Source organism: Nocardia sp. NPDC057227 (assembly GCF_042669725.1).
GTDB classification, from domain to species: Bacteria; Actinomycetota; Actinomycetes; order Mycobacteriales; family Mycobacteriaceae; genus Nocardia; species Nocardia asteroides_A.
In genome coordinates this window covers 1-230,686 of record NZ_JBHUXA010000006.1, presented here as the reverse complement: position 1 = coordinate 230,686, position 230,686 = coordinate 1, and the positions used below count along the sequence as shown (strand labels likewise).

General features: G+C 73.0%; 133 protein-coding genes, 1 tRNA gene and 3 pseudogenes (1 of these 137 cut by a window edge). 41 read left to right on the top strand and 96 right to left on the bottom strand.

What is annotated here, in order from left to right; translation table 11 throughout:
- From ACFUJ1_RS11770 to ACFUJ1_RS11710, 13 genes are all read right to left on the bottom strand, one after another.
- Positions 1-878 carry the 5' portion of a PPE domain-containing protein gene (locus tag ACFUJ1_RS11770; RefSeq protein WP_378644926.1) on the bottom strand. 115 nt of this gene lie to the left of the window's left edge, so the window shows 878 of its 993 coding nt (coding positions 1-878); it begins with the start codon at positions 876-878; its stop codon lies beyond the left edge, outside the window.
- 32 nt (positions 879-910) lie between these two features.
- Positions 911-1,258 (bottom strand): PE family protein, encoded by a 348-nt coding sequence (locus ACFUJ1_RS11765; RefSeq protein WP_378644924.1) that lies wholly within the window; start codon positions 1,256-1,258, stop codon positions 911-913.
- Between the two features lie 57 nt (positions 1,259-1,315).
- On the bottom strand, positions 1,316-2,665 hold the full coding sequence (locus tag ACFUJ1_RS11760) for a hypothetical protein (RefSeq protein WP_378644923.1): 1,350 nt from the start codon (positions 2,663-2,665) through the stop codon (positions 1,316-1,318).
- On the bottom strand, positions 2,662-2,976 hold the full coding sequence (locus tag ACFUJ1_RS11755) for a type VII secretion target (RefSeq protein ID WP_378644921.1): 315 nt from the start codon (positions 2,974-2,976) through the stop codon (positions 2,662-2,664). Before ACFUJ1_RS11755 ends, ACFUJ1_RS11760 begins: the two co-directional genes overlap by 4 nt.
- 111 nt (positions 2,977-3,087) lie before the next feature.
- Positions 3,088-3,387: a YbaB/EbfC family nucleoid-associated protein gene (locus tag ACFUJ1_RS11750; RefSeq protein WP_378644919.1), complete on the bottom strand. Its 300-nt coding sequence runs from the start codon at positions 3,385-3,387 to the stop codon at positions 3,088-3,090.
- A 29-nt stretch (positions 3,388-3,416) separates the two neighbouring features.
- Entirely contained in the window at positions 3,417-3,770 is a 354-nt protein-coding gene (locus ACFUJ1_RS11745; protein ID WP_378644918.1) for a hypothetical protein, read from the bottom strand.
- A 17-nt stretch (positions 3,771-3,787) separates the two neighbouring features.
- A complete protein-coding gene (locus tag ACFUJ1_RS11740) occupies positions 3,788-4,564 on the bottom strand; it encodes a hypothetical protein (protein ID WP_378644916.1) in 777 nt (258 codons plus the stop codon).
- Entirely contained in the window at positions 4,561-6,477 is a 1,917-nt protein-coding gene (locus tag ACFUJ1_RS11735; protein ID WP_378644915.1) for a hypothetical protein, read from the bottom strand. Before ACFUJ1_RS11735 ends, ACFUJ1_RS11740 begins: the two co-directional genes overlap by 4 nt.
- 144 nt (positions 6,478-6,621) lie before the next feature.
- Positions 6,622-8,211 carry a hypothetical protein gene (locus ACFUJ1_RS11730; RefSeq protein WP_378644913.1) on the bottom strand — a complete coding sequence of 530 codons (1,590 nt, stop codon included), beginning with the start codon at positions 8,209-8,211 and terminating at the stop codon, positions 6,622-6,624.
- Positions 8,208-8,513 carry a hypothetical protein gene (locus tag ACFUJ1_RS11725; protein ID WP_378644912.1) on the bottom strand — a complete coding sequence of 102 codons (306 nt, stop codon included), beginning with the start codon at positions 8,511-8,513 and terminating at the stop codon, positions 8,208-8,210. Before ACFUJ1_RS11725 ends, ACFUJ1_RS11730 begins: the two co-directional genes overlap by 4 nt.
- Before the next feature lie 25 nt (positions 8,514-8,538).
- The gene (locus tag ACFUJ1_RS11720) at positions 8,539-28,509 is read right to left on the bottom strand and encodes a hypothetical protein (RefSeq protein ID WP_378644910.1); all 19,971 of its coding nucleotides are present in this window, start codon (positions 28,507-28,509) and stop codon (positions 8,539-8,541) included.
- 18 nt (positions 28,510-28,527) lie between these two features.
- On the bottom strand, positions 28,528-29,025 hold the full coding sequence (locus ACFUJ1_RS11715; protein ID WP_378644909.1) for a YbaB/EbfC family nucleoid-associated protein: 498 nt from the start codon (positions 29,023-29,025) through the stop codon (positions 28,528-28,530).
- A 14-nt stretch (positions 29,026-29,039) separates the two neighbouring features.
- The gene (locus ACFUJ1_RS11710; protein WP_378644907.1) at positions 29,040-29,363 is read right to left on the bottom strand and encodes a hypothetical protein; all 324 of its coding nucleotides are present in this window, start codon (positions 29,361-29,363) and stop codon (positions 29,040-29,042) included.
- Positions 29,364-29,706: 343 nt separating this feature from the next.
- Between ACFUJ1_RS11710 and ACFUJ1_RS11705 the strand changes: the two genes are divergently transcribed.
- Together ACFUJ1_RS11705 and dtd are read left to right on the top strand one after the other, a co-directional pair.
- Positions 29,707-31,203 (top strand): hypothetical protein, encoded by a 1,497-nt coding sequence (locus tag ACFUJ1_RS11705; protein WP_378644906.1) that lies wholly within the window; start codon positions 29,707-29,709, stop codon positions 31,201-31,203.
- Between the two features lie 12 nt (positions 31,204-31,215).
- Positions 31,216-31,647 (top strand): D-aminoacyl-tRNA deacylase, encoded by a 432-nt coding sequence (gene dtd / locus ACFUJ1_RS11700; protein ID WP_378644904.1) that lies wholly within the window; start codon positions 31,216-31,218, stop codon positions 31,645-31,647.
- Positions 31,648-31,678: 31 nt separating this feature from the next.
- On the opposite strand, the gene map is transcribed toward dtd, so the two are convergent.
- The 9 genes from map to rpsH form a co-directional block, all read right to left on the bottom strand.
- Complete coding sequence (gene map, locus ACFUJ1_RS11695; protein WP_378644903.1) at positions 31,679-32,479, bottom strand: type I methionyl aminopeptidase; 801 nt, start codon at positions 32,477-32,479, stop codon at positions 31,679-31,681.
- Complete coding sequence (locus ACFUJ1_RS11690) at positions 32,479-33,030, bottom strand: adenylate kinase (RefSeq protein ID WP_378644901.1); 552 nt, start codon at positions 33,028-33,030, stop codon at positions 32,479-32,481. Before ACFUJ1_RS11690 ends, map begins: the two co-directional genes overlap by 1 nt.
- Positions 33,027-34,355: a preprotein translocase subunit SecY gene (secY, locus tag ACFUJ1_RS11685; RefSeq protein ID WP_378644899.1), complete on the bottom strand. Its 1,329-nt coding sequence runs from the start codon at positions 34,353-34,355 to the stop codon at positions 33,027-33,029. The genes ACFUJ1_RS11690 and secY overlap by 4 nt, the downstream gene beginning before the upstream one ends.
- A 164-nt stretch (positions 34,356-34,519) precedes the next feature.
- A complete protein-coding gene (gene rplO / locus ACFUJ1_RS11680; protein WP_233016056.1) occupies positions 34,520-34,963 on the bottom strand; it encodes a 50S ribosomal protein L15 in 444 nt (147 codons plus the stop codon).
- Positions 34,960-35,154, bottom strand: coding sequence for a 50S ribosomal protein L30 (rpmD, locus tag ACFUJ1_RS11675; protein ID WP_233016055.1), 195 nt, complete (start codon positions 35,152-35,154; stop codon positions 34,960-34,962). The genes rplO and rpmD overlap by 4 nt, the downstream gene beginning before the upstream one ends.
- Positions 35,154-35,822: a 30S ribosomal protein S5 gene (gene rpsE / locus ACFUJ1_RS11670; protein WP_378644897.1), complete on the bottom strand. Its 669-nt coding sequence runs from the start codon at positions 35,820-35,822 to the stop codon at positions 35,154-35,156. The genes rpmD and rpsE overlap by 1 nt, the downstream gene beginning before the upstream one ends.
- A 31-nt stretch (positions 35,823-35,853) precedes the next feature.
- The gene (gene rplR / locus ACFUJ1_RS11665) at positions 35,854-36,273 is read right to left on the bottom strand and encodes a 50S ribosomal protein L18 (RefSeq protein ID WP_378644896.1); all 420 of its coding nucleotides are present in this window, start codon (positions 36,271-36,273) and stop codon (positions 35,854-35,856) included.
- Positions 36,274-36,275: 2 nt separating this feature from the next.
- Positions 36,276-36,815: a 50S ribosomal protein L6 gene (gene rplF, locus ACFUJ1_RS11660; RefSeq protein ID WP_233016052.1), complete on the bottom strand. Its 540-nt coding sequence runs from the start codon at positions 36,813-36,815 to the stop codon at positions 36,276-36,278.
- A gap of 13 nt (positions 36,816-36,828) precedes the next feature.
- On the bottom strand, positions 36,829-37,227 hold the full coding sequence (gene rpsH / locus ACFUJ1_RS11655; protein WP_233016051.1) for a 30S ribosomal protein S8: 399 nt from the start codon (positions 37,225-37,227) through the stop codon (positions 36,829-36,831).
- A 337-nt stretch (positions 37,228-37,564) separates the two neighbouring features.
- Here rpsH and ACFUJ1_RS11650 point away from each other — a divergent pair, with 337 nt between their 5' ends.
- The gene (locus ACFUJ1_RS11650; protein ID WP_378644894.1) at positions 37,565-38,053 is read left to right on the top strand and encodes a YbaB/EbfC family nucleoid-associated protein; all 489 of its coding nucleotides are present in this window, start codon (positions 37,565-37,567) and stop codon (positions 38,051-38,053) included.
- Positions 38,050-38,367 carry a WXG100 family type VII secretion target gene (locus tag ACFUJ1_RS11645; protein ID WP_378644892.1) on the top strand — a complete coding sequence of 106 codons (318 nt, stop codon included), beginning with the start codon at positions 38,050-38,052 and terminating at the stop codon, positions 38,365-38,367. The genes ACFUJ1_RS11650 and ACFUJ1_RS11645 overlap by 4 nt, the downstream gene beginning before the upstream one ends.
- Positions 38,368-39,689: 1,322 nt before the next feature.
- On the opposite strand, the gene ACFUJ1_RS11640 is transcribed toward ACFUJ1_RS11645, so the two are convergent.
- Positions 39,690-40,217, bottom strand: coding sequence for a hypothetical protein (locus ACFUJ1_RS11640; RefSeq protein WP_378645002.1), 528 nt, complete (start codon positions 40,215-40,217; stop codon positions 39,690-39,692).
- 203 nt (positions 40,218-40,420) lie between these two features.
- On the opposite strand from ACFUJ1_RS11640, the gene ACFUJ1_RS11635 reads away from it, so the two are divergent.
- The 3 genes from ACFUJ1_RS11635 to ACFUJ1_RS11625 are packed head-to-tail and all read left to right on the top strand — an operon-like array spanning position 40,421 to position 43,409.
- A complete protein-coding gene (locus ACFUJ1_RS11635) occupies positions 40,421-40,948 on the top strand; it encodes a hypothetical protein (RefSeq protein WP_378645000.1) in 528 nt (175 codons plus the stop codon).
- Positions 40,918-42,297 (top strand): hypothetical protein, encoded by a 1,380-nt coding sequence (locus tag ACFUJ1_RS11630; protein ID WP_378644999.1) that lies wholly within the window; start codon positions 40,918-40,920, stop codon positions 42,295-42,297. Before ACFUJ1_RS11635 ends, ACFUJ1_RS11630 begins: the two co-directional genes overlap by 31 nt.
- Positions 42,298-42,311: 14 nt before the next feature.
- On the top strand, positions 42,312-43,409 hold the full coding sequence (locus ACFUJ1_RS11625; RefSeq protein WP_378644891.1) for a hypothetical protein: 1,098 nt from the start codon (positions 42,312-42,314) through the stop codon (positions 43,407-43,409).
- Between the two features lie 53 nt (positions 43,410-43,462).
- On the opposite strand, the gene ACFUJ1_RS11620 is transcribed toward ACFUJ1_RS11625, so the two are convergent.
- From ACFUJ1_RS11620 to rplN, 5 genes are all read right to left on the bottom strand, one after another.
- Entirely contained in the window at positions 43,463-44,635 is a 1,173-nt protein-coding gene (locus tag ACFUJ1_RS11620; protein WP_378644889.1) for an aminotransferase class I/II-fold pyridoxal phosphate-dependent enzyme, read from the bottom strand.
- Positions 44,636-44,809: 174 nt separating this feature from the next.
- Positions 44,810-44,995, bottom strand: a complete 186-nt coding sequence (locus tag ACFUJ1_RS11615; RefSeq protein WP_233016042.1) for a type Z 30S ribosomal protein S14 — start codon at positions 44,993-44,995, stop codon at positions 44,810-44,812.
- A gap of 4 nt (positions 44,996-44,999) precedes the next feature.
- The gene (rplE, locus tag ACFUJ1_RS11610) at positions 45,000-45,563 is read right to left on the bottom strand and encodes a 50S ribosomal protein L5 (RefSeq protein ID WP_378644888.1); all 564 of its coding nucleotides are present in this window, start codon (positions 45,561-45,563) and stop codon (positions 45,000-45,002) included.
- 2 nt (positions 45,564-45,565) lie between these two features.
- Complete coding sequence (gene rplX / locus ACFUJ1_RS11605; protein ID WP_378644886.1) at positions 45,566-45,883, bottom strand: 50S ribosomal protein L24; 318 nt, start codon at positions 45,881-45,883, stop codon at positions 45,566-45,568.
- A 2-nt stretch (positions 45,884-45,885) separates the two neighbouring features.
- On the bottom strand, positions 45,886-46,254 hold the full coding sequence (rplN, locus tag ACFUJ1_RS11600; protein WP_378644885.1) for a 50S ribosomal protein L14: 369 nt from the start codon (positions 46,252-46,254) through the stop codon (positions 45,886-45,888).
- A 298-nt stretch (positions 46,255-46,552) separates the two neighbouring features.
- Here rplN and ACFUJ1_RS11595 point away from each other — a divergent pair, with 298 nt between their 5' ends.
- Positions 46,553-48,583: a M13 family metallopeptidase gene (locus tag ACFUJ1_RS11595; protein WP_378644883.1), complete on the top strand. Its 2,031-nt coding sequence runs from the start codon at positions 46,553-46,555 to the stop codon at positions 48,581-48,583.
- Here the strand turns inward: ACFUJ1_RS11595 and ACFUJ1_RS11590 are convergent.
- Complete coding sequence (locus tag ACFUJ1_RS11590) at positions 48,570-49,322, bottom strand: class I SAM-dependent methyltransferase (protein ID WP_378644881.1); 753 nt, start codon at positions 49,320-49,322, stop codon at positions 48,570-48,572. The genes ACFUJ1_RS11595 and ACFUJ1_RS11590 overlap by 14 nt on opposite strands.
- 81 nt (positions 49,323-49,403) lie before the next feature.
- Between ACFUJ1_RS11590 and ACFUJ1_RS11585 the strand changes: the two genes are divergently transcribed.
- Complete coding sequence (locus tag ACFUJ1_RS11585) at positions 49,404-50,318, top strand: ABC transporter substrate-binding protein (RefSeq protein WP_378644880.1); 915 nt, start codon at positions 49,404-49,406, stop codon at positions 50,316-50,318.
- A gap of 10 nt (positions 50,319-50,328) precedes the next feature.
- Here the strand turns inward: ACFUJ1_RS11585 and ACFUJ1_RS11580 are convergent, their stop codons facing one another.
- The 14 genes from ACFUJ1_RS11580 to ACFUJ1_RS11515 form a co-directional block, all read right to left on the bottom strand.
- Positions 50,329-51,093 carry an ABC transporter permease gene (locus tag ACFUJ1_RS11580; protein ID WP_378644878.1) on the bottom strand — a complete coding sequence of 255 codons (765 nt, stop codon included), beginning with the start codon at positions 51,091-51,093 and terminating at the stop codon, positions 50,329-50,331.
- A complete protein-coding gene (locus tag ACFUJ1_RS11575; RefSeq protein ID WP_378644877.1) occupies positions 51,090-51,860 on the bottom strand; it encodes an ABC transporter permease in 771 nt (256 codons plus the stop codon). Before ACFUJ1_RS11575 ends, ACFUJ1_RS11580 begins: the two co-directional genes overlap by 4 nt.
- Positions 51,857-52,816, bottom strand: coding sequence for an ATP-binding cassette domain-containing protein (locus ACFUJ1_RS11570; RefSeq protein ID WP_378644875.1), 960 nt, complete (start codon positions 52,814-52,816; stop codon positions 51,857-51,859). The genes ACFUJ1_RS11575 and ACFUJ1_RS11570 overlap by 4 nt, the downstream gene beginning before the upstream one ends.
- 50 nt (positions 52,817-52,866) lie before the next feature.
- On the bottom strand, positions 52,867-56,181 hold the full coding sequence (locus ACFUJ1_RS11565) for an SDR family NAD(P)-dependent oxidoreductase (RefSeq protein ID WP_378644873.1): 3,315 nt from the start codon (positions 56,179-56,181) through the stop codon (positions 52,867-52,869).
- Positions 56,174-57,490: a polyketide synthase gene (locus ACFUJ1_RS11560; RefSeq protein WP_378644872.1), complete on the bottom strand. Its 1,317-nt coding sequence runs from the start codon at positions 57,488-57,490 to the stop codon at positions 56,174-56,176. Before ACFUJ1_RS11560 ends, ACFUJ1_RS11565 begins: the two co-directional genes overlap by 8 nt.
- Complete coding sequence (locus tag ACFUJ1_RS11555; protein ID WP_378644870.1) at positions 57,487-58,242, bottom strand: thioesterase II family protein; 756 nt, start codon at positions 58,240-58,242, stop codon at positions 57,487-57,489. Before ACFUJ1_RS11555 ends, ACFUJ1_RS11560 begins: the two co-directional genes overlap by 4 nt.
- 19 nt (positions 58,243-58,261) lie before the next feature.
- Entirely contained in the window at positions 58,262-64,453 is a 6,192-nt protein-coding gene (locus tag ACFUJ1_RS11550; RefSeq protein ID WP_378644869.1) for an amino acid adenylation domain-containing protein, read from the bottom strand.
- 5 nt (positions 64,454-64,458) lie between these two features.
- Positions 64,459-67,920: an amino acid adenylation domain-containing protein gene (locus ACFUJ1_RS11545; RefSeq protein ID WP_378644867.1), complete on the bottom strand. Its 3,462-nt coding sequence runs from the start codon at positions 67,918-67,920 to the stop codon at positions 64,459-64,461.
- Positions 67,921-68,147: 227 nt separating this feature from the next.
- Positions 68,148-72,485 carry an AMP-binding protein gene (locus tag ACFUJ1_RS11540; protein WP_378644865.1) on the bottom strand — a complete coding sequence of 1,446 codons (4,338 nt, stop codon included), beginning with the start codon at positions 72,483-72,485 and terminating at the stop codon, positions 68,148-68,150.
- A complete protein-coding gene (locus ACFUJ1_RS11535; RefSeq protein WP_378644864.1) occupies positions 72,482-74,104 on the bottom strand; it encodes a condensation domain-containing protein in 1,623 nt (540 codons plus the stop codon). The genes ACFUJ1_RS11540 and ACFUJ1_RS11535 overlap by 4 nt, the downstream gene beginning before the upstream one ends.
- Before the next feature lie 139 nt (positions 74,105-74,243).
- Positions 74,244-75,224: an ABC transporter substrate-binding protein gene (locus tag ACFUJ1_RS11530; RefSeq protein ID WP_378644862.1), complete on the bottom strand. Its 981-nt coding sequence runs from the start codon at positions 75,222-75,224 to the stop codon at positions 74,244-74,246.
- A 45-nt stretch (positions 75,225-75,269) separates the two neighbouring features.
- Positions 75,270-80,771 carry an amino acid adenylation domain-containing protein gene (locus ACFUJ1_RS11525; RefSeq protein WP_378644861.1) on the bottom strand — a complete coding sequence of 1,834 codons (5,502 nt, stop codon included), beginning with the start codon at positions 80,769-80,771 and terminating at the stop codon, positions 75,270-75,272.
- A gap of 13 nt (positions 80,772-80,784) precedes the next feature.
- On the bottom strand, positions 80,785-81,726 hold the full coding sequence (locus tag ACFUJ1_RS11520; protein WP_378644859.1) for a methionyl-tRNA formyltransferase: 942 nt from the start codon (positions 81,724-81,726) through the stop codon (positions 80,785-80,787).
- 42 nt (positions 81,727-81,768) lie between these two features.
- The gene (locus ACFUJ1_RS11515) at positions 81,769-83,052 is read right to left on the bottom strand and encodes a SidA/IucD/PvdA family monooxygenase (RefSeq protein ID WP_378644857.1); all 1,284 of its coding nucleotides are present in this window, start codon (positions 83,050-83,052) and stop codon (positions 81,769-81,771) included.
- A 137-nt stretch (positions 83,053-83,189) separates the two neighbouring features.
- Between ACFUJ1_RS11515 and ACFUJ1_RS11510 the strand changes: the two genes are divergently transcribed.
- Positions 83,190-83,645, top strand: a complete 456-nt coding sequence (locus ACFUJ1_RS11510) for a hypothetical protein (RefSeq protein WP_378644856.1) — start codon at positions 83,190-83,192, stop codon at positions 83,643-83,645.
- Between the two features lie 39 nt (positions 83,646-83,684).
- Here the strand turns inward: ACFUJ1_RS11510 and ACFUJ1_RS11505 are convergent, their stop codons facing one another.
- Positions 83,685-83,810 (bottom strand): hypothetical protein, encoded by a 126-nt coding sequence (locus tag ACFUJ1_RS11505; RefSeq protein ID WP_378644854.1) that lies wholly within the window; start codon positions 83,808-83,810, stop codon positions 83,685-83,687.
- 196 nt (positions 83,811-84,006) lie between these two features.
- Between ACFUJ1_RS11505 and ACFUJ1_RS11500 the strand changes: the two genes are divergently transcribed.
- Positions 84,007-85,353 carry an alpha/beta hydrolase family protein gene (locus ACFUJ1_RS11500; RefSeq protein WP_378644853.1) on the top strand — a complete coding sequence of 449 codons (1,347 nt, stop codon included), beginning with the start codon at positions 84,007-84,009 and terminating at the stop codon, positions 85,351-85,353.
- A 6-nt stretch (positions 85,354-85,359) separates the two neighbouring features.
- Here ACFUJ1_RS11500 and ACFUJ1_RS11495 read toward each other — a convergent pair whose 3' ends face one another.
- Together ACFUJ1_RS11495 and ACFUJ1_RS11490 are read right to left on the bottom strand one after the other, a co-directional pair.
- Positions 85,360-87,096, bottom strand: a complete 1,737-nt coding sequence (locus ACFUJ1_RS11495) for an ABC transporter ATP-binding protein (RefSeq protein ID WP_378644851.1) — start codon at positions 87,094-87,096, stop codon at positions 85,360-85,362.
- Entirely contained in the window at positions 87,093-88,937 is a 1,845-nt protein-coding gene (locus ACFUJ1_RS11490; RefSeq protein ID WP_378644850.1) for an ABC transporter ATP-binding protein, read from the bottom strand. The genes ACFUJ1_RS11495 and ACFUJ1_RS11490 overlap by 4 nt, the downstream gene beginning before the upstream one ends.
- A gap of 148 nt (positions 88,938-89,085) precedes the next feature.
- Between ACFUJ1_RS11490 and ACFUJ1_RS11485 the strand changes: the two genes are divergently transcribed.
- From ACFUJ1_RS11485 to ACFUJ1_RS11470, 4 genes are all read left to right on the top strand, one after another.
- The gene (locus ACFUJ1_RS11485; protein ID WP_378644848.1) at positions 89,086-89,514 is read left to right on the top strand and encodes a TIGR03667 family PPOX class F420-dependent oxidoreductase; all 429 of its coding nucleotides are present in this window, start codon (positions 89,086-89,088) and stop codon (positions 89,512-89,514) included.
- A gap of 18 nt (positions 89,515-89,532) precedes the next feature.
- Entirely contained in the window at positions 89,533-90,465 is a 933-nt protein-coding gene (locus tag ACFUJ1_RS11480; protein WP_378644847.1) for an RluA family pseudouridine synthase, read from the top strand.
- A gap of 152 nt (positions 90,466-90,617) precedes the next feature.
- Positions 90,618-91,358, top strand: coding sequence for a CPBP family intramembrane glutamic endopeptidase (locus tag ACFUJ1_RS11475; RefSeq protein ID WP_378644994.1), 741 nt, complete (start codon positions 90,618-90,620; stop codon positions 91,356-91,358).
- Between the two features lie 197 nt (positions 91,359-91,555).
- The gene (locus tag ACFUJ1_RS11470) at positions 91,556-93,505 is read left to right on the top strand and encodes a hypothetical protein (protein ID WP_378644845.1); all 1,950 of its coding nucleotides are present in this window, start codon (positions 91,556-91,558) and stop codon (positions 93,503-93,505) included.
- 66 nt (positions 93,506-93,571) lie between these two features.
- Here ACFUJ1_RS11470 and rpsQ read toward each other — a convergent pair whose 3' ends face one another.
- From rpsQ to rpsJ, 11 genes are read right to left on the bottom strand one after another with little or no spacing between them, the layout of a single operon-like run.
- The gene (gene rpsQ, locus ACFUJ1_RS11465; RefSeq protein WP_378644844.1) at positions 93,572-93,847 is read right to left on the bottom strand and encodes a 30S ribosomal protein S17; all 276 of its coding nucleotides are present in this window, start codon (positions 93,845-93,847) and stop codon (positions 93,572-93,574) included.
- On the bottom strand, positions 93,844-94,083 hold the full coding sequence (gene rpmC / locus ACFUJ1_RS11460) for a 50S ribosomal protein L29 (protein ID WP_014349060.1): 240 nt from the start codon (positions 94,081-94,083) through the stop codon (positions 93,844-93,846). The genes rpsQ and rpmC overlap by 4 nt, the downstream gene beginning before the upstream one ends.
- Entirely contained in the window at positions 94,083-94,499 is a 417-nt protein-coding gene (gene rplP / locus ACFUJ1_RS11455) for a 50S ribosomal protein L16 (RefSeq protein WP_233016002.1), read from the bottom strand. The genes rpmC and rplP overlap by 1 nt, the downstream gene beginning before the upstream one ends.
- Before the next feature lie 3 nt (positions 94,500-94,502).
- The gene (rpsC, locus tag ACFUJ1_RS11450) at positions 94,503-95,303 is read right to left on the bottom strand and encodes a 30S ribosomal protein S3 (protein ID WP_067646941.1); all 801 of its coding nucleotides are present in this window, start codon (positions 95,301-95,303) and stop codon (positions 94,503-94,505) included.
- A complete protein-coding gene (rplV, locus tag ACFUJ1_RS11445) occupies positions 95,304-95,708 on the bottom strand; it encodes a 50S ribosomal protein L22 (RefSeq protein ID WP_378614267.1) in 405 nt (134 codons plus the stop codon).
- The gene (gene rpsS, locus ACFUJ1_RS11440) at positions 95,705-95,986 is read right to left on the bottom strand and encodes a 30S ribosomal protein S19 (protein WP_067646950.1); all 282 of its coding nucleotides are present in this window, start codon (positions 95,984-95,986) and stop codon (positions 95,705-95,707) included. The genes rplV and rpsS overlap by 4 nt, the downstream gene beginning before the upstream one ends.
- A gap of 14 nt (positions 95,987-96,000) precedes the next feature.
- Positions 96,001-96,837: a 50S ribosomal protein L2 gene (gene rplB / locus ACFUJ1_RS11435; protein ID WP_233015999.1), complete on the bottom strand. Its 837-nt coding sequence runs from the start codon at positions 96,835-96,837 to the stop codon at positions 96,001-96,003.
- Between the two features lie 33 nt (positions 96,838-96,870).
- Positions 96,871-97,176, bottom strand: coding sequence for a 50S ribosomal protein L23 (gene rplW, locus ACFUJ1_RS11430; protein WP_233015998.1), 306 nt, complete (start codon positions 97,174-97,176; stop codon positions 96,871-96,873).
- Positions 97,173-97,856: a 50S ribosomal protein L4 gene (gene rplD / locus ACFUJ1_RS11425; RefSeq protein ID WP_378644843.1), complete on the bottom strand. Its 684-nt coding sequence runs from the start codon at positions 97,854-97,856 to the stop codon at positions 97,173-97,175. The genes rplW and rplD overlap by 4 nt, the downstream gene beginning before the upstream one ends.
- Positions 97,853-98,518, bottom strand: coding sequence for a 50S ribosomal protein L3 (gene rplC, locus ACFUJ1_RS11420; protein ID WP_233015996.1), 666 nt, complete (start codon positions 98,516-98,518; stop codon positions 97,853-97,855). The genes rplD and rplC overlap by 4 nt, the downstream gene beginning before the upstream one ends.
- Before the next feature lie 14 nt (positions 98,519-98,532).
- The gene (rpsJ, locus tag ACFUJ1_RS11415) at positions 98,533-98,838 is read right to left on the bottom strand and encodes a 30S ribosomal protein S10 (RefSeq protein WP_003938093.1); all 306 of its coding nucleotides are present in this window, start codon (positions 98,836-98,838) and stop codon (positions 98,533-98,535) included.
- A 429-nt stretch (positions 98,839-99,267) separates the two neighbouring features.
- Here rpsJ and ACFUJ1_RS11410 point away from each other — a divergent pair, with 429 nt between their 5' ends.
- Both ACFUJ1_RS11410 and ACFUJ1_RS11405 read left to right on the top strand, forming a co-directional pair.
- Complete coding sequence (locus tag ACFUJ1_RS11410; RefSeq protein WP_378644842.1) at positions 99,268-99,747, top strand: hotdog fold domain-containing protein; 480 nt, start codon at positions 99,268-99,270, stop codon at positions 99,745-99,747.
- A gap of 91 nt (positions 99,748-99,838) precedes the next feature.
- Positions 99,839-101,035, top strand: coding sequence for a lycopene cyclase family protein (locus tag ACFUJ1_RS11405; protein ID WP_378644841.1), 1,197 nt, complete (start codon positions 99,839-99,841; stop codon positions 101,033-101,035).
- On the opposite strand, the gene ACFUJ1_RS11400 is transcribed toward ACFUJ1_RS11405, so the two are convergent.
- Genes ACFUJ1_RS11400 through ACFUJ1_RS11385 form a run of 4 tightly spaced genes read right to left on the bottom strand, consistent with a single transcriptional unit; the run spans position 101,019 to position 104,440 of the window.
- Entirely contained in the window at positions 101,019-101,783 is a 765-nt protein-coding gene (locus ACFUJ1_RS11400) for a transporter substrate-binding domain-containing protein (protein ID WP_378644840.1), read from the bottom strand. The genes ACFUJ1_RS11405 and ACFUJ1_RS11400 overlap by 17 nt on opposite strands.
- A 4-nt stretch (positions 101,784-101,787) precedes the next feature.
- The gene (locus ACFUJ1_RS11395) at positions 101,788-102,642 is read right to left on the bottom strand and encodes an ABC transporter permease (RefSeq protein WP_378644839.1); all 855 of its coding nucleotides are present in this window, start codon (positions 102,640-102,642) and stop codon (positions 101,788-101,790) included.
- A complete protein-coding gene (locus tag ACFUJ1_RS11390; protein WP_378644838.1) occupies positions 102,639-103,436 on the bottom strand; it encodes an ABC transporter permease in 798 nt (265 codons plus the stop codon). The genes ACFUJ1_RS11395 and ACFUJ1_RS11390 overlap by 4 nt, the downstream gene beginning before the upstream one ends.
- Positions 103,433-104,440, bottom strand: a complete 1,008-nt coding sequence (locus tag ACFUJ1_RS11385; RefSeq protein WP_378644837.1) for an ATP-binding cassette domain-containing protein — start codon at positions 104,438-104,440, stop codon at positions 103,433-103,435. The genes ACFUJ1_RS11390 and ACFUJ1_RS11385 overlap by 4 nt, the downstream gene beginning before the upstream one ends.
- Positions 104,441-104,757: 317 nt before the next feature.
- Between ACFUJ1_RS11385 and ACFUJ1_RS11380 the strand changes: the two genes are divergently transcribed.
- On the top strand, positions 104,758-106,284 hold the full coding sequence (locus ACFUJ1_RS11380; RefSeq protein WP_378644836.1) for an aldehyde dehydrogenase family protein: 1,527 nt from the start codon (positions 104,758-104,760) through the stop codon (positions 106,282-106,284).
- Between the two features lie 3 nt (positions 106,285-106,287).
- Here the strand turns inward: ACFUJ1_RS11380 and ACFUJ1_RS11375 are convergent, their stop codons facing one another.
- Complete coding sequence (locus ACFUJ1_RS11375; RefSeq protein WP_378644835.1) at positions 106,288-107,529, bottom strand: TetR/AcrR family transcriptional regulator; 1,242 nt, start codon at positions 107,527-107,529, stop codon at positions 106,288-106,290.
- Positions 107,530-107,661: 132 nt separating this feature from the next.
- Here ACFUJ1_RS11375 and ACFUJ1_RS11370 point away from each other — a divergent pair, with 132 nt between their 5' ends.
- Positions 107,662-108,471 carry an enoyl-CoA hydratase-related protein gene (locus ACFUJ1_RS11370; RefSeq protein WP_378644834.1) on the top strand — a complete coding sequence of 270 codons (810 nt, stop codon included), beginning with the start codon at positions 107,662-107,664 and terminating at the stop codon, positions 108,469-108,471.
- 63 nt (positions 108,472-108,534) lie between these two features.
- Here the strand turns inward: ACFUJ1_RS11370 and ACFUJ1_RS11365 are convergent, their stop codons facing one another.
- The 7 genes and pseudogenes from ACFUJ1_RS11365 to ACFUJ1_RS11335 all read right to left on the bottom strand — a co-directional run bounded on the left by ACFUJ1_RS11365 (position 108,535) and on the right by ACFUJ1_RS11335 (position 179,566).
- Entirely contained in the window at positions 108,535-109,557 is a 1,023-nt protein-coding gene (locus ACFUJ1_RS11365; protein ID WP_378644833.1) for an alpha/beta hydrolase, read from the bottom strand.
- Between the two features lie 221 nt (positions 109,558-109,778).
- Complete coding sequence (locus ACFUJ1_RS11360) at positions 109,779-132,182, bottom strand: non-ribosomal peptide synthase/polyketide synthase (RefSeq protein WP_378644832.1); 22,404 nt, start codon at positions 132,180-132,182, stop codon at positions 109,779-109,781.
- 144 nt (positions 132,183-132,326) lie between these two features.
- Positions 132,327-147,518 (bottom strand): annotated as a pseudogene (locus tag ACFUJ1_RS11355) (amino acid adenylation domain-containing protein); the annotation flags it as partial.
- A 374-nt stretch (positions 147,519-147,892) separates the two neighbouring features.
- On the bottom strand, positions 147,893-160,000 hold the full coding sequence (locus ACFUJ1_RS11350; RefSeq protein ID WP_378644830.1) for an amino acid adenylation domain-containing protein: 12,108 nt from the start codon (positions 159,998-160,000) through the stop codon (positions 147,893-147,895).
- A 365-nt stretch (positions 160,001-160,365) separates the two neighbouring features.
- Positions 160,366-170,712, bottom strand: a pseudogene (locus ACFUJ1_RS11345) (amino acid adenylation domain-containing protein); the annotation flags it as partial.
- A 38-nt stretch (positions 170,713-170,750) separates the two neighbouring features.
- Complete coding sequence (locus ACFUJ1_RS11340; RefSeq protein ID WP_378644829.1) at positions 170,751-178,166, bottom strand: amino acid adenylation domain-containing protein; 7,416 nt, start codon at positions 178,164-178,166, stop codon at positions 170,751-170,753.
- A gap of 566 nt (positions 178,167-178,732) precedes the next feature.
- Positions 178,733-179,566, bottom strand: coding sequence for a M23 family metallopeptidase (locus tag ACFUJ1_RS11335; RefSeq protein ID WP_378644827.1), 834 nt, complete (start codon positions 179,564-179,566; stop codon positions 178,733-178,735).
- Positions 179,567-179,783: 217 nt separating this feature from the next.
- Here ACFUJ1_RS11335 and ACFUJ1_RS11330 point away from each other — a divergent pair, with 217 nt between their 5' ends.
- Together ACFUJ1_RS11330 and ACFUJ1_RS11325 are read left to right on the top strand one after the other, a co-directional pair.
- On the top strand, positions 179,784-180,830 hold the full coding sequence (locus tag ACFUJ1_RS11330) for a nitronate monooxygenase (protein ID WP_378644825.1): 1,047 nt from the start codon (positions 179,784-179,786) through the stop codon (positions 180,828-180,830).
- Between the two features lie 117 nt (positions 180,831-180,947).
- Complete coding sequence (locus ACFUJ1_RS11325) at positions 180,948-181,517, top strand: HD domain-containing protein (protein ID WP_378644824.1); 570 nt, start codon at positions 180,948-180,950, stop codon at positions 181,515-181,517.
- A 5-nt stretch (positions 181,518-181,522) separates the two neighbouring features.
- On the opposite strand, the gene ACFUJ1_RS11320 is transcribed toward ACFUJ1_RS11325, so the two are convergent.
- Positions 181,523-183,160, bottom strand: a complete 1,638-nt coding sequence (locus tag ACFUJ1_RS11320; RefSeq protein WP_378644823.1) for a long-chain fatty acid--CoA ligase — start codon at positions 183,158-183,160, stop codon at positions 181,523-181,525.
- Positions 183,161-183,667: 507 nt separating this feature from the next.
- Between ACFUJ1_RS11320 and ACFUJ1_RS11315 the strand changes: the two genes are divergently transcribed.
- The 3 genes from ACFUJ1_RS11315 (at position 183,668) to ACFUJ1_RS11305 (ending at position 186,673) form a co-directional block, all read left to right on the top strand.
- Positions 183,668-185,131 (top strand): flavin-containing monooxygenase, encoded by a 1,464-nt coding sequence (locus ACFUJ1_RS11315; RefSeq protein ID WP_378644822.1) that lies wholly within the window; start codon positions 183,668-183,670, stop codon positions 185,129-185,131.
- A gap of 71 nt (positions 185,132-185,202) precedes the next feature.
- Positions 185,203-186,522, top strand: coding sequence for a hypothetical protein (locus ACFUJ1_RS11310; protein ID WP_378644821.1), 1,320 nt, complete (start codon positions 185,203-185,205; stop codon positions 186,520-186,522).
- Positions 186,523-186,600: 78 nt separating this feature from the next.
- Positions 186,601-186,673: transfer RNA gene (locus ACFUJ1_RS11305), tRNA-Arg, on the top strand.
- 439 nt (positions 186,674-187,112) lie between these two features.
- Here the strand turns inward: ACFUJ1_RS11305 and ACFUJ1_RS11300 are convergent.
- The 7 genes from ACFUJ1_RS11300 to ACFUJ1_RS11270 all read right to left on the bottom strand — a co-directional run bounded on the left by ACFUJ1_RS11300 (position 187,113) and on the right by ACFUJ1_RS11270 (position 194,215).
- Positions 187,113-188,576: a PLP-dependent aminotransferase family protein gene (locus ACFUJ1_RS11300; protein WP_378644820.1), complete on the bottom strand. Its 1,464-nt coding sequence runs from the start codon at positions 188,574-188,576 to the stop codon at positions 187,113-187,115.
- Between the two features lie 140 nt (positions 188,577-188,716).
- A complete protein-coding gene (locus tag ACFUJ1_RS11295) occupies positions 188,717-190,057 on the bottom strand; it encodes a salicylate synthase (protein ID WP_378644819.1) in 1,341 nt (446 codons plus the stop codon).
- A 1-nt stretch (position 190,058) separates the two neighbouring features.
- On the bottom strand, positions 190,059-190,343 hold the full coding sequence (locus ACFUJ1_RS11290; protein WP_378644817.1) for an acyl carrier protein: 285 nt from the start codon (positions 190,341-190,343) through the stop codon (positions 190,059-190,061).
- On the bottom strand, positions 190,340-191,311 hold the full coding sequence (locus tag ACFUJ1_RS11285) for a beta-ketoacyl synthase N-terminal-like domain-containing protein (RefSeq protein ID WP_378644816.1): 972 nt from the start codon (positions 191,309-191,311) through the stop codon (positions 190,340-190,342). The genes ACFUJ1_RS11290 and ACFUJ1_RS11285 overlap by 4 nt, the downstream gene beginning before the upstream one ends.
- Positions 191,308-192,441 (bottom strand): beta-ketoacyl synthase N-terminal-like domain-containing protein, encoded by a 1,134-nt coding sequence (locus tag ACFUJ1_RS11280; protein ID WP_378644814.1) that lies wholly within the window; start codon positions 192,439-192,441, stop codon positions 191,308-191,310. Before ACFUJ1_RS11280 ends, ACFUJ1_RS11285 begins: the two co-directional genes overlap by 4 nt.
- Complete coding sequence (locus ACFUJ1_RS11275) at positions 192,441-193,952, bottom strand: AMP-binding protein (protein WP_378644813.1); 1,512 nt, start codon at positions 193,950-193,952, stop codon at positions 192,441-192,443. The genes ACFUJ1_RS11280 and ACFUJ1_RS11275 overlap by 1 nt, the downstream gene beginning before the upstream one ends.
- The gene (locus ACFUJ1_RS11270) at positions 193,949-194,215 is read right to left on the bottom strand and encodes an acyl carrier protein (RefSeq protein WP_378644812.1); all 267 of its coding nucleotides are present in this window, start codon (positions 194,213-194,215) and stop codon (positions 193,949-193,951) included. Before ACFUJ1_RS11270 ends, ACFUJ1_RS11275 begins: the two co-directional genes overlap by 4 nt.
- 398 nt (positions 194,216-194,613) lie before the next feature.
- On the opposite strand from ACFUJ1_RS11270, the pseudogene ACFUJ1_RS11265 reads away from it, so the two are divergent.
- Positions 194,614-194,771: pseudogene (locus ACFUJ1_RS11265) on the top strand (IS1634 family transposase); the annotation flags it as partial.
- 147 nt (positions 194,772-194,918) lie between these two features.
- Here ACFUJ1_RS11265 and ACFUJ1_RS11260 read toward each other — a convergent pair.
- Entirely contained in the window at positions 194,919-195,290 is a 372-nt protein-coding gene (locus tag ACFUJ1_RS11260; protein ID WP_378644997.1) for a hypothetical protein, read from the bottom strand.
- Between ACFUJ1_RS11260 and ACFUJ1_RS11255 the strand changes: the two genes are divergently transcribed.
- Entirely contained in the window at positions 195,228-195,395 is a 168-nt protein-coding gene (locus tag ACFUJ1_RS11255; protein WP_378644811.1) for a hypothetical protein, read from the top strand. The two genes, ACFUJ1_RS11260 and ACFUJ1_RS11255, sit on opposite strands and share 63 nt — an antisense overlap.
- Positions 195,396-195,482: 87 nt before the next feature.
- On the opposite strand, the gene ACFUJ1_RS11250 is transcribed toward ACFUJ1_RS11255, so the two are convergent.
- From ACFUJ1_RS11250 to ACFUJ1_RS11240, 3 genes are all read right to left on the bottom strand, one after another.
- Positions 195,483-195,668, bottom strand: coding sequence for a hypothetical protein (locus ACFUJ1_RS11250; RefSeq protein WP_378644810.1), 186 nt, complete (start codon positions 195,666-195,668; stop codon positions 195,483-195,485).
- 151 nt (positions 195,669-195,819) lie between these two features.
- A complete protein-coding gene (locus ACFUJ1_RS11245; protein ID WP_378644808.1) occupies positions 195,820-196,299 on the bottom strand; it encodes a DUF5994 family protein in 480 nt (159 codons plus the stop codon).
- Entirely contained in the window at positions 196,296-196,859 is a 564-nt protein-coding gene (locus ACFUJ1_RS11240; RefSeq protein WP_378644807.1) for a DUF5994 family protein, read from the bottom strand. Before ACFUJ1_RS11240 ends, ACFUJ1_RS11245 begins: the two co-directional genes overlap by 4 nt.
- A gap of 218 nt (positions 196,860-197,077) precedes the next feature.
- Here ACFUJ1_RS11240 and ACFUJ1_RS11235 point away from each other — a divergent pair, with 218 nt between their 5' ends.
- From ACFUJ1_RS11235 to ACFUJ1_RS11210, 6 genes are all read left to right on the top strand, one after another.
- Positions 197,078-197,449 (top strand): DUF5994 family protein, encoded by a 372-nt coding sequence (locus tag ACFUJ1_RS11235; RefSeq protein WP_378644805.1) that lies wholly within the window; start codon positions 197,078-197,080, stop codon positions 197,447-197,449.
- Positions 197,450-197,564: 115 nt separating this feature from the next.
- The gene (locus tag ACFUJ1_RS11230) at positions 197,565-197,882 is read left to right on the top strand and encodes a hypothetical protein (protein WP_378644804.1); all 318 of its coding nucleotides are present in this window, start codon (positions 197,565-197,567) and stop codon (positions 197,880-197,882) included.
- A 738-nt stretch (positions 197,883-198,620) separates the two neighbouring features.
- Positions 198,621-199,601: an adenylate/guanylate cyclase domain-containing protein gene (locus ACFUJ1_RS11225; RefSeq protein WP_378644802.1), complete on the top strand. Its 981-nt coding sequence runs from the start codon at positions 198,621-198,623 to the stop codon at positions 199,599-199,601.
- Between the two features lie 16 nt (positions 199,602-199,617).
- Positions 199,618-200,370: an RluA family pseudouridine synthase gene (locus ACFUJ1_RS11220; RefSeq protein ID WP_378644801.1), complete on the top strand. Its 753-nt coding sequence runs from the start codon at positions 199,618-199,620 to the stop codon at positions 200,368-200,370.
- Between the two features lie 164 nt (positions 200,371-200,534).
- A complete protein-coding gene (locus tag ACFUJ1_RS11215) occupies positions 200,535-201,320 on the top strand; it encodes a metallophosphoesterase (RefSeq protein WP_378644799.1) in 786 nt (261 codons plus the stop codon).
- Between the two features lie 85 nt (positions 201,321-201,405).
- Positions 201,406-202,137: a phosphodiesterase gene (locus ACFUJ1_RS11210; protein WP_378644798.1), complete on the top strand. Its 732-nt coding sequence runs from the start codon at positions 201,406-201,408 to the stop codon at positions 202,135-202,137.
- 3 nt (positions 202,138-202,140) lie between these two features.
- On the opposite strand, the gene ACFUJ1_RS11205 is transcribed toward ACFUJ1_RS11210, so the two are convergent.
- Positions 202,141-203,205, bottom strand: coding sequence for an AraC family transcriptional regulator (locus ACFUJ1_RS11205; protein WP_378644796.1), 1,065 nt, complete (start codon positions 203,203-203,205; stop codon positions 202,141-202,143).
- Positions 203,206-203,262: 57 nt separating this feature from the next.
- Positions 203,263-204,186, bottom strand: coding sequence for a cation diffusion facilitator family transporter (locus tag ACFUJ1_RS11200; protein ID WP_378644795.1), 924 nt, complete (start codon positions 204,184-204,186; stop codon positions 203,263-203,265).
- 71 nt (positions 204,187-204,257) lie between these two features.
- On the opposite strand from ACFUJ1_RS11200, the gene ACFUJ1_RS11195 reads away from it, so the two are divergent.
- Positions 204,258-206,333 (top strand): ABC transporter ATP-binding protein, encoded by a 2,076-nt coding sequence (locus ACFUJ1_RS11195; RefSeq protein ID WP_378644992.1) that lies wholly within the window; start codon positions 204,258-204,260, stop codon positions 206,331-206,333.
- Positions 206,330-207,067: an energy-coupling factor transporter transmembrane component T family protein gene (locus tag ACFUJ1_RS11190; RefSeq protein WP_378644793.1), complete on the top strand. Its 738-nt coding sequence runs from the start codon at positions 206,330-206,332 to the stop codon at positions 207,065-207,067. Before ACFUJ1_RS11195 ends, ACFUJ1_RS11190 begins: the two co-directional genes overlap by 4 nt.
- 133 nt (positions 207,068-207,200) lie before the next feature.
- On the opposite strand, the gene ACFUJ1_RS11185 is transcribed toward ACFUJ1_RS11190, so the two are convergent.
- Entirely contained in the window at positions 207,201-207,944 is a 744-nt protein-coding gene (locus tag ACFUJ1_RS11185) for an ESX secretion-associated protein EspG (protein ID WP_378644792.1), read from the bottom strand.
- Complete coding sequence (locus ACFUJ1_RS11180; RefSeq protein WP_378644790.1) at positions 207,944-209,341, bottom strand: PPE domain-containing protein; 1,398 nt, start codon at positions 209,339-209,341, stop codon at positions 207,944-207,946. Before ACFUJ1_RS11180 ends, ACFUJ1_RS11185 begins: the two co-directional genes overlap by 1 nt.
- A gap of 360 nt (positions 209,342-209,701) precedes the next feature.
- Here ACFUJ1_RS11180 and ACFUJ1_RS11175 point away from each other — a divergent pair, with 360 nt between their 5' ends.
- Complete coding sequence (locus ACFUJ1_RS11175) at positions 209,702-210,331, top strand: ammonium transporter (RefSeq protein ID WP_378644788.1); 630 nt, start codon at positions 209,702-209,704, stop codon at positions 210,329-210,331.
- 55 nt (positions 210,332-210,386) lie between these two features.
- Here ACFUJ1_RS11175 and ACFUJ1_RS11170 read toward each other — a convergent pair whose 3' ends face one another.
- Genes ACFUJ1_RS11170 through ACFUJ1_RS11150 form a run of 5 tightly spaced genes read right to left on the bottom strand, consistent with a single transcriptional unit; the run spans position 210,387 to position 214,935 of the window.
- Positions 210,387-210,566, bottom strand: coding sequence for an antitoxin (locus ACFUJ1_RS11170; RefSeq protein ID WP_233015910.1), 180 nt, complete (start codon positions 210,564-210,566; stop codon positions 210,387-210,389).
- Between the two features lie 57 nt (positions 210,567-210,623).
- Positions 210,624-212,828 (bottom strand): ATP-dependent DNA ligase, encoded by a 2,205-nt coding sequence (locus ACFUJ1_RS11165; protein WP_378644786.1) that lies wholly within the window; start codon positions 212,826-212,828, stop codon positions 210,624-210,626.
- Positions 212,829-212,840: 12 nt separating this feature from the next.
- Positions 212,841-213,053 (bottom strand): antitoxin, encoded by a 213-nt coding sequence (locus ACFUJ1_RS11160; RefSeq protein WP_378614201.1) that lies wholly within the window; start codon positions 213,051-213,053, stop codon positions 212,841-212,843.
- Entirely contained in the window at positions 213,050-214,207 is a 1,158-nt protein-coding gene (locus ACFUJ1_RS11155; RefSeq protein ID WP_378644785.1) for an MBL fold metallo-hydrolase, read from the bottom strand. Before ACFUJ1_RS11155 ends, ACFUJ1_RS11160 begins: the two co-directional genes overlap by 4 nt.
- Positions 214,207-214,935: an enoyl-CoA hydratase gene (locus ACFUJ1_RS11150; RefSeq protein ID WP_378644783.1), complete on the bottom strand. Its 729-nt coding sequence runs from the start codon at positions 214,933-214,935 to the stop codon at positions 214,207-214,209. Before ACFUJ1_RS11150 ends, ACFUJ1_RS11155 begins: the two co-directional genes overlap by 1 nt.
- Before the next feature lie 117 nt (positions 214,936-215,052).
- Here ACFUJ1_RS11150 and ACFUJ1_RS11145 point away from each other — a divergent pair, with 117 nt between their 5' ends.
- Entirely contained in the window at positions 215,053-216,165 is a 1,113-nt protein-coding gene (locus ACFUJ1_RS11145; RefSeq protein ID WP_378644781.1) for an NAD(P)-binding domain-containing protein, read from the top strand.
- A gap of 107 nt (positions 216,166-216,272) precedes the next feature.
- Here ACFUJ1_RS11145 and ACFUJ1_RS11140 read toward each other — a convergent pair whose 3' ends face one another.
- The 6 genes from ACFUJ1_RS11140 to ACFUJ1_RS11115 form a co-directional block, all read right to left on the bottom strand.
- Positions 216,273-217,127: an aldo/keto reductase gene (locus ACFUJ1_RS11140; RefSeq protein ID WP_378644779.1), complete on the bottom strand. Its 855-nt coding sequence runs from the start codon at positions 217,125-217,127 to the stop codon at positions 216,273-216,275.
- 61 nt (positions 217,128-217,188) lie between these two features.
- On the bottom strand, positions 217,189-218,790 hold the full coding sequence (locus ACFUJ1_RS11135) for a carboxyl transferase domain-containing protein (RefSeq protein ID WP_378644777.1): 1,602 nt from the start codon (positions 218,788-218,790) through the stop codon (positions 217,189-217,191).
- A gap of 10 nt (positions 218,791-218,800) precedes the next feature.
- Positions 218,801-219,403, bottom strand: coding sequence for an ATP/GTP-binding protein (locus tag ACFUJ1_RS11130; protein WP_269821778.1), 603 nt, complete (start codon positions 219,401-219,403; stop codon positions 218,801-218,803).
- The gene (locus ACFUJ1_RS11125) at positions 219,384-219,758 is read right to left on the bottom strand and encodes a DUF742 domain-containing protein (protein ID WP_067647090.1); all 375 of its coding nucleotides are present in this window, start codon (positions 219,756-219,758) and stop codon (positions 219,384-219,386) included. Before ACFUJ1_RS11125 ends, ACFUJ1_RS11130 begins: the two co-directional genes overlap by 20 nt.
- A 7-nt stretch (positions 219,759-219,765) precedes the next feature.
- A complete protein-coding gene (locus tag ACFUJ1_RS11120; RefSeq protein WP_011207200.1) occupies positions 219,766-220,179 on the bottom strand; it encodes a roadblock/LC7 domain-containing protein in 414 nt (137 codons plus the stop codon).
- Entirely contained in the window at positions 220,176-224,489 is a 4,314-nt protein-coding gene (locus ACFUJ1_RS11115; protein WP_378644775.1) for an ATP-binding protein, read from the bottom strand. Before ACFUJ1_RS11115 ends, ACFUJ1_RS11120 begins: the two co-directional genes overlap by 4 nt.
- A gap of 329 nt (positions 224,490-224,818) precedes the next feature.
- On the opposite strand from ACFUJ1_RS11115, the gene ACFUJ1_RS11110 reads away from it, so the two are divergent.
- From ACFUJ1_RS11110 to ACFUJ1_RS11090, 5 genes are all read left to right on the top strand, one after another.
- Positions 224,819-226,780, top strand: coding sequence for an AMP-binding protein (locus tag ACFUJ1_RS11110; RefSeq protein WP_378644991.1), 1,962 nt, complete (start codon positions 224,819-224,821; stop codon positions 226,778-226,780).
- Positions 226,781-226,916: 136 nt separating this feature from the next.
- Entirely contained in the window at positions 226,917-227,306 is a 390-nt protein-coding gene (locus ACFUJ1_RS11105) for a hemophore-related protein (RefSeq protein ID WP_378644773.1), read from the top strand.
- 62 nt (positions 227,307-227,368) lie between these two features.
- On the top strand, positions 227,369-228,064 hold the full coding sequence (locus ACFUJ1_RS11100) for a response regulator transcription factor (protein ID WP_378644771.1): 696 nt from the start codon (positions 227,369-227,371) through the stop codon (positions 228,062-228,064).
- Positions 228,061-229,398, top strand: a complete 1,338-nt coding sequence (locus tag ACFUJ1_RS11095; RefSeq protein WP_378644770.1) for a sensor histidine kinase — start codon at positions 228,061-228,063, stop codon at positions 229,396-229,398. Before ACFUJ1_RS11100 ends, ACFUJ1_RS11095 begins: the two co-directional genes overlap by 4 nt.
- A gap of 54 nt (positions 229,399-229,452) precedes the next feature.
- The gene (locus tag ACFUJ1_RS11090; RefSeq protein WP_378644768.1) at positions 229,453-230,607 is read left to right on the top strand and encodes a hypothetical protein; all 1,155 of its coding nucleotides are present in this window, start codon (positions 229,453-229,455) and stop codon (positions 230,605-230,607) included.
- Positions 230,608-230,686 lie beyond the last annotated feature (79 nt).

The following is a 230,686-nucleotide window of genomic DNA, read 5'->3' as shown; positions in this document are numbered from 1 at the left end:
GTCTCGCCGGGCAGCGCGGCGCGCGGGAAGCGGCCTGCCTCCTGGGCGGCGCCACCGCCCTGCGCGAGCGGGGTCATCGGCATCGACTGGCCGCCGGGGGCGGCTGGCACCGGCGTCGCGCGCGGCGCCGTCTCGACGGCGGCCGTTGCCGCCTGCGCGACCATCGGGGCGCGGTAGCCGCCGAGTTCGCGCGCCGGAAGGGCCGGGATTCCGATGGGGATCGCGGGCATCCCGAACGAGGCAGGGGACAGCTTCGCGGTGGCACCCGGCGCCGTTGCCGCCGAACTCGCCGCCTGCTCGGCCTGCAGCGGCTGCTCCGGGGCGATCCGCGGCGGGTGCTGCTGCTCCCAGGCCAGCGCGAGCGGCTCGGTCGCGGCCTCGTAGCTGCGCATCACCCGGGAGGCGACCGCCTTGGCCTGGTCCGCCTCGGTGTCGGTCTGCGCGGCCACCGCCTTGATCGGGCCGCCGAGCGCGGCGCCGATGCTCTCCACCGCGCGCTGCGCCTGCTGGATGGCCTCGATATCGACCAGGTTAGGCATCGCGATCATGGCGATCTCGTAGGCGGCGACCTGCGCCTGCATCCGGGCGGCGTTGGCCGCCGCGGCGCCGGCGACGTCGAGCAGCCACTGGCGCAGCGCGGTGATCGCCTCGATCACCTCACCGCTGCGCCCGGACTGCCAGGCGCCGCGCAGCTCCCCGAGCGCGTGCTCGTACTCCAGCACCGCAGCGCCGAAGGCGCCCGCCAGCCGGGTCCAGGCGTGCGCCGCCTCGGCCATCGGGACCGACCCCGGCCCGGTCGACAGCTCCTCGGCCAGCCGCTGCGGCGGCCGCGCCTCCCAGACGACGCCGGTGAAACCCGGCTGCGGTGGTTCGATCATGGCTACGCGGCGCCTTTCGGGAGCGGGGTGATTCAGGTGGTGGCGGGGCCGGAGCCGGTCTCCAGGCTGGCCACCGTCTCGGTCTCCAGCCGGCCGAACTCGGCGGACTGCTGCCTGAGCACCGCCGCCAGCTTCCGCACCTCGTGCACCCCGGCCTGCGCGCTGCCCAGGTAGGAGGCGGCGACGTCGTTGCTGGTGACGGCGGCCCGGCCGGACACCTCGTCCACGCCTGCGGGCGGGATCCGCAGCGCCTCCTCGACCGCGTGCAGCTCCGCCGCGAGCCGGTCCGCCAGCCCGTCGAGGCCGGTGGAGGCGCGCGCCGCGGCCTCCGGGTCGAACCGGACGCCGTCGAATCCCTGCACCGTGCTCTCGCCGCTCATGTCTGCCTCCTGGTCGTGCCCTGTCGAAGTGATCGCCGCCGGACTGTGGTCCCGCGGTCAGAGTCTGAGATCGCGGTCCGGTGGCGGTTCCACGTTGGGCGCGGTTGCGCCGACGACCGGGAGCGTGACCCCGTCGATCGGGCCGACCACCTCGTCGCCGTTGCTCCCGGTGACCAGCACCCCGCGCACCCCGTCGGTGCTCGACTCGCCCTCCCTGGCCAGCCCGGCGCCGCCGAGCGCGCCCGCCGCACCGCCCGCGGGCATGAAACCGCCGCTGCCGCCGTGCCCGCCGCTCGCCGCGGCCGGGGCGACGGCGGCGGGAGCCGCGGCGGCGCCCGCACCGGTGAGGCCGCCGACGGGTCCGCCCGCGGCCCTCGTCCCCTGCCACGGGCTCAGCGGCGCGGGCGCGGCGGCGAAGCCACCGCCCCCGCCGAAGCCGCCACCGCCACCGGCGCCGCCACCGCCCGCGGCGATCGGCTTCGCCGGATCATGGCGCGCCGCCTCGTCTTCCGCCCGCACCGGTGCCAGCAGCGCGGTGTTCGCCGGCTTGGCCGCGGTCTGCGCCACCGCGGTCGCGACCTGGGTCGCGGTGCTCAGCAGCGGAGTCAGCATGCCGAGCAGCTGCGAGAGCTGCTGCGCCCCGTCGACGCCCGCGGGCGCGCTGGTGACGGCCACTTTCTGCCCGGCCGCGGTCATGCTCGCGCTGTGGCCGAGCATCTCGCCCTTGGTCTTGACAGTGATCGCGACGCCCTCGGCCGCCGACTCCACCGCCGAGGCGACCAGGAAGGCCATCCCCGGTCCGCTGGTCGCGTAGAGCGGCGCGGCGGCGAGCGTCGCGGAGAATTTGGCGATCACCGCGGCGAGCTCGGCGGCACCGATGAAGACGCTGGTCGCGCCGTTCCCGATGATCGCCTTCTCCTGCGTGCTCTGCGCGGCCAGCTCGGCGCCGTCGGTCTGCGCCTGCCCGGCCTTCGCCGCGGCCTGCTCGGCCGCCATGCTCTGCCAGACCTGCATGACCGCCTGCAGCGCGGTGCTGCCGAGCTGGGTCACCGACTGCAGGATGGTGCCGACCTGCTGCAGCATCTGGGTCGGGTCGGCGGGCGGCGCCTGCGCGGCCGCCGGGTCGGCCGGCACCGGCTGCGGCGGCGGCTCGGGCAGCTTCCCGTTGCCGAAGGCCGCGGCCAGATCGGTGAGCGGCCGCATCAGCGCGCTCAGGTCGAGCACCGGAAGCGGCGGCAACCCGGGCAGCGGCGGCAGCGCGGTGAGATCGGGGAGCGCGGGAAATCCCATGTCGCGCAGGATGTCGCCGACCGGGCGGTCGAGCATGGGCGCCAGCGCGCTACCCCGCAGCAGGTCGAGGACCGTGGGATCGACCGGCGGCCCCTGCCCCTGCTCCGGCGGGCTCATTGCTGCTGGACGGCTCCGATGGCCGCCCCCGACGCGCTGTCCGTCGCCTCGTACGTGGCTGCCGCCTCGTAGGAGGTCAACGCCGTTCCCGCGTGCACGCCCGCCAGTTCGAGCAGCGACGCGATGTGGTTGGCCTGCGCCACCGCGTAGGCCGCGAGGAACTCCTGGCCGATGAGGCCGAAGACCGGCACGACGGCGGCCACGGTCGCCACCTGGTCGACCGCGCCCGCGGTGGCGATACCGGCGGCCATCGACGCCGAGGCGTCGCCGTACCGGCGGACGGCATCGGGCACAACTGCAACGTGGTTCATGACAATCGTCCAATCCCGAAACATGCCAGCATGTTTCGTTCTACGTTACCGACCGGTGATCCCGCGCGTCGGGCATCGTTCGGTTAACTTTCGATGACTACTCGGCATCGGTCACCGGTTTTGCTCGGCATTGAAAGTGGTGATGAGCTCGCCCCTTTCGGCAAAGGCGCGGGTCGCGGCGGCACGGGCGGTGGCGACGAGGGCCTGCTCGAACCCATCGGGAGTGAGCTTCGCCACAGCGCCGGTGAGCCGCAGATCCAGCAGGGCGCCGTTGCCGTTCACCTCGACGGTGATCGCGCCGTCCGGCGAGGTCTCGGTGGCACGCACGGCGTCCATCGAGTCGCCCAGATCGCGGAGCCGGTAGATCTGGTTCTGCACCCGGGCGAGCAATTCGTCCATGGTGTCGACCATGTGCCCCTCCTTCGTCGGTGTCGGTCGGTTCAGACGGAGCGGAGCCAGCTCTGCGGCTCGGTCTCGTACTCCTGCTCGGCGACGATCTCGGCGGCCGCCACCTCGCGCTCGGTCGGCAAGCCGGTGCGCGCCAACATCTCCGGGGTGAAGCCGGACGCGCGCAGGTACTCGCGGCGCGCGAGCCCGGCCCGCGCGGCCGACTGCCCGCAGAGCCGCAGGATCTCGGCGGCCAGCTGGGCTGGGTCGCGCCGGAGTTGGTCGGGGTCGACGGTGATCCCGATCGGCAGCCCGGACTCGGTGGTGCGCACCACGATGGCCCCGGTCACCGTGGCGGCGGTGAACTCCGCGGGGAAATCGGCTTCCGCGGATCGCTCGTCGGTCATCTCGTTCGCTCCGTTCGTCATGCCCGGTCGTCCCGGATCGCGCGGACGATCTCCGCGATCCCGGCGTCGACCAGGCCGGTCATCCTGGCGCGGTCGGCGGGCACCACGGTCATCGGATCGCCGGGCACCAGCACGTATCTGCCGTCGTCGGCGAGGTCGCGCCAGTACAGGTGGACCGTGTTGATCCCGCGCGGGCCGAAGCGGGAGCTGCCCTGCTGCACCGTGATCGAGCCGACCAGATCCAGGCTCGCCCGCTCGAATTCGTCGGCCCTGCCGGTCACCGGGTCCGCCGCCGTGTCCCGGACCAGCGACTGCCGGTAGTCGTGGCCGCCGCCGGCCGGAGCCGGGTACTCGAAGCCGGGCTTGCGGCCCGCCTCCCGCTCGGGCAGGGCCGCGGTCACCACCGCACCCAGCGCCAGCACGTTCTGCTCGGTGATGGTGTAGCCGGACGCCGCCGACGCGGTCGGCCCCGGCCGCTGGGTGATGAGGAAGCCGCGGTCCCCGGTGCGGGTGGCGAGCAACCGGATCCTCGACTCCGCGTCCGCCGTGTCCGTTCCGCTCATCCCGCGCACGACCAGCCGGATATCGGGCCTGGTGACGGCATCGAGCACACCGTCGACCTCGTTCCCGAACCGCGCGCGGACGTCGGCGACGGCCGCGGTCCGGCGTCGCCTGCCCTCGGCCCAGGTGGCGCCCGGCTCCGGCAGGTGGAAGAAGGGCTCCGGCAGCGACTCCCGGCGCGCCGCCCACAGCCCGGTGAACTCCACCGGGGAGAGTTCCCAGGCGCGCGTCATTGCTCGACGACCGGCCGCACGACCACCGGCGCCTCCCCGAACGCCTCCTCCAGGTGCTCGTCGGAGTCCAGGTAGTCGGCGCGCTTGTGGTCCTTCTGCTGCCCGCCGCCCTGGGCGCCCGCACCGCCCATCGGGCCACCCATCGGCATGCCGCTCATCGGCATCCCGGCACCGGTCGCCAGCCCCGCCCTCGTCGCGGTTCCGAACTCGGCGGCCGGGACCGCGCGCGGGAACAGCTTCGACGCCTTGTCGAGGTTCTGCAGCGCGGAGCGCTCCCCGATGCCGCCGCCACCGGCGCCGCCGCCGCCCGCACCGCCGCCACCCTTGCCCTGTCCCCGCTTGACCTGCTCCTGCAGCTCGGCAAGGGCCGGGATCGCGGGGATGCCGCCGGGGAAGCCGCCGAGCTGGCTCAGCTGCCCCAACTGGCCGAGCTGCTGGCCGAGCTGACCGAGCTGCCCGAGTTGCTGACCGGCCTGCTGACCGAACTGCGCCAGCTGCTGCAGCGACTCCAGGCCGCCCTGCTGCCCCTGCTGCCCGGCCAGCGCCCGCTGCTGCGCAGGCGTGAGCCCGTTCTGCCCCTGGCCGTCGCCCTGGCCCTGGCCTTGGCCCTGTCCATCGCCCTGGCCCTGGCCCTGCTCCAGCTGCGCGATCTCCTCGGCGGACGGGAGCAGCCGATCCTGCATCCCGGCCAGCTGCTGCAAGCCCGCATTCGGCCCGCCGCCGCCACCGGGCACCCCGCCACCGCCACCGCCCGGCCCGCCGCGCGCGCTGTTCCCGCCGGGACCGCCCGGCACCTGCGGCGGCTGGCCGGTGGTCGGCGCGACGGCCGGGGGCAGGATCGCGATCACCTGGGCGGTCTGCTCGACGCCGGGGCCGTAGTCCTTGTTCATCACCCGGACGTAGCCGGTGTGCGCCAGCTCCTTGCGGCGCTGGTCGAACTGCGCCGCCGTCTCCCCCGGGTTGCCCGCGGTCGGCAGCGAATCGTTCACCTGGAGCAGCTCGATACCGGTGGTGTACAGCCACTCCGACACGTACTCCAGCGCGGAGCCGACCGCGTTCATGCTGGTGAGCAGCGTGTCCACGCCCGTACCGTATGCCTGGATCGCCGCCCGCGCCCGCTCGGCCGCGCCGTTCGAATCGGTGCTGGTCCAGCTGGATTGGGTGCCGGCCATCTGGGTCGTCAGGATATTGAAGCTGCTGCGCAACTCACCCGAGAGCCAGCGCCAGTCGGCCGCGGCCTGCGCGGCGGCGAACGGCGGCGCCGGATTGCCCTGCGTGATCGAGGCGATGATGGTCTGGTACTGCTCGTAGGTGATCGGCTCGAACTGCTCCGGGTGCAGCCCGGCCTGCGGGTCGAACTGCACGCCGCGCGGGCTCTGCAGATCCGCAGGGAGCCCCCAGTGCCCCTGCTCGCCGTGCGACCCGACCTCGTTCCACGTCGGCACCGGGGTCGGCGCCGCGCCGCCGGGGTTGTAGTGGTCGTTGGCGGTGCTGAGATCCGCCGGGGGCGGCCGCTGCGAGAGCGTGTCGAGCAGGCTCGGATCGCGGTGGTCGGTGATCCACTGCCGGAGCCGCTCGAAATCGGCGCTGCCCCGGTGCTCGGAGTTCACGTAGGTGCGGGCGGCGGCCATGAACGTCTCGTTCAGGTCGTCCAGGATGTCCACGTGGTCATCGAGGATCCGGCCGAGATCCTGGCCCTTGGCGGAGAACCGGCGGGCGAGCATCTCGCCGGAGGCGAGCACCGCGGCGAACGGCGGCAGGTTGTCGACCTTGTTCACCTGTCCGCGTACGGTTTTCACCCGGACCCGGGCGCCGTTGGCGGCGTTGACCAGCCCCTCCAGGACACCGGGCTCCAGCTTGAGGACGCCTGCCCCGGCCTGGCTGTGAAAACTGTCCCATGGAGTCGTCGCCATCGCTCACTCCCCTACCGATGACCAGCGTTCGTACCGCGCATCGCGAGAAAGTCTCATAGCTGGTTCTTTCCGCTTTCACCAATTCTATGTTCCCACAGGTGAACAGCGCGTGTACAAACCCGATTCCTCGGGGCCCGGTGAGTGTCAGATCACCTCCGCGCGCGCCCGCCGCGCGTGGAAGCGATCACGGAATGCGGCCTGGTAGAGCGCGGGCGGAAGGGCGGAGGATGCCTGTTCGACGACCCCGTCGTCGGCGACGTAGAACACAGCGCGGCCGATGCCCGCGTTGTCCGGATCAGCCGGGGAGTAGACCATCCAGCCGACGCTCACCCGATCCGCGCGCAGCCGGTCGAGCGGGTATCCGGCGGTGTCCGCGCCACTTTCGGCGACCAGCCGCCGGACGGCGGCCAGCGCGTCGCCCGCCGGAAGCGGGTCCGCGTCCTCGGTGACGATCCCCGCCATGCTCAGCTGCAGCAGCCCCGCGTCGATGTCGAGCCCGGGGCCGGCGCCGAGCACCCGCTGCACCGTACTGCGATGCACAACGCCGGTTTCCGCGGCGACGACGAGATCGAGTGCCGCCGCGCCCGGGTCGGCGCCGCTCGCCTCCGCGATGAGCGCGGCGACGATGCCTGCGGTGCTCTCCGTCGACCAGATCGCCGGAACGGCGGCGCCGAGCTCCGCCACCCCGGGCGACTCCGCGCGGTACCAGCGGCCGCGCTCCCACCAGTAGCAGAACGACAGCAGCCCGGTGCCTGCGCGGGTATTGAGGACCGGGTTCGCCAGCCACTCGGGGGCGCCCGCGTAGTAGGCGGGCATGTCGGCGCCGTCGTTGTAGACGGCGTCCAGCTCCGGCGCGTCCCAGATGCCGCCGGAGAGCACCGCCCGATCGCCGGGCAGCGTGTACAGCGACGACCCGCTGCGCGCCGAGCCCTCGAACCAGTGCAGCGCGGGCAGCACCCGCGGCCCCAGCTGGGAGCCGATGGCGACGAAGACCGCGGCGAGCACCGACCAGCGGGCGACAACGAGCGGCAGGTCGGGCAGCGCGTCCTCGGCGACGACGGCATCGCGCCTGGCCCGGTGGTCCGCCCTGGCGACCGCGGGCGGCCGGGCCTGGCGATCGTCGTGCCCGAGGTAGGCGGCGAGCCAGATCGGCAGCCTGGTGCGCGGGAACACCTCGAGATCGGCCCGGTAGACCGCGGCCGGGAACAGGTGATCGTCCGGGAACGGCTCCTCGCCGAAGTCGTGATCGACCTCCAGCCGCCCCTCGCTGTCCAGGGCGAGCAGGTAGCGCCACCACGGCCCGTCGCCCAGCTCCGCCGAGAGCTGCCGGTGCGCGCGGACCAGCGAGAGCACCTGCTCCGAGGGGAAGACCTGCGCGGTGCGCTGCTGCTCGTCGGAGAAGATGACCAGCGCGACCTCCGCGGCCACCGTCATGGCGAAGACCGCGTCGACCCGGCGCCAGCCCTCCGGGCCGAGCGCCGCGATCTCGCGGGCGATGGCGCGGCTCAGTTCGGTGCTCCGCTCGACCGGGTCGGGCGGTGCCTGGGCGGGAGCGGGCACGGCGGAGGTCTGCTCGCCGCCGAGGGTGAAGCCGAGGTCGGGTTCCCCCTCGGCGGGGGTCGCGTCGTCGTTCGTGGCCTGCGCCTCCTTGCCCGGCTGATCGCGGGCGGTGCGCAGGTCGTCCGGCGTGGTCACGGTGGCGGGGTTCTCCTCGGCGGCGTGCGGATTCGTCACGGGGCGCTCCGGCGCCGGTTGATGGCCTCGATCTTGCGGGCCCGTTCGGCGCGGCGGGCGGCGGCGTTCGAGCCGTCCAACTGGCCCTCGAAGGCCGCGCGCGCCGCCGCGACCAGCTCGTCGGGGACCTCGGGGTAGGCGCGGGTGATATCCCACAGCGCTTCCTCGGTGGTCAGGTCGAGGCCGCTGTCCGAGTGCGGCGCCCCACCGTCGCGCACCCTGTCGAGCAGCTCCTCGAAGTTGCGCCTGGTCTCGGCGTCGGCCGGGTAGTCCTCGCGCACCACGCCCTCCTTCCTCGTCATTGTTTCCCGGTTCTCGTGCGGGCGTCTACCGGAACACCCCGTGCCGCCGCTCCGGGTCGGCGAGCACGTCACGGATCAGCAGGCCCAGGTCCAGCTCCGGCGGGATGGAGCGGTAGCGCAGTTCTATCGGCGGGGCGTCCGGGGGTTGCACGGTCAGCGCGGTGGTGCGGCCGCCGAGATCGTGCCAGTCGATCGCCACCGGGCCCTCCAGGTCGATTGTCCGGTGGTCGAGCCAGAGGGCCAGGCCGGTTTCGCCGCGGTAGAAGACGACGAGGGTTTCGGCCAGCTCGGCGTAGACGCCGGACCGGGAGGTCGTCGCGGTGCCGTTCGCGCGGAGGGCGCCGGTTTGCGGGTCGAATTCGGTGGGGACGCCGAAGCCTGCGTAGGGGCGGACCATCAGTGGTCCGGTTCGGGTTCGGTCGCGGTGCGGGGGTGGGCGGCGGCGGTCGCCGTTCCCGGCTGTCGGAGGGGAGGGTGGCGGCATCATCGGCGGGGGGATGCCGGGGATGCCCTGGTTGCCGGAGTCCGGGTGGGGTTGCGGTGGGGCCGGGGCGGGTTGGGTGCCCCACCCGTTCGGTGCCGGGGTGTCCGGGTAGCGGGGCCAGTCCGGGCCGTCGCCGGGGTTCTGGGCGAGCGGTGGGTGCTCCCCGTTTCCGCCGGGCGGGAAGTGGCCGGAGCCGTTCGGCGGGAACTGGCCGGAGCCGCCCGGCGGGAACTGGCCCGGAGCGCCCGGAGGCAGCTGGCCTGAACCATTCGGCGGGAACTGACCCGACCCGTTCGGGGGGAACTGGCCCGGACCTCCGGGCGGGAACTGACCGAGACCACCCGGCGGGAACTGACCCTGACCACCCGGCGGGAACTGACCGGGACCACCCGGCGGCAGCTGGCCCGGACCGCTCGGCGGGAACTGACCGGGGCCGCCGGGCGGGCACGGGGCATCGTCGATGGGCGGAAACGGGTTCGGATCGCCGTCTCCCGGCGGGTATGGATCGGGAGCGGGCGGATTCGGGCCCGCAACCGGCGGAGTCGGTATGCCGACCGGGGGGTCGGCGATGGGGGCACCGGTCGGCGGAGCGCCCGCACCCGGCGGGCGGTCCCCGGCACCCGGCGGGCGGCCCGCATTCGGTGCGCCCGGCGGGCACGCCTCGGCACCGGGCGGAACCCGAGGGACGGGAGCGGGCGGCACCGGCCGGTGCTCGTCCCCCGGCGGCGGCACCTGCGGCTCCCCCGTCGGCGGCGGCACCGGCCACGTCTGCCGCTCGATGTCGATCTGCTCCGGGAACTCGAACTCGTACGACTTCGGCGGATGCGGAATATGCGAACGCACAGCCGATCCGGTCCCCTCCGGAACCCCGTCCCGATCGGGATCGTCAGGCCGATTCCGGCGGCCCGCCCCACCATCGGCCCCCGCGTCACCATCCCCGGGGTCGGGACTACCCGGCCGCACCCGGCTGCCCGCTCCACCGCCTGTCCTGGCATCGTCCCCAGCATCGGGGTCGCCCGGACGGACCCGACTACCGGCACCGCCGTCCCCGGCATCGGGATCACCGGGCCGCACCGGGCCATCCGCTCCGGCATCCGAGCCGCCGGGCCGGACAGGGGTACCGGCGCTGCCGTCGGGATCGTCGCCATCGGGGCGCTGCGTGCTCGGCTCGGCACGGTGCCCGGTATCGGTACCGGTGCGGCGAGCGAGATCGGCGAAGAACTCGTCGTTCTCGCGCTGTAGCGCGTCGAGCCGCTCGTTCGTCTCGGCGGCGATGGCGTCGAGCGCGTCCCCGACGTTCCGCCGGAGACGGTCGAACTCCGGCCCGAGCGGCTCCTGGGCCGCGGGTGACGGGGTGACGCGCCCGGCCGGCTCGCCGAAGAAGGCGTCGTTCTCCGCTTGCAACGCGTCCAGTGCCGCGCGGGTATCGCGCGCAATGGCATCGAACCGGGCATCGACATCACGGGCAAGGTCATCGAAGCCACGCGCCGCCGAGTCGGCGTTCATCCGCGCCACCCACTCGTCCCCATCGGCACGCATCCGCGCCGACCACTCGGCGAGCTCCTCGTCGGCACCGCGCTTCCACTCCGAGCGAGGATCCACGGGCGCCTCCGGCTCCGCGACCCGCGCCGCCAAGTCACGGAAGAACGCCTCGTTCTCCGCCTGCAGCGCATCCAGCGCGACGTGCGTATCCCGCGCGATCGCATCGAGTCGGGCAGCGACGTCGCGGGCGATGTCATCGAAACCACGCGCGGTCGACGCACCGTTCATCCGCGCAACCCACTCGTCCAGATCGGCCCGCATCCGCGTCGACCAGTCCGCGAGTTCGGCATCGGCCCGCCGCTTCCACTCGGAGCGCGCGTCCTCGACCGGCCCGGGGCGCGAATCACCCGGCGGGGCCGGATCACCTGAGGCCGCGGTATCCGGCGTCCCGATTCCGCCCTGCGCCGCCCGGGAGAACTGTTCGAGCAGGTCGGCCAGGGTATCGATCCGAGCCGCACGATCCCGGACTTCACCGCGCATCCGCTCCAGAGCGGCAGTGAGCTGCTGCGGGTCGAGCCCCTCGTGCCGATCGATCTTCCCGTCCCGATACGCCTCGTACACCTTGCGAAACTGCGCGTCGCCCTCGTCCGGCACATCCACCCCGACGAGCTTCGCCCAGTCGTCCCCCGGCTGCGGGCGCCCCGAATCGGGATCCCCCGGGTGCGGCCGGGCAGCGGCTTCCCCGACCCGCTGCGCGAAATCGGCCGCACCGGACTCGCGCAGCGCCCCGGCGATGATGTCGCGGAGCCCGCTCATGGCCGACGGATCGTGCACCGGCAGGGTGCCATCCGCCGAGCGCGGGTCGGGGGTGCCGTCCCCGCGCAGCACGCCGAGATAGGGATCGATCCCGAGCAGAGTATCGAGGTAGCCGGTGAAAGCCTCACGCAGCAGCGCGCGGGAACCGCGGTCCAGCCCGCGGACCACCCGGTGCAACTTCCGCGGATCCAGCCCGGACTCGTCACTGCCGAGCACCAACCGGCCCCGCTCGTCGGCCAGGTACTTCGGCGGGTGCAGCGCGGCGGGCGCGACACCGAGGTGCTCGGCGAGCCGATCCCTGGCGGCGTCGACACCGGCCGGGTCGATCCCCCGCAACTGCGCGGCGTAGGCAGCGATGTCCTCGAATTGCTGGGCCCGCAGCGCCCGGCGCGACGGGTGCTCGATGAGCGCGTCCACGAGCAGCCCCGGCGTGATCGCGGCCTCGGCCAGCCCGAGCCGATCGGCGAGCTTGCCGCGCACCGTGCCGAGGTCGTGGAAGGTCTGGATGTCGTACGAGGACCGTGCGAAGTCCCCGAGCGCCTCCAGCTGCGCGGCGCGCACCGCGTTGTCCAGCCGCAGGTCGGCCAGCCGCTCCCGCCGGCTCTCCGGAGTCAGATCGTGCGGGCCGATGCCGAGTTCCCGTGCCGCGTCGACGAGGTCGCGCAGCAGCGCCTGCGGCGTCCGGGGCGGAGCGGGAGCACCGGCGTCGAGCGGCTGTACCGGCCGCCATTCGCCGCCCGGGTCCCGCACGAGGGTGACGTCGAGCGTGCGCCCGTCCACCTCGGCCCGATGCCGCCGGAACTCCGGGGTCGGCTCCGGGTCGAGGTGCACCCGCCCGGTCCAGTCGGTGCGCGCGGTGCGGAAGTCGGGCGCGACCCGGCCGTCGCGCAGCGCGGCGGCGAGCGCGGGATCGCGGTCTAGCAGCGCCGCCAGCACCCGGGCCCGGTCGTGTGGGCCGTCCACCAGCAGCACCCGATCCGGGCCGCCCGCCACGGGCAGCAGCCCGGCCTGCGGCCCGAGCTCGGCGCCGACCGGGGTCGGGTCGGCACCGCCCGGGTACAGCAGCGCCGCCGCGGCGGCGGCGAATTCGGCGAGCCGCGCGGCGCGGGCCGCCGCCGCGGCGCGCAGCTCGTCCAGCACGGCGGCGGCACGGTCCGGCTCCGCCGCACGCAACGCGGTGATGTCGGCATCGTTGAGGTAGGCCCAGGTGGAGAGCTCGTCCAGCAGCTGATCGCGGCGCAGCGCGTGCTTGAAGAACTCCTCGAGCCCCTGGTCGCGGCCCAGCTCGTCGCTGTCGCCCCAGACCGCGATCGGGTCGGCGCCGTTGCCGACGGTCTGGTAGTCGAGCAGCCCGGGGTGGGTGCCGAAGGCGGCGACCAGTTCGCGCAGGAAGCGGGTGAGCGGGTTGCTGTCGGCGAAGCTGACGGCGTCGCGGAAGGGGACGGGGCGGCCCGCCGGGTCCGGCCGATCGGCGTAGCGGGGGTGGCGCTGCCGGTCGCCGGGATCCGGGTCGATGGGCAGGTCGGTGGCGCGGTAGGGGCGGGTGACCTCCTCCCGGTAGCGGCGGAGCGCATCGGCGAGGCCCTCGGCCGCGGCGGCCGCACGGACGGTCCGGTACTCCTCCTCGTCCAGCACCCGGCGCACGGTGCCCGGTTCCTCGTCGGGCAGGTCGAAGCCGAGCCGCTCGGCGGTCTCGCGCAGCGTGTCGCCGTCCGGGCGCGGGGCGGGCAGCTCGGCGGGGGGCGGCGGCGGGTCCCGATCCAGCGCCGCGGCGTCGGCCGCGTCGAGCAGGCCGTGCCGGACCAGGTCGTCCAGTACCCGGGCGCGCTGCTCGGGAGTGGCGCCGGGCAGCAGCGCGCGCAGGTCGGCCGCGGCCTGGCCGGGGGTGGTGCGACGGGCATTCAACTGGTCGGTGATGATCTCGCGGGCCAGGTCCGGGTCGGCGTCCGCCAGCCACGGCCGGTACTCCTCGCCCCCACCGTCCAGCAGCGGGACGTGCTCGCTCGCGGCATCCGGCTGCCGCGCCGAGAACCGGCCGAGCACCGGCAGCTGCTCGCGATTCAGCCAGACCAGCGCGCCCTCCTTGAAGACGCGGACCAGCGGCATGGACGAGTCGCCGCCGTCCGGCGCGAGGCCGAGCACCGGCTGGTTCGGGTCCGGCGCCGGGGTCACCGGGGCCTGCGGTGCCGGATCGATCAGCTCGGGGATGCTCGCGACGCCGTCCACCGCGGCCGCGGTGCCCTTGCTGTCGAAGCCGGAGCCGGACACCGGCTTGCTCTTGTCGCCCTGGTAGCCGCCCGCCAGCCGATCCCGGAGCTGGTCGAGCTCCCGGCGGAGCGCGCCGCGCTCGTCCGGGGCCGCCGATGGCAGCCGCTCGGCCTCGGCCTCCGGCGGCAGCGCCCGCCAGCCGTCGTCGCCATCGGGTACCACGCGGAGCGGGACATCGGTGCCGTCGACCCGCGCCACGATCTCCCTGACGTCCTCCGGAAGCGGCGGGATCTCCCCCTCGACCACCGGCTCGTCCGGCATGGCGTCGGAATCGACGCCGGGACGACGCTCCCCCCGCTGCGGCTCGACGCTGCCCGGGTCGAAGGTGTCGTAGCGGCTGTCGATGGCCTCCCTGACCAGCAGCGCGTGCAGCACCCGGGCCGGTTCCGAGGCCCGCTCCCCGTTCAGCTCCACATCCAGGAACGCCTCGGCCAGCGCCTCGGGCGAATTGAGATCGCCGAGCCGGAAGCTGTAGCCGCTCAGATCACCGAGCCACACCTCGTAGGCCAGCGGGTCGACCTCGGGGTGCGTCTCCGCGTAGTACTCGAGCAGCAGGTCCTCGGCCTGGCCGCGGGCCCGCATGCCGCCCGCCGAGTCCAGCGCGTGGCCGAACTCGTGCAGCGCCACAGCGTAGGCGGGGCGCTGCGCCACATTCCGCGGCGCGGTGCCGAACCGCTCGGCGCGCTGCTTCATGGCCTCGAACCGCGCCGGGTCGCGCAGCATGGACTCGTTCAGCGTGATCGACTCGGTGTAGTAGCGGTAGATGTCGTCCGGGTGCACCTGCCACTGCGCCTCGCCGAACACCACCCGCCCGTCCGGCCGGGTGATCGGCGCGATATGCAGAGCCCTGATGTCGACCATCGGGTAGCGGGCGAGCATGGTGTCGATAGCGCGGGCGTAGTCGCGCACCAGCTCCGGATCCAGCGGCGGCAGGCTCGGGTCGGTGTCGGCGAAGCCGGTGACCTCGTCGAAACCGTGTCGCGCGCGCAGCGTCTCGCCGATCTCCGCCAACCCCATCCGCGACCATTCGTCGTCCGGCGGGCGGAGGTCGCCCTCGAGCAGGCCGGGGTCGTCGAGGCCGGTCGGGTCGGGGGGCGGGTCGGCGGGCAGTTCGGAGAGGTAGAGCAGGGCTTCGTTGATGATCCGGGCGGGCTCGGAGGCGTTCGCGCCGTGCAACCGGACGTCCTGGAACGCCTCGGCGATGGCCTCGCCCGGGTTGAGCTCGCCGTGCTCGTCGAAGCTGTAGCCGGTGAGCTGCCGGACCCACCGCTCGTAGCCGCCGACCGTTGCGCCCGGGGTGTTCATATAGCGCTGGATCAGCAGGTCCTCCAGGACCGGGCGCAGCGCGCGGCCGGAGGCGTAGTCCACGGCGTGGCCGTACTCGTGCACGGCGGTGGCGTAGACCGGGCGTTCCAGCACCGACGGGTGGTAGTTGCCGCGGTCGACGCCCTCGGCCAGCTGGGCGCGGAAGCGGGCCGCGTCGCTCGCGAGATCGCCGTTGAGCGTGATGGATTCGGTGCGGACGACGCCGGTGGCGCGGTCGGTGCGGGGCTGTGCGACGGCGATCGGGCGGCGGCCGCGCACGTCGGCGGGGACGTCGCCGATGCCGACGCTGTCCGGCCGCGCGTGCGGGTGATCGGCGAAGGTGTCGGCGATGCCGCGGGCGAATTCGCGCGCCACGGCCGGGTCGAGGTCGGGGCGGTCGAAGCCGAAGACCCGGTCCGGGTCGAGGCCGAGGATTTCGGCGAGACGTTCGCCGACCTCGCGTGGTTCGAGTCCGGACCAGTCGTCGTCCGGGAGGCTGGGGGTTTCGTCGGCGTCGCGCGGCGGCTCGGGGGCGTCCCTGGACGGATCCGAGCCCGGCATGAGCTCCGGGCGCTCGGGCGCGGGCAGGTGCCTGACCGCCCTCGCCTCCGGAATCGTGCCCTGGATGAGCACCTGGGAGAACTCGTCCGGCATGTCGTAGATCGGCTTGAACTTCCAGGTCGCGCCCTCCGGCGGCGCGCCGGTCCGCCACTCCAGCACGAGGCCGTCGGGACCCGCGAAGTGCTTGGCGGCGTCGATCCGCCTGGCCCACGAGGTGGTGTCGCTGTCCTCGCCGTGGAACTGCCGGATGTGGTCGTCGGCGGAGAGGTCGGCGGTGCCGCGCGGCACCGCGCGGCCGCGCAGCCCCTCACGGTAGGCCGGGTTCTCCGAGCCGTCCGCCAGCAGCCGCGGAATGCCGCGGTACAGCGGCGTTCCGCCCTCGGGCAGGTCGCCCTCGTGCAGGATGTCGCCGTCCCCCGGCTGCTCCGCTGCGTCGTCGCGGCCGGGGAGCAGGCCGGGCTGGTCCGGTATCCCGGCCGCGGCGTCCCGGCCGAACGGCGGCCGATCGGCCGTCCGGCGCAGGTCCCGCTCGGTGACCGTGCGGGCCCGGTCGGCCGCGCGCTCGCGGTCGGGTGCGGGTGTGCTGTCCGGTTCGGGGCGCACCGGGGCGGGGCGGGGATCACCCCACTGCCTGCCGGTGCCGCCGTCGGCCGCGGCGCGCGTGACGTCGAAGGCGAGCTCGGCGTTTTCCATGCCGGTGCGCTTCAGGTACCGGCTCAGCGCGTCGATTCCGGCGCGGCGAGCCGTCTGCTCGGCGGTGCTGCCGGTCGGGTCGGCGCGCACGGCGCCCCGGTGGGCGCGATCGTAGGCGGCGCGGTAGGTGCTCTCGGCGGGGCCGAGCGGGATGAAGCGGCCGGACTCCCGCAGCAGCCGCAGGACTTCGATCTCACCGGCCATATCCGTGGCACGGCGCTCGCGCGCGGCCGGTGTCTGCGCGGGGGTGGTTCGCCTGGGATCACGGGTGCCGTCGGCGATCCCGTGTGCCCGATCCCAGGCCGCGCCGTGCACCTCGGATGGCGTCCGGCCGTTCCGCAGCGGGCCCGCGGTGTCGAGGGCGGCCCGCACCGCGCGCACACCCGCGCGGTGCGCGGCCGCGTCGACGAGGTCGGCGGGGATCGGCCCCGCATCGCGGAGGAGTCGGCGGGCGGTCTCCGCACCCCGGTCACCCGCGGCGAGGTAGGTGCGGGTGAGCGCGTCGGTGCCGGGCCGATCCCAGGCGCGGGCGTGTGCGATGGCGAGCGCCTCGGCCTCGGCCTGCCGGTCGAGCATGGTGTCGACGTACTCGTCGCGGGTCAGGGTGAGCCGCTCCGGGGCGCCGGCGCCGCGCTGCTCGAGGGCGGCGGCGGTGCGGACCAGCTCGGCGAGGTGGTCGCGCAGGCTGCCGTCGGTGGGGAGCCGGACGGTATTCGTGCCGGGGTCGTACCCGGCCGCGGGGCCGCGCACGGTTCGCCCGCCATCGGCGCCGCGGGTCAGGGCGGTCTCCGGGTCGTCCCCGAACCGGAGCCGCACGTCGTTGTCGGCCAGGACCAGGGCGGCCCACTCGCCACCCCGGCTCTGCCGCAGTGCGTCGCGGATCTCGTTCAGCGCGCCGTCCACCGCAGGACCGGGATCCGCGCTCGGAATTGGGCCGCGCTCGGCACTCGGAGCTGGGCCGCGCTCGGCGTTCGGAGCTGGGCTGGAATCAGCGCTCGGCGTGGGGCTGCGCTCGGCGTTCGGGGCTGGGCTGGAATCGGCGCTCGGGGTGAGGCTGTGCTCGGCGCTCGGCGCTGGACTCGGCTCGGTCGGGCGGATGGGCGCGGCATCCGGCGCCTCCGCGAGCAGCGGGGCGGCGAGGAGCGCTTCGACTCCGGCCGCGTCGGCCTGCTCGCGCAGCAGGGCCGGATCGGAATCCGGGTTCGTGCGCAGGAGTTCGGCCGCGGCGGCGTCGCGGGCGTCGAGGAACGTGCGGTCGAGCATCTCCGACACGGCGCGCTCGACCGGATCGCGGGTCGTCCCGGTGTCGACGCCGAGATCGCCCAGCTCCCTGAGCAGTTGAGCGCGCCGCCCGACGGCCTCGGCCAGCGCCCGGCGACCGCCGTCCCGGCTCTCGACCCGGGCAGCCGTCTCCACCAGCGCGGCCGCCTGCTCGACCTGCCCGGCCGCCGGGTCGTCGACGCGCAGCGGGATTCCGGCCGCATCGAGGACTCCCAGCGCCGAGCGGCCGGTCTCGGTGGCGGCGAGCACCTCCCGGAGCGCGCTCGAATCCGGGTCCGGCGGGGGCGACCGCCGGATGTCGGGATCGGCCTCCGGCCAGGCCGCTACGAGGCGATCACGCCCTTCTCCGGCCAGCTCCCCGCGCTGCGGGCCCGGCGCAGGATCTGCCCCGCCGTGGTCCGGGAGAGCGCGTCCGCCGGAGTGCCGGTCCGGACGCTGCTGTCCGTCTTGTCGATGATCAGGGTGCTGTTCAGCTGGTCCCGCTCCGGGCCGAAGCGGTACTCCACCTCGGTCGTCTCCTCCCGGATCCGGGCGAAGTAGATCAGCAGTGCCATCGGTGCGTCCCGTCTCGTAACTCTCGCCGGTGCGCGGCGGTATGTTCGCCTGCCAATTGTGCCTGTCGTTCGCCCGCTGATGCGCCTGCTGATAGGTCAGCTCCGGCTCGGCGCGCATGATCCGCGACTCGGTGAGCTCGTGCCGCAGCAGCACCAGGTCCTCGGGCAGCGGGTTGCCGTTCCGGAGGCGGATCCAGGCCTCGGCGATATCCGGGTCGGCATCGAATCTCCGGCGCTCGACCCGGCGGTCGTAATCCTCGATCGGATGCGCCGTGCGGAACAGGTGGTCCTTGATCTGGGCGATCTCGTCCCTGGTGAGCGGGGCGCCCGCCGGATCGTCCAGCCCGGCGAGGGTCTCGGCGATGAGGTCGATATCCGAGTCGTCGCCGCGGAAGGTCTCGTAGGCGTCGTCGGCCCAGTTCAGGGCGTCGAAGTCGTCGTCGGGGCGGATCGCGCCGCCGGAGTTGCGCGGTTCGTCCGGGTTCGGGTCCGGATCGCCGGGTTCGTCGGGGCCGAAGAGTTCCTGACGCAGTGCCTCCAGGTGGTCGAGCAGCCTGCGGTGCTCGCGGGCGGCGGCTTCGCTGTTCCGGCGGAAGGCCTCGTCCAAGCGCTCCAACTCGCGGTCGAGCGCGTCGTCGGCCGGGGTCCGGTCGGTCTCCCCGGCCAGCTCGCGGCGCAGGTTCTCCAGGTATCGCATGAGCTCGTCGTGCCTGCGCTCGGCGTCCTCGGCAGTGCGGCGCATGGTCTCGTCCAGGCGGTCGAGTTCGCGCTGGACAGCGGTGTCCGGGTCGGATGCGGGGTCGGTGGTGCCCGCGAGCAGTTCGTCGAAGCGCTCGTTCAGTTCGCGGTGGGCGCGGTCCAGTCGGTCGAGCAGTTCGCGGTGCGCCGCGTCCGCCGCCTCCTGGTTACGCCGGAAGGCCTCGTCCAGGGCGGCGAGTTCGAGCCGCAGTGCCGCCGTCGCCGGGTCCGGATCGTCACCCTCCGTGCGCGTTTCGTCCGCGCGAGTGTCGTCGGGGCGGGTGGGGCCGTCGGTGCTGCCCGGCGGCAGGGCGGGATCGCCGCCTCCCGGGAGTGCTTCCCGGCCGGGGGGCGGGGCCTGCTGGGTCCACGGCGCGTAGGGAATCCCTTCGCGCCACTCGGTGAGCGGCGGCCGCTCGGCATCCCAGTGCAACCCGTCCAAGCCGGCGACATGCGCGTTCGCCTCGTGCCAGGTGACGTTCGGATCGTCCCGGTCGCGGAACGACCGCAGGTAGTCGGCCTCGGCCAGCGCGTCCCGGAGCAGCAGGATGTCGGCCGGGAGCGGATCACCGTCGACGAGCCGCCGCCACGCCTCCGCCACGTCGGCGACGGCATCCAGGCGACGCCGCTCCAACCGCAGGGTGTCCGGGTCGAGCACCAGGTGCTCGTCGCGCATCAGGTGGTCCTTGATCCGCCGCAGCTCCGCCTCGGTGAACTCCGGGGTGTCCCGGCGCAGCAACTCGGCGAGCTCCGCCGCCATCCGGCCGGGATCGGCGCCGTCGAGCAGTTGCTCACGGATGTCGTCGACGACATCGCGCACCCGCTCCGGGTCCGCGTCGGCGAAGCGGTCCGCCACCTCCCGCGCGACCCGGTCCATCTCGTCGTGCAGCCGCCGGAGCTGGGCGTCGAAATCGGCGCGCGGATCGATCCCGCGGTCGCCCCGGATCAACCGATCCGCGACGGTGTCGATGATCCGCTGCGCCTCGTCCAGAGCCTGCGCGCGCTCCGCGGCGCGCCGCTCGTCCAGCGTGGCGGCGATGCGGTCGATATCGCCGTCGTCGGCGCGGAACCGCTCGTACTGCTCGTCGGCCCAGCGCTGGACCTGGTCCCACGCCTCCTCGCGGGCGCGCTGCCGCTGCTTCCACTGGTCGCTGAGGTCGCCGCCGTCGTCGGCGGCCTGCTCGGGCCCCCAGTTCCGCACCATCGGCTGCACATCCGGCGGGCTCGCCCGGAACCACGGGTGCCCCTTGAAGCCCGGGTGGATCCGGTAGGGCTGGTCGGGGTCGTTGTACCAGGTGAAACCGGAGAGCTTGGCGGTCTCCAGGATGATCCGCACGATGTGGTAGGCCGCGTCGGCGTAGGGCAGCTCGTAGGTGGGGATGCCGGGATCCACCGAGGGGTTGCTCTGCCCCGGAATGTGCGGCAGCAGATCCTTGTTGAAGCCCTCCTGCGGCTGCCCGGTCGCCGGATCCACCGGCGGATCGACGAAGACGTCCTGCACCGACGCCTGGATCGGGTTCATGCCCCAGCCGCTGACCCCCTCGGGCAGATCGCGCTCCCTGAACGACTTGGGGACGGTGGCCGGGTCGCCGCCGCGGTAGCGCTCCGGGGCGGTCGGGTCGACGCTGTGCCAGACGCCGTCGGCATCGCGCCACATGGTGACGTCGAGGCCGGGCAGGCCCCGCCCGGCCGGTCTGCGGAAGCGGCGGAGCTCCGGCGGCGCCGCCTGCTCCACCCGCCGGTTGCCCTCGCGGTCCGCGGTGACGCGGCGGTACTCGACCGTCGTCCCCTGGCGGGTGATCGCCCTGGCCGCGGTCGGATCGCGGCGCAGCGCATCGTGCAGCGCCGCATCGAAATCCGCCAGCGGGCGGCCCGTCTCGTCGCGCGGGCCGTAGACCACCAGCCGGGGGCGCTCACCGTCGATGAACCCCACCGACGGGGTCAGCATCCGGCCACCCTCGGCCTCGATATCCCGCCGATACGCGCCGGCGACCTCGGCCATCCGATCCTGCAGCCGCCCGATCCGGGTGTGCGCATCGTTCACATCCCGAGCGGCGTCGCCGAGCGCCTCGATCTCCCGCCCGGCATCGGGATCCCGGCGCCGCAGGTCATCGAGGGTCTCGTCCAGCCGATCCGGGCCGAGAGCCTCCTCGTCCGGCACGCCGAGCCGCCGCGCCAGATCGTCGCGCATCCCGCGGCGCGGCTTGATCCGCAGCAGCTCCTCGGCGCGCTCCCGCGCCAGCCGATCCAGCTCCGCGACCGCCTCCGCCGCGGGCGGGCGATCCAACGAACCCGAGCGCTCCAGCTCCGCGATCCGCCGGTCGACGTCCGCCAGCCGCTCGCGCAGCCCGATCACCCGCTCGGCCGCCTCGACCAGCTTGCGCAGCGCCTCCCGGCGGCTCGCGACCTCCTCCGCGGAGTTCCGGGTGCGGACGTCGCGCACCGTGTCCTCGCCCATCGGCCCGATCTCCGAGCGGCGGAAGCCTGCCTCCTCGTACAGCCGCAGGATGGTCCTGGAGAGCTCCTCCCTGGTGCCGAGCGCGCGCTCCGGATCGTCGATATCGAGCAGGCGGCCGATGCGGTCGTCCCGCTTGGCGCGCCAGAACTCCAGTTCGCGCGCGAGGTCGGTGCGATCGGCGAGCAGGTCGTCGTACTCCGCCGTGCGGTCGGCGGGGTCGCGCGGCTCGCCGGGGGTGGTGTCCGGCTCGCCGAGCGGATCCGCCGGGTCGGCGGCGTTCGCGGGGCGGGTGCGGTCCGGGTCGGCGCTCGACGGGGTGGCGTCCGGCTCGTCGCCGGGCGGCCGGGCGCCGTCGCTGAGCGGGGTGCTGTCCGGCGGGGTTTCCGGGCCGGTGGGGTCGGTGGCGGGCGGGGTGTCCCCGTCGTCCGGGCGGCCGCCCGCCATGTCCCGGAGCCAGTCGGCGCGCTCGGCGTGCATCCTGGCGTTCCACTCGGCCTGCTCGGCTTGCCGCCGCAGCAGCCATTCGTCGTCGCCGACGCCTAACTCGGTGCGGTCGCGGGCGATGGAGTCCGCTAGGTCGCGCAGCCACTGCGCGCGGTCCGCCTCCATCCTGGCCTCGAACTCGGCCTGCTCGGCGCGCATCCGCGCCACCCACTGGGCGTCGGTCTCCCCCTCCCGGCGCGGGCCGCCGTCGTCGCCGGGCGCGGGCGGCGCGCTGTCCGGCGGGTCCGGCGGCGGGGTGCCGCCGCCGGTGTCGGCCACCGGTTCCGGCGCGTCCGGGGTCTCCTCCGCGATCGGATCCGCGCGGTTCTCGGCGGGATCGGGCTGCGGGCGAGCTGGACGCGTCGCAGCGCCGTCCGCACTCGTGGGGCGGGGGTAGCCGGGCGCCGTTGCGTCGGGCCACTGCGGAACGGGTTCGGTCGCGCGGCGCGGAGAATTCGGGCGCGTTTCGTCGGCGGGCGGGTGCTCGGCCCGCGTCGTATCCGGTGCGTGGTCGTCCGGACGGGTCACATCCGGAGAACGGGTCTCGTCGTCCGGACGGGTGGCGTCGGGATCGCGCGGCGCTCCGGGGGGAAGGGCAGGATCGTCGCCGCCCGGCGGCAACCCGGGCGCATCCGGCTCCTGCCCCCGCGGCGGCGTCGCCTGCGACCACGGCGCGAACGGGACACCTTCGCGCCACTCGGTGAGCGGCGGCCGCTCGGCATCCCAGTGCAGCCCGTCGAGCCCGGCGACGTGCGCGTTCGCCTCGTGCCAGGTGAGGTTGTCCGACGTGCGCAGGAAGTCGGATTCGGCGAGCGCGTCGCGCAGCAGCAGCCGATCCGCAGGCAGCGGATTACCGTCGATGAGCCGCTGCCACGCCTCGGCGACGTCGGCGACCGCGTCCAGCCCGCGGCGAACCAGCTGCCCCGTGTCCGCGTCGAGCACCAGGTGCTCGTCGCGCATCAGGTGGTTCTTGATGCGCAGGATCTCCTCGCGGGTGAGCGGCGGCTCGCGGCGCAACCGCCCGGCGACGTCCTCCGCCAGCCGGGCCGGATCGGCACCGTTCAGCAACTGCTCCCGCAGCTCGAGGACCAGGTCGCGCACGCGTTCCGGATTCGAATCCGCGAACCGGGGCTCCAGGTCGCGGGCGACCTGATCGATCTCGTCGTCCAGCCGCTGTCGCTGGGCGTCCATATCGCCGAGCGGATCGAGCCCCCGGTCCCCGCGCACCAGCCGCTCGTCGATCGCGTCGACGATCGCGCGCGCCTCGGCCGGGATCTCGACCTCCTCCCGGTGCCTGGCCCGCTCGAGCTCGTGCTCCGCGATCCGATCCACATCGGAGTCATCGGCCCGGAACCGCGCGTACTGCTCGTCGGCCCACTTCTGGACCTCGGCCCACGCCTCCTCGCGCGCCCGCTGCCGTTGCTTCCAGCCGTCGCTGACGTCACCGTCGTCCGCCGCCTGCTCCGGACCCCAGGTGCGCACCATCGGCTGCACCTCCGGCGGGCTCGCCCGGAACCACGGGTGCCCGAGGAACCCGGGGTGGATCCGGAACGGATCGTTCGGGTCCGCGTACCAGGTGAAGCCGGAGAGTTTGGCGACCTCGAGCATGACCCGCATGAGGTGGCCGACGGCGTCGGCGTAGGGCAGCTCGTAGGTGGGGGTGCGCGGATCCACCGACGGGCCCTGCCCCGGGATGTGCGGCAGCAGCCCCTCGTTGACGCCCTCCCGCGGCAGCCCGGTGTTCGGGTCGATCGGGGCGTCGGCGAACATGTCGTGCACCGCCGCCTGGACCTGGTTCACCGCCCAGCCGCTGACCCCCTCCGGGAGATCGCGGTCCCGGTACGCCTTCGGCGTCCGCGGCCCGTCGCCGCCGCGATCGCGATCGGGGGCGGTGGGGTCGACGGCACGCAGCGTGCCGTCGACGTCCCGCCAGAGCGTGACGTCGAGACCGGGCCTGCCCTGGTTCGGGGGGCTGCGGAACCGCCGGATCTCCGGGCCGGGCACCTGCTCGATCCGCCAGTTGCCCGCGCGATCGGCGGTGACGCGGCGGTACTCGACCGTCGTCTCCGGACGCATCATCGCCCGCGCGGCGGTGGGGTCGCGGCGCAGGGCGTCGTCGAGCGCCGCGTCGAAATCGGCCAGCGGGCGGCCGGTCTCGTCGCGCGGGCCGTACACCACCAGCCGCGGCCGCTCCCCGTCGATGAAACCCACCGACGGCGTCAACATCCGGCCGCCCTCGGCCTCGATGTCCCGCCGATACGCACCGGCGACCTCGGCCATCGTGTCCTGCAGCCGCCCCACCTCGTTGTTCGAGGCGTTCACATCCCGGGCGGCATCGCCGAGCGCTTCGACCTCGCGCGCGCTGTCCGGATCCCGCGCCCGCAGGTCGTCGAGGGTCTCATCCAGCCGATCCGGGCTCAGGGCGCCCTCGTCCACCGCGCCCGTCTCGTCCACCACGCCGAGACGCCGTGCCAGATCGTCCCGCATTCCCCGACGCGGCTTGATCCGCAGCAACTCCTCGGCACGCTCACGCGCCAACCGATCCAGCTCCGCCGCGGTCTCCGCCGCGGGCGGGCGATCCAGCGAACCCGCCCGCTCCAGCTCCGCGATCCGATTGTCGAGCCGGGACAGCTCGGCGCTGAGCTCGATCACCCGCTCGGCCGCCTCGATCAGCTTGCGCAGCGCCTCCCGGCGGCGCGCGACCTCCTCCGGCGAGTTCTGCGATCGGCTCTGCCGAGGCAGTTCCTCACCGGTCGGGCCGATTTCGTCGCGGCGGAAACCGGCTTCGTCGTAGAGCCGGAGGACGGTTCCGGCCAGCTCCTCCCTGGTGCCGAGTGCGTGATCCGGGTTCTCCACGTCGAGCAGGCGGCCGATGCGGTCGTCCCGCTTGGCGCGCCAGAACTCCACCTCGCGCGCGAGGTCGTTGCGCCGGGCGAGCAGTTCGTCGTACTCCGTCCGCGCGGCGTCGCGGTCCGTCGGGGTCGACTCGTCGGCCGCCGGGCGGGTGTCCGGGCCCGGGTCGGGACCGGTGTCGTCGTCGGATATCGGTACCGAGTCCGGCTCCCGGCCGGGAACTCCGGCCGGGTCCGATTCCCGGCCGGGAACTCCGGCCGGGTCCGGCCGCCCACCCGCCATCTCCCAGAGCCAGTCGGCCAGCTCGGCACGCATGCGCGCGTTCCATTCGGCCTGCTCGGCGCGCATGCGCAGCGTCCACTCGGAGTCGCCGATCCCGGGCGGCAGGTCGTAGCGGGCGGCGGTCTCCGCCAGGTCGCGCAGCCACTGCGCGCGGGCGGCCTCCAGCCGCGCCTCCATGTCGGCCTGCTCGGCGCGGAACCGCGCCCAGCGTTGCAGACCGCCATCCCCGTCCCGCCCGAAACCGTCGTCGTCGCCGTCCGCGGGGGTGGGCGGCGCGTCCGGCGGCTCGACCGGCGGGGTGCCGCCGCCGGCGTCCGCGGACGGCGGCGGCGCGTCCCCGCTGTCCTCCGGGGGCGGCGGATCGCCACCCGCGGCGGGCTCGGGCACGTCGGACGGATTGGCGGGCGGCGGATCGCTCGCCACCGAATGCTGCTGCGCTGGCGTGTCTTCCATCCGGACCGGGATGCCGTCGGAGTCGAAGAGCACGGCCCGGATCCGCACCGGCCCCGCGCCGCGGCGCGGGATCATCGGCGGGAAGTCGTGCACCGTCCCGGTCGCCGGGTCGTGGACGACGACCTCGCCGTCGCGCAGGGTCAGCACATGGGCCGCAGCGCCGATCCGGCTTCCGTCGGCGCCCGCGTAGTCGTCCACCACCAGCGCGGAGGCGCCGTCGGGGCGCGGGATCGGCGCCCCGGCCGCATCGCGCAGGATCGTCCCGTCCTGGCCGGTCTCGTAGCGCAGTGCGTCCCGGATGGCGTCGTGGTCGGGGAAGCGGCGCAGCGGCGCGCCCGCGGCGTCCTCGATATCCGCGCGGGAGCGTCCGGCGAGCCCGGTGTCGGTATCGGGGAGCCGGATCACCTCGCTGCCGGTGATGTCCCGGATCAGCTCCAGCCCGCGCACGGCCGGGTCGCGGGTGTCGTCGGGGTCGCGTGGAGCGTCGTCGCGCCGCCCGTCCTCGGCACGATCGACTCCCGGTGCGGAATCGGAACGCTGTTGCCGGGAGCCGTTCTCGGCGGCCGCGACCGCCGCGGGGCCGGCGAGCAGTGCCGCTTCCGGCCCCACCGGTTCGGAGTCCGGCAACCTGTCCGGCCGCGACCGATCCGGACGCGCAGGGTCGGCGCCGTTCCCGATTTCCCCGGTGTCCTCTGGCGGCCTGCGGGTGGCATCCGGGTACTCGCGCAGCGGCCCGCCGCTCGGATCGGACGGGTCACGCGGTGCGGGGCGGGTACCGGGCCGCTCGCCGGGCGCCGAGTTCGGCTGGTCGCGGCCGGGTGCCGCTCCGTCCCGGCCGGATTGCTGGTCGCGGCCGGATGCCGCACTGTCCCGGCCGGTTTGGGGGTCGCGGCCGGGCGCCGCGCTGTCCCGGCCGGATTGCTGGTCGCGGCCGGGTGCCGCGCTGTCCCGGCCGGTTTGGGGGTCGCGGCCGGGCGCAGCGCTGTCCCGGGCGGGTGCCACGCCTTCTCTGCCGGACTCCGGGCCGCGCGGGCCCGCGACCGGTTCCTGGGCGACCGGGCGGGTGACGCGGGGCCGCGCGTCCTCCGGCGCGCCGGTCGAGCGCGTCGAATCCGAGCCGTCGATCACCGCGCCGGTGCGCGGCGGCGGAGTGCTGCCGGTCGCCGTACCCTGCACGCCCGCCCGGCCGTCGGCCGCGCGCGGTGCGTCGGTCACCCCGGCGCGGCCTGGCTGCTGCGGGCGGGAATCGCCGGTGCGGCTCTCCGGCGTCCCGGCGCGCGGCTCACTGCCGGAGGGACGGGGGCTCTCCGGTCGAGCGCTGTCCGCGGGGGTGGCGGGCCGGACGTCGGTGGGTGCGCCCCCGGGGCGGACCGGGCTCTGCCGGGTTTCGCCCGCGGGTGGGTTCGAGCCCTGCTGCGGGGGCGTCGAGGAGGTATTGCCGCCCGAGGAGGCGGGCTGCCCGGTGGTACCGGTCGCGGGAACCGCGCCGCCGGTGCTCGTGGCGGCGGACCCCGGCGAGTTCTGACCGGAGTCGGTGGCCCCGGTGCGGGTGCTGTCGCCTGCCGCGCCGGTCGTCGTCTCCTGCGTCGCTACGCTGCCGGTGTCCCCGTCGATGCGCTGCGAGCCGGTGTCCGCCGTGCGGGACGGGTCGCTCCCGGCGACGACGCCCTCCGGCTCGCCGCCCCGGCTCCGGCCGGAGTTGTCCGAGCCGGAGTCGTCGGCGAGCCCGGCCCGGGTCTCGGACTCGGCATTGCCGTCGCGGCCCGCAGGGGAGACGTCGCCCTCGGTGTCGCCCGCGCGCGTGGTGTCGGCGGACTCCCGGTCGTTCGCTCCCTCGGTGGAATCGTCGCCCCGGCCATCGGCTTCGGCGTCACCGGCCCGCTGGTCACCGGTTCCGCTCTCCCCGGTGTTGCCGCCGTCGTTCCCGCCGGTATTGCCCTGGTCGCCCCCTTGGCCGTCGTTGCCCTGGTCGCTACCCTGACCGTCATTGCCCTCGGTCCCACCCTGGCCGTCATCGCCCTCGGTGCCGCCCTGATCGCCGTTCCCCCGGGTGCCCCCTCGGCCGTCGTTGCCCTGGCCGTCTTCTCCCCCGGAGCCACCCCGGCCATTGTTCCCGGAGTTGCCCTGGTCGCCGCCACCTTGGTTGCCGCCACCCTGGTTACCACCCTGATTGCCGCCGCCCCGGTCACCACCCTGGTCACCGCCACCCTGGTCACCGCCCTGATTGTCCCCACCGCCCTCGTTTCCACCACCGTTCGGACCACCCCCCGAACCCCCACCCGGCGCGAACAACGCATCGAGCCGAGACCCGAAACTCGGACGGTTGAACAGGTCCGGCCGAACATGGTTCCACCCCTGATTGGCCGCCCGCTTGTTCAACCCGGACGCCAGCCCATTGGACGCCCCGGCGGTGAACACCCGCCAGTCCAGCGGTGTGGCGGACGCGTTCTGCCACGCCTGATCCCACCCGTCCTGCGCCCAGTCGATACCGAACTGGGTCACCACGCTGGCCCCGAAGCCCGCGGTGGCACCGGCCAGCCCGGCTCCGGTGCCCGCGAGCCCCGCGCTCAGGAAGTTGTCGCCGAACCGCCGCCCGATGCGATCCCCGAGCGGGCCGGCCGCCGCGCCGCCCGCCGCCGAGCTGACCGCGGTGACCGCCACCTGCTCCCAGTTGACGTTGTCCCGATGCCCCTGGTCGACCTGGTACTGCTGGACCCCCAGCTCCTGGACCGTCCCGAGCACGGTGTCGATGGCGACGTGCCGCAGCATGAACTGCGCGAACTTGGAGGCGGCCAGCTTCCCGACGTGCCGGATGATCGCCTGCACCACCCGCTGGCCGAGAATCCGGACGGCGATCCGGGTGAGGCCGATGGCGACGGCCTGCACCGCGGGCGCGGTCGGCGGCCAGAGCCAGGCGGCCGCGAGCTCGCCGGCCAGCAGCGCCAGCGACGACCAGTACATGAGCTTCGCGTACTCGATCTCGGTGCCGACGCCGTACGCCGAATCGCCGACCTGGCCGAACAACTCGGAGAGCTTGGCGACCGACTGGTCACCCTCGATCATGCTGTCGAAGCCGCGCCGCATGTCATCGACACCATCGCCGTGCGGATACGCCTTCAGCGCGGCGGCCTTGGCGGCCTCGATATCGGCGATGGCGGCGGTCAGCTCGCGGGCGGCGGTGCGCCAGTCCTCGGCGAGCGCCCACATCTCGTCTTCGTTGCCCTCCGGCCACTCCATCCCGACCACGGGCTCGAGCCACCGCAGGTAGCCCGGCAACTCGATCATGTGTGCGCTACCCCGCGCTCACCAGCTCTGGTCGGTGACCGAGCCGGCACGCTCGACCCGATCGGTCTCGGCGAAGACCGGGCCGTCCACCCGGGCTCCCGCCTCCCGGCGTTCCGACGCGCGCGGCGCGGCGGTGGAGGGGGTGACCGGCTCCGGAACCTGCATGTTCGGCATGTCCTCGATGAGGTCGGCGAGCTTGGGGAGCCGGGCCTGCCGCTCCCGCACCGGCTGCATCAGCTCCCCGGTGCGCGCGGCGACCTCCGCGCACGCCCGCTGGGACGCCTCGGTGACCGCCTTGGCGATCTCGGCATATTCCAGCTCGGCGATGTCGGCCGAGAACTTCGTCTCGATCACGGCATTGTCGGCGTTCACCGTCACCGTGACCCGTTTGCCCCGTGCGGTGCCGGTGCCGGTGAGTTCGGCGCGCGCCTGCTGCACCCGCGCGATCGTGCGCATCTGCTGCTGCACCTCGTCGACGATGCTCGCCAGATCGGCCTTCGCCTGTTCGTTCGTCATCCCCTGGCCCGCCGTCAGCTGAAGCCGGTGACGTTGCCCTGCTCCATCCGCTCCAGCAGCCGCGCGCTCTCGCGCTGGCCCGCCGAGAAGGAGTCGAGCGAACCCGCCACATTCCGCGAACCGGTGACCAGGTTGCTGGAGGAGAGCAGGTAGCCGCCGGTACCGTCCTGACCGTTGGCGAAGCTCTGGCCGATGGTGTCGGCGCCCCAGGGCGCGCCGCGCCCGTCGGCGGCCGACACCAGCCGGGAGATGATGCCGTTGACACGATCGCGCGCGCGGCCGGTGGCGTCCGCCGCGGCGTAGAAGAGGTCGGCGTCGTACTCGAGTTTCTCCGCCATTGCCGTTCCCTCCCGCATCGACAGCGACGACCGCAGCGGCCGCGTTTCCGGAACCTAACAGCCGAATGCGAACCGCCGCTTACGCCTTCGTTAACGTCGATTCTCACCCGGCCCGCCGGTCGCGGCAACCCGGATGCGGCGACCGGGTGAAACGCGCCCGCCCCCGTCGGCCCGCCACCCGATTCGACCTGCGCCACCGCCCCGCGCCGGAATGCGACGGCGAGCCGGGCGATGTGGCAGACTCTGCACAGTCGTCCGCTCCCCGGTGCCGGGGGTGATGGCGTGGTCGGCGCCATCGAGCGCGAGGGAGGTCTGCTGTGCTATCGCGGGTTTCGGCGGAATCATGGATCTGAACGCACTCGAGTACCAGGCGTCCGTCGACCGCCGCGCCGCGGTGGACCGGAGCTCGGAGACCGAACTGCGCCTGGCCACCTCGCTCTGCGAACTCGCCAGGGGACTGATCGCCACCCGCACCGACGGCAGCCCGCGCGACCGCACCGCCGAGGCGCTGGAGCCCGCGCAGCAGGCCGTCGAGATCCGGCTGCACTGGTTCAGCGCCGGGCTGGTCTCCGCCCGGCTGGCCGGCGAGATCCAGGACGCGCTGCGCATTTTCGACCAGGCCGCCCGCGCGGTGGGGCACCGGGAGCTCGCCACCACCACCATCCGGCGAGCCTGCGACGTGTACCGCCGGGTCGCGCACGCCTACCCGCACGGCGCCGCCATGTGCGCGGACGCGCTCGCCAAGTGCGGCGTCTGGCTGCTCCGGCTGGATCCGGCCACCGCGGTGGCGGCCAACGAGGACGCCACCCGGATCCGGGCCGGGCTCTTCGCCGCCGACCCCGCGCAGGCCACCAAGTACCTCGCCGCGCTGAACACCCTGCTCCGCACACTCACCATCGGCAGGCAGCGCAAGCAGGCGCTCTCCACCTACCGGGAGCGCTACTCCTCCTGGACCACCCCGGAGATGACCAAGCAGCTGCGCGAGATCAAGATCGCCGACCTGGATCTCACCGCCAAGACGCTCGCCGCGCTGACCAAGCTCGACTGCCGCACCCTGCAGGGCGCGGGCCGCCTCACCCAGCAGCAGATCCTGTACCAGAGCGCGGGCGACCTGGCGACGATCGAGGAGATCAACTGGAAGCTGGCGCTGGTCGGGCTGAAACCGCTGGCGGCCGGGGCGATGCCGGACCAGCCATCGCGGCCGATGGAGATCGCCACCAGCTTCGGCGCGCTGAGCGTGCGCTGCTCGGCGCCGGACGCGGTCAAGCAGGTGCGGGCCGCGGTGCTCGCCGCCTACGAGGCCGACGGCGCCCGCCTGGTGCAGAGCTCCAACTACCTGGGCGTACACGAGAAGCACTGGTCCGTCCCGGCGCCGGAGCTCAACGCCGAGACGGTGCTCGGCGACGACGTGGTGCTGATCGAGCGCGGCTCGGGCAGCTGGGTGGCGGTGAAGAGCCTGGCCTGGGAGGTCGCGCCGGCCGGGAGCCACCCGCTGGCGCTGCGGCTGGCCGAACGCTGGCCGGTGCTCAGCGTGACCGCGACCGAGCAGATGTCCTACGAGCTGTGCTGGTACCAGGACGGCGTGCCGACCCAGTACGCCGCGCTCGGCAGGCCCGCGGGCGCCGTCACGCTCGACACCCCGCTGGCCCCGCTCGACTTCGCGGTGCTCGCCGACTACGGCGCCGACTACGCCTCGGAGACCCAGGTGCGCGCCGCGTTCGGCAATATCGGCATGTTCGCCAAACTGACCGAGCTGCCGAGCAGCGGTATCCGGCAGGCCGCCGAGGCGCGGGCGCTCGCCGAGTACGGCGAGGATGTGCTGTTCTTCCGCTCCGCGTGACACCATCACCGCATGCGAGTGCTGGTGCAGCGAGTGCGCGGTGCCGCCGTCACGGTGGACGGCGCGACGGTCGGCCGGATCGACGCAGCCGACCAGGGGCTGGTCGCGCTGGTCGGGATCACGCACGGTGATTTCGCCGCCGACGCCGCGGCCATGGCCGCGAAGCTGTGGCGGCTGCGCATCCTGACCGGGGAGCGCTCCGCCGCCGACACCGGCGCCCCCATCCTGGTGGTCAGCCAGTTCACGCTGTACGCCGACACCGCGAAGGGCAGGCGCCCCTCCTGGGCCGCCGCCGCGCCGGGGCCGGTGGCCGAGCCGCTGGTCGAGGCGTTCGCCGCGGCGCTGCGCGGGCTCGGCGGCACCGTCGAGACCGGGCGCTTCGGCGCGCACATGCGGGTGGAGCTCGTCAACGACGGCCCGGTCACGCTGCTGCTGGAGAGCTGAGTCAGCCCGCTTCCCCGTGCGCGCGCCTCGGCTATTCGGGGCGCGGGGTGAGGATGCGCGGCCCGTCCTCGGTGACCGCGACGGTGTGCTCCCAGTGCGCGGCGCGGGTGCCGTCGGCGGTCACCACGGTCCAGTCGTCGCCGAGCACCGTCGTCTCGGTGGTGCCGAGGGTGAGCATGGGCTCGATGGCGAGCACCGAGCCGATCACCAGGCGCGGGCCGCGGCCCGGCTCGCCCTCGTTCGGCAGGAACGGGTCGAGGTGCATCTCGCGGCCGATGCCGTGGCCGCCGTAGCCGTCGACGATCCCGTACTCGCGGCCGTGCGCGACCTCGGCGGCGCGGGTGCCGAGCTCGATGGCGTGCGAGATGTCGGTGAGCCGGTGCTCCGGCAGCATGGCGGCGATCCCGGCCTCCATGGAGAGCCTGGTCGCCGTGCTGAGCAGCTCGTCCGCTTCGCTCACGGCGCCGATGCCGAAGGTCCAGGCGGAGTCGCCGTGCCAGCCGTCCAGGATGGCGCCGCAGTCGATGGAGACCAGGTCGCCGTCGGCGAGGATCTCCTCCGCGGTCGGGATACCGTGCACCACCCGGTCGTTCACCGACGAGCAGATGGAGCCGGGGAAGCCGTGGTAACCCTTGAACGAGGGCACCGCCCCGGCCTCCCGGATCACCTGCTCGGCGACGGCGTCCAGCTCCAGGGTGGAGACGCCGGGCTTGGCGACCTCGCGCACCGCGACCAGCGCCCGCCCGACGATGGCGCCCGCGGCGGCCATGGCGTCCAGCTCACCCGCCGTCCGGAACGGGACGACCTTCTTGCTCTTGCGGCCGAAGACCATCAGTGGTTGACGCCGAGAGCGCGCAGCGCGCGGGCGTTCACGTCGTCCACCTCGCCGATGCCGTCCACCGTCACCACGAGGCCGTCGTAGTGCTGCAGCAGCGGCTCGGTCTCGGCGCGGTAGACCCGGAGCCGATTGCGGATGACGTCCTCGTTGTCGTCGCTGCGGCCGCGGGCCAGCATGCGCTGCACCACGGTGTCCTCGGAGACGACGAAGCAGAGCACCGCGTCCAGCTTGGTGTCCAGCTCGCGCAGGATCTTCTCCAGCGCGTCGGCCTGGTCGACGGTGCGCGGGTAGCCGTCGAGCACGAAGCCGTTCGCGGCGTCCGGCTCGGCGACGCGCGCCTCGACCATGCGGTTGGTCACATCGCTCGGCACCAGATCGCCGGCGTCCATGTACTTCTGCGCCTCGCGGCCGAGCGGGGTCTGCTGACCGATGTTGGCGCGGAACAGATCCCCGGTGGAGATGTGCGGAACGCCCAGCTTCTCGGACAGCAGGACGGCCTGAGTGCCCTTGCCGGCACCCGGCGGACCGAGCAGTACAACTCTCACTTCAGGAACCCTTCGTAATTGCGATTCATCAGCTGGCTCTCGATCTGCTTCACCGTGTCGAGACCGACGCTCACCATGATCAGCACCGCGGTACCGCCGAACGGAAGGTTCTGCATGGCACTACCGCCGGAGTTGCCGATCTGCAGGAAGAGGTTGGGCAGCACGGCGACCAGGCCGAGATAGATCGAGCCGGGGAGGGTGATCCGGCTCAGGACGAACTGGAGGTAGTCGGCGGTCGGCTTGCCCGGGCGGTAGCCAGGGATGAAGCCGCCGAACTTCTTCATCTCGTCGGCTCGCTCCTCCGGGTTGAAGGTGATGGCCACGTAGAAGTAGGTGAAGAAGACGATCAGCGCGAAGTAGATCCCGATGTACACCGGGCTGCTGGGGTTGACCAGGTACTTCTGGATGAACTCCTGCCACCAGCTCGGGTCGGTCGCGTTGGTCGAGCCCGTGAGCTGAGCGATGAGGTTCGGGAGGTAGAGCAGCGACGAGGCGAAGATCACCGGGATGACGCCCGCCTGGTTGACCTTGAGCGGCAGGTAGGTCGACGATCCGCCGTACATCTTGCGGCCGACGACCCGCTTGGCGTACTGCACCGGAATCCGGCGCTGCCCCTGCTCGACGAAGATCACCGCGACGATGATGGCCAGCGCGGCCACACAGACCAGGGCGAAGACGATTCCGCCGCGGCTGTCCAGGATGCCCTTGCCCTCGGACGGGATGCGGGCGGCGATGCCCGCGAAGATCAGCAGCGACATGCCGTTGCCGACGCCGCGCTCGGTGATCTGCTCACCGAACCACATCACCAGCGCGGCACCCGCCGTCATGACGACGACGATGGTGATCATGCCGAAGATGCCGGTGTCGGCCAGGATGTCCTGCTGGCAGCCCTGCAGCAGCTGACCGCGCGCCGCCAGCGCCACCAGGCCGGTGGCCTGCAGAATCGCCAGGGCGATCGACAGGTACCTGGTGTACTGGGTGAGCTTGGTCTGCCCGGACTGCCCCTCCTTGCGCAATTCCTCGAAACGGGGAATCACGACCTGGAGCAGCTGGATGATGATGCTCGCCGTGATGTACGGCATGATGCCGATCGCGAACACCGACAGCTGCAGCAGCGCGCCGCCGGAGAACAAGTTGATCAGCTGGTAGATACCCGCGTTGTCACCGCCGGAGACCAGGTCGATACATTCCTGCACCGCCCGGTAGTCGACGCCCGGAGACGGCAGCGCCGCACCGATCCGGTACAGCGCGACCAGCCCCAGCGTGAAGAGAATCTTCCGCCGCAAGTCCGGAGTCCGGAAGGCCGATACGAAGGCGGAAAGCACAGATCCTCCTGGCGAACGACACGGTTGTGCCATGGATGTTCCAGCGGTGTCCTACTTCGGAGACGCCGAGCCCCATGACGGCTTTGGCAGACAACTACTGAACTCTAACAGTGGCACCGGACGAGCCAATCACTCGTCCGGTGCCACCGGGTGCAGAGCGGTCGTCAGCCGAGCTCGGTGACCGACCCTCCGGCCGCGGTGATCTTCTCCTTGGCGGCGCCGGTCACCTTGTCGGCGGTCACCTGGACCGCGACCGAGATCTCGCCGTCGCCGAGGACCTTGACCAGCTGCTTCTTGCGGACAGCGCCCGCAGCCACCAGCTCGGCCTTGCCGATCTCGCCGCCTTCGGGGAAGAGCTCGGCGATGCGGCCAACGTTCACCACCTGGTACTCGGTGCGGAACGGGTTGGTGAAGCCCTTGAGCTTCGGCAGCCGCATGTGGATCGGCATCTGGCCGCCCTCGAACGCCGCGGGGACGTTCTTGCGCGCCTTGGTGCCCTTGGTGCCGCGGCCCGCGGTCTTGCCCTTCGAGCCCTCACCGCGACCGACGCGGGTCTTGGCGGTCTTCTCACCCGGCGCGGGGCGCAGGTGATGCAGTTTGATGGTCATCGCGAGCCCTCCTCGACTTCCTCGACCGTGACGAGGTGGCGCACGACGTTGATCAGACCGCGGTTCTCCGGGCTGTCCGGTCGGACGACCTGCTTGCGGATGCCGCGCAGGCCGAGGGTGCGCAGGCTGTCACGCTGGTTCTGCTTGGCCCCGATCGACGACTTGATCTGGGTCACCTTGAGATCTGCCATTACCTGGCACCTCCCGTCGCTGCTTGGGCGCGCGCACGCAGCATGCCCGCCGGTGCGACGTCCTCCAGCGGCAGGCCACGACGGGCCGCGACCTCTTCGGGACGCTGCAGCTGCTTGAGGGCCTCGACCGTCGCGTGCACGACGTTGATCGCGTTGTCGCTGCCGAGCGACTTCGCCAGGATGTCGTGGATGCCCGCGCACTCCAGCACGGCGCGCGCGGCGCCACCGGCGATCACACCGGTACCGGGTGAGGCCGGACGCAGCATGACCACACCGGCCGCCGCCTCGCCCTGCACCGGGTGCACGATGGTCGAGCCGATCATCGGGACGCGGAAGAAGCTCTTGCGAGCCTCCTCGACGCCCTTCTGGATGGCCGCGGGAACTTCCTTGGCCTTGCCGTAGCCGACGCCGACCAGTCCGTTGCCGTCGCCAACGATCACCAGGGCGGTGAAGCTGAAGCGACGACCACCCTTCACGACCTTGGAGACGCGGTTGATCGCGACGACCCGCTCGAGCTGATTCTTCTCGGCGGCATTGTCCCGCCGGTCGCCGCGGCGGTCGTTGCCGCCGCCCCTGCGGTTGTCGCGCCCACCCTCGGGGCCGCCACTACCACTGTTGTTCTGTCCGGTGGGTCCGCTTCCGCCGTGACCCCGCTGACGTCCCGGCATCAGACGTTCCTTCCGTTTGCGATCATCGTCATCAGAATTTCAACCCGCCTTCACGAGCGGCATCCGCGAGCGCGGCGATCCGGCCGTGGTAGTCGTGGCCACCACGGTCGAAGACCACGGCGTCCACGCCCGCTGCCTTCGCGCGCTCGGCGATCAGCTGACCGACCTTCACGCCCTTGGCGGTCTTGTCGCCCTCCAGGCCGCGCACGTCCGCCTCGATGGTCGAGGCCGACGCGATGGTCTTGCCGCTCGAGTCGTCCACCAGCTGCACGTGCAGGTGCCGCGCGGAGCGGTGCACGATCAGGCGCGGGCGCTCCGTGGTGCCCGCGAGCTTCTTGCGCAGCCGGAAGTGGCGGCGGGTCTTCGAGAGACGACGCCGGGTGGACGCGTCCTTGCCCAGCGGAATCCGCTTGGCCTGCTTCTTCTCCTGGCTTGCACTGGTCTTAGCCATGATCACTTACCCGTCTTTCCGACCTTGCGGCGCACGACCTCGCCGGCGTAGCGGATGCCCTTGCCCTTGTACGGGTCGGGCTTGCGCAGACCGTGGATGACCGCCGAGATCTGGCCGACCTTCTGCTTGTCGATTCCGGACACCGAGAACTTCGTCGGCGTCTCCACCGCGAAGGTGATGCCCTCCGGGGCCTCGACCGGAACCGGGTGGCTGTAGCCGAGGGCGAACTCGAGGTTCGAGCCCTTCGCCGCCACGCGGTAACCGACGCCGAAGATCTCCAGCTTCTTCTCGTACCCCTGGGTCACGCCGACGACCATGTTCGAGATCAGCGTGCGGGTGAGGCCGTGCAGCGAGCGGTTGCGCCGCTCGTCGTCCGGGCGGCCGATTTCGAGCTGGCCGTCCTCGCCACGAGTGACGGTGATGGGCTCGGCGACGGTGTGCGACAGGGTGCCCTTGGGCCCCTTCACCGAGACGACCTGGCCGTCGACGGTGATATCGACCCCGGCGGGGATTGCGATGGGCTTCTTGCCGATACGCGACATGTCTCTGCCTCCCTTACCAGACGTAGGCGAGGACTTCGCCGCCCACGCGCTGCTGTGCCGCTTGCCGGTCCGTCAGCAGGCCGGAGGACGTGGAGATGATCGCCACGCCGAGGCCGCCGAGCACCTTGGGCAGGTTGGTGGATTTCGCGTACACGCGCAGACCGGGCTTGGACACCCGGCGCACCCCGGCGAGGCTGCGCTCGCGGGAGGGCCCGTACTTGAGGTCGACGATCAGGGTCTTGCCCACCGTCGCGTCCTCGGTGCGGAAGTCGGAGATGTAGCCCTCGCGCTTGAGGATCTCGGCGATGTTCGCCTTGAGCTTCGAGTGCGGAGCCTTCACCTGATCGTGGTACGCCGAGTTGGCGTTGCGCAGACGGGTCAGAAAGTCTGCGATCGGATCGGTCATGGTCATGGTTAGACCTCGACACCTTTCTCGCCGCGGTTCCCATGCAACGCCCGCTCACGCGGACCGTGGGCCTACGACAATTCGGCTGGTCCGGTCAGCACTTGCCGACCGGGTGAGTTCTCGCCGCCGGGTGCGCATATACAGAGGACATGGCTGTGCCCAGGCAACCGCTCTAGTGTAAGGGCGCGTTTTCCCTGGACAAAATCGGGTCGCCCGAGGCCGCGCGGTGGTGCGGATCTACGCGGGCATCGCCGGCGGCCGGCAGGCAGCCGGTAGCGGGAACCGCGAACGTCCCGCGCGCGTCCAAGTCTTGCGAACGGGTCGATACGGGAAAGGAGCCCCGATGGCCGAGGAATTGCCCGGTGCGGCCCGGGCGGGCAACGACGCGCTGCGCGCGCAGGTCGAGTCGATGCTCGAGTCCTACGAGCGGCAGCGGTCGGCGCTGGTCGCCACGCAGCAGCGCGCGGCCGAGCCGGTCACCGTGTGGTCGCCGGACAATCTGGTGCGCGTCACCGCGACCGTCACCGGGGTGCTCGAGGTGCACCTCGAGCCCGAGGCTTTCAAGCGATCCACCCCCGCGACCCTCGGCCCGGCGATCACGGCCGCGCTGCGGGAGGCGGCGGGCCGCGCCGCTGCCAAGCAGGCCGAGGCCCTGGCACCGTTCACCGACCTGCCCCTCCCCGACCTCCCCGACCTCATCCCCGGCGCTCCCGCAACAAAAGATGTTCTTGCACAACTCGATTCGTCGACCGCCGAAGATGTCACGGCGCCCGCCCCAGACTCGATCGATGACGAGGACGACTACTTCCGCAACCAGGGCTACCTCCGATGAGCACCGTCCGCATAGACCCCGAAGCCCTCCGGGCCACCCAGCCGTCCTTCGACGCCTGCGCCGCCACGATCACCACTGCCGCGAACCAGCTCACCGCGGCACTGGCCGCCGAGGGCGAATGCTGGGGCAACGACCGAACCGGCCAGGCCTTCGCCCAGAACTACACCTCCGGCGTCGAGCAGGGAAAGACCTCCGTCGCCAATCTCGCCACCACCATGACCCGGCTCGGCGCCAACCTCGTCTCCATCGCCGACCAGGTGACCGCCCAGGAAGACGCCGTCGCCGCCGGCCTCGACCGGTCCACGGGCCGCTGACCCGTGGGCATCGAGATCCCCGATTCCCTGGAGTGGGTCGCGAAGTACATCCTCGGCGCAGGCGACTGGCCCGACGGTGACGAAACCGCCATGCGCCGCCTCGCCGACGCCTGGAACTCGATGGCGGACACTCTCGACACCGTCGACGACCAGGCCGCAGCCGCGCTGAACGCCGCCCTGGCCGCCATCTCCGAGGGCGAGACCAACGCCGCGCTCGCCGCCTACCGCGACACACTCCTCGCCGGCGACGACGCCGCCTTCACCGCCATCGCGAAGTACTGCCGCTACCAGGCCGAACTCCTCGACGACGGCGCCGACGACATCGAGCACACCAAGCTCGTCATCATCGGCACCATGATCGTGGCCGCAGTCGAGATCGGCGTCGCGCTCGCCACCGCCTGGACCGGCGTCGGAGCCGCCGCCGGCGTCGCCGCCAGGGTCGCCGCCCAGGTCGCCGTCCGCATCGCGATCGAACAGCTCATCGCCCGCATGCTCACCCGCGGCGCACTGCAGGCCGCCGCCCGCGCCGCCCTCCACGGCGCCGCCTTCGAAGCACTCGAGGAAGGTGGCGTCGACGCCATCGCCCGCACCACCCAGGTCGGCAGGGGCGACCGCTCGATGGACGAATTCGGCTGGTCCGACCTCGGCCTCTCCACTTTGGCCGGCGCCGTCGGCGGCGCGGTCGGTGGCGGCCTCGGCGCCAACCTCGACGGCCTCTCCGACGCCGCCACCAGCAAACTCGGCCGAGTCGCCACCGACACCGCCACCGGAACCGGAACCGAACTCGCCGCCGATCTCGCCGCCCAGACGGCCGCCGCCGCCATCACCGGCCAGGATCTCCAGATCGGGCTCGACACCTTCACCAGTGCCGGGGCGGGCGGGATCCAGTCGGCCGTCGAGTCGAGCGGACATCCCGAAGCACCGGGCACCCCCGACCTCAGCGATTCCACCTCGCCCGCCGACACCGACTCGCCCGACGCCTCGACCTCACCGGCGGAGACAGATTCGGGCTCGCCGGCGTCCGACGAAGCACCCGATACCGGTATCTCGTCCGACGCGGAAACCCCTCCCGCAGACATCAGCACCTCACCCGCAAGTACCGAGACCGCACCCGACACCGCGGGTTCGACTGCGAGTACCGACGCCGCGCTCGGGATCGACACCCCCACCGCAGCCGCCGATACCCACACCTCGCCGCAGCACGACGCCGCACCAACACCAGCAGATGCCGGCATCACCACCTCACCTGTGGACACCGGCACCACCCCGGCGCCCGTCACCGACACGAGTCCGCACCCCATCGAGACAAGCACCTCCACAGCTCAGGACGCTGCACCGAGCGCTCGCGCACCGGACAGCAGTCCGCCGAGCACCACGGCTGCGGTATCGCCGACGCCGGACACCGACACCGGCCCCGAGGCGACTCGGTCACCTGCCCCGGACGCCACCGTTCTTAATGTCGACACCCCATCGGACGCGACCCCGGCCCCCGCCCCGATCTCACCGGCCGATCCGACCACCGCGTCACCGCTCACCCCGGACAACGCGGCCGACCCACCGCCGACCCCAGCACCCGTCACCACCGAATCTCCGGAACCACCCAGCACCTCGACCAGCCCGCCACCGACCCCACCGCCATCCCCCACACCGACGGAGATCGCGGCCGCCCAACCTGTCTCCATCCCGGCAGGCGACGCCCCTGCCGCGCCGACCACGTCCAGCGCTCCGTCGTCATCCCCAGCGTCGGTGGACACAACAGCAGCCACCACATCGTCCCCGGTCACGACCTCCCCGAGCCCGCCGACGACGAGCACACCGGCATCCACGAATCCCTCCACCGGCTTCGGCACAGCGCCTCCGGTCGCACCATCACCCACCCCTGCGCACCAGCGCGCAACCGCACCGACCGATACCGCGCTCACCCCCGCCGCACCGGGCAATCGACCAACCCCGAGCCGGTCCACCCAGCGCGAAACCGCCGCGGATACAACGCCTGCCGCAGCGCCGGGCGTCCAGTCAGGGCCGGAGCAGCCCTCGAACGGAGGAACGTCCGATGCCGGAGCCGGTACCGACACGGGAACAGGCCACGCAACTGATGCGCCAGGTCTACGGCCCCGACCGGAGATTCTCGATTCTGGAGAGCCGGCAGGGCTGGGTCTGTCAGGAGATCCTGCCTGGGGACGAGGTGCGCCGATCGGGGGTGGGCCTGGGCAGCGTGGTGATCAACAAGCACACGGGAGTGATCACCTCGCACAGCAGCCTGCCGGTCAGAATGACAGGGGAGATGTTCGACACGGCGATCGAAGCGGGCAACCCGGCACCGGGCTTCCAGGTCTATCCGAAACAGCACCGCATTCACCTGACCCAGGTGTCCGAGACCGAGAACACGATCGAGTACCAGGTACGTCAGACGGACCTCGACAACCCGCTGAACCCGGAGCTGACCCGACGGGTGCAGATCACCAAGGAACCGATCCGGCATCAACCCACCGACCGCCTGGCGGCGGAAGCGACCTCATGGGCCTACGACCAGGCCCGGCGGACGGGGACGTGGCCGCAGGAAGGGACCTTCGAGCGGTAGGCGCGCCGGTTACGCAGCACGATCTGCGGAACGCGGGGCAAGCACGCCGCGCCAGGGAACAGCTGCGCTCCAGCGGCCCGACATCCGATACCACCACAACCCTGGCCAATCCGCTGACCGGCCGGGCCTTGCCCGCCCACCGAAGCACCGGCTTCGGCCAGCCCGTCCTCGTCGTCGGCATGAACGTCCACGTGACAGGCGACAACCCCGTCGATGTGCGGCAGGTGCAGGAACGCGCCCAGCTCACGACGGACCTCGCCTTCAACCGCGGCCATCGTCTTCCCGACGGGGACTGGCTGATGGTCGACCTCGTGCCAGTCACCGACCCGGCGGCCGCCGACCTGCACCTGAACAGCGATTCTCCGAGAACCGATCCCGCCGCCATCGAAACGTCGCTCCGCGCACAGCTCGGTCTCGGCCCCGCCGAGGGCAGGGGGCTCTCGACGACCGATCTGGCTCGACTGGGCCGACAACTCGGGAGCACCCCGATGGAGTCACCAGGCACGGCGGACCGCTCGGCGCGGACCACGCCCGCCTTCGACCCCCGACGCGCACCCGAGACGGACCGTCCCGCCCCAGCACCCGCTCCGCCGATGAGCGCCGTTCCACCTGCGCCCCCGGCGGACCGAACGCCAGAATCCGACTGGGGCAGACCGAACCCGCGCCGACGTTCCGAGCCTAGCCGGTGGCGGCGGCTGTTCGGCTTCGGCGAACGCCGGCCCAGGCCCAGGCCCCGGCCCGTCATCGTGCTCCAGCAGGACCTGCCGCGGCCACCGACCGCGCCGAGACCCGAATCGGGACGGGCCGTCATCGAACCGGAGCGTCCATCCGAGGATGCGGTCGATGGCACGCCGTTCCGCGCGTCACCGCCCTTCGAGAGGCGACGGATGAACTCCGCGTTCCACGGTGAGAACGAGCCGGGCAATCCGATCTGGACATCCCCACCGAGCGCGGTGCGCTATCTCGATGCCGAGGAGCGGTCGAGATTGCGTCTCACAGTCCGGAACGGGCTGCTCGTCGATGCCGACGGCAATCCATTCGACACTCGCGTGGGTAGCACCCACTGGGGCGGTCAGGGACGCGCGATCTTCGTCATGGACGTGGACGGTAATCTCTATGCATCGAATACGCACGGACGCGGCCTGTTCCACCATTCCAGCTTTCTGGCCGGTGGTGCCGTCGCGGCCGCCGGCGAACTCCGGGTCATCGACGGGCGATTACACCTGCTGACCGATTCGAGCGGGCACTACCGCCCGGAACGCGGTCACACACTGCAGGCGATCAGCAGGCTCCGCGCGCTCGGCATCGACATGGGGGCCGTTGCGGTCGAATTCGAGGCACCCCGTTGACGGAGGAGGCAGCTGTGAGCGAGTACTGGTCCGGGGTCGTCGACGCGATCTTCTACTACACCCAGTTCGAGCGGGAACTGGACGAGCGGGTCGTGGAGCGAATCTCCCGCGCCCTGCTGAACGAGCCGATCGGGACACTGACGCCGGAACAGGAGTACGCGACACTCGCCGAGGGGCTCCGCTCGAACGCGCCGCTGCCGACATTGGTGACCATGCCCCAGCGCGACAGCGAGCTGCGCGATTTTCTGGCGCGGGTCGTTACCCGCTTGGACGAGCTTCGCCCCTGGCCGGAGTTGCCGTTCGCGGTCCTGCCGGATGACCACCTCGACCGATTCCAGGGCGCGCGGCCGATGGCCCGGATCCACCTGCCCGATCGCATTGTGCAGGAGCGCCTTGGCCGCGTCTTCCACGCCAGCCCGGACGGCGCCTTCCTGCTGCTTCGCCTGCGCTCAGGAGCCGTGATCGGCCTGTTCTGCGACGTCTGGGACGACAGCGACGACGTGATGCTGGCGAGCGCGAGTTCGGAGCTGGATCCGGAGCAGATCGCGCGGGAACTCGCGGAGTCGTCGCGGATCCCGCGGGGCGAGATCACCCTGCTCACCGCTGATGACGTCGCCGCCACCATCGCGGGCTCGCTGTACGAGACGACGCCGATTCAGCAGCGGTTCCGGGGCGAGGATCAGCCGGGCAATGCCATCTGGGGCGGAAAGCACGTGCGCTACCTGGGCGCCGAGGAGCGCCGCGAGTTCGAACTCTCCGCGCACGACGGGCGGCTGTACAACGGCCTCGGCCTCCCCTACGACACCGCGACCGCGCAGACGCTGTGGACTCCGCAGGGTGGCCGCGCGATCTTCGTGATGGACGAGTACGGCATCGTCTACTCGGCGCCGTACCACCTGCTCGGCGAGTTCCACCATTCGAGCTTCCTGGCCGGTGCGCCTGCGGCGGGGGCGGGGGAGATCGCGGTGCGCGCGGGCGAAGTACTGCTGATCTCCGATCAGAGCAGCCACTACCGGCCGGTCAGGCGATTCACCGCGCAGGTCGTCGACAGCCTGCGGAACCAGGGGCTCGACACCACCTCGATCCGGATCGAGTACCACTCACCGTCCTGATCCCGAGTGCGGAGCGGACGCCAGGGGCGCGTTTTCCGGGCGGCGTTCGTCCGCTACAGCCCCCGCTGCTCGGTGATCTCCAGACACAGCGCATCGATCATCGCTTCCCGCACGTGCGGGAGGGTGATCACGTGCGCCCGGTCGCCCTCGGTGGCGAGGTGGTAGCGGCGGCAGATGGCCTCGGCGGGACGGTCGAAGACGACCGTGACCGAGCCGGGGTGGCGCATCGGATTCGTGCCTGCGGCGGCGAGGGCGCGTTCGGCGTAGGCGGCGGTGGCGAGCGACGTGCGCGCACCGGCCTCGAGGCCCGTGATGCCCTTACCCGAGAGCGCGTACCAGAGGAGTACTCCGGCCAGCCCGGAGCGGGAGCAGCCGAGGGTGGCGTCGGTGGCGCCGACGTAGTCGCCCTCGATCGCGGTGTACACCAGATCGGCGCGGCAGAGGGCGAGGGCGCAGACCACGGGGGTGCCGAGCGCCTTGTGCATGCTGATCGCGATGCTGCCGACCTCGGGGCGGGCGAAACCCCAGGTGGGGCCGTATTCGGTGAAGGGGATGATCAGGCCGCCGAGTGCCGCGTCGAGGTGGACGTAGACCTCGCCGGCGGCGCCGGCGGCGGCGACGATCGCGTCCACGTCGTCGATCGCGCCGGTCATGGTGGTGGAGAGGGTGGCGACCACGATGGCGCCGCGGCCGGCGTCCCGACGGCAGGCGGCCGCGAGCGCGGCGGGGTCCATGCGGCCGGTGGCGTCGGCGTCGACCACGACCAGCTCGCGGCGCATGAGCCGGGCGGCCTTGCGGATCGAGTAGTGCGCGGCGCCGCTGCAGTAGATCTTCGCGTCGGGCAGCGCGACGCAGCCGCGGTCGAGGCCGAACAGGTTGGCCTCGCTGCCCGACGCGGCGATGTAGCCGTAGGTCTCGTCGGGCGCCCCGTTGGCGAGCCGGGCAATGGCGTCGACGACGGCGCACTCCATCGGCTTGGAGCTGATTCCGGCCTTGTCCGGGCTGCGCGGGTCGCCGAGGTTGTTGACGAAGATGTCGAGGATTCCGGCGAGCTCGCTGAAGTGGAAATCCATATTGGTGGGAAAGCCGAGAAAGCGCGGCTTCTCGGCCAGCATGCCCGCGATGAAGGACTCGGTCAGCTGCCCGAGCTCACCGGAGGGGCGGGGCAGCGCGCCGATCGCGTACTCGTCGAGAAACGGTGCGGCAGTGCGGGAAAGAGTGTTCACAGCTCTCCGGTGCGTGCGTCGGGCGGACCGCGGCAACGCTAGTGACAGCCACTGTCACAACGGTGAATGGGTCGTGAACAAAGCACCGTTATGCCCGGTTTCACACCGAGTCAGGCAGAAAGCAGAACAGGGACCCGAGCCGTGGCTCGGGTCCCTGTTCGGGGGGAGATCAGCTCACCAGGAGCTCTTGTGCACGCCCGGCAGCTCACCGCGGTGCGCCATCTCGCGCAGGCAGATGCGGCAGAGCCCGAACTTGCGGTAGACCGCGTGCGGACGGCCGCACCGCTGGCAGCGGGTGTATCCGCGCACCGCGAACTTCGGCTTCGAGTTGGCCTTGTTGACCAGCGCTTTCTTCGCCATGTGCTCAGTTCTCCTTGAACGGGAAGCCGAGGTGCTTGAGCAGGGCACGGCCTTCTTCGTTGTTGGTCGCCGTGGTCACGACGGTGATGTCCATGCCGCGCGGGCGGTCGATGCGGTCCACGTCGATCTCGTGGAACATGGACTGCTCGCTGAGGCCGAAGGTGTAGTTGCCGTTGCCGTCGAACTGCTTCGGCGAGAGGCCGCGGAAGTCGCGGATACGGGGCAGCGCGATGGAGACCAGGCGGTCCAGGAACTCCCACATGCGGTCGCCGCGCAGCGTCACCTTGGCGCCGATGGGCATGCCCTCGCGCAGCTTGAACTGCGCGATCGACTTGGTGGCCTTGCGGATGATCGGCTTCTGGCCGGTGATCAGGGCCAGGTCGTCGACGGCGCCGTTGATCAGCTTGGCGTCGCGGGCGGCGTCGCCGACACCCATGTTGACGACGACCTTCACCACGCCGGGGATCTGCATCACATTGGCGTAGTCGAACTCGGAGTTCAGCGCGTCCTTGATCTCCTCGCGGTAGCGGAGCTTCAGGCGCGGCTGGGTCTTCTCGGTGGTGGTCATGATCAGATGTCCTTCCCGTTGCGACGGGAGATGCGGACGCGCTTGCCGGTCTCGTCATCGGTGCGGTAGCCGATGCGGCTCGGCTTGCCGTCGGAATCCACGACCATCACGTTCGAGACGTGGATGGAGGCCTCCTGCGTGACGATGCCGCCGGAGGAGGCGCCGCGCTCGTTGGCGGAGTTCGCGACATGCTTCTTGATCCGGTTCACGCCTTCGACGAGGACCCGGTTCTGCGTCGGGAAGGCCTGGATGACCTTGCCCTTCGCGCCCTTGTCCTTACCGGAGATCACGAGCACGGTGTCGCCCTTGTGCACCTTCATGGTCAGAGCACCTCCGGGGCCAGCGAGACGATCTTCATGAACTTCTTCTCGCGCAGCTCGCGGCCGACGGGGCCGAAGATGCGGGTGCCGCGCGGATCGTTGTCCGGCTTGATGAGGACGGCGGCGTTCTCGTCGAATTTGATGTAGGAACCGTCCGGACGGCGGCGCTCCTTGGTGGTGCGCACGACGACGGCCTTGACCACCTCACCCCGCTTGACGTTGCCGCCGGGGATGGCGTCCTTGACGGTGGCGACGATGATGTCGCCGATACCGGCATAGCGGCGCGACGAGCCACCGAGCACGCGGATGCAGAGAATTTCCTTCGCACCCGTGTTGTCGGCGACGCGCAGCCGCGACTCCTGCTGAATCACTTCAGCAACCTTTCGTTGACCTGGACATGAAGCACGCCGGATTTCCGACCCGACGGGCGTGGTCGGCTGCCCTCCGACGCGCGCCTGCCAGTGGTTCTCCGAGGTTCCGGAGCCGCCGCTGGGGGTTCACTGCCGAATTGCGGGGGCACGGCCTCCGCAGGCAACCGCACTAGTGTATGGGAAGCACCTGGCCCGGTCGAAATCGGGGGTGGCGGGGTAGCCTCGCGCGGGTGAGGTGCGCCGGTCGGGCGCCGACGACGGGATGCGGCGGGCGGTCGCATCGGATAGGGGAATCCTGGTGACTGCATCCGGCCGGTTGGACCGGCGCGCGTTCCTGGTCGCGCTCGGTGTCGTGCCCGCGGCCGTCTACCTGGCGTCCTGCTCCGCGGAGGAGGCGCCGGTGCGCCTGACCGGGGTGGACATGGGCGGCGCCGACGACGCCATCCGGCCGCAGGACGACCTCTACCGGCACGTCAACGGGCGCTGGCTGCGCGAGTTCCAGCTGCCGCCGGACAAGGCGCAGGTCGGCGCGATCACCGAGGCGACCGAGCGCACCGAGTTGCAGCTGCGCGAGCTCATCGAGAGCATCGCCGACCCGGCGCCGGGCTCGGAGGCGCAGCAGATCCGCGACCTCTACGACGCCAGGCTCGACCTGGCCGGGATCGAGGCGCTCGGGTTGACCCCGCTGGCCGGATTGTTCGAGCAGATCGACCGGGCGCCGGGCAAGCCGGAGCTGGCGAAGGTGATGGCCGCGCTGCCGATCGGCGGGCTGATCGGCATGGGCATCGGCATCGACCGGAAGAACTCGACCCAGTACATCCCCAGCATCGGGCAGTCCGGGCTCGGCCTCGACGAGCAGTACTACCGCAAGCCGGAGTTCGCCGAGGACCTGGCCGGCTACCAGACCTACCTGCAGAAGGTCGCGGCGGGCGCCGGGCTGCCCGACCCGGCCGGGGTGGCGCAGCGGCTGCTCGACCTGGAGAAGCGGATCGCCGCCGCGCACTGGGACAACGTCCGGCTGCGCGACACCGACGCCACCTACAACCTGATGTCCTGGACCGAGCTGACGGCGCTCGCGCCGCAGTTCGACTGGGAGCCGTGGCTGGCCGGGAACACCGCCCGGCCGAAGTCGCTCTTCGACAAGATCGTGGTGGGGCAGCCCTCCTTCGTGACCGCGGCCGGTGCGCTGTGGGCGGAGGTGGATATCGCGGTCTGGCGCGACTACCTGAAGCTGAGCGTGATCCAGGCCTACGCCCGGTTCCTGCCCGCCGCCATCGCGGATGCCCGCTTCGACTTCTTCGGCAAGCAGCTCAGCGGGCTGGAGCAGAAGCCGGAGATGTGGAAGTCGGCGGTCGGGGTGGTCGACTCCAACCTCGGCGAGCAGCTCGGCAAGCTGTATGTGGAGAAGCATTTCCCGGCCGGGGCCAAGGAGCGCGCCCTCGTCATGGTCGACGACCTGATGGCGGCCTATCGGGAGAACTTCACCAATTCGTCCTGGATGTCCGAGCCGACCAGGCGCGAGGCGCTGGCCAAGCTGGAGAAGATCGACACCAAGATCGGCTACCCGGACAAGTGGGTGGACTACTCGACGCTGGAGATCACCCGGGGCAAGCTCGTGGAGTCGCTGCTCGCGGTGAACGCGTTCGAGGTGAAGCGGGCCTTCGCCCGGCTCGGCACGCCGGTGGACAAGAGCGAGTGGGCGATGTCGCCGCAGACGGTGAACGCCTACTACTCGGCGACCACCAACCAGATCGTCTTCCCCGCCGCCTACCTGCAGCCGCCGTTCTTCGACAAGGACGCGCTGGACGCGGTGAACTACGGCGCGGTCGGCTCGACCATCGGCCACGAGATCGGGCACGGCTTCGACGACCAGGGCTCCAAGTACGACGGCGACGGCAACCGCCGCGACTGGTGGACCCCGGCGGACCTGGACGCCTTCGAGGCCAAGACCGACCAGCTCGTCGCCCAGTACGACGTGCTGGTGCCGGAGGGGCTGGAGCCGAGCCAGCACGTGGACGGCCGGCTCACCGTCGGCGAGAACCTGGCCGACGTGCGCGGGCTGCAGATCGCCTTCGCCGCCTACCGCCGCGCCGCCGAGCGCGCCGGGCAGCAGCCGGACTACCGCACGATGTTCTTCTCCTGGGCCCGCAACTGGCGGGAGAAGATGACCGAGGCGGTGGCGGTGCGGATGCTGCAGGACACGCACGCGCCCGGCGAGTTCCGCTGCAACCAGGTGGTGCGCAATGTCGCGGAGTTCTACCAGACCTTCGAGGTGAAGGACGGGGACAAGCTGTTCCTGCCGGAGGATCAGCGGGTCAGCCTGCTCTGAGCTCGGCGATCAGCAGGCGGTAGCCGAGGTCGAGTTCGGTGCGGTCGAGCAGGTCGGCGTGGCGGCGGTGCCAGCTGCCGTCGGCGAGGTCGGCGGCGAGCCGGTCGAGGCCGGTGCGGAGTTCGGGCTCCGGGGTGAGGCTGAACATGGAGGCGCCCGCCCGGACCAGCGGGTCGAGGTACGCCTCCGGGCGGCGCCAGAAGGCGCAGCCGAAGCCGTCGGCGCAGTCCCACGGCACCGGCACCGGGTGCACGGCCGCGCCGAGCCGCTCGGCGACCTCGGCGACCGGCACCGCGAGCGCGGCGTCGGTCGCCGCGGCGGCGGGCAGGTAGTCGCGGAGCAGCCAGAAATCGGCGGTGACGGTGTGGTCCCAGGTGAGCACGACGACCCGCCTCCGGGCCACCCGGCGCAGCTCGGCCAGCCCGGCGGGGATATCGGTCCAGTGGTGCACGGTGAGCACCGCGAGCGCGGCGTCCACCGAATCGTCGCGCAGCGGAAGGGCTTCCGCGACGCCGCGCACCGCGGGCGGCGCGCCGGGCGGGCGCTGGCCGATCATGACCGCGCTCGGCTCGACCGCGAGCACGGTGCCGGGCGGTTCGTAGGAGCCGGTGCCGGCGCCGACGTTCAGCACGCTGCGCGCGGGGCCGAGCGCGGCGCGCAGCCGGGCCGCGATCCGCGGATCGGGGCGGCGGGTGGCGGTGTAGGTGCGGCCGGTGCGGTCGTAGCGAGCATCTGCCATCGATGGAGTGAAGCAGACCGCGGCGCTCGTCGCCTACGGTCCCGATCACCGGGCACCCTGCCCGGAACGGAGGGAGAAGCGGTGCGCATCGCGGTGCTCGTGGCAGCGGCCCTGCTGCTGGTCGGTTGCCAGCTGCCGGAGCGAAGTGTCGATGGGGCGGTGCGGGTGCCGCACGCGCAGGGCGAGACCGTGCTCGAGCGGACGCCGGTCCGGGTGGTGGCGCTCGGGGCGCAGTGGTCGGACGCGGCGCTCGCCCTCGGCGTGCCGCCGGTGGGGCAGCTGACCGACGTGGCGGGGACGGTGGCGCCCTGGCGGTCGAGCGCGGGGTCATCGACCGGCATCGACCCGGCGAAACCACTGGGTCAGCAGGTCAAGGAGCTGCGACCGGATCTGATCCTGCTGGAGGGCGCGCTCGGTTCGCCGAGTACGTACCTGGAGATGACCTCGATCGCGCCGACCGTCCCCGCGCTGGACGCCGCGCCGGTCGGGCGCTGGCGGGACCAGGTGCGCACGCTGGGCGCGGCACTGCGCGAGCCGGACGAGGCGGACGAGGTGATCGCGGCGGTCGACCGCAGGCTGGACCGGTTCGCGGCGGGCGGGGTGCGCGGGCGCACGGTAGCGGTGGCGTGGCTGGCCGGGCCGGGGCAGCTCATCGTGTCCGTCGACCCGGCCGCGCCCGCGCTGGAGCTCTTCACCCGGCTCGGCATGCGGCTCCCGGACGCACTCGCGGCGCTCCCCGCCGACCAGGGCCGGGTGCTGCTCCCGGTGGACCGGCTCGCCGAGCTGAGCGCCGACGTCCTGGTCATCGGCCACTCCCCCGGCACGGGCTCGGACGCCGCCGCGCTCCCCGGCTACGGCGAGCTCGGCGCCGCGAAGAACGGCACCGCGGTGCTGCTCGACCCGGTAGAGCTGGCCGGGCTGGAGTACCCGACCGCCCTTTCCGTCCCCTACCTGCTGAACCGCATCGAGCCTGCCCTCCAGCGGGCTGCGGGCTGAGGTCGGCCGTTCACTGCCGGGCGGCCGCTCGGTACCCGCGCACCGCGAGGAACCCGAAGACCGCGGTGAGCCCCACCGACCACGCGACGGTCTGCGCCAGCGGCGTCGCGACCGGGCCACCGAGCAGCAGCCCGCGCATCGCCTCCACCGCGCAGCTGATCGGCTGACCCCGGACGATCGGCTGCAACCACTCCGGGTAGTTCTGCACCGGCACGAACCCGGAGTTGAAGAACATGGCGAGCAGCAGCACGGCGGCGAAGATCTGCACCACCTTGTCGCCGATCGCGCTGACCCCGACCACGATGACCATCGGGGTGAAGCCCGCGATCACCAGCACCGGGACCAGCAGCGCGCCGAGTGCACCCAGCACGCCCTCGTGGAAGCGCAGCCCGAGCAGCACGCCGACCACCAGGACGACGACGGTGGCGGCGAGCGCCCGCGCGCACTCGGCGAGCAACCGGCCGATCAGCCCCGCCGAGCGATGGATCGGCAGCACCCAGAAGCGGCGCAGTAGCCCGCTCTGCCGCTCGCCGTAGAGCGAGAGCCCGGTGCCGGTGGCGCCGTACATGGCGCCCGCCACCGCGATCATCGGCACGAAGCCGTAGATCGGCTCCGCCCCGCCGGGCGGGGTGAGCGACTTGCCGAGCACCAGTTCGAACATGAGCAGCAGCAGGATCGGCAGCAGCAGCGTGGTGGTGAGCACCTCCTGCTGCCTGCTCCAGCGGCGCAGCAGCCTGCCGGTCTCGACCAGGCTCTGATCGATCAGGGTGGTCACCGCCTTCGCCTCCGCTCGACTCGAACGGCCGCGGTGGCGGCCAGCAGCACCAGCCCGGCCACCCAGGCCGTCGCCACCGCGGTGGTCGCGGTGGCCCTGCCCTCGGCCAGCTCGCGGAGCGCCCCCGCCACCTGGGAGACCGGCTGGTTCCGCACGAAGGGCTGGATCCAGCCGGGGAACCCATCGGCCGGGACGAAACCGGTCGACATCATGAGCAGCAGCAGCTGCGGCGCGAAGAGCACCGTCGCGCCCAGCTCCGGATTGGCGGTGGCGGTGCCGAGCGCGTCGGCGGCCAGGATGACCGCGGTGCCGAAGGCCAGCGTGAGCAGCACGAAGGCGAGCGTGTGGCCGGACCCGTCGAAGCGGAACCCGAACAGCGTGCCGACCACGAGCGCACCGGCCAGGGCGGCGAGCGCGCGCACCAGGTTGGCCGAGATCCGCGCGGCGGGCGGCACCCAGGCGCGCACCGGCATGGCCCGCAGCCGGGTTCCCATGCCGCCCTGCACCTCCCGCGCGGCGCGGTCGCCGGCGAACATGGCGGTGAAGAACATGGCCTGCACCACGATGAGCGGCGCCAGGTACTGCGCGTAGTCGATGCCGCCCGCCTCCATGGAGCGGCGCAGCGGCACGTAGATGCAGACGAAGAAGGTGAGCGGGGAGGCGAAGGCGAGGATCAGGTCGCCCTCGCGCAGCGCGGCCCTGATGCCGCGCTCGCTGAGCGCGGTCCACTGCAGGCTCGCGGGCACCCGCTCGACGGCGGCCGTCACGCGGGCACCTCGGCGGGTTTCTTGGTCAGCTCGATGAAGACCTCGTCGAGCGAGGGGCGGCGCAGCGCGATATCGATCAGCGGGATGCCTGCCGCCTCCAGCCTGCGCAGCGCCTCGGAGAGGGTGGCGGCGCCGTCCGGGGCGGGGATCGAGACCCGGTCGGCGGTCGCGGCGACGGTGGGGGTGCCGAGCCCGGCGAGCACCTCGGTGGCGGCGGCAAGCTGGGTGATGTCCTCCGGGACGACCTCGCAGAAGCTGGCGCCGGAGCGCGCCTTGAGCTGGTCGGCGCTGCCCTCGGCGATCACGGTGCCCCGGTCGACGACGATGATGTTGTCGCTGAGGACGTCCGCCTCCTCCAGGTACTGGGTGGTGAGCAGGATGGTGACGCCCTGCTCCTTGAGTTCGCGCACCAGCGTCCACAGGCTCTGCCTGGACACCGGGTCGAGCCCGGTGGTCGGCTCGTCCAGGAAGACCACCTTCGGCGGGCGGACCAGGCCGCAGGCGATATCGATCCGCCTGCGCATGCCGCCGGAGTACTGCCCGACCCGCCGATCGGCCGAATCTTCCAGGTCGAAGCGGGCGAGCAGTTCGTCGGCCTTCGCCCGAGCGGCCTTGCGGCGCAGCCCCATCAGCCTTCCGAAGAGCACCAGGTTCTCCCGGCCGGTGAGCATCTCGTCCAGCGCGGCGTACTGGCCGGTGAGCATGATCGAGTTGCGCACCGCGTCGGGTTCGCGCACCACGTCGAACCCGGCGACGGTCGCCCGGCCGGAATCCGGCACGACCAGGGTGGAGAGCACCGAGACGGTGGTGGTCTTGCCCGCGCCGTTCGGCCCGAGCACGCCGAGCACGCTGCCCGCGGGGACGCTGAAGCTGATCCCGCGTAGCGCGTGTACCTCGCCGAAGCGCTTCTGCACCGAGTCGACCACGATGGCCGGGTCGGCGCTACTTCCTGTCACGTCGTGCTCCCCTTCCGGAAATGGTCCCGGCCGCTCCGGCCGGGGGGTGCTCAGCCGAGCAGGGCGACCACCTCGTCGAGCGAGGCGCCGCCGAGGATGGCGGTCACCGGGAGGTCGCGGCTCAGGTCGGTCTCGATGCGTTTGCGCAGGTCGAGTGCCTGCAGTGAGTCGAGGCCGAGCGCGACCAGCGGGGTGGTGCCGTCGATGTCGTCGTTCGGTTCCATGCCCATGACGGTGCGCAGGGCGATGCGCACGGTCTCCGCCGTTTCGGCGGGAGAATCGGCGCCCGCGCCGGGGATTTTCCCGGCTCCGGCCGGGCCGTTGCTTCCAGCCGGTGCGATTCCCGGCACGCCGGGCACGGTTCCCGGCGCACCCGGCGCGGTTCCCGGCATGTCGGTCGGCGACCCCGGCACGCCGGATGCGGGCGTGGGGGTTCCGACCGCGCTTCCGGCCGGGGCCGGGTTGTCGATCTCCAGATCGGCGAAGAGCGGCGCCATGCCGAAGAGGCCGAAGAGGTCGGTGATCCTGGCCCAGTCGGCGGCGGCGACCAGGGCATTGCCGGGGTCGGCGGTGATGCCCGCGGTGACGGCGGCGGCCGGGTCCATGGGCAGCAGGCCGGTGCCGGTAATGGCGGCGAGCGCGTCGGCCCGGTCGGCGCCGACCGCGCGCCACAGCCCCCACTGCACCGAGGTGACCGCGATGCCGTCGGCGCGGTACCCGGCGGCGGCGGCGTCGAGCAGCCGGTTCACGGCGGCGTAGACGAAGTGGCCGCGGCCGCCGATGGTGGCGGAGAGCGAGGAGCACAGCACGATGCGCGCGTCGGCGGTGCGCGGCAGGTGCCGGACCAGGTGCGCTAGCGCGGTGCTCTTCGGCAGGGCGGCGGCGCGCACCGCCGCCGGGGTCGGGGCGGTGCCTGCGGCGGCGTAGTCGACGGCGGCGTGCACGACGAGGTCGACCGGCCTGCCGTCGAAGCCTGCGCCGAGTTCGCGCACCGCGGCCTCGTCGGTGACATCGCAGGGGCGCACGACGATCTCGGTGCCGCCGAGTTCGCGCAGCTCCTCGATCCTTGCCCTGGCCCGCGGTGAGCCGCCGGAGCGGCTCACCAGGGTGACCCTTTCGGCACCCGCCCGGGCGAAACGCTCGGCGAAGTCGAGGCCGAGTTCGCCGGTGCCGCCGACGATCACGATCTCGGTGCGGCCGGTGAGGTCGAGCGGTTCCCGGTCGTCCGCGGTGCCGAGCCGCTTGGCGTACACCTTGCCCGCGCGGACCGCGAGTTCTGGCTCACCGGCCGCGTGCACCGCGCCGACCAGGGCCCTGGCCTGCTCCTCCGGGGTGCCCGCGGCAGGCAGGTCGAGGTGGCGCAGTGCGGTGCCGATGTGCTCGGCGGCGAGGCAGCGGTAGGCGGCCTGCGCGGCGGCGTGGAACGGGTCCGGGGTCTCGCCGTCCAGAACGGCTTCGCCACCGGCGGTGACCAGCCAGACGTCGGTGACCCCGCCGAGGTCGGTGAGCTGCGCCGGGAGCGCCGCGAATTCGGCGAGCGCGTCGACGGCGGCGTTACTCACGCCCGCCATCCTCGCGGCAGCGGTGCTCGCAGGCGCCTCGCTCTCGGAGGCGGTATTCGCGAGCGCCGACCCCGCAGGGGCGATACTCGCAGGCGCCACTCGCGCGTCGGCGGTGCTCGCGGGCGCCGAGTCGGGCGCCGCGCCGGGTGCCGAGGCCGGGCCGCCGGACCCGGTCGGCGGGACCAGGACGACCAGGGTGTCGTGACCCGCGGTGCGGTCGACCACGGTCGCCCCGTGCCGGGGAGCGGCGGTGCCGATCGCGGTGACCAGGTCACCGCAGTGCCCGCTGTAATCGAGCACCGCGATCGTGCGCGGCGGCACCAGCTTCCGCTTGCCCAGCGGCTTCCACCGCTCGACCAGCCGGTGCACCGGCGCGGAAACCGGCTCCGGCTCGACCGGCTTCGCGCTGTAGTCGTGCACGGCCCACAGGTGCTTGCCGCCGGTGACGGTGTGCGGGAAGTCGAGCAGCGGCAGCCGCTTCGGGCCGTCGACGCGCAGCGCGTCCCACCGGTACCCGGTGTCGGAGACGGCGACCTGCGCCACCGAGCGGGTGAACTCGCGCAGGTCATCGGCGGTGCGCCGGGAGGTGCCGAGCACCTGGAAGTCGCGCTGCACCGCGGCGGTGCCGAGGTTCTCCATCATGGCAAGCGCCAGCGTCGGGTGCTCGGAGATCTCGACGAAGGTATCGATGCCGCGCTCGACGGCGAGGCCGACGGCCTGGTCGAAGCGCACGGTGTTGCGCAGGTTCCAGTACCAGTAGTCGCCGACCGGCAGGTCGGCGGTGAGCGCGGCGCCGAGGGTGGCGCCGATGCACTCGATCGGCCCCTCGGTGAAGGACGGCCGGTCGAACTCGGCGACCAGCGCGGGATCGCAGAAGGTGGAGCGGAACTCGCTGACCAGCGAGGTGTGCGCGGGGTAGGCGACCCGGATCTCCTTGGCGAAGGTGCCCTTCGCGGTGAGCTCCGCGACGATGTCCGCGAGCACCGGCTGGTCGCCGCCGATGACGAGCACGTGCGCCGAGTTGATCACCGAGAGCTCGGCGAAGCCGGAGGTGCGGGCGAGCAGCGCCTCGCAGGCGTCCCGGTCGACGCCGAGCACCGCCATCGAGAAGTACCGCCGCTCCTCGTGGAAGCGCGTGCCGAGCCCGTCGACCAGGGTGCCGCGCAGCGTCACCACCCGGACGGCGTCGGCCAGCGTGAAGCTGTCCGAGACGACGCCCGCGGCGATCTCGCCCTGGCTGTGCCCGACCGTCGCGGCCGGCTCCACCCCGGCGGCCCGCCACATGGCGGCCAGCCCGAGCATCTGCATCATGAGCGCGGGCTGTACGACGCGCAGCCGCTCCTCGCCGTCCTGCGCCTCGTCCAGCAGGTAGGTCAGCGGGGAGACGTCGAAGAGCCGGTCGAAGACCTCCTCGGCCTCGTCCACCGCGGCCTTGAAGACCGGCGAGAGCTCGTAGTACATCCGCCCCATGCCCGCGCGCTGGCTGCCCTGGCCGGGGAAGGTGTACCCGACCCGGCGCGCGACGGCGGGCTTGCCACCGGCCACCACCGACGGATGCGGGCGTCCCGCCGCGACCGCTTCCAGTGCGGCGAGCAGCTCGTCGCGGCCGGTGACCATGGCCAGCGCCCGGTGGCGGCGCGGCGTCCTGGTGCGGAAGAGCATCTCCGCGACGGCGTCCGGGGTGGCGCCGGGGTGCGCGAGCAGGTAGTCGCGGAGTGCGGCGGCCTCGGCGCGCAGCGTCTCCGCGCCGTCGGAGGAGAGCAGCACCGGGGTGCTGCCGTCGGGGAGCCGGTAGTCAGCCACGGGGGTCCTCCTCGAGCGCGGGCATGGCCACGATGGCGTGCGCGTTGGTGCCCGCGACCCCGAACGAGGAGACGGCGGCGTAGCGGACGCCGTCGATCGGGGTCCAGGGGCTGAGCTTGGCGGCGAGCCGCAGGCCGGTGGCGTCCCAGTCCACGTCCGGCGTCGGGTTGTCGGCGTAGCGGGTCGGCGCTATGGCGCCGTGCACACCGCTGAGCAGCACCTTGATCAGCCCGAGCATGCCCGCCGCGGCCTGCGCGTGCCCGGCGTTGGACTTCACCGAGCCGAGCAGCGGGCCGTCCTCGGCCGAGCCGGCGGTGCCGTAGACGGCGGTGAGCGCCTCGAGTTCCAGCGGGTCGCCGACGGCGGTGCCGGTGCCGTGGCCCTCGATCATGCCGACGTACTCCGCCGGAATCCCGGCCGCCGCCACCGTCTTCCGGATCAGCCGCTCCTGCGCGGCGCTGCTCGGCACCGCGATCGGGGCGCCCGCGCCGTTGTGGTTCACCCGGGTGGCGAGCACCCGGCCGTAGACCCGGTGCCCCTCCGCGCGGGCACGGGATTCCCGCTCCAGCACGAGCACGCCTGCCCCTTCGCCCCAGAGCGTGCCGTTGGCCTCGGCCGAGTACGGCATGCAGCGGCCGTCGGGGGTGAGCGCGTTGGCCTTGGAGAACTCGTAGAACCCGGCGGGCGAGCCGAGCACGCAGACCGCACCGGCCAGCGCCAGCTCGCACTCCCCCGCGCGGATCGCGTTCGCGGCCAGGTGCACCGCGGTGAGCGACGACGCGCAGGCGGTGTCGGTGTGGATGGACGGCCCGGTCAGCCCGAGCGCGTGCGAGATCCGGCCCGGGATGGCCCCGTAGGCGGCGCCGGTGGCCCGGTAGCCGGTGTACTCGTTGACCTCGGCGGCGTGCGGCCCGTAGTCGGTGTGCGAGGCGCCCATGTAGACGCCGACCTCGGCGCCCGCCAGGCCCGCCGGGTCGATCCCGGCGTTCTCCAGCGCCCGCCACGCCACCCGCAGCCCGACCCGCTGCTGCGGGTCCATGGCGACCGCCTCGCGCGGGGTGATCCCGAAGAAGGCGGCGTCGAAATCACCGGCATCGTCGAGGAATCCGCCCGCGTCGGCGACGTTCCCCCAGCCCGCGCGCTCACCGAGCCGAAGCAGCTCGCCGAGTTTCCAGCCGCGGTCGCGCGGGAACGGCCCGGTGAGGTCGCGGGCTTCGGCGAGCGCGGCCCAGTAGTCGCCGAGGGTCCGCACCCCGCCCGGCGCCTCGACCGCCATGCCGGCCACCACGACCGGATCGTGCTCGGTCATCTGGGGTCACCCGGTTCGGCGGTGAGCGCCTCGGCGATGTCGGCGACGTGGTCGTGCAGGTAGAAGTGGCCGCCGTCGAAGAGCGAGACCTCGATCTCCCGGTCGCTGTGCTGCTGCCAGGAGTAGAGGTGCCCGATGGTCACGAACTCGTCGTCGCTGCCGCCCATGGCGTGGATGTGGCTGCCGACGGTGACGTCCTTGTCGCAGGTGTACGCGTCGAAGGCGGCGTAGTCGGCCTTCAGCGCGGGCAGCGACATCCGCATCAGCTCCCGGTTGCCGAGCACCTCGGCGCCGGTGCCGTCCAGCCCGCTCAGGTGGTCGAGCAGCTCCTCGTCCTCGGTGGGGTGCGCGGGCATGTCCGCGACCTGCCACGGCGCCACCGCCCCGGAGACCCCGAGCAGCCGCACCGGCAGCCCGGCCCGCTCGGCGAGCCGGGTGAACTCGAAGGCCACCATGGTGCCCATGCTGTGCCCGAACACGGTGAGCGGGGCCCCGGTGTTCAGCGGCGAGGCGAGGTACTCGGCGAAGGCGCCGGCGGCGAGCTCCTCGATCGACGTCGCCACCGGCTCGTGCCCGCGGTCCTGCCTGCCCGGGTACTGCAGCAGCCCGACGTCGAAGTTCGCGTTCAACGCCTTGGAGAACGGGCGGTAGGTGGCGGCTCCGCCGCCCGCGTGCGGGCAGATCACCAGCGGCGTGGCGTCCGCGCTGCGCGGCTTGTGGAACTTCCGGATCCAGCCCGGTGCGACGGCCATCAGTTTTCTCCTACTCGGGTCACTGCCACATCCGCCGCATCACCAGCACCGCGCGGTCCTCGTCGTCGAGGACTTCGGTGTCGCCGACCTTCCGGTCCGGCGTGGTGGCGATGGCGCGCAGCGTGTTGCGGTACGCGGTTTCGATGATCTCGGCGTCGCCGGCGTCGAAGGAGTCCTCCGCGTAGAAGACGACGACCTGCAGCGGCTCGCCGGGGAACAGCAGGTCGGCCGGGAAGACCATGACGAGCAGCGCGTTGTCGGTCGCGCCGCGGCCCTCGAAGGAGACCAGCTCCAGCTGCCGCTCGGCGAGCAGCCGGACCAGCTCCGCGCGCCCGGAGGGGTAGGACTGGAACACGAACATGCTGTCGAACAGCCTGCGTGCACCCGCGGTTCGGTTCGCGCTGGTCAGCCGGTACTGCTGGTACTCCATGAGCTCCATGCGGCTGCGCTGCATGCCGGTGAGCAGCTCGCGCCAGCTGCGGTCGCCGTCCAGCCGGACCGCGACCGGGACGGTGTTCACGAAGCAGCCGACGGCGTTGTCCACCTCGTCCAGGTCGGCCGGGCGGCCGGAGACCACCTCGCCGAAGACGGTGCCCGGCTCGCCGGTGACCTCGCGCAGCACGCTCGACCAGGCCAGCTGGCACAGCACGCTGACCGTGGTGCCCGCCTCGGCGGCCAGCGCCGCCAGCCCGTCCGCGACCTCCGGCTCGACCGGGAAGCGGTGCATGACCGGCGCGCTCCCGCCAGGCACCCGGGCCGGGGCGACCAGGCACGGCCGCACCGGCTCCAGGTAGCGCTCCCACACCGCCTCGGTGGCGGCCTCGCGCTCCCTGGTCAGGCCGAGGAACTCGGCGAAGGTGGCCGGGTTGCCGAGCGGCTCGGCAACGCCGGGGCGGGCGTACTCGTCGAAGATCTCGCGCGGCAGCAGCTGCCCGGACCAGCCGTCGGTGAGGATGTGGTGCGAGGTGAGCACCAGGGTGTGCTCGTCGCCGGGCAGGTGCACCACGGTGGCGCGCATGAGCGGGCCGCGGGCGAGGTCGAAGACGCCGGCTTGGTCGGCGTCGAGGAATGTCTCCATCAGCTCCGGCCTGGCGGTGAGGTCGAGCTCGCCGACCGGGAACTCCATCCGCTCGGCGACGACGGCGTACGGCTCGCCCGCCGCGGCGACCGCGAAGGAGACGCGGAGGTTCGGGTAGCGGTTGAGCACCCGGTTCAGCGCCGCGCCGAGCCGGGGGACGTCCAGCGGGCCGCGCACCCCGATGGTGGTCTGCACGGTGTAGGCGTCCCGGCCCGCGGTACTGATGGCGGTGAGGTACAGCCCGGCCTGCAGCGGGGCCAGCGGGTAGACGTCGGCGACGGCGCCGTACCCGGCCTGCCAGCGGTCCAGGTCGGCCTGGGTGACCTCGGAGGCGAGCACGTCGCTCGGGGTGAGCCTGCGCCGCGGGTCCTCGCGGACCGTCTTGGCCAGTTCGCGCAGCGCGCCCGCCCAGAGGTCGGCGAGCTCGCCCGCCTCCGGCTCGGTCAGTGCGCCGGAGGCGTAGCGGAAGGAGCCGCGCAGGGCGGGGCCCGCGTCGTCGACGAGCGCGACGGTGTTCACGTCGAGCAGCGCGGGGGCAGGCATGGACGGGTCGGCGTGGCCGCCGAGGTAGCCGAACTCGGGGGCGGCGTCCCAGTCCCGCGCGGTGGTCGGCACCTCGAAGCGGCCCATGTAGTTGAAGCCGATCTGCGGTTCGGGGCCGGTCAGCTCTGCCCTGGTCCCCGGGTTGAGCCTGCGCAGCAGGCCCCAGCCGATGCCGCTCTCCGGCACCGCGAGGAGCTGCTCCTTGACCGCGCGCACCGCGTCGACCATGTCGCCGCCCGCCCGCAGCGCGACCGGGTAGGTGGTGGTGAACCAGCCGACGGTGTTCGCCAGATCGGCGCCCGGGAAGAGGGATTCGGCTCGGCCGTGGCGCTCCATGGTGAGCCGCATGGTGTCGGTGCCGCGGTCCCTTGCCCGGCGGAAGCGGTCGGTGGCGACGGTCAGCGCGGCGATCTGGATATCGAGGAAGTCGCAGCCGAAAGCCGTCGCGGCGGTGGTCATGAGGAAGGTGGTGTCGTCGGTGTCCAGCTCGGCGGTGACCTCGCGGACCGTCTCGACCCGGTCGACCGCCGGGTCGTACGGGCGGGAACCGAGCGGTGGCTCCGGCTCGATCGCGGTGCGCCAGAACGGGAGTTGCGCGGTGACGGTGGCACTGCCCGCGTGGCGCAGGAGGGCGGTGTTCCAGGTCCGCACCGAGGTGGTTTCCGCGTCGACCGGGTCGCCCCGCCAGGCGGTGCGCAGGTCGTCGTGCAGGATGCGCCAGGAGACGCCGTCCACCACCAGGTGGTGCAGGACCAGGAGCAGGCGGCCGGGGCCGCCGTCGTCCGGGTGCACCCAGGCGGCGGCGGACATCCGGCCTTCGGCCGGGTCGAGATCGGCGCTGAGCGTGCGGAGTTGCGCGTGCAGGGTTTCGCCCGCGGTGGCGTCCCACTCGGCGACCGGGATCGGTACGTCCAGGACCGGCGGGAATTCGGTGCCTGCGGGCGGGACCAGATACCCGAGCAGGTCGGTATCCGCGGGCGAAGCGAGCGCTGCGGCCGGGTCGCCGGCGACCGGCGTCGACGCCGCGGGCACCGCCGGTCCCGCCACACCGGACGCGGCCGTCGAGGCCGACCCGCCCGCACCACCAACAGCCGAGGCGGAAGCGAGGCGGGCGCGGAGGAGCGGATGCGCACGGAGGACGCGGTGCCAGGCGGTGGTGAGGCGGTCGAGGTCGGCATCGGCCGGGGTGACCACGGCGGTCCCCTGGCTGTACCCCGCGTACGCCGCCGACTGCTCGGTGAGCAGCGCGGCGATCGGCTGCAGCGGAATCCACCCGGTCCCGTCCCCCACCTCGACCAGCGCGTTCCCGCCGGTCTCGGCGACCACCCCGGTGGCGGCCGCGATGGCGGCGATGCTGCGCGCCTCGAAGAGCGCGCCGGTGGTGATGGCGAGCCCCCGCTTCTTCAGCGCCGACGCCATCCTGATGGCGCTGATGGAATCACCGCCGAGCGCGAGGAAGTCGTCGTCGGCGGCGAGCGGAACCGTCTCGGCGATCCCGAGCACCTGCCGCATGACCGCGGCGACCGCCTCCTCGGCGGCGCCGCGCAGCTCGCGCCCGCGTCCGCTGCCCGCACCCAGGTCTGGCACCGGCAGCGCGCGCTTGTCGAGCTTGCCGTTGGCGGTGAGCGGCAGCGCCTCCAGCCGCACCAGCGCCGCCGGAATCATGTACTCCGGCAACCGGACAGCCAGCTCGGCGCGCAGCGCACCGGCGTGCGACCCGGCCTCCCCGTCGGCGTACACCGACCCCGGCTCCGCCACGTAGTAGGCGACCAGCGCGACATCGGCGTCCCTGCGGTGGGCCACCGCGGCGGCCGAGCCGATGCCAGGCACCTGCCGCAGCACCGACCCCACCTCGCCGAGCTCGATCCGGTGCCCGCGGATCTTCACCTGGTCGTCGGCGCGGCCCAGGTACTCCAGGCTGCCGCTGGGATGCCAGCGCACCACGTCGCCGGTCCGGTACATCCGCGCACCGGGCTCGTCGGCGAACGGGCAGGCGACGAAGGTCCCCGCGCTCAGCCCCGGCCGGTGGTGGTATCCCTGCGCCAGCTGCGGCCCGGCCAGGTACAGCTCGCCGCTGACCCCGATCGGCGCGGGCCGCAGCCGGTCGTCGAGCACGTGCACGTCGGAGTTCCACTCCGGCTGCCCGATGAGCGCCGAGCGGAACCACTCCGGCCGGGCCAGCGCACCGGCGAAATCCTCGTGCATGATGTCCATCGACGCCTCGGTCGGCCCGTACAGCCCGAGCACCCGGCCGCCGAACACCCGGCTCGCCTCGGCCACCAGCGTCGGCGGCACCGCCTCGCCGCCCAGGTACACGAAGCGCATGGAGGCCAGCCGCGCCGGGTCCGGCCCGGCGTCCAGGAAGGCCCTGACCACGCTCGGCACCAGCGAGATCTGCGTGATCCGGTGCCGGTCGATGATGCCTGCCAGCGCCTCCACGTCGGCCTGCCACCAGTCCGGCGGCGGCAGCACCGTCGCCGACCCCGTGCACAGCGCGTTGACCAGCTCGAACACCGACACGTCGAAGCCGATCGGCGCCTTCTGCAGGATCCGCTCCTCGGCGAAGCCGAGGAAGTCGCGCATCCACTGCACGTGGTTCACCACGCCGCGGTGCGGCGTCACCACGCCCTTGGGGCGGCCGGTGGTGCCGGAGGTGTAGAGCAGGTACGAGGCGTCCAGCGGGTGGATCGGCCGGTCCAGCTCGGCCGGGGTCAGCGGCGCGGTGTCGAGCTCGGCGAGCCGGGCGGCGACGGCCGGGTCGGCGACGTCGAGCACCGGCACCGAACCCGCATCGACGGCCTGCGGCGCGGAGCGCACCAGCAGCGCCGGTTCGGCGTCGGCCAGCATGTAGGCGATCCGGTCGGCCGGGTAGCCGGGATCGACCGGCACGTACACCGCGCCGGTGCGCAGGATCGCGGCGAAGATCACCGGTAGCCGCTCGCTGCGCTCGGCGAACACCCCGACCCGATCGCCCGCGCCCGCCCCGCGCTCGCGCAGCAGCCGCGCGAACGCGTTCACCCGCGCGTCGAACTCGGCGTAGCTCAGCTCGATCTCGCCGAACACCACCGCCGTTCGCTCCGGATACGCCAGCGCGGACGCCCGGATCATGGCGTCGACCGTCTCCGCGACGATCGGCACCCGCTCCGAGCGCGACCACGCCGCCAGCGCCGCCCGATCACTCGGGGCCAGCGTGAGCAGGGCGTCGAGCGGGGTGCGGGCGGCCGCGTGCGCCAGTGTGTGGTCGATGTAGGAGTGCAGCCTGCCGATGGTCGCCGCGTCGAAGAGGTCGGTGCGGTAGGTGATCTGCACATCCACCCGGTCCGGGTGCATGAACGCCTCCACCGCGATGGGCAGCAGCGAGGCGCCGTGGTCGGCCAGCTCCCAGCTGGTCCGGACGCCGGGCAGCCGCGGGCCGTCGATGCGCTGGTGCAGGAAGAGCACCATGGTGTCGAAGAGTTTCGAGCCGACATTGCCGGTGGCCCGGTTCACCGCGCGGACGATCTCCTCCTGCGGGAACTGCTTGTGCCGGAACGCCTCCGTGGTCACCGCGCGCACGTACGCGACGAATTCGCCGAAGTCGCGGCCGCTGTCGATGCCGCGGATGCGCAGCGGCAGCATATTGCTGAGGTTGCCGATGAGCGCGTCCATCCCGGATTCCTCGCGGTTGGCCACGGTGGTGCCGATCACCACGTCCGGCTGCCCGGTGACCTGCCGCAGCGCGACCGCGTAGGCGGCGAGGAACACCTGGAACGGGGTCGCCTTGAGCTCGGAGCTCAGCGCGCGCAGCGCCGCGTCCGCCGCGGTGCCGAGCGAGCGGTCCAGCCGCGCACCGGTTTCGGTGACGGCGACCGGCCGCCGGTCGTGCGGCAGCGCCAGCTCGGGTACCTCGCCGTCGAACCGGCTCGCCCAGAATTCGGCCGCCGCCTCGTGCGTGCCGTCGCGGAACCGCTCCTGCTCCCACTCCGCGAAGTCGGCGACCTGCAGCCGCAGCGGCTCGACGGTGATGCCGCCTGCCCGCGCCTGCGCGTAGAATCGCTCGACGTCGGCGGAGAGCGCGGGCAGCGTCATCCCGTCCCAGGCGATGTGCTGGATCACCAGCACGACCACCAGGGTCAGCGGGTCGAGCCGGACGAAGCGCAGCCGCAGCGAGGACTCGGCGCCGAGGTCGAAGGTGTCGTGCGCCTCGGCGGTGACCGCGGCGGCCAGCCTGCGCTCCGCCTCGTCCCGCTCGAGGCCGGTGTGGTCCTCTAGCAGCACCCGCGGCGGCAGTTCGGCGTGAATGCGCTGGTAGGGCTCGCCCTGCTCGTCGTTGTGGTAGGTGGTGCGGAGCACCTCGTGCCGCTCCGGCAGCGCCAGGAAGGCGGCGCGCAGCGCGGCGTCGTCCACCTCGCCGGCGAAGGTGAGCGCGAGGCACAGGTTGTAGGCGGTGCTCTCCGGGGCGATCTGCTGGTGCGCCCAGACATAGCGCTGCCCGAAGGAGAGCGCGGCGCGCTCGGGATCGCGGCGCGCGACCGGCCCGGAGCGGGTGTCGAGCCCGGCCTCCGCCAGCCGCGCCCGCATGGCCTCTTGCAGGTCGTCGAGGGATTTCATCGGATTCACACCACGCTCGCGGAGTCGGGAAGGCTGATCTCGGCGAGCTCGAGCAGGATGGTGGCGACCTGCGCCAGCCGCCCCGGCTGGGCCTCGGTGCCGAGCAGCCCGCGCGCGATGCGGCGCACCGTGCGGCCCTCCAGCACCCCGCTGACGCCGAAGTCGTCCACCGCGAGCAGCCCGCGCACCTTGGCGGTGAGCGTGGTGGCGAGGATGGAGTTGCCGCCGACGTCGAAGAAGTCGGTCTCCACCCCGATCCGGTCCAGCCCGAGCACCTGCGCGGTGATGTAGGCCAGCGCGGCCTCCACCTCGTCGGCGGGGTGCACGTAGGCGGTGGCGGCCGCCAGGTCGCCCGCGACCAGCAGGCGGCGGATGGCGGCGCGGTCCAGCTTGCCGTTCGGCGTCAGCGGGATCTCGGCCAGCACCTCGACGTGCTCGGGGATCATGTAGCCGGGCAACTGGTCGCGCAGCCGCCCCGGATCGATGGCGGCGCCGGAGCCGTCCGCGGTCACCGCGGCGACCAGCCTGCCGGAGTCGGTGACCAGCGCGACCGCCTCGCCCGCGCCGGGCAGCCCGGCCAGCGCCGACTCCACCTCGCCGAGCTCGACCCGGTAGCCGCGGATCTTCACCTGGTGGTCGGCGCGGCCGAGGAAGTCGACGGTGCCGTCCGGTAGGTACCTGGCCAGGTCGCCGGTGCGGTACCAGCGCAGCCCCTCGTGCTCGATGAATCGGTCGGCGGTGCGCTCGGCGTCGCCCCGGTAACCGTCGGCCACGCTCGCGCCGCCGATCCACAGCTCGCCGGGCACCAGGTCCGGGCAGTCCTCGCCGCGCTGGTTCACCACGCGCAGCGCGACATTCGCGAGCGGCGTGCCGTACGGGACGCTGTCCCGGTGCGCCGGGAAGTCGTCGGTGACCTCGCAGACGGTGGAGTGGATGGCGGTCTCGGTGGTGCCGCCGAGGCCGACGAAGCGCAGCCCGGGCACCGCTTCGCGGAAACGGCGGGCCAGCCGGGTGCGCACCCGGTCGCCGCCGGTGAGGACCAGGCGGATCGAGCGCAGCTGCTCGGGGGCGGCGATGTCGGCGAGCATCTGCAGCAGTCCGGGTGCCGCGTTCACCACGGAGACCGCTGCCTCCGCGATCAGCGCGGCCCATGCCTGGGCGTCGCGCTCGGTGGCCTCGTCGAGGCAGGCAAGGGCGCCGCCGACGCTCAGCGGGGCGAAGATGTCGTAGACCGAGAGGTCGAAGTTGAGCGCGGAGAGGCCGATGTGGCGGTCGCCCGCGCCGATGCCGAAGCGGCGGGCGATGGCGTCGACGGTGTTCGCCGCGGCGCGGTGACTCACCTCGACGCCCTTCGGTTCGCCGGTCGAGCCGGAGGTGAACAGCACGTAGGCGGTGCTGTCGGGGGTCGCCGGGAGCGGCGCGTCGAGTGCGGGGCCGGCCAGCGCGGTGGTCAGGTCGACGGGGGTCACCCGTGTGGTGAGTTCAGCAGCGCCATCCGTGATCGCCACGTCGACACCCGCGCGGGCGAGGATGCGGTCGCGCCGGGCGGCGGGCTGGTCGGTGCCGATGGGCAGGTAGGTCGCGCCGGCGGCGAGCACGCCGAGCACGGCGGGAATTTGCCGGTGCCCCTTGGGCACGAGCACCGCGACGGTGTCGCCCGACCGCACCCCGGCGGCCGCCAGCGCCCGGGCGACGGCGAGCGCCTGCCCGGCCAGTTCGCCGTAGCTGGTGGCGAGGCCACCCGCGCGGAGCAGCGCGGTCCGCTGCGGATGCCGCTCCGCCAGCTCGAAGAAGGCGTGGTGCAGCGTGCGCGCCCCGAACTCCTCGGCGGTGTCGTTGACCGCCAGCCGCACCGCCGCCTGCTCCGCGGGCAGCGGAATCGCCAGCGGCTGCGACCAATCCGCGCCGGGCGCGGCCAGCGCGGCCAGAATCCGCAGGAACTCGGCGAACATGGTCTCGGCGATGCCGTCGGGCAGCGCGTCGCGGCGCAGGTCCCAGTTCACCAGCAGCCCGCCGTCCAGCTCCGCCACCTGGGCGTCCAGATCCACCTGCGGGCCCTGCGAGATGATCCACACCGGCTTGCCGAAGACCCGGGTGACCCGCTCGGAGAACAGCTCCCCGAGGTCGAGCCCGGAGGTGAAGACCACCGACGGCGTCACCGGCGCGCCGCGCAGCCTGCCCAGGTCGCGCAGCACGTCCAGCCCCTCGTACTCGGCGTGCGCCGCGCAGGTGTGCAGTTCGCGCTGCAACCTGCGGGCCCTGGCGAGCACGGGCTCAACCCGGGAGGCGTCGATCTCGACCAGTACCGAGTTGGTGAAATCGCCGACCACCGCGTCGATCTCGTCGTGCAGCTGCTCGCGGGCGAAGAGCGGAACGTTCAGCAGGAAGCGCTGCCGCGCCGACCAGCGCGCGATCACCTCGCCGAAGACGGTGGCGAGGGTGACCGCCGCGGTGACGCCGTTCCCGTGCGCGTTGGCGTGCAGATTCGCCCTCGCCTCCGCGTCGAACCAGTGGTGCAGCCGGACGCTGCGGGCGGCGTCGCGCCGCTCGTTCTCCGGCAGCACCGGGAGCGCGGGGATGTCGGGCAGCTCGGCGAGCCGCTCGGCCCACCAGGCGCGATCCGCCTCGGTGTCGCCGGTGGTGCGCTCCTTCGCGGCCAGGTACTCGCGGAAGGTGATGCCGAGCGGCGGGAGGGCGTCGGCGTCGGCCTCGTACAGGTTGGCCAAGTCGTCGAGGACCCGGCGGTAGCTCTGCGCGTCGCCCGCCAGCATGTCGACGTCCAGGTGCAGGCGGTGGCCGCCGTCCGGCAGCACGGTGAGCGCGATGTCGATGACCTTGCCCGCGGCCACGTCCATGCGCTGGTGGCTCTTATCCTGGCGCACCCGCTCCAGTTCGGCCTCGATCCGGTCGGCGGGCTCGGTGCTCAGGTCGAGCGCGGCGAAGACCGGGACCAGCGGCTCGGGCAGGACGCGCTGGGTGCCCGCGTCCAGGAACTGGGCGCGCAGCATCTCGTGCCTGCGCACCAGGCGCGCGACGGCCCGGCGCAGCCGCTCCGGATCGGCCCCGGTGCCGTCGAACTCGACGAACAGGTGTGCCGCGACGCCGCCGAGCGCCTGATCCCCGCGCCTGCCCATCCAGTACGCGTGCTGCATGGTGGCGAGGGGAAATTCGGCCGACGGCTCGGCCGAGCCCGCGCTCGAGTCGTCCGGGGAACTCGCATCCCCGGCACCTGCGGGGTTCGTGGGGGCGGCTGCGGCGAGCAGAGACGCCCAGGCGGAGATCGTGGGCTCGAGGGCGAGCGCCGAGCTTCGGATGTCGTACCCCCGCTTGCGCCACCCGGCGGCCAGCCGCATGAGCTTCATGGAGTGCATCCCGAGGCTCACCAGATCGTCGTCGAAGCCGACCGCCCCGGGCGCGACCCCGAGATCCGCCGCCACGATGTCGCGCAGTTCCGCCTTGCCGAGCATCCGACTCCTTAACCCGAAACAGCCACCCCACTTCGAACTTCGCGGCCCGACTTGACCGCTATGTCCGATTTGGTGTAGGCTAGCCTTGCCTAACTTTGCCCATGCTAACTCATCGGCAAGGTTGCTGGGTGGGCGCTGTGCCACGGCGCGCCGACGGTGGGCTCCGTCGCGCGCGACCGGCGGTCCGGGCAGCGAGGTCGCGTATCCCCCGCTGCCCGGTTCCGGCCTCACTCCGCGAGCGCGGAGACCACCTCGCGCCAGCGAGCCGGGTACTCGGCGGCGGCCGCGGAACTCAGCACGGCGCCGTTGATGTCGAACTGCCCCACCAGCACCGGCGCACCTTCCCGCTGAATCACCACCGTCGTGATGTCGACGGTGAAGCGCAGCGGCAGCTCGGGATGCTGCGCGATGCCGAACTCGGCGGTGAACTCCGCCATCGGAACCGGCGCCCACGGCCCGCTACCTCCGGTGAGCTGGTCGAAGCGACCGAGGTGGTTCAACCGCAGCTGCCCCCGCACCACCGTCGAGCGCTCGGCGAGCGCGGGCCGCCCCGCCGCCGGGCTCCACTCCGCGACCACCGCGCCGGGCACGGTCACCGTCTCCTCGACGGTGAACCAGCCGACCCGCCTGCTGTCGTCGTCGGCGGGCCGCCCGTGCGACTCCCTGGTGATCGCCACCCGCCCCGCCGCGTCGGCGAGCCCGTCGAAGGCGCGGGCGCAGGCCACGATCAGCACCTCCTCCAGCGGAACGTCGCTCGCCGCACATCGCGCGAGCAACGCGGCGGTGCGCGCCGGGTCGAGCTCGACCACGTGCTGGTGCGCGTCGGCGGCCCGGTCGAGCGCCGGGTCGGTGAGCCGCCCGGCGAGCGGCGTGCCCAGCACCGGAAGCGGCTCCGCCGCAGCGGGAACCACCGCTCCCGGCTGCGCGTACTCGACCAGCGGCGCGCGCCCGTCGGCCAGCCCGCGCAGGTCGTCGGCGAGGATCAGCCAGGACACCACGTCCACCGCGAGGTGGTGGACGGAGAGCAGCAGCCGCGGTTCCGCGCCGGTGAGCACGGTGGCCGCGACCATCCGTCCGGCGGCCGGGTCGAGCCGGTCGACGGTGGCGGCGAGCAGCTCGCGCGGCGTCGCCGAGCCCGGCGCGGCCACGGCGACCTCGACCAGGAACTCCTCCGGCGCCAGCACGATCAGCGCAGGGACGCCGTCGACCGCGCCGAGCCGCGAGCGCAGCGCCGGGTGCGCCGTCGCCAGCGCGCGCAGCACCTCCTCGGCCCCGGCCGGGTCGACCCCGGGCGGCAGCGTCAGCACCTGGCTCTGGGTCAGGTGCCCGTACCCGCCCTGCCCGATGATCTCCAGGGCCAGCGCGGTCAGCGGCAGCACCGCGCCCGCCGCGAGCACCTCGCCACCCGCGTCCGGCTCCCCGGCCCCGTCCAGCAATGCGGCCAGCTCGCGCAGGTCGGCGGCGCCGAGCACATCCCGCGCCGCGACCCGGTAGCCGGCCCCGCGCAGCCGCGAGACCAGGTCGATCACGCCGATGCTGTCGATCCCGAGATCGACCAGACTGTCCAGGATTCCGGCGCCGCCCGCGTGCATCTCCGCGAGCACGCCGAGCAGCGCGCGCTCGGTCTCGGTGCCGGGCTCGGCCGCGGCGCCGGTCGCCACCGGGGCGGTGAGCAGCGCGGTCGCGGCGTGCGTGTCGAGCTTGTCGTTGCGGTTCAGCGGGATCTCGGCCACGTGCACGATCCGGGTCGGCACCAGGAACTGCGGGAGCCTGCGGGCGGCGGCCGCGCGGATGGCGGTGGCCGGGCGGTCCGAGACCACCAGCGCGCCGAGCCGGGTGCGGCCACCCGCGGTGAAGGCGAGCGCGGCGGCGTGCCGCACGCCGGGGATCTCACGGAGCACGGCGGTGGCCTCGTCCGGCTCGACCCGGTAGCCGTTGATCTTCACCTGGCTGTCGATCCGGCCCTCGTAGACCACGGTGCCCGCCTGGGTGCGGCGCACCAGATCGCCGGTGCGGTAGCGCCTTCCGGCCGGGCCTGCCACGAAGGCGGCCGCGGTCTGCCCGGGGCGGCGCAGGTAGCCATGGGCCAGCTGCGCGCCGGAGAGGTACAGCTCGCCCTGGCCGCCGGGGGGCACCGGGCGCAGGCGGTGGTCGAGCACCTCGGCGGTCATGCCGCCGAAGGTGTGGCCGATGGTCGGGGTCTCGTGCTCGTGCACGTCGGCCATGAGCGCCTCGACCGTGGTCTCGGTCGGGCCGTAGAAGTTGATCACCCTGGTGTCCGCGAGGCCGCGCAGGCGGTTCCAGGTGTCCTGGCTGATGGCCTCGCCGCCGAGGGCGAGCACGCGCAGGGGGCAGTGCTCGCGGCCGTCGCGGTCGGTGAAGAGCCCGGCGGCGACGAGCCGGTTCAGCATGGAGGGCGAGGTGTCGAAGATATCGATGCCGTTGGTCGCGATGGCCGCGACGATCCGCTCGGCGTCGGTGCGCTCGCCGTCGCCGAGCAGCACGACGGTGTGGCCGGAGAGCAGGGCGATGCTCGGCTGCCAGGCGGCGTCGAAGCCGGTGGACCAGCCGTGGCCGACGCGCAGCGGCCTGCCCGCCGCCGCGCTCTCCGGGGCGAAGATGCGGCGCTCGTGGTTGTCCCAGTGGTTGAGCAGGGCGCGGTGCGGCACCGCGACGCCCTTGGGGCGGCCGGTGGTGCCGGAGGTGAAGACGACGTAGAACGGGTTCTCCGCCGGGACCGGCGGGAACCCGTCGCCCGCGGTGGCGAGAGTTCCGCCTGCGGCGGGGGACAGTTCGCGCAGGGCACCGGCGTTGTCGGGGACGAGGTGGGTTAGACCGGTTTCGGCCAGGACATCGGCGAGGGCGGCATCGGCGAGAACCAGACGCACGCCTGCGGTTTCGGCGATGTAGGCGAGCCGGTCGGGCGGGGTGGCGGGGTCGACGTGCACGCAGGTCGCGCCGGTGAGGCCGATCGCGAAGGGCGCGTGCAGGACTCGGCGGTCGCGCGGCAGCGCCACCGCGACGGCGCTCCCCGGCCCGACCCCGCGCGCGGCGAGTCCGGCGGCCAGCGCCAGGACGGCGGCGCCGAACTCGGCGTACGAGTGCTGCCCCACCTCGTCCACGACGGCGCTCCGGTCGCCGAACCGCTCGACGGCCGCGAGCAGCGTGTGCGGCACATCCCCCGGCACGGCGACGGCATCCGGCCCGGCCACCGCACCAGGCCCGGCCACCGCACCAGGCCCGGCCAGCGCATCCGGCGCGGCCAGCGCGGCGGGCTCCCCGTCGAGCAGCACCGCTACATCGGCCGCCCGGGCGGCGCCGGTGATCCGCTCCAGCACCGCGAGCACCCGCTCCGCCAGCGCATCCGGCTCGAACCGCCGCACCAGATCCGGCCGGATCTCCACCCGGTTGATCAGCGACCCCTGCTCCAGCACCGGAACCACCGCGATCGGGTAGTGGCTCGGCGAGTCGATCCGCTGCGGCACCAGCGTGGCTCCGTCGCCGAGCGGCATCCGCGCGGTGATGTCGCCCATCGGCGTGTTCTCGAAGACCAGCAGCGTGTCGAAGAGCTGCCCCACCCCGGCCCGCTTGGTGATCTCCGCGATGCCGAGGTACTCGTGCGCCCGCAGCCGCGCGACCTCCTTCTGCAGCTCCCCGCCGATCTCGGCAGGCGCCCGCCCGTCCAGCCGGACCCGCACCGGGATCGTGGTCACCAGCGCCCCGACCAGCCGGTCGGCGTTCGGCAGCGAGCCGTCCCGCCCGGAGGTGGTCTGCCCGAACACCACGTCGTCGCGCCCGGTGAGTGCGGAGAGCACCCGCGCCCAGGCCAGCTGCAGCACGGTGTTCAGGGTGAGCCCGTGCGCGCGCGCCCAGCCGGTGACGGCGGCGGTGCGCTCGGGCGAGAGCCTGGCCTCGCCGAGCACCGGGATGTCGGCGGGCGCGGGCCCGGCGATCATGGGCATCGGGGCGAGCCCGGCCAGCGCCGCGGTCCACGCCCCGGCCGACGCCTCGGTGTCCCTGCTCGCCAGCCAGGCCGCGTGCTCGCGCAGCGGCGGGGCGGGGGGCAGCCCGGCGCCCTCGCCCCGGTGCAGCGCGAGCAGGTCGGCGAAGATCAACGGAACGGACCAGCCGTCCACCACGATGTGGTGCGCGGTGCAGACCAGCTCGTACTCCTGCGCCCCGACCCGCGCGGCGACCACCCGGAACAGCGGCCCCGCGTCGAGATCGATCCGCGTGCGCCCCTCGTCCAGGTAGAGCTGCCGCGCGGCCGCCGCCGGATCGGGTTCGCCGCGCAGATCCAGCTCGCGCCAGCCGATCCGGCCCGCGGAGGTGGTCACCAGCACCGGGTGCGGCAGCCCGTCGGTGACGACCGCGCCGCCCAGGTGCGGATACCGCTCCAGCACCTGGTCGAAGGCCTTGCGCAGGCTGCCGAGGTCGGCGAGGCCGTCCACCCGCACCGCGAAGGTCACCAGGTAGGGGTCGACGTCGCCGGAGGTCGCGCTCACCGAGTACAGCCCGCGCTGCAGCGGCGAGAGCGCGACGACGTCGAGGATGGAGGTGCTCACGCGCCGAACTTCTTGCCGAGCGCGGCCAGCACCGCCGGGTCGAGCCCGGAGGCGCTGAGCGGCGCGGCGGCCTGCGGCTCCGGCGCGGCCACCTGCTCGGGCGCGGCCTCCAGCTGCTCGGCGAGCTCGTGCACCGCCGGGAAGCCGAACACGGTCTGCACGTCCAGCGCGAAGCCCTGCTCGGCCAGCACGGTGACCAGCCGCAGTGCGGCGATGGAGTCGCCGCCCAGGGAGAAGAAGGTGTCCTCGCGGCCCACCTCGTCGTCCTCGTCCAGCTCGAGCACGGTGCGGATGGCGGCAGCCAGGGTGTGCTCCGCCTCGGTCCGCAGCGGGCCGCCGAGACCGGGGCCGAGCTCGCCCGCGGTGGCGACGGGCTGCTGGAACAGCGGGACGGCACCGCCATCGTCGCGGCCGTCGGCCCAGGCCAGGGCGCGGCGCTCCAGCTCGGCGATGAACTCGGGCAGCGCGGCGGGGGCGGCGGGCGAATCGACGGTCACCAGCGCGCCGTCGTCGTCCAGCCGCACGTCGACCAGCAGCTCCACCCCGTGCGGGCGGGCGAGCCGCCGGTCGAGCTCGCGCGCGGTGTACCCGGACCCGCTGTGCGCGATGGCATGTCCGGACCGCACCACCAGCGCGGCCTGGAAGAGCGCGCCGCCGGAGACCGCCGCCGCACCGCGCAGCCGGTGGGTCAGGAACTCGATCCGGGTCGAGCCGTGCGCCCGCGCCGCCGCCAGCACCTCGGCCGCGCCGAGCACGGCCTGCCGCGGCGCCTCGGCACCGGTGAGGCCGCGCAGCACCAGGTAGTTGCCGAAGGGGCCGATGGTCGAGGCGGTGGCCTCGTCCCTGGCCGGGTCGAAGAGCCCGACGGCCGGATCGTCGCCGAGCCCCGCGGTGCCGAGCGCCTTCGCCAGCAGCGCCGCGAAGGCGGCCGCCGGGTCCTGCCCCGCGGTGAGATCGGCCAGCGCCTCCGGCGCGATCCGGAAGCTGTGCCGTGCGGCCGCGCCGGGCTCGACCGGCACCGCGCGCTCCGGCAGGTCGGCCAGCCCGGCCAGCCAGTACCCGGCGTCGGCGTCGGCCGCCGGATCCACCGCCATCCCCTTGACCAGCGCAGGAACCGCCGCGCGGAAGCTGGACCCGGTCACCTCGCCGGTGTCGAGCGCGGCGAAGAGCGCCTCGGCGAGCAGCTCCAGCGAGACGTCGTCGGCGGCCACCGGATGCACCGTGAACGCCAGCACCGCGCGCTCCCCGGTGCGGTCGAGCGTGACCCGGACGGGAATCTCGCGCACCAGGTCGAAGACGTGCCCGGCATCCGGCGCACCGAGCGCGAGCACCGAGCCGGGCAGGTCGTCGGCGCGCTGGTAGGGCACCCGGCGATCGTCCGGGAAGACGCTGCGCAGGATCTCGTGCCCGGTCAGCACCGCGGTGACCGCGCGGCGCACGGCATCGTCATCGAGTTCGCCGGTGAGCTCCAGCGCGAGGAAGAGATTCGCGGCCGGGGTGCGGCGCAGCCGCTCCGGGAGCAGCACGGCCTGCTGGGCGGGCGCGAGCGGAACCGGGCGCGCCGCCCGGCCCGCGGAGCCGTTCCGGCCGGTGGAGTCCTGCACGAGCGAGTCTGGCATCGCGATCCTTCCGCGCCGCGGCGGCGAATCGACGACCGCCCGGCTTCAGTCCGAACAACCGATCGCCTGCCCGACGGACCGCGCGACCAAAGTTAGCCTATCCTAACCAGACCGCTCGTCCGGTACCAACCGCAACCCGCTACTTGTTCAGCGCCTCGAAGGTCGGCGCCAGCTTGTCCAGCACGTACGGGGTGTTCAGCGGGGTGGGGGTGTTCAGCGCGCTGATCGTCATCACGTCGATGAAGGCGATGCCGCCGGACTTCACCGCGGGCAGCTCGGCGTAGCCGGGCAGCTGCTTGAACTTCTCCTCGAAGGCGGGCAGCGCGCCACAGATCAGCATGTCGGAGGTCAGGTCGCCGAGCCGCTCCGGCGAGAGCGCGAGCCTGCCGCCCGCGGGCGCCTCGTCCGCGATCTTCCGCGGGATGCTCATGCCGAGCCGCTCGAAGAGCGCCGCCGAGCCGTCCTTGGGATCGGCCAGCACCATGAGCTGGGCCGGGCCGGTGAGCATGCAGGTGAGGAAGGTCTTGCCGGACAGCTTCGGGTACTTCTGCGCGAACCCGTCGACCTTGGCGTCGACGCCGTCGATGATGCCCTGCGCGTCGCCCTCCCGGTCCAGGATCTTGCCGAGCGCGGTCACCTGGTCGGTCCAGTTGTCCACCTGGGCGTTCGCGGTGACCGCGCCGATCGTCGGGGCGAGCTTGGAGAGCTTGTCGTACAGCGCCCTGTCGACCAGGTAGCTCGGCACCAGGATCAAATCCGGCTCCAGCCCGGCGATCTGCTCGGCGATGTCGCCGCCCGCGTTGAGCACGGTGGCCTGGCTCAGCGAGTCCGGCTCCCACGGCACCTTGGTCTTGGCGCCGATGGAGATGTTGTCCGCGTAGCCGACCGGGGTGATGCCGAAGGCCTGGGTGGCGTCGAGCCACTGGTTGCCGAGCGTGACGATGCGCTCCGGGGTGCCGTCGACCACGGTCTCGCCGTAGTTGTGCGTGATCGTCACCGCGCCGTCGCCGCCGCCGGAATCACCGGAGCCGCCGCAGGCGACCACGCCGAGCGCGACCCCGAGCGCGAGCAGCGCGAAGCCGAGCCTGGCGGCGGGGCCGCGTCTCGTTGTCGACGGCATGGGTCAGCTCCTCGAATCGAACGGTCGGTTTTTTCAAAGGTTAGGCTAAGCGAATTTCAGCCAGCCGTCGACGGTCCAGTGCGCGGTGTCGCCGGTGCGGTAGCGGCGCTCCCCCGGCTGCAGCGGGTCGTCCTCGAACCGCGCGTCCGCGGCGTCGGCCACGCCGAGCGCGGCGCCGCCGACGTACACCGCACCCGGCACTCCCGGCGCGCACGGCTGCCCGGCCGGATCCAGCACGTACACCCGCGCGCCCGGGATCGGGCGGACCCGCCCGCTGCCGTCCACCGGCCCGCGCGCCACCGCGCCGACGGTCACGGCCGGCGCGTAGCCGACCGTCCCCGCCGCCCTGGCCGGGAACTCGGCCGGGGTGTCGAAAGCAATGCGCGCGCACTCGGATTCGCTCGGACCGCCCTCGCCCCAGAGGTCCCAGCGCCTGACCTCGGCCCAGCGGTTCGGGCCGTCCCGGAGCGCGCCGTCCCGGCCGAGCACGGTGCCGGCCGCGGCGACCACGTGCGTCACCCGCTCGGCGTCGAGGAAGGCGGCGGCCCGGCTCGGCTCGGCGACCACGACGGTGGCGCCGTCCACCAGCCCGGCGAGCACCTCGACCAGCACCGCGACCGTCGGCGCAGGCGCGACCACCAGCCGCACGTCCACCGAGCCGCGCGCCCGGTCGGTGCTGCCGGGCGCGCAGTCGGTGACCACCGCGCGGCGATCGGCCACCGCCGCGGCCACCGCGGCGGGCGCGATCACGACCCGTCCGGTGCCGGTGCAGCCGGCCGCCAGCGTGATCGGGGTGTCGGACTGCGCTGCGGCGTCGAAGGCGACCAGCAGCCGCACGATGTCCGCGGCCGCGATCCCGGTGGCGGGGGCCGCGTCCTTCACCTCGTCGACGCGCTGGAAAAGGGTTTGGTAGTCCAGGGTCTCGCCACCGCAGCGCAGCGCCGGGCGCTGGCCGGGGAACATCCGGCCGCGCCACAGCAGCCCGGGTGCCGCAGGCCCGAACGGCGGCTCGACCCCGGCCGACCACTCGCGCAGCACCCGTTCGCGCTCCTCGCCGGTGCCGACGCCGAGCCGGCTCAGCGGCCGGTCGGGGGTGTCGGCGAAGGCGGTGAGCAGCCGGCGCGCCCGGCCGGCGAAGAGCTCGGCCGACGCGGGCCGGAAAAGGTTCGCGCGCACCGTGATCGCCGCGTCGAAGCCGCCGTCCTGGGCACAGTGGAAGGCGAAGCCGATGTCGCGCAGGGCGGGATCGCCGGGCAGCGGAAGCACCGCGGCGGCGATCTCCTCGCCGAACCGCGCCTCGGCGGACCAGTCCTGCTCGCGGAAATCGAGGGTGGCGCCGAAGGTCTCGGCCGCGCCGGGCACGCACTCCACCGGGACGTCCTGGTTGCCGTAGGCGGCGAGCGCGGTGGCCCTGGAGCGCTCGAGGACCGCGCGCGGCGTCGGATCGCCGGTGAGATCGGTGCGCAGGACCAGGGTGTTCGCCACCGGGCCGACCAGGTCGGCCAGCGCCGGGTCGGTGCGCCCGGCGATGGCGGCGCCGAGCGCGATATCGGTGCCGGCGCCGTGCTGGTGCAGCAGCACCGCGACCGCCGCCTGGTACAGCATGAACTCCGAGGCGCCGACGCCCTCCGCGAGCGCGCGCAGTCGCCCGCGCAACACCGGGTCGATGGTGAACCGGGCGGTGTGGGAGCCGTTTTCGCCCTGTTCGCGGCGCGGATCGGCGGCGGGCGATTCAGTTCCGGACGATGCGCGGCGCGGCAGATCGGTGGCGAGACCGGTCGGGGCGGGGAGGCCGGCGAGCGCGGCGCGCCAGTACTCGGCCTGCGCGTGCAGCGGGCCCGCGGCGGCGCGCTGCCAGAGCGCGTAGTCGGTGAAGCTCAGCTCGGGCAGCGGGCGGTGCGCGGTGTCGCCGCGCAGCCGGGCGCGGTAGGCGGGGGCGAGGTCGCGCAGCACCGTGCGGAACGACCAGTGGTCCGCCACCAGGTGGTGCGCGGTCAGCACCAGCACGTGCGTCTCGGCGTCCGTGGTCAGCAGCACCGGCCGGATGCCGGGCCCCGCCACCGGGTCGGGGACCGCCGCGGCGGCCTCGGCCAGCGCGGCGTTCAGCTCGGCGGCCGAGCCGGCCGTGCGCACCGGAATCTCGATCTCCTCCACCGGAACCCGCTGCGGCACCGGCGTCCCCTCCGGCCCAGGCGCGAACCGGGTGCGCAGGATCTCGTGCCTGGCGAGGGTGTCTCGAAGCGCGCCGATCAGCGCCGCGCGGTCCAGCCGACCCTCGAACCGCACCGCGAAGGGAACCCCGCAGCGCGAATCCGTCGGCGACCACCAGCGCGCCTCCTGGGCCACCGAGAGCGGAGCCAGTTCCGGCCTGCGCACCTGCCTGGTCGGCGCGGGCAGCGACGAGGCGGTCAGCGGCGCCGCCTCGATGGCGGCGGCCAGCCCGGCCACCGTCGGCGTGTCGAACGGCGCCCGCACATCGACCGCGACCCCGAACTCCGCCCGGATCAGCGCCACCAGCCGCCCGGCGAGCAGCGAGTGCCCGCCCAGCTCGAAGAAGGAGTCGTCGGCCCCGACCCGCTCGGCGCCGAAGATCTCGGCGAAGAGCGCCGCAAGCCGGATCTCGGTGCCGGTGGCCGGTTCCCGGGAGACCGGCGAGCTCACCGGGGCGGGTGCGGGCAGCGCGGCCCGATCCAGCTTGCCGTGCTCGGTCAGCGGAATCCGCTCCAGCACGGTGAAGCTGCTCGGCAGCATGTACTCCGGCAGGCTCACGGCCGCGCGGGCCCGCACCTGCTCCGGCTCCAGCACCAGCCCGCTGCCCGCTGGCACCAGGTAGGCGGCGAGCGTGGTGCCGCGCGCCGGATCGCTGACCGCGACGACGGCGCAGTGCCCCACCGCCGGGTGCGCCGCGATCGCGGCCTGCACCTCGCCCAGCTCGATCCGGTGCCCGCGCACCTTCACCTGGTCGTCGGCGCGGCCGACGAACTCGATCTCGCCCGCCAGGTTGCGCCGGGCCAGATCGCCGGTGCGGTAGAGCCTGCCGCCCGCCAGGAACGGGTCGGCGACGAAGCGCTCCGCGGCCAGCCCGGCCCGGTTCAGGTAGCCGCGCGCCAGCTGCGCCCCGCCCAGGTAGATCTCGCCGATCACCCCGGCGGGCACCGGCCGCAGCCCGGCGTCGAGCAGGTGCACGTGCACATTCCGGTTCGGCACCCCGATCGGCACGATCCCGGCGCCCTGCGGCCCGGCCACCACCTGGTGCGTCGCGCAGACCACCGCCTCGGTGGGGCCGTAGTGGTTGCGCAGCTCGGCGTCGAAGACCGCGGCGAACCGGTCGGCGACCTCGCCGAGCAGCGCCTCGCCGCCCACCGGCACCCGGCGCAGCGCCCGCCAGTCGCTCACCTCGGGCAGCAGCAGCAGGGTGCTCAGCGTCGACGGCACCATGTGCAGCACGGTGACCCGGCAGCGCGCGATGATCTCGGCCGTGTAGGAGAGGTCGCGCAGCGCGTCCGGCTCCGGCACCACCAGGCAGGCGCCGACGGTGAAGGTCACGAAGATGTCGAGCAGCGAGGCGTCGAAGCCGATCGAGGAGGACTGCAGCAGCCGGTCGTCGGCGGTCATCCCCCACTCCGCGCAGAAGCCGTCGAGGTGCTCCGCGATCGCCGCGTGCGCGACCGGAACGCCCTTCGGCCTGCCGGTGGAGCCCGATGTGTAGATGACGTAGGCCAGGTTCGCCGGGCGCAGCGGGCGGGCCCGCTCGGTGTCGGCGAGCGGCTCCGATGGCAGCGCGGCGGCGGCGCGCTCGGCGGCGGCCAGCGATTCGGGGTCGAGGATCAGCCGCGGCGCGGCGTCGGCCAGCACGTAGTCGATCCGGGCCTGCGGGTACGAGGGGTCGATCGGCAGGTAGGCGGCGCCTGCCTTGAGCACCGCGAGGACCGCGACCACGTACTCCACCGAGGTCGCCAGGCGCAGCGCGACCAGGTCCTCGGCGCCGATCTCGCGCGCGATCAGCTCGCGGGCCAGCCGGTTCGCCCTGCGGTCCAGCTCGGCGTAGCCGATGGTGCGGTCGCCGGTGCGGCTCGGCGCCAGCAGCGCGGGTGCGCCCGGCGCTTGGCGCACGCGGTGCTCGAAGAGCGCGACCAGGGTGCTCGGCGGGGTCGGGACCAGCTCGCCGTGCGACTGCGCACGCAGCCGCTCGCGCTCGTCGGCGCCGAGCAGGTCCAGCTCGCCCACCGTCCGCTCCGGCGCGGCGACCGCGTCCGCGAGGAGGCGGACGTAGTGCGTGAGCAGCTGCGCGATCAGCCCGTCGTCGAACCGGCCGTCCCGGTACTCGGCCTGCACCCGCGCGTCCGCGCCGTCCCGGACGACGTCGATGCGCAGCGGCACCGCGGCGGTGCGGCTGCCCAGTTCCAGCGGGGTCGCGTTCGCCGCGCCGAGTGCGAAACCGGGTTCGGCCGTGCGCACTCCGAAAGCGATGCGCGCCAGCCGATCCAGGCCGTCCTGCGCGCCCGCGCGGCGCGGGTTCAGCACCCGGACCACGTGCTCGATACCGACGTGGGCGTGCGCGAAGGCCGCGCCCGCTGCTTCGGTGAAACTCGCGGCCAGCTCGGTGAAGGGCTCGGCGGAGTGCACTCGCGTGCGGAGCAGGATCGTGTTGCCGAAGAACCCGATACGGTCGGCGGAGGCGGCGCCACGGTTGTTCACCGGGACCGCGAGGAGCAGGTCGGTGGCGGCGGTGTAGCGGTGCAGGAGGGCGGCGAAGGCCGCGCCCAGCGCGCCGAAGGCGGGGTCAGGATGGCCGGATTCGGCGCCGGGCACCCGATCGAGCAACCCGGCGGGGAGCCTGCGGGTCACCCGGCGGATCCGGCGGGCCGGGCCGGTGACCGGCCTGGTCGGCAGCTCGACGGGGTCCGGCAGCGGGGTCAGCGCCGAGCGCCAGAAGTCGAGGTCCGCGGCGCTCGGATCGTCCGCGACCGCAGCGGTCCGGCCCGGCTCGGCTCTCGGTCCCGCGGGAGTCCCCGTCTCATCGCCCCCGGAACGGTAGGCCGCCTCCAGCGCGACGCCGAAGACGCCCGCCGACTCCTCGTCCCAGGCGATGCCGTGCGCCACCAGCACCAGCACGAACTCCGCCGCCCCGGTGCGGATCAGCGTGACCCGCAGCGGCGCCTCGACGGCCAGGTCGAACGGCCGCGCCAGCTCGCGCCGCGCCAGCACCTCGACCCGCCGCGCCCGGCTCGCCTCCGGCAGCTCGGCGATGTCGTGCAGCTGCCAGCTCGGCGCGGTGTCGGCCCGCAGCTCCTCGAACGGCTCCCCCTCGGCATCGAAACCGTAGGTGGTGCGCAGGATTTCGTGCTCGGCCGCGACCTGGGCGAGCGCGGCGCGCAGCCGGTCGGGGTCGAGCGCGCCGTCCACCCGGTAGGCGACCGCGACGTTCAGCGCGGTCTCCTCCGGATCCCTGGTCTGCAGGAAGAGCGCCCGGCGCCTGCCGTCGGCCAGCGGCCTGCGCGGATCGCCCGCGACGGCGGGGACGACGAGATCGGCGAGGATCGACACGGCGGAGCTCCGCTCAGGCAGGTGAATCGGTGAGATAGCCGCCGCGGCGGAAGAATTCGGCACCGGAGTGCTCGACGCCGTCGGCGGTGCGGACGGCGGTGATCACCAGTCCGTGGTTCGTGCCGCGAACGGGGTTCGGGCCGCAGACCACGGCGCCGCCGTCCTCCTGGACGATGACCCGGCCCGCGGTGCCGCCGTAGCGCGCCGCGGAGACCTTGGCCGCCAGCACCTCGACCCGCTCGCCCCGGTAGTAGGCGAAGGCGCGCGGGTACGGCGCGGAGAGCGCGCGCACGAACCGCTCCAGATCGGCGGCCGCCCAGCTCCAGTCGATCAGGCTGTCCCGCTCCGAGCGCTTGTGGAAGTAGGTGCGCTCCTCCCTGCGCTGCGGCGTCCACTCGGCGGTGCCGTTCGCCAGCGCGTCCAGCGCCTCGTGCACCGCGCCCGGGATCAGCTCCATGCCAGCCTCGACCAGCTCGGTCCCGGTGGCGCCGGGCGGGATCGGCAGCCGGTGCTGCACCAGGATGTCGCCGGTGTCGAGCTGCTCGTCCATCCGGTGCACGGTCAGTCCGAACTCGGACTCGCCGCTGATCAGCGCCCACAGCACCGGGGAGAAGCCGGTGAACTTCGGCAGCAGCGAATCGTGCAGGTTGAGCGTGCCGTGCGGCGGCATCGCGTACAGCTCGGCGGGCATCCAGGTGTACCAGCTGTTCACCACGATGACGTCCGGCTCGGCCCGCTTCACCAGGTCGATGGTGGCCGCGTCGGCCTGCTCGGTGAGGTGCACCGGGATGCCGTGCTCGCGGGCCAGCTCCTCGACCGAGTCGGAGAAGATGCCCTTGTAGGCGTGCTCGCTCGCCGGATGGGTGACCGCGAGGACCACCTCGTGCTCCGAATCGATCAGGGCCTGGAGAGTGCGGCGGCCCCAGGTCTGGAAACCGAACGACACGATACGCATGAACCGAACCTCGCCATCGACAATAAGTAAGGCAAGCCTAGCCTATTCGCTAAGCCGCGCGGCAGCCCGGGCGGAACTGGAGCTCCGGGCCGAGGCGGAGGCCAGCACCCGGTCCGAGAGTTCGCCGAGGCAGCTGAGGTTCGGGAAGCCGGGGCCCTGCGACAGCCCCGCCAGGTTCGGCAGGTACAGCTTCGCACCGAGACCGCTCACCGAGAGGTCGTGCGCGATTGCCGCTTCCAGCCGAGGTTGCGTGACCGGACCGCCGACAGCGAGCTCGAGCAGGTCGGCCGCGTCGGCGTCGAACAGCTCGGTGAACCACAGCGGCTGCCCGCCGGTGGCATCGACCACCAGGTCGAAGGCGTGCGTCTGGTCCGGGCGGCGGTCGTTGCGCAGGGTGAGCGCGACGCCGTCGCCGTGGTCGGCCACCCGGACCACCCGGCCCTGCAGGTGGTGCACCCGGTTGTCGCCGAGCAGCGTCTCCTGCACCCGCACCGAGAAGACGCCACGGTCGGTGCGGCGCACCACGTCCCTGCGCTCGGCGACGCTCAGCGCGCGCCACTTGGCCGGATCGGAGTAGAGCGAGTTCTCGAAGTAGCTCTCGCCGCGGGTGTAGATGGTGGCCGCGGGCGAGATCACCGAGATCGTCAGCACGTCGTGCCTGACCAGCTCGTCCATCGCCGAACCCGCCGTCTCGCCGCCGCCGATCACCGCGGCCCGCGAGGAGGGCGGCAGCGCCCGCTTCCCCGTCAGCTCCCAGAACTCGGCGATGCTCAGCATCTTCGGGTGCTCGGCCAGCGCGCGGCCGCTGCGGCCGGGGCCGGTGATCATCAGCCCGTCGGCGTCCAGCTGGGCGAGCGAGCCGTCGCCGTCGCGCACCGTGACCAGCCAGCCGTCCGCCGCCGCCGCCACCTCGGTGACCGTGCCGAGCACCACCTCGACCTCCGAGCGGCGCGCCACCCACTGCAGGTACTTGGCCCAGACGTAGTGGTGCGGGCTCGGCCTGCCGCGGTCGACCCACTCGGCGTAGTCGCCGCGGTCGATCAGGAAGGCGGTCCAGCTGAAGCCGTTCATCGCCTCGTTGATGGCGCGGTTGTGGCCGCGGGCGAAGGTGGAGTGGTACGGGAAGCCGATGTCCTTCTCCGGGCTGGTGCCGAGCCGGTGCCTGCCGTCGGTCCAGCCGCCGCCCGGGAGCCAGTTGCCGCCGACCGCGTGCGCCTCCACCACGGTCACGTGCGGGGCGGGCAGACCGAGCTGCCGGAGCACGTGTGCCTTGGCCGCGACGGCCATCGCCTTCGGCCCCGCCCCGATCACCAGAAGTCTGTCCACCGGGTGCTCCCAACTCTCGCGGTACCGGTCGCCCTTCATGTTTGCATAGGCTTACCTTATATTGCTGAGTGGTGCCAAGCCCCCGCGTCGAAGCCGACGTGTACGGCACACCCCGCACGAAACGATGGGATACGCACATGATCAACCTCAGGACCCGCACCGCGATCGTCCTAGCCGCCGGCGCTCTGCTCGGCGCGGGCAGCGTCGCGATCGCCGCCCCCGCCACCGCCGCGCCCGCCGTGGTGCACACCGCGGCGCCGTCCGTCGGCGAGCTGCAGGCCAAGCTGCAGCTGGTGCTGAACCCCGGCGCAGGCCGCGGCGCCAGGGCCGCCGAGCTGGAGGGCGGCGAATCCGACCTCGCCACCATCGACAAGATCACCGGCGTGATCTCCTCGGTGCCGAGCTTCGCCTGGTACGTCACCGGCCCGGTCAACGTCGCGGGCGACACCCTCACCGCCAACCTGCAGACCACCGTCTCCGGGTACGCCCCGTTCCCGCTGATCGAGGTCTCCTGGCGGCAGGTCGGCGGCAGCTGGAAGCTCACCAGCGAGTCGGTCTGCACCGTCGGCTACTACGCCTCGGTCTCCTGCTGAGTTCCTGATCCGGACCCGGTGTCCCCCGTGGGCACCGGGTCACGGTCGTCCCGACGGCCACAGGATCACCGAGATCAGCACCACCAGCGGCAATCCGACGGCGATCGTCCAGCCCAGCTCGATCATCCCGGTACCGCCATCGTTCCCCCTGTAGGTCGCACGCACCCGGCACCGGGGACGTCCCACCCGGTGCCGCGTGCGCGTAGGCGACGCTAGAGCGGGGTCGGGTGCCCGCACATCATCTCTGCCCGGCTTTTCCCCCTATTTCCCAACTGCGCACCCGGGTTGTCCTCCCTGCGGCGTACACCGTGGCCCTCCGAAGGCCGATGCGGATCGCCGGGTAGTCGGGGAGGCTGAACGCATGTCGGTGCTGGACGCGGTCCTGGTGGTGGCCGCTCTACTCCTCGCGGTCGGCGGCGCCGTCGCACCACGCACCGCGCGCTTGGCGGCGCCGGTGCTGCTCCCCCTGCTCTTCGCAGGCGCCGGATTCCAGCTGCTCTTCGAGGGTTTCGTCGTGCAGCGGGTGCCCGCGTACCTGCTGCTCGGGGTCGCTACCTGGCTACTCGTCCGCACCCCGCGGCGCACGCTGCCCGCCGCGCTGCTCCTCGGCGTGCTGGTCCCGGTCGCCACCGCGGTCTGGGCGCTGCCGCCGGTGCCGCGGTTGCCCCCGCCGGACGGCGCCTACCCGGTCGGCAGCACCGTGCTGCGCTGGGTGGACGAGTCCCGTCCCGAGCCCGCCACCGCCGACCCCGGTGACCACCGCAATGTCGTGGTCCAGGCGTGGTATCCGGCCGAATTCGGTTCGATGCCACGGCAGTACCTGTATCTGGACGGACACGGTGACCTGCCAGCCACCATCTCCGGAATACCGTCGGTGCTGCTCTCCAGATACCACCTGATCGACACGCACGCCGGCGCCGACGTCCCGCTCGCCGACGATCGGCCGCGCTGGCCGGTCATCCTCTTCTCCCCCGGCTACGGCGCGCCGCGCGCGGTCTACACCGGACTGCTCACCGAGCTGGCCTCGCGCGGTTTCGTGGTGCTCGCGGTGGACCACCCGTACCAGGTCGCGGTCACCGAACTCGCCGACGGCACGGTCGCGCACGGGGTACCGAACTCGGGCACCGACGCCGAGATGGCCGCCCAGCTCGCCGTCCGCACGGCGGATCTGTCCTTCGCGCTGGACCGGATCGGTACCGCCGACAGTGTCCTCACCGGCCGCATCGACACCACCCGCGTGGCCGCTGCGGGCCACTCCTTCGGCGGCGCCGCGGCGGCCTCCGCCCTCGCCCACGACCCGCGGGTGATTGCCGCCGCCAATATCGACGGCACGCTCTACGGCGATCTTCCCGACCAGCGGTTGCCAGGCCCATACCTGCTGATCGACAGCGACCCGGCGCTTACCGGGCACTCGGCCGCCTACGTCGATGGCAACCGCAAGCTGCTCGGCGGTGTACAGGGCGGCGGGCACCACTACACGATCGGCCGCACCGACCACCTCGGCTTCACCGATGCTCCGCTGTTCCTGGCGCCACCGGTGCGCACGCTCGCCGCACGGTGGTTCGGCGGCGAGCGGAGCGCGGTCGAAACACGCCGGGCGACAGCCGATCTACTCGCCGCCGTGCTCGGCCCGCCACTCGGCGAGCGTCCGGCGGACGTCGCCGCGGTGGCGAGTCGCTATCCGGACATCACCGGCGGCCCGGTGTAACCCCGGTCAGACCCCAGCCCGCTCCAACCGCCAGCCGCTCGCCCGGCTCCGTTCGTTCCAGAACGCCGCATACCGCCCGCCGAGCTCCAAAAGCTCACTGTGCGTGCCCCGTTCGACGATCGCTCCGCCCTCGACGAACAGGATCTGATCCGCGTGCGCGATCGTCGACAGCCGATGCGCGACCACGATCACCGTCTTCCCCTGGGTCAGCTCGTGCACCCCGCGCACCACGACCGCCTCGCTGTGCGGATCGAGCGCACTCGTCGCCTCGTCCAGCAGCACGATCGGCGCCTCCTTGAGCAGCGCCCGTGCGATCGAAACTCGCTGCCGCTCACCGCCGGAGAGCGAAGCGCCGCCCTCGCCGACCCTGGTATCCCACCCGTCCGGCAGCCGCGCGGCGATCTCGTCCACGCGAGCCGCCTCGCCGACCCGGCGCACCTCCTCGTCGGTGGCCTCCGGGCGGCCGATACGAATGTTCTCGGTGACCGAGCGGTCGAACAGATAAACGTTCTGGAAGACCAGCGCGAGCTGGTCGAAAAGCACCTGCGATGGCTGCTCCCGCACATCGTGCCCGCCGACGAACACTCGCCCGGAGTTCACGTCGTGGTAGCGGGCGGCGAGCCGCAGCAGCGTTGTCTTGCCGGAGCCACTCGGCCCGACAATGGCGGTGGTGCTGCCCGCGGGCACGGTGAACGACACCCCGCTGACCACCGGCTCGCCCTCGCGGTACCCGAAGGTGACATCCTCGAAGCGCACCTCGGGTGCGCCGGGAGTGACAGCTTCGGTGGCCTCCGGCAGCACCGGCTCGGCGAGCAACTCGGTGACCCGGTCGAGGGAGTTGCGGGCGATACGCAGACCGTTGCCGATCTGCGCGGCCTGGGTCAGCGGCTCGACGAACCGCGCGCTCACCGCGATCAGTGCGATGGCGACGGCGGCCGAGACGGAACCGCCGGTGGCCTGCGTGATCACCACGTACACCAGGACGAGGAACACCGCCTGGACGAAGAGCTCGAACACGATGAGGCCGGGGACCGAGGTGAATACGGTCCGCGTGGTCTCCGACTTCTGCCGATGCAGCGCGCCGTCCAGCGCCTTGTTTCCGCTGCCGACCGCGCCGAAGGCCCGGAGCACCGGCTGCGCCTGCGCGAACTCGACCACCCGCGCGTCGGCCTCGGACGCGGCCGCGTGCACCCGCTTCTCGGAGGTGGAGTAGGCCCGGTTGGCCAGCACGTTCACCGCGTACAGCACCGGCGCGGCCACCAGCATGGTGAGCGAGATCCGCCAGTCCACGAACAGCGTGCCGACGGCGACGGTGACCGGCACGATCACCGCGGTCAGCACCTTGGCAACCAGGTAGGCGAGCGCCCGCTGCACCTCGAGCACGTTCTCCGTGGCGAGCCGGCCGATCGGACCCGCGCCGTGCGTCTCGAACCAGCCGAGCGGCATCGCGTTCAGATGATCGCCGATGCGCAACTGCAGGTCGCGCTGCATGCCGAGCGCGATGCGGAGCGCGATGGTGGTCTGCAGGTAGCTGAAGACGGCCATCACCGCGACCGCGACCACCATGGCGATCGTCCAGGTCCAGGCGCGATCCAGCCGGTCCTCGAACAGGGCCTCCAGCACCGGAACCAAGAGCAGGTAGCCGATGCCCTGCGCGACCGCCTGCGCGACGATCACCGCGAGCAGGATCGGCAGCCTGCCCCGGAACTGCTCGGGTACCAGCGCGAGCACCTTGGCGATCATCGGACCTCCTCGCTTTCCACCAGCGCGACCGCGCCGAGCGCGGCTTCGTTGATCTCCCAGAGTCTCTGATAGGTGCCGCCCGCCGTGCGCAGCGTCTCGTGGTCGCCCTGCTCGACCAGGGATCCGTTCTCCAGCACCAGGATCCGGTCCACGCCGGTGAGGGTGTGCAACCGGTGCGCGATCACCAGCACGGTGCGGCCCGCGACCAGCACGGCGAGCGCGTCCTGCACCGCCGCCTCGGATTCCGGGTCGGCGAAGGCGGTGGCCTCGTCCAGGACCAGCACCGGGGTATCGGCGAGCAGCGCCCGCGCGATGGAGAGGCGCTGCGCCTCGCCGCCGGAGAGCGTCGCGTCGACGCCGATCTCGGAGTCGTAGCCGCGCGGCAGCGCGAGGATCCGGTCGTGGATCCGGGCGGCGCGGGCGGCCGCCTCCAGCGCGGCGTCGTCGGCGTCCGCCCTAGCCAGCGTCAGGTTGTCGCGGATGCTGCCGCGGATCAGCCGGACGTCCTGCAGCACGAAACCGACGGTGCGGTACAGCTCCTCGGTGCCGTAGTCGCGGATGTCCTTGCCGCCGATGGTGATCCGCCCGCCGGTGACGTCATAGAACCGGGGCAGCAACTTGGCCAGCGTGGATTTGCCGGACCCGCTCGGCCCGACCAGCGCGGTGATGGTGCCGGGCACCAGCTCCAGCTCGACCTCGCGCAGGACCGGATGGCCCTCCCGGTACCCGAAGGTGACGTCCTCGAAGCGCACCAGGCCGCGATCGGTTACATCGGGAACCGCGTCCCCGGACCCGGCCGCCAGCTCCGGCGTCTGCTGCAGCTCGTGCAACCGCACCGCCGCCGCGCCACCCTCGCGCAGCGCCTGCCCGCCGTACCCGAGCCCCATGAGCGAGCTGCCGAGACCGAGCCCGACCAGCAGGAACGGCAGTACATCCAGCGGAGCCAGCCACTCCAGCCCGACCCCGGCCAGTCCGGCGACCACGATCACCACCATGACGAAGACGGGGGCGATCACCACGTCGGTCACCGACTGCGGCCGGATCTGCGGCGTCTTGAGCCGGTCCAGCGCGGCCACCTGCTGCTCGATCGCGTCCCGGTAGGCGCTGTGCGCGCGGCCCGCCTGCCCGAAGGTGCGCACCACCTGGATGCCGTCGACGAATTCGATCGCCGCCTCCTGCACTGTCCGCGAGGTGCGGGTGTAGACGGCGAGCCGATCCCGGCCTGCCTGGTCCATCATGCGGCTGAGCCCGATGAAGTAGATGACCAGCGGAATCAGCAGCACCAGGGTGAGCCGCCAGTCGACCGTGAACAGGTAGCCGAGCGCCACCAGCGGGGCGACGACCGCGCCGACGAACTCCAGCCGGGCATGCGCGATCAGGTAGTGCAGCGCCTCCACATCGTCCTGCAGGTACTTCTTCACCTCGCCGGAGCTGCGGTCGGAGAACCAGCCGAGCGGCACCCGGCTCAGCTTGGCGGCGAGCGCGCGGCGCACGGTCAGCTGGAAGTTCGCGTCCACCAGGTGCGACCAGGTGAGCGCGGCGGCCTGCAGCAGGCCGCGGGCGACGAGCACCGCGATGGCGATCCAGACCAGCCGCCAGACCCGGTCGGTGTCGGTCTGCGCCGCGAGCAGCTCCCGGCTGGCCTCGACGATGAGGATGAACGGCACCACCGTGCCGAGCGAGGCTACCGCGACCACCAGGCTCGCGAGGGTCAGCGTGCGCTGCACCGGGGCGAGGATCTCGCGCCGCGCCAGCGCCTCCTGCTGCTTGCGTTCCTTCAGCACCGCCTTCGGCGGCCGGTTCCCCGGCTCTGCCGTCGGCGGCGCGGTCTGCACCGTCATGCGCCTCGCCTCTCGCCCGTGGTCGTTACGCAGCGGGAGTCCCCCCGCCTCGAAGATAGGTTAGGCTAAGTTTTGCCATCGCGGTTGATTGGTTCGAAGTTGTCCGAATAGTCGGAATCCTCGGTGGCGCAGCGCTGTTGTGACGGAGATGACCTCTTCCGTCGTCGATACCGACACCGAGTTCGGCGCCCGCGTCGCCGAGCGCCTCGCCTCCGACCAGATCGCCTGGCTCACCACCGTCGGCCCGAGCGGCACCCCGCAGCCGAACCCCGTGTGGTTCCTCTGGTCCGACGGCACCCTGCTGATCTTCAGCAGGCCGGACCAGGCCAAGATTCGCAATATCCGACGCAACCCACGGATCTCGGTGCATTTCAACAGCACCGAGACCGGCGGCGACGTCGTGGTTTTCACCGGCACCGCGCATATCGAGGAGGTGCCGCCCGGCGACGCCGAGACCGGCGCCCTGCTCGCCAAGTACGAGGAAGGGCTCGGGAGCCTGAACCTCACCGGCGCGGAGTTCACCGCGACCTACTCCGCCGCGATCCGCATCGTCCCGGACCGGTTGCGCGGGTTCTGACCGGCTAGGGTCGGGCCGGTGCGACGCCGTCAGCGGCCGCCGCTGCCCAAGCGGCACGGGCTCGACCCGGCTCGGTTGCGGCTGCCCGAGGAGGGTGCGTGGGGTTCGCTGCGCGATCACCTCGTGGAGCGGCTGCCCCGGGTGCCCGCCGCGCGGATCGACGAGATGCTGGCGGCCGGTGCGGTCGTCGATCTGGACGGTCCCCTGTCGCCGGATGCGCCGTACGTGCCCGGCGGGGCCGTGTGGTTCCACCGAGATCTGCCGGTCGAGACGCCGGTGCCGTTCGACATCACCGTGGTGCACCGGGACGACGACATCCTGGTGGTGGACAAGCCGCATTTCCTCGCGACCATTCCGCGTGGGCGGCACATCCTGGAGACCGCGCTGGTCCGGCTGCGCCGCGACCTCGACCTGCCCGAGCTGATTCCCGCGCACCGGCTGGATCGGGCCACCGCCGGGCTCGTGCTCTTCGTGGTGAACCCGGTCCGGCGCGGGGCCTACCAGACCCTTTTCCATCGTCGCGAGGTTTTCAAGGAGTACGAGGCCGTCGCGCGGTATGACCCGGAGCTGGCGCTGCCGCGCACGGTGACCAGTCGGATCGTCAAGGAGAAGCACGTCCTGCCCGCGTTCGAGGTGCCCGGTGAGCCGAATTCGCTGACCGAGGTGGAGTTGCTCGAGCATCGTGATGGGCTCGGCCGCTATCGGCTGCGGCCGCACACCGGGCGGACCCATCAGTTGCGGCTGCATATGAACAGCCTCGGGGTGCCGATTCTCGGTGACGACTTCTATCCGGAAGTCACCGACAAGCCGATCGACGACTTCACCCGGCCGCTGCAACTGCTCGCCGCGCGGCTCGGGTTCACCGATCCGCTCAGCGGGGTGGAGCGGGAATTTCGGACTACCCGTCGGTTGCGGGCATGGGACGACCCGGTCGGCTGGGCGGCGAATTAGAACCGGTTCAGCGGGGTAAGCGCTGATCGATGGCTCTTTTCCCGCACTCAGGCAGCGTCCGTACACTGGGCCCGGTGCGTGAACCGGCCTCCCTCCAAGTCCTCACCTCGACCGCCGGTCCAGCGGGCTCGGTCCGCGTCGCAGATACCTCGGTGACGGCGGGCGCCGCCCCCGGGCAGGAGCCGCGGCGCAGGCTGCACGCCTACCTGGATGTGGCCGTCGTTGTAGTCGTACTGGCCTGCACCAACCTCGTCGCCCACTTCACCACCGCCTGGGCCAATGTGATCAGCGTGCCGGTGGCGGCCGTCGTGTTGCTGGCGCTCATGCGCCGACGCGGGCTCGGGTGGCACGAACTCGGGCTCTCGCCCCGGCACTGGCGGCGCGGGACGCTCTACGCGGTCGGCGCCGTCGCCCTCGTGCTCACCGTGGTCGCCATCGGCGCCGCGCTACCCATCACCCGCCCGTTCTTCATGGCCGATCGCTACGCCACTATCTCCGGCGCGCTCATCGCGTCCATGATCGTCATTCCGCTGCAGACGGTGATCCCCGAGGAACTGGCGTTCCGCGGGGTGCTGCACGGCACCCTCGATCGGGTCTACGGGGCGCGCGGGGTCTTCTTCACCGGGTCGCTGTTGTTCGGCCTGTGGCACATCGCATCGTCATTCGGGCTGACGAGCGGCAATGCCGGACTCGGCGCCGTGCTCGGCGGTGGCTGGGTCGGGCAGGTGCTCGGGATCGCCCTCGCGGTGCTGGTGACCGGCGCCGCCGGCGTCGTCTTCACCTGGCTGCGCCGCCGAAGCGGAAGCCTGCTCGCCCCGATCGCACTGCACTGGTCGGTGAACGGCGCGGGTGCGCTCGCCGCAGCCCTGGTCTGGCATACCACCTTCGCCTGACGGGGTTCGACAGCTCTACGCGTGCCCTGACAACCGAGCGTGCCGAGCCGCGCATCGAAAGCGACCGCGGGCCGGCCTCCGTTTGCTCGGCATTGACCCTCGAGGGGCCAGAGACTACTCTCGGCGCGATCACACATACGTTCGAACCATCGGATCGGCGGCCGCTACCTCCGGGCTCCGGTCCGGAAAGGCTCGCGATGCGCGACGAGAACCCGAGCGGACATGCAGAGATCGCCGCCTTGGCCCACCAGGTGGCGACAGCGCGCGGAAAGCTGCCGCTGCAGCACGACAATGCCCTGCTCGAGGTGCTGTCCGACGGCGAAGTCGCGGCCGAGCGCGAGCTGGCCGAGTGGATCCGGTCGCAGCGGCGCGGGCAGCGGCGACGCGCCATGCAGGACGAACTCGACGCCGAGAAGCGGGACCGCAGAGCCGACTCCGCGCTCCGCCGGGCGGAGGATTCGGATGCGCGCTGGCACCGCAAGGCGCTGGCCGCGCGGAGGCGGGTCGCCTCGCAGGACGCCAGGATCGCGCAGCTGTACCGCCGGGCCGAGTGGTCGTCGAGGGCCCTGATCGCCGTTGTCGTGCTCGGCATGGTGTGGGCGGGTGTGAACGTCCAGCGGAACCTGGTGCCGAGCGGGGACATGTCCGACCCGCTGTACTGGCTCAGCTACGGCATCGAAGCCATGATCTCCATACCGATCATCGTCATCATGATCGCCGCGACCACCGCCACTCGGTGGGGCCGTGAGCTACCGCGCGGCCGGGTGATCCTGGTCGAACTCGCACTGCTCGGCACCACCATCGGACTCAACGCGGGCCCGCACCTGGCCGCAGGCGAACTCGGCCGGGCAGCGGAGTTCGCCATCGCCCCGATCATGGTCGGCGTCGTGATCTGGCTGCACTCCTGGGTCGCCGCCCGCTACGCACAGCTCATCGACGACGCCTCGGTCGACCTGCCCATCGATTCCATGGTCGAGGCACCCGTCGCCCGCACCCAGGCTTTCGCCGAGCGGTACCCGGCTCCGCAGAGCGAGGTCGATCTCGCCGAGCTGGTGGCTCGGGCGCACGCCGAGTTCGAGCAGGTGAGGATCGAGTCGGCTCGCCCCGAGAGTGATCCCGTTGTTTCGGCGGCGGCCCCGGATCGGGCTGTCGCCCAGCCCCTGGCCACACCGAGTGAGGCAGCCGCTGTCTCTCCCGCCGCTCTGGCAGCGCAGAGGGTGGCGGCCCCCGCGTCACGGGCCCGTTCCGCGGAGACCAGCGCCGTCGTAGCACCGCAGGCTGTCGTCCCGCCCGCCGTTCCGCAGGCGGACGCCGCCGCGAACCCCACTGCGGCGCTCATCGAGGTCTCGACGGCAGCCGAGCCCGAAAAGGCGCAACCGCAGAGTTCCGCCGAGGCCGACCAGCCGACCCCACAACCCTCGCGGAAGGGGCATCCCGAGGCCGAGGCAGCCCCTCAGCCATCCGCCCTGCCGGACACCGGCCTCGCGGACCGAAACGGGTCACCTCACCCGACTGCCACCGATACCGAGCACGAACTGCCCCGCAATGACGCCCAGCGCGACGAGAAGCCCGCCGACTCCCTCCCCGAGCAGCCGACCAAGCCCGCACCGGTCGCCGCCGAAGCAGAGCCGTCACCCGCCCGCGACAAGATCGAGCCCGCCACAGCGGAGCGGCCGGATCACCTTCGGGAGCAGCCGAGCACCACACCGACTTCCCGGACCGACCCCGACCAGCGCCCACCGGCAACCCCCCGCATCCACCTCCGCGCCGTCACCGCCCCCGAGCCACCGAAGCAGGAATCCCTGCCGTTCACCGAGGCGGAGACCGAGCCAGAACCCGCCCCGGCCCCGACGGAGCCGAAAGAGCTGACCTCCGCCCTCACCACCAACGAACCGGAACCGACCCTCCCCGACCACGACCTCGTCATCGAATCCGACGAAGCAGGCGCCTGGGCGGCGGCGAAGACCATCGTCGCCCGCGGCTGGTCCCAGGTCCCGGTCGAGCAGCTCGCCGAAATCCTGGAGATGGCCGACCGCTCCCGCAGCGCCGCCAGCATCGGCGCCGAAATGGGCCTCCCCCGCTCCGTCGTCGACCAGGCCATGCAGGCGGCACACAAACTCAGCCGCACCTACGCCATGACCAGCTGAGAAACCACAAACGAAAGGGCCGCTTCCCGAAGGAAGCGGCCCTTTCTCTGACCGTGCGAGAACGACCTACTTGGCCCGCTCCAGCACCTCGACCAGACGCCAGCGCTTGGTGGCGGACAGCGGACGGGTCTCCATCAGCTGCACGCGGTCGCCGACGTTCGCCAACTCGGTCTCGTCATGCGCCTTCACCTTCGAGGTGGTGCGAATGATCTTGCCGTACAGCTTGTGCCGGTGCCGGTCTTCCAGCTCGACGACGATCGTCTTGTTCATCTTGTCCGAGACGACGTAGCCGGTCCGGATCTTGCGCGAGTTGCGCTCTTCGGTGGTCACTTCTTCGCTCATGCCGCATCTCCCTTGCCAGCGGGTCCGGTGGCCAGACCGAGCTCGCGCTCACGCATGACCGTGTAGATGCGCGCGATCTCGTGACGGACGACGCGCAGGCGACGGTTGTTGTCGAGCTGACCCGTCGCCATCTGGAAGCGCAGGTTGAACAGCTCTTCCTTCGACTCACGCAGGCGGGCGACGAGCTCGTCCTCGGTGAGCTCGCGGAGCTCTGCGGCCGGTGTTCCGGTAGCCATCAGAACTGCTCCTCCCTGGTCACGATCCTGCACTTCATGGGGAGCTTGTGCATCGCGCGGCGCAGGGCCTCGCGAGCGATCTCCTCGTTGGGGAAACTCATCTCGAACATCACGCGGCCGGGCTTGATGTTCGCGATCCACCACTCGGGCGAGCCCTTGCCGGAACCCATGCGGGTCTCGGCGGGCTTCTTGGTGAGCGGGCGATCCGGGTAGATGTTGATCCAGATCTTGCCGCCACGCTTGATGTGGCGGGTCATCGCGATACGCGCCGACTCGATCTGCCGGTTGGTGACGTAGGCCGGCTCGAGTGCCTGGATGCCGAAGTCACCGAAGGTGACGGCGGTGCCGCCCTTCGCCATTCCGCTGCGGCCCGGGTGGTGCTGCTTGCGGAATTTGACCTTGCGAGGCATCAGCATGCGTCAGCCCTCCTGAGTTTCCGCCGGAGCGTCGGCGACCGCCGTAGCGGTCGCGGCACGTCCGGCCTCGGTGCTGGTCGCGGTGGTGCCTGCGGACCCGGACCGGCGCGGGCGGCTGGGCCGCTCACGACGCGGACGCTCCGGTGCGGCAGCGGCGGCGGACAGCTCGCGCTTGCCACCGACGATGTCGCCCTTGTAGATCCACACCTTCACACCGATGCGACCGAAGGTGGTCTTGGCCTCGTAGAGGCCGTAATCGATGTCGGCACGCAGCGTGTGCAGCGGCACCCGCCCCTCGCGGTAGAACTCCGAGCGCGACATCTCGGCGCCACCGAGGCGGCCCGAGCACTGCACGCGGATGCCCTTGACGTTCGGCGAACGCATGGCCGACTGGATGGCCTTGCGCATCGCGCGCCGGAACGCCACGCGGTTGGAGAGCTGCTCGGCCACACCCTGGGCGACGAGCTGGGCATCCGATTCGGGGTTCTTGACCTCGAGGATGTTCAGCTGCACCTGCTTCTTGGTGAGCTTCTCCAGCGCGGCGCGGATGCGGTCGGCCTCGGCGCCGCGGCGGCCGATGACGATGCCAGGACGCGCGGTGTGGATGTCCACCCGGACGCGATCACGGGTGCGCTCGATCTCGACCTTCGAGATGCCCGCACGCTCCATGCCGGTCGCCAGCAGCTTGCGGATCGCGACGTCTTCCTTGACGTAATCCGAGTACTGCTTGTCGGCGTACCAGCGGGACTTCCAGTCGGTAGTGATACCGAGACGGAAGCCATGGGGATTGATTTTCTGTCCCATTTACTTGGCCCCTCCCTTCCGGCGGCCACGAGGGGCGGAAGCAAGGCTCTGCACGCTCTCGACCTCGATGGTGATGTGGCTCGTGCGCTTGCGGATCCGGAACGCGCGGCCCTGGGCCCGCGGCTGGAAACGCTTCAGCGTGGCACCCTCGTCGACGTAGGCCGTGGAGATGACCAGCGTCGCGGGGTTGAGGCCGAGATTGTTCTCGGCGTTCGCCGCGGCACTCGCCACGACCTTGGCCACCGGCTCGCTCGCGGCCTGCGGCGCGAACTTCAGGATCGCCAGTGCGTCCTCGACCCGCTTGCCGCGGACCAGGTCCACGACTCGACGAGCCTTCATCGGGGTGACGCGGACGTGCTTCGCGGTCGCCCGTGCGGTCTGATTCTGGGTCTCGGTGCTCGTCATCGCCGCTTGCTCTTCCGGTCGTCCTTGACGTGGCTCCTGAACGTCCTGGTCGGCGCGAACTCACCCAGTTTGTGCCCGACCATGTTCTCGGACACGAACACCGGCACATGCTTGCGGCCGTCGTGGACGGCGAAGGTGTGGCCGATGAAATCGGGGGTGATGGTGGAGCGACGCGACCAGGTCTTGATGACCTGCTTCGTGCCCTTGTCGTTCTGCACGTCCACCTTGTTCTGGAGGTGGTCGTCGACGAACGGGCCCTTTTTGAGGCTGCGTGGCATTTCTTACCTCCTCCTTAGCGCTTCTTGCCGGTGCGACGGCGACGGACGATGAGCTTGTCGCTCGGGCGGTTCGGCTTGCGGGTGCGGCCTTCCGGCTGACCCCACGGCGAGACCGGGTGGCGGCCACCGGAGGTCTTGCCCTCACCACCGCCGTGCGGGTGGTCGACCGGGTTCATGACGACACCACGCACCGTGGGCCTGCGGCCCTTCCAGCGCATGCGGCCCGCCTTGCCCCAGTTGATGTTCGACTGCTCGGCGTTGCCGACCTCGCCGATGGTGGCGCGGCAGCGCACATCGACGCGGCGGATCTCGCCGGAGGGCATACGCAGGACGGCGTAGGCGCCTTCCTTGCCCAGCAGCTGGATGCTCATGCCGGCCGCGCGGGCCAGCTTGGCACCGCCGCCCGGCCGGAGCTCGACCGCGTGGATCGTGGTACCGGTCGGGATGCTGCGCAGCGGCAGGTTGTTGCCCGGCTTGATGTCGGCGGTCGGGCCGGACTCGATCGGGCTGCCCTGCGCGATGCCCTTGGGGGCGATGATGTAGCGCTTCTCGCCGTCCAGGAAGTGCAGGAGGGCGATGTTGGCGGTCCGGTTCGGGTCGTACTCGATGTGCGCGACCTTGGCCGGGATGCCGTCCTTGTCGAGGCGACGGAAATCGATCACGCGGTAGGCGCGCTTGTGGCCGCCGCCGCGGTGCCGGGTGGTGATCCGGCCGTGTGCGTTGCGGCCACCGCTCTTGGACAGCGGGCGCAGCAGCGACTTCTCCGGGGTCGAGCGGGTGATCTCGGCGAAATCCGAGACCGAGGAGCCGCGGCGACCCGGCGTGGTCGGCTTGTATTTGCGAATAGCCATGAGTTCTTCTCTACTTTCTGGATTCCCGCCCGCTTACGCGACCGGGCCTCCGAAGATCTCGATGGGCTTGCTGTCGGCCGAGAGGGTCACGAGCGCACGCTTGGTGTTCTTGCGCTTGCCGTAACCGAAGCGAGTCCGCTTGCGCTTGCCCTGACGGTTGGCGGTGTTGACGCTGGTCACCGTGACGCCGAAGACCTTCTCGACAGCGATCTTGATCTGCGTCTTGTTGGAGTCCGGGTGCACGATGAAGGTGTAGGTGCCCTCTTCGATCAGACCGTAGGACTTCTCCGAGATGACCGGCGCCAGCAGGATGTCGCGGGGGTCGGCGATGGTGGTCACTTGCTCTCCTCCTGGGCCGACTCGGCCGGACCGTGCACGAAGGCGTTGAGTGCCTCGACCGAGAACACCACTTCGTCGCTGTTCAGCACGTCGTAGGTGTTGAGCTGGTCGGGGGCGATCGGCAGCACGTGCTGCAGGTTCGCCACGCTCTTCCATGCGGCGACATCCTCGCGACCGACGACGACCAGGAACTTCTTCCGCTCCGAGAGCTCGGCGAGGAAGGTCTTCGCGGCCTTGGTGGACGGGGCCTGCCCGGCCACCAGTTCGGTGATCACGTGGATGCGCTCGTTGCGCGCCCGATCGGAGAGGGCGCTGCGCAGGGCGGCGGCCTTCATCTTCTTCGGGGTGCGCTGGCTGTAGTCGCGCGGCTGCGGGCCGTGCACGACGCCACCGCCGGCGAACTGCGGCGCGCGGGTCGAGCCCTGACGGGCGCGGCCGGTGCCCTTCTGCCGGTACGGCTTCTTGCCACCGCCGCGGACCTCGCCGCGGGTCTTGGTGGCGTGCGTACCCTGGCGGGCCGCCGCGAGCTGGGCGTTCACCACCTGGTGCATCAGCGCGATGTTGGCGGGGACGTCGAAGATCTCGGCGGGGAGATCGACGGTCCCATTGGTCTTGCCACCGAGCTCCTTCACGTCCAGCGTGAGGTTCGCGGCGGGCTTCTTCTCAGTGTCCACGCTCATGCGTGCGCACCACCCTTCACGGCACTCTTGACGATCACGACGCTGCCCTTGCGCCCCGGGATCGCGCCCTTGATCAGCAGCAGGCCGTTCTCCGCGTCCACCTTGTGCACCGAGAGGTTCTGGGTGGTCACGCGGTCGTTGCCCATCCGGCCCGACATCCGCATGCCCTTGAAGACGCGGCCCGGGGTGGCGCAGCCACCGATCGAGCCGGGGCGCCGGTGCACCGCCTGGGCGCCGTGCGAGGCGCCCTGGCCGCTGAAACCGTGCCGCTTCATGGTGCCGGCGAAGCCCTTGCCCTTGCTGGTGCCGGTGACGTCGACGTAGCTGCCCTCGCCGAAGGCCTCGGCGCTGATCTCCTGGCCCACCTCGAAGGTGGAGGCATCGGCGACGCGGATCTCGGCGACATGGCGGCGCGGGGTCACGCCCGCCTTCGCGAACTGGCCGGAGGTCGGCTTGTTCACCTTCCGCGGGTCGATGGCGCCGAAGGCGACCTGGACGGCGCTGTAGCCGTCGCGCTCGACCGTGCGGATCTGGGTCACGACGTTCGGGCCTGCCTTGACGACGGTCACCGGGACGACGCGGTTCTTCTCGTCGAACACCTGCGTCATGCCGAGCTTGGTGCCCAGGATGCCTGCGGCAGGCCGATTCTTGTTGTCAGTCATGTCTGCGGTCCCCGTCACTGGATATTGACGTCGACGCTGGCCGGCAGATCGATGCGCATGAGCGCGTCGACCGTCTTCGGCGTCGGGTCGAGGATGTCGATCAGACGCTTGTGCGTACGCATCTCGAAGTGCTCGCGCGAGTCCTTGTACTTGTGCGGCGAACGAATGACGCAGTACACGTTCTTCTCGGTCGGCAACGGCACCGGGCCGACCACGCGGGCCCCGGTGCGGGTCACCGTCTCGACGATCTTGCGCGCGGACGCGTCGATCGCCTCGTGGTCATAGGCCTTCAGCCTGATGCGGATCTTTTGTCCCGCCACGCTAAGTGTCCTTTTCTCCGCTTTCCTTCGTGGTTACGGAAGCCGGGCTTCCGCACCACCTCGATTTGCACAGCCCGAACACACGAAAGACGCCTCAGAGAGAGACCACGACCGGAGACGTTCCCGGTCACTCGCCGCTGTTCATCTGTCATGGTTCTCCGGTCCACGCGGTCGGGCGTGTCGCCATTCCGCTCATTCTTCGGCCCCGGATCGAAAACTCATCACGGCCTCGGAACGACGTCCCGGACGCACCCACACCGGTTTCCCGATGAGATGCACGAGGTCCTGCTCGCCTCACCCGGGGCGCCACGAGGGCACGAGCCGGTGCAAGGCAACCCGAACAGTATGCACGAGGGACGGGAGCGACTTCAAATCGCCCCTGATCCGCATTCGGCACGGCAGAACTTACTAGCAAGTAAGATACCCCGCATGACGAACCTGACCACCACCTACCGCGGGTGGAAGAAGCTCCCGGACAACCGGGTCGGGCACGCGCTGTTCTCGCTGGGGATGGTGGCGCGGGTGCCGTACTTCGGCACCGTGCTGCCCACGGTGGTGCGGCTGGAGCCGGGGGTGTGCGAGGTGACCTCGCCCAAGTGGTTCGGGATCAGGAACCACATCGGCACCTTCCACGCCATCGCGGCGTGCAACCTCGCCGAGGTGGCGATGGGGATGCTGAGCGAGGCCACGGTGCCGACCACGCACCGCTGGATCCCCAAGGCGATGACGGTCGAGTACCTGGCCAAGGCGGAGACCGGGCTGCGCGCCGTCGCCGAGCTGACCTCCATGCCGGACTTCGCGGCGATCACCGAGGAGGGGGCCGAGGTCGTGGTGCCGGTCTCGATCTACGACGCGAACGGAGTCGAGGTGGTGCACGCCGACATCACCACCTGGGTGACGCCGCGCTGAGCGTGCGCTCCCCTGGCCGGAACGCCACTGTTCGGACACCATGACCGAGCCCATATTGTCCGTGCCGCCGGGCGCCGGTTGAATGCCAGGTATGAGCAGCGAGGTCGACATCTGCGTGGTCGGGCTCGGGCCGACCGGCCGGGCGCTCGCGCACCGTGCGGTCGCGGCGGGATTCCGGGTGACGGCGATCGACCCGCGGCCGGAGCGGCTGTGGCCGCCGACCTACTCCTGCTGGGTCGACGAGCTGCCGGAGTGGCTGCCGCACAGTGTGATCGCGCAGCGGATCGAGGCGCCGACGGTCTGGGCCGCCGCCGAGCACCGGATCGAGCGGCCGTACTGCGTGCTCTCCAAGCCGGGGTTGCGGGACGCGCTGCCGCTGGACGGGGCGACGGTGCTGGCGGGCCGGGCCACCTCCGTATCCGCGCACGAGGTGACGCTGGGCGACGGCACGGTGGTGCGGGCGGGCACGGTCTTCGACAGCCGCGGACTGCCCGCTCTCGGCAGGCGCCGGGCGGCCAGTGCGCACGGGATCTTCGTCGACGCCGAGACCGCGGCGCCCATGGTCGCCGACGGCGAGGGGCTGCTGCTGGACTGGCGGCCGGAGAACGGGGCAGGGCCGGACGAGCCGCCGTCCTTCCTCTACGCCGTCCCGCTCGGCGACGGCACGGTGATCTTCGAGGAGACCAGCCTCGGGCTGCGCGGCGGGATGCCGCAGCACGAGCTGCGCCGCCGCACGCTGAATCGCCTGGCCGCGCACGGGATCCGGCTCACCGGGGACGAGCCGAGCGAGGCCGCGCACTACCCGCTGGATCAGTCGCCGCCGAAGCGCGGTGCGGCGCAGGCGGTTCCGTTCGGGTCGCGGGGCGGGATGATGCACCCGTGCACCGGGTACAGCGTGGCCGATTCGCTCATGCTCGTCGACACCGCGGTCGAGGCGGCGCGGCGCGGGGCCGACCCGGTCGCCGCGCTCTGGCCCCGGCGGGCCCGGCTCGTCTACTGGATGCGCGAGCGCGGGCTGTGGGGGCTCGGGCGGCTCACCACCGACCAGTCGATCGCCATGTTCGAGTCGTTCTTCACCCAGGACGAGCGCGGGCAGCGGGCCCTGCTCTCCGCCCACGACGACTACACCGCCCTCGGCGCCGTCCTCTTCGACACCGTCGCGCACACCTGGCCGTTCCGCTGGCGCTACGACCTGGTCGGCTGGACCAACCGGAATCGCTGGCTGGACTACGAATTCAGCCCTCCCGATCGAGTCCCGGAGCAGAAGCCGATCAATCCGCCGGGGTGACGTCGACGCCGAAGTACCGCTCGGAGATGGCCCGGAGGGTGCCGTCGGCGCGGAGCTCGGCGAGTGCGCGGCGGACCTCGGGAGCGAGGGGATCGTGTCTGCGGGTGACGAAGGTGTAGCTGGGGGTGTAGTCGGGGTAGGGGGTGGCGATCAGGGTGTCGTCGCGGGTGCGGGTGCGGTAGTCGGCGACGGCGAGGCTGTCGGCGGGGACGACGTCGGCGCCGCCCTCCCGGAGCAGCCGGACGGCATCATCGAGGGTGCGGGCCTCGACGACGGTCGCGCCGAGATCTTCCGGGCGCAGCCCGGGCCAGTCGCTCGGGTTCCAGCGCACCGCGGTGTGGCCGCGCAGCCGCGCCGGGTCGGCGACCGGCTCGGCGCCGGGCAGGGTGAGGAACACCCGGCCCCCGGTGGCGTAGACCCCCGCCGCGCCCAGCTGCTCGTCGATCTCCAGCGAGAGCTCGATGTGGCTCGCCAGCAGGTCGAAGACGCCGCTCGCCAACCCGTCGACGAGCCCGTGCCGCAGCCACGCCTGGGTGAACTCGACCCGCTTGCCCAGCCGGGCGCCGACCGCATCGGCCACCTCGATGTCGTAGCCGGTGAACGCGCCGCCGGGGCCGCGGACGGAGAACGGCGGGTAGGTACCCTCGGTCCCGACCCGCAGTACGGACGGGTCGGGATCGTCGTGACACCCGGTGAGCCCGGCGGCCAGCGCCGTGCCGAGGACGGCGAGCGCGGACCGCCTGCGCACCGCGTCAGCGGCCGGTTTCGGCGGCCCGCTGGTAACCGCGGACCGCCGGGTAGGCGAAGACCGCGATCAGGGCGACGGTCCAGAGGACCGTCTTGAGCAGCGGCTCGGCTACCGGGCCACCGTAGGAGAGGCCGCGCATGGCTTCGATGGCGCAGCTCATGGGCTGGTTCTCGACCGTGCCCTGCAGCCAGGTCGGGTAGGCGAAGACCGGGACGAAGCCGGAGTTGAAGAACATCAGCAGCGTGTTCACGATGCCGATGATGTTCACCAGCATGACGCCCTCGGAGACGGTGGCCAGCGCCGTCACCAGCACCGCGAAGCCCATGCCGAAGAGCACCGGGATGCCGATCAGCCCGAGCGCGGCGAGCGGGCCCTGGTCGAAGCGGAAGCCGAGGGTGAGCCCGACCAGGATGACGAAGAGCGTGGTCACCAGGACGCGCAGCGCCTCGGCGAGGAGCCTGCCGGTGAGGCCGGCGGCGCGGTGCACCGGCATGGTCCAGAAGCGGCCGAGCAGCCCGGTGGCCTTCTCCGCCTTGAAGCCGAGCGCGCTCACGACCGAGCCGGTCATGGCCGCGATCAGGGTGAGCATGGCGACCTGGCCGTAGATGCTTGGCATGCCGGTGGCGCGGGTGATCGAGTCGCCGAGCACCACCTTGAACATGAGCAGGGTGAGCGCGGGGTAGACCAGGGTCTGGATGGTGGTGCCCGGGTCGCGGGCCCAGACCAGCAGCAGCCGCTTGCACTGCAGCAGGCTGTGCGCGGCCCAGCTGCGCACCGAATTCTCCGCGGCGGGGCTGGTCTCCGGCAGCGGGCTGCCGTGCCAGGTGATCTCCCGCTCGATCGTCTCGACCGTACTCATGACCGCCTCACACTCGCCCAGATCGCCAGCGGGATGAACACCAGGAAACCGCCGATCAGCCAGAGCAGCGGCACCCAGAGGACGTGCCAGGTCACGCCGTCCGCCGCCATGTCGCGCAACGCGAAGGAGAACTGCGAGATCGGCTGGTTGCGCACGAAGGGCCGGATCCACGCCGGGAAGCTCGCCTCCGGCACGAAGCCGCAGGAGAGCATGCCGAAGATGATGGTGGGCAGGGTGAGCGCCTGGCTCAGCGACTCGGGGCTCTTGGTGACGCTGCCGAGCGCGTCCGCGCCGATGGCGAGCATGGTGCCGACCCCGAGCGAGAAGACGCAGAACAGCACCGACTGCCCCCAGCCCGAGCTGAACCGGAACCCGATCAGGTGCCCGAAGACCAGCGCCGCCGCCAGCGAGCAGCTGGAGCGCACGATGCCCGCGCAGATCCGCGAGGTGAGCGGGACCAGCGCGCCGATCGGCATGCTCTGCAGCCTGGTGCTCAGCCCGGTGAGCGCCTCGAAGGCGGCCAGCTGGGCGTTGGACATCATGGTGAAGGCCATGGTCTGCAGCACGATGATCGGCATCACGAACTGCGCGTAGTCGATGCCCTGGAACTTCATCACGTAGCGCAGTGGCAGGTAGAAGCCGAGCGTGAAGACCAGCGGGGTGAGCATGGCGACGATCAGCTCGCCCTTGGTCGCCATCACCCAGATCACCCGGCCGGTGAGCGCGCGCCACTGCGCGAACGAGTTCGGCTTGGCCTCGGGCAGCCCCGCGAAGAGTTCGGCGGTGGCCGTCACTGCTGCCCGCCGGAGTGGCCGGTGATGCTCAGGAAGACGTCGTCCAGCGAGGGGCGGCGCAGCGCGATGTCGGCCAGCTGGATCCCGGCGGCGTCCAGCCTGCGGACCGCCTCGGCGAGCGTGCTCGCGCCGCCGGGGGCCGGGATGGAGAGCCGGTCGTGGCCGGGCAGGTCGGCGCGGACCGCCTCCGGGACCAGGTCGCCGAGCGCGGCGACGGCGAAGTCGATGCGCTTGGGGTCGAGCGGGACGATCTCGCACCAGCTGCCGCCGGTGCGCTCCTTGAGCTGGTCGGCGGTGCCCTCGGCGATCACGGTGCCGTGGTCGATCACGATGATGTTGTCGCTGAGGACGTCGGCCTCCTCCAGGTACTGCGTGGTCAGCAGCACGGTGATGCCCTGCTCCTTGAGCGCGGTGACCAGCTCCCAGACGCCCTGGCGGCTGCGCGGGTCGAGGCCGGTGGTCGGCTCGTCCAGGAACACCACCTCGGGGCGGACGACGAGGCCGCAGGCGATGTCGACCCGCCTGCGCATGCCGCCGGAGTAGTGCCGCACCGCGCGGCGGCCTGCGGCCACCAGGTCGAACTCCTCGAGCAGGCTGTCCGCGCGCTTGCGGGCGGCGGATTTGGTCAGCCCCATGAGCCTGCCGAAGAGCTCCAGGTTCTCCCGGCCGGAGAGGTTCTCGTCCAGCGCGGCGTACTGGCCGGTCATCATGATCGAGCGGCGCACGCCCGCCGGGTCGCGCAGCACGTCGTGCCCGGCGACGATCGCGGTGCCCGAGTCCGGGCGCAGCAGGGTGGCCAGGATCTTGACGGTCGTGGTCTTGCCGGCGCCGTTCGGGCCGAGGATGCCGAGCACCTTGCCGCGCTCGGCCTGGAAGCCGATGCCCTGGAGGGCGTGGACATCGCCGAAGGACTTCCGGACGTCGGTCACCGAGACCGCGGCCTCCCGGACCTCCCTGGAAGTCGTTTCGCGCACGGGCGCCTCCACTGCATTCGGACTCGGCATCAACTCTCCACTATCGGCGGGTGCGGCGGGGTGGCGCCGGCACGTACGAGAACGTCCCGGGCTGATGATCCTCCGCGTCGGGCGCGATGTTACCGGCCGCATTTCCGGATGGTGCGCAGTCGTCCGGTACCCAATCGTGCACGATTCAAGTGTGGTATTCATCACAGGGGAGAACTGCGACGCCGGTCACGTCGGCGCCGCTGCCCGTTCTCGACCGGACGTCCTTGTCCGCCACCGCATCACCCGCATACCCTGCTGTTCGGGGGCCGGAATCGCCGGTAGAGCAGGGTGGGCACACCGATTTCGAAAGGGTGACCATGGTTGAGTCCGCGCAGCCGATAATGGCGGCGCTCCCGGGAGGACCGGACCGACCGAACACCGTGACCATCCGCGATCCGCGCACCGACGAGACCGTCGGTGCCTACGAGATCATGGGCGCACGGGATGTCGAACACGCGGTGCGCGCCGCGAAACGCGCCGAGAAATGGTGGGCGGGAATGACTTTCGCCGCCCGAAAACGGATCCTGCTGGCCTGGAAGCGGCTGATCGCGCGGCGCGCGGGCGAGCTCGTCGAGCTGCTCAGCGCCGAGACCGGCAAACCGGAGGCCGATGCCGCGATCGAGGTCATGCTCGCGGTGCAGAACCTGGACTGGGCGGCGCGCAACGCCGCGCGGGCGCTCGGCCGACGGAACCTGCGCTCCACCTGGCTGAGCCGCAACCAGCACGCCTCGGTCGGCTACCTGCCGCTCGGCGTGGTCGGGGTGCTCGGGGCCTGGAACAACCCGGTCTTCACCCCGATGGGGTCGATCGCCTACGCGATGGCGGCTGGCAACGCGGTGGTGTTCAAGCCGCACGAGCTGACCACCGGCGTCGGCGTCTGGCTGGCGCGGAGCTGGGCCGAGATCGAGCCGGACCAGCCGGTGCTGCAGGCGGTCACCGGCGACGACCGCACCGGCATCGCGCTCTGCCGCGCCGCGGTGGACAAGATCGCCTACGCCGGCTCCGAGCAGGGCGCCCGCGCGGTGATCGCGGAGTGCACCCGCTCGTTCACCCCGGTGGTGGTCGAGCGCAGCGGCAAGGGCTCGATGGTGGTGCACGTGGACGCCCGGCTACGGGACGCGGCGCAGGCGGCGGTCTTCGGGGCCATGTCCAACGCCGGGCAGAACGTCACCGGGATCCAGCGCGCCTACGTGCCCGCCTCGATCTACGAGCCGTTCCTCGACCTGGTGGCCGAGCAGGCCGCCGCGCTGCGGCCCGGCGCCGACCGGCGCGCCTCCTACGGCCCGATGATCCTGGAGCCGCAGATCGAGGTGGTACGCAAGCAGGTGCGGGACGCGCTGGCCCGCGGCGGCCGCGCGGTGGTCGGCGGGCTGGACTCGATCCGGGAGCCGTACATCGAGCCGATCGTGCTCACCGAGGTTCCGGAGGACAGCATCGCGGTCACCGGCGAGGGCATCGGCCCGGTGCTGATCGTGAACCGGGTGGCCGATATCGACGAGGCGGCGGAGCGGATCAACGCCGCCAGCAACGGCATCGCGGTCTCGGTCTTCACCAGGGACGTCGCCGAGGTGGCCGCGTTCGCGGAGAAGCTGCGGGTCGGGGTGGTGACGATCAACTCGTCCTCGGCCTACGCCGGGATCCCGGCGCTGCCGTTCGGCGGGGTCGGCGAGTACGGGCAGGGGCACAGCCACGGCGTGCAGGGGCTGCAGGAGTTCAGCCGGACGCTCGCCATCGCGCGCAAGCGCTACCGGGCGCAGGTGAACCTCTCGACCTTCCACCGGCACCGGCGGCACCTGCGCGCGGCCAAGGTCATGTTCGGGCTGCGGCACGGCCGCGTCGGCTGAGGTTCACGGCTCGGCGGGCGGCTTCGGCTGCTCGCCGAGCAGCACCGCGAGCATGAGCGCGTGCACCCGGGCCAGCTGCTCGGGGCGGCTGTCGAAGCGGATCAGCCTGCCGACGTCGATCACCTGGCCGAGCGCGGTGTGCACCCGGAACCTGGCCTCGATCGGGTCGCCGTCGAGCAGGTTCGCCCACTCCAGCACGTTCTGCCGCTGGATGGCGCGCAGCTTGTGCTGCTCGGCCTGCGGCAGGTTGCTGAACTCGGCGTAGTAGACCGGCATGATCTCCGGCATGGTGAAGGTGAGCCTGGCGTAGCGCCCGGCGATCCGGCGCACCGCGTCCGGGCGGTCGGTGGCCTCGGCCAGCGCCTCGGTGAGCGCGATGGCGACCCGGTCGCCGGTGCGGTAGAAGGCGGCGGCGAGCAGGTCGGCCTTGCTGCTGAAGTAGCGGTAGACGCTGGAGGCGTTGATCCCGACGGCGGCGCCGATCTCCTCGATGCTGGCCTCGTGGTAGCCCTGCCTGCCGAAGATCCGGATCGCCTCGGTGAGCAGTTGTTCGCGTTTCGAGGTGACCGGGAGGCCGCGCACGGACGGCCCCGGATCGGGCTGACCAGGGGCGGGCGGCAGCTCCGCGCGCAGCACCGCCCAGGCCATGCCGGTGAGCAGCGGAAGCAGCCTGGTCCCCGACAGCGCGGTGCGGTGCGCCGAGATGCTGGCGACCACGCTGAGCACAGAGGCGGCCAGCATGGCGACGTCGGCCTCGGTCGCCGTGGGGCGCAGCGCGCCGATCGGCTCGGCGAGGGTCGCGTTCAGGTCGTCGTAGACGCGCCGGATCCGCACCCGGTCGTCGCGCTCCAGGTAGCGCCGCTCCCAGCGGTACAGCCCGGCCTCGCGGCGGATCTCGATGGTGTGCTCGGCGATGCCGCGGATCAGCTTGTCCAGCCGTTCCGGCGGGTCGGCGGTGGGATCGTCGGCGGCGCGGGCCACCTCCAGCAGGGCGCGCGCGCCCTCCTCGGCGGCCGCGACCAGCAGCGCGTACTTGTTCGTGAAGTGCCGGTACAGGGCGGGGCCGGAGATGCCGACCTCGGCCGCGATCTCGTCGACGCCGACCGGGTAGTAGCCGCGCTCGCTGAAGGCGCGGGCGGCGGCGCGGATGATCTGGACCTTGCGGTCCTTCGGGCGGCGGCGCACCGGCTGGCCGGAATCGGGCCGCGCGGTGGCGAGACCGGCCTCGCTGCGATCCGCGACCATACACCTCTCCGTTCCCTCCGGCGCGCCGTCTGTTGACAGCGCCGGACCAGTCAACCTAAGTTAACCACAATTCGCAAAGTTAACCATCATTCATCGCCCGGCGCCCGCTGAACTTCCTACCAGGAGACCGACATGAGCAACCCCGATTCCGTCGAGACGGCGGCTCCGGCCGGATTCTCGGCCGTGCGCGACGGCACGATCCTGCGCGTCACCATCACGAAACCCAAGCGCAAGAACGCGATCGACTTCGACACCATGGTCGCGCTCGGGGACATCTTCGTCGCCGCCGCCGACGACCGCTCGGTGCGCGCGATCGTGCTGACCGGAGAGGGTAGCGACTTCTGCACCGGGGCCGATCTGTCGGCCTCCGGCGCCGAGGCGCAGCGCGGGATCACGCCGGACCGGGTGATGGATGCCGCGAACCGGCTGGTGCGGGCGATCGTCGCGGTGCCGGTACCGGTGATCGTGCGGATCAGGGGCGCGGCGGCCGGGGTCGGGGTCGGCATCGCGCTCGCCGCCGACCTGGTCTACGCGAGTGCGGATTCCTACCTGCTGCTCGCCTTCATCAATATCGGGCTGATGCCGGACGGCGGCGCGGCGGCGCTCGTCGCGGCCGCCGCGGGGCGTCCGTTCGCCGCCAAGCTGGCGCTGCTCGGCGAGCGGCTGCCCGCGCGCGAGGCGCACGCGGCCGGGCTCTTCACCGAGGTGCTCGATGATGCCGAGCTGGACGCGGCGGTGGAGGCCGCGGCGGCGAAGGTCGCCGCCGGGCCGCGGCGGGCGCTGGAGCTCACCAAGCAGGCGCTGAACGCCGCCACCCTGACCGCGCTGGAGGCGACGCTGGCCGCGGAGAAGTCCGGGCAGATCGAGCTGCTGCAGTCGGCGGACTTCGTCGAGGGGGCGACGGCCATGCTGACCAAGCGGAAGCCGGTCTTCGCGGACTAGGCCCGCTGCCGTAACAGCACGAGCCCCGGCCGCCGCAGCGGCCGGGGCGCTCACCGGATGCCGCTACAGCCCGAGGCCGCGGGCCAGGGTCGGCCAGGACGCGGGCAGCTCGTCGCGCCAGTAGCCCCAGGAGTGGGTGCCGTCCGGGCGGAAGTTGACCGTGGCCGGGATGTTCAGATCCTTCAGCTTGGTCGCCAGGTTGTGCGTGCAGTAGTTGGTGCCCGCCTCGATGACGCCGCCGACGACGAGCTGGTTGGCCAGCCCCGACGAGCCGGGGAGCGCGTACGGGCCGTCCAGGGTGTCGTGCCTGCCGGGCAGGCCGCTGCCGGTGGAGAGGTAGAGCTCGGTGCCGCGCAGCCGCTCGGCGTTCACGTACGGGTCGTTGGCGGCCCACTCCGGGCTGCCCTCAGGGCCCCACATGTTCAGCGTGTCGCCGCCGCCCCAGACCTCGACGGTGAGCCGGACGAACTCCGAGCCGACCGGGTCACTGGTCATGGCGCAGCCGCTGTAGGCGGCCGCCGCCTTGTACAGCCCCGGCTTGGCGATCGGCAGCGCGAGCACCGTGGTGCCCGAGGTGGAGAGCCCGGCGATGGCGTTCGTGCCGTTGGTGCCGAGCGCGCCGTCGACCAGCGGGGGCAGCTCCTCGGTGAAGAAGGTCTTCCACTTGTTGCGGCCGAGCACCGGGTCGTCGGCGATCCAGTCGGTGTAGTAGCTCCACTTGCCGCCGATGGGCTGGATGACGTTCACGTTCTTGTCCGAGAGGAACTGCAGCGCGTCGGTCTTGGCCTGCCAGGAGGCGTCGTCCTCGCCGCCGCCCGCGCCGTTGAGCAGGTAGAGCGTCGGGCGCGGCTCGGAGGTGTCGGCGGGCCGCTGCACATCGATCAGGATGTTCTCGTCCATGGCGGCGGAGTACACGTGCAGCCGCAGGTTGCGGTCGTCCTTGTACTCGGCCTTGACGATCTTCGAGCCGTCCGGCGCGACCGGGTTACCGAGCAGGGCCTTCTGATCGATGATCGGGTCGGCCGTCGCCGTGGATGCGCCGAGACCGGACAGCAGGCTGCCGAGCACCGCCGTCGTCGCGATCATCACTGCCGCGCGGGTACCGCGGCGCCGGCTGGGACGACGTATCAATTTCACACCTTCGCTTCGTCTCGGGTTCATCGACTGGCACGTCCTGACGCGGACACGCGCCCCGAACCCTACGGTCTGTGTAGTCGCCGCGGCCCGGCGTGACGTTACTGTGACTTCGCCCCATCATGCCCGAAGGCGGCGCCGGGCCGGGAACGGGTTCCCGGCCCGGCGAGCCGTCAGCGCGCGGCAGGCTGCTGCGAGCCGTGCTCGGCCAGCCCGCCGAGCGCGCGTACCCAGTGCTCGGCGAAGACCCGGATCTCGTCCTGGTTGAACGCCGCCTCGACGTAGTCGAAGCGGACGAGCAGGCCGTCCGGGCCGACGTCGATCAGCAGGTCGAGCAGCACATCGGCGACCGGGGGCTCGATCAGCACCCGGGCCGGGCGCACGTCGCGGTAGCGCAGCGCGTACCGGCCCTGCGCGGCGGCGGCCAGCTCCCTGCGGGCGGTGACGTGCCGCAGCACCGAGTAGCCCGCGCCGCCGGATGGCACCGCGGCGCGCGCGGCGGCGACGCGCTCCAGCAGGTCGCCCGCGGCCGGGCCGCCGACCAGCGCCTCGGCCACGTCGACCGTGGCCGGGGGCAGCGGGAGCGGGTAGCCGACGTCGAAGGCGCCCGCGACCCCGTCGGTGCGGCCCGCGCTCCTTCCGTCCGCCCGCAGCCGGACGACCGGGCCGATGGCCCTGGTGACCGCCTGGTCGGCGGCGGTGCGCACGGCGAGCGCGGTGGCGGCTAGCAATACGTCGAGCACTTCGGCGCCGTGTGCGGCCGCGGCGGCGGCCACCGCGGCGGTGCCGTCGGCGGTGATGGTGAGCGAGATGCGGCGGCGGCCGCCCGCCGGGATCGGCGGCTCGGCCGGGCGGCCGGCGAGGGTGCCGCGCCACCAGTCCAGCTCGGCGCGCTCGGGGCCGGCCAGGCGGCGGCGCAGGGCGGTGAGCAGCTCGGTGACGCCGTCGTCGGCGCCGGGCGGGTTGGCGTGCCTGCTGCCGGACCAGGCGGCGGAGAGGTCGTCGGCCAGGATGCGCCAGGTGGTGTCGTCGACCACGAGCGCCGAGGCGACCAGGAGCAGGGTGGCGGAGCCGTCCGGGCGGGCGGCGAAGACGAAGCGGATATTGCGGCCCGCCGCCGGGTCGAGTTCGGCGGAGACCTCGGCGACCAGGCGGTCGAGGGGTGGGAGGTCACCGGAGAGCGGGAGGTGGACGAAGGGCTCGTCGGTGCGCTCGGCCGGGGGTGGGAGTTCGAAGACCGGGCCGGGGGCGCCGGGTTCCTGGCGCCAGCGGGACCAGAGCAGGGGGTGGCGCTCCAGGACCGCGTCGATCGCGGTGCGGACCGCTGCCGGGTCCGTTCCGGCGGGGACGTCGACGGCTGCCGCGCGGACCTGCGGGGTGAGGCCGAGGTGCACCGCCGTCGGGGTGGTGATGGGGAGGCGGGACGGGAGGACCGCTGTGGTCAGGGCCGAGGTGGAGATGGTCGGGACCTGGGTTCTCGGCTCGGCCGGGTGGGGGGCCGGGTCGGTGACGGCGGGGCCGAAGGGGTTCGGGGACTCCTGGCGGGCGCGGTGGCGGGGGGCTTTGTCCTCGTCGTGGGGCGGGAGGGCGGGGGTAGCGGTTGCCGACGGGGAGCCGGGGGTGGTGGGCTCGGGTGCGGGGACGCCGTTGGACGCGGTGGCCCACGGGGGGCTCGGTTCGGGGGCCGGACCAGCCGGGACGCCGTTGGACGGGGTGGCCCAGGGGTACTCCGTGCCGGTTCCCACTGGTGAGGGGGGCTCGCTCGGCACAGGGGTGCCGTTGGAGGGCGTGGCCCAGGGGTACTCGGCGGGGGTTGCCGACGGGGTGGGTTCCGCGCTCGGCACTGGGATGCCGTTCGACGGGGTGGCCCATGCGGGCTCGGCGGGCTGTACCGGCACCTCGGATGACTCGTCGGCGGGGGTGGGCGCCGATACGGCAGTGCCGTTCGAGGTTGTGGTCCATGCGGACTCCGCGGCCGACTTCGGCTCGTCGGCGGGGGCAGTGGGCCCGGAGGCAGGGGCAGTGGGCCCGGAGGCGCTGGCAGCGGACCCGGAGGTGGGGGCAGCGGGCTCGGGGGCAGCGAGCTCGGAGGCGGGGGCAGCCAGCTCAGGGGTGGGGGCGGCGTGTTCGGGGGCGGGGGCGGGGGGTTCGGGGAGGGGGCGGATCTCGGTGGGGGCGTCGGCGGTGAGGATGGCGTCGAGGAGGGGGGTGACGGTGTCGAGGGCGGTGGGGTCGGTCATCTCCTCGTGGCGGACGGGGACCTCGTGGTCGAGGACGCGGGCGGCGTGCGGACGCCAGGAGGCGATGACGTCGTGGTCGCGGCGGGCGTCGGCGGCGGCGCGGAAGTAGTGCACGGTGCCGTCGAAGACACCGGGGCGGTGCCGCGGGAGCAGCAGGACCGAGCGGACCGCGGTGGTGTAGGCGGCGCGCAGGCGGATGCGGTCCACCTCGACCATCTCGCTGGGGATGCTGCGGTGCAGTGCCGCCAGGTGCTCCTCGGAGAGTTCGGCGAGGCGGTCGGGGTCGACGTCGTGCATGCCGATCTCGGCGAGCATGCGGACCGTGGTCTCGCGCCAGGTGGTGAGGTCGAAGGCGAAGTCGGCGTCGAGCAGGGCGAGCAGCCCGACCTGCTGACCGGCGGCGCGCAGCCGCACCGCGACCTCGTGCGCCAGCACGCCGCCGAGCGACCAGCCGAGCAAATGGTACGGGCCGTCCGGGCGCACCGCCCTGATCTCGGCGACGTACCGCTCGGCCAGCTCGGCCAGCGATTCCGGGCCGTCCCAGGCGTCCGGGCCGGTGAGCGGCTCGGACAGGACCGGGGACTGGATGCCGTACACCGGGAATCCCGGGGTGAGGCGGGCGGCGAGCGGCTGGTAGCACCAGGCCAGCCCGGCCATGGGGTGGATGCAGAACAGCGGCGGTTGCTTCGCGTCGCCGGTGCGCAGCGGGAGGACGACGGCGAGGGCCGGGTCCGCCGGTGCGGCGGGTTCGGCGGCGTGTTTGCCCGCGGTGACGGGCTGGTAGACGGCGGTCGGCATGTCGTCGGCGGGTGCTGGGGACCGGGAGTCGTCGCCGAGGTCCGTGCCCGGCTCGGCGATTTCGGCCGCGGGGAGCCCGGCGGCAGGCTCGGGATCGGCGCTCGGAGCACTGGACGGGTGCTGAGCGTCCCCGGCCGCGTGCGCACCGGGCTGCAGGGGGCCCGTCCCGGCCGCGTGCACACCGAACTCCGGAGCTTCGTCCCCGGCCGCGTACTCGTGCGACTCGGGCACCACTCCCCCGGCCGCGTGCGCGACGGGCACGGCGGGCACGCCGCGCACCGCGTCGATCCGCGCGGCGAGATCGGCGACCGTCGCTCGGTCGAACAGCCACGGGACGCGAACGGGCACTTCGGTCTCCGCGACCAGACGCGCGACGACGCGCACGGCGTCGAGGCTGGTCCCGCCGAGGGCGAAGAAATCGTCGTCGGCGCCGACGGCGGGGGCGCCGGGGAGCGCGGCGGCGAAGGCGTCGGCGACCAGCTGCTCGGTGCGCGTCTGCGGCTCGCGGCCGGTGCGGGGGGCGAAGTCGGGGGCGGGGAGGGCGCGGCGGTCGAGCTTGCCGGTGCCGGTGAGCGGCAGCTCGGCCAGCGGGACGACGGCGGCGGGCACCAGGTACCCGGGCAGCCGGGTGCGGGCGAAGGCGAGCAGCTCGGCCGGGTCGACGACCTGACCTGCGACCGACACCGGGTAGGCGACGAGCCGCCCGTCGGCGACGGTCACCGCGGCGACGGCGACGGCGGGGTGCGCGCGCAGCACCGCCTCCACCTCGCCCGGCTCGACCCGCTGCCCGCGCAGCTTCACCTGGAAATCGTTGCGGCCCAGGTACTCCAGCCCGCGCCGGCCGAGCCGGACGACGTCGCCGGTGCGGTAGAGCCGCTCGCCGGGGCGGAACGGGTCCGCGACGAACCGCTCGGCGGTCCGGCCCGGCTCGCCCGCGTACCCGCGGGCCAGCTGGACCCCGGCCAGGTACAGCTCGCCGGGGGCGCCGATCGGCACCCGGCGCAGCAGCCCGTCCAGCACGTGGATATCGGTGCCCGCGACCGGGGTTCCGATCGGCACCGGGCCGGTCCCGCCGTCGGTGTCGGCGCGGTACGCCGTCACCACGGTCGCCTCGGCGGGGCCGTACCAGTTGTGCAGCTCGCCGGTGAGCAGCGCGGCGAAGCGGTGCACGGTGGTCCGGCCGAGCGGTTCGCCCGCGGCGAAGACCCGGCGCGGCAGCGCGGCGGGCTCGCCCGGCGTCTCGGCGAGCAGCCCGAGGTAGGCGTCGAGCAGCGAGGGGACGAAGTGCACGGTCGTGACGCCCGCGCGCTCGATGAGGGCGCGCAGCAGCGCGGGCTCGCGGTGCGCGCCGGGTTCGGCGATCACCAGCCTGGCCCCGGTCTGCAGCGGCCAGAACAGTTCCCAGGCGTGGATGTCGAAGGTGACCGGGGTCTTGTGCAGGACGACGTCGGTGCTGTCGTGCGGGTGCGCGGCCTGGGCCCAGCGCAGCTGGTTCACCAGCTGCCGGTGCGTGACGAGCACGCCCTTGGGCCTGCCGGTGGAGCCGGAGGTGTGCACGATGGAGGCCAGCGTGTCGGGGCGGTTGGCGTAGGCCCGCGCGATTCCGGGGCGCACCTCGGCGAAGTCGACGACGGTGGTCCCGGCTCCGGTGCGGAAATCGGCGGTGGCGAGGACGAACTCGGGGCGGACCTGCGCGAGCACCGCGTCGATCCGCTCGGCGGGGTCGGCCGGGTCGAGCGGGACGTAGGCGGCGCCGGTCTCCAGCACCGCGTAGATCGCGGTCACCAGGTCGAGCGAGCGCGGCAGCGCCACCGCGACGAGGCGCTCCGGCCCGGCGCCGAGGTCGGCGAGCGCACCGGCGAAACCGGCGACGCGGGCGCCGAATTCGGCGTAGGAGACGGTCTCGGCGCCGAAGGTCACCGCGGGCGCGTCCGGGGTGCGCGCCACCTGGTCGCGGAAGAGCGAGACCAGGGTGGCGTCGCCGGGCGGCGGGGCGAGCGCGCCGTCGTTGAGCGCGTCGAGCACGGCGCGCTCCGGGCCGGGCAGCAGGTCGAGTGCGGCGAGCCTGCGGTCGGGGCCGAGCGAGATCCGGTCGAGCACGACGCGCAGCCGCTGGGTGAGCACGGCGGCGACCGCGTCCTCCACGGTGTCGCGGCGGAAGAGCACCCGGATGCCGAGCTGCGCGCCCACCTCGACCAGCAGGGTGATCGGGTAGTGCGTGTAGGTGACGGAGTCCATGGCGCCGAGGCCGGGCGCGCCGGTGGCGTGTTCGGCGGCGGCGCGCAGCGCCTCGGTGTCCACCGGGTAGCTCTCCACCGCGACGAGGGTGTCGAAGAGCGGGTCGGCGGAGCCGTTGCGGTGCGCGGGGGCGCGCTGGATGTCGGCGAGGCCGAGGTGGTGGTGGTCGAGCAGCGCGGCCTGCTCGGACTGCAGCCGGGTGAGCAGGTCGCGCACGGTGCCCGGCCCGCCGGTGCGCACCCGCACCGGGACGGTGGTGGCGAAGAGCCCGACCATCTCCTCGGCGCCTGCCAGCTCGGCCGGGCGGCCGGAGACGACCGCGCCGAAGACCACGTCGTCGCTGCCGACGGCGCCGCCGACGACCAGCGCCCACGCGGCCTGCACGACGGTGGCGACGGTGACGCCGGTGCCGGTGGCGAGCGCGCCGAGCACGGCGGTCCTGGTGACGTCGACCTCCACGACGGCGGTGCCGACCTCGTCGCGCTGCTCGGGCCGGACCGGCCCGGCGAAGGCGGCGAGCGCGGGGGCGAGCAGGGTCGGCTCGACGCCGTCCAGCGCGGCGGCCCATGCGGCGGTCGCGGCACCGCGATCGCGCTCGGCGAGCCACTGGACGTGGTCGCGGTAGGGCCGCGGCGCGGGCAGTTCGGGGCCGCCCGCGTAGAGCACGAGCAGGTCCCGGACGAGCAGCGGCATCGACCAGCCGTCGAGCAGCAGGTGGTGCAGGGTGAGCGTGAGGTGGGCGCGGCCGGATTCGGTGCGGTACAGCGTCATCCGGAGCAGCGGGGCGGTGCCGGGGTCCATCGGCTCGGCGCGCTCGGCGGCGCGCAGCGCGGGCAGGTCGGCGTCGGGGACCGGCTCGAAGTGCTGCCAGGGCAGCGCGACCCGCTCGTAGACCAGCTGCACCGGGGTGCCGTCCGCGGTGTGCGCGAAGACGGTGCGCAGCACGGCGTGCCGGTCGAGCAGCGCCGTCCCGGCGGCGTAGAGCCGGTCGAGGTCGACGTCGGCGGGGAGTTCCAGGGCGAACTGCATGACGTAGTAGTCGGGGCCCGGCTCTGCGCTGTGCACCAGCAGCCCGGCCTGCAGCGGGGTCACCGGGAGCACGTCGACCAGCCCGTCGCCCGCCCGGCGCCAGCCGTCCAGCTCCGGCTGCGACACCGCGACGAGCGCGACGTCGGACGGGGTGAGCCCGCCCGCGGCCGGGTGGTCCAGGTGCCCGGCCAGCGACTCCAGCGCGGCCAGCCAGTCCTCGGCGAGGTCGCGGACGTCGGCCTCGTCCAGGATGCCCGCGACGTAGCGGAAGGTCGCGGTGAGCCGGATGCCGTCCAGGTCGTCGGCGATGGCGTCGATCTCGATCACGCCGGAGGCGGGCAGCTCGGGCGCGGGGTCCAGCTCGATCCGGCCGAACTCGCCGGTCGGCAGCCAGTCCATGGTGAGCGCGCCCGCGATGCCGCCCGCCCGGCCGAGGTAGTTGAACGAGATCTGGCCGGGGTGCGTGGGTTCGGCGAGCTCGCCGGCTGGGTCGAGCCTGCGCAGCATGCCGAAACCGATGCCGCGGTCGGGCACCGCGCGCAGGTTCTCCTTGACGGCGCGCACCGCCTCGGCGGCGCCCGCCCCGCCCTCGTAGTCGGGGCCGAGCGCGACGGCGCCGAGGTCGAGCGCGACCGGGTGCACGGTGGTGAACCAGCCGACGGTGCGGGCCAGGTCGGCGCCTGGCACCGCCTGCTCCTCGCGGCCGTGGCCCTCCAGCCGGACCACGGTGGTCGCGGCTTCGACGCCGCGCCGGGCGCGCCAGGCCCGCACCGCCATGGCCAGCGCGGTGAGCAGGGCGGTGTCCGGGGCGGTGTGGTAGAGCGCGGGCAGCCGGGTGAGCACGGCGGCGGCGATCGGGCCGGGCACCGGCACCTCGAAGCGGCCGGTGCCCGCGTGGGTGTCGCGGCGCGGGTCGAGCGCGCGCACGCCGAGCAGCGGGTCGGGGGTGGCCAGGATCGAGCGCCAGAGCGGGAGCTCGTCGGCGCGGCCGGGCGCGGCGGCGGCGAGGCCGTGCGCCCAGCGGCGCAGCGAGGTGCCGACCGGGGGCAGCTCCACCTCGATGCCCGCCGAGAGCTGCGCCCACGCGGTGACCAGGTCGGGCAGCAGCACCCGCCAGGAGACGCCGTCGATCACGTAGTGGTGCACGGCGAGGACAAGGGCGTCGCGGTCGTCGGGGCGGTGCAGCCAGACCCCGGCGAACATCCGGCCCGCGGCCGGGGCCAGCTCGGCAAGCGCGGTGTCGGCGGCGACGGTCGCGAAGCGGTTCAGCTCGGCCTCGCCCGCCGCCGCCGGCAGGTCGAGCCGAGTGATGGCGGCGGCGACCAGCTCGGTGGAGTCGGTCGCCCTCGTCTCGAACTCCCAGCCCGCCGGCGCGGGGCGCAGCCGGGCGCGCAGCGCGTCGTGCCGCTCGACCACGGCGGCGAGGGTGGCGACCAGGTCGCCCCGGTCGATCCCGGGCGGCAGCGCGAGCACCATGAACTGGCCGAAGCGGTCGACGATGCCGCCGCGGTCGAGGAAGTCGGCGAGCACCGGGAGCAGCGGCATGGAGCCGATGCCGCCGCCGGAGAGTTCGGCGGGCGCGGTGCCCTGGTGCGCCGCGGTGCGCGCGATCCGGGCCAGCCCGGCCACGGTGCGCTGCTCGAAGACTTCGCGCGCGGTGATCACCAGCCCGGCCGCGCGGGCCGCGCCGACCACCTGGATGGCCGAGATGCTGTCGCCGCCGAGCGCGAAGAACGAGTCGTCGACGCCGATGTGCTCCAGCCCGAGCACCCGGCCGAAGATCTCGGCCAGCCGGGCCTGGGTGGCGTCCACCGGCGGCCGCGCGGTGCCGCCGGTCGGCACCGGGGCGGGCAGCGCGGCCCGGTCCAGCTTGCCGCCGGGGGTGAGCGGGATGGCATCGAGCACGACCAGCGCGGCGGGCACCAGGTGCGCGGGCAGCCGGTGCGTGACGAAGGCGTGCAGCTGCTCGACGCCGATCTCGTGGCCGTCGGCGGGCAGCACGTAGCCGACCAGCCCGACCGCGCCGCCGGGCAGCTGCCGCGGCTGCACCACCGCGAAGCCGACCGTTTCGTGCGCGGTGAGCACGGCCTCCAGCTCGCCCGGCTCGATCCGCAGGCCGCGGATCTTCACCTGCAGGTCGTTGCGGCCGAGGAACTCCAGGTCGCCCGCGGCGGTACGGCGCACCAGGTCACCGGTGCGGTACATGCGCTGGCCGGACAGCCACGGGCAGGCGACGAAGCGGGCGGCGGTGAGCCCGGGGCGATTCCGGTAGCTCTCGGCCAGCGCGGCGCCCGCGATGTGCAGCTCGCCGACGGCGCCGGTCGGCACCGGGTGCAGCCGCCCGTCGAGCACCCACTCGGTGATCCCGGCGACGGTCTCGCCGAGCGTCACCGGGGCGCCCGGCTGCAGCCGGGCGCTGTTGGTCATGACGGTGGCCTCGGTGGGGCCGTAGCCGTTGTGCAGCTCGCGCACCCGCCCGTCCGGCAGCGTGATCGCCCAGCGCGCGGCGAGCTCCGGCGGGCTCGCCTCGCCCGCGGCGAGCAGCGAGACCAGGTCGGGCAGCGCGGCGGGGTCGAGCGTGGCGAGCACCGACGGGGTGAGCACGGCGTGCGAGACGGCCTCGGCGCGCAGCAGTTCGGCCAGCTCGTCGCCGCTCGACGCACTGCGCGGGGCGATGACCAGCGTGGCGGCCGCGCCCGCGGCGAGCAGCAGCTCGAAGATCGAGGCGTCGAAGGAGGGCGAGGCGACGTGCAGCACCCGCGACTCGCCGGAGGCGCGCAGCGCGACCCGCTGCGCGACCACCAGCCCGGCCAGCCCGAGGTGGTTCACCGCGACGCCCTTCGGCGCGCCGGTGGAGCCGGAGGTGTAGACCACGTAGGCGATGTCGGAGGGGCTGAGCGGGGCCAGCCGGTCCCGGTCGGTGACCGGGGTGGCGCCGAACTCGTTGATCCAGTTGTCCGAGCCGCGGCCGTCGAGGGCAAGCCAGGGCAGGTCGGCGGGGAGCCGGTCGCGCACCGCGGCCAGGGTGAGGCCGAGGACCGCGCCGGAGTCGGTGACCATGAAGGCCACCCGCTCCGGCGGGTAGTCCGGGTCGACCGGGACGAAGGCGGCGCCGGTCTGCGCCACCGCCCAGATGGCGAGCACCGACTCCGGGGTGCGCGGCATGCCGACGGCGACCACGTCGCCGGGGCCGATCCCGCTGTCGATCAGCGCGCGGGCCAGCCGGGCCGAGCGGGTCTGCAGCTCGTCGTAGGTCCAGCTCCGCTCCCCCGCGCGCAGCGCGACGGTGGCCGGCGCCTGCGCGGCCGCGCCGGTGAGCAGGTCGGAGAGGGTGAGCAGGTCGGGGGCGGGCCTGCCACCGAGCCGGGACGACCCGCCCAGCTCGGCCTCGGTGACCAGCGGCAGGTCGCCGACCGGGGTGCGCGGGGCCGCGGCGACCGCGGCGAGCAGCCGGACGAAGCGCCCGGCGAAGGCCCGCACGGTGGACTCGGCGTAGCGGTCCAGCGCGTAGCCGACCGAGCCGACCAGCGCGGCGTCCCGCTCCGGCCCGGCCGCGCCGATGGCGACCGAGAGGTCGAAGCGCTCCACCCGCAGCTGCGGGTCGAGCACGGTCAGCTCCAGCCCGGGCAGCGCGAAGCCGGTGGCGGGCAGGTTCTGGTAGGCCAGCGCGACTTGGAAGAGCGGGCTGCGGTTCAGTGCCCGCTCCGGCTCCAACGCCGCGACGACCTCCTCGAACGGGACGTCGGCGTGCGCGAAGGCGGCCAGGTCGGTCTCCCGCTGCCTGGCGAGCAGCTCGGCGAAGGGCTCGGCCGGGTCGATCCGGCTGCGCAGCACGAGGGTGTTGACGAACATGCCGACCACGTCGTCCAGCTCGGCGACGCCGCGGCCAGCGACCGCGGTGCCGACGGCGATGTCGTCGCCGCCGCCGAGCCGGGCGAGCAGCACCGCGAGCACGGTGTGCACGGTCATGAAGAGCGAGGCGCCGGTGCCCCTGGCCAGCTCGTCCAGGGCGCGGTGCACCGACGGGTCGACGGTGAAGGCGACCGCGCCGCCGCGCAGCGACGGCTGCGCCGGGCGCGGCCGGTCACCGGGCAGGCTTGACTCCACGGGCAGCCCCTCCAGGGCGTCCCGCCAATAGCGCAGCTGGGCCGCGCCGAGCGAGTCGGGGTCGTCGGGATCGCCGACGGTGGCGCGCTGCCAGAGCGCGTAGTCGGCGTACTGCACCGGCAGCGGCGCCCACTCGGGGGCGGCGCCGTCGACCCTGGCCCGGTAGGCGGCGACCAGGTCGCCGGTGAGCGGGCGGATGGACCAGCCGTCGGCGGCGATGTGGTGCAGCACGACGACGAGCACGTGCTCGGGGCCGCCGGGCTCCGGGTCGGTGACGGCGAGCAGCGCGACCCGCACCGGCACCTCGGCGGCCACGTCGAACGGGGTCGCGGCCAGCTCGGCCACCCGCTCGGTGACGTCGGCCGCTGCCACCGGTTCGATCGCGAGCTCGATGCCGTTGCCCGGCGGCAGGATCCGCTGCTCGGGGCCGGAGCCCGCGTCCGGGTAGCTGGTGCGCAGGGTCTCGTGCCGGTCGATGACATCGCCGACCGCGGCGTGCAGTGCGGCGGTGTCGAGCGCGCCGCGCAGCCGGACCGCGACCGGGATGTTGTAGGCGGTGGCGGCGGTGTCGAACTGGTTCAGGAACCACATCCGGCGCTGCGCGGGCGAGAGCGGCACCGCGGCCGGGCGGACCGCGGCCACCAGCGCGGGGGCGTCGTCGACGGGCGCGCCGGTGAGCCGGGCGGCCAGCGCCGAGACGACCGGGAGCTCGAAGACCAGCGCCACCGGGACGCGGCGCTCCAGCGCCGCGCCGATCCTGGCCGCGACCCGCATGGCGCCCAGCGAGTTGCCGCCGAGCGCGAAGAAGTCGTCGTCCCGGCCGACACCGGTGGTCTCCAGCACCTCCGCGTAGGCGGCGGCCACCAGCTCCTCCACCGGGCCGCTGGGCGCGGTGAAGGCGCGCGCGGTGAACTCCGGCGCGGGCAGCGCCCGCCGGTCCAGCTTGCCGGAGCTGTTCAGCGGCAACGCCGCCAGCTCCACCAGCGCGGCAGGCACCAGGTACCCGGGCAGCCGGGCGAGCAGCCGGGTGCGCAGCGCGTCCCGGTCGAGCCGGGCGCCGTCGGCGGGCACCAGGTAGCCGACCAGGTGCTCCCCCTCGGCCACCGGCACCGGCACCACGACGGCCTGTGCCACCTCCGGCGCGGCCAGCAGCGCGGCCTCGATCTCGCCGAGCTCGACCCGCTGCCCGCGGAACTTCACCTGGAAGTCGGCGCGGCCGCGGAACTCCAGCTCGCCCGCGGCGGTGCGGCGCACCAGGTCACCGCTGCGGTACATGCGGGAACCGGCCGGGCCGAACGGGTCGGCGACGAAGCGGTCGGCGGTGAGGTCGGGGCGGCCGACGTAGCCGCGGGCCAGCTGGCCGCCTGCCAGGTACAGCTCGCCGACCACGCCGTCCGGCACCGGGTGCAGCCGCTCGTCCAGCAGGTAGACCCGGCTGCCGCCCTGCGGCTCGCCGATGGCGACCGGCACGCCGGGGCGCGCGGTCCAGCCGGTGATCGAGACGGCGGCCTCGGTGGGGCCGTACAGGTTGTGCAGCCGGGCCGGGGTGGCGGCGGCGAAGGCGGCGACGGTCTCCGGCGGCAGCGCCTCGCCGATCACGAAGAGCTCGCGCAGGCTCGCCAGGTCGGCGCTGGCCCGGCCGGCCGCCGCGGCCAGCGCGGTGAGCACGGACGGTACGAAGTCGGTGGCGGTGATGCCGCGCGCGGCGATGGTGTCGAGCAGGTAGCGCGGGTCGCGGTGGCCGTCCGGGGTGGCGAGCACCAGCCTGGCGCCCGCGCGCAGCGGCAGCAGCCAGCCCCAGAGCGAGACGTCGAAGGTGGTCGCGGTCTTCTGCAGGTAGCGGTCGCCCGGCTCCAGCGGGTAGCGCGCCAGCATCCAGCTGATCTGCTGGTGAATGGCGCGCTGCGGCACCGCGACGCCCTTGGGCTGCCCGGTCGAGCCGGAGGTGAAGAGCACGTAGGCGGGGTGCTCGGGGTGCAGCGGGGCGCGCCGCTCGTAGGCGGCGAGCGGCTCGGCGGCGAAACCGGCCGCGTCCAGGCCGTCCAGCTCGAGCACCGGCAGCCCGGCGGGCGCGGGTACCCGGTCGGCGGCGGTGGTGAGCAGGCAGACCGGTGCCGCGATGCCGAGCACGGTGCCGATCCGCTCGGCCGGGTGCTCCGGGTCGAGCGGCAGGAAGGCGGCGCCCGCGGTGAGCACCGCGTAGATGGCGATCACCAGCTCCGGGGAGCGCCGGATGGACAGCGCGACAACGGTTTCCGGTCCCGCGCCGCGGGCGATGAGGAGCCGGGCGAGCCGGTTCACCGCGGCGTCGAACTCGGCGTAGGTCAGGATGCGGCCCTCGTACTCCACCGCGACCTGCGCCGGGAGCGTGCGCACCACCCGGCGGTACCCGTCGAGCAGCTCCTCGCCCGGCACCTGGAACGCCGGGCCGGACCACACCGCGGCCGCCCGCTCGGCGTCGGTCAGCAGCGCGGCGTCGCCGACGGCGGTGGCGGGCCGGGTGACCAGCGCGTCCAGCAGGCGAAGCAGCCGGTCGGCGAAGCCTGCGACGGTCGCGGGCTCGAAGAGGTCGGTGGCGTAGGCGAACTCGGCCGCCGCGGCGCCCTCGCGGGGCGGGGTGACGGTGAGCTGGAGGTCGAAGCGGGCGCGGACGCCGTCGACGTCGAGCCCGGTGACGGTGAGGCCGGGCAGTTCCAGGGCGACGGGGTCGAGGTTCTGGAAGAACAGGGCGACGGTGAACAGGGGGTGGTGGGCGGCACTGCGTTCGGGGTCGATGACCTCGACCAGGCGTTCGAAGGGGAGTTCGGCGTTGGCGAAGGCGGCGAGGTCGGTGTCGCGGACGCGGGTGAGCAGGTCGGTGAAGGGTTCGGCGGGGTCGATGGGGGTGCGCAGGACCAGGGTGTTGACGAACATGCCGACGAGGTCGTCGAGGGCGGCTTCGCCGCGGCCTGCGACGGGGGTGCCGACGGTGATGTCGCGGGTGCCCGAGAGCCGGGCCAGCAGGACGGCGAAGGCGGCGTGGGTGACCATGAAGGCCGAGGCGTTGTGGCGGCGGGCGAGTTCCTCCACCGCGCGGTAGGTCTGAGCCGGGATGGTGAAGGAGTGGCGGGCGCCGCGGCCGGTGGCGACGGTGGGGCGGGGGTGGTCGGCGGGCAGGTCGAGGCGGGCGGGGAGCCCGCGCAGGGTGTGTTGCCAGTAGCCGAGCTGGGCGGTGGCCAGGGAGTCGGGGTCGGTCTCGGCGCCGAGGAGTTCGCGTTGCCAGAGGGTGTAGTCGGCGTATTGGACGGGGAGCGGGGTCCAGGTGGGTTCGTGGCCGGTGGTGCGGGCGAGGTAGGCGGTGCTGAGGTCGCGGACCAGGGGGGCGATGGAGGCGCCGTCGGCGGCGATGTGGTGCAGGACCAGCGCGAAGACGAACTCCTCCGGGCCCAGCTCGTAGAGCGCGGCGCGGACCGGCGGCTGTTCGGTGACGTCGATGCCGACGTTCGCGAAGTCGGCGAGCTTGGCGGGAAGCGTTGCCGGGTCGGCCGGGCGCGGGTCCAGGTCGGGCAGCACCCCGGCGACCGGGAGCACCACCTGGTGCGCGGCGCCGTCCACCGCCGGGTAGACCGTGCGCAGCGCCTCGTGCCTGGCCAGCACGTCGGCGACGGCGGCGCGGATGGCGGCGACGTCGACCGCGCCGGTGAGCCGGAGCGCCACCGGGATGGTGTCGGTGGGCGAGCTGGTGTCGAACTGGTTCAGAAACCACATGCGCTGCTGCGCCGGGGAGAGCGGCAGCCGCTCCGGGCGCGGCACCGGGGTGAGCGCGGGGCGCGCGCCGGAGCCCTGGATCTCGGCGAGCCGGGCGGCCAGCGCCGCCACGGTCGGCGCCTCGAAGACGAGCCGGGCCGGCACCGTCGCGTCCAGCCGGGCGCCGAGCCGGGCGGCCAGCCTGGTCGCGCTCAGCGAATTGCCGCCGAGCGCGAAGAAGTCGTCGTCCGCGCCCGCCCGCTCGGCGCCGAGCAGCTCGACGAAGACCCCGGCGACCAGCGCCTCCAGCCGGGTGGCAGGCGCGCGGTAGGCGGCGCCGCGCAGCACCGGCGCGGGCAGTGCGGCGCGGTCCAGCTTGCCGGTCGGTGCCAGCGGCACCTCGTCGAGCAGCGTGATGGCGGCGGGCACCATGTAGGCGGGCAGGCTCCGCTCGGCGAGCGCGAAGAGCTCCCTCGGTGCGGGCGAGCGGCCCTTGATCGGCCGCACGTAGGCGGCAAGGATCGTGCCGCCGTCGGGCCGGTCGATGCCGAGCGTCGCCACGAAGTCGACGTCGGCGTGGCCGGCCAGCACGGCGTCGATCTCGCCGAGCTCGATCCGCCTGCCCCTGATCTTGACCTGGGTGTCGGTGCGGCCGACGAACTCCAGATCGCCGGACCTGGTCCAGCGCACCAGGTCCCCGGTGCGGTAGAGCCGGGAGCCGTCCGCGGCGAACGGGTCGGCGACGAAGCGGTCGGCGGTGAGCCCCGGCCGCGCGAGGTAGCCGCGGGCCAGCTGCGCACCGGTCAGGTACAGCTCGCCGACCACCCGGTCCGGCACCGGGCGCAGCCGCCGGTCGAGCACGTACACCCCGTTGCCGGGGATCGCGGTGCCGACGGTCGGCACCAGCCTGCCGCTGAGCTGCTCGGTGACGGTGGTCGCGACGGTGGCCTCGGTGGGGCCGTAGGCGTTGTAGAACTCGCGGAAACCGCTCTCCCCGATCGGCAGCACCCAGCGCCGCACCAGGTCGGCCTTGAGCACCTCGCCGCCGGTCAGGACCACGCGCAGGTCGTCGAGGCCGTCCGGCTCCATGGAGGCGAGCGCGGTCGGGGTGAAGACGGCGTGCGTCACCCGCTCCCGGCGCAGCAGCGCGGCCAGGTCGGCGCCGCCGTACACGGTCGGCGGCACGACGACGGCGGTGGCCGAGCCGGCCAGCGTGATCAGCAGCTCCAGGAAGGAGGCGTCGAAGGAGGGCGAGGCGAAGTGCAGCACCCGGGAATCCGGGGTGACGCCGAACTTCTCGCGCTGGTGCGCGCCGAGCCGGGCGAAGCCGGCGTGCGTCACCACGACGCCCTTGGGCACCCCGGTGGAGCCGGAGGTGTAGATGACGTAGGCCGGGTGCCTCGGCTCCAGCGGCCTGCGCCGGTCGGTCTGCTCGACCGCGCCCGCCGGGTAGCCGGAGTAGGCGGTGTTCTCGCTGTCCAGCAGCAGCCACTCGGCGGCGCCGGGCAGCCGGTCGCGCACCCCGGCGACGGTGAGCCCGAGCAGCACCCCGGAGTCGCCGATCATGTGCGCCACCCGGTCGGCCGGGTGGTCCGGGTCGACCGGCAGGTAGGCGGCGCCGCTCTTGGCGATGGCCCAGACCGCGAGCAGCGACTCCGGCGAGCGCGGCATGGCCACCGCGACGATGTCCTCCGGGCCGACGCCGCGCGCGATCAGCGCGCGCGCCACCCGGTTCGAGCGCTCGTCCAGCTCGGCGTAGGTGATCTCGACGGCGACGCCGTCGGCGCCGGCGTAGCGCACGGCGGCGCCGACCGGCGCGCTCCAGACCGCGGCGGTCATCAGTTCGGGCAGCGTGGCCGCGGCGACCGGGGCGGCGGCGAGCTGGGTGCGGGCGTGCGCGCGCTCCCGCTCGGCGGGGTCGAGCAGGTCGATGGCGCCGACCGCGATCTCCGGGTCGTCGGCGACGGCGATGAGCACCCGGGCGAAGCGGCGCGCGAAGGACTGCGCGGCGACCTCGTCGAAGACGTCGGCGGCGACGGTGAAGAGCGCGACCAGCTCGCCCGCGTGGCCGTCGACCCGCGGCCGCGGCTCCACCACGACCTGCAGGTCGAACTTGGCGGTGACGGCACCCGGGTCGAGCGCGCTCACCCGCAGCCCGGGCAGCTCCAGGGACGGCGGCTCCACGTTCTGGAAGGCGAGCATGACCTGGAAGAGCGGGTGGTGCGGGCCAACGTGCCCGGCGACGACGTGCTCAACCACCTGCTCGAACGGCACCTCGGCGTGCGCGAAGGCGTTCAGGTCGGTCTCCCGCACCCGGTCGAGCAGCTCGGTGAAGCTCTCCTCCGGCGCGAGCACGGTGCGCAGCGTGAGCGAGTTGACGAACATGCCGACCAGGTCGTCCAGCGCGCGGTCGCCGCGCCCGGCGTACGGGGTGCCGATGGCGAGGTCGCCGCTGTCCGCGAAGCGGGCGAGCAGCACCGCGAGCGCGGCGTGCACGGCCATGAAGACGGTGGCGTTGCGGCCGCGGGTGAGCCGGATCAGCGCCTCGTGCACCTCGGCCGGGATCACCACCCGCGCACTCAGCCCGCGCATGGTCGGGGTGGCCGGGCGCGGGCGGTCCCAGGGCAGCTCGAGCACGGCGGGCAGCCCGGCGAGCTGCTCCTTCCAGTACGCCAGCTGGCTCGCCGCCAGCGAGCCGGGGTCGTCGGCCGAGCCGAGCACCTCCTGCTGCCGGATGGCGTAGTCGGCGTAGCGCACCGCGAGCGGCGCGAAGGCGGGCGGAACGCCGGTGGAGCGGGCGGCGTAGGCGGTCACCAGGTCGCGGGCGAGCACCGCCACCGAGGCGCCGTCGACACAGATGTGGTGCAGGACGAGGACGAGCAGGTGCTCGGTCGGGCCGGTCTGGACCAGCACCGCGCGCACCGGCACGTGCTCGGTGACGTCGAACGGGTTGCCCATGAGGTCGGCGACGAGCCGGCCCGGGTCGGCCGCGCGACGGACCGGAAGCCCCTCCGGCATGGTCTCCTCGACCGTCCGCACCTCCTGGTACGGCACGCCGTCCGGGCCGAGCGGGTAGCGGGTGCGCAGCGGCTCGTGCCGCTCGAGCACGTCGGCGACGGCGGTGCGCAGCGCGGGGGCGTCGAGCTCGCCGGTGAGCCGGATGGCCAGCGGGATGTTGTAGACCAGCGACTCCGGATCCAGCCGGTTCAGCAGCCACATGCGGTACTGGGCCGGGGCCGGCGGCACCCGCTCCGGCCTGCGCACCGGCACCAGCGGCGGCCGCTCGGCGTGCCCGTCCGCGGCGGCGCGGCTGGTCACCACCCGGTCGGCCAGCTCGGCGACGGTCGGCGCGTCGAAGAGATCGCGGACCGAGACCGCGGCGGCCAGCGCCTCGTTCACCCGCGCCACCGCGCGGGTGGCGAGCAGCGAGTTGCCGCCGAGGGCGAAGAAGTCGTCGTCCCTGCCCACCTCGGTGGCGCCGAGCAGCCCGGCGAAGACGTCGGCGACGCCCTGCTCGATCGGCCCGGCCGGGGCCTGCGCCTGCGCCGCGCCGATCACCTCGGGGCTGGGCAGCGCGGTGCGGTCCAGCTTGCCGTTGCGGGTGAGCGGGAGCGCGGACAGCACGGTGATCACGTCCGGCACCATGTGCGCGGGCAGCAGCGCGGCCAGCTCGGCGCGCAGCGCGGCCGGGTCCGGCCCGGAGTCGGTGAAGGCGTCCCAGACCTGGCCGGGCACCACGTATCCGACCAGCCGCTCGCCGCTGTGCTCGTCGGCGCGGACCAGCACCGCCGCCTCGGCGACGCCGTCGAGGCCGAGCAGCGCGGCCTCGACCTCGCCCGGCTCGATCCGGAAGCCGCGCACCTGTACCTGCTGGTCGGCGCGGCCCAGGTACTCCAGCGCCATGCCTGCGCCGAACCCGGCCCAGCGGCCGAGGTCGCCGCTGCGGTACATGCGCGCGCCCGGCGGGCCGAACGGGTCGGCGACGAAGCGCGCCGCGGTCGGCCCCGGCTGCCCGGCGTAGCCGCGGGCCAGCTGGCCGCCGCTGACGTGCATCTCGCCGATCACGCCGACCGGCGCCGGGTGCAGCCGGTCGTCGAGGACGTACGCCCTGACCCCCGGCAGCGCGCGGCCGATCACGCCGACCGCCTCCGCCGCCATCCGCTCGTCCAGCACCTGGAAGGTGACGTGCACCGTGGTCTCGGTGATGCCGTACATGTTCACCAGCCACGGGGCGTCCCGCGGGTACCGCTCGTACCAGGCGCGCAGCCCGCGCAGGTCGAGCGCCTCGCCGCCGAAGACCACGTAGCGCAGCGCCAGCGGGTCGGCGCCGCCCGCCACCGCGACCCGGTCCGCCTCGGCCAGCTGCCGGAAGGCCGACGGGGTCTGGTTCAGCACGGTCACCCGCTCGCGGACCAGCAGCGCGCGGAACGCCTCCGGCGAGCGCGCGGTCAGCTGGTCGACCAGCACGACGGTGCCGCCGGTGGCGAAGGCGCACCACAGCTCCCACACCGAGAAGTCGAAGGCGAAGGAGTGGAACAGGGTCCAGGCGTCGTCGGCGTCGAAGTCGAAGATGAGCTGGGTGTTGGCGAAGAGCTCGAGCACGTTCCGGTGCGTCACCCGGACGCCCTTCGGCGTCCCGGTGGAGCCCGACGTGTAGATGATGTAGGCGAGGTTGTCCGGGCGCAGCTCGCCGCGGCGCGCGGCGGCCAGCCTGCGCTGCGGTGCGAGCACCTGGGTGACGAATTCGTCCGGCTCGTCGCCGGTGCCGAGCCCGGCCAGCGTGACAACGGGAATGTCGGTGGGCGGGAGCAGCTCCCGCTCGGCGCCGGTGGTCAGCACGGCGACCGGGGCGGCGTCGGCGAGCAGGAAGCTCAGCCGCTGCGCTGGGTAGCCGGTGTCCAGCGGCAGGTAGGCGGCGCCGGACATGAGCACCGCGAGCAGCGCGATGGGCAGCTCCTCGGTGCGCCCGGCGGCGACCGCGACCACGGTCTCCGGGGCGGCGCCGAGCTCGATCAGCGCCCGCGCGGCCTTCTCGGCGCGGGCCCAGAGCGTGCCGTAGTCCAGCTCGGTGCCGAGCTCGCCCGGCCCGCGCACGGCCACCGAGTACGGCCTGGCCTGGGCGCGGGCCGCGACCAGGTCGACGAGGGTGAGCTCGGGCACCGGGGCGCCCGCGGTGTTCCACGCGTTCAGCACCAGCTCCTGCTCGCCCGGCGCGAGCAGGTCGAGGTCGCCGACCGGAACGGTCGCGTCGGCCGCGACCGCGGCGAGCACCCGGACGAAACGGTCCGCGAAGTCCCGCACGGTGGGCGGGTCGAAGAGGTCGGTGGCGAAGTCGATCGCAGCCGCCAGCCCGGAGCCGGGGTGCTCGACCAGGGTGAGCTGCAGGTCGAAGCGGGCCTGGCCGGTGCTGTGCAGCTCGATCGGGCGCACCGAGAGCCCGGGCAGCTCCAGCTCGGCGCGCGCGGTGTTGTGGAAGGTCAGCATGACCTGGAAGAGCGGGTGCCGCGCGGGCGAGCGCACCGGGTCGAGCAGCTCGACCAGCCGCTCGAACGGGACGTCGGCGTGGCCGAAGGCCGCGATGTCGCCGCCGCGCACCGCGCTCAGCAGCTCGGTGAAGGGGCGCGCGGTGTGCACCTCGGCGCGCAGCACGAGGGTGTTGACGAACATGCCGATGACGTCGTCCAGCGCCGCGTCGCCACGGCCGGCGACGGGGGTGCCGATCACCACGTCGTCGGTGCCGGAGAGCCTGCTCAGCACCACCGCGAGCGCGGCGTGCACCACCATGAAGAGCGTGGCGTCGTGCTCGGCGGCGAGCCTGCGCAGCCCGGCGTGCGTGCCCGCGTCCACCCGGAAGGGGAGGGTGTCGCCGCGGTGCGAGGCCGCGGCGGGGCGCGGCCGGTCGGCGGGGAGCTCCGGCTGCGGCGGCAGGTCTGCGAGCCGGGCCCGCCAGTAGCCGAGCTGCTCCGCCATGGTCGAGGTGGGGTCGTCCTCGGAGCCGAGTGCGTGCCGCTGCCAGAGCGCGTAGTCGGCGTACTGCACGGTGGGCGGTTCCCAGTCCGGCTCGGCGCCGCGGGTCCGGCTCAGGTACGCCGTCATCAGGTCGCGGGTGAGCGGGGCGAGCGAGAAGCCGTCCGCGGCGATGTGGTGCACCACGCAGACCAGCACCGCGTCGTCCGGGCCGAGGTCGAGCAGAATGGCCCGGATCGGCGGGGCCGCGGTGACGTCGAAGCCGCGCGCGGCGGCCGCCATGACCAGCTCCGCCACCTCGTCCTCGGTGGCGCTGCCGCGCTCCAGCCGGGGCAGCACGGGGTCGCCGACCGGCCGGATGTCCTGGTAGCCGACGCCGTCCAGCTCCGGGTAGACGGTGCGCAGCACCTCGTGCCTGCCGACCAGGTCGGTGACGGCCAGCTCCAGCGCCGCCACGTCCAGCGCGCCGGTGAGCCGCACCGCCGTCGGGATGTTGTTCACCGCCGACTCGGGGTCGTAGCGGTTCAGGAACCACATGCGCTGCTGCGCGTAGGAGAGCGGGATGCGCTCGGGGCGCGGCTGCGCGGTGAGCGGCGGCCTGCCGCCGGTGCCCGCGTACGCCGCCACCCGCTCGGCCAGCGCGGCGACGGTGGTCGCCTCGAAGAGCAGTTGCACGGGGACCTTGGCCGCCAGCGCGGTGCCGATCCGAGCCGCGGCCTGGGCGGCGAGCAGGGAGTTGCCGCCCAGCTCGAAGAAGTCGTCGTCAGCCCCGACTTCGAAGAGGTCATCATCGGCATCGGCCCGAGCCCTCCGACCCAGCACCGCGGCGAACGCCTCGGCGACCGCCCGCTCGGCGGCGGTGTCCGGCGCCCGGAACTCGCGCGCGGCGAAGACCGGCTCCGGCAGCGCGGCCCGGTCCAGCTTGCCGACCGGGTTCAGCGGGATGTGGTCGAGTACGACGACGGCCGCCGGGATCATGTACGCGGGCAGCGCGCGCCCGGCGAAGAGCACCAGCTTCTCGGTGTCCAGCACCGCGCCCGGCCGGGGCAGCACGTAGGAGACCAGCGCGGTGACCCCGGACGGCAGCACCTTGCCGAGCGTGGCGGCGTAGTCGACGTCCTCGTGCGCGGTGAGCGCGGCGTCGATCTCGCCCAGCTCCACCCGGAAGCCGCGCACCTTGACCTGGAAGTCGGTCCGGCCGAGGAACTCCAGCGGGCCGTGCTCGGAATCGGTACGCCTGGCCAGGTCGCCGGTCCGGTACATGCGGGTGCCCGGCTCGTCGAGCTCGCTGCCGAACGGGCAGGCCACGAAGCGGCTCGCGGTGAGCGCGCTGCGGTTCAGGTAGCCGCGGGCCAGCGCGGGCCCGGCCAGGTACAGCTCGCCGACCACCCCGGCGGGCACCGGCCGCAGCCTGGCGTCGAGCAGGAAGGCGTGTACGCCCGGGTACGCGGTGCCGATGGTGATCGGCTCGCCCGCGCGCAGCGCCGGGGTGCCGGTGGCGGCGATGCTGGCCTCGGTGGGGCCGTAGGCGTTGAAGAAGTTCCGGGGTGGAACCGCCCAGCGCCGGACCAGCTCCGGGCCGAAGCGGTCGCCGATCACCATGACCGAGCGCAGCGAGTCGATCCCGCCCGGATCCACCGACTCCAGCGCGCCCGGCGTGATCAGCATGTGCGTCACCCGCTCGCGGCGGATGAGATCGGCCAGCTCGAAGCCGCCGAAGACCCCGGGCGGCGCGATCACCAGGGTGGAGCCGGTGGCGAAGGCGAGCAGCAGCTCCAGCACCGAGACGTCGAAGTTGGGCGAGCAGATGTGCAGCACGCGGGAGCCCGGCCGGACGTCGTAGTGGTCGCGCTCGTGCGCGACCAGCGCGCCGAGCCCGGCGTGCGTGACGACGACGCCCTTGGGCCGGCCGGTCGAGCCGGAGGTGTAGAGCACGTACGCGGGGTGCTCGGCGTGCAGCGGCCGCACCCGGTCCTCGTAGGAGACGGGGTGGCCGGGGCGCTCGGCGACGCGCTCGGCGAGGGTGGGGTCGTCCAGCTCGATCCAGTAGGCGGCGGTGCCGAGCACCGGCCGGTGCCTGCTCAGGGTGAGGCCGAACTCGGCGCCGGAATCGGCGACCATGTGCTCGATCCGCTCGCGCGGGTAGGTGGGGTCGATCGGCACGTAGGCCGCGCCCGCCTTCGCGATCGCCCACACCGCGAGCACCGACTCCGCCGAGCGGGTGATGGCGATGGCGACCACCGCGCCGGGGCCGACGTCCCGGACGATCAGCTCGCGGGCCAGCCTGGACGAGGCCTCGTCCAGCTCCCGGTAGCTCAGCTCCACCTGGTCGCCTGGCTCGCCGGTCGGGTTGTACCGGATGGCGATCGACTCCGCCGCAGCCTCGACCGCCCCGGTCAGCAGCTGAGCGAACAGCGGGCTACGGGTCTTGCGCCGACGGTTGTCCCGGTTCGAGCGTCGGTGGGAGTCCATCGTGTGCATCCCCTAAGGCAGAGCAGATTCTCGAGTGTAGGCAGCGGTCGCCCCTGCCGCACACTCGCTTTATCGTCGGCAAATCAGCCTTGTTGCACCCGAGATGCCGGGGCGCCGGTCTCGGGGGCAGGGCCGCGCCGCACTCTATCGGGAAGTACCGGCCGTCCGCTCGGCACCGTCCCCACCGAGCAGCCCGGTCAGCAGCGGACCCAGCTGGACCAGCGCCTCCGGCTCCATCATGCGCAGGTGGGTGGAGTCGATCGAGTGCTCGGCCACCGGGCCGTCGGTGTAGCGCCGCCAGCCTGCCGCGCCCGCGTGCGGCTCGGCGCCCGCGTCCAGCCGGGTGACGCCGACGAAGTCGATCCGGCCGTCGAAGACGGCGGGCCGGTACCGGGTGACGTGCTCCACCGCGCGCACCGCACCCCGGTAGATCCGGCGGATGCGGTCGGCGGTGAGCACGGCCAGGTCGGCGGGGACCGATTCCAGCAACACCGCGAGCGCCTCGTCGCCCAGCTCGCCGAGGCTGCCCGCGTCCGGCAGCGCATCCGGAGCGATTCCGACCTCGGCGAAGGCGGTACGCACTTCGTGGCGGAAATCGTCCAGGTCGATTCCGGGCACGCCGTCCAGCACGGCCAACAGCTCCACCTCGGCGCCCTGCTCCCGCAGCCGGACCGCGATCGCGTGCGCGAGGACGCCGCCGAGCGACCAGCCGAGCAGCCGGTACGGCCCCTCCGGCCGCACCGCGCGGATCTCGGCCACGTACCTGGTGACGATGTCGGCCACCGAGAGCGGCCGCCAGTCGTCCTCGGAGAGCGCGGGCGACTGGATGCCGATGATCGGCTGCGCAGCGGGCAGGAAGCGGGCCAGCCCGGCGTAGGCCCAGGCCAGCCCGGACATGGGGTGCACGCAGAAGAGCGGCGGTTCGGTGCCGGTGGCCCGGATCGGCAGCAGTACGCCCATCGCGGCGTTCGCGTCGCCACCGTCGGCGAGCGCCTCGGCGGCCCGGGCCGCCACCCCGGCAACCGTGGCGTCGCTGAAGAACACCGCCACCCGCAGCTCGGCGCCGCCGAGTTCGCGGATGCGGTTCACCACCTGGGTGGCGAGCAGCGAGTTGCCGCCCAGCTCGAAGAAGTCGTCGTCGGCGCCGACCCGGTCCAGCCCGAGCACCTCGGCGAATGCGCCTGCCACCAGCTCCTCGCTGAGCGTGGCCGGGGCGCGGAACGCCCTGGCCGCGAAGACCGGCTCGGGCAGTGCGGCGCGGTCCAGCTTGCCGACCGGGGTCAGCGGGATGCGGTCCAGCACGGTGATCGCGGACGGCACCATGTAGCCCGGAAGCCGGGCGGCGACGTGTTTGGTCAGCTCCGCGGTGTCGATATCGCGGCCGACCACGTACGCCGCCAGCCGGCCGTCGCGCCCGACGGTCACCGCGAAGTCCACCGACCCGTGCGCGGCCAGCGCGGCGTCGATCTCGCCCAGCTCGATCCGGAAACCGCGCACCTTCACCTGGAAGTCGGAGCGGCCCACGTACTCGACCTCGCCGGAGCGGGTCCAGCGCACCACGTCGCCGGTGCGGTACATCCGTCCGCCGGGCACGTGCGGGTCGGCGACGAACCGCTCCGCGGTGAGCCCCGGCCTGGCGTGGTAGCCGCGCGCCAGGCCGGCGCCGGACAGGTACAGCTCGCCCGCGACGCCGACCGGCACCGGCCGCAGCCCGGCGTCCAGGATCAGCGAGCGCATGCCGCGGACCGGGGCGCCGACGGTCACCGGCGCGCCGGGCACCATCGGGCCGCTGATATTGGACATGACGGTGGTCTCGGTCGGGCCGTAGCCGTTGTGGAAGGCCCGGCCCGGCGCCGCCCACCTGCCGACCAGCTCCGGCGGGCAGGCCTCGCCGCCGGCGACGAGCACCCGCAGCGACTCCAGCCCGGCCGGTTCGAAGGTCGCCAGCGCCGCCGGGGTGACGAAGGCGTGCGTGATCCGCTCGCGCTCGATCAGCTCGGCCAGCTCCGCGCCGCCGTACAGGTCGGCGGGCGCCACCACCAGCGCGCCGCCGCACGCCACCGCGAGCATCAGCTCCAGGATCGAGGCGTCGAAGCTGGGCGAGGCGAAGTGCAGGGCGCGGGTGTTCGCGTCGAGGCCGAAGTGCTCGGTCTCCACCTGGGCGAAGTTGGCGACGCCCCAGTGCGCCACCACAACGCCCTTCGGAACGCCGGTCGAGCCCGACGTGTAGATGACGTACACCGGGTTGTCCGGGTGCAGCGGCCGGAGCCGGTCCGCGTCGGTGATCGGCGCGGCGTCGTACCCGGCGGCGTCGAGGTCGTCCAGCACCAGCCAGCGCGCCGAATCCGGCAGGGCGGCGGTGACACCGCGCACGGTGAGCCCGAGCCGCGCGCCCGAGTCGGTGACCATGTGCGCGATCCGCTCGGCCGGGTAGGTCGGGTCGACCGGGACGAAGGCGGCGCCGGTCTTGGCCACCGCCCAGACCGCGAGCACCGAGTCCGCCGACCGCGGGACGGCGAGCGCCACCCGGTCCTCCGGGCCCGCTCCGGCGGCGATGAGCAACCGGGCCAGGCGGTTCGAGCGCGCGTCGAGCTCGGCGTAGCTGATGCTCTCGCCCCGGTACACGACCGCGGGCGCGGCGGGGTCGACCGCCGCGGCGGCGGCGAGCAGCTCGGGCAGCGGCCGCGGCAGCACGGCGGCCTCGCCCCAGCGGGCGATCAGCTCCGCCCGCTCCCTCGGCGCGAGCACGTCGACCGCGCCGACCGGCGCCGCCGGGTCGGCGGCGACCGCGGCGAGCAGCCGGACGAAGCGCTCGGCGAAGCCTGCGGCGGTCTCCGGGTCGAACAGATCGGTGGCGTACTCCAGCAGCCCCGCGATGCCGCCGGGCTCGCCGCGCTCGTCGCGCAGCTCGCTGAGCGTCCACTGCAGGTCGAACTTGGCGACGGCGGTATCGGATTCGACCCCGGCGATGCGCAGCCCGGGCAGCTCGAACTCGGTGGCGGGCAGGTTGGCGAGCGAGAGCACCACCTGGAAGAGCGGGTGCCGCGCCTGCGAGCGCACCGGGTCGAGCAGCTCGACCAGCCGCTCGAACGGGATGTCGGCGTGCGCGAAGGCGGCCAGGTCGACGTCCCTGACCCGGGCGAGCAGCTCGGTGAAGGGCTCGGCGGGCTCGATGCCGGTGCGCAGCACCAGCGAGTTCACGAACATGCCGACCAGGTCGTCCAGCTCGGGCTCGCCGCGGCCGGCGATCGGGGTGCCCACGGCGATGTCGTCGCCGCCGGAGAGCCGGGCGAGCAGCACCGCGAGCGCGGCGTGTACCAGCATGAAGAGCGTGACGTTGTGCTCGGCGGCCAGTGCGCGCAGCGCCAGGTGCAGCTCGGGGTCGACGGTGAACGGCTCCCGCGCGCCCGCGAAGCTGGCGGTGCCGGGGCGATGCCGGTCGGCGGGCAGCGCGAGCTCGTCCGGGAGCCCGGCCAGCTCGGCGCGCCAGAACCCGGCCTGCGCGGCGAGCACGCTCTCCGGGTCGTCCTCGGCGCCGAGCACGCGGCGCTGCCAGAGCGTGTAGTCGGCGTACTGCACCGGCGGCGGCGCCCATGCCGGGGTCGCCCCGGCCGCCCTCGCCGTGTAGGCGACCATGAGATCCCTGGTCAGCGGCCCGACCGACCAGCCGTCGGCGGCGATGTGGTGCGCGACGAAGACCAGGACGTGCTCGTCGGTGCCGACGATCCGGAACAGCTCGACCCGCACCGGCACCTCGGCGGTGACGTCGAAGCCCTCGGTGACCACCGACTGCACGCAGGGCAGCAGATCGTCCACGGTGACCAGCTCCGCGGAGAGGCCGTCGAAGGCCGCGCGCACCGAGACCACGCGCTGCACCGGCCCGGCGTCGGTGCGCGGGTACACCGTGCGCAGCACCTCGTGCCTGCCGACCAGGTCGGCGACGGCCTGCTCCAGCGCGGGCACGTCGAGCGCGCCGGTGAGCCGGACCGCGATCGGGATGTTGTAGACCGCCGAGCCGGGGTCGTACTGGTTCAGGAACCACATGCGCTGCTGGGCCAGCGAGAGCGGCAGCCGCTCCGGCCGCTCCGCCGCGACCAGCGGCGGCCGCGCGCCGGAGCCCGCGTGCTGCTCGGCCCGCGCGGCCAGCGCGGCCACGCTGCCCGCCTCGAAGATGGCGCGCACCGGGACGGTCGCGTCCAGCGCGGCGCCGATCCTCGCCACCACCTGGGTGGCGAGCAGCGAGTTGCCGCCGAGCGCGAAGAAGTCGTCGTCCGCGCCGACCCGCTGCACGCCGAGCACCTCGGCGAAGACCCCGGCGACGATCTCCTCGATCGGGGTGGCGGGCGGGCGGAAGCCGCGGGAGCGGAACTCCGGCACCGGGAGCGCCTTGCGGTCGAGCTTGCCCGAGGTGTTCAGCGGGAACTCGGGCAGCACGGTGACCACCGCGGGCACCATGTACCCGGGCAGCGCCGCGGTGACGCCCGCGCGCACCGCGTCGGGGTCGAGTTCGGTTCCGGGCGCCGGCATCACGTACCCGGCCAGGAATTCGCCGGTCGCGCCCGCCGCCACCAGCACCGCGGCCTGCGCGACGCCGTCGACGCCGAGCAGCGCGGTCTCGATCTCGCCGAGTTCGATGCGCTGGCCGCGGAACTTGACCTGGAAGTCGACCCGGCCGCCGTAGACGAGCACGCCGTCGGCCCGCCAGGACACCACGTCACCGGTGCGGTAGAGGCGGGATCCGGGCGGGCCGAACGGGTCGGCCACGAAGCGATCCGAGGTGAGGTCGGGGCGCCGGACATAGCCGCGCGCCAGTTGTACCCCACCCAGGTACAGCTCGCCGGAGACTCCAGCCGGAACCGGCCGCAACCGCGAATCCAGCACGTAGACGGTGCAGTTCCACTCCGGGACGCCGATCGGGACGATGGCGGTGTCGGCGGCGGTGACCTCGTGGTACGTCACCGAGACCGCGGCCTCGGTGGGGCCGTAGACGTTGTGCACGGCGGCGTCGGAGACCTTGGCCAGCGCCGCCACCGTCTCCGGGGGCAGCGCCTCGCCGATCACGAAGACGTCGCGCAGCGTGGCCAGGTCGGCGCGGGCCGCGTACTGCGCGAAGACGTTCAGCATGGAGGGGACGAAGTCGGTGCGGGTCACCCGGTGCGCGCGCACCAGCTCGGCGATCTGCCTGGGATCGCGCTGGGCGCCGTCGGCGGCGAGCACCAGCCGGGCGCCGCTCGCGGGCGGCAGGAAGTAGCCCCAGATCGAGACATCGAAGGTGGAGGCGGTCTTCTGCAGGTAGACGTCGTCCGGGCCGAAGCCGTAGTGCGCGGCCATCCAGGCGATCTGGTTGGCCACCGCCCGGTGCGTGATGGTGACGCCCTTGGGGCGCCCGGTGGAGCCGGAGGTGAAGAGGGTGTAGGCCGGGTTGTCCGGCGACGGCACCGGAAGCGGGCCGTCGAAGCCGGGCTCGCCGTCCAGCTCCTGCACCACCAGCGGCGCCTCCAGCTGGACAGGGAAGCCGGTCTCGGCGGAGATGAGCACCACCGCGGGGCGCGCGATGTCCAGGATGTGGCCGATCCGCTCGGCCGGGTGCGTCGGGTCGATCGGCACGAAGGCGCCGCCCGCCCGCAGCACCGCGTACATCCCGACCACAAGCTCGACCCCGCGCGGCAGCGCGAGCGCCACCGGCACCTCCGGCCCCACCCCGCGCGCCGCGAGCACCCGTGCCAGCCGCTCCACCCGCGCGGAGAGCTCCGCGAAGGTCAGCCGCTCGGCCCCGGCGACCAGCGCGACGGCCTCCGGCTCGGCGCGCACCCGCTCCTCGAAGCCCTGGTGCAGCAGCTCCCAGCGCACCGGGTGCGCGGTCGAGTTCCACTCGCGCAGCACCCGTTCGGCCTCGGCGGTGCCGGTGAGCGGGATGTCGCCGACGGTGCTCGCCCGGTCACCGACGACGGCGCGCAGCACCCGCTGCAGCCGGGCGACGAACTCGACGGCGGTGGCGCGGTCGAAGAGGTCGGTGGCGTAGGTGAGGCCGCCGACGATGCCGGTGGGGACGCCGTCGGGGCCGTAGTTGTCGCCGACGATCAGGTGCAGGTCGAATTGCGAGAGCGCGGTGTCGATCTCGACCCCGGAGAGGCTCAGCCCGGGGAGCTCCAGCTCGGCGGCGGCGAAGTTCTGGAACGAGAGCCCGACCTGGAACAGCGGGTGCCTGCCCTGCGAGCGGGCCGGGTTCAGCACCTCGACCAGCCGCTCGAAGGGCACGTCGGCGTGCGCGAAGGCCTGGATGTCGGTGCCGCGCTGGCGGGCGAGCAGCTCGGTGAAGCGCTCGTGCGGGGCGATTCGCGAGCGCAGCACAAGGGTGTTGACGAACATGCCGATGAGGTCGTCCAGGCCGGGCTCGGCGCGGCCCGCGATCGGGGTGCCGATCACCACGTCGTCGGTGGCGGCCAGCCGGGCCAGCAGCACCGCGAGCGCGGTGTGCACCACCATGAACAGGGTGGCGCCCTGCGCGCGGGCCAGGTCGGTGAGCGCGGCGTGCGTCTCGGCGTCGATCTCGACCGGGACGACACCGCCCGCGTAGGAGCGCACCGCGGGGCGCGGGCGGTCGGTGGGCAGCTCCAGCTGGTCGGGCAACCCGGCGAGGGTGCGCGTCCAGTAGGCGAGCTGTTCGGCGGCGAGCGACTCCGGGTCGTCCTCGGCGCCGAGCAGGTCGCGCTGCCAGATGCTGTAGTCGGCGTACTGCACCGGCAGCGGCGCCCAGCCGGGGGCATCACCCTGGGTGCGGGCCGCGTAGGCGATCATCAGGTCGCGGGTGAGCGGGGCGACCGAGGCGCCGTCACCGGACACGTGGTGGATCGCCATGGCCAGCACGAAGTCGTCCGGGGCGAGCTCGAAGAGCACCACCCGCAGGGGGACCTCGGCGGTCACGTCGAAGGCCGCGGTGACGAGTTCGGCCAGGGCACCGGGGATCTCGTCGGGGGTGAGCGGGCGGACGCGCAGCTTCGGCGTCGCCTGCTCCGGCGCCAGGATCACCTGGGCCGGGCCGTCCGCGGTCTCCGGGTAGACGGTGCGCAGGATCTCGTGCCGCTCCACCACGTCGGCGATGGCGGCGCGCAGGGCGGCGGTGTCCAGCGCGCCGCGCAGCCGGACCGCGACCGGGATGGTGTAGGCGGCCGAGCCGCGGTCGAAGCGGTTCAAGAACCACATGCGCTGCTGGGCGGGCGAGAGCGGGATGTGCGCCGGGCGGGGCGCGGCGGTGAGCGGGGGCCGGGCGCCGCCGCCCGCGGCCTGCTCGGCGCGGGCCGCCAGCCCGCCGACGGTGGCGATCTCGAAGAGCACCCGGACGGGGATGTGCGCGTCCAGCGCCGCCCCGATCCGCGCCACCACCTGCGTGGCGAGCAGCGAGTTGCCGCCGAGGCCGAAGAAGTCGTCGTCCAGGCCGATCCGGCGCTCGGTGCCGAGCACCTCGGCGAAGACCCCGGCCACGATCTGCTCGACCGGGGTCACCGGGGCCCGGAAGGCGGCCTTCTCGAAGACCGGCTCCGGCAGGGACTTCCGGTCCAGCTTGCCGCTGGCGTTCAGCGGCATGGCCTCCAGCGGGACCAGCGCGGCGGGCACCATGTAGCCGGGCAGCCGGGTGCCGAGGTGCGCGCGCAGCGCGGCCTGGTCGGCCGTCGCGGGGACCACGTAGCCGACGAGGCGGTCGCCGGTGTGCGGGTCGGTGTGCAGGACGACGACCGCCTGGGTGACGTCCGGGTGCGCGGTGAGCGCGGCCTCGATCTCCTGGAGTTCGATGCGCAGGCCGCGCAGCTTCACCTGGAAGTCGGTGCGGCCCAGGTAGGTCAGGGCGGCGTCGGGGCCGCGGCGGACCAGGTCGCCGGTGCGGTACATGCGGGTGCCCGCCGGGCCGAACGGGTCGGCCACGAAGCGGTCGGCGGTGAGGTCGGGGCGGCCCGCGTAGCCGCGCACCACCTGCGCGCCCGCAAGGTACAGCTCCCCCGCGACCCCGGCGGGCACCGGGTGCAGCCTGGCGTCGAGGACGTACGCGGCGGCGTTCCAGACCGGCGTGCCGATCGGCACCGCGCCGGGCACCGCGGCCGGGACCGGGGTGTGCGTGGCGTGCACGGTGAACTCGGTGGGGCCGTACAGGTTGTACAGCGCGGCCGGGGTGATCCGGCGGACGGCGTCAACGACGGCGCCGGTCAGCGCCTCACCGGCGAGCAGCAGCGCCCGCAGCGAGGTGATGGCCGCCGGGTCGGCGCTCGCGGCGAAGACGCTCAGCATGGACGGCACGAACGAGGTCATGGTGACGCGCTGCTCGGCGATCACCTCCGCGAGGTAGCGGGGGTCGCGGTGGCCGTCCGGGCTCGCGACGACCATCCGGCCGCCGACGCTCAGCGGGCCGAACAGCTCCCACACCGACACGTCGAAGGTGGCCGGGGTCTTGAACAGCACCACATCGTCCGCGCCGATCCCGTACTCCGCGGTGATCCAGCGAACCTGGTTCACCACCGCGGCATGCGGCACCGCGACACCCTTGGGGCGGCCGGTCGAGCCGGAGGTGAAGATGACGTAGGCCGGGTTGTGCGGGCGCAGCGGCGCGTTCCGGTCGGCGTCGGTGAGGGGGGTGTCCAGGTAGCCGGTGAGGTCGACGGCGCCGAGGTCGAGCGCGGGGTGCGCGCCCGCGTCGAAGCCGTCGGCGGTGAGCGTCAGGACCGGGGCGGCGGTGTCCAGGATGTGGCCGATGCGGTCGGCGGGCTGGTCCGGGTCGAGCGGGACGTAGCCGCCGCCCGTCGCCAGCACCGCGTAGGCGGAGACCACCAGGTCGACCGAGCGCCGCTGGCCGAGCGCGACCAGGGTCTCCGGGCCGACGCCTGCCTCGACGAGGCGGCGCGCGAGGCGGTGCACCCGGGCGCCGAACTCGGCATAGGTAAGGATGCTGCCGTCGGGGTCGATCAGCGCGGTGGCGTCCGGGGTGCGGCGGGCCTGCTCGGTGAAGAGGTCGGGGAGCAGCAGCGTCGGGCCCAGGTCCCGCGGTTCGACGGTGTGCGGCAGGTTCGCCGTCTCGGTGGCGGAGAGCAGCGGGATGTCGCCGACGGGCGCGGCGGGGTCGGCGGCGATGCCGGTGAGCAGCCGGACGTAGCGCTCGGCGAAACCGGCGACGGTCTCCGGGTCGAACAGGTCTCTCGCGTAGGAGAACTCGGCGGCGATGCCGTGCTCGCCCGCCTCCCGCAGCGCGAGCATGAGGTCGAACTTGGCGGTGTCGATGGGGAAGTCGACGGCGTCGGCCCGCAGCTCCGGAAGCTCCAGGCTCGTGGCCGGCAGGTTCTGCAGCGAGATCATCACCTGGAAGAGCGGGTGCCGCGCGGTGGAGCGCTCGGGGTCGAGGAGCTCGACCAGCCGCTCGAAGGGGATGTCGGCGTGCGCGAAGGCGGCCAGGTCGTGGTCGCGGGTCTGCGCGAGCAGGGTGTCGAAGCCGGCGCCGGGGGTGATCTCGGTGCGCAGCACGAGGGTGTTCACGAACATGCCGATGACGTCGTCGAGCTCGGCTTCGCCGCGCCCGGCGACCGGGGTGCCGACGACGATGTCGAGGCTGTTCGAGAGCCGGGCGAGCAGGGCCGCGAGGGCGGCGTGCAGCACCATGAACAGGGTCGTGCCGTGCGCGCGGGCCAGTTCGGTGAGCGCGGCGTGCAGGGCCGGGTCGATCAGGAACCCGTGGCTGCCGCCCGCGAAGGACTGGGTGGCCGGGCGCGGGCGGTCGGCGGGGAGCGCGAGTTCGGCGGGGAGCCCGGCGAGGCGGTCGCGCCAGTACGCCGCCTGGGCGGAGAGCAGGCTGTCCGGGTCGTCCTCGGCGCCGAGCACGGCGCGCTGCCAGAGGCTGAAGTCGGCGTACTGCACCGGCAGCGGGGGCCAGGCGGGCGGCTGCCCGGCGGCGCGGGCCGCGTAGGCGAGCATGATGTCGCGGGTCAGCGGGCCCATGGACCAGCCGTCGGCGCTGATGTGGTGCGCGACGAAGGCGAGCACATAGTCCCCCGAGCCCTGTTCCAGCAGGGCGGCGCGGAAGGGCGGGTCGACGGTCACGTCGAAGCCGGTGCCGAGCACCTCGGCGAGCTGCTCGTCCAGCCGGTCGGCGGGGATCGGGGTCAGCGCGGGGGCGACCCGGTCCACCGGGAGCACCACCTGGTGCGGGATGCCGTCGGTGTCGGCCGGGTAGACCGTGCGCAGCGTCTCGTGCCTGGCCACGACGTCGGCGACGGCGCGGGCGAGGGCGGCGGTGTCGAGGGTTCCGGTGAGCCGGACCGCGACCGGCAGGTTGTTGACCGCCGACTCCGGGTCCAGGCGGTTCAGGAACCACATGCGCTGCTGGGCCAGCGAGAGCGGCACCCGCGGCGGGCGCACCCCCGCCACCAGCGGAAGCCGTTCGCCCGCAGCGCCGCTCGGGAGCGCGGCGGCGAGGCCGGCGACCGTGGTCCGCTCGAACACCGTGCGCACCGGCACCCTGGCACCGGTCAGCGCGCCGAGCCGGGCCGCGACCCTGGTCGCGACGAGCGAGTTGCCGCCCAGCTCGAAGAAGTCGTCGTCCGCGCCGACCCGCTCGACCCCGAGCACCTCGGCGAACACGCCCGCGACCGCGCGCTCGGCCTCGGTCGCCGGCTCGCGGTAGGCGCGCGCCGCGGCCGCAGGGACCGGGAGGGCGCGGCGGTCCAGCTTGCCGCTGGGGTTGAGCGGGAAGGAGTCCAGCACGACCAGGGCCGAGGGGACCATGTAGGACGGCACACCGGCGCGCACGTGCGCCAGCAGGTCGGCTTCGGTGACCGACGGCGTGCTCCCGGAGATCTCCACACCCGGTGCGGGAACCACGTAGCCGACCAGCCGGTCACCGGTGGCGCCGCGGACCAGCTGCACCGCGGCCCGCTGCACGGCCGGGTGCGCGAGCAGCACGCTCTCGATCTCGCCCAGCTCGATGCGCTGGCCGCGCAGCTTCACCTGGAAATCGCTGCGGCCCAGGTACTCCAGCGCCGATCGGGCACCGGCGTGCACCCAGCGCACCACGTCACCGGTCCGGTAGAGCCGGGTTCCGTCCGGGCCCGCGACGAACCGCTCCGCGGTCAACCCGGGCGCCGCGGCATACCCGCGCGACAGCTGCACACCGGACACATACAGCTCACCGGCCGCACCGACCGGAACCGGAACCAGCTGCCGATCCAGCACGGCGACACCGGTGTTGGCCACCGGCGCCCCGATGGGCACACCGGTCCCCCCGCGCGCCGCGGCGGCGGGGAAGGAGCTCACCACGGTCGCCTCGGCGGGCCCGTACCAGTTCTCCAGCCGGACGCCGGGCAGCAGCGCCGCGGCGCGCACGGCCGTCTCCCGGGAGAGCGCCTCACCGGCGGCGAAGACGAAGCGCAGCGACGGCAGCGACACCTCGGGCACGGCATCGAGGAACGCCTCCAGCATCGACGGCACGAAGTGCACCGCCGTCACCGAGTGCTCGGCCAGCACCCGCGCGATATACGCCGGATCCCGATGCCCCTCCGGCTCCGCGACCACGATCGCGGCACCGGTCTGCAGGGGCCAGAACAGCTCCCAGGTGGAGATGTCGAAGGTGCTCGGCGTCTTGAACAGCACCACGTCGCCGACGCCGTGCGGGTACTCCCGCTGCGCCCACCGGAACTGGTTCGCCATCTGCCGATGGGTGATGACCACACCCTTCGGCCGCCCGGTCGACCCGGAGGTGTAGATCACGTACGCGACATTCCCCGGCCGCGGCTCTACACCCGAGAAAGGTTGTCCGACGACATCATCGACCACCACAACGGGCACATCGGCCGCCGTGGCGAACCCGTCCCGCCCGGTGGTCAGCGCCAGCGCGGGCCCGGCGCTGCCGAGCACGTACTCGCTGCGCTCGACCGGGTGATCCGGATCGATCGGCACGTACCCGGCCCCGGTGCGCAGCACGGCGTAGACCGCGACCACCAGCTCCACCGAGCGCCGCATGGCCACCGCCACCAGCGATTCCGGGCCGACCCCGCGCCCGGCCAGGTACCCGGCCAGCTCGCGGGAGCGGGCGTCGAGTTCCCGGTAGGTCAGCGTCTCGCCGTCGGCGAGCACCGCGGCGGCGTCCGGTGTCCGCGCGACCTGGGCGTCGAAGAGCGAGACCAGCGTGGCCCCGTCCGCGAACTCCGGCGCGGCGGTGTCGTTCACCCGGGCCAGCACCGCGCGCTCGGCGTCGGTGAGCACGTCGATGTCGGCGACCCTGGCACCGGGCTCGGCCACGAACCGCGCCAGCAGCGCGGCGAACCGGTCGGCCAGCACCCGGACCTGCTCGTCGTCGAAGACCTCGCGCAGGTACTTGATCTGCAGCTGCCACTCCCGGTCCGGCACCACCATGACGGTGAGCGGGTAGTGCGAGCCGTTCACCCCGGTCGCGCCGGTGATGACCATGCCGTCCAGGGCGTCGGCGGCGTCGGTGAGCGCGGCGGCGTCCACCGGGAAGGACTCGAAGACCAGCAGCGAGTCGAAGAGGTCGGGCACGCCGACGGCCGCCTGGATCTCGCTCAGCCCCACGTAGTGGTGGTCCAGCAGCCCGGCCTGTTCGGCCTGCAGGGCGCGCAGCACCTCGGTGAGCGTGCTGTCCGCGCCGAGCCGCACCCGCACCGGGATGGCGTTCAGGAACAGCCCGACCATGGACTCGACGCCGGGCAGCTGCGGCGGCCGCCCGGAGACGGTGGCGCCGAAGACCACGTCGTCGCGGTCGACCGAGCGGGCGACGAGCAGCCCCCAGGCCGCCTGCACCACGGTGTTCACGGTGACCCCGACCTCGCTCGCCAGCAGGGCCAGCCCGGCGGTCTGCTCGGCGCTCAGCGCGAAGCCGAGCTCGCCGATGCCGTCGGCCAGCTCGCGACCGCGCCTGGCGGGCGCGAGCGGCGTCGGCTCGGCGAAGCCGGCCAGCGCCGCGCGCCAGGCGTCGACGGACTCGCCCTGGTCGCGGTGCGCCAGCCAGGCCAGGTACTCCCGGTACGAGCGCACCGGGGGCAGCGCGGCGGCGGAGCCGAGCGCGTAGACGGTGAGCAGGTCCTGCATGAGCAGCGGCATGGACCAGCCGTCGATCAGGATGTGGTGCGCGGTCACCAGCAGCCGCCAGGCGTCGGGGGCGGTGCGGATGAGCGCGAAGCGCAGCAGCGGGGGGCGGCGCATGTCGAAGCGCTCGGCCAGGTCGGCGGCGAGCAGGCGGTCGGTCTCCATCGCCGCGGTGTCGGGGTCGAGGTGCGCGAGTTCCACCGTGCGCCAGGGCAGCTCGACCCGGTCGAGCACCACCTGCACCGGGTTGCCTTCGCCGTCCTCGGCGAAGGCGACCCGCAGGTTGTCGTGCCGGTCGAGCACCGCGGCGGCCGCGGCGCGCAACCGCTGGGCGTCCACCCGGCCGCCCAGATCGATCACGAACTGCGTCATGTACGCGTCGATCGAGGTCTCGGCGAGCAGCGCGTGGAAGAGCATCCCGGACTGCAGCGGGGTCAGCGGCCACACCTCGGCCAGCCCGGGGTAGCGCAGCGCCAGCCGCTCCCGCTCGGCCTCCGGCACCGGCGCGAGTTCGAGCTCGGCCGCGGCGGCCTCCGGCTCGGCGGTGTGCGCCCGCCCGGCCAGCGCCTCCAGCGTGCGGCTCTCGAAGACCTCGCGCGGGGTGAAGACGACGCCGCGGGCGCGTGCCCTGGAGACCACCTGGATGGCGGTGATGCTGTCGCCGCCGAGCGCGAAGAAGTCGTCGTCCAGCCCGACCCGCTCGGTGCCGAGCACCTCGGCGAGCACATCGGCGATGGCGAGCTGCACCGGCGTCTCCGGCGCCCGGTAGGTCTTGTGGTCGAGCACCGGCTCCGGCAGCGCGCGGCGGTCCAGCTTGCCGACCGGGGTGAGCGGGATGGCGTCGAGCACCATGACCGCGGTCGGCACCATGTGCGCGGGCAGCCGCGCCTCGGCCAGCTCGGTCAGCGCCGCGGTGTCCACCGGCGCGCCCCCGGCCGCGTGCACGTAGGAGACGAGAATGGTGGCGCCGCTGTCGAGTTCGTGGCCGACGGTGACCGCGAAGTCGATCCCGTCGTGCGCGGCGAGCACCGCGTCGATCTCGCCGAGCTCGATCCGGAAGCCGCGGATCTTCACCTGGAAGTCGTTGCGCCCCAGGTACTCGATCTCACCGGAGGGCAGCCTGCGCACCAGGTCGCCGGTGCGGTAGAGCCGGGAGCCGCTCTCCTCGAACGGGTTCGCGACGAAGCGCGCAGCGGTGAGCGCGGGCCGCGCGTGGTAGCCGCGGGCCAGCTGCGCGCCGGTGATGTAGAGCTCGCCGACGACGCCGTCCGGCACCGGGCCGAGCCGCTCGTCCAGCACGAACTCGGTGATGTTGCGGATCGGCCTGCCGATCGTCACCGGCTCGCCGGGGACGAGCGGATCGCTGATGTTGGTCATGATGGTGGTCTCGGTGGGGCCGTAGCCGTTGTAGAACTCGCGGCCGTCGAAGGCCCAGCGCCGCACCAGATCCGGCGGGCACGCTTCGCCGCCCGCGACCACCACGCGCAGCTCGTCCAGGCCGGTGGGGTCGAGCGAGGCGAGCACCGCCGGGGTGATGAAGGCGTGCGTGGCGCGCTCCCGGCGGAGCAGCCTGGCCAGCTCGTCGCCGCCGAAGATCGCCGGGTCGACCACGACGAGCGCGGCCGCGCCGCCGAGCGCGAGCAGCAGCTCCAGCACCGAGGCGTCGAACGAGGGCGAGGCGAAGTGCAGTGCGCGGGAATCGCTGTCGACCCGGTACCGGTCGCGCTGCTCGTCGCAGAAGCTCTTCAGCCCGGCCTGGGTGACGACGACGCCCTTGGGCAGCCCGGTCGAGCCCGAGGTGTAGATGACGTAGGCGGCGTCGTCCGGGCGCAGCGCCCGGCGCCGGTCGGCGGTGGTGACCCGCTCCGGCGACCACGCCTCCAGATCCAGGTCGGCGTCGATCGCGAGCCACTCCACCGTCTCCGGCAGCTCGGCGCTGACCGCGCCGACCGCGAGCCCGAGCAGCGCGCCGGAGTCGCGCACCATGTAGGCGACCCGCTCCCGCGGGTACCTGGGATCGACCGGGACGAACCCGGCGCCGGTCTTGGCGACCGCCCAGACCGCGAGCACCGACTCCAGCGAACGCGGGATGCCGACCGCGACCAGATCGCCAGGCCCGACCCCGCGCGCCAGCAACAGCCGGGCGAGCCGGTTGGAGCGCTCGTCGAGCTCGGCGTAGCCGAGGCTGCCGTAGGTTTCGTCCGCCCCGGCGAACACCACCGCGGTGCCGTCCGGGTTCGCCTCCACCGCCGATGTCATCAGCTGGGGCAGCGAAACCAGGCGCGACCTGCGGGTGCGCGCAGCCCTCGGCCGGGCGGGACTGGTCATTCCCAGCTCACCCCGACAGCCACGTCTCCCCGTCGCCCACCAGCCAGCACGTCACACCCACCGATCGTCCGCTCCCCTGTCACTACCGACTGGCCCCCAGAACAAGCATCGAGTACGGGCGCATGGTCCGTTACCACCGGTGCGGGCACAGTCGGGCGGCGTCCGCGCGGCGCGGGTTCCCGGGGGGAACCGCGCTCCGGGCACTCGGCCCAGTTGGCGGACGCTACGCACTCCAGGGTGCAGGGCATCCGCACAGCATGGCAACAATGCCGCGCGAGATGCAGTTCACAGCGCCGGGCGTGGCGCTATTTATCGAGGATCTCGGTCAAGCGGGGTGCGATCCGGGCGAGCGCCTCCGGGGTGGTCATGAGCAGGTGCGAGGTGTCGACGGGGTGGTCGATGACCGGGGTGTCGGTGTAGGGGGCCCATTCGGCGGGGTCGACCAGCACCCCGCCGGGGTCCGGCCGGGTGGCGCGGAAGAACTCGATCGGGCCGCGGAAGACGCCGAAGCCGGACCGGCCGACCAGCTCGACCACGCTCATGGCGCCGCGGTAGATGCGCCGCAGCCGGGCGGCGTCCAGCACCGCGAGCTCGGCGGGGATCGCGGCGGCCAGCGCCTCGAGTGCCGCCTCGCTCAGGTCGCCGAGGTCCTCCTCCGGGGGCAGCGCCGCCGGCGCGATCCCCACCTCGGCGAAGGCGGAGCGCACCGCGCGCCGGAAATCGGCGAAGTCGACGGCCGGGGTGCCGTCCAGGACCGCGAGCAGCTCGACCTCGGCGCCGTCGCGCTGCAGCCGCACCGCGACGGCGTGCGCCAGCACCCCGCCGATCGACCAGCCGAGCAGCCGGTACGGCCCCGTCGGCCGCACCTTCCTGATCTCCGCGACATACCGCTCGACGAAGTCGTCGAGCGAGGTCGGATGCCAGTCGTCCTCGGTGAGCGCGGGCGTCTGCAGCCCGAAGATCGGCTGGTCGGCCGGGAGGAACCGGGCCAGCCCGGCGAAGCTCCAGGCCAGGCCGGTGTAGGGGTGGAGGCAGAAGAGCGGCGGCCGGTCGCCCGTGCGCCGGATCGGCAGCAGCACCCCCATGGCGGCGTCGTCGCCCGAGTGCGCGGCGACGATCCGGGCCGCGACGCCGGCCACGGTGGGGTCGTCGAAGAAGACGGCGACCCGGAGCTCGGTGCCGGTGCGCTCGCGCAGCCGGGTGACGACCCGGGTGGCGATCAGCGAGTTGCCGCCGAGCTCGAAGAAGTCGTCGTCGGCGCCGACCCGTTCGGTGCCGAGTACCTCGGCGAAGACCGCGGCCACCGTCTCCTCGGCCGGGGTCGACGGCGCGCGGAACTCGCGGGCGGCGTAGCTCGGGGCGGGCAGGGCGCGCCGGTCGAGCTTGCCGTTCACGGTCAGCGGGATGGCGTCGACCGGGACGAAGGCCGAGGGGACCATATAGCCGGGCAGCACCTCGGCGACGCCGGTGCGCAGGGCACCCGGGTCGAGCGCGGGCGCGCCGGGGGCCGGGACGACGTAGGCGACGATCCTGGCGTCGCCGGGCCGGTCGGTGCGCACGACCACCGCGGCCTGCGCGATTCCGGGCCGGGTCAGCAGCGCCGCCTCGATCTCGCCGAGCTCGATGCGGAAGCCGCGCACCTTCACCTGGTCGTCGGCGCGGCCCAGGTACTCGAGTTCGCCGTCGCGGGTCCAGCGGGCGCGGTCGCCGGAGCGGTAGCGGCGGGTGCCGTCCGGCCCGGCGACGAAGCGGGCGGCGGTGAGGGCGGGCCTGCCCAGGTAGCCGCGGGCCAGCTGGCCGCCGCCGACGTACATCTCCCCCGCGACCCCGATCGGCACCGGCCGCAGCCGGTCGTCGAGCAGCTCCAGGTCGAGGCCGGGGATGGCCAGGCCGACGACGCTGCCCGCACCCGCGTCGATGGTCGCGGCGTCGAGCGGGCGGTAGGTGACGTGCACCGTGGTCTCGGTGATGCCGTACATGTTCACCAGCCGCGGCGCGCGGTCGCCGTGCCTGGCGACCCAGCCGGCGAGGCGGCGCGGCTCCAGCGCCTCGCCGCCGAAGATCACGTACCGCAACCGCTGCGGCGCGGCGGAGCCCCGCTCGGCCTCGGCGAGCTGGTAGAAGGCGGACGGCGTCTGGTTGAGCACGGTCACCCGCTTCGCCCGCAGCAGCTCCAGCAGCTGCTCCGGCGAGCGCGCGGTGGCCTGGTCGACCACCACCAGCTCGCCGCCGAAGGCGAGCGCGCCCCACAGCTCCCAGACCGAGAAGTCGAAGGCGAAGGAGTGGAACAGGGTCCACACGTCGTCCGGGCCGAAGCCGAAGTCCGCTGCGGTGTTGGCGAGCAGCCGGACCACGTTCCCGTGCGGGACCGCGACGCCCTTGGGGCGGCCGGTGGAGCCCGAGGTGTAGATGACGTACGCGATGGTGTCCGGGGTGGGCGCGGCACCGGTGATCGGCGCGGCATCGCCCTCGTCCAGGTTCGCGGCCTCGACCACGGGCAGGCCGGGCGGCAGCTCGACCTCGATGCCCGAGGCGAGCACGACGCTCGCGGGGCGCGCGTCGGCGAGGACGTAGGCGATGCGCTCGGCCGGGTAGGCCGGGTCGATCGGCACGTACCCCGCGCCGGACTTCAGCACCGCGAGCAGCGCGACGACCAGCTCCGGCGAGCGCGGGAGCAGCACCGCGACCAGCGTCTCCGGGCCCGCGCCCGCGGCGGCGAGCCGCCGGGCCAGCACGGTGGAGCGCCGGTCCAGGTCGGCGTAGGAGAGCGTCTCGGCGCCGTAGGTCACCGCGGGCGCCTGCCCGCGCTCCGCCACCGCGGCGGCGAAGAGATCGAGCAGGGTGCCGCCGGGGTCGGCCGCGATTCCGGTGCCTGCCGGGTCGCGGGTGACCAGCGCCCGCTCGCGGTCGTCGAGCAGGTCGATGTCGCCGGTCGGTGCGCCCGCGTCGGCGACGACGGCGCGCAGCACCCGCAGGTACCGCTCGGCGAAGGTCTCGATGGTGGCGGCGTCGAAGAGGTCGGTGGCGTAGTTGACGCCGAGCGCGATGCCGCCGTTCTCCGGCAGCTCGGTGAGGTTCCAGTGCAGGTCGAACTTGGCGACGTGCGCGTCCGCCTCGACCCCGGCGATGGTCAGCCCGGGCAGCGCGAACTCCGCGGCCGGCAGGTCGGCCAGCGAGAGCGCGACCTGGAAGAGCGGGTGCCGCGCCTGCGAGCGCGGCGGGTCGAGCACCTCCACCAGCCGCTCGAAGGGGACGTCGGCGTGCGCGAACGCCGCCAGATCGGTGTCCCTGACCCGGCGCAGCACGGCCTCGAAGGAATCCTGCCCGGCCACCGGGGTGCGCAGCACGAGGGTGTTGACGAACATGCCGACCAGGTCGTCCAGCTCGGCCTCGCCGCGGCCGGCCACCGGGGTTCCGATGGCGATGTCGGTGCTCCCCGAGAGCCGCGCGAGCAGCACCGCGAGCGCGGCCTGGGCGACCATGAAGAGCGTCGCGGTGTGGTCGGCGGCGAGCCCGCGCAGGGCGCGGTGCAGCTCGGCGTCGATGGCGACGGTGTGACCGGCGCCCGCGTGGGTGGCGAGTTCCGGGCGCGGCCGGTTCAGCGGCAGCTCCAGCTCGACCGGCAGCCCGGCCAGCGCGCTCCGCCAGTACGCGGTCTGCACCGCAGCCACGCTCGCCGGGTCCGACTCGTCGCCGAGCAGCCGCCGCTGCCACACGCTGAAATCGGCGTACTGCACCGGCAGCGGCGCCGGCTCCGGCGCCGTTCCCGCCGCCCGCGCCGCGTACGCCACCATGACGTCGCGGGTCAGCGGCCCCACCGACCAGCCGTCGGCGGCGATGTGGTGCGCGACGAAGACCAGCACGAACTCGTCCGCGCCCGCGATCCGGAACAGCGCGACCCGCAGCGGCACCTCCGTCGTCACGTCGAACCCGGCGGTGACCACGGCGGCCACCCGCGCGGGGAGTTCGCCGGGCGACACCTCCGCGACCGGCAGCCCGGCCCCGATCGCCCGCTCGACGTCGAGCACCCGCTGCACCGGGCCGTCCGCGGTCTCCGGGTAGACGGTGCGCAGCACCTCGTGCCGCCGGACGAGATCGGCGATCGCCGCCGCCAGCGCGGCGATATCGAGCTCGCCGGTGAGCCGGACCGCGATCGGCACGTTGTAGACCGCCGAATCGGGGTCGAAGCGGTTCAGGAACCACATGCGCTGCTGGGCGAGCGAGAGCGGAATCCGCTCCGGGCGCTCGGCCGCGACCAGGGCGGGGCGGGCACCGGTGCCCGACTCCCGCTCCAGCACCGCGGCGAGTTCCGCGACCGTCGAGGTCTCGAAGAGGGTGCGGACCAGCACCCTGGTGTTCAGGGCGGCGCCGAGCCGGGCGGCCACCCGGGTGGCGAGCAGGGAATTGCCGCCGAGGGTGAAGAAGTCGTCGTCCAGGCCGACCCGCTCGACGGCCAGCACCAGGCCGAAGACGTCGGCGACGGTCTGCTGGACCGGCGTGCGCGGGGCGCGGAAGGCGACCTCGGAGGTGAAGACCGGCGCGGGCAGCGCCGCGCGGTCGAGCTTGCCGACGGTGGTCAGCGGCAGCCGGTCCAGCACCGTGACGGCGGCCGGGACCATGTAGGCGGGCAGCGTCTCGCGCAGGTGCGCGGCCAGCTCGGCGGTGTCGACCGTGCGGCCGCGGGCGGCGACGACGTAGGCGGCGAGGTTCGCGACCCCGGTCTCGCCGCGGTGGCCGATGGTGACCGCGAAGTCGACGCTCGGGTGCGCGGCCAGCGCGGCGTCGATCTCGCCGAGTTCGATCCGGAAGCCGCGGATCTTGACCTGGAAGTCGGCGCGCCCGACGTACTCGACCTCGCCGCCGCGGGTCCAGCGGACCACGTCGCCGGTGCGGTACATGCGTTCGCCGCCGCGGTAGGGGTTGGCGACGAAGCGGTCGGCGGTCAGCCCCGGCCTGGCGTGGTAGCCGCGGGCCAGCTGCACCCCGGCGATGTAGAGCTCGCCGGAGACGCCGACCGGCACCGGCTGCAGCCGCGCGTTCAGGACCAGCGACTGGGTGCCGCGCTGCGGGCCGCCGATGGTCACCGTCTCGCCGGGGACCAGCGGGGCGCTGGTGTTGCTGCACACCGTGGTCTCGGTGGGGCCGTAGCCGTTGTGGTAGGCGCGCACGGTGCCGTCGAAGAGCGGGGCGGCCCACCTGGCGATCAGCTCCGGCGGGCTGGCCTCGCCGCCGGCGATCACCACGCGCAGCGTGTTCAGCCCGGACGGGTCGAAGGTGGCCAGCGCGGCGGGCGGGATGACGGCGTGGGTGACCCGCTGCTCGCGGATCAGCTCGGCGAGCTCCGCGCCGCCGTACACGCTCTGCGGGACCACGACCAGGGTCCCGCCGCGCAGGATCGCGAGGAAGAGCTCCAGCAGCGAGGCGTCGAACGAGGGCGAGGCGAAGTGCAGCGCCCGGGTCCGGGCGCTCAGCTCGAAGCGCCGGTCCTGGTCGGCGGCGAAGTTGGCGAGCGACCGGTGGCTCACCACGACGCCCTTGGGCCGGCCGGTGGAGCCGGAGGTGTAGATGATGTGCACGGGGTGGTCCGGGTGCAGCGGCACGCGGCGCTCGGCGTCGGTGACCGGGGAGGCGTCGAAGCCGCGGGTATCGAGGTCATCCAGCACCAGCCACCACGCGGTGCCCGGCAGCTGCGCGCGGACGCCGCCCGCGGTGAGCCCGATCCGGGCGCCTGCGTCGTCGATCATGAAGGCGATGCGGTCGACGGGGTTCCTGGAGTCGATCGGGAGGAAGGCGGCGCCGGTCCTGGCGACGGCCGCGAGCGCGACCACCGACTCGATCGAGCGCGGGATCGCCAGCGCGACCACGTCTTCCGCTCCGACACCGGCGGCGATCAGCAGCCGGGCCAGCCGGTTCGCGCGCTCGTTCAGCTCCCGGTAGGTGAGCGTCCGCCCGTCGTCGACCACCGCGGGCGCGGCGGGCGCACCGGCGGTGAACAGCTCGGGCAGCAGCCGCGGCGCCTGCGGCGGCGGGCAGGCCCGCGAGATCAGGTCGGCGCGCTCGGCGGGGTCGAGCAGATCGACCGAGCCGACCGGTTTTTCGGCGTCGGCCACCACCGCGGCCAGTACGCGCACGAGGCGCTCGGTGAACGCGCGCACGGTGTCGGCGTCGAAGAGGTCGGTCGCGTAGGTCACCGAACCCGCCATGCCAGCGGGCGCGCTCGCTCCCGCACGACGCTCCTGGAGCGTCCACTGCAGGTCGAACTTGGCAGGCTGTGCGGGTGGTTCGATGCCCGCGACCAGGAGGCCGGGCAGCTCGAACTCGGTCATCGGTGCGTTGACCAGGGTCAGCGCGGTCTGGAAGAGCGGGTGCCTGGCCTGCGCGCGCGGCGGCGACAGCACCTCGACCAGCCGCTCGAAGGGCACGTCGGCGTGCGCGAACGCCGCCAGGTCGGTCTCCCGCACCCGACGCAGCAGCGCGCCGAACCCGTCCGCGGGCGCGACTTCGGTGCGCAGCACGAGGGTGTTGACGAACATGCCGATCAGGTCGTCCAGCTCGGCCTCGCCGCGCCCGGCCACCGGGGTTCCGATGGCGATGTCGGCACTGCCGGAGAGCTGGGCGAGCAGCACGGCGAGCCCGGCCTGGACCACCATGAAGAGCGTGGCGTTGTGCTCGGTGGCGAGCAGGCGCAGCCCGCGGTGCAGCTCCTCGGGGATCTCGAAATCCAGGCTCGCCCCGGCGGAGTGCGAGACGTTCGGCCGCGGCCGGTCGGTCGGCAGCGCCAGCTCGTCGGGCAGGCCGTCCAGCGTCTTCCGCCAGTACCCGGTCTGGATGGCGAGCAGACTCGACGGGTCGTCCTCGGCGCCGAGCAGCTCCCGCTGCCAGACGCTGAAATCCGCGTACTGCACCGGCAGCGGCGCCCACTCCGGTGCGGCGCCCGCCGAGCGCGCGGCGTAGGCCACCATGAGGTCGCGGGTGAGCGGCCCGACCGACCAGCCGTCCGCTGCGATGTGGTGCGCGACGAAGACCAGCACGTACCCGGCGGTCCCCGCCACCTCGAAGAGCGCGATCCGCAGCGGCACCTCGGTGGTCACGTCGAAACCGGTGGTGGCGATCCGGGTCACCCGCTCGGCGACCTCGCCGGGGCGCACCGCCACCGGGTAGAGCCCGCCGACCGCCGCGTCCGCAGGGAGCACGCGCTGCACCGGGCCGTCGGCGGCCTCCGGGTAGACGGTTCGCAGCACCTCGTGCCTGGCGACCAGGTCACGCACGGCCGCGGCGAGGGCGGCGGTGTCCAGTTCGCCGCTGAGCCGGACCGCGATCGGGATGTTGTAGACCGCGGAGGCCGGGTCGAAGCGGTTCAGGAACCACATGCGCTGCTGGGCCAGCGAGAGCGGCACCGGGTCGGGCCGCCGCACGGCGGTCAGCGCCGGACGGCCGCCGCTGCCCGCGTGCTGTTCGGCGCGGGCGGCGAGCGCGGCGACGCTGCCCGCCTCGAAGAGCGCGCGCACCGGCAGCGTGGTGTCGAGCGCGGCGCCGAGCCGGGCCGCCACCTGGGTGGCGAGCAGCGAATTGCCGCCCAGCTCGAAGAAGTCGTCGTCCAGGCCGACCCGTTGCACCCGGAGCACCTCGGCGAAGACCCCGGCCACGGTCTGCTCGACCGCGGTGACCGGCGCGCGGAACTCGCGCGCCCGGAACGTCGGCACCGGCAGCGCCTTCCGGTCCAGCTTGCCGGACGGGTTGAGCGGCAGCCGGGGCAGCACGGTGACCACCGCGGGCAGCATGTACCCGGGCACCGCGCCGCGCACCGCGCTCCGGACGGCGTCGCCGTCGAGGTCGCGGCCGGGCGCGGGGGTCACGTACCCGGCCAGGAACTGGCCGACGTCGCCGTCGGCCACCAGCACGACCGCCTGCGCGACGCCGGGCACCGCCAGCAAGGCGGTCTCGATCTCGCCGAGCTCGATGCGCTGGCCGCGGAACTTGACCTGGAAGTCGGCGCGGCCCGCGTAGACCAGCTCGCCGTCCGCGCGCCTCGTCACCAGGTCGCCGGTGCGGTAGAGCCGCGCGCCCGCGCCGAACGGGTCGGCGACGAAGCGCTCCGCGGTCAGCTCGGGGCGGCCCGCGTAGCCGCGGGCCAGCTGCGCGCCGCCGAGGTAGAGCTCACCGCGCACACCGGGCGGGACCGGCCGCAGCCTGGCGTCGAGCACGTGCGCGGTGCTGTTCCACTCCGGCACGCCGATCGGCACCACCGCGCTGTCGAGCTCGGTGACCGGGTGCGCGGTGATCGAGACGGCGGCCTCGGTCGGGCCGTACAGGTTGTGCAGCCTGGCCCGGCTCACCCGCCGGAACGCCGCCACCGTCTCCGGGTGCAGCGCCTCGCCGATGACGAGGACGTCGCGCAGCCCGGCCAGCTCCGCCGGCCGGGCGTGCTGGGCGAAGACCGCGAGCAGCGACGGCACGAAGTCGGTGACGGTGACGCCGTGCCGCCGGATCAGCTCCGCGATGTACCCGGCGTCGCGCTGCCCGCCCTCCTCGGCGAGCACCATCCGCGCCCCCGCCGCGAGCGGCACGAAGAAACCCCAGATGGAGAGATCGAAGGTGGGCGCGGTCTTCTGCAGGTAGCCGTCGGCGGGGCCGATGCCGTACTCGGCGACCAGCCAGGCGATCTGGTTGGCCGCGGCGCCGTGCGGCACGGTGACGCCCTTGGGCCGCCCGGTGGAGCCGGAGGTGAACAGCGTGTAGGCCGGGTGCCGCCGGTCCGGAACGGTGTCCTGCGGCAGCGGGTCGGCGGCGTGGGTGGCCGCATCGGCGAGGGTGCAGCGGGCGGTCCGCGGGTCGACCTCGACCGGAAGCCGCATGCCCGGCTCGGTGATCAGCACCGCGGGGCGGGTGGTGTCGAGGATGTGCCGCACGCGGTCGGCGGGGTGTGCGGGGTCGAGCGGGACGAAGGCGCCCCCGGCCCGCAGCACCCCGAGCATCGCGGTGACCAGCTCCGGGCCGCGCGGGAGCGCGAGCACAACGGAGACCTCGGGGCCGACGCCCGCCGCGCGCAGCAGCCGCGCCACCCGGTTCGCGGCGGCCGACAGCTCGCCGTAGCCCAGCTCGCCGAACTCGCCCGCCAGCGCCACCGCGGCGGGATCGGCGGCGGCGCGCTCGTCGAAGCCCTGGTGCAGCCGGGTCCAGCGCACCGGGTGCGCGGTCTCGTTCCAGGCGAGGACGTTTCGCCGCTCGGCGGCGTCGAGCAGCGGGATGTCGCCGACCGGGATGCCGGGGTCGGCGAGCACGGCGTCGAGCAGCCGGAGGAAGCGGTGTACCAGCTGCTCGGCGCTCGCGCGGTCGAAGAGCGCGGTGGCGTAGGTCAGGACGCCGGAGATGCCCGCGGGCGAGCCGTCGGCCGCGTACTCGTCGCCGACCACGAGGTGCAGGTCGAACTGGGACAGCGCGATCTCCAGGTCGAGCCCGGAGACCGTGAGCCCGGGCAGCTCGAAATCGGTGGTGCCGAAGTTCTGGAAGGAGAGCCCGACCTGGAACAGCGGGTGCCTGCTCTGCGAGCGGGCCGGGTCGAGCACCTCGACCAGCCGCTCGAACGGGACGTCGGCATTGGCGAACGCCTGGATATCGCTCTCCCGCTGCCTGGCCAGTACCGCGTCGAACCGGTCGCCCGGCGCCAACCGGGTGCGCAGGACGAGGGTGTTCACGAACATGCCGATCAGGTCGTCGAGGATCGCATCGCCGCGGCCTGCGATCGGCGTGCCGACCGCAACGTCGTCGGTGCCGGCGAGCCGGGCGAGCAGCACCGCGAGCGCGGTGTGCAGCGCCATGAACAGCGTCGCGCCCCGGGCGCGGGCCAGTTCGGTGAGCGCCGCGTGCGTCTCGGCCGAGATCCGCACCGGCACCGAGCTGCCCGCGAAGGACTGCACCGGCGGCCGCGGCCGGTCGGTCGGCAGCTCCAGCTGGTCGGGCAGGTCGGCGAGCGCCGTCCGCCAGTGCGCGAGCTGCGCGGCCGCGACCGAGCCCGGGTCGTCCTCGACGCCGAGCAGCGCGCGCTGCCAGATGCTGTAGTCGGCGTACTGCACCGGCAGCGGCGCCCAGCGCGGCGCCTCCCCCGCGGTGCGGGCCAGGTAGGCGACCATGAGGTCCCCGGTGAGCGGGGCGATCGAGGAGCCGTCGCCGCTGACGTGGTGGATCGCCATGGCGAGCACCCACTCGTCCGCGCCGAGCTCGAACAGGGCGACCCGCAGCGGCACCTCGGTGGTGACGTCGAAGGGGGTCGCGATCAGCTCGGCCAGCGCGGCGGGCAGCTCCGCGGCGTCGAGCCCGCGGACGGCGGGCTCCGCGACCGCGCTCGCAGGCATGACCACCTGCATCGGCCCGGTGTCGGTCTCCGGGTACACCGTGCGCAGCACCTCGTGCCGCTGCACCACGTCCGCGATGGCCAGGATCAGCGCCGCGGCGTCGACCGCGCCGCGCAGCCGCACCGCGACCGGGATCGTGTACGCCGCCGACCCGCGGTCGAACCGGTTCAGGAACCACATGCGCTGCTGCGCGGGCGAGAGCGGAATCCGCGCCGGCCGCGGCCCGGCGGTCAGGGCGGGCCTGCCGCCGCGGCCGGCGAGCCGCTCCGCCGCGGCCGCCAGCCGGGCCACCGTGGTGTTCTCGAAGAGCGCCCGGGCCGGGACGCCGGTCTCCAGCGCCGCGCCGATCCGCGCCGCGACCTGGGTGGCGAGCAGCGAGTTCCCGCCCAGCTCGAAGAAGTCGTCGTCCAGCCCGATCCCGTCGGCACCGAGCACCCCCGCGATCACCTCGGCGACCAGCTTCTGCACCCGCGTCTCCGGGGCGCGGTAGGCGCGGTGCTCGAAGACCGGCGCGGGCAGCGCGGCCCGGTCCAGCTTGCCGACCGGGGTCAGCGGGATGGCGTCCAGCACGACGATCGCGGTCGGCACCATGTGCGAGGGCAGTCTGGACTCCGCCCACCCGGTCAGCTCCGGCACCTCGATCGCGGCGCCCGCCGCGGCGTGCACGTAGGCGACGAGCACCGTCGCGCCGGTCGCCTGCTCGACGCCGGTGGTCACCGCGAAGTCCACCGACTCGTGCGCGGCGAGCACCGCGTCGATCTCGCCGAGCTCGATCCGGAACCCGCGGATCTTCACCTGGAAGTCGTTGCGCCCCAGGTACTCGACATCCCCCGAGCTGAGCCTGCGCACCAGGTCGCCGGTGCGGTACAGCCGGGAGCCGCTCTCCCCGAACGGGTTCGCCACGAACCGGGCCGCGGTGAGGCCGCGCCGCTCGTGGTAGCCGCGGGCCAGCTGCGCGCCGGTGATGTACAGCTCGCCCGCGACCCCCTCCGGCACCGGGCCGAGCCGCTCGTCGAGCACGTACTCCAGCACGCGCCGGATCGGCGCCCCGATGGTGACCGTCTCGCCGGGGACGAGCGGGCCGCTGATATTGGTCATGATCGTGGTCTCGGTGGGGCCGTAGCCGTTGTAGAACTCGCGGAACCGGCCGTTGCCGCGCGGCCGCACCCAGCGCCGCACCAGCTCCGGCGGGCACGCCTCGCCGCCGGCGACCACCACGCGCAGCTCGTCCAGCCCGGCCGGGTCGAGCGAGGCGAGCACGGCGGGGGTGATGAAGGCGTGCGTCACCCGCTCCCGGTGCAGCAGCCCGGCCAGCTCGTCGCCGCCGACGATCGCCGGGTCGGCCACCACCATGGTGGCCGCGCCGCCGAGCGCGAGCAGCAGCTCCAGCACCGAGGCGTCGAAGGAGGGCGAGGCGAAGTGCAGTGTCCTGGACTCGGTGCCGACCCGGTACCGCTCGTGCTGCTCGTCGCAGAAGCCCTTCAGCCCGGCCTGGGTGACGACGACGCCCTTCGGCCTTCCGGTGGAGCCCGAGGTGTAGATGACGTAGGCCGCGTCGGCCGCGCGCAGGGAGCGCGGCCGGTCGACGGTGGAGACCGGCTCCAGCGAGAAGCGCTGCGCCGCCGCGGTATCGATGGCGAGCCACTCGACGTCGCCGGGTAGCTCGGCGCGCTCGGCGGTGACGGTGAGCCCGAGCACCGCGCCGGAGTCGCGCACCATGTAGGCCACCCGGTCGCTCGGGTAGCGCGGGTCGACGGGGACGAAGCCCGCCCCGGTCTTCGCCACCGCCCAGACCGCGAGCACCGACTCCGGTGAGCGCGGGATGCCGATGGCCACCAGGTCGCCCGGGCCGATGCCGCGGTCGAGCAGTAACCGGGCCAACCGGTTCGAGCGCTCGTCGAGTTCGGCGTAGCCGAGGCTGCCGTAGCCGCGGTCCGCCCCGGCGAAGACCACGGCGGTGCCGTTCGGGTTCGCCTCGACGGCGGCGGCCATGAGCTGTGGCAGCGCGACCAGCCTGGCGCGGCGGATGCGGGTGGGCTTGGTTCTGGTCGAGCTGGTCATGCGCGGGCCCCCTCGATGATCGAGCTTACTTCTGGCATACCAACCAGCAACACGATTACCCACCCATCATCGAAGAACACCACACGCCTATGAGGACCCCGCACGAGCACACTGTGATGAACGTTCCCTATCACCGCGATTCGCGTGCGATGGGCTCCTACCCGCCGTTCACCACTTCATGTGGGGATAAATCGCCTGATCGAGTTCGACGATCGAGGCCGACCACCCTCCAGGGTGCCGGGCGCTCTCCGATTCAGCAAGCGCGCCCCGGAGATCTACGTCATACGACCAGCCGACTTGCTATCACTGCGGCACTTGGCCAGGATGTTGGGCAGCAACCGAATAGCGAGCAGCCAGTTACCCGATCAGCGACGATCGAGCAGCCGGTCCAGCTGCGGCCCGATCTCGGCGAGCGCACGGGGCTCGGCCATCTGGTCGTGCGTGGCGTCCACCGGCCGGTCGACGACCTCGCCGTCCACGTACGGCCGCCACGCCGCCGCCGCGCCGGGGCGCGGCTGCACGGCGGCGCTGAAGTACTGCAGCGCACCGCGAAACACCTCGGGGCGGTACCGGTTGATGAGTTCGGCAGAGCGTACCGCGTTGCGGTAGATCCGCCGCACCCGCTCCGGAGTGAGCACCGCGGCCTCCGCGGGCACCGCGGCGTGCAGCAGGGCGAGCGCCGCGTCCGGTAGCTCGGTGAGGTCGTGGTCGGGGTCGTCCGGCAGCGCGCCGAGCACCGCGTCGTCGATGCCGAGTTCGCCGAGCGCGGCGCGCAGCGCCGAGCGGAAGTCGGAGATGTCGATCTCGTGGTGGCTGTCCAGCATGGCGAGCAGCGCGACCTCCTCGCCCTCGGCCTGCAGCGTGGTCGCGATGGCGTGCGCGACGATGCCGCCGAGCGACCAGCCGAGCAGGTGGTACGGCCCGTGCGGCTGCACCGCGCGGATCTCGGCGAGGTAGCGCTCGGCGATCTCCGGCAGCGAGCCGGCCAGGTAGCCGTCCTCGGTGAGCGCGGGCGACTGGATACCGAGGATCGGCCGGTCCTGGTCGATGTGCGCGGCGAGCCCGGCGTAGCTCCAGGCCAGGCCGTACATGGGGTGCAGGCAGAAGAGCGGCTCCGCGCGACCGCTGCCGCGCAGCGGGAGCAGCACGCCGAGCGCGGCGTCCGAATCGTGCTCGGGCTCGTCCTGCCCGGCGGAGACCGCGCGCACCCGGGTGGTGACCGCGGCGACCGTCGCGTCGGCGAAGAGCCACTGCACCCGGACGTCGACGCCGGTGACCGCGCGCAGCCGCGCGACCAGCCTGGTGGCGAGCAGCGAGTTCCCGCCGAGCTCGAAGAAGTCGTCGTCCATGCCGGCCCGCGGCAGCTCGAGCACCTCGGCGAAGAGCCCGGCGACGGTCTGCTCCAGCGGCGAGAGCGCGGCCCGGTAGGGCCTGCTGCTCAGCTCGGGCGCGGGCAGCGCCCTGCGGTCCAGCTTGCCGCTGGCATTCAGCGGCATGGCGTCGAGCAGGACCAGCGCCGACGGCACCATGTAGGAGGGCAGCGCGGACCGCGCGTGCGCGAGCACCGCGCGCTGCGCCTCGCCCGCGCCCGGCTCCGGCACCAGGTAGCCGACCAGCCGGTCGCCGTTGTCGCCGCGCACCAGCGTGACCACGGCCTGCCGCACGGCGGGGTGGCCGAGCAGCACGCTCTCGATCTCGCCGAGCTCGATCCGCTGGCCGCGCAGCTTGACCTGGAAGTCGCTGCGCCCCAGGTACTCCAGCACCGGCGCGCCGTCGCCGCCGGGACGCCAGCGCACCACGTCGCCGGTGCGGTAGAGCCGCTGCCCGCCGCCGTGCGCGACGAAGCGCTCGGCGGTCAGCCCCGGCGCGTTGGCGTAGCCGCGCGCCAGCTGCACGCCCGCGATGTACAGCTCGCCCGCGGCGCCGAACGGCACCGGCGCCAGCTGCCGATCCAGGACCAGCGCCTCGGTGTTCGCCACCGGAGCGCCGATCGGGATGCCGCCGCGCCGCGCCCGGCCGCTCACCGCGTACGCGGTGACCACCGTGGCCTCGGCCGGGCCGTACCAGTTCACCAGGTACGCCTCCGGCAGCAGCTCGGCAAAGCGGGCCGCGAGCTCGGCGCCGAGCGCCTCACCCGCGGCGAAGACCCAGCGCAGCGCGGGCAGCTCGACCCGGGGTAGCTCGGCGAGCTCGTCCAGGAACGCCGCGAGCATGGACGGGACGAAGTGCACCGCCGTGACCCGGCGCTCGGTGAGCTCGCGCAGCAGGTAGGCGGGGTCGCGGTGGCCGTCCGGCTCCGCGATCAGCACCGTTGCCCCGGTCTGCAGCGGCCAGAACAGCTCCCAGGTGGAGATGTCGAAGGTGATCGGGGTCTTGTGCAGCACCAGGTCGCCCGCGCCGTGCGGGTAGGTCCACTGCGCCCAGCGGAACTGGTTCACCATCTGCCGGTGCGTGATCACCACGCCCTTGGGCCGCCCGGTGGAGCCCGAGGTGTAGATGACGTAGGCGGCGCCGTCCGGCAGTGCCGGGGAGGCCGGCGGCTCGGCCTGCAGCGAATCGGGGTCGGGCAGCCAGAGCGAATCCAGCTCGACCACCTCGACGTCGCTGTCGGTGGTGAAGGCGTCCCGCGCGGTGGTGAGCACGCAGAGCGGGGCGGCGCTGGTCAGCACGTATTCGCTGCGCTCGGCGGGGTGGTCCGGGTCGATCGGGACGTAGGCGGCGCCGGTGCGGAGCACCGCGTAGATCGAGGCGACCAGCTCCAGCGAGCGGCGCATGGCGATGCCGACCAGGCTGCCCGGCCCGACGCCGCGCTCGGTGAGCACCTGGGCCAGCGCGCGGGCGAGCAGGTCGAGCTCGCTGTAGCTGAGCCTGGTGTCCTCGTACATCACCGCCGGGGTGTCCGGGGTGCGGGCCACCTGCGCGTCGAAGAGCGTGAGCAGGGTGGCCTCGTCCCGGAATTCCGGCACCTCGGTGTCGTTCGCCGCGGCGAGCGCCGCGCGCTCGGCGTCGGTCAGCAGCTCCACCTCGGCGACGCGCGCGTTGCGGTCGCGTGCGAAGCGGTCGACGACCGCGGCGAAGCGCTCGGCGAGCAGCGCGGCGGCGGCGTCGTTCACGACGTCCCTGCGGTGCTTCAGCGTCACCTGCAGCTGCCTGCCGGGCACCACCATGACGGTGATCGGGTAGTGCGTGTTGTTGACGACGTCGACCCCGGCCAGGTGCATGCCGTCGATCCCGCCCGGCTGTTCCAGCCCGGCGCGCTCCAGCGCGGCCTTGTCGATCGGGAAGGACTCGAAGACGACGAGGGTGTCGAAGAGCGGGTCGACCCCGGCCAGCTCCTGGATCTCGGCCAGCCCGACGTGGTGGTGGTCGAGCAGCGCGGCCTGCTCCAGCTGCAGCGTGCGCAGCAGCGCGGCCAGCGTGGCGCCGGGCTCCAGCCGGACCCGGACCGGAACGGTGTTCACGAACAGCCCGACCAGCGTCTCCACCCCGGGCAGCTGCGGCGGGCGGCCGGAGACGGTGGCGCCGAAGACCACGTCGTCCCGGTCGGTGCTGCGCCCGATGAGCAGCCCCCACGCCGCCTGCACGACGGTGTTCACCGTGACGCCGAGTTCGGCGGCGAGCCGGCTCAGCGCCTCGGAGCGGGTGACCGAGAGGGTGAACCCGGCCTCGCCGATCCCCGCCTCGCCGAACCCGGCCTCGCCCGGCCCTGACTCCGGGAGCGCGGGCACCAGCGCGGTGGGTTCGTCGATCCCGCTCAGCGCGGCCCGCCAGGCGGTGCGCGCGGCGCCGCGGTCCTGCGCGGCGAGCCAGAGCAGGTAGTCGCGGTACGAGCCGATCGGCTCGCCCAGCGGCCGCCGCACCCGCCCGACCAGTGCGTACACCGTGAGCAGGTCGCGGAGCAGCAGCGGCATCGACCAGCCGTCCACCAGGATGTGGTGCGCGGTGACCAGCAGCTGATGCCGCTCGGCGGCGGTCCGGATCAGGGTGAAGCGCAGCATCGGCGCCTCGTGCATGTCGAACGGGGTGGCCAGGTCGTTGGCGACCACCCGCGCCCGCGCGGCGTCCGCCGGGAGCTCGGCCAGGTGCCCGAGGTCGACGAAGCGCCAGGGCAGCCGGACCGCGTCCAGCACCACCTGCACCGGCTCGCCCGCGCCGTCCTCGGCGAAGGCGACCCGCAGGTTCGGGTAGCGGACCAGCACCAGCTCGGCGGCGGCGCGCAGCCTGGTGGCGTCCACCGGCCCGGTCAGGTGCAGCCCGAACTGCATGGTGTACGCGTCCACCGAGCCTGCGGCGAGCAGCGCGTGGAAGAGCATGCCCGACTGCAGCGGCGTCACCGGCCAGACGTCGGCCAGCTCCGGGTAGCCCCTGGTGAGCTGATCGACGTCGCGCTGGTCCAGCGAGACCAGCGGGAAGTCGGACGGGGTGTGGCCGCCCGCCTCCGGCTGCCTGCCGTGCTCGGCGAGCCCGCCGAGCGCGCGCACCCAGCGCTCGGCGAAGGTCTGCACGTCGGGGAGATCGAGCACGGCGGCGGCGTAGTCGAACCGGGCGACCAGGCCGTCCTGGGTGGCGTCGACGGTGAGGTCGAGGACCAGGTCGTCGACCGGGGAGTCGACCCGCACCCGGGCCGGGCGCAGGTCGCGGTAGCGCAGCCCGAGCAGGCCGCGGTCCAGCCGGGCGATCTCACCGGCGGTGGCGGGGTTGGCGTACCGGAGCAGCCCGAACCCGACGCCGCCCGCTGGCACCGCCCGGCACATCTCCTTGACCCGGCCGAGCGCGACGCCCGCGGCCGGGCCGCCGTCGAGCACCTCGGCGAAGTCGATCCCGGTCAGCCGCAGCGCGAGCGGGTAGGTGGTGGTGAAGGCGGCGACGAAATCCGCGGCGGCGGTGCCGGAGCCGCTGAAGTCGGCGGGGTCGCCGGTCCTGGCGTCGGCGGTGAGCCGGACGACGCTGCCGATCTGCTCCGGCGCGGTCGGGTCGGCGAGGGCCAGCGCCAGCGCCGTGAGCAGCACTTCCTCCACGGTGGCGTGGTAGGCGTCGGCGACCCTGGCGACCGCGCCCGCGGCCTCCCTGGTGATCCGGGCCGACAGCCTGCCGCGGATGCGCAGGTCGCCGGGGTACAGGCGGCCACCGCGCGGGACGGCGGCGCGCCACCACTCCAGCTCGGCCAGGGTCGCGGGGGCGGCGGCGCGGGCGGCGAGCGCACGGACCAGCCCGCCGGCCCCGGTGCCGGTGACGGCGGGCGCGGCGTGCCCGCCGGACCACACCGCGCTCAGCTCGTCCACCACGATCCGCCAGGCGGCGTCGTCGATCACCAGGCCGTTGGCGACCACGAGCAGCGTGCCGCCCTGGTCCGGCTGGGCCGGGGTGATCAGCACGAACCGGACATTGGCCCCGGCGGCCGGATCCAGCTGCGCGGCAACGGCCTCGACCACCTGGTCGTACTCGCCCGGCTCCACCTCGGCCGCGTCCAGCAGCCAGTACGCCTCGGCCCGGCCGGTCGGCGGCACCAGCTCGAAGGCGGGCTCGCCCTCCTCGGTGCGGACCAGCCGCGCGGAGAGCATGGGGTGCCTGGCCAGCACGCCGTCGGCGGCGGCCCAGACCTGGTCGGTGGCGGTGCCGACCGGGACGTCGAGTTCGATGGCGCGCAGTTCGATCCCGGCGGGGGCGTCGGCGAGCAGCCGCAGCCCGTCCGGGGTGAGCGGGAGCAGGCCGTCGTCCGGCGGCTCGGCGGTCGACGCGGCGGCGAGCGCGGCGACGGTCCGGTGCTCGAACACCTCGCGCGGGCTGATCGTCACGCCGCGGGTGCGGGCCCGCGCCACCACCTGGATGGAGGCGATGGAGTCGCCGCCGAGCGCGAAGAAGTCGTCGTCCGCGCCGACCCGCTCGACCCCGAGCAGCTCGGTGAAGATCTCGGCCAGCACCAGCTCGGCCTGGCCATCGGGCGCGCGGAAGACCGCCTGCTCGGCCTGCGGCTCCGGCAACGCGGCGCGATCGAGCTTGCCGTTCACGGTCAGCGGCAGCGCGTCGAGCAGCACGAAGGCGGCGGGCACCATGTAGCTGGGCAGCCTGGCGGCGAGCGCGGTGCGCACCCGCTCGACGTCGGGGGCCTTCCCGACCAGGTAGGCGACCAGCCGCTCGCCGGTGCCGTCCGGCCCCGGCCTGGCCAGCACCGCCACCTGCGCCACGTCCGGCTGCTCCAGCAGCGCGGCCTCGATCTCGCCGAGCTCGATCCGGAAGCCGCGCACCTTCACCTGGAAGTCGGTGCGGCCGCGGTACTCCAGCTCGCCGAGCGGGTTCCAGGCGGCCAGGTCGCCGGTGCGGTACATCCGGTCGCCCGCCCGGAACGGGTTGGCGACGAAGCGGTCGGCGGTCAGCTCCGGCCTGCCGAAGTAGCCGCGGGCCAGCTGCGCGCCCGCCAGGTACAGCTCGCCCGCCACGCCCATCGGCACCGGGTTGAGCCGCGGGTCGAGCACGTAGACCTGGCAGTTCCACTCCGGATCGCCGATCGAGACGGCGTGCTGGTCGGCGCCGGTCACCCGGTGCGCGGTGATCGAGACCGCGGCCTCGGTCGGGCCGTACAGGTTGAACAGCTCCGCCGAGTTCGCCCGGCGGAACCGCTGCGCCACCGCCGCGGGCAGCGCCTCGCCGATGGCGAGCACCCGGAGCAGCGAGGCGGGCAGGCTGCCGTCGGCCTCGGTGAGCAGTGCGTCCAGCATGGAGGGGACCGCGTGCAGCGTGGTCACCTTCTCCCTCGCCATGAGCTCGTTCAGGTAGCCGGGGTCGCGGTGGCCGTCGGCGTCCGCGATCACCAGCGAGCCGCCGCACACCACGGCCGACCAGAACTCCCAGACCGAGAGGTCGAAGGTGGCCGCGGTCTTGAGCAGCACCGCGTCCTCGGCGCCGAGCCGGAACTCCGCGCGCTTCCACAGCAGCTGGTTGACGATGGCGCCGTGCGACACCGCGACGCCCTTCGGCCGGCCGGTGGAGCCGGAGGTGAAGATGACGTAGGCGGTGTTCGCCGGGTGCAGCGGCGCGAGCCGCTCGGCATCGTCGACCCGGCCGTCGTCGTAGCCGTCGAGCCGCAGGTCGTCCAGGACGAGCACCGGGGCGTCGGGGGTTGTGAAGCCGGTGGCCAGGTCGGTGAGGACGCAGATCGGGGCGGCCGTGCTCAGGATGTGGCCGGTGCGCTGCGCGGGCTGCGCGGGGTCGAGCGGCACGTAGGCGCCGCCGGCCACCGAGACCGCGTACATGGCGACGACCAGCTCCACCGAGCGCGGCAACGCGAGCGCCACCCTGGTCTCCGGCCCGACCCCGAGCGAGATCAGGTGCCTGGCCAGCCGGTTCACCCGGGCGCCGAGCGCGCCGTAGTCGAGCGTGCTGCCCGCGGGGCCGATCAGCGCGGTGCCCGCCTGGTGCTCCGCGACGGTGGCGTCGAGCAGCGAGACCAGCGTGGCCGCCGGGTCGACCGGGTGCGCGGTGGCGTTGCGGGCGAGCAGCAGCCGGTCGCGCTCGTGCTGCTGCAGCAGCGGCAGGTCGCCGACCGGCGTCTCCGGCGCCTGCGCGACCGCGCGCAGCACCCGGACGAACCGGTCGACGAAGCCGCGCACGGTGAACTCGTCGAAGAGCGCGGTGGCGTAGGTGACGACGCCGCCGATCCCGGCGGGCGCGCCGTCCTCGTCGTAGGCGTCGCCGATCATCCAGTGCAGGTCGAACTGCGAGATCGCGGTCTCGAAGTCGACCGCGGAGACGGCGAGCCCGGGCAGCTCCAGCGTGGTCGGGGCCAGGTTCTGGAAGGAGAGCCCGAGCTGGAAGAGCGGGTGCCGCGCGGTGGAGCGCTCCGGGTTGAGCACCTCGACCAGCCGCTCGAAGGGCACGTCCGCGTGCGCGAAGACCTGGATGTCGGTGTCGCGCTGCCGCTTCAGCAGGTCGGTGAAGGGCGCGCCGAGGTCGAGCCTGGTCCGGAACACCAGGGTGTTCACGAACATGCCGATGAGCTGCTCCAGCGCCACCTCGTCCCGGCCCGCGATCGGCGTGCCGACGGCGACGTCGTTCGCACCGGAGAGCCGCCCGGCCCAGACCGCGAGCGCGGTGTGCACGACCATGAAGAGCGTGGCGCCGTTGGCCCTGGCCAGCTCGCCGAGCGCGCGGTGCGTCCCGGCGTCGATCCGCACCTCGACCATGCCGCCCGCGTAGGACTGCACGGCCGGGCGCGGGCGGTCGGCCGGCAGCTCGATCTGGTCCGGCAGCCCGGCCAGCTCGTCCTGCCAGAAGGCGATCTGCCTGGCCGCCACCGAATCCGGGTCGCGCTCGCTGCCGAGCAGCTCCTGCTGCCACAGGCTGTAGTCGGCGTACTGCACCGGCAGCGGCGCCCACTCCGGGGCGGTGCCGCCCGCCCGTGCCACGTACGCGGTCATCAGGTCGCGGGTCAGCGGGCCGATCGAGGAGCCGTCGGCGGTGATGTGGTGCACCACCATGGCCAGCGCGTGCTCTTCGGGCGGCAGCCCATCCGCGCGCCGCACCGCGAGCAGCGCCACCCGCACCGGCACCTCGACGGTGATGTCGAAGAGCGTGCCGATCACCTCGGCGACCGCGTCGCCGAGCTGCTCTCCGGTCACCGTGCGGTACTCCACCTCCGGCACCGACTGCGCCACCGGCAGCACCACCTGCACCGGGCCGTCCTCGGTCTGCGGGTAGAGCGTGCGCAGCACCTCGTGCCGCGCGGCCAGGTCGGCGACGGCGGCGCGCAGCGCGGCCACGTCCAGGTCACCGCTGAACCGCACCGCGATCGGGATGTTGTAGGCGGTGGACTCCGGGTCGAAGCGGTTCAGGAACCACATGCGCCGCTGCGCCGGGGAGAGCGGAATCCGGTCCGGGCGCGGCCCGCCGGTGAGCGCCAGCCGCGCCGGGTTCTCGGTGAACTCGACCAGCCGCAGCGCCAGCCCGGCCACGGTCGGCGCCTCGAACAGCGTCGGCACCGGAATCCTGGTCTCCAGCGCGTCGTTCAGCCTGGCGACCACCTGGGTGGCGATCAGCGAGTTGCCGCCGAGCTCGAAGAAGTCGTCGTCGGCGCCGATCTCGGTGGCCCGCAGCAGCTCCGCGTAGACGCCGGCGACCAGCTCTTCCAGCCTGCCGGATGGCGCGCGGAACTCGCGCGCGGCGAAGACCGGGGCGGGCAGCGCCTTCCGGTCCAGCTTGCCGCCGGGGGTGAGCGGGATGGCATCGAGCACCACGATCGCCGCGGGCACCATGTGCGCGGGCAGCCGCTGCCCGGCCGCGCTCGCCAGCGCGGCGGTGTCCACGGCGGCGCCGTGCACGTAGGAGACGAGAACCGTCGCGCCGCTGTCCAGCTCGTGCCCGACGGTGGCGGCGAAATCGACTCCTCGCTGCTCGGTGAGCACCGCGTCGATCTCGCCGAGCTCGATCCGGAAGCCGCGGATCTTCACCTGGAAGTCGTTGCGGCCCAGGTACTCCAGCTCGCCGTCGGCGGCGCCGCGCACCACGTCACCGGTGCGGTAGAGCCGGGAGCCGGGCGCGCCGAGCGGGTCGGCGACGAAGCGGGTCGCGGTGAGGCCGGGTTTGCCGTGGTAGCCGCGGGCCAGCGCCGGGCCCGCCACGTAGAGCTCGCCCGCCACCCGGTCCGGCACCGGCATCAGCCTGGCGTCAAGCACGTGCGCCGCGATCCCGCGGATCGGCGCGCCGATCGTCACCGGCTCGCCGGGCAGCATGGGGGCGCTGATATTGGTGGCGACGGTGGCCTCGGTGGGGCCGTAGGCATTGTGGAACCGGCGCCGCGCGCCGTCCGGCAGCGGTGTGACCCAGCGCCGCACGAGATCCGGCGGGCAGGCCTCGCCACCGGTCACCACCACGCGCAGCGCGTCCAGCCCGGCCGGGTCGACCGAGGCCAGCGCGGCCGGCGTGACGAAGGCGTGCGTGACCCGCTCGCGGCGCAGCACGTCGGCCAGCTCGGTGCCGCCGAAGACCTCGGGCGAGACCACCACCATGGTCGCGCCGCCGCCCAGCGCGAGCAGCAGCTCCAGCACCGAGGCGTCGAACGAGGGTGAGGCGAAGTGCAGCGTCCGGGAGGCGGCGTCCACCCCGTACCGCTCGCGCTGCTCGGCGCAGAACCCGGCCAGCCCGGCCTGGGTCACCACCACGCCCTTCGGCAGCCCGGTCGAGCCCGAGGTGTAGATGGCGTACGCGGGGTGCTCGGCGCGGACCGGGCGCACCCGGTCGGCCTGGGTCACCGCGTCGGGCGGCAGGTTCTCCAGCGCGGCGACGGTGGCCGGGTCGTCGAGGACCAGCCACTCGGTGTCGTCCGGCAGCGCGGCGCGGGCCGAGGCGACGGTAAGGCCGAGCGCCGCGCCGGAGTCGGTGAGCATGTGCCGCACCCGGTCGGCCGGGTAGTTCGGGTCGACCGGGACGAAGCCCGCCCCGGTCTTGGCGACCGCCCAGACCGCGAGCACCGACTCCACCGAGCGCCGCAGCCCGACCGCGACCAGGTCCTCCGGGCCGACGCCGCGCTCGATCAGCAGCCGGGCCAACCGGCTGGAGCGCGCGTCCAGCTCGGCGTAGCCCACCGGTTCGGCGCTCGCCTCCGCCGCCGCGAAGACCAGCGCCGCGCCCTCCGGGTTCGCCTCGACCGCGGTCGCCAGCAGCTGCGGCAGCGTGATCGTGCGCGGTCCCCTGGTCCGGGTCGGGCGGGTACGGGCGGGGCGGGTCATCGGAGCACCGGGGACATGGGGAGACTCACTTACTCGATGGCGCCGGTGCCACCGGCGAGATCATGCATGCCGAAGACCGCGGGAACGTCGGCCCAGTGCCCGGGATCGGTGACCGACCCCTCGTCCAGGACGACGGCCTGCAGGTCGGCGAGCGGAGCACTGTCGATCCGGTCGAAACCGGCGCGGTCGGTGAGCAGGTGGGTCACCCACTCGTCGGCCAGCGCCGCCGCCGGGTCGGCCCCGAGGCCGTGCTCCGGCACCACCAGCGCGGCGCCAGCCAGCCCGGCCGCGGCCACCTCGACCAGCGCGGCGAACGCCTCGGGGCGCCCGTGCTGGAAGGTCCGCGATTCGAAGGTCAGCTCGGTGCGGGCGCGCAGCCGGTCCACGATCGCGGCCAGCCCGTCGTAACTCACCGACCTGGTGCCGCCGTTGGTGCCCGCCGCCGCCGCGGGCACCGGCCCGAGGAACACCGGGTCGCCGCCGCGCAGCGCCCTGGTCCGGATGGCGTAGGTGACCGGGCGGCTCGACTCGCTGCCGATCTCGGCGCGCACCGCCTGGTCGTCCAGCGCGATCCACTCCAGGCTCTCCGCCGACCCGGGCGCGGCGCCGAGCACCAGCCCGACCTTGATGTCCGCACCGGGCGGGAGCACCGCCTCGCCGGTGCCGACCGGCACCACCGCGGCGCCCGCCTTGAGCACCGCCCAGAGCGCGACCGCCTGCTCGACCCCGCGCTCCAGCCGGACCGCGACCCCGACGCCGGGCCCGCAGCCGCGCCCGATCAGCACCCTGGCCAGCTGCGAGGACCTGGCGTCCAGCTCCTGGTAGGTGACGGCGGCCTCGCCGGAGACCACCGCGGGCCCCTCCGGGTCGTCCTCCACCGCCAGCGAGAGCGCCTGGGTGAGCGCGGTGCCCCTGGTGCTCGCGGCCACCGTCTCCGGCTCCGGCGCGGCCAGCGCGCGGTCCCGCTCGGCCTCGTCCAGGATGTCGATATCGCCGACCACGACCTGCGCGTCCGCGGCGACCGCCAGGCAGACCCGCTCCAGCCTGCGGCCGAAGCCGGCGACGGTGGCCTCGTCGAAGAGGTCGGTCGCGTAGGTGAACTGGGCGACCAGCTCGCCGGGGGCGCCGTCCGCGGTGTGCGTCGGCGAGACGCTCAGCTGCAGGTCGAACTTGGCCTGCGCGGCCCCCGCGTCCAGCGCCGACACCCGCAGCCCCGGCAGGTCGAGGGTGGCCTGCTCGGTGTTCTGGAAGGCGAGCACCACCTGGAAGAGCGGGTGGAAAGCGGCGCTGCGGCCGGGCAGCAGCACCTCCACGATCCGCTCGAAGGGCAGGTCGGCGTTGGCGAAGGCGGCCAGGTCGACCTCGCGCGCCTGCTCGATCAGCGCGTCGAAGGTGCTGCCCGCGTCCACCGCGGTGCGCAGCGTCAGGGTGTTCACGAACATGCCGACCAGGTCGTCCAGGGCGCGCTCGCCGCGGCCCTCGATCGGGGTGCCGACGGCGATGTCGCGGTTGCCGGAGAGCCGGGAGAGCAGCACCGCGAGCGCCGCGTGCACCACCATGAAGAGCGAGGCGTTGTGCTCGCGCGCGATCCGGGCCAGCCCGGCGTGCACCTCGGCGGAGAGCGTGCAGGTGCTCGCCGCGCCGCGCATCGACGGCAGCGCCGGGCGCGGCCGGTCCTGCGGCAACTCGAGCGCGCCGGTGAGCCCGGCCAGGTTCTGCTTCCAGTACCCGAGCTGCTGCGCGGCGACGCTGGCCTGGTCGTCGTCGGTGCCGATCACCGCGCGCTGCCAGAGCGCGTAGTCGGCGTACTGCACCGGCAGCGGCGCCCAGTTCGGCGCATCGCCCGCGATCCGGGCCAGGTACGCCGTCATCAGGTCGCGGGCGAGCGGGGCCAGCGAGGCGCCGTCGCCGGAGATGTGGTGCACCACGACGACCAGCAGGTACTCGCCGGGCGCGTCGCCCTCGAGCAGCGCGATCCGCACCGGCGGCGCCGCGGTGACGTCGAACCCGGCCGACATCAGCTCGACCACCCGGCCCATGAGGTCGCCCGGCGCCTCCACCGGCAGCCCGCCGGGCAGCGCCGCGGCGGCCGAGAGGATCTCCTGCACCGGCTGCTGCTCCGGGCCGGCCACCGGGAACCGGGTGCGCAGCGACTCGTGCCGCTCCAGCACGTCGAAGACCGAGCGCTCCAGCGCGGGCAGGTCGAGCGTGCCGGTGAGCCGCAGCGCGAACGGGATGTTGTAGACGCCGGACTCCGGGTCGAACCGGTTCAGCACCCACATGCGCTGCTGCGCGGGCGAGAGCGGAATCCGCTCCGGGCGTGCCGCGGCAACCAGGGCGGGGCGCCCGCCGGTGCGCGAGCCGGGCACGATCCGCCCGGCCAGCGCGGCCACCGTCGGCGCCGCGAACAGGGTGCGCACCGAGAGGTCGGTCTGCAGCGCCTCGTTCACCCGCGCCACCACCCTGGTGGCGAGCAGCGAGTTGCCGCCGAGCGCGAAGAAGTCGTCGTCCAGCCCGACCTCGCCGCCGCCGAGCAGGCTCGCGAAGACGTCGGCGACGGTCTGCTCGATCGGGGTGCGCGGGGCGCGGAACCCGGTGGCGCCGACGAAGACCGGCGCGGGCAGTGCCCTGCGGTCCAGCTTTCCGCTGGCGTTCAGCGGGAACTCGTCGAGGACGACCAGCGCCGCGGGCACCATGTACCCGGGCAGCAGCGCGCCGAGCGCGGTGCGCACGGCCTCCGGGTCGACGGTCGCTCCGGCGGCGGGCACCAGGTACCCGATGAGCGCCTCGCCCGCCGGGGTGTCCCTGCGCAGCACCACCACCGAGCGGTCGACGCCGGGCTGCTCCAGCAGCGCCGCCTCGATCTCGCCCAGCTCGATCCGCAGCCCGCGCAGCTTCACCTGGAAGTCGGTGCGGCCCAGGTACTCGACCTCGCCGCCGGAGTTCCAGCGCACCAGGTCGCCGGTCCGGTACATGCGGCTGCCGTCCGCGCCGAACGGGTCGGCGACGAAGCGGTCCGCCGTGAGGTCGGAGCGGCCCAGGTAGCCGAGCGCCAGCTGCCTGCCTGCCAGGTACAGCTCCCCCGGCACGCCGGGCGGCACCGGCCGCAGCCTGGCGTCGAGCACGTAGAGGCTGGTGTTCCAGACCGGGCGGCCGATCGGCACGCTCACCGTGTCGGCCGCGACGACCTCGTGGTAGGTGACGTCGACCGCGGCCTCGGTCGGGCCGTACAGGTTGTGCAGCCTGGCCCCGGTCAGCTCGCGCAACCTGGCCGCGGTGGGCGCGGGCAGCGCCTCACCGGAGGCGAACACCAGGCGCAGCCCGGCGTGCCTGCCCGCGGCGCCCGCCGCCTCGTCCAGCGTGGCGACGAAGACCGCGAGCATGGACGGCACGAAGTGCGCGGTGGTGATGCCCCGCGCGGCGATGGTCTCCGCCAGGTACACGGGGTCGCGGTGGCCGTCCGGGGTGGCGACCACCAGCCGCGCGCCAGCCTGCAGCGGCCAGAAGAACTCCCACACCGACACGTCGAAGGTGGCCGGGGTCTTCTGCAGCACCGCGTCGTCGGCGGTGAGCCGGTATTCGTCCTGCATCCAGAGCAACCGGTTCACGATGGCGCGGTGGCTCACCGCGACACCCTTCGGCTTGCCGGTGGAGCCCGAGGTGAAGATGACGTAGGCGATCGAGCCCGCGCGCACCGGGCCGCCGCGCTCCGGCTCGGTGAGCGGGGTGTCGGCGGTGCCGGTGAGGTCGAGCGCGTCCAGCACGGTGACCGGCGCGGCGTCGGTGTGGAACTCGTCGCGGGCGGTGGTGAGCACCATGGCCGGGCGGGCGGTCGCCAGCACATAGTCGATCCGGTCGGCGGGCTGGTCCGGGTCGAGCGGGACGTACCCGGCACCGGCCTCCAGCACCGCGTACATGGCGACCACCAGCTCCACCGAACGCCGGATGGCGAGCGCCACCAGGGAATCCGGCTCCACGCCCTCGGCGGTGAGCACCCGGGCCAGCCGGTGCACTCGCGCGGCGAACTGCGCGTAGCTGAGCTGTTCGCCGTCGGCGCCGACCAGCGCGACGGCGTCCGGGGTGGCGGCGGCGCGGGCCTGGAAGAGCGAGACCAGCGTCTCGTCGCCGGGCAGCTCGCGCTCGGTGGCGTTCCAGCCGGTGAGCACGGCCTTCCGCTCGTCGGCGTCGAGCAGCTCGATGGCGCCGACCTGGACCCGCGGGTCGGCCGCGACGGCGGCGAGCACCCGCTGGAAGCGCTCGGCCACCCGGCGGATCGTCGCCTCGTCGAAGAGGTCGGTGGCGTAGGTGATCTCGGCCGCGATGCCGTACGCGGCGCCCTGCCGGTCGATGTGCTCGGCGAGCGAGAACTGCAGGTCGAACTTGGCAAGCGGCACCGCGAGATCCAGCCCGCCGACGGTCAGCTCGGGCAGCTCCAGCTCGGTGCGGGCCAGGTTCTGGAAGGTCAGCATGACCTGGAAGAGCGGGTGCCGCGCGGGCGAGCGCACCGGGTCGAGCAGCTCGACCAGCCGCTCGAAGGGGACGTCGGCGTGGCCGAATGCCGCCACGTCCTTCGCCCTGACCTCGGCGAGCAGGTCGGCGAAGGACACCGCGGGGTCGAGCTCGGTGCGCAGTACCAGGGTGTTGACGAACATGCCGATCACGTCGTCAAGCGCGGCGTCGCCGCGGCCGGCGGTCGGGGTGCCGACGGCGACGTCCGGGGTGCCGGAGAGCCTGCCGAGCAGCACCGCGAGCGCGGCGTGCACCACCATGAAGAGCGTCGCGTTGCCCCGGTGCGCGAGCGCGGTGAGCCCGGCGTGCGTGTGCGCGTCGACCTCGAAGCGGAGCACCGCGCCGCGATTCGACGCGGCGGGCGGGCGCGGGCGGTCGGCGGGCAGCTCCAGCTGCTCCGGCAGCCCGGCCAGCGTCTCCCGCCAGAACGAGATCTGCTGGGCGAGCAGCGAGTCCGGCTGCTCCTCGGCGCCGAGCACCCTGCGCTGCCAGAGCGCGAAGTCGGCGTACTGCACGGCGAGCGGCGCCCAGTCCGGCGCGCCGCCGTCCCGGCGCCGCACGTAGGCGGTCATCAGGTCGCGGGTCAGCGGGCCCATGGAGAAGCCGTCGCCCGCGATGTGGTGCACCACGCAGATCAGCACGTGCTCGGTGGCGCTCAGCCGGAGCAGCCGCAGCCGCAGCGGCGGTGCATCGGTGACGTCGAAGCCGCCGGTCACGGTGGCGACGACCAGCCCAGGCACCGCGGCCTCGGCGGCCGGTTCCGGCTCGAAGAGCGGGACGGCCCGCGGATCGTGGACCGGGAGCACCAGCTGGTACCCCTCGCCGTCGACCTCCGGGTAGACCGTGCGCAGCACCTCGTGCCTGGTCACCAGGTCGGTGACGGCGGTCCGCAGCGCGGCGACGTCGAGCGCGCCGGTGAGCCGCACCGCCACCGGGATGTTGTTCACCGCCGACTCCGGATCGAAGCGGTTCAGGAACCACATGCGCTGCTGCGCGTAGGAGAGCGGCACCCGGTCCGGGCGCGCGCCCGCGGTCAGCTCCTCGCCGACCGCCGAGCCCGCGTGGTGCTCCACCCGCTCGGCCAGCGCCGCCACCGTGGTCGCCTCGAAGAGCAGCTGCACCGGCACCCGCGCGCCGAGCGCGGTGCCGATCCTGGCCGCGGCCTGCGCGGCGAGCAGCGAGTTGCCGCCGAGTTCGAAGAAGTCGTCGTCCGCGCCGACCCGGCCCTCGTCCGGCGCGCCGGGCAGCAGCAGCGCCGCGAAGACATCGGCCACGATCTCCTCGACCGGGGTCGACGGCGCGCGGAACTCCCGTGCCGCGAAGACCGGCTCGGGCAGCGCGGCCCGGTCCAGCTTGCCGACCGGGGTGAGCGGGATGGCATCCAGCGCCATGATCGCGGCGGGGATCATGTAGCCGGGCAGCGTCTCCGCGAGGTGCGCGTCCAGCGCGGGGACGTCCAGCTCGGCGCCTGCCCGCGGCAGCACGTAGGAGACCAGCGCTGTCGCGCCGGAGGGCAGCGTGCGGCCGATGGTGGCCGCGAAGTCGATGTCCGGGTGCGCGGTGAGCGCGTTGTCGATCTCGCCGAGCTCGATCCGGAAGCCGCGCACCTTGACCTGGAAGTCGGAGCGGCCCAGGTACTCGATGATCCCGCCGTCGGGGCCGTCGGTCTCGCTGCGGCGCACCAGGTCGCCGGTGCGGTAGAGCCGCAGCCCGGGGGCGCCGGAGTCGGCGCCGAACGGGCTGGCCACGAAGCGCTCCGCGGTGAGCCCCGGCCGGTTGAGGTAGCCCTGGGCCAGCGCGGGCCCGGTCAGGTACAGCTCGCCGACCACCCCGGCAGGCACCGGCCGCAGCCGGTTGTCCAGCACGAAGGCGCCGACACCGGGGATGGAGGCGCCGATGGTCACCGGCTGCGCCGGGTCCATCGGCGGGGTGCTGGTCGCCAGGATGGTGGCCTCGGTGGGGCCGTAGCCGTTGTAGAAGGCGCGCTCAGCGCCGGTGTCGGAGACGCCCGGGGGCAGAGCCCAGCGCCCGACCAACTCCGGGCCGAACTTGTCGCCCGCCACTACGACGGTGCGCAGGTCGTCCAGGCCGTCGGGGTCCACCGACTCCAGCGCGCCCGGGGTGATCAGCATGTGCGTGACCCGCTCGCGGCGCAGCAGATCGGCCAGCTCGAAGCCGCCGAAGACCGCGGGCGGCGCGATGACCAGCGTCGCGCCCGCCGTGAAGGTGAGCAGCAGCTCCAGCACCGAGACGTCGAAGTTGGGCGAGCAGACGTGCAGCACCCGCGCGTCGCCGGTGACCCCGTAGTGCTCGCGCTCGGCGGCCACCAGCCCGTTCAGCCCGGCGTGCGTGACCACGACGCCCTTGGGCTTGCCGGTGGAGCCCGACGTGTAGATGACGTAGGCCGGGTGCCGCTCGTCCAGCTGGCGCACCCGGTCGGTGTAGGAGACGGGGTGCTCCGGGCGCGCGGCGATCCGCTCGGCCTGGGCTGGGTCGTCCAGCACCAGCCACTCGACGCCGTCGCCGAGCGCAGCCCGGTGCGCCGCGGTGGTGAGCCCGAGCACCGCGCCGGAATCGGCGACGATGTGCCCGATCCGCTCGGCGGGGTAGGCCGGGTCGACCGGGACGTAGGCCGCCCCGGTCTTGGCGATCGACCAGACCGCGAGCACCGAGTCGGCGCTGCGCGCGATGCCGACCGCGACCACGTCACCGGGGCCGATGCCGCGCTCGATCAGCTCCCGCGCCAGCCGGGAGGATGCCTGGTCCAGCTGCTGGTAGGTCAGCTCGCGCTGGTCGGCCGGGTCACCGGTGGGGTTGTAGCGAATGGCCACCGAGTCGGCGGCGGACTCCACCGCCGCGGTGAGCAGCTGTCCGAACAGCGGGCTCCCCGGACGCCGTCGGCGGTTGCCCCGAGCAGAACGACGGACACCATCCATTCGACTGATCTCACCTCTCGCTTCGAGCGCTTCGAGCCTTGCCACACTTCGACGGGTCCGCCGGAAAGCCCCAGGAAAAGGTGGCTCGTTCCGGCCGGCACAGCCTGGCAATCATATAAGCAAGGCATGGTGCGCCGATCCGGCTCGGGTGCTGCTCGGGCGGACCGGGGGTTATCGGGGGTGCGGGCCGGCTCGTTGCCCCAGGGTGATCGAGGTCACCGGGGTCCGCCGGGCGGTGCCGACGCCGGACGGGCATCGCCGGGCCCAACGGCCATCCGGCTCGGAAACCGGCCGCACCCGGCGCACATCGAGCAGCGCGGCCCGCGCGCCACAGCGGCCGACGCGATCCACCGGACGGAATTCTCATCGCCCCCGTGCCAGCGAACTCGGGCAAGCGAGCCCGGCCGCAGCACTTCCGGCTCCGTGCGGGGTGGACTCGACGGGAGCGCAGCTCCGCAGGTCGATCACCCCCGCGGGGGCGGACCCGGCGGAGGGGCACCCCTGCCGCGGCAACGTGCACTGCGCACCGGTGCGGTCGGCGCGAAATGTCACGCCGCCGGGCGCGCTCAGTGCGCGGACGGGCCCCAGTGCAGCGGCACACCCTTGGCGGCCAGGTAGGCGATGGGGTCGGTCTTGTTGCCGCCCTGATCCCAGATCTCCAGGTGCAGGTGCGGGCCGGTGGACTGGCCGCGGTTGCCGACGGTGGCGATCACGTCGCCCGCGTTCACCCGCTGCCCCTCGTGCACCAGCATCTCGTTGACGTGGCCGTAGACCGCGGTGGTGCCGTCGTCCTGCAGCACCCGGACCCAGAGCCCGAAGCCGGAGGCGGGCCCGGCCTCGATCACGGTGCCGTTGCTGACCGAGTGGATCGGCGCGCCGATCGCGTCGGCGAAATCGACGCCGTAGTGGAAGGCACCCCAGCGGGTGCCGAAGCCGGAGCTGACCGCACCGGCCACCGGGCGGACCGCCTGCGCCGGGGCCACCTGCTGGGTGACGCCCTTCAGCATGTCCTCGACCTGGGCCAGCGGGGCGGCGAGCTCCGGCGGCAGGTTGTTGATGCCGAACGGCGCGGCCACCGGCTGCGCGACCGGGGCGGCCTGCGCCACCGGCTGCGGCGCCGGGGCGGGCTGCGCCACCGGCTGCACGGCGGCGGCGAGCTGCTCGGCGAGCGGCGCCTCGGCGATGCTCTTGAACGCGATGGGCTCGGACGCGGTGTTGTCGTCGTGCGTGGGGAGCAGCGGCGCGGCGTAGGCGAGCGCGGGGGCGATCTGGCCCGCGGTGCCGATGAGGGCGCCGGCGGCGACCGCGACACCCGCGGCGTTCTTCACGCGGTCGACCGTGGAGATCTCGGCCCGATGCCGGGTCGGCTTGCTGAACTCGGCAGCGCCGATGAGGTCCATGACGGTGATCGAATCGGGGCCAACCCGGTGCTGCGACAAAGCTCGTCCTTGCGTTCGAACCGACAGAGGAACGGGCGCTTCGGCGAAACCTGTTCGGATAACGTTTCGGCATCCGTCGTGATGGGAACTCTACCCTGTCGTGACCATTCCGCAACCTTCGGATTCCGAGCGCGGCTCGGAATCCGGATCGCAGCAGGTCATCGGGGAGAATAAGGCCGTGATCATCGACGAGATCAGATTACCGATCGTGCTCGCCCCGATGGCGGGTGGACCCTCCACGCCCGAACTCACCGCGGCCGTGAGCGACGCGGGCGGGCTCGGGCTGCTGGCCGCCGGGTATCTGAGCGCTGAGCAGGTCAGCGCCCGGATCTCCGCTCTGCGCGGGCTGACCTCCGGGTTGTTCGGAGTCAATCTCTTCGCGCCGGGTCCGCCCGCCGCGCCCGTGGTGTACGCGGAGTACCTGGCGGCGCTCGGTGCCCGCTTCGAGGTGGGGGCGGCGCGGCACGACACCGACGACTGGGCCGCCAAACTGGATCTGCTCGTCGCATCGCCGGTGCCGGTGGTGACGGTGACCTTCGGCTGCCCATCGGCCGCCGAGATCGCGCGGCTGCACGGGGTCGGGACCGAGGTGTGGGTGACGGTCACCTCGGTGGGCGAGGCCGAGCAGGCGATCGACGCCGGGGCGGATGCCCTGATCGTGCAGGGGGCCGAGGCGGGTGGGCATCGCGCCGTCTTCCGCGACGACCGCGCGGACGATGCCGCCGATCCGCTCTCGCTGCTCGCGCTGCTGCAACTGATCGGCGCGGTTCTCGACGTCCCCCTGGTCGCCACCGGCGGGCTCACGACCGGTTCCGGAGTCGCCGGCGCACTCGCCGCGGGCGCGGCCGCCGCGCAGATCGGCACCGCCTACCTGCGCTCGCCGGAGGCGGGGACCAATCCGGTGCACCGCGCCGCGATCGGCGGTGCCGCGCCGACCGCGCTCACCCGCGCCTTCACCGGGCGCCGGGCACGCGGCATCCGCAATGCCTTCATGGACGAGTTCGGCGCCGCGGCCCCGGTGGCCTACCCGGAGATCCACCACGCCACCGCGGGCCTGCGCACCGCCGCCAGGGCCGAGGGCAACCCCGACGCCGTGAACCTCTGGGCCGGCCAAACCCACTCGCTCGCACCCGAACTCCCCGCGGGCGACCTCACCCGGCAGCTCGCCGCCGACGCGAAGACCGCCCTCACGCGCACCCTCACCCGCCGATTCCCGGCGAGCTGATCCTCCGCGCGCGGGACTGAGGAGGAGCGGCCCGCGCGACCGCATCCCCACCGCGCGAGCCCGGCACGCCGCCCGCTCGACACACCTTCCCCGCGGAACCACGCGTAGTCTCCGCGCATGAGCGGTACCGACAGCACCTCGCCCGGCGACGCGCGCGCCGCCGACATCGGCGCCCTGCTCGCGCCGTGGACCACCGCCATGGGCGCGGACGAGACCGGCTACACGCACCACGTGCTGCGGGTACTCGAACTGTGCGACCTCGTCGCCCCGCCCGGCGTCCCGCGCCCGAGCGACCGCACCGAGTTCCGGGTCGCCGCCGTCTTCCACGACCTCGGCATCTGGTCGGCGGGCACCTTCGACTACCTGCCGCCGTCGATCGAACTCGCCGCACAGCACCTGCGCGACACCGACGCGGCGGAGCTGATCCCGACGGTCACCGCCATGATCGAGCACCACCACAAGCTCCGGCGGGCCGGTGCGGCCGACGACCCGGTGGAGATCTTCCGCCGGGCCGACGCCGTCGACGTCGAACTCGCCCTGCTCGGCCGCTTCGGCGTCCGCCGCCGCGGCTACCGCGCGCTCACCCGCCGCTACCCGGACGCAGGCTTCCACCGCCGCCTGGTGACCCTGGCCGGGCAGCGGCTGCGCACCCATCCGACGTCGCCGCTGCCCATGCTGGAGTGGTGAGCAGCTCAGCTGAGCGTGCTGACCTCCAGGTCACCGTCGGCGTACTGCGCCCGCAGCCGCTTCTTGTCGAACTTGCCGACGCTGGTCTTCGGCACCTCGGGGATGAAGGTCCAGCGCTCCGGCAGCTGCCACTTGGCGAACTTGTCCGCGAGGTAGTCGCGGAGCTCGTCCGGCTCGGCCTGCGCGCCGTCGGCGAGCACGATGGCGACCAGCGGCCGCTCGTCCCACTTCTCGTCCGGCACGCCGATCACCGCCGCCTCGGCCACCGCCGGGTGCGCCATGACGGCGTTCTCCAGGTCGACCGATGAGATCCACTCGCCGCCGGACTTGATCACGTCCTTGGCCCGGTCCACCAGCGTGAGGTAGCCGTTCGGGCTGATGATGCCGACGTCGCCGGTGCGCAGCCAGCCGTCGTCGAACTTGTCCGGGTCGATCTCGGCGCCGTCCGGGGCGTAGTAGGAGCCGGTGATCCACGGCCCGCGCACCTCGAGCTCGCCGAGCGACTTCCCGTCGTTCGCGACGACGGCGCCGGAGTCGTCCACCAGCCGCGCCTGCACCGAGGCCGGGAAGCGGCCCTGGCTGATCCGGTAGGCCCACTCCTCCTCGCCGGTCACCCGGGCGGGCGGCTGCGCGACGCTGCCGAGCGGCGAGGTCTCGGTCATCCCCCAGGCGTGCACGATCTTCACGCCGTGCTGCTCCTCGAAGGCCTTCATCATGGCGGGCGGCACCGCGGAGCCGCCGACGACGACCGAGCGCAGGTGGCTGATGTCCTGCGGCTGCGCGGCCAGCCCGGCGAGCACGCCGCCCCAGATGGTCGGCACCGCGGCCGCGAAGGTCGGCTGCTGGTCGGCCATCATCTCCAGCAGCGGCCCCGGCTGCAGGAAGCGGTCGGGCATCAGCACATTCGCGCCGGACATGAGCGCCGCGTACGGCAGCCCCCAGGCATTGGCGTGGAAGAGCGGGACGATGGCGAGCACGTAGTCGCGCTCGGAGAAGTTCATGCTGGCCGGGCTCAGCACCTGCATGGCGTGCAGCCAGTTCGAGCGGTGCGAGTAGACGACGCCCTTCGGGTCGCCGGTGGTGCCGGAGGTGTAACACATGGCGGCGGCGGAGCGCTCGTCGATCACCGGGAAGTCGTAGCTGTCCGGCTGGGCCGCGAGCAGTTCCGTGTAGGAGTGCACCTGCACGCCCGCGGGGGCCTCCAGCGCGGCGGCGTCGCCGTTGGCGACGATGACGTGCCGCACCGTCTTCAGGTTCGGCAGGTACTGGGCGAACATCGGCAGCAGCGTGCCGTCCACGATGACGACCTGGTCCTCGGCGTGGTTCGCCACGTAGACCAGCTGGTCCGGGAAGAGCCGGATGTTCAGCGCGTGCAGCACCGCGCCCATGGCGGGCACCGCGATGTAGGCGACCATGTGCTCGTTGTTGTTCCACATGAAGGTGCCGACCCGGTCGCCGACGTTGATGCCGAGCCCGCGCAGCGCGTTCGCCAGCCGGGCCGATTCGGCGCCGAGCTCGCGGTAGGTCAGGGACCGCACGCCGGAGCCGGTCCAGGTGGAGACGGTCGAATCCCCGAGGAAGGTCGACGCGTACCGCAGCAACGTCGCCAGCGACAACGGCTCGTCCTGCATGGTGCTCAGCATTCGCAAAACTCCCTTCTCGGGGCCCGCGCCCGGCCGCTACCAGCGGTTTTCGGGCATGAGCCAGATCACACCGGCGATGCTACCGAAGGGTAGGCGGTTGGTGTGACGACCGGTAAGAACAACACGGCCGTACCGGAATTGAGGGCGGCTGCCATCGGATCCGAGCGAGGTGGCAGGCCGGACCGGCCGCCGGCGACACCCCCTGCGACGCCGCCGACTTCCGATCCGGCCGTCGAGCCGTGTTCCGTTGTAACCCCGCGGCCACCGCGGCGGCCAGTTGTTCGCCGGAGGGCGACCTGATCGAGATGAACCGGAGCGGAAGCAAAATGCACGAAAGCTCCCGACCTGCCGTTTCACCCTCCCGACCGGCGCCCGAGTGCGTGAACAAATGCACATGCAGAATCTTCGCGGGGACTTCAGTACGCAAGACCTCGATATGGCCGAAAATCTCGATTCACTGTCCGCCGTTCTCTTCGGACCTGCGGCTTCGCCGCCTACGCTGAAGTAATGACTTCGCCGTCGATCATCGTCATCGGCGCCGGCTTCGCCGGCCTCGGTCTCGCCCTTGAGCTGCGCCGCAACGGACTGGAGAACTTCACCATCCTGGAGCGCGCGGCCGACCTCGGCGGCGTGTGGCGGGAGAACACCTACCCCGGCGCGGCCTGCGACGTGCCGTCGCCGCTCTACTCGTGGTCGTTCGAGCCGAAATCCGACTGGCCGCGCCGCTTCTCGGAGCAGCGCGACATCCACGAGTACATGCGCGGGGTCGCGGAGAAGCACGACCTGGCGCGCTTCATCCGGTTCGGCACCGAGGTGACCGACGCCGAGTACGACGAGCGCACCGCCCGCTGGACCGTCCGCACCGCCGCGGGCGACCGCCTGGAGGCGGACGTGCTGATCCCCGCCGTCGGCCAGCTCTCCCGGCCCGCGCTGCCGAACATCCCCGGCATCGACACCTTCACCGGCGCCGCCTTCCACTCCGCCGAGTGGGACCACTCGGTCGAGCTCGCGGGCAAGCGGATCGCCTGCATCGGCACCGGAGCCAGTGCCGTGCAGTACATTCCGCGGATCGCCCCCGAGGCCGCGCACCTGACGCTCTTCCAGCGCTCGGCCGCCTGGGTGCTGCCCAAGCCCGACGTCGAGTACAACGCCGTGCACCACGCCCTCTTCAAGTACCTGCCCCCCACCCGGCTCGCCGAGCGCTTCGCCATCTGGGCCTTCTTCGAGTTCCTCGCCCTCGGCCTCACCGACCTGCCCGCCATCAAGGGGCCGGTGGTGGCGCTCGCCGACCGGCACCGGAAAACGCAGGTCACCGACCCTGAGCTGCTCGCCAAGCTCACCCCCGACTACGCAGCGGGCTGCAAACGCGGCCTCTTCTCCAACGAGTATTTCCCCACGCTCGCGCGGCCGAACGTCACCGTGGAGACCACCGGCATCACCGAGGTGACGCCGTCGGGCATCCGCACCGCCGACGGCGTGGAGCACGAGGTCGACGTGATCATCTACGGCACCGGCTTCAAGGGCACCGAATTCCTCGCGCCGATCACCATCTCCGGGGTCGACGGCCGCAAACTCGCCGACGTGTGGGGCGCCGAGGGGGCAAGGGCCTTCCTCGGCCTCTCCGTCCCGCATTTCCCGAACCTGTTCATGATGTACGGCCCCAACACCAATATCGGCGCCGGCTCGGTGATCTACATGCTCGAATCCCAGGCGCGCTACATCCGCCAGGTGGTCCGGCACCTGGCCGAGCGCCCCGGCACCGCCGTCGCCGCCCGGGTCGAGACCGAGCAGGACTGGGACGACTACCTCCAGCGCCGCCTGAAGGACACCCCCTGGAACTTCTGCACCAGCTGGTACCGCAATGCCGCCGGGCGGATCACCAACAACTGGCCCGGCGCCACCGTGCTCTACCGCTGGCGCACCCGCCGGTTCGATCCCGCCGACTACAGCGAATACACAAAGTCCTCGTAGTCGCGGTTCTATACCCCCGTAGCAATTCTCCAGTAATCTGATGCGCACCGGTTCCGAGCAGGAGGTGCGCGATGCTGTGGGTGCTGCTCGCTGTGCTGATCGTCGCCGTGGTCGGGTTGTATCTGTTGCGGGAGCGGGGGGTTGGGCGGGGTGATTCCACCCGGGATGCTCCGGAGTTGTCCGCCGGCGACGCAGGGTTACGCGAAGGCGATTCAGGGTTGCGCACCGACGACCCGCGGTCTCCCGCCCATGACCAAGGGTTCCTCGCCGATGATCCGAGGCATCGCGCCGGCGGTCCGGCTACGGCGCATCCGGCATCGTCCGATCCGTCCGCCCCACGCACCGACTTCCCCCCGGAGCGCACCCCCGAGCCGCTATCTCCTGCTCACCACACCCTCACCCAGCTCAACCAGGCACTCGACGTACACACCCCGCGCACCGAAGCCGCCCGCCAAGCCCTCGAAGCCGCCGCCGACCGCCGCCGCGTAGCCGGCTTCCTCCTCGCCCGCGCCGACACCGAGCAAGCCGAACTCACCGCCCGCGAAGGTCTCTATTACATCCGCGCCGCCCGGGTAGCCATGCGCATGGACCCCGGCCCCGAGCCCACCCCCCTCCCCGCCCAATCCGAAGCGGGCGAGATCTCCGAAGCGCGAACCCGCACCTTCCGTGGCCACCGAATCGACCTCTCCCCCACCCCTTCTCCCACCACCCCGCACCACCACCCCGGCGGTCGCGTAGCCGACCGCCTCATCCCGGCAGGGTGGTACTCCGAGCAGTGGTGGCGCCCCGCCCTCGCCACCGGCGCCTGGCCCCCCGGCTCCGACGCCCTCTTCACCGCGCTCTTCTCCGACGAAGCCCCGGAACCTCCCCGCCCCGGCGCCGGAATCGGCCTCGACCGCAAAGAGCCCACCACCGCTGCCCCCTCCGAACCCGGCCGGCGCCCGACCTCCGTACCACCACTTCCCGGCAGTCCCGCACCACGCTCCAGCCGTCCCCTCGACACTGTGCCGCCGACGCCCGACCAAGCCGCCGGCCCGACACCTCCGGTTCCCGGCCCGTCTGCCGATTCCACTCCGGCGGACGACGACCGCACCTCCCCGCGTAGCGCTCCCGAAGATGCACACTCACCGCAAGATTCAACCCCCGACCGCCACGGAACCCGCGCCGACGGACCCGACCCCGCCCGCCGAGACCTCCCCTACGACGACCCCCAATACCGCGCCAACGGCTACGGCATCACCGCCGACCACCCCGCCCCCGGCAACAATGGCGTCGAGTACCACGGCGCGACCCGCAACGGCCACCGCCCGCACGGCCCCCGCGGCTACGAAGACCTCGGCGGCTACGAAGGCGGCGCCTACGACCCCGGCGGCCTCGACCCGCCCTACTGACCCCACCCACGATGCGGCTCCCGGCACCCCCACCCGGTAGACTCCGGCCTACCCGGACCGCCCAGCGGCCCCGGCCCCGCCCTCGTAGCTCAGGGGATAGAGCACGGCTCTCCTAAAGCCGGTGTCGCAGGTTCGAATCCTGCCGAGGGCACACCCATAACCGCAGGTCAGGCAACCCGTCGATCCGAGCCGCCACCCGCCGCACCCAGCTCGGTACGCAGTGGCGCAACCCGACCGCGCCGCATCGAGCCGTGCCGCCACGTCATCTAGGGGCCGCGCAGCGACGTAGCAGCACTCACCTGGTCCATATCGCGTGTTCAGGCATCCCCTCTGGCGAGGTGGCAGAACGCAGACTTTCCAGCTCGGGCCGCTGCCTCGTTCACCGAGGCGGGGCTGGACACGCCGTCAGCCGTACCCGGCTTGCTCTCCCGCAGCTCGCCCACGAATCGGCCGGCCACCGTAAACGGTTCCGTCGAGATCGTGGACGTTTCCGCCCGTCGAGTAGTCCTTCTGTACATCCGAACGCTATCGGCGAGGGCGGGCGCGGAGAAGAGCCGATCCGGCCGCATGGCGTCCGGCCGGATCGGGGCTCAGGCGTGGATGTCGCGGCTGGGCCGGGCGGCCGTCCGGCTCTCCTCGATCGAAGCGTGCAGCAGGTCGAGCGCGCGGTCGACCTCGGCCGTCGCGATGGCGCCGTAGCCGACTATGAGCCCGTCCGGCCCGTCGGTCATCCGAAATCGGGAGAGCGGAATGAGGCCGACGCCGACGGCGTGCGCCCGGGTAACGACGGCATCGACGTCGACATCCGGTCCCGCCCACGCGGACACGTGGAGTCCGACCGCGGAGGGGATGACGGTCAAGGTGTCGGTGAAACGGGTGGTCAGCAGTTCGACGATCCGATCGTGGCGGATCTGGTATTCCCGCCGCATCCGCCGAATGTGCTTGGCCAGCAGTCCTTCCTCGATGAAGCCGAGCAGAGCCACCTGCACCGGTTGCGGCGAATGCCAGTCGGTCACATACTTCGCGGCCCGCAGGGCAGTCAAGAGCGGAGCGGGAGCGACCAGGAAACCGACGCGCAACACCGGAAGCATGACCTTGGAGAACGTTCCGACATAGATGACCCGGCCCGCGGAATCGAGACTGTGCAACGGCTGTAGCGGGCGACCGCCGTAGCGGAACTCGGTGTCGTAGTCGTCCTCGATCACCACCACGTCGCGGTCGCGCGCCCACTCCAGCAGGTCCTGTCTGCGTCCCAAGGACATGGGCATGCCGAGTGGAAACTGGTGTGACGGGGTGACATAGACGATTCGCGCGCGGTCGGGCAGGAGATCGACCCGCATGCCCTCCGGATCGACATCGACCCCGACGACTTCGGCGCCGAGACTGCGGAACAGCTCTCGCACCAACGGGTAGCAGGGGTTCTCGATGGCCACACAGTCACCCGGCCGCAGCAGCACCCGCCCGACCATATCCAACGCCTGCTGGATGCCCTGCGTGATGATGATGTCCTCGGCGGTCACCCGCACCGCCCGCGACACCCCTATGTGCCGTGCGATAGCCGCCCGCAGTTCGGGCAGGCCAGCCGGGTCGATGGGCATTCCGCTGCCGATCGAGGTCGCCCGATATGCCTGGGAGGTCAGCCGCCGCCACGCCTCGTAGGGGAAGAGTCGAACGTCCGGGATGCCCGGTCGCAGGTCGTAGGGCGGCGCGTAGGTGAAGAAGTCCGGGGCGGGCACCGTGATATCCGCCCACAACGGCGCCGGGCGCACCGCCGTGACCTGTGCGATCCCCGCGGCTCGACGGTGTGGGTCGGGGGCCGCCGCCCGAACGAATATGCCCGCGCCGACCCGGCTTTCGGCCAGCCCCTCGGCGACCAGCCGATCGTATCCACCGGTCACGGTATTGCGGGACACCGCGAGCCTGCGCGCCAGTTCGCGCGACGGTGGCAGCGGTTGCCCCGGCGTCAGTCGTCCGTCGAGTACGGCGGACTTGATCTGCCGGTAGATCTGACCGCCGAGATCGCCGCGGCCGGTGAGCGTGACGTGTAGGTCCACGGTCAGCCTCGACGGTGGACCGGCGATGTAACGGGACAAGCGGCCGGAGACCGCCCGGTATGTGTCACGGCAGTAGTAAACACCCTAAAGCGGACTCCTGCCAGCCGAACGGATTCGGCCGGGTGACCCGATCACTCCGGTCAGCCCTCAGCGGCGCTGACCAGGTAAGGAGCCACACTGCTCAACTTCTCGCAGGTCTCCTCGAACTCCCGTTCCGGTCGGGACTGAGCGATGATGCCCGCACCCGCCCGCAGCCAGGCCGCGTCGTCGTCCTGATAGACCGCCCGCAACACCAGCGTCGCCTCCATCGCACCGTTCTCCGCGAGCACGACCACCGCACCGGAATACAGTCCGCGCTCGGAATCGTGGCGGAAGACGGCGTCGACACCCGCCCGCTTGGGAATGCCGGACGCGGTGACCGACGGGAACAACGCTTCCAACGCATCCCACTGCGTCCGGTGCCGCCCCAGCCTGCCGCGCACGGTGGAGGCCAGGTGTTGCACGCTGCCGCGCTCGCGAACCACCATGAAGTCGGCGACCGCTGTGGTGCCCGGTTCGGCGATCGAATCGATCTCCGCGACCGATGTCTTGACCGAAACCGCGTGTTCCACGATCTCTTTCGGGTCCGACTCCAGGTCGCGGCGCGCGGCCAGATCCGTTGCGGCATCGCGCCCGAACGCCCGCGTGCCCGCCAGCGGCTCGGTGGTGACGATGCCGTCGTCGTCGACCGCCGCCACCAACTCCGGGCTGAATCCCGCCGCCGCCAGACCGCCGAGCCGGAGCAGGAACGATCGGGCCGGAGTGTTGTGCGTCCGGCCGAGCCGATAGCTGGCGGGAAGGTCGACGCGGAAGGGCAATTCGACCCGGCGGGACAGGATCACCTTCTGATAGCGGCCGGAGTCGATCTCGCGGACCGCGGCCGCGACCCGCGCGCGGTAATCGCTCGGGTCGGTGCGAATATCGGCCGGGTGGGCGGTCGGCAGCGGGCCGGCGGGCGGAGCCAGCAGATCCTCGATCCGCTCGACCTCGGCGGCTGTCGCCCCGTGCACGGTCACCTCCGATTCGGTGACCTTCACCTCGATGCGTGGGATGATCAAGTGCGCCAGTCGAGTTCCGGGACGCAGATACTGTTGCGCGCCCAGCGAATAGGCGCAGAACTCGAAGGCGATCCAGCCGTACGCGGTGCCCGAAGCTCCCGCGCCGCAGACCGCGCGCAAGGAGTCCAGCGCCCGCTCCAGCGCCGCGACGGGACGGCCCGTCCATCGTTCGCGGTTGAGCGGTCCGGCGACGGTGACCCGCACTTCCTCGGTGTCCAGTTCGACCTGTCCGAGCGGGTCGGCCGCGAAAACCCAGGTACCGGGGCGTTCGTAGACGACGTGGTCACCGAACCGCCCCGAATCCGCCAGGCGTGACACGGCGGTGACGGGATCGAGTGCGGTGTGCAGGCGTAGGGATTCCGGGGCGGTCACGTGATCCTCCATGTCAGAGCGTCGGGTCTGCGCCGGTCGGTTCCGCGCCGAGCAACCGGTCGACGAGGTCGCGAACAGCCGCCAGTGAGGTGAACGAGACGATTTCGGCCTCCGAAATCGTGATGCCGTAGTGCTTTTCCAACCTGATCAGGAGTTCGAGTCGAAGCAGCGAGTCGACATCGAGTTCATTCACGAAGTCCGTGTGGTCGGCGATCTCGCTGGCGGGCAATTCCAGAACCCGGGCGACCAGCTGCCGCAGGTCGTCCGGATCCGCCGGGCCCGAAATATTCGTCGTCATAGCTTCTCCGGTTCGATTGCCTCGTGGTCCGGACGAGGCGCGGCGGTGGGTGGCGCGTGCAGACTCAGGGTCACGACATCGCCACCGGGCCGACCGCCGCAGGTGGCGTGCACCGGGCGTGGATCGCCGCGGTCGAAATGCGCTACCGCCGCCGCACCCTGGAGTAGGCCCAGCGCACCCGAGCACTCTCCGAAGCGCTGAGTCAGATCGATGGAAGGAAAGGGTATTTCGTTGCCCGACAGTCCGGGTGGTGTCAACCACAAGCCTGGTGACTCACCAAGCTCTCGAAGCGCTGCGGCGACGGACGCTGTGCGGGAGAGGCTTCCGACAACAGCCCGCACCGACGCGCGCCTATTCGTCGCGAACGCGGCGGCTTCGAGGATCAGCGTCGCTGCGCCATCGAGAAGCGGTTTTCCCGGCTCGATGGCGAGCAATCGGCGCACCGGTTCGGTGTCGGGCTCGATCCCGACGACTACCGCCATATCCGCCCGGCCCGCGCGGATGAGCGTGGCCGCCCAATGCAGTGCGTCCAACCCGCTGGTCCGGCCATTGCACAGCGTGACATTCGGTCCGTTCAGTCGGTGCCGGATGGCGACCCACCCGGCGATGGCATTGGACGACACGTGCGGCAGCCCCAAAGGGCTCAGTGCAGTGGTGGATTCTTCCGCGATCCGACCGGTGAACTCGCAAACACTGTCGAGGTTGCCGTAATTCGAGCTGACCACGGTGGCCGTCCGGCCGAACGAGTCCGTCGGCTCGGTGGGCAGCCCGGCGTCGATGAGCGCGCGCTCGACCGAGCGAAGCGCGAGTCGCGACGCACGGTCCTTGTGCCGCATATGCCGTCCGCCGAGGTCAAGAGCATGCCCGGACGCCGGGGTGATCCAGTCGACCGAGAGCTGATCGGCATCCTCCGGAAGTCCCGTGACCGCCAAACCGACTCCGGTGATCACGACCGTCGAGCCCGTCACCACGTCCCCTTTTCGATCACCGCGACCGCGTTGATGCCGCCGAAGCCGAAGGCGTCGATCTGCGCGATCGTCAGATCCGCCCGCACCAGCTCGCGTGTCAGATTCAGCGTGGCCGCCTCGGCGATCGGGTCGGTGAGACCGAGAATCGGTGGCACCGAACCGCGTCGCATGGCCACGGACGCCATGGTCAGGCTGAGCAATCCGGACCCGCCCAGCGTGTGGCCGGTCATGGATTTGATCGCGGTCATGGCGGGCGGGTTCGCGAGCGCACCGAAAACATCGGTCAGCACCGACGCTTCGACGGCGTCGTTGAGTTGTGTTCCGCTGCCGTGCAACATCACCAGGTCGATATCGGCGGCCGCGACGCGGGCGCGTTCGTGGGCGTCGGCGATGACATCGCGAATACTCGCACCATCCGGCGCGGTGGCGTGGCGCGCGTCGCAGTTCATGCTGACACCGCGGACCCGCGCGTGCCGTCGGTGATCACCCGCCCGGCGCAGGACGACCGCCACCGCCCCCTCGCCCATGATCATGCCCGCGCGTCCGGTATCGAAGGGCCGCAACGCATCCGGCGTCCCGGCTTGGACGCGGTCGATCGTGCCGAACGCGCTCTCGGTGAGCGAGTCGGTACCCGCGACGATCACGGTGTCCGCGAGACCGAGTTCGATCGAATCGGTAGCCATCCCCAAGGCGTACAGCGAGGCCGCGCAGGCGCAGGCGACCGTGTGCACCGCGCCGACCTGGGGAATGTCCTGCAACGCCGCCGCGAAATCGAGTCGATCGTGATCCGGTCTGTTCGCCGGTCCGCCGCCGTCGCGCCACCACAGTTCGGCGGATCGGTGTTCTCGCAAGGTGGTTCCGACCACCACGGGGTATCGACCGCCTTCGATACCCGCGTCCACCAGCGCTTCTCGGATGACTGTGCACAGCCATTCGGTAGCGCGGAACGGCCGATCGCCGCGGTCTCCTCGGTCATCGATCTCATACGCTCGACGCGTTCGATACTTCGCGGCATCGAACGCCCGCAGCGCTGCGATACCACTCTGTCCTCGGCACAATGCCTCGAATATCGCCTCGGGTGTCCGCCCGATCGCGGCGACGGCAGCCATTCCGGTGATATCCCACGACATCACCCCGCTCCGATCGTCCGGAGCCGGTTACGCGCGAGCTTCCCCGTCCAGGTGGTCGGCAGGGCATCAACCATCTCGACCCGACCGGGCCGTTTGAACAAAGCGAGATCGCGACGCAGCGAGGTCATTACGGCCCGCCGCACCGCACCCGGCTCGCGGTCGCTGCGCGGGACGACGAAGGCCACCGCCTGCTGAAGTCCGTGATCGTCCTCTATCCCGACCACAGCGCAATCGCGCACCCCGTCGACACCCCGCACCACATTCTCTATCTCGGCGGGCGCGACCTTGTACCCACCCAGATTCAGGAAGTCGTCGGCCCGCCCGAGATATCGGATCGACCCGTCCCCCACGCGCCGCACGATGTCACCGGTGTACGCGCCGCCGTCGGCGAAAGTCTCCCTGGTCGCCTCGGGCCGATCGAGATAGTGACCAGCGACCGACGAACAGGCGATGTGCAAACGGCCTTGCACCTCGTCACCATCGAGAATCCGGCCATCGTCACCGCGCACCGTCGCGATCACTCCCGCGACAGGCACACCAATGGTGCCCGGAGCCGGATCCGTGGGCGTGGTCGCGACCACGATATAGAGCAGTTCGGTGGTCCCGAGACTGTTCACCAGCGGAACACCGAGCCGCCGCATGGTTCGCTCGCAGAGATCCGCCGGAAGCGCCTCGCCCGCCGACACCGCCAGACGCAGCCTGCTGTCACCGTCATCGAACAGTTCCGAGAGCCCCGCGTAGAGGCGCGGCACCGAGAACAGCACCGTCGGGCGATGTTTGCGCAACGCGCTCGCGACGATCTGCGCGTCCACCGCCCCGCGAATCAGCACGGTGGTCGCGCCCGCGTTCAGCGGCAGGAGCAGAGAATTGCCGAACCCGTACGCGAACGAGAGCTTCGCGGTCGACAACACGATGTCGTTCGGAGTCAACGCGGCGATGCGCCCGAATCCATCCGGCACCGACAGCAGAGCGCCCGCCCGATGCGGAACCCCCTTCGGCACGCCCGTGCTACCGGATGTGTACTGCAACAATGCCTCCCGATCCAGCGAACACTGCGCACGCGCCGGCAGCTCGGGCACCGCGGATGAGTGACGCTGCTGGAGTATCAGTTCGCGGATTCGGCCCCCTTCCAGCTGCGGGGTATCCGGAAGCACCGTCGTCAATGCGTCCCGCCGTCGCGCTGGTACATCGAGATACGCGAACCCCACGCCGCTGTCCGTCGCGATGAACTCGATGTCCCTGTCCGACAGTGCCGGATTCACCGGCACTGCGGCGCAACCGTGCCACCAGAGCCCGAGAATCGCCACCACGGTCGTCGCCGAGTCGTCCGCAAGCACCAGGCCACGGTTATCCCTCGCCACGTCGGCGGCCTCGAGGAGCCCCGCAAAAATGCCTGCCGCTCTATATAATTCGACATAGCTGATATCGCCCAGGTCAGCATCGACATAGGCCACCGCATCTTCGACCGCCGAATCCAGATGCCTCCCGACGAAGAATTCGACGAGATTCACTCGCGCGCCCCGTTCGACATGCCGACGACCGCCATCGCGTCGTCCAGCGAATCCATGGTCTCGATGGACCCATCCATGAGCGTCACAGAGAATTCACGCTCGATACGAGCTAGTATCTCGGCCTTCTCCAGCGAAGACGCGCCCAGATCGGCATAGAAATTCGCTCGAATATCGATTTCATCGGGGTCGGTCTCGAGCACCTCGGCAGCAATGGAGCGCAGCCGGTCGATCGTCTTGTCGTAGCACTCTTCGGGTACGGCCATGGCAGTGTCCTAGCAAATGTTCATTCCGGCGTCGAGCAGGACGGCGCGGTAGCAGACAACAGTGTTTTCAGCAGGGGTGCAGGATATTTCGGTTCATCCAGCGCAAGATCAATGTCTTGTACGGGTGCATCGTATAAGTCCGGCTCGGAACGGAACAGTGCCAATATCGACCAATCGCATTGGTCCGGTGTCTGTCGAGCCAGTGGCGCCCTGGGCATGACCGCAAGTTCGTGCGTTGGACCTGACTTCGGACAGATGTTGATCTTGGGGGGCGATCGCGGTCGGTTGATCAGCCGTTTACTGTTACTGGTGGCCTGAATTTGCGCGCTGACTCGATCTCGTAGCGTGGCCGGGTGGCCTACCTGCGGACGGCGAAGACCGCCTCGGGAGCGACCGCGGTGCAGATCGTGTGGTCCACGTGCCGCGGTGCCCGCGACATCGAGCACGTCGGCTCGGCCCACGATGGCGCCGAGCTGGAAGCGTTGCGCGCGGCGGCGAACCAGCGCCTCGCTGCCGGCTGGGCGAACTCGACCTCGGTGTCTCCGGTCCGTCCGGTGAGGGCGGCACGGCCGAAATCCCCTCCGGAACTTTGCAGCTGCGGGCTCAGCAGTTCGGTCGCCGGCCATGCCTGGCGGCGTCACCGATGGTGATGATCGCGCAGGAGCCTTCGCACGTCTGGCTGGGAACTACGAAGAGCCGGCCTTCACCGCGATAGAGGATCCCTCGGTCCGACATTGCTCGGCACTTCCAACTGCGGGTCATCGGGTAGTGCCGAGTCCACCGATGGCTTATGGTCGTGCTCGCGTTCAGGTCGAGCGCATCGAGAGAGAGACCAGAAATGGCTGTCACCAGCACGGAAAGGCACACCGTCATCGGTGATGTGCACCTTCTGGTCACTGACGAGCAGGGCCGGATCCTGTTCGGCCGGCGAGCGGGCACCGGATAGGCCGACGGAGCGTTCCACCCGCCGTCGGGGCACCTCGAAGCAGAGGAATCGGTCGTCGAGGCGCTCGTGCGCGAGGCTGTCGAGGAGATCGGCGTGCAGATCGCGCCCGAGGACGTCGAGTTCGCGCACGTCATGCACAACAGCTCGTCCGGGGGCCGGGTCGCTGCCCGGCCGAATCGCTCGCTGAACCTCGTGTGGCATGCGGTGCTGCTCCGCGGTACTACGGGTAGGTGAGGCCGAACTCGGCGAGCGCGGGCCGACACACCGATGTCACCGAAATTCAATGGCCGGGTCGCACCGCCGTCCGCCAGCGGACGAGGGTCAGTGGCCCATCGGGTCGGCGAGGGCGAGACCCTCGCGCGCCTTGACCCGGCGATGCTCGAGCAGCAGCCACGCCGAGCCGCCGAGTATCCCGATCGCGCAGAGGATTGCGGCGATGATCGCCCACCCGTTGAATCCGTAGGCCGCGGCGGTCAGGCTCCCGCCGAGCGCCACGATTCCGAGCACCCACAGGATGATGCCCGGGATGTTGTATCCGTCCTGAATTCCCTCTCCCGCATGGCTTCTCGTTGTTCGGGACCGATCGGGGGCGAAGCTGTCGTCGTGTTGCTGGGAGGTGCCTGGATCGCGCATGTGGAATTCCTCTGGTCGGGTTCGCTCAGCCGCGCTGTGCGGCCGGTCTTGCGGATGGCGCTGCGCCGGAGGCGCTGTTCAGCTGCGCGGTGGCGCGCTCGGTCTCGGTCGCGGGATCGATCACCAGGAGCCGGAGCTGCTCCTCGTCGGCGCCGAAGACGTACATGATTCCGGCCGGTTGGTCCGGAAGCGGGCCATCGACCTCGATCCCGTCGGGCGCGTCGATACTCCGCTGGGAGAGGCTCAGCACGTTCCAGTCGAAGGCGACGCGGAGAGTCGCGCCGAGCCGCGGTGTGAGCACGGCGATCAGGTCGTGCAGCTCGCTGGTGAGGTTTCCGGTCCGCGGCCACCAGGCGCCGTCGACGCGCTCGGACGGGTCGTCCCGGTCGCGAAGCAGCAATCGCGGGGTGCGGGTCGGGGCCGCGAAGGGTTGCCTGCCGTCCGCGTGGGGTGAGCGGCCGAGCCCGTGCTCGGTGGCACCGTCGCGCGGCGGCGGCGGCGTCATCCCCACCCTCCGGTCCATGCCCGCGCTCCGGCCGCGCCGTGGCCGCCCTCGTTGTCCCAGCGGGCGGTCGCCGTTGCGGCCTGTTCCCGAGCGCGACCACCCGCGAAGCCGGCGGCGGTCAGCTCGGCTCCGGTGTACTCCTGCCCGGGCGGCGCACCGGCCGCGCTCAGCAGGGAGCCGGCGATCGCCGGGGCGGCATCGGCGGGGACGACCAGCAGCAGAACGCGGCTGCGGTCGACGCCGAGCACCCCGAGGGTGCCCCTGGCCGGTCCGTACCCGTACCCGTCCAGGCGCACCGTCCGGCCGTCGAGCAGCATGCGCTTCGGTGCGGGCTGCCAGGCGGCCAGGTCATAGGTGATCCGCTCCACCGCGCCGACGCGTTCGACGAGGCAGGGCGCGAGGGTGCGCAGCTCGGCGACGAGGTCGGGCGTGCGCGGCCACCACGCGCCGTCGACCAGCCCGGGGCGGGGTGGGCGCACCGACGCCGAGCGCATCGCGGGCTTCGGAGCGGGGCGGAGCGCGAGCCGTGAAGAGAGGAATTCGAGCTGTGGCGTCGTCATGACGCTCCTGACCGGGACCCGCGAGAAGGGATCCCTGCTTCGTCGGCCGAGTGACGACGGGATCAGCGGTGCTCCCGGTCGAATTCTCCCGACCGGCACAAGCCTACGCGCGTGTAGGCTCGACGGTATTCGGCCTGGCAATTCGCGCGCAACCAGCAGAGGTCGCGCCGCCCCCCGGATTCATGACGCCGGCCGTCCGGCCGGCACAGGAGCGTCCGATGACGCCACGTGCCCCACGCCTGCAGCTCCACCCCGATCCGAGCAGCTACCTGGACGCGACCTGGTGGCCCGAATCAGCCGATCTCGCAACCGAGCTCCCCGATCTGATCACCGCGCTGCAATTGCGGGCGGGGCCGATCTGGCGCGTCGTCTACGATCCCGCGCTGTGGTCGCCGACCGAACGCGACCTGGTGCTGGACGAGCGCGTCATCCGGTTGGACCCGTACCCGTTCGAGATGTTCGGCACCGTGTACGTGTGCGGGACGAACGGCTCGGTCGTCGTGATCCAGGCCGTTCCGTTCGCCGCGCCCGGCCCGCAGCCCCGGCCGATCACCGACCACGCCGCGATGGGCGCAGCTCCTGCCCACTGATCGCCGTTCAGCGCATAATCGGCAATCTGTAATGCGCAGCGTTCAGCACCTTTCTGAGTAACATCTGGGAACTGCCAGCGATCTTCCAGACAACATCGACTCAGGAGGTTCGACCATGCTTTCTGTGAAGCGGCTCGCCGCGAGTGCCGTCGTCGCCACCGCTACCGGCGCCGCCGTGCTCGCCGGGAGCGGCGTTGCCCAGGCGGATGTGCCGGTGTGGCAGGCGAACTGCCGCGTCTACAACATCTTCAACACCGGTGGAATGGCCATGTGTGAGCTGCCGACCTGGCATCAGGTGAAGCTCACCTGCGTGGCCTGGCCGGTGCCGTTCACGTACTGGAAGTACGGGCCGATCCAGTACGGGCAGAACCAGTCGTGGGCGGCGTGCGACTCGTTCAACGCGCTGACGCGGGTCGAGGTCGTCCAGGCGTAGTCCTGCGGGCGGGGCTCGCCGCCGCGACCAGGGGCGGCGGGCTCCGGCACAATTCCGGCGTGTCGATGCATCTGATCGAGGATCTGGTCGAGGGGTCCGTTCGCGCGCTCCATGCCACCGGTGAGCCGGGGTGGCGGGATCATTTCGCCGCGCTGTACGACTTCCAGTCGGGGTACGACTGCAAGTTCACGCACTTTCGGTTGATGGAGATCCTGCTCGAACACGGTTACACACAACGGTTTCCGTTGCGCGAGCACCCGGATTACGCGCAGGTCGGCGCAGCGCTGGACGAAATCGAGGAATTCACGGCGCTCTCGGAGAGCGACAACGACTGGCTGGAGCAGGGGTACGTGGAGCCGCCGTACCTGTACTGCGATGCGGGCACCGAACTCTGGCGGCGGATGGTGCCGGACGCACGGCCGGTCGAGCGATTAAGGCTGGCGAAGGTGGTGCACGATGTGGCGCTCGCGGCGGAGAACCAGAAGGACATCGAGCTGATCGCGATCTGGCACGCGCTCGGATACGACATCTTCACCCCGCTCGACCCGCGCGACGACCCGGACACGGCCGCGATTCGGGAGATCGCCGTCCGGACGAAGGCCACGGAATTCCGCTCCCGAGCGGCTACCGGCCACCGCTGGGTATCACCGGAGACGAGGAACTCGAGCACTGGTGGGCCGGGCAGTGACCTCTCACGAGCCCTCCCGGACCGACCACCCGGCACCGTAGGGTTACCCCATGGTCTCCACCGAGAATTCCGAGCAGGCCCGGGCGATCATCGAGACGTACCTGCTCGACGGCGAGCGGCGGTACGACCGCACGAAGGTCGCGGAGCTGGCCGGGGTCGAGCCGGAGACGACGCGGCGGCTGTGGAGCGCGCTCGGCTTCCCGGCGGGGGCGGACGACGCGGTGGAGTACACCGATGCCGACGTCGCCGCGGTGCGCGGGTTCCGCGGGCTCGCGGTGTTCGAGGAGACCGATTCGCGGGCGGCCGCGGCGGCGGCGCGCACGCTGGGGCAGAGCATGGCGCGGCTGGCCGAGTGGCAGGCCGAACTGGTGGCTTCGGAGATCCTGGAGCGCTCGGACGGGTCGGCCGAGAGTGTCCGCGCGGCAACGGAATCGGCGGTGGCGCAGTTCGAGGAGCTGCAGAAGTACGCGTGGCGGCGGCATCTCGCGGCGGCGATCACCCGGTCGCTGGACGGGAACGGGAGCGAGGACAGCACCAGGACGCTGGCGGTCGGCTTCGCCGACATGGTCGGCTACACGCGGCTCACCAGGCACCTGCACCCGGACGAGCTCGGCATGCTGCTCGAGGCATTCGAATCGACGACGACGGCCGCGATCACGCAGAACGGCGGCTGGGTGATCAAGAACGTGGGCGACGAGGTCATGTTCGCCGCGGAGACGCCGCTGCAGGCGGCGAAGATCGCGCTGGCGGTCCAGGAGTCGACCATGATGGTCGGCGGCACGCCGGAGCTGCGGGTAGCGGTCGCCTACGGGCCCGCGCTGCAACGCTTCGGCGACCTCTACGGCTCGGTGGTGAACATCGCGGCGCGGCTCACCGGCGTGGCTCGGCCCGGCACGGTGCTGATCGACGACGCGACGGCGAACGCGCTGGCCGACGAGCCGCAGTTCTCGATCCGGCACCTGCGCAGCGTGCGGGTACGCGGCTTCAACCGGCTGCGCCCGCACGTGCTGCGCACCCGCGAACGGCGCTGATCCTAAGCTCGTCCGGATGGATACCGACTGGGCCACCCTGCGGCGCGCGTGCCTGCTCTTCGAGGACGACGCGGTGCTGGCGTTGAACAAGCCCGCCGGGATCTCGGTGACCGGGGAGCGGCACGACACCGACCTGGTCGAGCTCGCGCAGGCAGCGGGCGAGACGCTCTACCCGGTGCACCGCATCGACAAGGTGACCTCGGGGCTGGTGCTGCTGGCCAGGGAGCTCGCCGCGCACGGGCCGCTCACCAAGCAGTTCGCGGCGCGCACGGCGGTCAAGTCGTACCTCGCGGTGGTCACCGGGGCCGAGCTGCCGGAGCGCGGGGTGATCGAGCTGCCGCTCGGCGTCGGCCGGAAGAACCGGGTGCGGATCGCGGCGCCGCGCGAGGCGATCCGGCGGATCGATGATCGCTGGTCCGTGGCGGACGGCGACGTCCTTCCCGGCAAGAACTACCCGTCGACCACGCATTTCCACACCGTGCAGCGGGAGGGCGAGCGGGCCCTGCTCGCGATCCGCCCGATCACCGGACGGCGGCACCAGATCCGCGTGCACCTGGCCTGGATCGGCCACGCCCTGGTCGGCGACCCGCTCTACGACCGCGGCGGAGCGGAGCCGCGCACCGCCCTGCACTCGTGGAAACTGCACCTCGACCACGCCCCGCACCCCCTCGACCTCACCGCCGACCCGGGCCCGGACTTCTGGGCCGCGCTACCCGGCGCACAACCGGACCGGGCACTCCGCACCGCGGAGGCGGCGCTGGCGGGCTGAGCAGGGGCAACGGCTGGGGTGAGACGACACCCCGACGACCTCCTCACCGACCGTGTCCCACCTCACCGTGGCCCCGGATCACCCCCTGTTCTAGCCTGGAAGGGCCCGGTGTCCGGGCGGCTCCCGACGCAACGATGCGGTCTTCCGCGGAAGGCGATACGCCGATGATCCTGGTGGCCCAGGTCAGCGACACCCACTTCGATCTCGGCGCCCGCAATGCCGAACGGGCGGCGCGGGTCCTCGCCCACCTGGCCGGGCTCAGGCAGCCGCCCGCCGCGATCGTGCACACCGGCGACATCACCGACGCGGGCAAGCCGGAGCAGTACGCCCAGGCCGCGCGGGCGCTGCGCACCGATCTCCCGCTCTTCCTCGCCGCGGGCAACCACGACGACCGCGCCGCGCTCCGCGCCGACCTGCTCGGTACCCGGCCCTCGGACGACCCGCTGAACCAGGTGCACCGGATCGGCGAGCTGACCGTCGTTGTCCTCGACTCCACCATCCCCGGCGAGCCGGGCGGCGGGCTGAGCGCCGATACCTACGCCTGGCTGCGCGCCACCCTCGCCGACGGCGAAGGCCCGGTCCTGCTGGCGCTGCACCACCCGCCGGTCCGGCTGCACAGCCCCATCGTGGACACCATCGCGCTCGCCGACCCGGCCCCGCTGGCCGCCATCGTGGCAGGCAGCGACCGGGTCGCCGGGGTGCTCGCCGGGCACGCGCACTCCCCGATCGCGGCGCAGTTCGCGGGCAAGCCGCTGGTGGTCGGCCCGAGCACGGCCTCGGTGCTGCGCGGCGAGTGGGAGCTGGACGCACCGGACCACGTCATGGACTACGCCCCCGACCCCGGCTACGCGCTGCACGTCGTCGATCGGGCAGACGACGGGACATATCGCCTGGTCACGCACTTCCGGACGGTCCCGGCGGGCGGCCGGGTGAGCGTGCAGCCGGACTGAGCGGCGCCGTTTACCGCTCCGGGCGCGGGGCAATCGGGGGAGGAATCAGCGACGACGCTCCCCGAACCGATGGAAAGGGCCGAGCATGCCCAGCCTCACGCTGCCCACTCTCACCTCCCCCACCGCCCCGGTAGCCAGGGTGGCCGAGCTCCCGGCGGCCGCGCTGCGCGGCGCCTTCGCCATCGGCGCCCGGCTGCGGCACGCCAGGGTCTTCCACCCGGACGGCCTCGAGCTGGCGGGCAGGCTGCACGCCGAGCCCGAGTTCGAGGCGCTCTTCGGCTCCGGCGAGCGCGCGGTGATCGCGCGGCTCTCCAAGGGCACCGGCACCCCGGGCGGCTGGCCGGACATCCTCGGCCTCGCCTTCCGGGTGCTCGACCACGACGACAAGCCGTGGGATTTCGCGCTCGCCACCACCGGCGAGAGCCTGGTCGGACGGCTGCTGGTGACGCTCACCCGCGGCTGGGGCAGCGCCCGCTACGGCAGCCTGGTGCCGTACCGGTTCGGCGGGTCGAACCCGCTCTGGATCTTCGCCGAGCCCGACCCGGGCCAGCCGAATTCGGCCTCCATCGCGGACCTCGCCGAGCACCTGCGCGACAACCTGGCCACCTTCCGGCTCTACGCCGCCGGCCTCGGGGTGCCCAAGCAGCTCATCGCCACCCTCGCGCTGCGCGCCGCCGAGCCCGCCGAGCAGCGCACCGACTACTTCGACCCCATGCTGAATGCCCCGCAGAACGTGGTCATGGTGCCCAAGGCGGTGGGCCGGATCCGCGAGATCGCCTATACTGGCAGCCGCCGCGGCCGCGGCGAAGGGGCGTAGCCCCTACCGGAGGCCGCGGCCGGACCGGACCCGCCGGTAGAGCGCTGGAGTCAGCCCGGTCCAGCGCTTGAAGGCGTGGATGAACGTGGACGATTCGGCGTACCCGAGCCGGATCGCCACGTCGCTCACCGACAGCGGAGTCGCGGTGAGCATCTCCTCCGCGAGCGCCAGCCGCACCTCGTCCAGCAGCGCGCGGTAGCTCGTTCCCGCGGCGTCGAGTCTGCGCCGCAGCGTGCGGGTGCTCATGGCGAGATCCCGTGCCACGGTGTCGATCCCGGGCGGCGCGGTGAAGCCGGCGGCGTCGCCGGGGACCAGCCGCGCCCTGACCTCGGCGGCGATCCCGGTGCGCGCCCTGCGGCGGTGCACCAGGTCGCGGCACTGGTTCAGGCACATGGCCCAGGTGTTCGGGTCGGCCAGCGGGAGCGGCTGGTCGAGCACGCGCGGATCGACGGCGAAGAGGTTCGCCGGGCGGCCGAAGGCCGGGTCGATGCCGGTGACGGCGCGCAGCGGCGCCGGGTCCCGCGGCGCGGGGTGGTGGAATTCGGCCCTGGTGAGCGGGAGCGGACGGCCGATCAGGTCGCTCAGCATGCGGTGCATGGCGGCGACGTCCCGCTCGACCAGGAAGCGCCGCACGTCGGCGGGGACCGCCTCGTCGTGGACCACCGCGACGAACTCGCCGTCGCTCCAGTGCGCCACCGGGATACAGAAGGTGAAGGAGAGCTCCAGGTAGCGCAGCGCGAGCTCGATCGCCTCGCCGAGCGTCGGGCTGCTGACGCAGGCGAAGCCGAAGATGCCGAAGGTGGTGATCCGGTAGCGCGACCCCACCCGCACTCCGAGCGCGGGGTGATCGTCGAAGGCGCGCACCAGGTTCCGCACCACGGCGAGCTCGGTGCGGGCGTCGATCTGCGCGTCCGGGTCACCGACAAGGGCCGGGGTCAGCGGCGTCCCCGCGAGCACCCTGGCCGCGGGCACGCCGTGCTCCGCGGCGTAGCCGGCCATCAGCGCCACGCTCGCCACCCCGCGCGGAAAGTTCCAGTCACGAACGCCCGGATCGAGTACCCGCCCCACGCCGCACATTATGTCCGGGCGACGCCGCCCCGGTGCGCCGGATGGCCGGATCGGTGCTCACCAGGACAGCTCGGAGCACCGCTTCGCGCTGTCCGTGCTCTCCACCTGCAGCGTCGCGTGCTCGATCCGGAACCGCTCGGCGAGCACGTGCTGCGCGGCCTGCAGCACGTCGTCGCCGGAGTACCCGGCCGAGGTCGTGATGTGCGCGGAGGCCACCTCCATGCCGGAGGTGAGGGTCCAGACGTGCAGGTCGTGCACGTCGGCCACGCCGTCCAGCCCGGCGAGCGCCGCGGCGACCTCGGCCACGTCCAGCTCCTCCGGGCTGTGCTGGAAGAGGATCCGCAGCGAGCGCTTCGCCAGCAGGTACGTGCGGGGCAGCACCCAGAGCCCGATCGCGACGCCGACGATGATGTCCGCGTAGCGCCACCCGGTGGTCAGCGTGACGATCGCGGAGATCAAGACGCCGACCGAGCCGAGTAGGTCGGCGAGCACCTCCAGGTAGGCGCCGCGCACCGCGAGGCTCTCCTCCGCACCCGAGCGCAGCAGCAGGAAGGCGGCGATATTGGCGACCAGGCCGATCAACCCGACCACGAGCACCGGCACCGCAGGCACCTCCGGCGGCTCGCCGATCCGCGAGATCGCCTCGTAGAGCACGTAACCCGCGACGCCGAAGAGCAGCAGCGCGTTCGTGAGCGAGGCGAAGACCTCGGCCCGGTAGTAGCCGAAGGTGCGGCTGAAGGTCGGTCTGCTCCGCTTGGCGAAGAGAATCGCGGTCAGCGCCATGCCGATGCCCAGCACGTCGGTGAAGACGTGCGCGGCGTCGGAGAGCAGTGCCAGCGAGCCGGTGGCGATCGCGACGGCGCCCTCGGCCAGCATGACCGCCAGCCCGATGCCGAGTGCGAGCGCGAGCCGCACGACGTACTTCGCGGAGGCGCTCTCCGCGTGTGCGAGCCCAGGTCCGTGCGCGTGATCGTGTCCCACCGGTCCAAAATATGCGTACATGCGCATGGATGCAAGACCTACGTGGCTGGCAGACTTGTCCCGTGACCGAACTGTCCCCGAGCGCCACCGCAGCGGCGCACGGCCCGCTGCGCCCCATCGAGCTGGCAACGGGGGCGGTACTCGGCGGCATGACGGTCGGGTTGATCACGGTCGGCGCGGTGGTGCCGTTCGCGGCCGCGCTGCAGATGGTGGCGGCGGTGCCGCTCGGCATGATCGCGCACCGCTACCGGCTGCGCGCGCTCGCCACCGCCTCGGTGGCGGCCGCGCTGGTGACCTTCGTCGCGGCGGGCGTCGCCCCCGCCGTCGGGCTGGCCGCGACCGCGACGCTCGGCGGCATCATCGGCATCGTCAAGCGCCGCGGCGGCGGGCTGTTCACCGTGCTCGGCCTCGCCGCGCTGACCGGGGTGGTCTGGGCGGCGTTCTCGGTCGGCATGCTCTTCCTCTTCGCGCCGCTGCGCGAGCTCTTCTTCGACACCATCCGCAACACCAGCCGCGGGCTGGCGAACCTCACGGCAAGGCAGCCCTGGTCCGAGGCGGTCGGCCGGTGGATCGCCGACGGCGCCGACCTGGTGCTGCGCTGGTGGTGGCTGTTCATCGGCGCCAGTGTGCTCGCGGGCATGCTGGCCGCCGCCGCGCTCTCCTGGTACGTGCTCGGCGAGGTGCTGGACCGGCTGGCCTGGCTGCCCAGCCGGGACCGCCTGGACGCCCCGCCGGACGACCGCCCGATCGCGCCGCTGCCGGTGACCATGCACGGCGTCGGCTACCGCTACCCGGGCGCCACCGCCGACGCGCTGCACGGCATCGACCTCACCGTTGCGGAGGGCGAGTTCGTCGCCGTCGTCGGGCACAACGGCTCCGGGAAGTCCACCCTGACCAGGCTGCTCGCGGGCAGGCCGCCGACGGCGGGCGCGGTCTCCCGGCCCGGCTCGGCCGGGCTCGGGCACCTCGGCGGCACCGCGCTGGTGCTGCAGCGGCCGGAGAGCCAGACGCTCGGCGTTCTGGTCGCCGACGACGTGGTCTGGGGGCTCTCCGCCGAGCGCGCCGCCGAGGTCGACGTGGCCGCGCTGCTCACCGAGGTCGGACTGGCCGGGTTCGGCGAGCGGGAGACCGCGGCGCTCTCCGGCGGCCAGCAGCAGCGGCTCGCGGTGGCCGCGGCGCTGGCCAGGCGGCCCGCGCTGCTCATCGCCGACGAGGCGACCTCGATGATCGACCCGCAGGGCAGGCGCGAACTCGTCGCGCTGCTCGGCGGGCTGCCGAAGCGGCACCCGATGGCCGTCGTGCTGGTGACCCACCACGAGGCCGATGCCGCGGCCGCCGACCGGGTGGTGCACCTGGCGAACGGCCGCACCGTCGAGCACCTGCCCAGCTGGCGCCGCCCCGCCGACGACCGGCGCAGCGCGCCCATGGGCCCGCCGGTGCTGGAGCTGCGCGACGTGCGGCACACCTACAACCGCGGCACCCCGTGGGAGGCGCCCGCGCTGCACGGCATCGACCTGACCGTGCGCCGCGGCGAGGCGCTGCTCGTGGTCGGCGGCAACGGCTCGGGCAAGTCGACGCTGGCCTGGATCATGGCCGGGCTGGTCGAGCCGAGCGCGGGCCGCTGCGACCTCGCGGGCAAGGCGGTGAGCAAGCAGATCGGGCGGGTCGCGCTGGCCTTCCAGCACTCCCGGCTGCAGCTGCAGCGGCAGCGGGTCGGCGAGGAGATCGCGGACTGGGGTGGCCGGGCCACCGGCTCCGGCGCGGTCGGGCGGGCGCTGGACGCCGTCGGGCTGGACCGGGCCATGGCCGCGCGCTCGATCGAGGAGCTCAGCGGCGGCCAGGCCAAGCGGGTGGTGCTCGCCGCCATCGTGGCGAGCGGGCCGCAGGTGGTGGTGCTGGACGAGCCGCTCGCCGGGCTGGACCCGCAGGGCCGCGCCGACATCGTCGAGCTGCTCGCCCGGCTGCGCGACGGCGGGCACACGCTCATCGTCATCTCGCACGACGTGGACGACATGGCTACCGTCTGCGACCGCATCGTGCACCTCGAGCACGGCCGCATCCCGGAGACGGCGCACGACCCCGTGCCCGCGCCCGCGCCGCAATTCCGGCCGGGTACCGCGCTCGGCCTGGACGGAGGGCAGCGATGAGCCTCGTGTTGTTCCGCCGGGTGCCCGGCGACAGCCCGGTGCACCGGCTCTGGGCCGGGACCAAGATGATCGCCGCGTTCCTGATCAGCCTGCTGCTCATGGTGCTGCCGTCCTGGCCGGTGCTCGGCGCGCTCGTGCTGTTCCTGGTGGTGATCGGGGTGGTCGCCCGGCTGCCGCTGCGCACGCTGCCCCGGCTGCCGTGGTGGTTCTGGGCCCTGGTGCTGGCCGGGGCGCTGATCAACCTGCCGATCGGTGCGAGCGCGGTGCTGCGCTACCTGCAGATCTTCGCCTTCGGCGTGGTCCTGGTCGCGGCGTCGTTCCTGATCGCCTGGACCACCCCGATGGGTGAGATCGCGCCCGCGCTGGCCAAACTCGGCAAGCCGCTGCGCCGCCTGCGGCTGCCGGTGGACGAGTGGGCCGTCGTGGTCGCGCTCACCCTGCGCAGCCTGCCGCTGCTGCTGGAGGAGATCCGGGTGCTGCGCGCCGCCCGCAGGCTCCGGCCGCGCAACCGGGTCCTCCCGCGCGGCGACGACAACCCGCTGGTCGACATCCTCACCGCCGCCATGGCGGTCGCCACCCGCCGCGCCGCCGAGCTCGGCGAGGCGATCACCGCGCGCGGCGGCACCGGCATGCTGACCGCGCACCCCAGCGCCCCCGGCCGGGCGGATGCCATCGCCATCGCCATCGTCATCGCGGTCTGCGCGGGCTCGGTCGGAGTGACGCTCGCGCTGTAGACGGGACGTCGCCCGTCCCGCGCGGCGCCATTGCCGACCCGGGAGCCGGCGACACCCGCGCTGCCGAGCGGATCGCTAGCGGCGCGGGTGCGCGCCCAGGGCCGCCGAGCGCACCCCTGCGCGCCGCCGCCGCTCAGCGGCGCAGCGGCTCCCGGGCCTTCGCCAGCGCCGCCTCGACCCGCGCCCCGAGCTCGGCGGCCAGCCGCTCCGGCGTCCCGGAGACCGCCTCCACCACGTGCGTCCGGGTGACGAGGTAGCGCCCGTCGTCGCGGTCGACCACCTGCAGCACCTCCCCGCCCTCCTGCCACCCGTCCAGCGCGGGCCCGATGTCGACCCGGATCTCGGTGTAGCAGCGATGCGGCCCCTCCAGCAGGCGGACCGCCTGATCACGCGGGGTCAGCGCGTGCGAACGGCCGCGCATCCCGTTCCCGTCCGCCCGCAGCTCCTCCGGGTGCGCCCGGAATCCGGGCCCGGTCCCCGGCGGGCACTCCGGCAGCACCGCGAGCACCCGCCGCACCACGTGCGCGTGCGGGCGAAGGGCGAGCACGACGGACCCGTCCTCCTCCTGCGTGGCGAGTGCGCCGAGATCGTTGTCGATCCCCGCGCTCAGCCGCAGCCGCCGCTCCCCCGGCAGGTGCCCGAGCAACTCCACCCGCACCAGCGGCTCGACCAGCGCGTGCAGCGCGCGGAACATGGTGTCGTCCACCCGCAGCCGCTCGTAGAGCGCCCCCGCGGCGGCGGCCCGCTGCTGTTCGAACTCGAATTCGGTGGCGGCGGTGCTGGTCAGCGTGAGCGGGAAGGGCAGCCGGTCGCGATCCATGGCCCGCCACGCCACATGGAACTCCAGCGCGCTGAGCCGCCACGCGTTCGGCGGCATCAGTCGCCCCCGATCACCGGCGGCACCGTCTTCTGATCCTGCGGCAGCAACTCCTCCTGCACCCGGCGCAGGTAGTCGGGCGCCTGGTGCTCCTTGTCGTCGTCGCCCTTGCCGCGGGCGCCGGACATCGGCATCCCCATCATGCCGCTCCGGTTCCCGGCCTGGTTCGCCGTCCGCGCCGCCGCCGCGGCCGCCGCCTGATCCGGCACGACGGTGCCGGGAATGCTGCGCCCCGGCGCCGGGGTCGCCGTCGGCGTGCCCGGCGAGCCCGGGGTCGACGGGCTGGACGGTGTACCGGTGCGGGTCGGGTCGGTGGAGGTCGGGGTCGTGCTCGTCGGCACCGTGCTCGCGGGGACCGTCGAGTTCGGCGACTGGCCGGTCGGCTGATCCGTCGAGCCGTCGTCGGTATCGCGGTCGGTGTCCGTCGAGGTGGTCTCGTCCTCGGTGCCGGTGGTGGTACCGGGATCGTCCGTGGTCGACGGGTCGTCGCCGGGATCGGTGCCCTCGGTGTCCCGTTGATCCGGATCGCCGGTGTCCGACGGGCTGCCCGGAGTACCGGTGGACGGCGTCCCGGTCCCGCTCGGCGTCTCCGCCGGCACCCCACCGCCGGGCTGCTCCGGCACGCCCGGCACCGCGGGCCCGGGAATCCGCGGCACATTCGTATCCGACTGCGTCGCCACCGGCTTGTAGACGGTGTCCATCACCTCGCGGGCCCGGTTCTGCGCGTTCTCCGACCGCCCCTCGTACGCCATCGACATGGCCGTACTCGCACTGGAGCCGACGACCGGAATGGCCCCGACGACCGCCGACGCGATCGACCCCGGCTGCTCCGGCGGATGCGGCATCTGCGCCACCACCTGGTTGAAACCGGAGTACGCCTCCTCCACCTTGTTCGCCACCAGCATCGCGGCCTGCTTCAGGTGGTCGGTGTCGCTCACGTACTCCGTGACCTTCAGCTGGGCGGCCTCCGCGGCCAGCCCGGTCCAGCCCTCGTTCACCCGGCCGACGATCGCGGCCCGGAATGCCTCGGCCGCGGCGGCGGTGTCATCCGCCAGCTGCCGCCAGGAGCGCACGCTCTCGTACATCTCCCCCGGCCGCATCGACCGCACGAACGCCATGATCTCCTCGTGCGACATCCCGAGGAAGTTCTCCATCACCGCGGGCCCGAGCACCGGCGGCGCGAACTCACCGGTGAACCCGGAGCTCAGCCCCGCGTTCTCCGAGTAGATCCGATCGCGCGACCGATTCCCCTCGTCCTGTGCGTCCCGCTGCGCGTCCGAGGTGTCGACGGTGGAGTCGAAGACCTGCCCGACCCTCCGGCCGAGCGCCTCCCCGGCCCGGTCGTTCCCCGGCAGCAACTCCCCTACCCGCCCCATGAAATCCGTGATCCGAACCATGATCCCCTCCCAGCTGACCGACGCGATATCCCCTGTGGCGTCGCCGTACGAGCTCTGTAGAACATATCGTGCCTCCGGTTCACCGACTATCCGCCGACACGCCGACCACGGTCCAAACCACCTGCCACCGGCACCCGGCGTGCGACCATGAGCTCCGGCCACGAGGCACGAAACCCTGCCTTGGGGGGCGAAACATACCCGCTGATTCGGTAGATCGAGAGCCATAACCCGGGGTACGGTTACGCCCAGGAGTAGCTGTTCACAGGCTTGATTCGTGGCTCCATTCCGCATTCCGGGGGGATAGGAATCCGTCGTGCGGTTGTGCGCGCCACTCATACGTGCTGGAGATGGGACCCTGGAATGATTCTGCGCAAAATCGCAGCGGTCGTCGCGCCGCTGCTCACCGTTGTCACGGTCGGGGCGGGCGTCGCGTACGCCGACACGCCGACGCCGGACGTCGGGTACGAGGTCAAGATGGTGGACGGGAAGGTCGTCACCGCCCTAACCAACGGCACCTTCGCCGTCACCGGTGAGACCGTCGAGATCAAGGATTCGGCTGGTGCGGTGCTGGTATCGCTGCCGCTGGCGATTCGGGAGAATGCCACCGAGTACCCGCTGCCGCACGCCGTGCGGGAGGACGACCGGGTGCTGGAGCTGACCCCGGTGAAGAACGAGGCGGCGGCCCGGCCCGCGCAGGCGCTCCCGGTGGCCTCGCCGGTCGAGAATCTGCGCGCTCAGGACGCGTTCCTCACGCAGTTCGGCCTCGCCACCGCCATCGGCGGCTTCATCGGCACCGCCATCGGCGCGCTCATCGGGCTGACCGGCATCATCGCGGGCCCCGGCGTGATCGCCAGCGTGACGGCGGGCGCCGCGATCGGCGGCATCATCGGCACCCTCGTCGCGGGCGGCCCGGCGCTGGTCATGGCGGGCATCGAACTCATCAACACGCTCAACGCCCCGCCCGGCACCACCCAGTGGGCCCCCAAGTAGTACCGGGAACACGACGGAGCCCGGCACCCCGAGCGGGGTGCCGGGCTCCGGACGTTCAGTTCTCCTTGCGCACAGCCTTCTTCGCCGCGTCCTGCGCCGAATCGACCTGGCCCGCGTACTTGCCGCCGGTCCGATCGTCCACCAGGTCACCGGCCTTGTCGATGACGTCGTCGACCTTGTCGGAGTTCTGCCGGGCCAGATCCAGCGCCCGGTCGGCCAGGTTCTTGAAATCCATCGTGCGCTCCTCGCGTCGAGACAACCGTGCCCGACAGCGTACCGAGAGCAACCCGATTCAGTCCGCGCCGAGCCAGGCCGGGTGCCAGAGCCTGCCCGCCTCGGTCCACTCCATGAAGCGGACGGTCCCGCTGATCTCCGGCTCCACCCACACCGCCTCCCTGCGCTCGTCGGCGGTGAGCGGATTGTCGAACGGCGGGGTGCGGCGCTCCCGCCCCTTCAGCCGTTTCGCGAGGTCGGCGAGGTCGTCCTCGGCGAAGCCGGTGCCGACCCGGCCCGCGTAGTAGAGCCCGCCGTCGTGCGGGATCCCGACCAGCAGCGACTTGAAGCTGCGCGCCTCGCTGCGTCGCCAGCCGCCGATCACGACCCGCTGGGTGCGCCAGTTGCGCTGCTTCACCCAGGCGTGCCCGCGCTTTCCGGGCAAATACACCGAATCGCCGCGCTTGGCGAGCACCCCCTCGAACCCCCGCTCCCGGCTGTGCGCGACGGCCGCGGCGCCGGGGCCGTCGAGCAGCGGCGGCACCCGCAGCCCGGGCACCGTCTCGGCCAGCGCCTCCAGCACCCGCCGCCGGTCGGTCCAGCGCTTGCGCAGCAGCGAGGTGCCGTCCAGGAAGAGCAGGTCGAAGGCGACGAAGACGGCGGCGGCCGGATCCGCCCGCATGAGCGCGAGATTGGCGATGCCGTGCTCGTCGAAGACCACCGCCTCGCCGTCCAGCACCAGCCGGTGCCCGGCGAGATCGCCCGCCAGCGCGGCAATTCCGGGGTAGCGGTCGTTCACCGTGCTCCCGCGCCTGCTGCGCAGCGTGATCCGCTCGCCGTCGAACTCCAGGATGATCCGGAAGCCGTCCCACTTGGTCTCGAAATGCCAGTCGGCGCCGTCGATCTCGGCGACCTCGCCGGGGGTGGCGAGCATCGGCGCGAGCCCGCGCGGCAGGTCGGCGACCGCGGGCTGCTCGCGCATGAGGTGCATGAGCCACTGGTTGCCCCTGGTCCGGATGAGCGCGTAGCGGCCGGTCAGCCGCTCGCCGCTGAACCGGACGATCACCTCGTCGGCGCGCCACTTCTCGGTCTCGTAGGTGCCGGAGTCCCAGATCGTCATCTCGCCGCCGCCGTACTCGCCCTTCGGGATGCTGCCGTGGAAGGTCAAGTACTCCAGCGGGTGGTCCTCGGTGTGCACGGCGAGCCGATTCTGCTCGGTCGAGGTGGGCGGCCCCTTCGGGACCGCCCAGGAGACGAGCACGCCGTCGCGCTCCAGCCGGACGTCCCAGTGCAGCCTGCGCGCGTGGTGCTCCTGCACCACGTAGCGGTTGCCCGGCCCCGGCGCCGGGCGGGCGGCGGGCACCGGCTCGGGGGTGCGCGCCGGGTCGCGCATCGAGCGGTACCTGGCCAGCGCGTCGGGGCCGATCTCGTCCAGGCCGTCGAGCAGGTCGCCGTCGGCGAGGTAGCGGGCGAGCACCTCGTCGAAGCGCAGGTGCCGCAGCGACTCCGCGTCCTCGATCTCGGCCCAGGAGCGCGGCGCCGCGGCGTTCGGCTCGGCGCGGCCGCGCAGCGAATAGGGGGCGATCGTCGTCTTGGCGGCGTTGTTCTGGCTCCAGTCGAGGAAGACCTTGCCCGGCCGGGCGGACTTGGCCATGGTGGCGGTCACCAGCTCCGGGTGCAGCCGCTCCAGATTGGTGGCGACCTGCTTGGCGACGGTGGAGGCGCCCGCCGAGCCGACCGGCCGCTCCAGCGGTACGTAGAGGTGCATCCCCTTGCTGCCGCTGGTGACCGGATAGCTCTGCAGCCCGATGTCGGAGATCAGCTCGCGGACCAGGCAGGCGACCCGCGCGCACTCGGCGAGCCCGGCGCCGGGACCGGGATCCAGGTCGAAGACGAGCCGGGTCGCCGGCCCCCGCTCGTCGCCGTCGAAGCGCCACTGCGGCACGTGCACCTCCAGCGACGCCTGCTGGCCGAGCCAGGCCAGCCCCGCCTCGGAGTCGACCAGCGGGTAGGTGACCGAGCGGTCCGAGTGCTTCAAGGTACGGCGATCCAGCCACGCGGGGGCGTGCGCGGCCAGGTTCTTCTCGAAGAAGGACGGGCTGCCGATGCCGTTCGGCCAGCGCTTCCTCGTCACCGGGCGGCCGGCGATGTGTGGGAGCATCGCCGGCGCCACGGCCGCGTAGTAGGCGATGACCTCGCCCTTGGTGGTGCCGGTCTCCGGATAGAGCACCTTGTCCAGATTGCTCAGCTCGACCGGGACGCCACCGAATTCACGGCGGACCACCTCGGACGGAGGTCAGGGCCGCGGGCCGCCGGGCGGCTGCTGCGGCGGAACCACCTTCTTGGCGGCTTCCTTGCCCTTGACGATCTGGCTGCGGTACTTGCCCTTGGTCTTGTGATCGACGAAGTCGCCCGCCTTGTCGACGGCCTGGTTGATCTTGTCGGAGTTCTTGGCCGCCGCGTCTTTACCCTTGCTGACGAGGCCCTTGAGATTGTCTGCGAAACTCATCGCTGCTCCTCCGGTCTGATGCCTGATTTATCCACATTCTCCCACCATGAATCCAGCACCGCCGGGCTTGCGAGATCCAGCCGCTGCCCCGGGCGCGGAATCGCGATCGGGGTTCCCGCCTGCTCGGCCGCGGCAATCAACCGGCGAACCGGCTCGGACCACGGGTGGAACGCCAGGTTGAAGGTGGCCCAGTGGATCGGCACCAGCAGCCCGTACCCGGCGTCGCCGCGGTTGAGGTCGGCGTGCGCGTGCACGGCCTCCTCCGGATTCATGTGGATGTCCCGCCAGCGCACGTCGTAGGCGCCGACCGGGAGCAGGGTGAGGTCGAACGGGCCGGTGGCCGCGCCCGCCTGCGCGAAGGCCGCGGTGTAGCCGGTGTCGCCGCCGAAGTAGACCCGGCGGGACGGCCCGACGATCGACCAGGACGCCCACAGCGTGGTGTTGCGCACCAGCCCGCGGCCGGAGAAGTGCCTGGCCTCGGTGCAGGTCAGGGTGAGGCCGTCGGCCGCGCCGGGCAGCGTGACCGAGCCACCCCAGTCCAGCTCGACGATCCGGTGCTCCGGCACGCCCCAGCGCCGCAGGTGCGCGCCGATCCCGAGCGGGACGACGAACGGCGCGACCTGGGTGCGGACCAGGCCGAGCACGGTCGCCTTGTCCAGGTGGTCGTAGTGATCGTGCGAGATGATCACCGCGTCCAGCGCGGGCAGCGCGTCCAGCGCGCCGGGCACCGGATGCAGCCGGGCCGGGCCGACCAGCTCGGACGGCGACACCCGGTTGCTCCACACCGGGTCGGCGAGGACCCGGTAGCCGTCCACCTCGACCAGCGCGGTCGCGTGGCCGAACCAGGTGACGGCGAGCTCGGCGGCGTCGCGCGGCAGCTCCGGCTCGACCAGCGGAACCCGGCCGCGCGGCCGCCCGGCCGCCCGGCTGGAGAACGCCGAGACCAGCAGCGAGCCGCCGTCCTGCGGGTCGATGGCCGAGCTCGGCTCGGTGTTGTGGAAGCGGCGGTCGCGGTAGCCGATCGCGCCGGTGGCGATGGGCTGGATGGCGGTGGCCCCGGCGCCGAGCGCCGACGGCAGCCCCCAGGCGGCCCTTGCCAGCCAGGTCAGCCCGGCGGCGGCGGCCCCGAGGGCGGCGGCGGTACGGATCTTCATCAGCGTCCCTCGAATCTCGGGGCGCGCTTCTGCTCGCGCGCCAGTCTGGCCTCGGCGGCGTCCTCGCTGCTCCACGCGGCGGCGAGCGCGGCGCGCTGCTGCGCGCTCTCCGGCTGCCGCGTCCCGTCGTCGTTGAGCACCAGCTTGAGGTGCCGGAGCGAGAGCGGCGCGAGCGCGGCGATGGACTTCGCCCAGGTGTGCGCGTCGGCGACGGTGCCGATCTTGTTGGCGAAGCCGAAGGTGTAGGCGTCGGCGGCGGAGATCTGCTCGGCGCCGAGCAGCACGGTGCGGGCAGGGCCGCCACCGATCAGCGAGGCCAGCCGGTGCGCGGTCCACCGGTCGACGCTGACGCCGAGCCTGGCCGCCGGGATCGCGATGTAGGCCTCCGGGTCGACCACCCGCAGGTCGGAGGCGACCGCCAGCTGCACCGCGGCGCCGTACGCGGCGCCGTGGATGGCGCTGATCACCGGCACCGGCGCGGCCTCGATGGTGTGCAGCATCGCCAGCAGCTCGTCCAGGAAGTTCTCCGAGTAGATGCCGGAGAGGTCGGCGCCCGCGCTGAAGACCTTGCCGCGCCCGGAGATGACGATGGCGCGCGCGTCGTCGGCGACCGCGGCGAGCACCGCCTCGCGCAGCGCGATCACCAGTTCGGTGTTGAGCGCGTTCCGGCGATCCTCGCGCTGTAGTTCGATACCGACGACGTCACCGTCGCGGCTGACTCCGAGCATGCGTCCTCCCCGGCTGAATACCGACCACTCTCTGCTGTTCCAACTCTGCCACAGCAATCACCGGCCACCCCGGCACGCGAGCCGGATCACGCCGCGTCGGCGGATAGCATCGCTGCCGTGCCGACCGACTACGACATCCTGGTGCTCGGCGCCGGCCAGGCCGGGCTCTCCGCGGCGTACCACCTGCGCCGCCGCGGCCTGCGCCCGGAGCACGACTTCCTCGTCGTCGACCACGCGCCCGGACCCGGCGGCGCCTGGCAGTTCCGCTGGCCGACGCTCACGCTGAGCACCGTGAACCGGGTGCACGACCTGCCGGGCATGGAGTTCGCCGAGACCCTACCGCCCGGCTCCGACAGCGTCGCCGCCGCCACCGCCGTGCCCCGCTACTACGAGCGCTACGAGCAGCGCTTCGACCTGCGGGTGCACCGCCCGGTCACGGTCTCGGTGGTCTGCGACCGCGCGCCCGAACTGGCCGTGGAGACCGACACCGCCGGCACGCTGCGGGTGCGCGGGCTGATGAACGCCACCGGCACCTGGGAGCACCCGTTCATCCCGCACTACCCCGGCGCCGCGACCTTCCGCGGCAGGCAGCTGCACACGCACGACTACCGCACGCCCGACGAGTTCGCCGGGCAGCACGTGGTCGTGGTCGGCGCGGGCATCTCCGCGGTGCAGCTGCTGGACGAGATCTCGACGGTCACCACGACCACCTGGGTCTCCCGCACCGCGCCGCGCTTCCGGGAGACCCCGTTCACCGCCGAGGACGGCCGGGCCGCCGTCGCCAGGGTCGAGGACCGGGTGCGCCGCGGCCTGCCGCCCGGCTCCGTCGTCTCGGTGACCGGCCTGCCGCTGGACGCCCGGCTGCGCGCCGCCCGCGCCCGCGGCGTGCTCGACTGGAACCCCATGTTCAGCGCCATCGAGCCGGACGGCGTGCGCTGGGCCGACGGCCGCGCCGAGCACGCCGACGTGCTGCTCTGGGCCACCGGCTTCCGCAGCGCCCTCGACCACCTCGCCCCGCTGCGGCTGCGCGGGCCGGGCGGCGGCATCACCATGGACGGCCGGCTGGCCACCCGGGTCGCCGCCGACCCGCGCATCCACCTGATCGGCTACGGGCCGTCGGCGAGCACGGTCGGCGCGAACCGGGCGGGCCGAGCCGCCGCCGCCGAACTCACGGAGTTTCTTCGGCCCGCCTCCGGCGGGCGTGTTCGCCGCCCCGGGGAGTCTCGCTGATCGGCGCTCGAGACTCGCGCCTGCGGCGCGTGCGCTTTCGAGCACCGATCAGCGAGACGGGCGGCGAACGGGGCTCGTAAGACTCGCCCCGGGTGGGCTGGGTGGGGTCAGTCCAGGCCGGCGGTGAGGGTTTCGGGGTCGCCGCCGATGCGGGCGTCGGCGTTCAGACCACTGATCGCCTCGACCTGCTCGTCGGTGAGCTCGAAGCCGAAGACGTCGAAGTTGGACTCGATGCGCTCCGGCGTCACCGACTTGGGGATCACGATATTGCCGAGTTGCAGGTGCCAGCGGATGACGACCTGGGCCGGGGTGCGCTCGACCTGCTTCGCGATCGAGGCGATCACCGGGTCGTCCAGCACCTGCCCCTGGCCGAGCGGGCTCCACGCCTCGGTGGCGATGGCGTGCGACTGGTGGAACGAGCGCAGCGGCGCCTGGATGAAGCGCGGGTGCAGCTCGACCTGGTTGACGGCGGGGATCTCGCCGGTCTCGGCGATGATCCGCTCCAGGTGGGCGGGGGTGAAGTTGGAGACGCCGATCGAGCGGACCCGGCCGTCGGCCTTGAGCGCCTGGAAGGCCTTGAAGGTGTCGACGTAGCGGTCGGCCTTCGGCACCGGCCAGTGCACCAGGTAGAGGTCGAGGTAGTCGAGGCCGAGCAGCTTCAGGCTCTCGTCGAAGGCGCGCAGCGTGGAGTCGTACCCCTGCTCGGCATTCCAGAGCTTGGTGGTCACGTAGACCTCGTCGCGGGGCAGCCCGGACTCGCGGATGGCCCGGCCGGTGCCCTCCTCGTTGCCGTAGATGGCGGCGGTATCGATGCTGCGGTAGCCCACCTCGAGCGCCTTGGTGACGACGCTCGCCGCCTCGTCGGCAGGCACCTGGAACACTCCGAAGCCGAGTTGCGGGATCACGTTCCCGTCGGGCAGGACGATCGTCGGTACGGCGCTCTTATCGCTTCGGAAAGTCACACAACCGACCGTAGGAAAGGTTGGGAGCGGCGTCAACGACGGTTTCGGTGTGTTGGCCCACCTAGTCCGGCAGTCCGAACGCCCGGTAGCGGCGATACCTGGCGGGCGCGCGGTCGCCGCCCGGCCCGGCGGCGAGCCCGGCCAGCTCGTCCGCGATCACCGCGACGGTCCGGCGGGCGAAGGCCACCGGCTCGGCGGCGGCGTCGGGCAGCTCGGGCACGATCCGGTCGACCACGCCGTCGGCGAGCAGGTCGGCGGCGCCGATGCGCTGCGCGGCGGCCAGTTCGGGTGCGTGCCCGGTGTCCCGGTGCACGATCGCGCTCGCCCCCTCCGGCGGCAGCGGGGCGAGCCAGGCGTGCGTGGCGGCGAGCACCCGGTCGGCGGGGAGCAGGGCCAGCGCGCCGCCGCCCGCGCCCTGGCCGAGCAGCACCGAGAGGGTCGGGGTCGGCAGGGTGACGAGGTCGGCGATGCAGCGGGCGATCTCCGGGGCGAGGCCCCGTTCCTCGGCCTCCTTCGAGAGCGCCGCCCCCGCGGTGTCGATGACCAGCACCAGCGGGAGATTCAGTTCGCGCGCGAGCGCCATGCTGCGGCGGGCCTCGCGGAGCGCCGCCGGTCCCATCGCCTCGTGCATCGGAACCGGGCCTTCGGAGTCGCGGAGCGCAGCCTCGGCATCCACGTCACGGAGCGCGGCACTGGCGCCGGGGTCGCGGAGCGCGGCCTGCTCGAGGCGGTAACTCGCCCGGTCGTGGCCGAAGACGATGCACGGGCGTCCGCGGAAGCGGGCGAGCGCGTGCACGACGGTGCGGTCGTGCTCACCCTGCCCGGTGCCGCTCAGCGGCACCCGGTGCGTGACGTGGCGCAGCAGGTCGCGCAGCCCGGGCCGGTCCGGTTTGCGCGAGATCAGGACGGATTCCCAGGCCGGAGCGGCACTTTCGGCCGCGCCGAGCACGGGGACGAACCGGTCGGCTGCGCCGGTGCCGCGGTCCGGGACCACGACCCCGCTGAGCACGCTCAGCGCGCGGTAGGCGATCCGCCGGAAGACCGTGAGCCCGACGACCCCGTCGATCACGCCGCGGCGGTACAGGTTCTCCGCCGTCTGCACCCCGTCCGGGAACGGCTCGCCGTACAGCGCCTCGTAGACCCGCGGCCCGAGGAAGCCGATCAGCGCGCCCGGCTCGGCGAAGGTCATGTGCCCCAGCGAGCCCCAGGACGCGAAGACCCCGCCCATGGTCGGGTTGCGCAGGTAGACCAGGTACGGGTGACCGGCGGCTTTATGCGCGGCCACCGCCCCGGCGATCTTCACCATCTGCACGAAGGCGACGGTGCCCTCCTGCATGCGGGTGCCGCCCGAGGTCGGCGAGGCGACGAGGGGCAGCCCGAGTGCGGTGGCGCGCTCGATCGCCGCCGTGATCCGCTCGGCCGCGGCGACCCCGATCGAGCCGGCCAGGAAGCCGAACTCGCACGCGATCACCGCGACCCGGCGGCCCCGCAGCAGCCCTTCACCGGTGAGCACCGACTCGTCGGTGCCCGCTGCCGCGGCGGCCTTCGCCAGTTCCGTTCGGTACGAACGCGATTCGGCCACCGGCACGGGTGGCCGGTCCCAGCTCGCGAAGGTACCCGGGTCGAGCAGCCGATCGATGAGTTCTCGTGCGGACGTGCCCACGCGGCTGCGCTCAGTAGCCCTGCATCACCTTGCGCAGCGCGTACTCGGTGAGCGAGACCAGCGCCTGCTTGGCCGGTTCCCGCCGCCGCGCGTCGATCGACATGATCGGCACGTCGGCGGGGACCGCGAGCGCCTGCCGGATGTCCTCCAGCGGGTACCGCGGCGAGTCGTCGAACTCGTTCAGCGCCACCAGGAACGGCAGGTTGCGCGCCTCGAAGTAGTCGACCGCGGCGAAGCTGTCCTCCAGCCTGCGGGTGTCGACCAGGACCACGGCGCCGATGGCGCCGCGGATCAGGTCGTCCCACATGAACCAGAAGCGGTACTGCCCCGGCGTGCCGAACAGGTAGAGGACCAGGTCGTCGGCGAGGCTGATCCGGCCGAAGTCCATGGCCACGGTGGTGGTGGACTTCATCGGGATGCCGGTCAGATTGTCGATTCCGGTGCTGGCATTGGTCACCAGCGCCTCGGTACGGAGCGGGACGATCTCGGAGACGGCGCCGACCATGGTGGTCTTGCCGACGCCGAAACCCCCCGCCACGACGATCTTCGCCGACGTCGGCTTGCTGGTGCGGGTGTCGACCTGCGCCGTCGAATCAAATACGCCGGAGTCCACTGAGAACCCTTTCGATCAGCTCGCGACGCTCATCGTCGCTGGAATCGTCTTTCAAAGTCGCCGAGACGCGGACATGGCCCGCTTCGATGAGGTCTGCCACGAGGACCCGGGCCACGCCGATCGGTATCCCGAGCCGCGCCGCTACCTCGGCGACGGACGGCGATTCTCTGCACAACTCCACGATGGACGTTTCGATGTTGGACAGCTCGAACTGCCGCTCCAGGGCGACCGGATGAGAAGCGACGAGCGCCTCCAACGCCAACTCGACCGCAGGCCTCGTACGGCCCGCGGTCAGCGAGTACGGGCGAACGAGACTGGGCTCGGCGCCTCCCATGCGGTGATCGTCTATGTCCATCCCACCATCAGGAACCCATCGTGACGCGTGGGGTGGCCTGCACCGTCTGGCCCACACGCTCCACCAACAAGGCCATTTCGTATCCGACCTGGCCGATATCGCAGGACGTATTGGTCAGTACCGCGAGGTACGACCCATCGCCCACGGCCATCAGCAGGAGGTAGCCATGCTCCATCTCGACGACGGATTGCAGTACCGTACCGCCTTCGAACAGATTCGACACACCGACCGAGAGACTGGCCAGGCCTGCGGTGACCGCGGAGAGCTGTTCTGCCCGGTCGACGGGCAGTTGCGCACTCGCGGCCATGAGTAGGCCGTCAGCGGAGACCAGGACTGCGTGGGCCACGCCGGGAACCTCGTTGGCGAAGTTCGAAACCAGCCAATCGAGCTGACGGTTCGTACCACCTAGATCGGGGTTCATAGGTCTCCTTTATCTCCGGTTAGGTTCATTGCTCTCATGGCGCGGCCATCCCGGACGCCCTGCTGGTGACGACTCAAGCTGGACCTGATCGTTTCGGGGTCGCGCGGCGGGGTCCGGTTCGCCTGGCCGCTCACGGCGCCGGGAACGAGCCGGACACCCGGATTGCGTTGCGGCAGCCCCGCGGCGGTGCGGTTCTCGGCCTGGGCCTCGCTGGCCCTGCGGGCAGCGAGCCAGCCCTCGTCGCCGGGCGACTCGAACGCGGCGGCGACCTCGGACCGGTCCGGGTCGGGATCGGAGAGCCACGCCGACATCATCTCGGCGAAGATCGGCGAACCGCCCGCCGCGACGCCGCCCTCGGGGGCGGGCTGCAGCCTGCTCTGGAAGAACGAGGCGGTGCGCTGTGGGTTGGCCCTGCTGTGCCGCCCGGTCTCCGCACCGACCTCCGGCTGGGCGCCGGAGGCGGGACCGGCCGGGGCGCGGCGCGGGAGTGCGACGCTCGGCGGCGGGGGCTCGTGCGGGGCCACCATGGCGCCGGGATTGCGGCGCGGGAGGCCGGGCGGGGTCTGCGCGCCCGGCTGCCGGGTCGGCAGGCCGTTCTCGCCCCGCTGGGGCAGGCCGGGCAGGCCGTTCTCCCCGCGCTGCGGGTGTCCCGCCTCGCCCCGCTGCGAAAGGCTGTTGTCGCCCCGCTGTGGAAGACCGCCGTCCCGCTGCGGGAGACCGTTCTCGCCCCGCTGGGGAAGACCACCATCGCGCTGCGGGAGACCGTTCTCGCCCCGCTGCGGGAGACCACCGTCGCGCTGGGGAAGACCGCCATCGCCGCGCTGCGGCAGACCACCGTCCCGCTGTGGGAGACCATTGTCGCCACGCTGGGGCAGGCCACCGTCGCGCTGCGGGGGACCGCCATCGCCGCGCTGCGAGAGGCTGTTGTCACCCCGCTGCGGGAGTCCGCCATCGCGCTGCGGCAAGCCGTTCTCGCCGCGCTGCGGCAGGCCATTCTCCCCGCGCTGCGGGAGACCGTTCTCACCGCGCTGCGGCAACCCGCTCTCACCGCGCTGCGGCAGACCACCGTCGCGCTGCGGGAGTCCGCCGTCGCGCTGCGGGAGTCCGCCGTCGCGCTGCGGGAGTCCGCCGTCGCGCTGCGGCAACCCGCTCTCACCCCGCTGCGGCAACCCGCCGTCGCGGGACGGCAGACCGCTCTCCCCGCGCTGCGGAAGACCGCCGTCGCGCTGCGGGAGACCGTTCTCGCCGCGCTGCGGGAGTCCGCCGTCGCGGGACGGCGGACCGTTCTCCCCGCGCTGCGGGAGACCCGACTCACGCTGCGGAAGGCCGGTGTCCCGGCCGACGAGCCCGTCCCGCTGCGGCAGCCCACCCTCACGGCCAGGCACCCCGCTCTCGCCCCGCTGGGGCAGACCGGGCGCACCACGCTGCGGAAGACCACCCTCGCGGGACCCCGGCTCACCGCGCTGCGGAAGCCCGGTCTCGCGCCCGGCGAGCCCGTCCCGCTGCGGCGGCGCACCGCGATCGGCACCCGGCTGCCGCTGCGGCAACCCGGTCTCCCGCGACGCCAGCGGCACCTCGCGCGCGGGCAGCGGCGACTCCCGCGGCTCCCGCGGCGGCAGCCCGGAGGCGGGCTCGCGCGGCGGCTCGGCGCCGGGACGGCGCTGCGGAATGGATCCGGTGCCCGGATGCGAGATCCCCGGCGCAGGCCGCGGAGCGCCCGAGGCACCAGGCTGCCGCTGCGGCAGCCCACCGGGACGTTCGGTCCGCGGCTCGGCGGGCGCACCCGCCAGATTCACCGGCCCGGAGGGCGGCGCCGAATCACCGGGCCGCTCCCCGGCGGGAGCACCGTTGACCCCCGGCTGCCGCTGCGGCAGCCCGCCACCCGCGGTCGCGGGCGCACCGTTCGCGCCCGGCTGCCGCTGCGGCAGCCCGCCGGTTCCGTTCTGTCCGGGCGCGCGCGGCGGCGTACCGCCCGGCGCAGGCTGCGGAGTACCCGGCTGACGCGGCGGCACCGCCCCGCCGACCGTGCGCTTCGGCAGGTTCGCCGCCGCCAGCTTGCCCAGCTGCGGGGTGTTCCCCGACCCCGCCGCCTGGGCGGCCTGCGCGGCCTGTGCGGCCTCGGAGGAGGAGCGCAGGCTCGCCCCGCCCGGCTGTCCGCTCGCGGAGGCCATGGCATTGCCCGGCTGGCGCTGCGGCAGCCCGCCGCCCGCACCCGCCGCGGCGGGCGGTGCGCCGGTGCCGCCACCCGCGCCTGCGGAGATCGGTCCGCTGACCCCGGGGTCAACGGTCACCATGACGTTTCCTCCCGTTGTCCGCTGGATGGAACGGGTCTGCATCGGCGCCGCGGGGGCAGGCGCCGCCGGGGCGGCAGGCTGCGGGCGCTGCGGCTGGCCGGGCGACGGCACGGCGGGCGCGGCCTTGGGCACACCGGCCTGGCCGGAGACGATCAGCCCGACCGGGACGTGCACGGTCACGGTCACGCCGGGGTCGCGCGCGGTGTCGAAGGTGGGGCGCAGCCGCACGGTGAGCCCGTGCCGCTCGGCCAGCCTGCCGACCACGAAGAGGCCCATGTGCCGTGCGGTGTCCGGCCCCGGCTCGGCGGTCTTCTCCAGCCTGCGGTTGATCTCGGCCATCTCCGGCGGCGGCATGCCGATGCCGCGGTCCGCGACCTCGATCAGCAGCCCCTGGTCGTGCGCCTGCGCGAAGGTGAACTTGACGTCGGTCTCCGGCGGCGAGGCGCGCAGCGCGTTGTCGAGCAGCTCGGCGAAGAGGTGGGCCAGGTCGGAGGCGGCGGGCTCCTTGAGCGAGCCGCGCGGGGTGGCGCCGAGCTTGACCCGCTCGTAGTCCTCCACCTCGGAGATGGCGGCGCGCAGCACGTCGGCGATCTCGACCGGGGCCGACTTGGCCCTGCGCTGCTTGGTGCCCGCCAGGATGAGCAGGTTGTCGCCGTTGCGGCGCATGCGGGCGGCGAGGTGGTCGAGCCGGAAGAGGTTCTCCAGCAGCCGCGGGTCCTTCTCGTCGTACTCCATCGCCTCGATCAGGCTGAGCTGATGGTCGACGAGCGACTTGGAGCGCCGCGCCAGGGTCTCGAACATGTCGTTGACCTGGGAGCGCATCTGCGCCTGGTCGCTCGCGAGGCGCAGCGCCTGGCCGTGGATGTCGTCGACCGCGCGGGCCAGCTGGCCGATCTCCTCGGAGCTGCGGATCGGCATCGGCTCCAGCGGCACGTCCTCGGGGGCGGCGCCGGTGCGCAGCTGGGCGACCTCGTGCGGCAGGTCGCTCTCGGCGACCCGTAGCGCGGCCAGCCGCAGCCGGTGCAGCGGCACGATCATCGAGCGCGCGACGAAGACGGCGAGCAGCAGCGCGGCGAGAATGGTCGCGATCACGACGCCGGTGTAGGTGAAGGCGTCCCGGTTGGCCGTCGAGGCCAGCGAGTTCATCGCGGTGTCGATGTCGCGGGTCGCCCGCGCGACCACCCGCTCGTAGACGTCGAGGCTGCCGGTGAGTGAGTTCTTGAGCTCGCCGATGGGCAGCTGGCCCGCGGTCGCGGCGGGGCCGGTGAGCAGCTCGGTGCGGGTGTCGATGCCCGCGCGCAGGTCGGCGATGGAGGTGTCGCCCGCGGGGAAGCGGTTGGCGAGCACGTTCAGCAGCTGCCGCTCGGCGGCGGCGCCGGTGAGGAAGGACTGCACGCCCGCGTCCCGGTCGCGCAGCACCTCGGCGAAGCCGGCCAGCTCGGAGACCAGGGTGGCGCGGGTGTTCAGCGAGTCGACGAGCCGCAGCTTGGCCTGGTCCACCCCGGGGTCGCTGACCTGGCCGACGGCCGATTCCACGATCCGGATGCTGTTGTTGCGGACCCGGTCGATGACGCCGAGGCCGTCCGAGTACTGCAGCGTCGGGGACTTGCCCTGGGTCTGCACGGCCTTGGCGTCGTTGATCATGCTGTCCAGCGCCGCGCGGGCACCGCCGACGCCGTCCAGGCGGCCCGCGGCGCCCTCGGCCTCGCCGATCGCCTTGTCCAGGTCGGTCAGGTTCTGGTCGGTGACCACCGACGAGCCGGGCATCAGCGACACCATCTGGGAACCGACGACGGTCGCGACGTTCGCGCTCAGGCCGGTGACGGCCGGGATCGCGGTGACGTTCTCGGCCACCTGGGCGAGCCGGTTGGCCTCCGTGAACTCCGAGGTGATCCTCGAAACGCCGAGGCCGACCGCGACCGCGAGCGGCACGGCGAGCACGGCCGTGACCTTCCAGCGCAGGTCCCAGTTGCCGAGCGCCCAGCGCTTCTTGCCGGACCTAGCGGCGTCACGCATCTCCCACTCACTTTCCAAACTGGCCTCCGCCACGCACCATCAGCGAACTTCCACAATCGCGTGCTTGGCTCGACAAGTGGAGCTGGCCCAGAGGTGCGGCTGGCCGAGAATTTGCGTCTGCGACGGCCCAAACAAGTGACATCGGATTCTAACGGATCAATAACGTCTCGGGTGACGCCGTCTACAGGTACCGGCTCGGTATCGCCTGTTTCTGGCAAAACCGGAGGTCGCGGCACCCGTCCGGGCGTCGCGTGAAGTCTGCCACAATCGTGCTGATCTATCGAGGCGGGTGCAGCCGAGCGGAAGGTCACCGAGTAGACATCGCAGGACTGGCGAACGAGGGAGCACCGGTGAGCACCGAACACGAATATCGGCCGGTCTACCAGACCAGCCTGGTGGATCCCGCGGAGTTCTGGGCGGCGGCCGCCGAGCACGTCGAGTGGGTGGTCCCGCCCGGCAAGATCGTCGAGCCCGCGCACCGGCCGGTGGCCGAGTGGTTCCCGGACGCCACGATGAACACCTCGGTCAACGCTCTCGACCGGCACATCGCGGCCGGCCGCGGCGATCTACCCGCCTTGATCCACGTCTCCTCGATGACCAAGCCCGGCGAGCTGGTCACCAGCACGCTCACCTTCACCGAGCTGCTCGACCGGGTGGCGCGCTTCGCGGGCGCCATGGCCGGGCTCGGCGTGCGGGCGGGCGATCGTGTCGTGATCTATCTGCCGATGATCCCGGAGGCCGTGGTCGCCATGCTCGCCTGCGCCCGGATCGGCGCGGTGCACTCGGTGGTGTTCGGCGGCTTCGCGGCGCCGGAGCTGGCGGCCCGGATCTCCGACGCCGAGCCGGTGCTGATCCTCACCGCCTCCGGCGGACTGGAGCCGAGCCGCAACATCGACTACCTGCCGATCGTCGAGCGGGCGCTGGAGCTGGCCGGGTCGAAGGCCACCGTGATCGTCAAGCAGCGGCCGCAGTGGGGGCAGGCCCGGGATTTCGCCGAGTCGGGCGGGCGCTGGCTGGACTGGGCGGAGTCGGTGCGCGACGCGCCCGCCGCCGATCCGGTGCCGGTCGCGGCGAGCGATCCGCTCTATGTCCTCTACACCTCGGGCACCACCGGCAAGCCGAAGGGCGTGGTGCGGGACAACGGCGGGCACGCCGTCGCGCTCACCTGGTCCATGCGCAATATCTATGACGTCGGTCCGGGGCAGGTCATGTGGGCGGCCTCGGATGTGGGCTGGGTCGTCGGCCACTCCTATATCGTCTATGCCCCGCTGCTGGTCGGCGCGACCACGCTGATGTACGAGGGCAAGCCGGTCGGCACGCCGGACGCCGGGGTGTTCTGGCGGATCGCGCAGGAGCAGAACGTGCGGGTGCTCTTCACCGCGCCGACCGCGCTGCGCGCCATCCGCCGCGCCGACCCGGAGGCCGCGCTGGCGCACCGGGCCGACCTCTCCGGGCTGCGCGCGCTCTTCTGCGCCGGGGAGCGGCTCGACCCGGCCACCTACGAGTGGGCTGCCGACGTGCTGCTCGCCGAGCATCCGGAGTGCCCGGTGGTCGACCACTGGTGGCAGACCGAGACCGGGTGGCCGATCTGCGCCAACCCGCTCGGGCTGCAGCAGCTGCCGATCAAACCTGGATCGGCCAGCGTCCCGGTGCCCGGCTTCCGGATCCGGGTGCTCGACGCCGAGGGCAACCCGGTCGCCGCGGGCACCGAGGGCAATATCGTCATCGGGCTCCCGCTTCCCCCCGGCACGCTGACCGGGCTCTGGAACGACGACGAGCGCTTCGACCGCAGCTACACCGCCGCCTTCCCCGGCCACTACCTGACCGGCGACTCGGGCTACTTCGACGAGGACGGCTACCTGTTCGTGCTCGGCCGCAGCGACGACGTCATCAACATGGCCGGGCACCGGCTCTCCGCGGGCAGCATCGAGGCCGCGGTGGCCGGGCACGCGGCGGTCGCGGAGTGCGCGGTGGTCGGAGTGCCGGACGAGCTCAAGGGGCACCGGCCGCTGGCCTACGTGGTGCTGAAAGCCGGGGTCGAGGTGGCGCCGGAGGAGTTGAAGGCCGAGCTGATCGCGCGGGTGCGCGAGCAGATCGGGGCCATCGCCGCGCTGCACGACGTGGTGGTGGTGACGGCGCTGCCCAAGACCAGGTCCGGGAAGATCCTGCGGCGCACGATCCGGCAGATCACCGCGGGCGAGGAGGTGGAGATGCCGGCCACCATCGAGGACCCGGCGGTGCTCACCGCGTTCGAGGACCGGGTGCGGCTCACCCGGCCCGCGGGCGGCTAGCTGCTTTACGATCTCGCGACTTTTCGTCCTCACAGTTTCCTCAGAGACGCTTCAGGGGCATGCCAGTTCACGGCAATACCCTTCGGGTGATCGCCGCTCGCGAGGGCGGCGCACCCCCGATGATCTGGAGCTACACATGACGTCATTCCGCAGTCGCCCCATCGTCGCCACCCTGGCCGCGAGCGGCATCGCCGCGGTCGGGATCCTGTTCTCGTCGGGCGCCGCCTCGGCGGCCCCGCTGGATCAGCTGGCCGAGCCGCTGCTGCGCTCCGACTGCAGCTTCGCCCAGGTGGACGCCGCGCTGCACGACCAGGCCCCGGAACTCGCCGCCCTGATCGACTCCTACCCCACCCAGAAGGCCGAGCTCGCCGAGCGCTTCGACGTCCCCGTCGAGCAGCGCCGCGCCGAGCTCCAGCGCGCCATCCAGGAGAACCCGGAAGCGGCCCAGCAGGCCCAGAACGACCCCCGCACCCAGCAGCTCGCGGGCGTCCTCCAGCGCGTAGCCGACACCTGCAAGCAGTACTGACACACAGCGACGGCCGGGTCCGAGGGACCCGGCCGTTCTGCTGTCCATGGAGAATGGACCCTATGACCTCCCCGACCGTGCTCGTGGTGGACGACGACGAAGATGTACTCGCCTCGGTGGAGCGCGGCCTACGGCTTTCCGGCTTCCAGGTCCTGGTGGCACGGGACGGCGCGGTCGCGCTGCGCAGCGTGAGCGAGCACACCCCGGACGCCATCGTGCTGGACATGAACATGCCGGTGCTGGACGGCGCCGGGGTGGTGACGGCGCTGCGGGCGATGGGCAACGAGGTGCCGATCTGCGTGCTGAGCGCCCGCGCCTCGGTGGACGACCGGATCTCGGGCCTGGAGTCCGGCGCCGACGACTACCTGGTCAAGCCGTTCGTGCTGGCCGAGCTGGTGGCCAGGATCCGCGCGCTGCTGCGCCGCCGCACCGATCCGGTCGTCCCCTCCGCGCCTGGCGCGATCACGATCGGCCCGCTGGAGGTGGATGTCGCGGGGTACCGCGCGCTGCTGCACGGCGACGAGGTCGAGCTGACCAAGCGCGAGTTCGAACTGCTCTCCACCCTGGCCAGGAACACCGGCGTCGTGCTGAGCCGGGAGCGGCTGCTGGAGCTGGTGTGGGGCTACGACTTCGTGGCCGACACCAACGTGGTCGACGTCTTCGTCGGCTACCTGCGGCGCAAATTGGAGGCCGACGGCACGCCGCGGCTGCTGCACACCATCCGCGGCGTCGGCTTCGTGCTGCGCCCGCCCCGGTGAGCCGCTCCTTCTCCCTGCGCACCCGGGTGGCTGGCTCGGCCGCCGCGGGCGCGATCGTGGTGGTGACCCTGATCAGCCTGATCAGCCTGCGCGCCATCGAGCGCAACAACCTGCAGCAGATCGATCAGCAGCTCGGCATCGCCTCCCGGATCATCCTGATCGAGCCGGTGGTCGCGGTGAACTTCCTCGGGCTGATCGGGCTCGGCGCCGATCTCGCGGTGACCGTGCGGGACGGCGGCAGCGTCACCGCGGCCAGCCCGCCGCAACTGCCGGAGCTACCGCTCGGCTCGGGCACCGAGGAGGTCGGCGGGGTGCCCTACCGGGTGCTGACCACCTCCGCGAATCAGCCGAGCGGCCGGGTGGTCGCGATCGGCATCCCGGCCGCCGACGCCGCCGAGCTGACCGCGCAGCAACAGCGTTGGGTACTCGGCGGCGCACTGCTGGCCATCGCGGCGGCGGCGGCGCTCGGCTGGCTGCTCGCCGGGGCGGCGGTGCGGCCGATCACCCGGCTCACCCGGCAGGTCAGCGCCCGCAGCGCCTTCCCGGACCCGGATGCCGCGCACCCGGTGGCCGCGGACGGGGTGCACGAGGCGGAGAAGCTGGCCGAGGCGGTGAACACCATGCTGGAGCGGGTGGACCGCGCCCAGGCCGAGACCGCCGCCGCGCTGGAGACGGCGCGCGATTTCGCCGCCGTCGCCGCGCACGAGCTGCGCACCCCGCTCACCGCCATGCGCACCGACCTGGAGGTGCTGCGCACCCTCGACCTGGACGAGGCGCAGCGCGCGGAGATCCTGACCGACCTGCAGCGCGGTCAGACCAGGGTGGAGACCACGCTGGCCGCGCTGGAGCGGCTGGCCACCGGCGACCTGGTGCAGGACCGCGACCACGTGGCAACCGATGTCGCCGAGCTCTGCGACCAGGCCGCGCACGACGCCATGCGGCACTTCCCCGGGCTCACGGTGCGGATCGAGACCGATGCCGAGCTGGTCACCACCGGGCTGCCCGCCGGACTCCGGCTGGCGGTGGACAACGCGCTGGCCAACTCGGTGCGGCACGGCGGAGCCACCGAGGCACTGGTGTCCGCGCACCGGCGGGCGGACGGGCACATCGTGCTGACCGTCGACGACAACGGCAGCGGGCTGCCGGAGGCGGAGCGCGGGCGGGTGTTCGCCCGCTTCTTCCGGGGCAGCGCGGCGGGCAAGGGCGGGTCGGGGCTGGGGCTGGCGCTGGTGGCGCAGCAGGCCCGGTTGCACCGCGGGCGCGCGTATTTCGACGACGGCGCGCTGGGCGGGGTGCGGCTGGTGCTGGATCTGCCACCGCGCGAACCTCACTGAACTCTCAGAGTTTCCCCGCGGTGCCGTCAGATTTCGTGGCTACGGTCGGGGTCCGTGAAGCTCTCCCACCTCCCCCTGCTGCTCACCGGTGTCCTGCTGGCGGGCGCCGCCGTCGCCTGCGGCGGAACGGATTCCGCGCCGACCGGGATCGCGCTGGTGAACGCCGATACCGGGCCGACCGGGGCGAAGATCGCGCAGCAGCTCGGGCGGGACGGCGGCGGCTACAGCTGGACCGCGCTCGCTCCCGGCGAGGCGGACGCGGGCGAGTTCGCCGCGGTGGTCACCTTGCCCGCCGATCTGACCGACGCCATGGGCACGCTGGCCACCGATCGACCGCACCGGGCCACGCTGAACGTGCGCGCGCACCCGGACGCCGACGCCGGATTCGTGGACGGGGCGGTCGATCTGGTGACGCACCGGATCGGCGCGGCCGGGGTGGACGCGGCGCTGGCCGCCACCGCCACCGCGCGCAGCCGGATGACCGGGGTGCAGTTCACCGCGCAGCTGCTGAACGCGGGGGTGGACGCGGCGGCGACCGGCGCCGAGCAGTTCAGCGGTGGCGCGGAGCAGCTGCTCGGATTCCTGGACTTCGCGAAAACCGGTGCGGCGTCGCTCACCTCGGCCGTCGCGCTGCTCAACGAGACGGTCGACGGCGCTGCGGCGCAGGCCGATCAGCTGGCCGGGGCGCTGGACACCACCGGCGTCACCATCGCACAGGTGGAGAACACCGCGAGCACCGTAGGCACCGGGCTCGACCAGGTCCTCCCGCTGCTCCGAGCGCTCCCCTTCGCGGACGATCCCGCCGTGGCCGAGATTATCGCGAAACTGGAAGGGCTGCGCGGAATCGCCGCCCAGGCCGGAACCCAGCTCACCGGTCTCGGCGAACTCGTCGGCGGCGCGGTGCACCCCGACACCGACCTCGGCACCCTCCTGCGCACCGTCGTCACCCGCCTTCGCGAGGCGAGTGCCCAGCTCGGCCAGGGCGCCGAACTGGCCAAGGACCTCCCCCGCCTGGCCGAACAGGGCGGTGCCCAGCTCCTCGACGCCGTCGCCCAGCTCACCGCCGGAATCACCCAGCTCCGCACCGTCGTCGGCAACCTCGACGACCAAACCGGCGCCGCGGTGGCAGCGCTCCCGGCACGGGGTGCGGCCCAGCAGTCGGCGATCGCCCTTGCCCTGACCGATCCCGTCGAGGTAGTACGCGACTGACCCCGTTACCCGGGATGGTCATGGGGATGCACCCCCGGAGGGGGTGCAAAACCCCCCTTCAACGGCAAGGGGCCCGCCC

Bases quoted from the DNA above. Each gene is read 5' to 3' on its own strand.
- ACFUJ1_RS11485 (WP_378644848.1), top strand. From the start codon at position 89,086: ATGACCTCTTCCGTCGTCGATACCGACACCGAGTTCGGCGCCCGCGTC.
- ACFUJ1_RS11230 (WP_378644804.1), top strand. From the start codon at position 197,565: ATGCTTTCTGTGAAGCGGCTCGCCGCGAGTGCCGTCGTCGCCACCGCT.
- rpsE (WP_378644897.1), bottom strand. From the start codon at position 35,822: ATGCCGGGACGTCAGCGGGGTCACGGCGGAAGCGGACCCACCGGACAG.
- ACFUJ1_RS11240 (WP_378644807.1), bottom strand. From the start codon at position 196,859: ATGACGACGCCACAGCTCGAATTCCTCTCTTCACGGCTCGCGCTCCGC.
- ACFUJ1_RS11185 (WP_378644792.1), bottom strand. From the start codon at position 207,944: ATGCCGCCGAACGCGTGGCGGCTCAGCGCGCTGGAGTTCCATGTGGCG.
- ACFUJ1_RS11495 (WP_378644851.1), bottom strand. From the start codon at position 87,096: ATGATCGCCAAGGTGCTCGCGCTGGTACCCGAGCAGTTCCGGGGCAGG.
- rpsS (WP_067646950.1), bottom strand. From the start codon at position 95,986: ATGCCACGCAGCCTCAAAAAGGGCCCGTTCGTCGACGACCACCTCCAG.
- ACFUJ1_RS11530 (WP_378644862.1), bottom strand. From the start codon at position 75,224: ATGCCGTCGACAACGAGACGCGGCCCCGCCGCCAGGCTCGGCTTCGCG.
- ACFUJ1_RS11395 (WP_378644839.1), bottom strand. From the start codon at position 102,642: ATGAGTACGGTCGAGACGATCGAGCGGGAGATCACCTGGCACGGCAGC.
- ACFUJ1_RS11280 (WP_378644814.1), bottom strand. From the start codon at position 192,441: ATGTCGTGGGATATCACCGGAATGGCTGCCGTCGCCGCGATCGGGCGG.
- ACFUJ1_RS11545 (WP_378644867.1), bottom strand. From the start codon at position 67,920: ATGCTCGGCAAGGCGGAACTGCGCGACATCGTGGCGGCGGATCTCGGG.
- ACFUJ1_RS11220 (WP_378644801.1), top strand. From the start codon at position 199,618: ATGGATACCGACTGGGCCACCCTGCGGCGCGCGTGCCTGCTCTTCGAG.
- ACFUJ1_RS11765 (WP_378644924.1), bottom strand. From the start codon at position 1,258: ATGAGCGGCGAGAGCACGGTGCAGGGATTCGACGGCGTCCGGTTCGAC.
- ACFUJ1_RS11170 (WP_233015910.1), bottom strand. From the start codon at position 210,566: ATGGATTTCAAGAACCTGGCCGACCGGGCGCTGGATCTGGCCCGGCAG.
- ACFUJ1_RS11375 (WP_378644835.1), bottom strand. From the start codon at position 107,529: ATGGTCGCGGATCGCAGCGAGGCCGGTCTCGCCACCGCGCGGCCCGAT.
- rplX (WP_378644886.1), bottom strand. From the start codon at position 45,883: ATGAAGGTGCACAAGGGCGACACCGTGCTCGTGATCTCCGGTAAGGAC.
- rpsH (WP_233016051.1), bottom strand. From the start codon at position 37,227: ATGACCATGACCGATCCGATCGCAGACTTTCTGACCCGTCTGCGCAAC.
- ACFUJ1_RS11710 (WP_378644907.1), bottom strand. From the start codon at position 29,363: ATGGCGGAGAAACTCGAGTACGACGCCGACCTCTTCTACGCCGCGGCG.
- ACFUJ1_RS11335 (WP_378644827.1), bottom strand. From the start codon at position 179,566: ATGGACCTCATCGGCGCTGCCGAGTTCAGCAAGCCGACCCGGCATCGG.
- ACFUJ1_RS11340 (WP_378644829.1), bottom strand. From the start codon at position 178,166: ATGGATGGTGTCCGTCGTTCTGCTCGGGGCAACCGCCGACGGCGTCCG.
- ACFUJ1_RS11520 (WP_378644859.1), bottom strand. From the start codon at position 81,726: ATGCGTATCGTGTCGTTCGGTTTCCAGACCTGGGGCCGCCGCACTCTC.
- ACFUJ1_RS11755 (WP_378644921.1), bottom strand. From the start codon at position 2,976: ATGAACCACGTTGCAGTTGTGCCCGATGCCGTCCGCCGGTACGGCGAC.
- ACFUJ1_RS11150 (WP_378644783.1), bottom strand. From the start codon at position 214,935: ATGCTCGGAGTCAGCCGCGACGGTGACGTCGTCGGTATCGAACTACAG.
- ACFUJ1_RS11405 (WP_378644841.1), top strand. From the start codon at position 99,839: ATGAGCAGCGAGGTCGACATCTGCGTGGTCGGGCTCGGGCCGACCGGC.
- ACFUJ1_RS11410 (WP_378644842.1), top strand. From the start codon at position 99,268: ATGACGAACCTGACCACCACCTACCGCGGGTGGAAGAAGCTCCCGGAC.
- ACFUJ1_RS11380 (WP_378644836.1), top strand. From the start codon at position 104,758: ATGGTTGAGTCCGCGCAGCCGATAATGGCGGCGCTCCCGGGAGGACCG.
- ACFUJ1_RS11615 (WP_233016042.1), bottom strand. From the start codon at position 44,995: ATGGCGAAGAAAGCGCTGGTCAACAAGGCCAACTCGAAGCCGAAGTTC.
- ACFUJ1_RS11725 (WP_378644912.1), bottom strand. From the start codon at position 8,513: ATGACGAGGAAGGAGGGCGTGGTGCGCGAGGACTACCCGGCCGACGCC.
- ACFUJ1_RS11105 (WP_378644773.1), top strand. From the start codon at position 226,917: ATGACGTCATTCCGCAGTCGCCCCATCGTCGCCACCCTGGCCGCGAGC.
- ACFUJ1_RS11310 (WP_378644821.1), top strand. From the start codon at position 185,203: ATGCTGTGGGTGCTGCTCGCTGTGCTGATCGTCGCCGTGGTCGGGTTG.
- ACFUJ1_RS11270 (WP_378644812.1), bottom strand. From the start codon at position 194,215: ATGGCCGTACCCGAAGAGTGCTACGACAAGACGATCGACCGGCTGCGC.
- ACFUJ1_RS11320 (WP_378644823.1), bottom strand. From the start codon at position 183,160: ATGCTGAGCACCATGCAGGACGAGCCGTTGTCGCTGGCGACGTTGCTG.
- ACFUJ1_RS11350 (WP_378644830.1), bottom strand. From the start codon at position 160,000: ATGACCAGCTCGACCAGAACCAAGCCCACCCGCATCCGCCGCGCCAGG.
- ACFUJ1_RS11370 (WP_378644834.1), top strand. From the start codon at position 107,662: ATGAGCAACCCCGATTCCGTCGAGACGGCGGCTCCGGCCGGATTCTCG.
- rplF (WP_233016052.1), bottom strand. From the start codon at position 36,815: ATGTCGCGTATCGGCAAGAAGCCCATCGCAATCCCCGCCGGGGTCGAT.
- ACFUJ1_RS11635 (WP_378645000.1), top strand. From the start codon at position 40,421: ATGCCGGAGCCGGTACCGACACGGGAACAGGCCACGCAACTGATGCGC.
- rpmC (WP_014349060.1), bottom strand. From the start codon at position 94,083: ATGGCTACCGGAACACCGGCCGCAGAGCTCCGCGAGCTCACCGAGGAC.
- ACFUJ1_RS11735 (WP_378644915.1), bottom strand. From the start codon at position 6,477: ATGGCGACGACTCCATGGGACAGTTTTCACAGCCAGGCCGGGGCAGGC.
- ACFUJ1_RS11555 (WP_378644870.1), bottom strand. From the start codon at position 58,242: ATGGCCGTCGCACCGGGCTGGATCCGGAAGTTCCACAAGCCGCGCAGC.
- ACFUJ1_RS11510 (WP_378644856.1), top strand. From the start codon at position 83,190: ATGATCAACCTCAGGACCCGCACCGCGATCGTCCTAGCCGCCGGCGCT.
- rplP (WP_233016002.1), bottom strand. From the start codon at position 94,499: ATGCTGATGCCTCGCAAGGTCAAATTCCGCAAGCAGCACCACCCGGGC.
- ACFUJ1_RS11360 (WP_378644832.1), bottom strand. From the start codon at position 132,182: ATGGACTCCCACCGACGCTCGAACCGGGACAACCGTCGGCGCAAGACC.
- rplB (WP_233015999.1), bottom strand. From the start codon at position 96,837: ATGGCTATTCGCAAATACAAGCCGACCACGCCGGGTCGCCGCGGCTCC.
- ACFUJ1_RS11385 (WP_378644837.1), bottom strand. From the start codon at position 104,440: ATGCCGAGTCCGAATGCAGTGGAGGCGCCCGTGCGCGAAACGACTTCC.
- ACFUJ1_RS11745 (WP_378644918.1), bottom strand. From the start codon at position 3,770: ATGACCGACGAGCGATCCGCGGAAGCCGATTTCCCCGCGGAGTTCACC.
- ACFUJ1_RS11760 (WP_378644923.1), bottom strand. From the start codon at position 2,665: ATGAGCCCGCCGGAGCAGGGGCAGGGGCCGCCGGTCGATCCCACGGTC.
- ACFUJ1_RS11560 (WP_378644872.1), bottom strand. From the start codon at position 57,490: ATGACCGAGCACGATCCGGTCGTGGTGGCCGGCATGGCGGTCGAGGCG.
- ACFUJ1_RS11235 (WP_378644805.1), top strand. From the start codon at position 197,078: ATGACGCCACGTGCCCCACGCCTGCAGCTCCACCCCGATCCGAGCAGC.
- ACFUJ1_RS11180 (WP_378644790.1), bottom strand. From the start codon at position 209,341: ATGGTTCGGATCACGGATTTCATGGGGCGGGTAGGGGAGTTGCTGCCG.
- rplC (WP_233015996.1), bottom strand. From the start codon at position 98,518: ATGACTGACAACAAGAATCGGCCTGCCGCAGGCATCCTGGGCACCAAG.
- rplV (WP_378614267.1), bottom strand. From the start codon at position 95,708: ATGACGAGCACCGAGACCCAGAATCAGACCGCACGGGCGACCGCGAAG.
- ACFUJ1_RS11215 (WP_378644799.1), top strand. From the start codon at position 200,535: ATGATCCTGGTGGCCCAGGTCAGCGACACCCACTTCGATCTCGGCGCC.
- ACFUJ1_RS11590 (WP_378644881.1), bottom strand. From the start codon at position 49,322: ATGGCAGATGCTCGCTACGACCGCACCGGCCGCACCTACACCGCCACC.
- ACFUJ1_RS11715 (WP_378644909.1), bottom strand. From the start codon at position 29,025: ATGACGAACGAACAGGCGAAGGCCGATCTGGCGAGCATCGTCGACGAG.
- ACFUJ1_RS11500 (WP_378644853.1), top strand. From the start codon at position 84,007: ATGTCGGTGCTGGACGCGGTCCTGGTGGTGGCCGCTCTACTCCTCGCG.
- ACFUJ1_RS11155 (WP_378644785.1), bottom strand. From the start codon at position 214,207: ATGAAGATCCGTACCGCCGCCGCCCTCGGGGCCGCCGCCGCCGGGCTG.
- ACFUJ1_RS11210 (WP_378644798.1), top strand. From the start codon at position 201,406: ATGCCCAGCCTCACGCTGCCCACTCTCACCTCCCCCACCGCCCCGGTA.
- map (WP_378644903.1), bottom strand. From the start codon at position 32,479: ATGGTCTTCGGCCGCAAGAGCAAGAAGGTCGTCCCGTTCCGGACGGCG.
- ACFUJ1_RS11365 (WP_378644833.1), bottom strand. From the start codon at position 109,557: ATGATCGCGACGACGGCGGTGCTCGGCAGCCTGCTGTCCGGTCTCGGC.
- ACFUJ1_RS11175 (WP_378644788.1), top strand. From the start codon at position 209,702: ATGATTCTGCGCAAAATCGCAGCGGTCGTCGCGCCGCTGCTCACCGTT.
- rpmD (WP_233016055.1), bottom strand. From the start codon at position 35,154: ATGGCAGATCTCAAGGTGACCCAGATCAAGTCGTCGATCGGGGCCAAG.
- rplO (WP_233016056.1), bottom strand. From the start codon at position 34,963: ATGACCATCAAACTGCATCACCTGCGCCCCGCGCCGGGTGAGAAGACC.
- rplR (WP_378644896.1), bottom strand. From the start codon at position 36,273: ATGGCTAAGACCAGTGCAAGCCAGGAGAAGAAGCAGGCCAAGCGGATT.
- ACFUJ1_RS11295 (WP_378644819.1), bottom strand. From the start codon at position 190,057: ATGGAGGATCACGTGACCGCCCCGGAATCCCTACGCCTGCACACCGCA.
- rplD (WP_378644843.1), bottom strand. From the start codon at position 97,856: ATGAGCGTGGACACTGAGAAGAAGCCCGCCGCGAACCTCACGCTGGAC.
- rpsC (WP_067646941.1), bottom strand. From the start codon at position 95,303: ATGGGACAGAAAATCAATCCCCATGGCTTCCGTCTCGGTATCACTACC.
- ACFUJ1_RS11190 (WP_378644793.1), top strand. From the start codon at position 206,330: ATGAGCCTCGTGTTGTTCCGCCGGGTGCCCGGCGACAGCCCGGTGCAC.
- ACFUJ1_RS11160 (WP_378614201.1), bottom strand. From the start codon at position 213,053: ATGAGTTTCGCAGACAATCTCAAGGGCCTCGTCAGCAAGGGTAAAGAC.
- ACFUJ1_RS11125 (WP_067647090.1), bottom strand. From the start codon at position 219,758: ATGGACATAGACGATCACCGCATGGGAGGCGCCGAGCCCAGTCTCGTT.
- ACFUJ1_RS11550 (WP_378644869.1), bottom strand. From the start codon at position 64,453: ATGAAATCCCTCGACGACCTGCAAGAGGCCATGCGGGCGCGGCTGGCG.
- ACFUJ1_RS11740 (WP_378644916.1), bottom strand. From the start codon at position 4,564: ATGACGCGCGCCTGGGAACTCTCCCCGGTGGAGTTCACCGGGCTGTGG.
- ACFUJ1_RS11290 (WP_378644817.1), bottom strand. From the start codon at position 190,343: ATGACGACGAATATTTCGGGCCCGGCGGATCCGGACGACCTGCGGCAG.
- ACFUJ1_RS11645 (WP_378644892.1), top strand. From the start codon at position 38,050: ATGAGCACCGTCCGCATAGACCCCGAAGCCCTCCGGGCCACCCAGCCG.
- ACFUJ1_RS11535 (WP_378644864.1), bottom strand. From the start codon at position 74,104: ATGCCAGACTCGCTCGTGCAGGACTCCACCGGCCGGAACGGCTCCGCG.
- ACFUJ1_RS11115 (WP_378644775.1), bottom strand. From the start codon at position 224,489: ATGCGTGACGCCGCTAGGTCCGGCAAGAAGCGCTGGGCGCTCGGCAAC.
- rpsQ (WP_378644844.1), bottom strand. From the start codon at position 93,847: ATGAGCGAAGAAGTGACCACCGAAGAGCGCAACTCGCGCAAGATCCGG.
- ACFUJ1_RS11650 (WP_378644894.1), top strand. From the start codon at position 37,565: ATGGCCGAGGAATTGCCCGGTGCGGCCCGGGCGGGCAACGACGCGCTG.
- ACFUJ1_RS11470 (WP_378644845.1), top strand. From the start codon at position 91,556: ATGCGCGACGAGAACCCGAGCGGACATGCAGAGATCGCCGCCTTGGCC.
- ACFUJ1_RS11325 (WP_378644824.1), top strand. From the start codon at position 180,948: ATGAGCGGTACCGACAGCACCTCGCCCGGCGACGCGCGCGCCGCCGAC.
- ACFUJ1_RS11100 (WP_378644771.1), top strand. From the start codon at position 227,369: ATGACCTCCCCGACCGTGCTCGTGGTGGACGACGACGAAGATGTACTC.
- ACFUJ1_RS11225 (WP_378644802.1), top strand. From the start codon at position 198,621: ATGGTCTCCACCGAGAATTCCGAGCAGGCCCGGGCGATCATCGAGACG.
- ACFUJ1_RS11705 (WP_378644906.1), top strand. From the start codon at position 29,707: ATGGATCTGAACGCACTCGAGTACCAGGCGTCCGTCGACCGCCGCGCC.
- ACFUJ1_RS11315 (WP_378644822.1), top strand. From the start codon at position 183,668: ATGACTTCGCCGTCGATCATCGTCATCGGCGCCGGCTTCGCCGGCCTC.
- dtd (WP_378644904.1), top strand. From the start codon at position 31,216: ATGCGAGTGCTGGTGCAGCGAGTGCGCGGTGCCGCCGTCACGGTGGAC.
- ACFUJ1_RS11245 (WP_378644808.1), bottom strand. From the start codon at position 196,299: ATGACGCCGCCGCCGCCGCGCGACGGTGCCACCGAGCACGGGCTCGGC.
- ACFUJ1_RS11120 (WP_011207200.1), bottom strand. From the start codon at position 220,179: ATGAACCCCGATCTAGGTGGTACGAACCGTCAGCTCGATTGGCTGGTT.
- ACFUJ1_RS11720 (WP_378644910.1), bottom strand. From the start codon at position 28,509: ATGATCGAGTTGCCGGGCTACCTGCGGTGGCTCGAGCCCGTGGTCGGG.
- ACFUJ1_RS11750 (WP_378644919.1), bottom strand. From the start codon at position 3,387: ATGGTCGACACCATGGACGAATTGCTCGCCCGGGTGCAGAACCAGATC.
- rplE (WP_378644888.1), bottom strand. From the start codon at position 45,563: ATGACCACCACCGAGAAGACCCAGCCGCGCCTGAAGCTCCGCTACCGC.
- ACFUJ1_RS11490 (WP_378644850.1), bottom strand. From the start codon at position 88,937: ATGACGGTGCAGACCGCGCCGCCGACGGCAGAGCCGGGGAACCGGCCG.